The following is a 230686-nucleotide window of genomic DNA, read 5'->3' as shown; positions in this document are numbered from 1 at the left end:
GGCTGCCTTATAATAATCAACGCATTCTACTTTTAGTCTCAATGCATCAACCGTACCTCCCGATTTAAGAGCAAAACGGAGGGTATGAAAAGAATCTTTATCACAAGCGTAAAATACCGAATCGCTATATCCAATTCTCTTTATAAACTCAAATTCTTGTAATAAAAAAATCTTTCGCCGCACGTCATCGCGATGAACTTCCTTACCCAATCCCTTAATCGCTTCGACAATCTCACTTTCTTTAAGTGCAACAAAAAGCCTAATTAACTCATATATTAACACGATGATATGGATATTATTATCAAGAGATAAATTTTGCGTCTTTTTCAGATCATTAAGCTCTTTAACAATATCATCCATGACATCCGTAACGACATCATCTGGAATCTCGCGTGGATACTTAGGGCTCCAAGGATAGACTTTCACGCCGCTTCCGTGCTTATCGTTTATGTGCCTCAGTATTCCCAGATTAATAAAAGACTTAGCAGCAGCGTATTCTTCAGGTACAAATACTATGAGTTTTTTCTGAAAATCTGGAAGCTGAGAGAAAGCACCCAGTTCAGCGATAGAGCCTTCACTTTCAACCGCAACGGCAATAAGTGAACAAATACTCGCGAGATCAGCCTCGAAATCCATCAGGTTTCGATAAACCCCATCTTCATGCCAAGACTTTATCTCTTCTGGCCTGAAAATTTGAGGAGCCTTCATCATACTGAGAGCTTTACGCTTCAGCGCATCACGAAGAGAACGGACAGGAGGGTCATCTGCGTCTGCATGCTCCTTTTCAGGAACAAACCCGCCGCAAAGCAGAACAATTGGATTCTTTGAGAAATGAATTTTGCTTTCAGCTAGGTCTACATCAGCAAGAATATGTCGCGGATCCATGCGAAAAAGGACTCTTTACCAAGGAACAGCCGCAGACAAGATCTGTGGACCGGAGCGACGAAGGAGCGTAGGGCCGCAGATCTTGTCTGCGGAATAAAACAACGCAATGCGATTGAGTCTGGCGAAACGCCTGACTAAGCCCTCGACGACTAGCGTCTGGCTTTAAACGCGTAAAGAGGCGACCTTTTTAAGTCAGAACGCCAGCATTGTCAACGCGAATCTTAACCCGGGCGCGCCCCTCCAAACCGACCACTGAGCACACCTTCAAAAATGTGGCCTCCGCATGGTTTGACCTTAAGACTACGTTGCTACCGCTTACGCTTAAGGCATATAGCGCACCCTGAGCTTGCATATCTTCCCCGGCCTGGCGGCTATACCTATCTCAGCCATCACAGCTCCGGCCGCCATCAATCTGCTGAGGCCCCTTGAAACAAAAGACAGCCCGGAAACAGTTAATCACTAGCACGCTGCCAGATGAGAGCTTTTCTCCGATTACCTCCCCTAAAACGAAAAATTCCCCCTAAAACGCCCTGTGAGCACGCTAAAAAAGCAAAAAACCTCTCACCCAGAAACAGATAATAGTTCCATAAATTTTGTCATCGACAACCGCCTTAGCCGATGCAGCCATAAAAAGCCTGACAACCTCCACCGTAACGGTGCAGGGCTGAAACATACCATTGCGCCTACCGCCTCCTCTTAATCCGGTCAGCTGGCAGGAGCGTCACACTGCTGAAGAACGTCACACAAGGAGTGGACATGCTTCAAAGCAAAGTATTCAAGTATTCCCGCTGGGACATTGCATGCTGTCTGGTAATTCCTTTTCAGATCAGCGTGTACGCTTTACTCGCCTACTACTATCAAAGCATGTCGCTGCTTGCCCTGCTCGGCATGATCCCCGTTCTGTTTGCCTTGTCCCTGCAAAACGCCGGGGCCAACCATAACCATTACCACACGCCCTTCTTTCGTATCCGGTGGATGAATACACTGACGCGAATGGGCTTTTCTGCGACGGAAGCGCCCAAGACGCCCTATAACATCGGCCACGGCATTCATCACGCAACGCACCAGTCATGGAATGACAAATCAATCCTGGCCGTTCTCGGACTGAAGCGTTCAATCGCCCAACAACTGATCAGCTTCGGTCTGTTCATTTTCGAATCGTTGGGCGTGAAGTACTTCACCTTGCTGGTCCTGCTGAAATACTGGCCCATCGAGCGCGTGGCGGTGCTGGCATCACCGGAAGATCCTGTGCTGGCAGCCCGGGCGCTGAAGAAACTGCTGGAACCTGCAAAACTGAAGGCGGCGAAATACGACCTGGCAGCCTGGTTCCTGTTTCGCCTCGTACTGTGTGTGGTTGACTGGCAGTTTTTCTTCTTTTACTTCATTCCCGTCACCTACCTCATCGATACCCTGAGGCAAGGCGAGAACTACTTTCAGCACTGGGGAGCAACGGACCCCAATGACCCGAAGCGCGATTCGGTGAGTTGCTACTCAACGCTCTACAACCTGCTGACGTTCAATCTGGGCTATCACCAGGAACATCACTACAAGCCCGGCCTGCATTGGCTAAAACTTCCGGAGCTCACCAAAGAGTTACCCAGCGACCGCCATACCGTGCCGTATTCGCATTACTTGAATTCGCCGTTGATGTTTCCAGAACGTGCAAGCCAACTGAGGAAGGAGAACGTGGCAGACGTATCACCCTGAAACACTGCCGAGAAGAGAAGTTGCCCTGCCGCCAACATCACCACGTTTTTTAGAGCCGTCAAATGGACAAACCAACTGCGCTGCACTTCAACACTTTTCTGGATGTTGTCCGCTATCGAGCAACGCATGACTCAGTCAATGCCGAGCGTCTGGCCTTTACTTACCTGGCTGACGGCGAGTCGGTCAGTGATAGTCTGACCTACGTTCAACTGGATCAAAAAGCACGTAGCCTGGCGGCTCACTTACAACGCCACACTCGACCTGGCGATCGGGTATTGCTGGTGTACCCACCGTGTATGGAATACACCATTGCCTTTTATGCCTGCATCTACGCTGGCGTCATTGCGGTTCCAGCACTGTCGCCGGCCAACGCCAAGACGTTGCCTCGCCTGCATCTGATTGCACAGGACTCACAGCCAGCACTTGCCTTGACGATGGATGCGGTTTTGACTGGGCTGCAACGCATAGTCACTGACGACAACACGCCCAACCTGCTCACGGACATCACCTGGCTGTCCAGCAACCTGCTCGTGGATGCCAGCGCCGACTGGCAATGCCCGCCGACCGTGGCGAGCGACATCGTATTTTTGCAGTACACATCAGGGTCGACCGGAGCGCCCAAAGGGGTGATGGTCAGCCACGCCAATCTGCTGGCCAATGTGGAACTGTCAAAACAGACCTACCGGATACGCGAGCAGGATGTCTTCGTCTCCTGGCTGCCGGCCCATCACGATTTCGGGCTGATCGGTGCGATCATTCTTCCGGTCTACATGGCCAGCCATTGCGTGCAGTTCCCGCCTGCGGCATTTGTCATGCGCCCCTACCGTTGGTTGAAATTGATTTCAGACTACCGGGCACGCATCACCGGCGGCCCCAACTTCGCCTTCCAGCTGTGCGTCCAGCGCGTCACTGAAGAGCAGAAACAAAGCCTTGACCTTGGTTCACTGGAAATTGCGGTCAACGGGGCTGAGCGAATTCGTCCGGGCACTCTGAGGTCGTTCGTGGAAGCGTTTTCCGGCTGTGGTTTAAAACCCCATGCCATGGTTCCCGCTTACGGCATGGCCGAGTCCGTACTGTTGGTGACGGCCAATACGCAGACCCCGATCGGACAATTGCCGCGTATGCGCACTATCAGCAAAAGTGCGCTGGAAAATGGCCAGGTCAGGCCCGAACGGCATGCCGCCGACGCAGTGGAGCTAGTGGCCACGGGCACCGAAATCACAGGCGATCACCGGGTCGGGATTTTCCATCCGCAGCACGCCTTACGGCTCGCGGCGCAGCAGGTGGGTGAAATATGGATCAGCGGTCCGTCAACCGCCCGCAGTTACTGGCGGCAAGAGGCTGAAAGCCAGGTTTTCAATACCCGTGCAGAGGGCGATGAAACCCGCTGGTTCCGTACCGGGGACTTGGGTTTCGTCAATGACGGCGATCTTTATATTACTGGCCGCCTCAAGGAGGTAATGATCTTCAGTGGGCGAAATATTTACCCTCAGGACATCGAGATAACGGTCGAAGCCATCGACCCGGCATTTCGCGCCAATGGCTGCGCGGCCTTCTCCATCGAGAACGGCGAGGTCAGTCAACTGGTGGTCGTGCAGGAATTGGAGTCACGCCAACACGTTGAATTCGACAGCGTGATGCCCCGCCTGCGGGCCGAACTGGCAGATCGTCATGAAGTCTTCGATCTGGCAGCAGTGCTTCTGGTCAAGACGGGTACGCTGCCGAGAACTTCTAGCGGCAAGATTCAGCGGGCTCGCTGCAGAGACCTGTTCGAAGCTGCAGAGCTGAAGCCGATATGGTCATGGAGCCGGGAAGATGAAGGCAATCAGGCGGACACCCGGAGCAGCGCGCACCTTACAGAAATAGAGGCGCAGCTGTTATCCATTTGGCAAACGACACTGGATCGACAGGATATTTCCAGTACTGACAGTTTCTTCTTGCTGGGTGGTCATTCATTGCTGGCCACACAGATGATGATGGAGGTTCGCAAGCGCTTCAATGTCGACCTGGCGCTCAGTGTGCTCTTCCATTCGCCGACACTCCACCAACTGGCAGCTGAAATCTCCAACGCACGGCCCCCATCTGGCCAATCTCTGCCAGCCATTGCCCGCGCGCCTCACCAAGTACCTGTACCGCTGTCCTATGCACAGCAACGTTTCTGGTTTCTCGACCAGTACCAGCCCGACAACCCGTTCTATTCGCTGCCTCTGGCGCTGACCATCGACGGGCCGCTGGACGCAAAAATCGTCCAGCAGGTCGTGAACCTGCTGGTTATGCGCCACACGCCATTAAGAACCCTGTTCAAGCGCGAAGGCGGTGTGCTTCAGCAGCATATTCTGCCGGTACTGAAGGTCCCGGTAACTCATGTCGACTTCAGTCAATCGGGCGACCAGGCGGCCTGCGCAATTGCCGAGGCCATTCGCCATGAGGCTTATCAACCGTTCAATCTGGCACAAGGCCCACTGATTCGCGCCCGCCTGTTGCAAAGTGCCCCACAGCGCCATGTCCTGCTGTTGACCTTGCATCACATCAGTTGCGATGGCTGGTCGAGCAATGTGCTGCAACATGAGTTCTCGGCCCTCTATGACGCGCTTGTACATGACCAGCCTGCGGCGCTGCCTGCGTTGCCCTTCGAGTACACTGATTACACGCTGTGGGAGCAGCAGCACATCGCTGGCCCATGGCTTGAGGAGAAACTGGCGTTCTGGCGTGCGCACTTGGCCAATGCTCCGACGTCACTAGATCTGCAGACTGATTTTCCACGCCATGAGAACACCCGTCAGGAAGGCGATGTGCGCACGATTCAGGTGCCGCAGGAATTGGTGCGACAACTCGAAACGTTTGCCCGCCTGAACAACGCCACAGTCTTCATGGTGATGGTGACTGCCATGAATGTCCTGTTGCAACGCATGACCGGACAAAGAGATCTGTGCATCGGCGTGATGTCGGCGAATCGCCCGGAAGGGACCGAGGGGTTGATCGGCAATTTCATCAACGTAGTGCCTCTATATAGTCACATCAAAGGGGACGAGGCGTTCAGCAACCTGTTGAAAACCACCTCCCGGCAATTACTGGCTGCCTATGACCAGCAGATCCCTTTCGAGCTGATCCTCAAGCATCTGGCGCCACCCAGACAGACCGGCGGTACGCCTTACGCTCAATTCGTGATGAACTTCCACAACGAAATAGCCGAACCCACGCCGCGGCCAGGGCTGCAGAGAAGCAGTGGGATAAGCCTCGTTGGCCATCACCCGAGTACTGTGAACCACGCAGCGTTCGAGTTGAAAATGGAGGTGCATTCAACGACACGAAACCTGTCCATCGCGTTTGAGTACAACAAGGAACTGTACACACCGTCGACCATCGACCGCGTGATGAATCACTTCCTCGTTCTGCTGACCGGTGCGACTGGCCAGCCCCAGGTGCCGGTCAACACCCTGCCTCTGCTCCATGAGAACGAGCGACGACAGCTGACCAGTCTGTGGAACGATACCGATCGGGACTATCCGCTCGGGCAAACACTTCATGGCTTGTTCGAGCAGCAGGTCGAACGCACGCCCGAGGCTATCGCGCTGGTCTTCGAGGCAGAGCAACTGAGCTACTCTCAACTCAATACACGGGCCAACCAGTTGGCCCACCGCCTGCTCGACTATGGCGTGGGGCTCGATTCACGAGTGGCTCTGTGCATCGAACGCAGCGCGCAGATGGTCATCGCGCTAATGGCCATTCTCAAGGCAGGCGGCGCCTACGTGCCCCTTGATCCCGGCTACCCCACCGAGCGTCTGGCCTACATGCTCGACGACTCCAAACCTGACGTGCTGGTCTCTCAAGAGAGCGTGCGAGACTGTTTGCCCGAGCATTCAGTACCGACCCTATGGCTGGAGACCGAAGAGCAGGAGATCGCCGGATGCTCATCCCATAACCTGACAATCGGCGATACCGATAGCTTGGCCTACTGTATTTATACTTCCGGTTCCACAGGCCGCCCGAAAGGCGTGATGAACGCTCATGGCGCTGTCGTCAATCGGCTGCAATGGATGCAAGAGCAGTACGCCCTATCGAACCAGGACCGCGTATTGCAAAAGACGCCTTTCTCGTTCGATGTCTCGGTCTGGGAGTTCTTCTGGCCGCTGATCCAGGGCGCCCGGCTGGTGATCTGCAAACCCGAGGGGCACAAAGACCCGTCCTATCTATGGAACCTGATCGGTCAGCAGGGCGTGACAACCGCGCACTTCGTGCCTTCAATGTTGCAAGCCTTTCTCAAAACCGGGCCAGCACAACCCGCCGACTCACTACGTCACGTATTCAGCAGTGGTGAAGCACTCCCGGTGGCGGTGGCCAACGAGTTCCTCGAACGCTACCGGCACACGCGTCTGCACAACCTCTACGGACCGACCGAAGCGGCCGTGGACGTCTCTTATTGGGAATGCCAACCCGATTATCGCCATCCACTCGTGCCGATTGGCCGCCCAGTGGCCAACACCCGTTTGTACATTCTGGACGAGACTCTGCAGCCAGCCCCTATCGGGGTCATCGGCGATCTTTACATCGCCGGGGTGCAGCTGGCCCGAGGCTACTTCGGGCGTCCCGATCTGACCGCAGAACGTTTTATTCCGGACCCGAACGACAACCACGGTGGCCGGATGTACCTCACCGGAGATCGTGGCCGTTATCTGCCATCAGGTGATATCCAATACCTGGGGCGTATCGATCATCAGATCAAGATCCGTGGTTTCCGCATCGAACCGGGCGAGATCGAGAACGCCTTGCTACAGTGCCCAACGGTGCGTGAAGCCGTAGTTGTCCCCAGGGACGATGCGTTTGGTGGCCAATACCTTGTGGCCTACATTACATCCAGTGTGAGCGAACCGGACGCTGCGCAACTGCGTAAACAGCTCGGAAAAATACTGCCCGACCATATGCAGCCGAGCTTTTACGTTGTTCTTGCCGCGTTGCCACTGAGCGCTAACGGAAAGATCGATCGACAGGCGCTACCGCCCCACGAGCCAATTGCCCAGTCGCTCGCCCGGGATTATCTGGCGCCGACCACCGCAACCGAAAAAAGCCTGGTCAGCCTTTGGCAAGAGACGCTGAAGGTCCCCCGCGTTGGCATCAACGACAGCTTCTTCGAACTGGGCGGGCACTCCCTGCTGGCAACCCAGATTCTCGCCAGCGTCCAGCAGACCTTTTCGGTCAGCCTGCCGCTGAAGCATCTATTCGAATCGCCAACGGTCGCGGCCATGGCGGCTTACATCGATCAGGCGGCACGAACACCACGCGCGTCGGCACCGCCAATCAAGCGGCTGACGCGTAACCAGACCTGATTGGGTCCTCGACTTGCCTTGTGCCGATCATAAGTCGGCACCTTCCTGAAAAGCATGCCCTAGCGCCCCTGCCCAGGACCGATTGTTCTCGCCGCATGTCATCACGCCATGCGCTGCATCAAGAACCGGACCTCTTGGACAGAGAACCAGAAGAGATTTCGAGTCATGTCAGCCGATCAATTCAGCACCTCCTTTGCTCAACAGCGTCTTTGGTTTCTCGAGCAATATGAACCCGGCACTGGCCTGTACAACATCCCGGCCGCCTGCCGGATCAACGGTGTGCTGCGGCTCGATATCCTTGAGCGCAGCCTTAATGCCATCATCGAGCGGCATGAAGCGCTACGCACCTCATTTTCCGTGGATAAAGATCTACCCGTGCAAGTGATCGTGCGCGAGGCGCCGGTGCTGATCAGGCCTGTAAAACTGGCGGCGCTCCTTGAACGGAACCTCACCCTGCAACAGTTCATGGATGATGAGGCGGCCAGCCCCTTCGACCTGACGCAGGCACCACTGATCCGCGCCACAGCCATCGAAGTCCGGGCCGATGAGCATGTCCTGCTGCTGACCCTGCATCATATCGTTGCAGATGGCTGGTCCATGAGCGTGTTGCTGGACGAGCTCAGTCGGCTCTACAACGCCGAGCTGAACGGCGTAGCCGCTGACCTTCAAGCGCTTGAAATACACTATGCCGACTACGCCGTCTGGCAAAGGGAATGGCTGCAGGAAGAGGTCGTGCAACCACAGCTGGATTATTGGGAGACTCAGCTCAAGGATGCGCCAAGCGTTCTTGAACTGCCGACCGACCGGCCCCGCCCTGCACGACTCGACTATGCGGGTAACCGGGTTCACTTCACACTTCCCGCCGAACTCGGAGCGCAACTCCAGGAACTCAGCCAACGCCACCATGTGACGCTGTTCACGACGCTGATATGTGCCTTCAATACGCTGCTGCTGCGCTTGAGCAATCAGCCCGATATCTGTATCGGGTATCCGGTCGCCAATCGCGGTCGTGCCGAAATCCAGCCGCTGATCGGCTTCTTCGTCAACACCCTCGTGTTGCGCAGTCAGATGAGCACGCAACAGACGTTTGCCGATTATCTGCAACAAACCCAATCGACACTGCTCGACTCGGACTTGAATCAGGACATCCCGTTCGAAAGACTGGTCGAGGCGTTACGCCCTGCCAGGGAGCTGAACCACTCGCCGCTCTTTCAAGTCCTGTTTTCTTTCTTCAACCAGGACCTGGCCGGAGGACTGACACTCAGTGGGACAACGTCCGGCACACTGGAGCAGAACTGCCGCTTCTCGAAGTTTGACCTGTCTCTGGAAATGAACACTCGGCAGAACACCCTGGGAGGCTTCTTCGAGTACCGGACCGCGCTTTATGACCAGGCCACCATTGAACGTATGAGTGGCTACTATCGTGTATTACTGGAATCCATTGTCGTCGACACCACTGCCCGTATCGGCGACCTCGAAATTTTGCCCCGGCAGGAACGGCTGTCCCGACTGGCGACCGCACCCACGCCTGCCCACACGCTCAGTGCAGATCAATGCGTACACGATCTGGTTCTGACCCAGGCACGGGCCACCCCTGACGCAACTGCGATTATCTGCGCCGGGCAGGAGGTGAGCTATCGCCAACTGGAGCTGCAGGCAACGGCCATCGCTGACCGATTGATTGCGCTGGGCGCGGGTCCGGAAACCTGTGTAGCGATCTGTCTGGATCGTTCGGTCACCATGGTGGCAGCGTTGCTCGGCACCTGGATGGCGGGTGCACATTATGTGCCGATGGACCCAGGCTATCCTCATGCCCGCCTGCTGCACATGCTGCAGGATTCCAAGGCTCGGATCCTGCTCAGCGAGCGCCCGTACGTGCAGGCGTTCAGCGCAGCAGCGGTACAGATTGTCCTGCTCGATGAAGTGCAATCGAACCCTCGTCCCTCTGATATCCGGCATCCCGTCGCCGCTCTGAACACGGCCTATGTGATTTACACCTCAGGCTCAACCGGCTTACCGAAAGGCGTTCAGGTGCCGCACCGGGCGGTCGTTAACTTTCTGCTGTCGATGACGAACCAGCCTGGCATAAACGCTGGGGACCGATTGTTGGCGGTCACCTCGATCTCATTCGACATCAGTGTCCTCGAGCTTTTCCTGCCATTGATCAGTGGCGCAAGCCTTGTGCTGGCAGACTCGGAAGCGGCGGCGGATGGACAGGCGTTGATCAAGCTGGCCATGCACCAGGATGTCACCTTCATCCAGGCCACACCTTCAACCTACTGGCTGATGCTGGAGGCAGGCTGGCCAAGCACGCTCAAGCTCAAAGTACTTTGCGGCGGCGAAGCGCTGCCACCTGTTCTGGCGCAAAAACTGCTGCAACGCAGCGACTCGGTATGGAACATGTATGGCCCGACCGAAACCACCATCTGGTCAGCCATCAGCCGTGTAACGGGCAGCGCTAGCACTCTGGGTCGCCCGATTGCCAACACCGTGCTGCGTGTCCTTGATGAGAACGCGCGCCTGTGTGCGACCGGCAGTCCCGGCGAACTGCACATCGGTGGCGAGGGTGTCGCCCGTGGCTATCTCGACCGTGCGGATCTGACTGCGCAGAAATTCGTGCCCGATCCTTATGCGTCAGGGTCAGGAGCACGTATTTATAAAACCGGCGACCTGGTCAGGTGGCTGCCCAACGGCGAAATCGAATTTCTGGGGCGCATCGATCATCAAGTCAAGGTCCGCGGGTTCCGCATCGAACTGGGTGAAATCGAAACCCGTCTGGTCAGCTTCCCCAGCGTACGCCAAGGGGCAGTGATCGTTCGGGAAGATCAGCCGGGCGACCAGCAGATCGTGGCTTACCTGTTGGTCGGTGAGCAATACGCCGCAGAGCCGGTACAACTGCGCCATCACCTCGCGCAGACGTTGCCCGGCTACATGATCCCGAACCACTTTGTGGTTCTTGAGCAATTCCCGCTGACACCCAATGGCAAACTTGATCGCAAGCGCCTCCCGGCACCCAACACCACACCGCCGGGTGCGAATCGTGTTCTTCCTGGCACACCGATGGAAAAGGCCGTAGCCGATATCTGGCAGCACGTACTCAATCTGGAAGGCGTCGGTATTACCGATAACTTCTTCGAGCTGGGCGGACACTCGATCCTCGCCACTCAGGTTGTTTCCCGGCTACGCAATACCCTGCAGATCGAACTCTCGGTGCGCACATTGTTCGAAGCGCCGACCATCGCGCAACTGATCGCAAGCCTCGGCTCGCCAACCGCTCGGCAGGCCCAATCCATCATCCCGCGCTCACCGTCGCAGGACCGTCAGCCGCTGTCGTACGCTCAAGAGCGACTGTATTTTCTGGATCAGTTCGAGCCTGCCAGCGCGGCCTACACCATCGCGCTGGCCCTTGAACTGAACGGCCCGCTGGAGGCATCGCTGCTGCACAGGTGTCTGGATGAGCTGATCCGTCGCCACGAGCCCTTGCGCACAACGTTCGTCCTGGACGCAGACGGAAAGCCTCAGGCACAGGTTCACCCCGAGGCGCTGAGCCAACTGGTCTATCGCGATCTGCGTCATCACTCGACGCCTTACCTGCTCGCTCAAACGCACGCCAATGCCGAAGCACAACACCTGTTTTCTCTGGAAAAAGGCCCATTGTTTCGCGCCTCGTTGTTACAGACTGGCGAGCAGCAACATATCCTGCTGTTGACCCTGCACCACATCGTCAGTGATGGCTGGTCGGTGGCCGTACTCGCCCGTGAGGTCATGGCCCTTTATCAAGCCTTTGCACAGGGCCAATCCTCGCCCCTGGCACCTCTTGATATTCAGTACGGTGACTATGCTGCCTGGCAACGCGAGTGGCAGGCCCCCATCGAGTTCGCGTCGAAAACCGATTACTGGTCCTGCCATCTGGCCCAGGCCCCGACCACTCTGGAACTGCCTACCGACCGGCCGCGCCCGGCGATTCAGACCTACCGTGGCAGGGTCATCAGTCGCTCACTGGGCAAAACGCTGTCCGCACGGATCGATGCCCTGAGCCAGGCTCAGGACGGCACGCCGTTCATGACGCTGCTGGCCCTGTTCAATGTCTTACTCAACCGCTACAGCGGCCAGCAAGACATTGTGATCGGAACCCCGATCGCCAACCGCACCAGACCCGAGATCGAGCCGCTGATCGGCTTGTTCGTCAATACCCTTGCCATGCGGATACGCCTGGAAGGCAACCCGACTTTTAGCGAACTGCTAGGACAGGTTCGCGACACCACGTTAAACGCCTATGCCCATCAAGAACTGCCTTTCGAAAAAGTAGTCGAGTCTTTGGCCATCCCGCGTGACATGAGTCGCTCGCCCTTGTTCCAGGTGCTGTTCGTCCTGCAGAACACTGCGCTTGAAGCAATGAACCTGCCAGGGCTGGAGATCGGAAATTTCGCGCTTGAGTCGACCACAGCCAAGTTCGATCTGACCCTGGAACTGACGCCCTCATCCGAGGGTTATCAGATGCGCTGGGAATACAACAGCGACCTTTTTGACGCTGACACCATCGAACGCATGACCCGCCATTTTGAAACACTGGCCCGCTCGGCGATCAGCGATCCGAGCCAACCCGCCCAGCGCCTGTCGATGATCACCGCGCAAGAAAAACAACACATCCTCCACGAATGGAACGCGACTCAGCAGGTTTATCGCCCATTGGCGGTGCATCAGTTGTTCACCGAAATGAGCGAGCCGTGCGCCGACTTGCCCGCAGTCATGTTCGGCACAGCGTCGATGAGCTATCGACAGCTGGAAGCACGTTCCAACCAATTCGCCCATTACTTGCAACGCTCGGGCGTCCTCCCCGGCACGCTGGTGGGCATATGCCTCGAGCGCTCGATGCATGTGCCTGTGGCGATTCTGGCTGTACTAAAAGCGGGGGCAGTGTGCGTGCCCATGGACCCGAGCTATCCGACCGAGCGCCTGCGCTTCATGGCCCAGGATGCCCATGCCGACCTGATCATCACCCTGACTACTTTGCGCCCGCGTGTCGAAGGCTGCAGCCATACCATCATCTGCATGGACCAATGCGCCGATGCCTGGCATGAGCCATCGTCAAATCCGGCCAGACCGCAAAACCTGCTTGACCTGTGTTACGTCATTTACACCTCGGGCTCCACCGGGCTGCCCAAAGGCGCGGCCCTGACTCACGAAATGCTGACCAATCTCGTGCAGTGGCAACTCACTGAATCGCGCCTGAGCCGAGGCGACAATACGCTGCAATTCTCGCCATTGAGCTTCGATGTGAGTTTCGACGAATTCTTCTCCACCTGGGCCAGCGGCGGCACGCTGGTCATGGTCAGCGAAGATACGCGCCGGGACCCCGTTCTGCTGCTTGAACTCATTCAGCGACAGAACATTGCCCGCCTTTTCATTCCCTTCGTTGCCCTGCAAGGCATTGCTGACGCTGCCCGGGATGTAGATAAACTGGCCTGCCTGAAGGAAGTCGTCTGCGGCGGCGAGCAACTGCAGGTCACTCAGGAAGTCGTCGACCTGTTTCAAAAACTGCCGGATGCCTTATTGCACAACCAGTACGGACCGACGGAGTCACACTTCGTCACCGGCTACCGGCTAAGCGGCGATGCCACGCAATGGCCGGCCCTCCCGCCCATTGGCAAGCCGTTGTTCAACTCGCAGATGTACGTTCTCGACGCCAGTCTGGAACCGGTTCCGGTCGGCGTACGAGGTGATCTTTACATTGCTGGCGTTCACTTGGCGCGCTGTTACTGGGAGCGTCCCGATATCACTGCCGAACGTTTCGTTCCCAATCCCCACAGCCTCTCGCCGGGCGCTCGTATGTACAAGACCGGTGATGTTGCGCGCTATCTTCCTGATGGAAATATCGAGTATCTGGGGCGCTCGGACCATCAGGTCAAGATTCGCGGCTTCAGGATCGAGCTGGCCGAGGTCGAACAGGCACTGATGGCCCAGGAAACGGTGGCAAGCGCCGCCGCGATGGTCCGGGAAGACCGTCCAGGGCTGAAAAAGCTGGTGGGTTATCTGGTCGCCAAAAGCGACTGCACGCTGAACATCGTGGACATCAAGGAACATCTGCGACGAACGCTGCCCGATTACATGGTGCCGACCACCTTCGTCATCCTGCCGACCCTGCCCCTGACCCCAAGTGGCAAAGTCGACAAACGCTCGTTGCCGCAGCCGGAAAACGACAACCACGAAAATCAATATGTTGCCCCCAGGAGCGACGCTGAACGACAACTCGCTGCCATCTGGGCGAGTGTCCTGAATCTGTCGCAGGTCGGTATCACCGATGACTTCTTCGAACTTGGTGGACACTCTTTGCTCGCCACTCAGGTGGTTTCGCGTATTCGCAAACAGCTGAATGTCGATATGGCGCTGCGCACCCTGTTTGAAGCGCCGACCATCGAACAATTGCTGCCGCGCCTGAGCACAAGCCCGGTAGCGACCCTGTCAGCAATCACCGCCACCAACACCGGCTCTGGCATGAAAGTCGCTTCCTATGCCCAAGAGCGTCTGTTCTTCCTGAATCGTCTGGATCGCTCCAGTACCGCTTACAACATTGCATTGGCGCTGGAACTGAACGGCCCGCTGAAAAAGCCGGTGTTGCAGCAATGCCTGGACGAGCTGATTCGACGTCACGAACCCCTGCGCACGACATTCGCCTTGCAGGAAGACGGCCAGGTGGTGAGCCTCGTTCATCCCCCGCAGCTCGATACGCTGATCTCTCTCGATTTGCGCCATACCGCTCAGCCGCTGTCGGTGGCTGAAAAACAGGTACGCGACCATGCCTCACAGTTGTTCTCCCTGGAAACCGGTCCACTGCTGAGAGTCCTCCTGCTGCAGGTCGCCGACGAGCACCATATTCTGCTGTTTACCGTGCATCACATCATTGCTGACGGCTGGTCGATCGCGCTGCTTACCCGCGAGATCATGGCGCTCTACCAAGCGTATTCGACAGACCAGGCATCACCGTTGCCGCCTTTGGAAATCCAGTACAGCGACTACGCCTTCTGGCAGCGCTCGTTACAGGCCCCAAGCGTTTTTGCAGCGCAGGTCGGCTACTGGCGACAGCAGCTGGATCAGGCACCTGCCCGCCTCGAGCTGCCGACGGACCGACCGCGTCCCGCGATTCAGACCTATCGAGGTCAGGCCGTTAACCATACATGGCCCCCAACCCTGTCCAAGAAGATCGATACGTTGAGCCAAAGCCTGGGTGTGACACCGTTCATGACCCTGCTCACCCTGTTCAGTCTGCTGCTGAGCCGGCACAGCTGCCAGCGCGACATCGTCGTCGGCACGCCCATCGCCAACCGGACCCGAACCGAGGTCGAACCCTTGATCGGCCTGTTCGTCAACACGCTGGCCCTGCGCACACGCATTGAAGGCAATCCGACATTTCGCCAATTATTGCAACAGGTCAGGAACACCACGCTCGGCGCTTATGCCCACCAAGACCTGCCGTTCGAAAAAGTCGTCGAAGCGCTGGATACGCCTCGGGACATGAGCCATTCGCCACTGTTCCAGGTGATGTTTGTGCTACAGAACACGGCGCCCGAGCCGTTGAAAATTCCGGACGTCGAGGTCCGGATCTTCGACATCGGGACCACCACGGCCAAATTCGACTTGAGCCTGGAGCTGACGCCCACGGCTCAGGGCTATCAAGTACGCTGGGAATACAACTGCGACCTGTTCGACGCCACGACCATTGAACGGCTGGCCGCACAGTTCCAGACCCTCGCTGAATCGGCCGTCCTTGATGCACAGAAAACGGTCGCAAGCCTTGACCTGCTTTCGGCCTCTGAAAAAAACAGGATGCTTGAGCAGTGGAATGCGACCAAGGTCAGTCATCGTCCGGTTGCAGCCCTTCATCATCTGTTTGAACAGCAGGTGGAACAGACGCCGGACGCCATCGCAGTAAGTTTCGAAGGCCAACACCTCAGCTATCGGGCACTCAACGAGGCCGCCAATCAGTTGGCCCACTACCTGATTTCGCGGGGTACCCGGGCGGATGATCTGATCGCAATCTGCATGGAGCGCAGCGTCGAGATGGTCGTCAGTCTTCTGGGAGTCCTGAAGGCCGGCGGCGCCTATGTGCCAATCGACCCTCATTATCCCGACGAGCGTATCGCGTACATGCTCGCAGACGCCGCACCTATCCTGACCCTGACCCAACGCAGCCTGCTGAAACTTACCGCGCTGCAACGGACCGACAGCCTGTGTCTGGACGAGCAGGCAACCTCGTTGGCACACCTGCCCAAGACCAATCCTCAGCGCCTGATAGACCCGGCCTGTCTGGCGTATTGCATCTACACCTCCGGATCGACAGGTGCGCCGAAAGGCTCGTTGAACAGCCATGAGGCAATCATCAACCGTATCCTTTGGATGCAGGACACCTACTTGCTGGATGCGACAGATCGGGTGCTGCAAAAAACGCCATTTTCGTTCGACGTATCGGTCTGGGAATTTTTCTGGCCACTCAGTGTGGGCGCGCGGATGCTGCTGGCCAAACCCGAGGGGCACAAAGATCCGCGCTACCTGGAGGCGCTTATCGAACGCGAGGGGGTGACCACGGCGCACTTTGTGCCCTCCATGCTCAGCGCCTACATGGCCTTGACCCAGGCCAGTCACACCCGCGCCCTGCGCCGGGTCTTCAGCAGCGGCGAGGCACTGTCCACCTCAGTGCAAAACGAGTTCTTCAAACGATACCCAGCCACACAACTGCATAATCTGTATGGACCGACAGAGGCTGCGATTGATGTCACCCATTGGCATTGCCAGGCCGGTGACGTCGGTCATGCGGTCCCGATTGGCCGCCCCGTCGCCAATACGCGTACGTACATTCTTGACGAGACGCTGCAACCGGTCCCCATTGGCGTGACCGGCAATCTCTACCTGGCCGGTGTGCAACTGTCCCGTGGCTATCTGAAACGCGTCGACTTGACGGCCGAACGCTTCATCCCAGACCCGCACGGCACGCCGGGCAGTCGCATGTACATGACCGGGGATACCGCTCGTTATCGTGCCCACGGTGAAATCGAGTATCTGGGACGCAACGACCAGCAGATCAAATTGCGCGGTTTCAGGATAGAACTGGGCGAGATCGAAATGCAGTTGTGCGCCCATCCGCAGGTCAGCCAGGCCGTCGTCAGTGTCAATACCAGCGATGCGGATAACCCCACCCTTACCGCCTACCTTGTGTGCAACGCGGATACACAGCCAGGTGTCGACGAACTCAGAGAATGCCTGGCCCGCACCCTGCCCGATTACATGGCAGACGTCTGCTTTCAGTTTCTTGACCACTTGCCATTGACGTCAAACGGCAAGGTCGATCGGCGCGCGCTCCCGCAGCCTGTAAGCGTGGTTCGGGACCAGGCCGTTCAACTGCTGGCGCCGAGAACTGCGTTGGAGAAAAGCGTGGCTGCGGTCTGGAAGAACACGCTGAATCTTGAGTTCATCAGCCTGAACGACAACTTCTTTCACGAAGGCGGTCACTCATTGCTGGCAATGAAAATGATCGATCAGGTCAACCGGGAGCTGGGGCTGGCGGCCCGCGTTCGTGACATTTTCGAGTCAGCCACTCTGGGCGCCTTCATCGAAAAGATCAGCCAGGGCATCGGCGAACGTGGTTCAAACCGTATCAGGCTCAAGCAGGGAACGCGCAGGCACCTCTTCCTGGTGCATGCCGTTGGCGGCGTGGTCTCGCCCTACATCAAGCTTTCGCAGTTGATGCCCGATGACGTGAGCGTACACGCCTTCCAGGCCGGAGGTCTTGAACACGGCACCGACGTCGTCGATACCCTGGAAAAAATGGCCGCGATCTACATCGAGCAGATGCTTGAAATTCAACCCGAGGGGCCGTACTGGTTGGGCGGATGGTCAATGGGAGGAGTGATTGCCTTCGAGATGGCCCGTCAGCTGGAAGCACTGGACAGGGAAGTACGCCAACTGCTGCTGATCGACGCGCCCGCGCCGGGCCACGCGGCACAGGAGCAGACCTGGCCGCTGGGTGCTTACCTGATGGACATGGCCCGTTCGCTTTCGGTCGACCTGCCACTTTCGCCCAGCGAAATGAACCAACTGATCGAGCATCCGGACCGGGACGTTCTGGCCATTGCAACCATGCGGCGCATCGGCGTGATCCCCGACAGCATGGACGATCAGCAGGTATCACGACGACTGCAGATCTTCTGCACCCATCAGCAGGCTCTGGAAGCCTATCGCCCAAAAACCGGCATCAACAGCAATCTGACGTTACTGCACACAGAAGAAAGTGCAGAGCTGCGGGACAAGTGGCGGCCACTCTGTGGGCAGTCCTTCAACGCCACCGGGTTCACGGCCGACCACTACAGCATTCTCGAAGCTGCCACGCCATGTATCAGCAAGCTCTTCAATTAAAACCGAACAGACAAGATGGTTTGATAAGGAAATTCCATGACCAACTTCAACATTGATTTCTACGCCCCGGCAAAAGAGCAAAGAGCCTCTACTCACAGTGCCATGGGCTTGAGCAGCGTTCCTCATCCTTCCCCGCTGTTTTTTGAAACGCCCTACAGCGAACTCTGGAGTCGGCATTTTGGTAGCGCAGTGGTCAGCCTCTCGGTTACCGCGGACCTCGCCATGCTCGCCGTTGCCTGTAAAAACCGGCAGTTGACGGTGTTGTCCCGTGACGGAGAGTTGCACTGGTCCCATCGGCTGGACGATGACATCACTGCAACGGCGATCGCGTCGAATCATCACGTCGCGGTGGGAACTCAACAGGCCTCGGATGGAGCCGTCGCTGTCTACCTCTTCGATGCCGATGGGCGGGAGCTGTTCCGGACATCGCTGAAGTCGGCGGTCTCGAGCCTCACGCACTCCTCTAATGGCGAACATCTCGTCATTCAGTGCAAGAACCAGGCGTGGTACATCGCATCGCGCGTGGCTGACACCTATCAATTGAGTCAGGCCAACGCCGAGGATGTGGCGCAGTCCAAGCGTAATGATGCCTTGCTGGCGGTCAAGGACCGTTTACTCAGTGAGCCGAACCTGTACCCCCACGCCGCAAGCGTAGCGGTGTCTCTGGAAGGCACGGCCGCCATCGGCTCGCTGGACGGCAAGATTCACCTTATCGACTGCCAGGGCAAGCCACTCTGGTCCAGGCAGGTGGACGGCGAAGTCTGGACTCTGGGCATCTCGGAAAACGGGGCGATCATTGCTTCCGGCTGTACCGACGGCACGGTCAAACTGCTTGCCAACCATGCTCACGATGCTTACAACCAATACATCCACGCGTTGCAGCACAGCGCCGAACGCTTGAAAAACACCGCAGAACAGCAGCAGGCGGTCAGCGAGATTCTGGCCAGTCTGAGCCAGACAGGGCTGGCAGTGTATGCGGTGAATTGGCTGCAGGAAGGGACGCTGCAACTGGCTCCCGATGCACTTGACGAAATCGTCATCAAACTGCTCAGTGAACAGGTGCAACGGTTCCCCAAACACTATGCCAGCCACTTTATTCTGGCCCAGACTTATCAGAGACGTCAGGACTGGCATCAAGCTGCGCGCCACTTCACATGGGCCGGGCAGAACGAGCGGATGAAACTGAAAAGCTTCACCTTGGCGGCAGAGAGCTTCCAGAAGGCAGGTCTGCCTTTCGCCGCCAAGTCGGCATACCGTCGGGCACGCGAATTGACCGTTACGGAGGAAGCGAAAAAAACCCTCTACACGCTGGGTCGCATCCATGAAGAACAGGGCTCGATAACGGACGCCCAGAAATACTATGAGGTGGTGTTTACCCTCAACCCTGACTATCTGGATGTCTGCGCCAGACTGCAGAACCTGAACAGCCCGCCCGCCACGCTCACTTCCCGGGCCGTCCCCGAAAACAAGGACTGGTACGCCAGCCTTATCCGGGAATTGCTCAGCCCGGTCTCGCAGCATGGGTTTGACCTTGCCCGGCAGGATAATCCCGCACACTCCAGAACTGCCCGACTCACCTCAGTCGCCGAGCACCGCAAGCGCTTGCTGTCGATTGTTTCCGAGTTTTCACTGGACAGCGTCGACAATACCGCCGATGCCAGACTCGGCTACGACGTCGCCGCGTATATGCGCTATGACTGTTCTGTCCCCGAGGACGAGGCGAAGAAATCGCTGGAACTGGTCAACATGCTCGACTGCATCAAACACTACGGTCCGTTCAGTAAAAGCCTGGACATCGGCGCAGCGACCGGCCGTTATCCAACGCTGTTGGCACAACAAGGTATCCAGGCATTTGGCGTTGACCTGGAGCCGATGGCCGTGGAGTTCGCCCGGAAAAAAAGCAACGGCGCGCTGAACCCTCAATTCCATCAGGGCGACGCGCGTGATCTGCCGTTCGAAAGCACCCAGTTCGATCTCGTCACCTGCATGATGGGCACCGCAGCGCATTTCCCAAGACAGGACGTCCCCACCGTCATGTCGGAAATTCATCGCTGCCTGGTGCCCGGAGGGTTCTGTGTCATCTCGACCTGGGACATCGAATGCCCGCACCTGACCTACCTCTCCATCTACTCTCACGAACAAAAAGAGCTGATGCGCCAGAACGCCATCAGCCGAGCCGACGTTAGCGAGATCGCTATCGCGCAAGGGTTCGTTGTCGAGGAAATCAGAGGCGTGGGCCTATTACCGGAATCGCTGGGCTACGAACTTGACCTGCAACAGGACGGCCCTGAGCGAATCAGGAATCTGTTGGACATGGACCTCGCCTTCCAGGCCAAATTTCCAGACCTGCATGGCCAGATGTACATGCTGATTATCAGAAAAATCTAACGATCACTGTTAAGTCCGAGGTAGAACAATCATGACCGATGAAGAAAAAAACCAGGGTGATTATCTGGTCGTCGCCAACGCTGAAGAACAGTACTCAATCTGGGCCGCCGATCTGCCATTACCCGGCGGATGGCAGTTCATGGGCAAACGCGCAAGCAAGTCCGAATGCCTGGAGTACATCAAAGAAGTATGGACTGACATGCGCCCTCTGAGTTTGCGGCAACGCCAGCAGGCCTGAGTCGGTTGCCGTGCGCAGGGGTTGTCATCGACAATGTCCCCCTGCGCCAGGCATGGCAGTGTTCACCTCCGCGTTCCGCTCTTCGGCCCTTTCGGGAATCCGTCGGATACTGAAGCTCACGCATGTTTCTCTAAAGGAATAGTCTGATGTCCGCGCCCAACCGCGTTTCTGAAAAGGTGCCCGTTTCCGACGACCGAGCCACTCTTCTGCTCTTGCTCATCGCATTCGTCGATGCGGCTGGTCGCGGGCTTTTTCTCGCCGGGGCAACGTTTTTCTACACTCAGGTTGTTGGCCTGAGCAATGTCGAAGTTGGCATCGGTCTGGCCTTGGCCGGCCTTTGTGGCCTTGTCTGCGCAGTTCCGATTGGCCGACTGGCGGATCGTCTGGGTGCCGCGCGCGTCTTGGCCTTTCTTCAGGTCTGGCGAATGGCAGGCTTTCTGATCTATCCCTTCGTGGATGAGTTCTATTCCTTCCTGCTGATTGCCTGCTTCATCGGCTGTGTCGAGCAGGCGGTCTGGCCAATCATCCAGACGCTGGTAGGTTCAGCGGTAACAGCGGATGCCTACGTGAAGACCATGTCCAAGGTCGCGATCGTCAGAAACGTGGCCTACATGTTGGCCGCCGGAATATTTTCCATTGTGGTCAGCTTCACGACCGGCCCCGGCGGCGTGATTGGCATGCTGATCGCCAATGCCATGGCGTTTCTGGTTTCCGCCATCCTGCTGGTCAGCGTAAAACTGCCCCATGTTGTCGCCAAGGCGTCTGACCAGAGCCAACCTGTGACCCCGCCCGCCCAGCCGTTGAAGAACCTGAACTTCCTGTCGCTGTCCTTGTGCAACGGTATTCTGTCACTGCATCAGGCCGTGATGACCATCGCCATTCCCCTGTGGCTGCTGACCAAGACACAGGCGCCCAAGTCTCTGATCGGCATCATTCTGGTCATCAACGGCATCATGGCGATTACCCTGCAACTGTCGTTCAGCAAGCGTGGCAATGAGGTGCTTTTTGCCGCCCGCAAACACTTGTACGCAGGGATAACACTGGCTCTTTCGTGCGCATTGGTTGCCTTCACCACGGCGGAACAACCCTCCTACCTGGTCGCAGGTATCCTGTTGTTCGCCTGTGTGGTCATGACGTTTGGAGAGCTGTGGCAATGCGCAGGTGCGTGGGGTATCTCGTACTATTTGTCTCCAGTCGAAAATCGCGCTTATTACCTGAGCATCTATGCCTTGGGAGCCAACCTGATGACCGTGATTTTTCCGGGGATCCTGCCCATCGCTGTCGTCGAGGCAGGTTCAACCGGCTGGATAGGCCTTGCTGTTGTCTTCGCCCTGGCCGGTGTCGCAACTCCCCTTCTCGTCCGATCTGCGAATCGCAAGGCTATTGCAGTCACGTCTGAAGATATTAGCGTCCACAGCACGCAGGCCTGACAGAAACCGACACGTATCGACACTGCCGCCGAGAGCGCAAGCGCCCCCTCGGCATTGCCTGCACGGTATACCTGCAACGGATAAATTGCTTAGTGTCGTACCTTATCGCCACCGGTATTAACGATTGTATGGGCAGCACCATGTAACAGATAAGCGACATTTTTCTTGATCCGAATGATGGCTTGTACGGTAGCTGAAAAATTTGCATCACCTTGAAATAAATGGTATCTATGCGCGCACCCAGGCTGTAACTGACGCTGCCTTCCAGAAAGGATTCTGTTTTTGAAAAAAAACTCTACGGCACTTGATGCAATAGATCTAAAAATCCTGAGCATCATGCAGGCTAATTGCCTTACCACCACATCAAAACTTGCGGAAGTTCTTTCCATGAGTGAGACACCGTGTTGGCGCCGTCTCAAACGCCTTGAAGACGAAGGGTTCATTGAAGGCTATCAAGCCATGTTGAACAAAGAAGCGCTGGGGTTTGAAGTCATTGCCTTCGTGCATCTCTCCGTGGACTTACACACGGAAGAAGTCACTCGAAAACTGGAAGAGAAAATCATCCTGTGCCCCGAAGTAGTGGCGCTTTACAATGTGACAGGGGATTATGATTTCCTCGTGAAGATTGTTTGCAAAAGCATCGCCTTATATACCGTCTTCATTGAAAAGACCCTGCGAAAGATTCCGTGCATCACCCAAATAAAAACATCGATCACCTTGCGCGAAGTGTATGACTCGAAACGGGTTCCACTGTCCGCGTATCTCTGAAGGTTTTCTGGACGGATGAATTAATCAAACCCTCCATCATTTTGCCTGTCATTGTCGAAGGAGTTGATACGTTATGACCACACTGGATCACGCTTTTCACAGCCTGCATCAAAATGGACTGCTGGTCCTGGCGAATGTGGCCGACGCCGGCGGGGCGCGCATGGTGGAACATCTGGGCGGCAAAGCGGTGGCCACCAGCAGCGCGGCCATGGCTTGGTCTCATGGCTATCAGGATGGCAATAAGCTTCCCCTGGAGCTGCTGAGCACAACCATCCAATCGATGGTGCGCGTACTCAATGTGCCACTTACCGTGGATATCGAAGGCGGTTATTCGGATGAACTCGAGAAGGTCGGCCAGGTGATCAACGCCGTTGTCGGCGCCGGGGCGGTAGGCATCAACATCGAAGATGGCCTTGGCGCTCCAGAGCTGCTGGTTCGAAAAATCGATGTCGCAAGACAGATGGCGCAACAGGCTGGAGTCGATCTGTTCATCAATGTGCGTTGCGATGTCTATTTGAAGAATCTTTTCGCCCCGGAACAACGCCTGGAAGAGCTTCTGAAGCGCGCGGCACTGTATGCCGATGCTGGCGCAGATGGCCTGTTTGCAGCAGGCGTGGTGGATTCCAATGAAATTGCGACCCTCTGTCAAAACACTCAACTGCCGGTCAACCTGCTTTCCAGAGACGGTCTGCCGTCCCCCGACGAACTCAAACGCCTGGGTGTCAGACGACTCAGCGCAGGCTCCAGCATTGCGGAATTCCTGTTCGGTGCCATGGGGGGACTGATCCGCAGTTTTCTGGACAACGGCCAACTGGATACCCACACCCTGAAAGCCCATACGTATGGCGAATTGAACGCTCTGATGGCATTGAAGGCAGTGTGATATTCGTATGAGACCCGTTTTGGGTCTCATATTGCGCTGACACAAAGGCATAAAGTACGCGCCGGAGCCTTGTGGCCCGGCTCCCTCGGTAAAGCGATGCCATGTATTAAATGTACAGATGATGGCGTTCGAGTTGCGTTCGCATATTGTTACGCGTAACGTTGGCGCATTATTAGATAAAGTAAAACAAAGCTCGGAATAGACGTTATTACGCCGGGTGTAACAACACATCAGTAAGCCCCCCTGCTGATGACGTTGACTGCCACACGATGGTTTGACTCCTTCCAATCGCCTTGCGTCGCTTTTAAGGATGAAGCTTCAATAAAAGGACTTAAGTGGACAGGTATCAAAAACGTCTTGATTGACCGAGACAAGCGCACACCCTTCTCTGTCCCTGCGGCAATCGGCGCTCTGTTTGAAAGCGATGCGGTTCAAGGCCTGACCAGAAACCCTGGCGTGTACACTTGTGTGTCAAGGTTGTGCTCTGATTGCAGTCGGGCCGGCGAGCTATTCGTTACCTATAATTAATAGAAAACGCTCAGCGCCCAAGCCCGGTCCTGAACAAGAGAGGCTGTTCGCGCCTCCGGCCATTCACTCATTTTGTATGAGTGCGGGATTTCCGTATGTAATCCACACTGCCATGCTTAATATTATCAACAGGACTGTCGATGTTACTCAGACACCGATGCTCGAAAGAGATCAAGGAACAGACCTAAGCGTTGTACATGTACGACAACTATCACTGCCTCTTCGCGCTGTTACAGAATCTGTTCTGGATCAGCCTGGCGATTTACCTGGGCGAGTCCGCGCCCTGGCTGTTGCCACTGGCAATCCTGCTGATCGGCTCACGACTGCGATCGCTGGTTTGTGTTTCTCCGACGAACTGATACGCCTGGGTCACAAATCGCCGACGCAGGCGAGTCATTAAGGCAGGCAGTGGCCTGGCAGTTGCGAGCACGCTGATTCCAGTACCCGACGTTATGCGTGAGTGACGGGGCTTTGCTATACCGCATAGACTCCGCCTGTTTAGCGTAAACCCCCACATTCCAAGCTGACAATTGAAGCCTGATGCAGTGCTCCCAATTCTTTTCAGGAGCCAGCTCCCCATGATGCGACCCGACGCCAAAGTCGAAAAAGTGTACCTCTACCCGAACCCTATGGATTTCCTAAAATCCATCGACGGTCTAGCCGCACTGGTTGGGCTGGATATCAGTACGAGAAAAACCTTAACGTCGTGTCCGGGATCAGTTGACCACTACACCTGGCAAAAGTGTGCTTCAAGAGCCTAAAATGCAGAGGTTGTGCTATCGTGCAACGGCGATGAAATACATTAAGAGATGTTCCAAGGAGCTGGAATGAGTATTGATGCATATCTTTGGATTGACGGCATTAGTGGGGAGTCTACGGACTCTGACTGCAAAAACTGGGTTGAGATTAACAATTTTTGCCTTTCAGCCACTCAATCGGTGTCAAGAACTGCAAGCTCTGCAGGTGGGGCCACCGTAGCCCGAGTTTACTTAAGCGACTTCAGCATTGTAAAACTTGCTGACAGTGCGACTCCAAAAATTCTCGAAGCATGTTGCGCAGGCAGGCACATTAAGCAAATGAAGCTGTGCGTACGTCGCGCAGGCGGCGATAAGCAAAAATATCTAGAATATGTTTTTGATGAAGTCATCATAAGCGGCGTTATTTCTGGCAACCTATTCGAGCGATCGCCCTCAAACTTTCCCGAAGAGGTAGTTAGATTCAATTACGCCAAAGTGAGCATGCTGTACTCGCAGCAAAGCCGAACTACCGGCTTGATAGTTGGCCAGATCTCCGGCGGCTGGGATCAGCTCCGAAATAGCACTTACGCATAAGGATAGTTTAAGTGGCTAGAATATATTGCTATGACGGTGACTGCGGGCTCACTGCAAATGAGCTGCTGTTTGTTATTGCTACTGAGGTGGCAATGGATGAATTTGGACTAGATGATGTAGGAGCTGCATTAACCATTGTCTTAGGTGCCAACATAATACCGACCAGAACAAAGCCTGGTGGAGCCATTAGCAACACATCCATCATGTCTATTGTCATGAGACGCCTTCTAAACAATCGTAAGTTCCCCGGAAGCTTTAGAGCCCCATCACTTACAGGATGGTTTCCGCCACGACTTCGATGGACCCGAAGTATTGGTGGCTTCATCGCACGGGCAACGCCCGTTATCGGGTGGTCTTATACTGCATACGAGCTAGGCAAGATAGGATACGTAACGGTGAACACCTACAACTCCATCGTAGATGAACAAGATCAGGTTTTTTAAGATGGATAAAAACGATCTTAACCATGATATACTTGATTATCTCATAGAGAGAATCTACTTTTATGTTGGATTCGGCAAAAAAGCATTTGAAACTCTTAGCCTCGCCACTAGAGTCAGTTGGGATCTAGGGCTTGACGGTGACGACGCCAGTGATTTTATGGAAGATTTTTTTGACCATTTTGGCGTAAACCCCGGCGACTACGACCACTATCGTTATTTCAAGCCAGAAGGGACTGACTTTTTCGTATTCTTCAGATCTAAAGATCGGCGCGCAAAGACTGTAATGACGTTAGGCATGCTGTATGACGCAGCCAAAATGAAGGCATGGAACTGCGACACTCTTGAGAAAGCTAACTTTAGCACCCTACCAATTTACAATAAAACCGAAGAAATTCCCATTACGGGCTTTAGCATAAATACCAGATAATAATTATATTAGATTCACCTACACAGCAAACCATAGCTAAGGAGTCTCTTTTGAAAAACCCTCTGATAAGTGAGACAACTACGTTTTCACTCGGTGATCTCTCAACCCCCTACAAAGCTTCCGACTTTTGGGGCTGGGCTTTTTCGAACATGTCTGTGCCTATGCTGCGCGGAGTATTGATCGAGTACATCCTAGTTCAGCACTTCATTGAAAACATTGATCAAGTCGTTGGCGAAACGGTGCGAACCCTAACCACCTGGCGTCCGCGCAAAGGTGATCTCGAAAAAAGCATTCGAGAGCACTATGAGAGCCAGCCTCACGGTGATGTGTTCGACCTTCAGCTAACTTGGGGCACAACGTGTGAGTTTAAAACTACTAGAGCGCCCAAAACATGGAGCATAAGTAAGACAACTTATTGGAACCCTCTGAAAAATGCAAACTGCTGGACTTATGGTTTTCCAGCACAGATTTATATTTTGGCAGTGCTTGAGAGCGAAGCAGAACTGAGAGGTGATGTGCTCGATTTGGGAGCGCTAAATTTCTATATCCGGACTGGCCGCGCGCTGGACAAAAGTGTGGGGGACCGGCCTAGTGCACGATTCTCCGACTTTTCAGAGGGCGAACCTCTTATCTGCACATTTGATAAACTCATCGAGAAAATTGCCGAAGTTCAGAAAAATCGGCTGACCGAAGTTTTGGAACAGATAGAGCCTGGATGGAAGCTTGACCATAGCGCCTACAAAAATACCTATCCGCTAGCTGTACAACTTCCTGAAGGCGTTCAGGCAGGATTTTACGAAAAAGATGCAAAAAAGCTAGTTGAAATTATCAATGTTCCCTGGCGCCCTAACACAACACCAGACTGGCGAGATTGGGAGCAAGCGGGTTTCCAATATGTGCATATGCTAAGCCCAAAAAATTCGTAAGTGCCTCATGAACCCCACATTCCAAGCCAGCAATTGAAGCTTATGCTGTGCTCCCGATTCTTTTCAGGAGCCAGCACCTCATGATACGACCCGACGCCAAAGTCGAAAAAGTGTACCTCTACCCCAAGCCGGTGGACTTTCGAAAGTCCATCGACGGCCTTGCTGCGCTGGTCGAGCTGGATATCAAAGTCGCCGTGTTCGACCCCGAGCTTTTTGTTTTTCTGAATCACCCTCGTAACTGAGTGAAAATCCTTTATGGGAGCGCAACGGCTTCTGCCTTTGGCTCAAGCGCCTGGAAACGTCTCCCTATGAGACAGACGAAGCTATTGTGCTGACGGTCAGGACCACTGACCACGACCAAGATAAATCAGTTTTTGGCGGTAGTGGTAACAACCCTCGTATCACGGGGGCCTGCGCCTCGCGACAGAGGTGACGGCTGTCGCCAAGCCTCTCCTGTCACGAGCTGCTCCAAGATGATGTGCGAAAAATCGGCCACGAAAAGCGAAAGGTCCTACAATCTCAGTCTACGTTTTCTGATCGTATCTTGGATGCTGCCAGCAAATCCGCCAGCACCAGCAATAGCCACGATCAATTCTGAGCTTGGAGCTCTAAGGACCACGTGTGATCGTTTACGCTGCGACCAAACAACAGTTTCTCAAAGACAGCGATAATGACGACATTGAAGAAGTGATTCTCAGGCATTTCAAAGAAGCCACTGGAAAGAAGGTTGGCGCTTCGGAAATCAAATCCTGGCAGGGATCATTGACTTACATGGCTAGGGTTCTAAGGGACGACGGCCTACCCAGCGACGCAGGTTTGGCCATCGAACTGCATATCCCTCAGTCATCGAAACGCATCGATTTTTTACTGACCGGCCGTGATGAGCATCAAGCCAAAAATGCGGTGTTGATTGAGCTAAAACAGTGGAGCAAGGCCACCGCAACCTCAAAGGATGCCATCGTAAAAACGGCATTGGGAGGCAGCCAAGTTGAGACGATTCATCCCTCTTATCAGGTTTGGTCGTACGCCGCGCTGCTGGAGGGCTTTAACGAAGCCGTCTACGACAAAAGCATCGAGGTTCGTCCCTGTGCCTATTTGCATAACTATGTCAGTGACGGCGTCATAAATTCTGCTCACTACGAACCCTATACCAGCAAAGCACCGTTGTTCCTGAAAGGCCCTGCAGAGCTCAAAAAACTGCGAAACTTCCTGAAGAAACACATCGTTCACGGTGATAACAAAGATGTGCTTTACGAGCTTTCGAACGGAAAAATTCGCCCGTCCAAAGCCTTGTCTGAAGCCCTGAGTGGCCTAATGAAAGGCAAGCCTGAGTTCATATTGATCGATGATCAAAAGGCAATTTTCGAGTCCGCTCTCGCGGCAGCGAGCCAAGCGACTATCGATGCACCTAAGGTATTGATTATTGAGGGTGGTCCGGGTACTGGAAAGACGGTATTGGCGATTAACTTATTGGTAAGGCTAACCGCCTTGAGTCTGTTGAGCAAATATGTGTCGAAAAATGCCGCCCCACGCAAAGTATACGAAAGTAAGTTGATAGGCACTGTAAAGCGAACCCATTTCTCTAATTTCTTTTCCGGTTCAGGTGCATTTATTGATACCGAATCTAATACGTATGATGCGCTGATCGTCGATGAGGCTCATAGGCTCAATGAAAAAAGCGGCTTGTACGGAAACCTTGGAGAAAACCAAATCAAGGAGCTGATCGACTCAGCGAAATGCTCCATCTTCTTTATCGACGAAGACCAGCGCGTGACCCTGAGCGACATCGGTAGCAAGCAGGCGATCCGCGCCTTTGCCAACGCCAAAGGCGCAACCGTGGAAGAGTACGTACTGTCATCCCAGTTCCGTTGCAGTGGCTCTGACGGCTACGTTGCATGGTTGGACAACGCATTGGAGATTCGCCCAACGGCCCACCCCCTACTCGACACCAGCGACTATGAGTTCAAGGTGTTCGATTCGCCTCAAGCCATGCATGCCGCTATCGAGCAGAAAAATCACGGCAACAAGGCTCGCGTTGTTGCGGGGTACTGCTGGCCTTGGCTCAGCAAAAAAGACCCCAAGGCTTCAGATATTGTTATCGGCGACGACTACGCACGCCAATGGAATCTGGATCAGGACGGTAGCCTATGGATTATCGCTGAAAACTCAATCGAACAGGTGGGGTGCATCCATACCTGTCAGGGTCTTGAGGTGGATTACATAGGAGTGATCATCGGGCCGGATCTGGTAGTGCGGAACGGGCAAGTGGTGACATCGCCACATGACCGAGATAAGCATGACAAGTCGATTCGAGGTTGGAAAAAGTTGATGAAGGAGCAACCTGCCCTAGCGCAACAGGAAACAGACCTGATAATTAAAAACACCTATCGAACGTTGATGACCCGTGGAATGAAAGGCTGCTTTCTGTACTGCACAGATCCGGAGACCGCACAGTACTTTGCCGGTAGGCTTGCCGGAGACAGTCACGACTGACGATTTATAAAAACCGTGGGCAAGCATGGCGACTGTCGTTAAATCTTAAGACGTACAAGAAAACGCCTCGGCAGGTCGGGGCGTTTTCTTCGGTATCCCAAACTGCGCTTACCCCCCAAACCCACTAACCCCCGGCACCCGCCCCCGCCACGGCCGCACCCGCTCCAACTGCCCAGCCAACCCCAACAACACCCCTTCCTCCCCAAACCGCCCAGCAAAATGCGCCCCCATCGGCAGCCCCGCAGCGCTCCAGTAGAGCGGCACCGACATCGCCGGCTGACCACTCGCATTAAACAACGCGGCAAAGGGCGAATACCGATGCGACCGCTCGATCATGTCCTCAAGGCTCAGGCTCATGTCCGGCACCACAAGCTCACCGATGCGCGCTGGCTCGCGTGTCAGCACGGGCGAGAGGATCACGTCGTAGTCCTGCATGAACGTCGCCAGTTGACGGCCCAGAGCATGAATCCATTCAACAGCGGCGGTGTATTGCGCGCCGCTGACGTTGCCTTTGTCGCGCAGGATGATGCGTGTGCGGGCTTCCAGTTCGGCGTCCTGCACGTCAAAACCTCGCATGCGGCCGAGCATGTCGACGTGGTTGCGGGTGTTGGCGCCGATGATGGTGAAGATGTGGTCGAGGAGTTCTGGTAATACCACGGGCAGGCTGACCGGTTCGATGCGGTGCCCGAGTGACTCGCACAATTGTGCGGCCTCGCGCACGGCGGCCAGGCTTTCGGGCGAGGTTGGCCAGGTGCCTGATTGTTCGATGAGCGCAATGCGCAGGGTGCCGGGGTCGCGTTGGGCGGCGCTGACGTAGGACAGGCTCTGGACCGGGCCTGCGTAAGGCGCGCCGAGGTCCATGCCGGCTGTGGCGTCGAGCAGGGCTGCGCTGTCGCGTACGGTCAGGGTGATGGCGTGCGCAGTGCTCATGCCGGCCCAGCCTTCGCCGACCATCGGGCCGGAGGGCATCAGGCCGCGACTGGGTTTGAAGCCGAACACGCCGCAGCAGGACGCCGGCAGTCTCAATGAGCCACCGCCGTCGTTGCCGTGGGCGAAGGGCACTACTCGCGCGGCGACGAGTGCGGCAGCCCCGCCGCTTGAACCTCCGGCGCTGTGCTCAAGGTTCCAGGGATTACGTGTCGCGCCGAAGCGTGTGGACTCGGTGGAGTAGGACGTGCCGAACTCCGGTGAGGTGGTGGTCCCGGCAAGCACGCAACCGGCACGCCTCAGGCGGCTGACCACTTCAGCTTCAAAGGGGGCGCGAAACTCGCCCATGGCCAGGGAGCCATTGCTCATCCGTGCGCCGTGGACCGGGGTAAACAGGTCTTTGATGAGCGTCGGTACGCCGGCGAAAACGCCTTGGCTTTTTGCAGCGTCCAGCGCTGCGCTGCGGGCCGAGTCGTACAGCCGCTCGGCAACGGCGTTGAGCTGCGGTTCGACGTGCTCGATGCGCTGAATCACCGCCTCCAGCAAATCAATCGGCTGGACCTCGCCGCGCCGGACCCATTCGGCCAGGCCGGTCGCGTCTTCATCGTTCAACAAATTCTGAATGTCTTTCATGTGAAGGTTCCTGATAATTGAAAAGCTCGTCTATCTCGCAACCGCCCTAAAAACTGTGGCCCACACGTAACGCCACGGTGTAACCCTCGGAACGGTTGCGCGCATCGAACTCCTTGTAGAGGTGAAACCACGCCGCTGGCATGCCAGGCGTGAAGTAGCTGATCGCGGGGCCGGCTGCGACTACTCGGGCGCGGTTGCCGGTTTGCAGCCCGGGCGCATCGTCATCGGAGAATTGCCGGTAATAGAACCCGCCCAGCCCCAGCGTGAAAGGCCCTGCGTGCTGGCCCACGGCGAACTCGTGACGGTATTCGACGCCGTTCTTGTAGTCGGTCGCAGGGTTGCGGGTGTTGAAGTCCGTCTGAAAGCTGCTGGACACTTCAAAGCCGCTGTCGGTGATGTAGGTCGCGTTGAAAGTGGGAGAAAACGTCCAGTGATTCACCCCCGGCGAGAAAACACGACTCTTGTCGTAGTCGCCGGTGGGTGCCTGAACCTGCATTCGCGCGTTCACGAACAGGTTGGGCGAAAGGTCCCATTGCAGTATGAGCGGCGACACTGAAATGTCGGCCATCCTGAACGGATCCGCCTTCAGGTCCAGCGGGCCGCCAGGCGTCTGCACCCGAAAAGAGCCATCCATCTGGAAGAACGGCACCGCCACGCTGTAGCCATAGCGCGCGCCCAGTATTCTGTAATCGGTCATGCGAAAGTACGCGACGCCGATGGACAGAACGTCCAACGAAAAATTGTTGTCCAGCGAGCGGCCGTGGCGGTCTTTTTGCACATTGGCCGAATAGAACGCTACACGCATTCCCAATGTGCCTACGGGCGTCGACGCAGGCAGCATGCCAGCGCCGAAATCGTAAACGCCGAAAGACGTAGTGGGTGCGCCGTTTTCGGTTGCCTGAACCGTAGCACCAAGGCTCATAAGGCCGAGCGTCAAGAAAGTGAAGCGTCTGATTTTGGAATTATTGTTATGACTCATCGCATGCCCCTGACCACGAAGGTGGTGGGGCTATGCTATTGAGTCATGCTGTGTGCCGTTATCCGTTTTCAGCAAAGATGCGTGCGCTGTAACGTCTGCGAGGGTGTTTCCCCGAACAGCGTCCGGTAGTCACTGGAAAACCGGCTCAGGTGCCAGAAACCCCAGCGCGCGGCGACCGTTTGTACGAGTTCGACCCGGCTGCTTTCGCGCAACTCACGCCTCGCTGCATTGAGGCGCAACGTGCGCAGAAAGGCCACAGGGTTGATGCCCAGCGTCTCCTGAAAACAGTACTGCAGTTTGCGGCGACTGGTGCCGATGTGATTGCACACATCGAGGATGGACAGTGGTTCGTCCAGATGCGCCAAGGCATAATCTCGGGCCCGATCCACCATTCTCTTGCGCGCCGTGGGGTTGAGCGGCGGCGCCTCATCAGGCGCCACCAGCTCCAGCACCTGCAACATCACAGCATCGCGAATGCCCCGCCGGATCGAATCGTACTCAAGCTTCTGCAAGCACGCCTGCTCACCATTCAACAGGTTATCGAACAGCGCAGCGAACCTCGTGCGAACCGTTGGATCGGCCAAACGGTAACACCTGGGAAGATCGGTAATTTCAAAACGACTGCCCTGACGCTCCAGCGCATGAGCCAGGGCACCCTCTTCGATCGCCACCCCCAGGGCATCCAGTTGCAGCGGCGTACTCAATTCCGGAAGATTCTCGCCATGCGCGACGATCAGGCTGGGCTCCTGAAGCGTGTGCCCGGCGCAGAAAGCCGGACCGTTGGCGCTCAACGGCAGCGCAAAAATAATCGCCCCCTTCCAGGCCATGCCACTCTTGACCAAGGCCTGATTAGAGCGGTCGCGGACCAGTTGCAGCCAATCCGAGCGAAATTCCGTCAGTTCGCCTTCAAAGCCACCGGGCGTCACTTGATCGTACCGAACCTGCCAGCCGCTGAGGTTACGACCGTGCTCGTCGATGTCGCAGGTTTGAAAACGCCCTAGATGAGGCAGTGCTGCCGCTTGGTTCGAAGCAGGGTTTATCGCCATATTATTGTGATTCATCGGCCTTGCCCTTAAATACGTTTCAAAGTCACAGGACAGGTGGAGGCAAGTTTCATTCCGCTTGCACAGGGCTTGTGGGATTTGTGTCCAGAGTGGCGGCTCTCCTTTCTCGGATGGAGAATATTCCATGGCCGAAGCTTATAATTCGGATGTTACTCGTATACACACCAGCGTCGTTAAAGAGGTACGTCCATGACAGGCTATAGGCTTTTAACAAACTTATTTACCGCAGCTTCGCTGTGTACACTCTTGGCCCATGGCGCCATCGCCCAGTCAAATACGAAGGCGATGCCGACGGACAGCATTCGTGTCTATGACGCGCTGTCAAACGGAACATCGGTAACGCTGGGAGACACGATGAAACTCTCTCGCACGTCTGCACAATTTTCTCTACTGAAAGGGGAAATGAAACTTAAATATTCTGACGTATGGAAGAACAGCGATAATACTGAATTCGGCGGAGACGTCTATCAGGTGCTGAACGCCGATGAATTTTTCTCATTGAACAAAGGCAAGAACGGCTTTTGTGACAAGCCGGTCCGGTGGGTGACTATCAGGAATTTGAACGACAGCCTTGGCGAAGGGGCTATCCGCGTTGGCATGCTGAGCATCGACGACTGGCGCACCTATAATGCCAACTCACTCGGCGCATGCAGCGCAGACTCGTTCACCTTGAAATAACCTCCCTGAATTTCCCACGCGTCTTGCTTGAGTCATGCTTTTCGGGCATGGCTCACTTGGCGCGTGATCGTCGTTCGCCTCGCGGATCGAGATGCCTGGCGTGCTGCGCATCAGTTCGATGATTGCATCGTAGTCGTCCATTGTCATGCTGCGAATCGTGGTCATAGGGCAAGCTCGACCTGCTGTTTCAAAGGCCGAACAGATTAGCAGAGCCCTTCGCTACGCTCATGACAACGCTTTCACAGCCTGGCTATCAGAGCCTGCCTATCACCCTCTAACGTTCTTTCTATTAGAAATATTCACCAAGAAGGCTAATCTAGGAATGCATCGGCGCAGGCCGTGCGGTTTTACCCTGATAAGGAGATAAGAATGAGCTCAAGTTCGCTGTGCACGTTGTGGGCTCGCACCGCAGTAATCTGATGATTGCTGTGCGACGTATCTGTAGAGCTGGCGCGATCGCTGATCGGGCTGCCGGTATGAATCCCGTGCTGTTGAGTTCCGTCATCGCTGTCTGAAGCCCCCCGAGTGGGCTGGATGGCCGGATGCAAATGACAAAAAGGTGTATCAAGCATGTCAACTGAATCGAAATGCCCCTTCAACCACGCTGCCGGCGGCGGCACCACCAACCGTGACTGGTGGCCCAAGCAGCTGAATCTGAAGATTTTGCACCAGCATTCTTCGCTCTCCGACCCGATGGGCGAGGACTTTGACTATGCCAAGGAGTTCAAGAGCCTGGACTTTGAAGCGGTCAAGCAAGACCTGCGCGACGTAATGACCCGGTCGCAGGACTGGTGGCCGGCGGATTTTGGCCACTACGGCCCGCTGTTCATTCGTATGGCCTGGCACAGCGCCGGTACTTACCGCACCGGTGATGGTCGTGGCGGCGCGGGCGCCGGTCAGCAGCGGTTTGCGCCGCTCAATAGCTGGCCTGACAACGTCAGCCTGGACAAGGCGCGTCGCCTGATCTGGCCGGTCAAGCAGAAGTACGGCCGCAAGATTTCCTGGGCCGACCTGATCGTGCTCACCGGTAACGTGGCGCTGGAGTCCATGGGCTTCAAGACCTTCGGTTTTTCCGGTGGTCGCCCGGATGTCTGGGAACCGGAAGAAGACGTGTACTGGGGTTCCGAAACCACTTGGCTGGGTGGCGAAGAGCGCTACGGCGCGCAGAAGAAAATGCAGCAGCCGGGCGACGGCACCCTGGTGGCCGAGCCTGAGAACCACGCGAACGAAGAAAGCCGCACCGCCAGTGGCGAACGTAATCTGGAAAACCCGCTGGCCGCCGTGCAGATGGGCTTGATCTACGTGAACCCGGAAGGCCCTGAAGGCGTGCCGGACCCTGTCGCTTCGGCGAGGGATATCCGCGAAACCTTCGGCCGCATGGCCATGAACGACGAAGAGACCGTGGCGCTGATCGCCGGTGGTCACGCCTTCGGCAAGACTCACGGTGCCGGCCCGGCCGATAACGTGGGTCCAGAGCCGGAAGCAGCGGGTCTTGAGCAACAGGGCTTTGGCTGGAGCAACAAATTTGGCACCGGTAAAGGTGGCGACACCATCACCAGCGGCCTGGAAGTGACCTGGACCTCGACGCCTACCCAATGGAGCAACGAGTACCTGGAAAACCTCTTTGCCTTCGATTGGGAACTGACCAAGAGCCCGGCCGGCGCGCATCAGTGGACGCCTAAAAACGGCGCTGGCGCCGGCAAGATTCCGGATGCCCACGATCCATCCAAACGCCATGCACCGAGCATGCTGACCTCTGACCTGGCGCTGCGTTTCGACCCGGCCTACGAGCAGATTTCTCGCCGCTTCCTGGCCAACCCCGAGCAACTGGCCGACGCGTTCGCACGTGCCTGGTTCAAGCTGACTCACCGCGACATGGGCCCACTGGCCCGCTACCTCGGCCCGGAAACACCGACCGAAGAGCTGTTGTGGCAGGACCCGATTCCAGACGTCACTCATCCGCTGGTGGATGATCAGGATGTTGCCGCGCTCAAGGGCAAGATTCTCGCCTCGGGGCTTTCGGTGTCGCAACTGGTTTCAACCGCATGGGCGGCAGCTTCCACCTTCCGTGGCTCTGACAAGCGCGGCGGTGCCAACGGCGGGCGTCTGCGTCTTGCGCCGCAGAAGGACTGGGCGGTCAACCAGCCTGCACAACTGGCGAACGTGCTGAGTACGCTTGAAAGTATTCAGAGCGAGTTCAACGCAGCTCAATCGAACGGCAAGAAAGTGTCCATTGCCGACCTGATCGTGCTGGCCGGTAGTGCAGGCGTCGAGCAGGCGGCGAAAAACGCCGGTCAGCAGGTAACGGTTCCGTTCACAGCGGGCCGGGCCGATGCGTCTCAAGAGCAGACAGATGTCGAGTCGTTCAGCTTCCTTGAGCCGATCGCCGATGGCTTCCGCAACTATCAGAAAGGGCGTTACAAGGTCTCGGCCGAGTCGCTGCTGGTCGACAAGGCGCAACTGCTGACCTTGACTGCGCCAGAGATGACTGTGCTGCTGGGCGGCTTGCGGGTCTTGAATATCAACGTAGGGCAAAGCAAGCACGGTGTGTTCACCGACAAGCCGGAAACCCTGACCAACGACTTCTTCAAGAACCTGTTGGACATGGCTGTAGAGTGGAAAGCGACTTCGGGTGCCAACGACACCTTTGAAGCACGTGACCGCAAGACCGGCGAAGTGAAATGGACCGGCTCTCGTGTCGATCTGGTGTTCGGTTCACACGCTCAACTGCGTGCGATTTCCGAGGTGTACGGCAGCGCGGATGCGCAGGAACGGTTCGTCAAAGACTTCGTGGCCGTCTGGACCAAGGTAATGAACCTGGACCGTTTCGACCTCGCTTGATGCGCTAGCTGTGTTTTGAGTACAAAAATAACGCCTCCCCTGTGGAGGCGTTTTTTTGCGCGCTGATCGGCGCGCCGTCAGCGGCTCATCATGCTGGCTGCCTGCTCCGTGGCTTCGGTGGTTCTGGTGGCCAGCTTGCGCACCTCATCGGCCACAACCGCAAAGCCCCGCCCTGCTTCACCGGCACGTGCCGCTTCGATGGCCGCATTGAGCGCCAGCAGGTTTGTCTGGCTGGCGATGCTCTGGATGGTGCCCACAATCTGGGTAAGCTGGGCGATGTTCTCTTCCAGATTTTTCTGATGATGGGCTTCGGTTTCCCGGAGGGCATCTTGCTCATGCTTCAAATGCACATCCACCAATGCCCCCACCACCCTCAGCGGCGTACCTTCCGGGGTTCGGCGGGTCTGACCGCGTGCGCGAAACCAGCGGTACTCGCCGGTTTTCATTTTCAAACGGTATTCGATATCGAAAGGTGTCTTGCCCGAGCGATCATTCAAATGGGTGCCGAAGGCCGTCAGGCTTCTTTCCTTGTCTTCCGGGTGCAGCCGTGATGCCCAGCTGTCCAGCACGTCAGGAAACTCTTCGACTGTTTCAAAACCCAGCAGACGTCTGAACTGCGGCGACCACCAGAAAGGGTTTCTGGCATTGACCGGATCACCCGCAATCACTTCCATGTCCCACAGACCGTCGGAGAGCATTTCGCGGGCCAGTTCGAAGCGGGTAATGATCACGTCATGTTCGAGGTCACGCTCAAGCTCATCGTGAATATCACGAAGGGAGCCGGCGACACGCAAGGGCGTGCCACGAGCGTCTCGCAATGTTTCACCCTGGGCGTAGAACCAGCGATACGTGCCGTTCTTCATGGCCAGGCGATTCTTGATCCGATACGGCGTGTTACCCGAGCGGTCGTTGAGGTGCTTGGCAAAGGCGTCCAGCGTGGCCTGTTTATCCTGCGGATGAAGCCGGTCTGCCCAACTGGCCAGCACGTTGGGGAAGTCTCGCTCGTCAGTGAAGCCCAGAAGCGAACGCAGTTGCTGAGACCACCAGAATCGATTGTTCGGGTTGACCGGATCACCCGCAACCACCTCCATGTCCCAGAGACCTTCACTGGAAGCGCGGTTGACCAGATCAAACCGTGTTTCGTAAGCAGTCGCCGACGCGGAAGCCTCGCCGAGAAGATGGCGGGCGGTTTCAAGCTCTTGCTCAAGCTCGGCAATACGCTGTTCGTTCATACGGCGCTGGCTGCTCAGCGAACGCCAGCATTCAAGTACGGTGTTTTCTTCTGCGCAGCCCCTTACAACCGGCTCGCCAGAACCGTTGAGCGAGGCAATAAGTTGGTGAAGGGCTTTTCTGTCGCGACGCGGGCGGAATAAATGGAGCATACAGTGGACTCTCAAAATAAGTCAGATTTGCCGAGTCCCTGGCATGTCAGTTCTTTATCGACATGCCGTGCGGTTTCTGTATGTCAGATTGTGATCAGAGGGTGGACACTCGATCCAGAATCAACTTCACGGCCTGCTGATCGGTTTGCGCCTCCGCCATCAACTCCGCCACCCACCCGCAACCGGACTTCTCCAGATGAACTCGCCAATCGCCGGGACATTGCTCAAGTTCGGCCAGGTTCAGGAATATGCAGCCACCCCGCTCAGCGTGCCCGCCGGTAAGTGACTGCTCAAAACAGAACGGCTTGTCGGTCCCGGATGTATCGACACTGAATGCATACACATCGTGTTTCGGGTCCTCAAGCGATGGCGCGCAATTGCGCTGACTGATCAGTTTCAACATTTACCGATGCCCCCTTGGCTATATGAGTTGAGATTACCATTCCCTACGCTCACCCCCGCGCCCCAAACCTGCGCAACACCACCACCCCCAACAACGCCGACAACACCGACCCGATCAACACGCCCACCTTGACCTCGTCCACCAGTGCCGGCGCGCCCGGGAAGGCCAGTGCGCCGATGAACAGGCTCATGGTGAAACCGATCCCGCACAGTGCCGCGACGCCGTAAAGCTGACCCCAATTACTGCCGTCAGGCAAGCGTGCCAGGCCGGCGCGGATGGCCAGTGCCGCAAGGGCGAAGATGCCGACCTGTTTGCCGATCAACAACCCCAGCGCGACGCCCAGCGGCACCGGGTCTACCAGTTTGTCGACGGTGATACCGGCCAGCGACACGCCCGCATTGGCGAACCCGAAGATCGGTACCACAGCAAAAGCGACCCACGGGTGCAGTTTCTCTTCCAGATGAAGCAGTGGCGAGCTGGCTTCTTCATCAGCTTTGCCGAGCGGAATGCACAGCGCCAGGGCCACACCTGCAAGGGTGGCGTGGATGCCGGACTGGAGCATGAAAAACCATAGCAGCGCGCCGATGAGCAGGTACGGCAACAGCTTTTTAACGCCCAGACGGTTCAGCGCCACGAGTACGGCGATGGAGCCCAGCGCCGCCAGCAGCATAGGGACGGACAGATCACTGGTGTAGAACAGCGCAATGATCAATACCGCGCCAAGGTCGTCGAGAATCGCCAATGCCGACAGGAAGATTTTCAGGGACAACGGTACGCGTTTGCCGAGCAGAGAAAGCACACCCAGGGCAAAGGCGATGTCGGTCGCAGCCGGGATGGCCCAACCACCGATGGTGTCTGGCTGGCCCCGGTTGAATGCCACGTAGATCAGCGCCGGCACCACCATGCCGCCCAGTGCCGCAAAGCCCGGCAAGGCGCGCTGGCTCCAGGACGCAAGCTGGCCTGCCAGCATTTCGCGCTTGATCTCAAGGCCCACCAGCATGAAGAAGATTGCCATAAGGCCGTCGTTGATCCAGTGCTCTACCGACATGCCGGCGAGCACGGTGTGCAGCGCTGCAAAATAGCTGTCAGCCAACGGCGAATTGGCGACGATCAGGGCCGCCAGCGCAGCCGCCATCAAAATCAGACCGCCAGCGGCTTCGGCGGCGAAAAAGCGCTTGATGAACGCCAGCGCGTTCGGGGATTCGGTACGGGGGGTGGGGTTGTGCATGAGGGGCTCCGCGGGGTACAGCGCAAAAAGGCCGCAACTTTACCACTCGCAGAGCCTGTCGAAGCGCAGGTAAACCTGAGGATACAAATTAACGCACACGCCAGTCATCGCTCGAAGAATCAGGGCTCTGGCCAATCAGCAGAGAGCCCTGCCCGCCTCACTTCTTGACGGTTTCTTCAAGGGTGAATCGGCCCAGCGGGTTCTGACCGAAGTGCTCGATGTTCTTGCGTGAAACACTGATGTAAGGGCTGTAGTACAGGTCGATCCAGTTGACGTCGGCTTTGGCCATTTTCTGCAGGTCGATGTACATCTGCTCACGCTTTTTGGGGTCCATTTCCACACGCGCAGCAGCGACCAGTTCCTTGACCTTCTCGTTCTTGTAACGGGTCATGTAGTTATTGTTGGTGTCGTGACCGAGCACGAACGTGGTTTTCTGGTCCGGGTCGAGAATGTCGTTGGTCCAGTACATCACGGAAATATCGTAATCACCGTCGATCAGCATCTGCCAGCTCTGGCTCGGATCAACCTTCTGCAGCGTGGTGGTCACGCCGACCTTGGCCAGTTGCTGCTGAAGCATGACCGAGATCTGCTCATCGACTTCGTTGCCCGCATTGACCACATAGTTGAGTTTCAGGTCCGAGGCACCGGCGTCAGCCAGCATCTTTTTGGCTTTGACCGGGTCGTAGGGGCGTTGCAGGTTATCGGCGTAGTGATACAGGGCGCCTTTGGGGATGTAGGAATTGGCTACCGTACCCTGCCCGAAAGTGGCGGCATCAATCAGCGATTTCTTGTCGATGGCCATGTCCAGTGCCTGGCGTACTTCCGGCTTGGCCAGCGCGCCGTGTTCGTGGTTGATCAACAAGTGATCTTCGCGGGTGGACGGGTCCAGATGCACCACCAGATCAGGGTTCTTCTTCAGATTTTCGATCCGAGAGAAGGGCACCAGAATCGCGGCGTCCAGCTCGCCCTTCTGGACCATCAGTACGCGCGTGTTGTCATCCGGTACCGAGATCCACTCGACACCATCCAGGCTGACGCTCGGCGCCTCCCAGAAGTTGGGGTTCCTGGCCAGAATCACCCGGTCACCGCGCCGCCACTCTTTCACCGTGAAGGCGCCGGAGCTGACAGGCTTTTCGGCGTAAGCCTCTTCGCCGAGGGTTTTCATGGCCTTCTCGGAGAGGATCGAAACGTTGGGCAGTGCCAATTGCGAAAGGAACGAGGCTGAAGGATTTTTCAGCGTGATGACCAGGGTATGCGGATCGGTCGCGACGACTTTGTCGATGATCTTGTAGGAATCGCTCCACAGCGAGCCTTTATCGTCGCGAATTCGCAGCAGGCTGAACACCGCATCACTGGCGGTCAGCTCAGAACCATCAGAGAACTTTGCCTCACGCATCTTCAGCGTATAGGTCAGGCCATCAGGCGAGATCGACCAGCTTTCCGCCAGCCCCGGCAACAGCTTGGTGCCTTTGTCGTCCACCCGGATCAGCACGTCGTAGACGTTGGAAAATACCCAGTTGTCGATGTTCTGCGCGCTTTTGATCGGGTCGAAGGTGGTGCCGTCTTCACGACGGCCGATGGTCAGCACGCCCGCGGCTTCTGCCACACCCGCTGCCAGGGAACAGGCCGCCAACATAGCGACGGTCAGCATTTTCATTGGTCGAGCTTTCATACACATGAACTCCTTGCCGGTGTCGGGACAAATGTTGTTGTCAGTCGGATCAAAAAACGGGCGCATCGAGTACGCAGTCATAGCGTTGTTCACCGACATAGCGGGTCGGCGGCGCAACGCTGCAACAGGTGGGCCGGGCAAAACGGCAGCGCGGATGAAACGCGCAGCCATCAGGCAGATGCAGGGGGCTTGGCGGCTCGCCCTGCAACGGCTCGCTGGGCAATGGGCGATCCGGATCAATCTCCGGGATCGCCTGAATCAGCGCAGCGGTGTAGGGATGGCGCGGCCTTAGAAAGACCGCTTCGACCGGGCCTTCTTCAACAATTTTGCCCAGATACATCACCGCCACCCGGTCGCACAGCCGCCGCACAATGGCCAGGTCGTGAGCGATGAACAGAATCGCCAGGTTCATGCGTTCACGCAGTTCCAGCAGCAGGTTGATGATCTGCCCCTGAATCGACACGTCCAGCGCTGCCACGCATTCGTCGGCAATGATCAGCCGCGGCTCGATGGCCAGTGCGCGGGCAATGCCGACACGCTGACACTGCCCGCCGCTCAATGCACCGGGCTTGCGCTCGGCAAACTCGGCGCGCAGGCCGACCATGTCGAGTAACTCGATGACCCGCGCAGGAATGTCGGATGCCGCGACCTTGCGCTGCACTTTAAGCACCTCGGCCAGCGTGGCACCGACGGTCATGCGCGGGTTGAGCGAGGAAGACGGGTCCTGAAAGACCATCGCCGTTTCACTGCGCAGACGCTGTAAATTGATGCCGCTGCCCTGCGCCACGTCAACATCGTCGAAGACGATTTGCCCTGAGGTAATGTCGTTCAGGCGCAGAATCGCGCGGCCCAAGGTGCTCTTGCCGCTGCCCGACTCGCCGACCAGGCCCAGCGTTTCGCCCGCTGAAATGCTCAGTGACACACCGTTGACGGCATGGACCCAGCGCTTGTTCAGGCCCATGAAACCCGAGCCGGGCGCTGCAAAGCGTACGACCAGATCGTTGACGTTCAACAGGCTGGGGCCGCTCATGAAAGCGCTCCTTGCCTGTCTGCCAGCGGATAGTGACACGCCGCAGCATGCGCAACGCCCATCGGGCGCATCAGCGGCAGCGTTTCGGCGCAGCCTTGGCCGGCATGGCCACAGCGCGCATGGAAGCGGCAGCCGCTGGGCAGCGCGTCGAGCAACGGCGGCTGGCCGGGAATGGTGCGCAACAGGCCGCTGCCCGCGCTGCTGGCGGGCTGGCACTCGATCAGGCCGTGGGTGTATGGGTGTCTGGCGCGGGCCAGCACATCGCGCTTGCTGCCGTGTTCGCACAGGCGACCGGCGTACATCACCGCAATGGAGTCGCAGGTTTGCGCCACCACGCCAAGGTCGTGGGTGATCATGATCAACGACAGCCCGTGACGATCACGCAAGTCCAGCAGCAGACGCAGAATCTGCGCCTGCACGGTCACGTCCAGCGCGGTGGTCGGTTCGTCGGCGATCAACACCTGCGGGCCGCAGCCCAGGGCGACTGCGATCATCGCCCGCTGGCGCATGCCGCCGGAAAACTCGTGGGGAAAGTTATCCACACGCGAAGCCGGATCAGGAATGCCGACCTGACGCAGCAGGTCAATCGCCTGGGCCCGCGCTTCGCGCTTCGATGAGCCCTGATGCAGCCGAAAGCCCTCGGCGATCTGCTCGCCGATACGCATCAAAGGGTCCAGATGGCTGCTTGGGTTCTGGAAAATCATGCCGATCCGGCGTCCGCGCATGGCGCGCATTCCGGCTGCATCGAGTTTCAGCAGGTCAACGTCGTCGAGTAGCACCGAGCCGCCACGCACCTGCAGGTCCGGCGACGGCATCAATTGCATCAGTGCCCGGCAGGCCATGGTCTTGCCGGAGCCGCTTTCGCCGACCAGCCCGAGAATCTCGCCCTGATGCAGGTCGAACGACAAGCGATCGACCAGCGTCACCTCACGGCCACGATGCCTGGCCACATTGCTGGCTACCACACTCATCTCGCTGACTTTCAGCACCGGCGTACTCATCGACGCTCTCCCAGTGTTTCGGCCACGCCGTCGGCCAGCAGGCTGAAGCCCATGGCCAGTGTCACGATGGCGAGGCCTGGAAAGGTGCAGATCCACCAGGCCGAGGTCAGAAACGCCTGCCCCTCGGCAACCATCGTGCCCCACTCGGCCAACGGCGGTTGCACGCCCAGGCCCAGGTAGCTGACCGACGCGCCACTGAGCAACACCAGCACCGCATCGGACATGGAAAACACAATCGAGCCGAACATCGCGTTGGGCAGCAGATGGCGAAACAGAATACGCAGGTGACCAAAGCCCAGGCTCTTGGCCGCCAGGGCGAAATCGCTTTCCTTGAGGACCAGAATCTGTGAACGAATAAGCCGCGCATAAGACACCCAGCCCACCAGCGCCATGGCGATGTAAAAGCTGCTCAGGCCTGGCCCGAGAATCGCGATGATCGCCAGCATCAAGACCAGAAACGGGAACGCCAGAACGATGTCGATGAGGCGCATGCACAGGTTGTCGAATCGGCCACCGATATAGCCCGATAATGCACCGACAAAGGTGCCGATCATGAACGGAAACACCACCCCGATCACGCAGATCTGCAGGTCGACGCGCGCCGCCCAGATCACTCTGGACAGAATATCGCGGCCAAAATTGTCGGTGCCAAACGGGTGTGCGAGGTGTGGCGCGAGCAGGCGCAGTTCGGTGTTCTGATAAATCGGATCGTAGGGTGCCAGCCAAGGGGCGAAGAGTGCCAGCAGCAACCACACGCCAAGCAGCGCACCACCCGAGAGCATCGCCAGCCGGCCATTGCGCAAGCGCAGACGCAGTCGCGAACGCCACTGCGGACGAAGATGAGCCTGAGCGACGCTCATTTGATGTTCACCCGCGGGTCTATCGCGACCGTGGCCACATCGGCGAGGAAGTTGACGATCACCGTGGCACAGGCCAGCACCATCGCCACACCCTGCACCACCATGTAATCGCGACTGAAAATGCCGCGCACCAACAACTGGCCGATGCCGGGGATGGCAAACAGGCTTTCGATAACCACCGTGCCGCTGATCAGCCAGCCGATATTCACTGCCAGCAGGTTGATCGAGGGCACCAGCGAGTTAGGCAGCACGTGACGACGAAACAGCGCGCCTTCACTGACCCCGCGTGCCCGTGCTGCCGTGACGTGATCGGCTTGCAGCTCCATGAGCATGCTGGCGCGCAGGTTGCGGACCAGCACGGCAGACAGCGCAAGGGCGATGGTCAGGCACGGCAGCACCATGTGATGCAGCTTGTCCAGCCAGTCGCTGCCGTAGCCCGACACCGGAAACCAGTCAAGCCGCACACTGAACAGCAGGATCAGCATGATGCCCAGCCAGAACGCCGGCATGCCCAGCCCGGTGGTGGTGAAGACGCGTATCAGGTTATCGCCCCAACTGCCTTTGTTGCGCGCAGCGACCGTCGCCAGTGGCACAGCAATGAGCAAGGCCAGCAGAACGCTGCCGATCACCAGAAATAATGTCGGCTCCAGGCGTGTACCGATCAGCTTGAGCACGTCGATCTTGTACAGCAGCGACTTGCCCATATCACCCTGAAACAGGTTTTTCATGAAGTACAGGTACTGCGTCCACATCGGCTGATCCAGGCCGTACTGGGCGCGGATATTGGCCAGTGCGTCCGGTGTGGAACGGGCACCCAGCAGGATGCGCGCCGGATCACCGGGGATCGAACGCACCAGAATGAAGGTCACCAGGCTGATGCCGAACAGCACGGGCAGCAGTTGCAGCGGACGCTGGAGGATGAAGCGATAACGACCCGGATTCATCAGACGCCCCGATGCTGTGACAGAAGTTTCAGCAGAACCGGAAAGTACGCCGCAGCCCTTTCCACGCAAAAGGGCAAGGCGAAGTTGTAGTCGAACATTCGCCATTCGTCGAATTTGATCGTTTTTTGCTCACCTGGCCCACTCTCATCCCTCATCACACTGCACCTTTGCGGCCATGGCTCATGACATCAACCCTACCGTGCAGCGCGACGGCAGACATCTAGCAATTCTTATAGGTTTTACAGGACTGACAGCCGATTGGACGCAAGCGTGGCACTGTCCTTGCTAATTGCTATATTAAGACCCCAGATTGGTTCAATGACAAAGGAGGTCATGCCATGCATATCAGGTTGTCGGATTTCAATTCGCGTCTGCAATCGGCATCTACGCTGGATCAGCAAATGGATTGCGCCCTGCTGCTGGCATCGGATCTGGGATTCGATGCTGTGATTTACGATTACAGCCCGGTGCCCGTGTCCCATGATGGAGCACTGATTACCCCGTCGTTGCTGTCATTGCGCAACACGCCCGCCGACTGGCATGCGCTTTGGTGCAGTCAGGGTTATTACCAGATAGATCCGGTGCAACACCTGGCCGTCGCCAGCGTCTCGCCTTTCGTATGGTCCTATCAGCCCAGGGCCGAGACGGTGCTGCAAACCTTCCTCACTGACATGCACAAGCCGGTGGTGCGTTATCTGCACGATTCACACATGACGTGTGGCCTGACCGTGCCCATTCACATGCCCAAGGGCGGTTTTGCGACCCTGACAGGCTTGTGTTCTGACAGCAGCGATGTGGCACTGGAAGATGCCCGGCAGAGCCTGGCGGAATTCGGCCTGCTGGCTCATGCGTTTCAGGAAGTCGCCTACCCGCTGTTTGACCAGAAGATGCGTTCCTGCAACGCCATCAAGCTGACCCGGCGTGAACGCGAGTGCCTGAGCTGGTCGGCAGAAGGCCTGACGGCCAGAGAAATCGCCGACCAACTCAACCGCTCGGTCGCGACCGTCACACTGCATCTGAATTCGGCCATGCAGAAACTGGGCGCCAAAAACCGCGTTCAGGCGGTGGTACGTGCCGTTCACTACCGTTTACTCGACCACTGACCGGTTTATTGGCCAAAACCTATTACTTTCTATAGTTATTAAATGCCGCGCACAGCGCTAAGGTGCCCCGAACTATCCAGCAGGGACCGCCGACATGGCAGATATGGCAGACATGACGATCAAGGAAGGTTTTGCGCCCTTTGGCGACTATCAAACGTGGTATCGCATCACCGGCGACCTGCGTGGCGGCGGCACACCGCTGGTCATCCTGCACGGCGGCCCTGGCTGTACCCATGATTACGTGGACTCGTTCAAGGACATCGCCAATACCGGTCGCGCGGTGATCCACTACGATCAACTGGGCAACGGAAAATCGACCCATCTGCCGGACATGGGCAGCGAGTTCTGGACAGTCGATCTGTTCCTGAGCGAGCTGGACAACCTGCTTGAGTATCTGGAGATCGCCGACGACTACGCGCTGCTGGGTCAATCATGGGGTGGCATGCTGGCGTCGGAACACGCCGTACTTCAGCCGACAGGCCTGCAGGCACTGATCATCGCCAACTCGCCCGCAGACATGCACACGTGGGTCAGCGAAGCCAATCGCCTGCGCGAGGAGCTGCCCGACGACGTTCAGGCCACGTTACTCAAGCACGAAGAGGCAGGCACTTTGACTGACCCGGCGTACCTGACAGCGTCTCGGGTATTCTACGACCGCCATGTCTGCCGCATCACGCCCTGGCCAGTTGAGGTAGAACGTACATTCCACCAGATCGACGAAGATCCGACGGTGTATCGCGCGATGAACGGCCCCACCGAGTTTCACGTTATCGGCACGATGAAAGACTGGAGCATTGTCGACCGCCTGTCGAACATCAACGTCCCGACCCTGGTGATTTCGGGGTTTTACGACGAAGCCACTCCACTGGTGATTCAACCTTACGTAGATAACATCCCTGACGTTCGCCAGTCGGTTTTCCAGGAATCCAGCCACATGCCCCACGTAGAAGAACGCATGGCATGCATGGGCCGCGTGGCAGATTTTCTTGACGAGGTCGCCACCTCAGGCAAAGCGTTGCCAGGCGCCAAAGCCCGTTTTGGATGATCAATGTCGCACCGCCGCACAGTAAGCGGGAATACTTTAGTTTCCCGCGATCAGCCTTTTCCGGCACTGTTACTGGAAACAGAAACACCCTATACATCAGCACCAAGCCATTGATTAAAAACAAAAAACTGAAATATGTCGCTCATCATGAAATAACCTTCATCGCAACCCGTTAAAGCTCTACCCACTTCGGCAGAAAAACAGGTATTGGAAGGTACGTATTCACCTTCTGCCTGTTTTGCCGCCGGAGGCAACCATGAATCTTAGATCGTTAAACATTTCGCGCCGGGCCTCCTTGTGCTTCGGCATCATCACCGTACTGTTGATCGGCCTGGGAGGATTTTCCTATGTGCAGATCGACCAACTGCGCACGGCCGAGCAGAACATCGAAGAGAATTCGTTGCCCAGCATTCAGGTCGTCGATGACATCCAGATCGCTCTGCTTCACGCCCGGCTGGAAAGCATCAGAATGCTCGCCAGTACCGACCCCGCCGTGCACAGCACAGCGGAGGCAAAAGCTCGGGAAGCGATCGAGGCGCTTCGCTCAAGCAGCGAGTTCTATCGGAAAAATCTGATTTCAGGTGCGAACGACCTGGCGCAATTCGAAGACGCCAACAGCAAGATGGGGGCCTACATCGACGGCGTGAAACAGATCATCGCCATGGACAGTTCCGATCATGAAAAAGCCCTTTCCTTTGCGAACGCAGAGCAGGTCGAGCGGGCCAACGCCTATCAGGAAAAACTCACCACCCTGCGCGGGCACAATGCTGAGGAAGCCGTAAGCTCCGGTAACGATGCCACGGCGGTTTATAACCACAGCGTCAACGTATTACTGACTGTTGTCATTGCAGCGTCGCTGCTGACGGTGGTGCTGGCCATTGCCTTGACCCGCAGCATTGTCGATCCGATCAGCGTCTCGCTGAAGCTGGCTGAAGACATCGCCGCAGGCGACCTGACCCGGCAGTTGAGCGTTGTCGGCAGCGACGAAGCATCACGGCTGATGAACGCACTGAACACCATGTCGGGCAACCTGCGCAGCACCGTTCAGGAAATCTCCGGCGCCTCTGCGCAACTCAGCACTGCCGCCGTCGAGATGACCTCGATCACGGAAAGTGCGGACCGGACCTTGCAACAACAGAACAGCGAGATCGAACAGGCGGCCACCGCAGTAAACGAAATGAGTGCCGCCGTGGAAGAAGTTGCTCGTAACGCTACGTCCACGTCCGAGGCCGCCAGGCAGTCGAGCCTTTCCGCCGACCTGGGCAACCAGCGTGTGACTGAAACCCTGAGCGCCATGCAAAAGCTCACCGGGCTGGTCGAAGGCTCATCGGAGCAGGTCACGGCACTCGCCGGCCAGGCGCAGGACATCAGCAAAGTATTGAGCGTGATTCGCGGCATTGCAGAACAGACCAACCTGCTGGCGCTCAACGCGGCGATCGAAGCGGCCCGTGCCGGCGAGCAGGGTCGCGGCTTTGCCGTGGTGGCGGACGAAGTGCGGGCACTGGCGCATCGCACGCAAACCTCCACGCAGGAAATCGAGCAGATGATTTCGGCGATTCAGGCCGGTTCGTCCGCGACCGTGGAGTCCATGCAAAAGAGCACACAGGAAGTTCACAGCACGCGCAAGACAGCCGAAGGTGCAGGCGAATCGCTGCGTCAGATCACCGATTCGGTGCTGGAGATCAACAACCGCAACCTGCAGATTGCCACGGCATCAGAACAACAGGCGCATGTTGCCCGTGACGTGGACCGCAGCCTGGTCAGTATCCGTGACCTGGCCGTGCAGAGCAGTGAAGGTACTCGCCAGACGCTGGTGGCCAGTAACGAACTGTCGCAGCTGGCCGTCAACCTGAACGATCTGGTACTGCGCTTCAAGACGTGATTACCGAGCCTTGCGCAGGGACAAGGCTCTTTGAAAAGTGCGTTTTTGCCAAGACACCTGCCCTGAACAAGTTCATGAAAGTTGACAGATGCGTTTAACCCATTAAATAGTTACCCAAGGATAACGACGATATTTCATGTAAGCCACGATCAGGTATGGCAGGATCAGTGCCTGCGCCAGATCGGCAGCGACAGGCGTACTGCCAAGGCTGCATCAGTGCTTTTATGACCAGGGTGACACATTTTGAACAACAACCTGACTTCGGCAGAGCTCGCAGTCATTAGTGAGATCGAAGCCACTTCCAGCCTTCTCAGGCTGGTAACCCGGCTGACCGGGCTGCGATTTGCGGCGATTGCGAAAGTAACCGAGAGCAGCTGGACTGCGTGTGCTGTTTACGACGAAATCCAGTTCGGACTGGAAGCGGGTCACCAGCTCAAGCTGGAAACCACGCTGTGCAACGAGTTGCGCCAGCACCGGCAACCCATTGTGATTAACGAACTGGCCACCGATCCGGTGTATGCCGAGCACCCCATCCCGAAACTCTATGGGTTTCAGAGCTATTTTTCGCTGCCGATCATTTTTCCAAATGGCGATTTCTTTGGCACGCTGTGCGGCCTGGACCAGTTGCCCAAGCAGCTCGACGACGCCGATACGCTCGACACCCTGAAAGTGTTCTGCACGCTGATTGCCAGCACGCTTTACGCGCACTACCAACTGCAGGAAATGCAGGAACTCACCGTTTAACCCGCGCCACATTTCGGGGGCGCACATGCCGCCCCATGACTCACCTGCGCGCCTCGCCTTCCCGATACTCACGTACTACCTTCAACCTGCGCAGTCACGGACGACGGCATCGGCTGCCCCGCGCCCGCCTCGTTAATCACGCGTTCCGGGCCGGCCATCGATTATGAAATATATTTTTACGACTTAACGACGAGTGGCAAAGCCTGCAAATCACCGCAACTAAAGGCCCAAAGCCTTTGTTTATGAGGGCTGGACGACCAACAGCACTAAAAATTCAGCATGTGCGGCCGATTAATACGTATCCCGCGGCGGTAGTCGAAATCTTTTCGTCTGTTAAAGTGAGCTTAGTGATGTCAAAGAGGCATCATCGTACACCCATCGAGAATCTTTATGAACGCCAGTGCCCCCATTCCCCTGAATGAAACGCAACGTCTGCTGCGTATTCAGGAGCTGTGCGTACTTGAAGACACCTCCGACGAGGTGTTCGACGAGATCGTCGCGATGACCGCCGAGTTTTTCCAGACGCCCATTGCCCTGGTCTCGATCGTCGATGAACATCGCCAGTGGTTCCGCGCCAGAGTGGGTCTCAGTGCGCGGGAGACACCGCGCAACGTGTCGTTCTGCGCCTACACAATCCTCTCCGACACGCTGTTCGAAATCCCCGATGCGACGCTCGATGAGCGGTTCATGAACAACAGCCTGGTGACCGGCCATCCCGACATCCGCTATTACGCAGGTGCTCCGCTGATCACCGACGACGGCCTTGCCCTGGGCAGCCTGTGCGTGATCGACACCAAGCCTCGTGAGCCGATGAGCGAGCACCAGACGCAGATGCTCAAGCGTTTCGCCTCGCTGGTCATGAAGCGCATTGTCAGCCTGCGACTCAGTTGCTTCATCGACCAGCCTACCGGCCTGTTCAACCGCTCGCGCCTGCAGGAAGACATTCATGAGGCGCTGGCATCGAGCGTTGATTATCAACTGGTCGTGGTGGACATGATTACCTCGGCGTTCTTAAACGACATCGTCAAGGCGCTGGGTTACGATTTCTCTCAGGACCTGGTGACGGCGATCAAGGAGCGCATAGAGAGTCTGTTGCCGAGGACTTGCTCGCTGTACAAGGTCGGGCCGACCCGTTTCGGCTTTCTGCTGCCTGGAGACCGTCCGCCTGAACACCTGTTTCGCACCATCCTCGAAGACTTTGAGACGCCAGTCGAGTGCCGGGGCATTCCGGTGCAGATGCAGGTCGGGCTCGGGGTTGTGACCCTGAACCGCGACCCTAACGAAGAGCAGGACTGGATGCGCATGGTCATCAGCGCCGCCGACGACGCACGCGACCGCGACCTTGGCTGGGCGATATACGAGCCGCACTTCGATGCTGCTCAGCAACGCGCGTTCAAGCTGCTCAGCTCATTGACCAGCGCGGTGCACTCGCATGATCAGTTGCGCCTGGTCTATCAACCGCGTATCGACCTGGAGACCGGCCTGTGCACGTCGGTGGAAGCCTTGCTGCGCTGGAATCACCCGACGCTCGGCCCCATCGGGCCTGCCGAGTTCGTGCCGCTGGCCGAGAAGACCGCACTGATGCGCCCGTTGAGTCTGTGGGTATTGACGAGCGCCATTGAGCAGGCAGCCCGCTGGCAGCAACAGGGCTTCCATTTCCGTATTGCCATCAACGTGACCCCCGAGGACCTCACCGGCCCGGCGTTTACCGACCGGATGGTGCGGCTGTTGGGTCAGCACAAGATAGACCCCACGCGCTTCGAGCTGGAATTCACCGAAGGCGCATTGATGCACAACCCTGCCGAAGTGCGTCATCAGCTGGAGCGCATGCGGCATATGGGCATGGATGTGGCGATTGACGACTTCGGCACGGGCTACAGCAACTGGAATTACCTGCGGCAACTGCCCGCGACCACGGTCAAGCTTGACCAGTCGCTGATTCGTAACCTGGCATCCGACAAGACTGATCAGCGTCTGGTCAAGGCATTGATCGGGCTGGCCAAGAAGCTCGGCTATTGCGTGGTGGCCGAAGGCATCGAGACCGATGAAATTCGTCGGCTGGTCAAGCAGTGGGGTTGTGACGAAGGCCAGGGCTACCTGATTGCCAAACCCATGGAAGCCGACGCCGTGCTGGGCTGGCTCGGCCCGGACCGCCGCCTGCAAAGTGTCACAGAAGCGGCCGAAGCGGCCGTCATCCGCGACAAACGGTTATAACCTTAGATCACTTCTTCATAACCGTTTTGAACACAAGCCGTTATGCTGCCCGCCACTTTTTGCCTGATACGTTTGTTTGACAGGGTTGGTTATGGAAGCGGGTGGACTTGGGTTTGTAGTGGCGGGACTGGTAGTCGGTTTTATCGTGGGCATGACCGGAGTCGGTGGCGGCTCACTGATGACGCCCATTCTTTTATGGTTCGGTATCAACCCGGCAACGGCAGTCGGCACCGACCTGCTGTATGCGGCAATCACCAAATCCGGCGGTGTTCTGGTACACCGCAAAAATGACAACATCGATTGGAAAGTCACCGGCCTGCTGACCCTGGGCAGCGTACCGGCGGTGCTGCTGACGCTGTGGTTTCTGAGTACGCTGCATACCGCACCCGACGCGTTGAATGCGATCATCAAGCAAGCGTTGGGCTATGTGCTGTTGCTGACCGCCCTCGCCGTGCTGTTCAAGAAAAAGCTGCTGGCCTTCGCCCACGGTCGTGGCGACGGGCAATCGTTTTTCAGCGGCACCAGCCTGACGGTTTTGACTGTTATCACCGGCCTGATCCTCGGCACCATGGTCGCGCTGACGTCGATTGGTGCCGGGGCATTGGGCACCGTGGCGCTGTTCATTCTCTACCCGTTGTTGCCGACACGCCGCCTGGTGGGTACCGAGATCGCACACGCCGTGCCCCTCACGCTGGTCGCAGGCCTGGGCCATGCGAGCATGGGCAACATGAACTGGGAATTGCTCGGCTGGCTGCTGATGGGCTCGCTGCCAGGTATCTATCTGGGCAGCCACATGGCCGGCCGTGTCTCCGATGACCTGTTGCGGCCCTTCCTGGCCATCATGCTGGGCATGATCGGCTTCAAGCTGGCGTTCTGATCGCCCTCCCCTCCATCAGCCTGTCACATTTATGCGTCAGGCTTGGTGCGTGCACACAGCCTTGGAACCGCCTGCCGCAGGTGTTCTGCTGCACATAGATCGCATTCATCGGGAATTGTAATTTTTTGTAGCTCAACACCGGTTTTCGGCGCAGGATTTCGTCCGTCTGCTTACGCGCCGATAACCCGGCACAGACTTACCCTCGCTGACAGGAGATGCCAACAATGCTTATCCGAATTGAAGAAGGTGTATACGGAGCTGATTGGGTTGTAAAACTGGGTGATTACCCGGTCAAGTGCAGGAGCTGGCAGGAAGCCCGCGAGTTTGCAGATCGCATGAAGTCCAGAATGGATGCCCCTCATTCATTGCCGCATCTGGCACGGCGCGCAGCCCCCGAACCAAGCGCAAGTGCGATGGCCCGCTAAGCCCCCCCCCCCTTGAATCAACAAAAGCAGCGTGGTCACCTGGCTGGCAGCGCTGTTTTATCCCGGCATCACGTGCTTTCAAGCATTGGAACAGTTCTCGTTTCCATCACATCCCTTTCACATCCTCTTCACGTCTGGATGGGTAAATTAGCCCTACTCCTTTGATGAATCCCATTTGGCCCACCCCGTTGTGGGCCATTTTTTTTGCCTGCAGAAAAGCGCTGCATTGCCGCCTGCAAACACAGGTCTGATTATTCGCTTTGCAGGTTTCTGGAAGTGGCCACAGTCACCGCCGGGCTGCTCAATACGCCAGCGCTCAGCTCTGCCAGACGGTCATTGCCCGTGCCGCTGGCGACATTATTGCTCCAGCTCGCGGTCACGGTTGCCATCCAGCCCAGCATAAACAGCGCAATTGCCTGCAACATCCACTTTGTAATGATCGACATGGCTCTCTCCTTCCGGGTCTGGATGGCGAGTATGTAAACACCTCACCATTGCAGAAGAATTGCAGAGATTTTTATTTTTGCCAGCCGACAGTGCATCTTTGTGAACCAAGAGTCGGGGGGAGAGGAACGGGTGATCAACAAGAGAAATACCCACGCCGTCGGCGGGGTATTTCTGGAAGGCGGGGGTGTCAGTATTTGGTGCTTTGCTGCTCAGGCTTGGCAGGCGTGTCTACGTGACGCGGTCCAGCGAGGATGAGCGCTAATACGCCGAGCACAGGCACAGCGACGATCACGATGATCCACATCAACTTGTTGCTGGACTCTGTCTTGCTCTTGCGAACGCGCATGACGGCCCAAATGTCCGAAAGCACGACCAGAGCAGTCAGCAATGCGAACCACCACAAATGATTTTCCGATATCCAACCCATTTGAAATCTCCTGCACCTTCAACGAAGGCAGCCAGATCGGCTGCCCTACAGTAGAAGAGGCCAGGGAGCGGCCTAAAGTTCAGAGAATCTTTCGGATTGTGCATCCTTTTCGAGAGAGGACGCAGAGCGCAAGAGTGCATTTGGTGACGCTCCACGCCACACACTGTCAGGTGATCGGTGCCGGGTTGAACAGGGTGATGTCGTTGTGCAAACGGTAGTGCTCGGTCCAGGTCTTTTTCTTGCCGCTGGCCACATCCAGGTAGAAGTGAAACAGCTCCCAGCCGAGATCTTCGATGCTCGCACGCCCGGTGGCGATGCGTCCGGCGTCGATATCGATCAGGTCGGGCCAGCGCTGGGCCAGCTCGGTGCGGGTCGAGACCTTCACCACCGGCGCCATCGCCAGCCCATACGGAGTGCCGCGCCCGGTGGTGAACACGTGCAGGTTCATCCCGGCGGCCAGTTGCAGCGTACCGCAGACAAAGTCACTGGCGGGCGTGGCGCAGAAGATCAAACCCTTGCTGTTGACGCGCTCACCCGGGCCAAGCACGCCATTGATGGCGCTGCTGCCGGATTTGACGATCGACCCCAGGGACTTCTCGACAATGTTCGACAACCCGCCCTTCTTGTTGCCGGGCGTGGTGTTGGCGCTGCGATCCGCCTCACCTTTGGCCAGGTAACGGTCGTACCAGTCCATTTCCCGTACCAGCGCCTGCGCGACGTCCTGATCCTGCGCGCGGGAGGTCAGCAAGTAAATGGCATCGCGCACCTCGGTCACTTCGGAAAACATCACCGTCGCCCCTGCACGCAACAGCAGATCCGAGGCATAGCCCAGCGCCGGGTTGGCGGTAATGCCGGAGAACGCATCACTGCCGCCGCACTGCATGCCCAGAATCAGCTCGGAGGCCGGAACCGTTTCGCGGCGACGCACATCCAGTTTCTTGAGGCGCGTCTCGGCCAGTTCCATGATCTGCTCGATCATTTCGTTGAAGCCGTGGCTGGAATCCTGAAGCCGATACAACCACGGCTCGCTCAGGTCCACCGAGCTGTCGTCCTCATGCATGACCTGCCCGGCCTGCAATTTCTCGCAGCCCAGGCCGATCACCAGCGCCTCGCCACCCAGGTTCGGGTTGCGCGCCAGATTGCGCACGGTACGGATCGGAATGTAAGCGTCGGTGGCGGTAATGGCCACGCCGCAGCCGTAGCTGTGGGTCAGGGCCACTACATCATCGACGTTAGGGTATTTGGGCAGCAGTTCGTCACGAATGCGTTTGACTGCATGGTCAAGCACGCCGGTCACGCACTGCACGGTGGTGGTGATCCCCAGAATGTTGCGGGTGCCCACCGTGCCGTCGGCGTTGCGGTAGCCCTCGAAGGTGTAACCCTCCAGCGGTGCCTGTTTCTCGGGCACCGCATCGGACATTGGCAAGCTGTCGAGCGCAGGCGCAGACGGCATGCGCAACTGGTCTTCCCTGACCCAACTGCCACGCGGTATCGGCTGCAGTGCGTAACCGATGGTGTGACCATAACGAATAATGGCCTCGCCCACGGCCAGGTCAACGGTGCTGACCTTGTGGCTCTGCGGCACGTTATCGACCGTCACCAGGCCGTTGTCGAATTCGGTTCCGGCCGGTACACCCTGGTCGTTGACCACGACCACGACGTTATCCAGCGGGTGCAGCCGGATGTAGCGCGGAGAGTCGGCATGTTGAATCAGGTTCATCACGGTTTCCTCAGGATTTTGCTTCGGAAAGGTCGCTGACCGAGTCGTTCAGCAATGGCCCCTTGGCAGGCGGCTCTTTCAATTCCACACGCTTGATTTCACCCACGATGAAAATGTAACTGATCACTGCCAGCAGCGCATTGGCGCCCACGAACACCAGCGCCCATTTGAACGAGCCGGTGCTGCTGATGATGTAACCAATCACGATCGGGGTGGTGATCGATGCAACGTTACCGAAGGTGTTGAACAGGCCGCCACTCAAACCGGCAATCTGCTTGGGCGAAACATCGGACATCACAGCCCAGCCCAGTGCGCCCACGCCTTTGCCGAAGAATGCCAGGGCCATGAAGCCCACGACCACCCATTCCACGTCCACATAGTTGCAGGTCACGATCGAGGTCGAGAGCAGCAGGCCTCCGATGATCGGTGCCTTGCGGGCGAAGGTCAGCGAGTGGCCTTTGCGCAGCAAGTAGTCGGAAATGACCCCGCCCAGTACGCCACCGATGAAGCCGCAGATGGCTGGCAGGGAGGCGATGATGCCAGCCTTGAGGATGGTCATGCCGCGCTCCTGAACCAGGTACACCGGGAACCAGGTCAGGAAGAAGTAGGTAATACCGTTGATGCAGTACTGGCTCAGGTAGATGCCGAGCATCATGCGGTTGGTCAGCAACTGGCGAATGTAGTCCCACTTCGGTCCGCTGCTGGCGGCTTTTTCCTTGCCTTTGCCCTTGTCCTGATCCAGATCGACCAGCGCACCATTGCTGGAGATGTGCTCGAACTCGGCCTCGTTGATCATCGGGTGATTGCGCGGGCCATAAATGACCTTCATCCAGATCATCGAGAACACGATGCCGATTGCGCCCATGACCACGAACACGTGCTGCCAGCCGTAGGTGTAAACGATCCAGCCCATCAGCGGCGCGAACAGCACGGTGGCAAAGTACTGCGCCGAGTTGAAAATCGCCGAAGCTGTACCGCGCTCAGCGGTGGGAAACCAGGCGGCCACGATGCGGGCGTTACCCGGGAAGGAAGGCGCTTCGGCCAGCCCGACAAGAAAGCGCAGCATGAACAGCGCAACGATCGCTGTGGAGACACCGAACTCGCCCACATAGCCCTGCAGCAAGGTGAACAGCGACCAAGTGAAAATGCTCATGGCGTAGACTTTTTTCGACCCGAACCGGTCGAGCAGCCAGCCACCGGGAATCTGACCGGCCACGTAGGCCCAGCCGAATGCAGAGAAGATATAACCCAGAGTAACAGCACTGATGCCGAGGTCTTTCTGGATGCTGGAGCCAGCGATTGCGATGGTGGCACGGTCGGCGTAGTTGATCGTGGTGACCAGAAACAGCATCAACAAAATCAAATAGCGGACGTGCGTCGGCTTGGACTTTTGCATGGTAGAGCTCCCACTGATTATTTTTTTACGCGGGTAAAGCTGTTTTTTGGGTGTAGCTTCACAGGCCCCTTGGCAGCGTCGCGGCGACGACATCTGCCACCTGTAAGGGTCATGCAATCCAACGACAAAGCCGCTGATCGCTCAGCGGCTCTATCGCCAGAAGTGTTACTGCTTGCCTTGCTTGTCCATCAGTGCGGCGAGCATGTCGCACTCGTCCGGGGTCAGGTCAGTCAGTGGCGCGCGAACCGGGCCTGCATCGTAGCCAGCGATTTTTGCACCGGCCTTGACGATGCTCACGGCATAGCCAGCCTTGCGGTTGCGGATTTCCAGATAAGGCAGAAAGAAATCATCGATGTACTTGCCGACCGCCTCATGATCGTCACGGGCAATGGCGTGGTAGAAGTCCATCGCCAGTTTCGGCACAAAGTTGAATACCGCAGACGAGTAGACCGGCACGCCCAGCGCCTTGTAGGCAGCGGCGTAGACTTCGGCAGTCGGCAGGCCGCCCAGGTACGAGAAGCGATCACCGAGGCGGCGACGGATCGAAACCATCAGTTCGATATCGCCCAGGCCATCCTTGTAACCGATCAGGTTAGGGCAACGCCCGGCCAGTTGTTCCAGCAGGGTTGGCGTCAGGCGGCAAACGTTACGGTTGTAGACCACCACGCCAATCTTGACCGACTTGCAGACGGCTTCAACGTGGGCGGCAACGCCGTCCTGGCTGGCTTCGGTCAGGTAGTGCGGCAGCAGCAACAGGCCTTTGGCCCCCAGGCGCTCGGCCTCCTGAGCGTACTCGATGGCCTGACGGGTTGCACCGCCTACACCGGCCAGAATCGGCACGCTGGTGGCGCAAGTATCAACGGCAGTCTTGATGATTTCGGAGTATTCGCTGGCTGCCAGGGAGAAGAACTCACCTGTACCGCCGGCAGCGAACAGAGCGCTTGCGCCATACGGAGCCAGCCACTCGAGGCGTTTGATGTAGCCCGCGCGATGGAAATCGCCCTGAGCATTGAAATCGGTAACCGGGAAAGACAGCAGACCGGAAGAGAGGATGGACTTCAGTTCTTGTGGATTCATTATTCGAACACCCTGGAGGACATAATTGTTAGAAGATCACCGGGTCAGTGCCGATGTCGTAAGTCATCGTACAACTGATAATGGAATCACTCAACAGGGATTTCGGGTTTTTTCAGCGGGAGGGAACGGGGCAGGTTTTGACTCCTGCGATGCAGCGTAGATTTGTGACGCAGATCGTCACGCAAGGCATTCCCAGGCTGGAGCGTGCGGAACGATAACCTCAACTACGACTGTCGTGCGACGCTCTGCGTCGCATGCAGTTCTGGACGCTCTGCATCCTCTTTTAAACCTCAGGCCCGCTGCGATTCTGCTTCTTCATGCGCGTGGCGCAGGCGTTCGCGACTGTTGGTCAGGTGCAGGCGCATGGCAGCGCGGGCGGCGTCGGAGTCTTGGCGGGCGATGGCGTCGAAGATTTCTTCGTGCTCGCGGCTCAGGCGATCCATGTAGTGCTGTTGATCATCATGGGCCAGACGCGCCGAATTCAGCCGTGTACGCGGAATGATGCTGGTGCCCAGATGGGTCATGATGTCGGTGAAGTAGCGATTGCCGGTCGACAAGGCAATCTGCAGATGGAACTGGAAGTCAGACGCCACCGCATCCGTCGCATGCGCAGCGCTTTCGTTGAGTGCGTCCAGCGCCGCGCGCATCGCTGCAAGCTGCTCATCACTGCGACGCTGAGCTGCCAGCCCCGCCGACTCGACTTCCAGGCTGATACGCAATTCAAGGATCGCCAGCACATCACGCAGGGTGACGATGGTCGCCGGATCGATGCGAAAGCCGCTAGGGCTCGGCGTGTCCAGCACAAAGGTACCGATCCCGTGACGGGTCTCGACCAGACCGGAGGCCTGCAAGCGCGAGATCGCCTCGCGCACCACCGTGCGGCTGACGCCCTGCTCTTCCATGATCGCGGATTCAGTGGGCAGTTTATCGCCACGCTTGAGCTGACCGCTGCGAATACGCTCGGATAACTCAGTCACCAACTCCTGCGCGAGGCTGCGGTGTTTTCTACGGGCGCGGGGTGGAGCGCTTTGATTTTCCATCCAACATCGATCTCTGGACTGCTAAACAAGGGCTAATCATAGCTCAGCGGTTAGGTGATCACACCCTCAAAGCAGCGCCGGCCCGACAGAATCAGCTTCAAAGAGCTCCAGACGCCGCCTGTTCGATCAATTTGCCGTCCTCGACGTGCACATGCCGGCTATGGAAGCGCTTGAGACTGCTGCGGTGTCCGATGCTGAACAATGTCAGGCCGGGCAGCCCGTCGATGATCACTCGGTGCATGGCGGCCTCGTCTTCTTCGTCCATGGCCGAGGTGGCTTCATCCATGTACAGCCAGCGCGGCGCCACCAACAAGGCTCGAGCAAACGCCATCCGTTGCTGCTCGCCTGGCGACAGAAAGCGCTGCCAGTGATTGCTTTCATCCAGACGCGGAATCAAATGCTCCAGCCGACACTTTTTCAGCGCGTCGGCAAAGCGCTCCGGCGAATAGTGATCTGCTGACTGTGGATAACTCATCGCCTCACGCAACGTGCCAATCGGCAGATAAGGCCGTTGCGGCAAAAACAACGCAGGCTCTGCCGGCAAGCGAATCTGCCCTGAGCCGTGTGGCCACAATCCGCCCAGCGCCCTCAGCAACGAGCTTTTGCCACTGCCCGAACGACCACTGAGCATGACCCGCTCACCTGCGGCGACGTGCAAGTCAGCCTCGCCAAGCAGTTGTCGACCGCCCGCAATGCTCAGGCCCAGATTGCGCAGGTCCAGCGCATCGTCGGCGTGAACCCGTTCGATGGCGGGCTGCTGCGCTTCATGGTCGGTCAGGGCCTGGCGGAAACTGAGCAGACGGTCACAGGTGGCGCGCCACGACGCCAGCGTGCTGTAGGCGCTGATGAACCAGCTGAAGTTCTCCTGCACATTGCCGAATGCCGAGTTGATCTGCATCAGATCACCCAGCTCGATCTTGCCCGCGAAATACCGCGGTGCAGCGACGATAAAGGGAAAGATCAGGGCGATCTGCGAATAGCCGGAGGTAAAAAAGGTCAGCCGCTTCTGGACTTTCATCGAGGCCCGAAAGTTGTTCCAGATCATCGAAAACCGCCCGCTGAGGCGCTGGTTTTCGTTGCGCTCGCCCTCGCACAAGGCGATGCTTTCGGCGTTTTCCCGCACACGTACCAGCGCAAAACGCAGGTCCGCCTCGTAACGTTCCTGCTGGTTGTTCAGCGGGATCAGGCGCTTGCCGATCCAGTGCGTCAGCAGACTGCCGACGATCGCGTAGAGCATGGCCGCCCAGAACATGTAGCCAGGGATTGTGATACCGAACAGTTCGATGCTGCCCGACACGCCCCAGAGAATGACCGAGAACGACACCAGGCTGACGACCGAGCTCATCAGGCCAAGCCCCAGGCTCAGGGTACTGGTGGTGAACTCGTTGAGGTCTTCGGACAGACGCTGGTCAGGGTTATCGGTATAGCCGCCCTGCTCCAGGTGGTAGTAATTCTTGTGTTCGAGCCAGCGGGCGAAATGCTGCTCGGTCAGCCAGCGGCGCCAGCGAATGGTCAGTAGTTGAGTCAGGTACAGGCGATACACCGCAGCCAGAATAGCGATGGCGGCAATGCCGCTGAAGTACAGGATCAGGTGCGTGAACGCCGCCAGATCCTTGTTTTGCAGGGCGTTGTAAAAGTCCCGATACCAACTGTTGAACAGGACCGAAACCTGCACGCTGAACAGCGACAGGGCAATCACCGAGACCAGCAACAGCCAGGCAATGGTCTTTTCTTCGCTGCGCCAATACGGCGTTATCAGCTTCCATACACGGGGGAAAAACGCCCCTTTCACAGTATCGTTGACGGCAGAATATTCAGCATTGCGATTCATGTGGGTCAGGCTCGCTCTCTTTGAACGTACGATGCCTGAGCACAATGAAGCAAAAAAACGCCTACACGACCACTATGAAAAAACCTTCATCAACGCCTGACCGGGCGCTTCTGCAACTTGCGCTGCAAGGTCCGGCGGTGCATGCCCAGCGCCCGCGCGGTCGCCGAAATATTGCCTTCGTGCTCGGTCAGCACGCGCTGAATGTGCTCCCACTGCAAGCGGTCCACCGACATCGGATTCTCGGGCACCAGGGTGTCGAGGTTGGCGTGCTCGGACAGCAAGGCCGCCAGCACATCGTCGGCATCCGCCGGCTTGCACAGGTAATTGCACGCGCCGCGCTTGATGGCCTCGACCGCCGTGGCGATGCTCGAATAACCGGTGAGAATCACCACGCGCATGTCCGGGTCCATTTCCAGCAGTTTGGGCAGCAGCACCAGACCGGAATCGCCATCCATTTTAAGGTCCAGCGCGGCATATTCAGGAATATCCTGCTGCGCCAGTGCCAGGCCTTCTTCAGCGGAACCTGCAGTGCTAACGCGAAAACCGCGACGGCTCATGGCCCTCGCCATCACACGGGTGAATGTCGCGTCGTCATCGACCAGCAACAGGTGCGGCAGCTCTTCGCCTTCGACCTGGATGTCATCGTCACTCATGCTTCTTCTCCTCGTGTTTCTCGGGGCAGGCGCAACTCGGTGAGCGTACCGCCGTCTTCATGACTGTAGAGCTTTACCGAGCCACCCGCACGGGTGACGCTGGCCTTGCTCAGGAACAGACCCAGGCCGAAACCTTTGCCTTTGGTAGTAAAGAACGGTTTGCCGATCTGCTCGGCAATGGCCAGCGGCACACCTGCGCCGTGGTCACGAATGCTGATGCAGACCTCTGCACTGTCCCAGTTCAGGTTGACTTGCAGACCATCGGGGCAGGCGTCGGCGGCATTGTTGAGCAGGTTGAGCAGCGCCTGGGTCAGGTCTGGCGGCGGTGCCAGCATGGGCACATCACCCTTGCCCAACTGATAGAAGCGGTAACTCACTTCCGGGCGCATCAGATGCCAACGGTTAAGCGACTCGTCCAGCCAGCGGGTGGCGGGCTGCTGCTCCACGGCCATGCGCCGATTGGCTTCGGCGGCACGTACCAGTTGCTGGAGGGTTTGCTTGCACTGTTTGACCTGCTCCTGCAGCACCGACAGGTCTTCCTGCAATGCAGGGTCGCTGTGGTCCTGGCGCATTTCCTTGAGCAATACGCTCATGGTCGCCAACGGCGTACCCAGTTCATGCGCCGCACCTGCTGCCTGGGTGGCGACAGCGAGCAACTGTTGATCGCGCAGGCCCTCCTCCCGACGCTCGGCACGCAGTTGCTCCTGACGACGCAGCTCTTCGGCCATCTTTGCCGCAAAAAAGGTGATGACCGACGCCGCCAGCGCAAAACTCAGCCACATGCCATACACCTGCATGTTTTCACGGGCAATCGAGTCGGTTTCCAGCGGGTATGAACGAACCATCAACAGGGTGTACATGGTCAGCGCAAAGCCCGACAGAATCAGCGAATAGCGCCACGGCAAGGTCGCGGCGGCAATGGTCAGCGGCACCAGGTAATAGGAAACGAACGGGTTGGCCGAGCCGCCCGAGTAGTACAGCAATGCACTGTGGATCAGCAGATCAAGCGCCAGTTGCAAGGCGTACTCAAGCTCGGTGAGCGGCAACGATGTGCGCAGGCGGATGACGGTCAGCCCGCACAGCACCAGCGAGCAGGCCAGGGTGATAGACAACTGCAGCCACGGCAGGGGCAGAAAGTCGAACAACCACGCGATACCGACCGAGCCGGCTTGCGCGGCCAGCACCAGAATACGGATGAATGTCAGGCGCCACAGGTTTTGCCGTGTGGCCGAAAGCATTTGAACGGGGGCGAGCATGAGCTCTCCTGATGAGTGCTCCAGGCGGATCGCAGCGAGTATAACCAAGCGCGAGGCAAAACTGGAAAAGTGCGTCAACGCGCCACACACCCGAACAGTCCGGCATCGCAGGAACCGGGCCAAAGCGCTACAGTCAGAACACTTTGCGCCGCCCGACACTTGTCGGCTGGCCGTTTGATAACAAGGAGCCTTCATGTTCAATCTTCGCCCTGCTGCCACGCTCGTCGCGCTGGCCGCTGCCCTGTCCAGCCTGCCAGCGCTGGCTGAAGAAGCCCGCTACAACCAAATTTCCCTGCGTGCCGAGGTCAATCAAGAAGTCCAGCGCGACCTGATGCTCGTCACCCTTTATACCGAAGCGCAGGACAGCGACCCGGCCAGACTGGCGGCGCAAATCACTGAAACCCTGAACAAAGCGCTGGGTCAGGCGCGACAGGTCAAGGACGTGAAGATTCGCCAGGGCAGCCGCAACAGCTATCCGGTCTACGACGACAAAGGGCAGAAGATCACCGGCTGGCGTGAACGCGCCGAGCTGCGCCTCGAAAGCGCGGACTTTGCGGTGCTGTCCAAACTGACCGGCGAACTGCTGACAGACCTGAAAATGGGCGGCATGGACTTTTCGATCTCGCCATCCACCCGCAAGACCAGCGAAGACGCGCTGCTCAAGGACGCCGTAACAGCCTTCAAGGCGCGTGCACAGTTGGTGACCGAGGCGCTGGGCGGCAAGGGCTACAAGCTGGTCAACCTGAACCTCAACACCTCGGGCTACCCGCAGCCGTATCTGCGTGCGCCGGTCATGATGATGGCAAAATCCTCGCGTGATGAGTCGGCACCGACGCCCGATGTCGAAGCCGGCACCAGCCAGGTCAGCGTTGCGGCCGATGGCGTGATCGAAGTCGCGATTCCTTGATTCGCAGGGCGGCAGTTTCGACTGCCGCCAACTTCCCACCTCCCTCCTCTCCGGGCCCCTCTGCGCCTCGGCAATCTCCTACGTTTGCTGGCGTGCCATCTGATTGGCGACAAGCCTCCCCGTCCGCGAAACTACCCACTCACTTCGCATACCACCGCCCTGACCGAGCGATACGGCCAGCGCTTGTTTACCTACAAGGAATCAAGGATGAACCGCCCGGACGGCACCTCCGAACGTTTTGCCGCTGACACTGACCAGGCTATGAATACAAACGCCGAGCCGCTGCCCACCCCCTTGCGATTTGAAGCCGGAAAAGGCGACGAACACACACATACGCACGGCGCTATCGAGGCGGTTCTCGAATCTGCCGGTTTCAGGCATGAAGAAATCCGCGCGATCTATTTCGGCAACTGGTTGCGCGATTATTCGCAACTGCTGGACCCGAAAATCGTCCGGGCGAAGACCATGCCGAAGAGCTTTCCGGACCTGCTGTCCCGCCAGGCGCTGACCCGCATCGTGGATGTGCTGGCGGTGAAAGAGTTCACCGACCTGATGCAGATAGACCGCTCGCGTTTTGTCGTGACACCGGAGCGACTTGGTGTTTATCGCCCCGGTGAACACATCGACAATCCGAGGACCATCAATCCCGAACCGGCCAACCCCAAAGAGCGCGACGCCGACTTTGACGACTGGCTACAGCCCGATGACCCGGCCTTGCAGGTCGATCATGACACCTCGATGAAGCGTTACATCCATCACTCGGTGGAAATCATGGTCGCCAGCCTGGAGTCGGCCGTAAACGCAGGCCCACAATCCACTGACGGTCTGCGGGACATGGGCGCGGCGCTGCATATTCTCGAAGACCTCTTCGCCCACTCCAACTTCGTCGAGCTGAGCCTGATCAAGCTCGGCCATAACAGTGTGCTGCCCTGGACGTCCGAAGCAGCCTGCAAGCACAAGTTGCCACTGGTAACCGGTACGTTCGGCGGCAGCGATATCATCGCCAGCCTCGCCGAACCGCTTGGCAGGATATTGTTCTCGCCAAAGGACAAACCGTTTGAAGCGTTCAGGGCTGGAGAACGTTATGAGCGCGACCAGATTATCCAGATCATCCTCGGCGAGCACCCGGAACCGGGATTGCTTGCGGGCTACGAGGCCTTTCTGGAAGCACGCGACCAATGGGCAAGCCAGCCGTTTTCCGAGCAGGTGGAAAGGTTTTACGCATTCATCGGCACACCGGGGCGCTTGCTTGGCAATGCTTTCGGTATCGCCATGCAGAGCCTGGCCGTCTGGCTGGGTAACAGCGTCGACGATCTGCAAACCCAGCTCAACGAAGATCCCAATACCAGCGGCTCGACCGACCCGTCACATTCACAACTGGCCAAAGATCACGCGCAGCACCCGTTGCATGTACTCGCCGCAACCCTCGCCCGAAAAGCCGTGCTGCAAGTGGGTCAGGCCGTACTGGGTCAATGGCACGGCAAAGAGGGGGCCGAGCATCCGGCTCGCGTTGCCGCACGGTTTTTCACTCACCCGATGGACTGTGACTGGCAGGACGCTGTCGTCCGTGAATGGGCAGAGGCTAATCCGGCGCAAATCGAACGTGCCGCACTCAAGAGCGAGCTGGACCAGACCCGGACCCAATTGCAGCGCCACGCGAAGAAAGACTTGCAGCGTTTCAGCCAGGACAGCAGCAACTTTCTGAACGTATTTTTCGAAAGCACCTCGTTGGCGGACTTGTGGGCGAGAATGACCGGCAAGTAAGTGTATTGTCCGATCCCGACCAAGTACGGCACTATCCGTTGCCTATCTGATTGTCGATATTCAAGCACGGTTATTGCCGTACCACGCGAGGGATCCATGGGACACACACTCTTCAAACCGCTGCTGCTGACGACCGCGCTGCTGGCCTGCGCACCACTGGCACAGGCGGCAAGCACGCTGGTGTATTGCTCGGAAGCCAGCCCGGCGGGTTTCGACCCCAGCCAGTACACCAGCGGGACGGACTTCGATGCCTCGGCCGAGACCGTCTTCAACCGCCTGACCCAGTTCAAGCGCGGCGGCACCGAAGTGGAACCGGGCCTGGCGACGCGCTGGGACGTTTCGCCGGACGGCCTGACCTACACCTTCCACCTGCGCGACGGCGTGAAGTTCCACACCACGGACTATTTCACCCCGACCCGTACGTTCAATGCCGATGACGTGTTGTTCACGTTCAACCGCCTGCTCGACGCCAACCACCCGTTCCGCAAGGCCTACCCGTCGGAGTCGCCGTACTTTACCGACATGGGCCTGAACACCACGATCAAGAGCGTCGATAAAGTCGATGCGCAGACCGTCAGGTTCACGCTGAACAACACCGATGCCGCGTTCGTGCAGAACCTGGCCATGAGCTTTGCTTCCATTCAGTCCGCCGAATACGCGAGCAAGCTGCTCAAGGAAGGCAAGGCAGACGAGCTGAACCAGAAGCCGATCGGCACCGGGCCGTTCGTATTCAAGCGCTACCAGAAAGACTCGCAGATCCGGTACACCGGCAATACCGAGTACTGGAAGCCCGAGGACGTGAAAATCGACAACCTGATCTTCTCGATCAGCAGCGATGCCGCCGTGCGCATGCAGAAGCTCAAAGCCGGCGAGTGCCAGGTGAGCGGCTACCCGCGCCCGCAAGACATCGAAGAGATGAAAAAGGACCCGAAACTGAAGGTCCTCAGCCAGGCAGGTTTCAACCTGGGGTTCCTGGCCTACAACGTTACCCATGCGCCGCTGGACCAGCTCAAGGTGCGTCAGGCGCTGGACATGGCCATCGACAAACCGGCGATCATCAAGGCCGTGTATCAGAGCGCCGGTCAGTTGGCCGAAAACGCCCTGCCGCCAGGTCAGTGGAGCTATGACCCGACCATCAAGGACGCGCCTTACGACCCGACCAAGGCCAGGCAGTTGCTCAAGGAAGCAGGCGTGGCACCGGGTACGAAGATTGATCTGTGGGCCATGACAGTACAGCGCGCCTCCAACCCCAACGCACGCATGTCGGCACAGATGATCCAGTCGGATTGGGACAAGATCGGCATCAAGGCCAACATCGTCAGTTACGAGTGGGGCGAGTACATCAAGCGCGCCAAGGCGGGCGAGCATGACGCGATGATCTACGGCTGGACCGGTGACAACGGCGATCCTGACAACTGGCTCGGCGTGCTTTACAGCTGTGCAGCCGTCAAGGGCAGCAACTACGCCAAATGGTGCGACCCGGCTTACGACAAGCTGGTGCAACAGGCCAAGCTCACAACCAGCCGGGATGAACGCATCAAGCTCTATCAACAGGCCCAGCACATCCTCAAGCAGCAGGTGCCGATCACTCCGATTGCCAACTCGAAGGTGTTCCAGCCAATGCGCCAGGAAGTGCAGGACTTCAAGATCAGTCCCTTCGGCCTGACACCGTTTTATGGTGTCAGCCTGGGAACAGTGAAGTAACAACACAGCGCCAACCGGGTGCATTTTTCTCACCCGGTTGCGCCTTATTGGTGCGCGAAACAATCGAAAAAGCGTCGCGCAAACGATCAACTCTCAAGAAAGTTACACTTTCGCGACATTCTTGTACGATCGTGCCACTCTTTGTCGCTTCTTTGGCGTCACTGTCTTGCTTTGGGTATGGCCCCTGCATAAGTATCGGACGGATCGGCTCACGAGGTCGTTCCCTCTAATCAAAAATGACAACAACTGAGGCAACCATGCTCAAACACGCGGTCATTCCGTTTCTGGTCGGCGCCAGCTTGCTCGCCAGTGCACCTTTCGCTCACGCAGCATCGAACCTGGTGTTCTGCTCCGAGGGCAGCCCTGCCGGCTTCGATCCGGGTCAATACACCACAGGTACCGATTTCGACGCCTCGGCCGAGACCATCTTCAACCGTTTGAGCCAGTTTGAGCGTGGCGGCACCGCCGTTGTGCCAGGCCTGGCAACAAAATGGGACATCTCGGAAGACGGCCTGACGTACACCTTCCATTTGCGTGAAGGCGTCAAGTTCCACACCACGTCCTATTTCAAGCCGACCCGCGAATTCAACGCCGATGACGTGCTGTTCACCTTCAATCGCATGATCGACAAGGACATGCCTTACCGCAAAGCGTATCCGACCGAATTCCCGTACTTCACCGACATGGCGATGGACACCAACATCACCAAGATCGAAAAAGTCGACGACCACACCGTCAAGTTCGTTCTGGGCAAGGTCGACGCCGCGTTCATCCAGAACATGGCGATGAGCTTCGCGTCCATCCAGTCCGCAGAGTACGCCGCCAAGCTGCTCAAGGAAGGCAAGCCGGAACTGATCAACCAGCAGCCGATCGGCACTGGTCCGTTCGTGTTCAAGAGCTACCAGAAAGACTCCAACATCCGCTACACCGGCAACAAGGATTACTGGAAGCCTGAGGACGTCAAAGTCGACAACCTGATCTTCGCCATCACCACCGACGCCTCGGTGCGCATGCAGAAGCTCAAGAAAAACGAATGCCAGATCACCGCTTACCCGCGTCCTGCCGACCTCGCCCCCCTCAAGGCCGACAAGAATCTGAAGATGCCGGATCAGGCTGGCTTCAACCTGGGTTACATCGCCTACAACGTGATGCCTCAGATCAAGGGCGAAGACCATCCAAACCCGCTGGCTCAGCTGAAAGTGCGTCAGGCACTGGACATGGCAGTCAACAAGCAGCAGATCATCGACTCGGTTTACCAGGGTGCAGGTCAATTGGCGGTCAACGCCATGCCGCCGACCCAGTGGTCTTACGACACCACCATCAAGGATGCCAAGTACGATCCCGAGAAGGCTCGCCAACTGCTCAAGGAAGCGGGCATCAAGGAAGGCACCGAAATTACCCTTTGGGCAATGCCGGTTCAGCGCCCTTACAACCCCAACGCCAAACTGATGGCCGAAATGCTCCAGGCCGACTGGAAGAAGATCGGTATCAGCGCCAAGATCGTCAGCTATGAATGGGGCGAGTACATCAAGCGCGCCAAGAATGGTGAAAACGGCGCCATGCTGATTGGCTGGAGCGGTGACAATGGTGATCCGGACAACTGGCTCGGCACCCTGTTTGGCTGCGACGCACTCAATGGCAACAACTTTGCCAAGTGGTGCGACAAGCCTTTCGACACGCTGATCCATCAGGCAAAACAGACGCCTGATCAGGCCAAGCGCACCGAACTGTACAAACAGGCGCAACACCTCCTGAAAGACGCCGTGCCGATGACGCCTATCGCGCACTCAACTGTCTACCAACCCATGCGCACCAGCGTACAGGACTTCAAGATCAGCCCGTTTGGCTTGAATTCCTTCTACGGTGTCAGCGTGAAGTAACAGCGGTTTGACTGCGCTGCTTATGCGGCGCAGTTCCCGCTCTACCCGAGCAAGAGACCTGTTGGTTAGTTTAAAAGTGTCTTCATCAGCACTCTGCGACTATCACTAAGATATTTCCTACACACTTTGCTGCCTTTGAGCCTATATACCGCGCGCTCCTGACGAATTACCGTCCTGAGGTGGTGGCAACTGGCAGGAAGCCAGCCGCCCCGCAGCCGCTGTAACTCAATGTGTGCGGACGGGCTGTTCGGAAATCTTTTTCGGGTTGGCGGTTTTGGGCCAGTCAGACATTCGAGCCTTGGCTCGTCCTTTTAAGGATAGGGATCATCATGCGTAAAACGCTTGCAGTGACGTCATGCCTCGGGCTTTTGGCTCTGGCCCCTTTTGCCCAGGCGGCAAGCAATCTGGTGTTCTGCTCGGAAGCGAGTCCTGCGGGCTTTGACGGCGCGCAGTACACCTCCTCCACCGATAATGACGCGTCAGAGCCGATCTACAACCGCCTGACCGAATTCAAGCAGGGCGATACCACGGTGGTGCCTGCGCTGGCGACCTCATGGGATGTTTCAGAGAACGGCCTGACCTACACGTTTCATCTGCGCGAAGGCGTGAAGTTTCACAGCAACAAGAACTTCACCCCCAGCCGTGATTTCAATGCCGACGACGTGGTCTTCACCTTCAATCGAATGCTCAAACCTGACCACCCGTTTCGCGTCGCTTACCCGACCGAGTTCCCCTACTTCACCAGTATGGGCCTGAACAAGAAGATCAAGTCCGTCGAGAAGACCGACCCGCTGACCGTGGTGTTCACCCTCAACATGGTCGATGCGGCATTCATCCAGAACATCGCGATGAACTTCGCCGGCATTCTCTCCGCCGAGTACGCCGAACAGCTGATGGCCAAAGGTGATGTGCGCGACATCAATCAACAGCCTATCGGTACCGGGCCGTTCGTGTTTCAGCGCTACCAGAAGGACTCGCAGATTCGTTACAAGGGCAACAAGGAGTTCTGGGACCCGAGCCGGGTAAAAATCGACCAGTTGATCTTCGCCATCGTAACCGACGCCTCGGCGCGCATGCAAAAGCTCAAGGCCGACGAGTGCCAGGTGTCGGTCAACCCGCGTCCGGCAGACCTCGCCAAGCTCAAGGAAGACAAAAGCCTGCAGATTATCGAGAAGCCAGGTTTCAACCTCGGCTACATCGCCTACAACGTGCGCCACGAACCGCTGGGCAAGCTGGAAGTGCGTCAGGCGCTGGACATGGCCGTCAACAAGAAAGCCATCATCAACGCGGTTTACCAGGGCGCGGGGCAACTGGCAGTCAACGCAATGCCGCCGACCCAGTGGTCCTATGACGCCAGCATCAAGGACGCCCCTTACGACCCGGAAAAAGCCAGGACCCTGTTGCGTGCCGCGGGCGTCAAGGAAGGCACCGAACTGACCCTCTGGGCCATGCCGGTTCAGCGTCCTTACAACCCCAACGCCAAGCTGATGGCCGAAATGCTTCAGGCCGACTGGGCCAAGGTGGGTATCAAGGTCAAAATCGTCAGTTACGAATGGGGCGAATACCTCAAACGCACCAAGAACGGCGAGCACGATATCTCGCTGATCGGCTGGACCGGGGACAACGGTGACCCGGACAACTGGCTGGGCACGCTGTACAGCTGCGCGGCGATTGGCGGCAACAACTACTCGATGTGGTGCGACGAAAAATACGACCAACTGGTCAAGGCGGCCGTCGCGACCACCGACCGAGAGAAGCGCACCGACCTGTACCAACAGGCGCAGCGCTACCTCAAGGAGCAGGTGCCGATTACCCCGGTGGCCCACTCCACCGTCAATCAGCCGTTGCGCGCCGAGGTCAGGGACTTCCACGTCAGCCCGTTTGGCCGCAACAACTTTTCGGGCGTGAGCATCGCCGATTGATAGAGAACTCCGCACACGCTCGCCGTATTGTGTCACGGCGAGCGCGGGCACTTGCGCGTCGATACCTATAACAACGCAGGACCCAAAGTCCTGCACCACCAAAAGCCGGGCTCAAAAAACTGGCATATAAAAAAGTGATAAGGGAGCTGCACATCGTGAAAACAACCAGCACTGCGTTATTGGCATTGTCTCTCTCATCGTTCGGCGCACTGGTTCAGGCTGAACCGGCAAGCCAGACGTTCATACCGACCGAGCTGAGTTCCAAGAACGCACAGGCCGACGCCAACGGCTTTATCGAAGATCAACACCTGACCGGCACGACCCGTAACTGGTACGCCAATGAACTCAAGCGTCGCGGCGAAGTGTTCCGCTACAACGACAATGGCACTGCCGAGCAGACCTCGCGTCGCATCAACTGGCAGCAGGGCACCATCGTCAACTACACCTCGGGTTATACCCAGGGCGTTGTAGGTTTCTCCACCGAACTGGCGCTGTACAACGCCATTGCGCTGGACCGTGACACCGATGACTTTGCAGGCAGCTCCAACCGTACCCTGGCACACCGCGACGGCGATGCAGTCGGTCAGTGGAGCAAGATGGGTCTGGGCAACGTCAAGGCGCGGGTCTCCAACACGGTTCTGACCATGGGTCGCCAATCGGTGAACACCCCGGTTATCGCCTTCATCGGCAACCGCGCACTGCCCTCCAGCTTCCAGGGTGTTGCCGTACAGAGCGACGAGCTGAATAACCTGTCCTTTCAAGCCGGTAGTTTCGACCGTGTATCGCCACGTATGGAACAGAGCCTGGACAAGTTCCGCTCCGAGTACGGTGATCGCAGCCAGACCGCCGACCGTCTGGACATGTTCGGTGGTGACTACAAGCCGACCGACAGCCTGACTGCCAGCTTCTATGCGTCGAACCTGGAAGATTTCTGGCACCAGTACTATTTCGCGTTCACCCACGAACTGGGCGACAGCAAGGTCTTCGCGCTGAGCACCAATCTGAACTACTACAAGACCAAGGATGCGGGTCAGAGCAAACTGGGCGCAATCGACAACGATACCTATAGCCTTTCCTTCACCGGTACGCACAACGCGCACAGCGTCAGCCTTGCCTATCAGGAAGTGAACGGTAACGAATACTTCGACTACGCCCACGACACCAACGCGATTTTCCTGGCCAACTCCCTGCTCTCGGACTTCAACGGCCCGAACGAGAAATCCCTGCAGATCGCTTACGTACTGAACATGGCCGAATACGGCGTGCCTGGCCTTAAGTTCAACATCTACCAGGCGCGCGGCTGGGACATCGACGGTACGCATTACAAAGGCACCGGCTACACCGACGTGCTGGCAATGGACGGCGAAACCCACTACGAATACGGCATCGGTTCGTCCTACTCGGTGCAGTCCGGCCCGCTCAAGGCCACCGCTATTCGCGCGACCTACACCACTCACCGCGCCAGCGAGAATCAGGCTGATGGCAACATCAACGAATTCCGTCTGGTGACCACTGTTCCATTCAACATTCTTTAAGCGATCCCGAAGCCGTGACTGACACAGGTCAGTCGCGGCTTCTTTTATCAACAAGGAGGCTTCTATTGAAACTGCTATCGCTCCGCGCGTCGATTGCCATTGCGCTGCTCAGCGCCGCCGCAACCGTTTCGGCCAAACCCCTGGTGGTCTGCACCGAGGCGAGTCCTGAAGGTTTCGATATCGTGCAGTATTCGACTGCCGTAACGGCAGATGCCTCGGCCGAAACCATTCTTGAACGCCTGGTAGCCTTCACTCCAGGCACTACCGATACTGTACCGGGCCTGGCTGAAAGCTGGGACATCAGCCCCGACGGTCTGACGTACACCTTCAAGCTGCGAAAAGGCGTCAAATTCCACACCACCGACTACTTCAAGCCCACCCGTGAAATGAATGCCGACGACGTGGTCTGGAGCTTCAAGCGCCAGCTGGACCCCAAGCATCCGTGGCACGCACTTTCGCTGGTCGGCTACCCCTATTTCGAAAGCATGGGCTTCCAGGACTTGCTCAAAGACGTAGAAAAAGTTGACGACTCCACCGTCAAGTTCACCCTCGCGCACCCCGAGTCGCCCTTCCTGCGTGATCTGGCAATGCCGTTCACCTCGATCTATTCCGCAGAATACGCCGATCAGTTGCTCAAGAATAACAAGACCGCCGAATTCAACAGCAAACCGATTGGCACTGGCCCGTTCATCCTGACTCGCTATGCCAAAGACGCTCAGGTCCGCTATAAAGCCAACCCGGATTACTGGAAAGGCAAGGTGCCGAGTGAAACGCTGATATTTGCCATCACTCTGGACAACAACACACGCCTGCAAAAGCTCAAGGCGAATGAATGTCAGGTTGCGCTTTACCCAAAACCTGACGATATTGCCAACATCAAGGCCGACCCCAATCTCAAGATCGACGAGATGGAGTCCATGATGACCAGCTACGTGGCTATCAACACCTCGCACAAATACCTGAGCGATGTGCGTGTGCGACAAGCGATCAATCTGGCCTTCGACAAGAAGTCCTACATCAGGGCGCTGTTTGGCGAAGGCAAGGCCACTGAGGGTGTTGGCCCGTATCCACCGACCATGATGGGTTATGACACCGACAGCAAGAGTCCCGCATACGATCCTGACAAGGCCCGTGCACTGCTCAAGGAAGCTGGAGTACCCGAGGGCCAGGTCTTCACCCTGTTTGCTCGCAATGGCGGAGCCGTGACCAACCCCAACCCGATGGTAGGCGCACAGATGCTTCAATCGGACATGGCCAAGGTCGGGATCAAGATAGACATTCGCATCATGGAATGGGGCGAAATGCTCAAGCGCGCCAAAAATGGCGAACATGACATGGTGTTTGCAGGGTGGGCTGGCGACAATGGCGATCCGGATAACTTCCTGACCCCCAACCTGAGCTGCGACGCGGCCAAAAATGGTGAGAATTATGCCCGCTGGTGCAACAAGGCGTTCGAGGACGCAATCACTCAAGCCCGGAAAATAACCGAACCAGCGGAACGTGCCGCCCTCTATAAGCAGGCTCAACAAGTGTTCAATCACGAACAGCCCTGGATCAGCCTGGCTTACCCGAAACTGTTCGTTGCAATGCGCAAAGATGTCGAAGGCTTTCAAATAAGCCCGCTGACCAATAACAACTTCACCACTACCAGGGTGAAGTAGAAAAACAATCCGGCGAGCTCATAACCCGAGACTCGCCGGAGTACGCCTAACCGGCTGATGAGGTACACACCAAGATGTTTAGTTTTATCGCCCGCCGAGTGGGGTTGCTGATACCCACTTTCTTCGGCATCACCTTGTTGACGTTCGCGCTGATTCGTCTGATTCCGGGCGACCCGGTCGAAGTCATGATGGGTGAACGCCGGGTCGATCCGGAAATGCACGCTCAGGCCATGGAACGTCTTGGCCTGAACAAACCGCTGTATGCCCAGTACATCGATTACATCGGCAAGCTCGCCCAGGGCGATCTCGGTGAATCGCTGCGTACGCGCACCAGCGTCTGGAGCGAATTCACCTCGCTGTTCCCGGCAACCCTGGAGTTGTCGCTGGCAGCACTGATTTTCGCAGGCATCCTCGGCTTGCTGGCCGGCGTCATCGCCGCACTCAAGCGAGGGTCCCTGTTCGATCATGGGGTCATGGGGATTTCCCTGGCCGGCTATTCCATGCCGATCTTCTGGTGGGGCCTGATCCTCATCATGTTCTTCTCGGTAACCCTGGGCTGGACCCCGGTTTCCGGGCGCATCGACCTGTTGTACGACATCCCGCCAGTCACCGGTTTCATGCTGATCGACACCCTGCTCAGTGACGAGCAAGGCGCGTTTCTCGATGCACTGCATCACCTGATTCTTCCGGCCATCGTGCTGGGCACCATCCCGCTGGCGGTAATCGCCCGGATGACCCGCTCCTCGATGCTTGAAGTGCTGCGTGAAGACTACGTGCGTACCGCCCGGGCCAAAGGCCTGTCACCTGCTCGTGTAGTGTTCGTGCACGGCCTGCGCAACGCGCTGATTCCGGTGCTGACCGTGTTCGGCCTGCAAGTCGGTGCTCTGCTGGCCGGTGCGGTCCTGACCGAAACGATCTTCTCCTGGCCGGGTATCGGCAAGTGGCTGATCGAAGCCATCGGCGCACGGGACTATCCGGTCGTGCAAAACGGCATTCTGCTGATCGCCTGTCTGGTGATCCTGGTCAACTTCGTGGTGGATATCCTCTACGGCTTTGCCAACCCACGCATTCGTCACCAGCGCTGAGATCATCGATATGAGCACCCCTACTCCTGCGGTAGCAGTCGATCAAAGCCTGCTTTACCCATCCCCGTACAAAGAATTCTGGCAAGCGTTCTCCAGGAACAAAGGCGCGGTTGCCGGCCTGCTGTTCATGATCCTGATCGTGTTCTGCGCCCTGTTTGCCCCTTGGGTTGCGCCACATGACCCGAGCGAGCAATACCGTGACTTCCTGCTGACCCCTCCGGTGTGGCTCGAAGGCGGTCAATGGCAGTTCCTGCTCGGCACCGACGAACTGGGCCGCGATCTGCTGTCGCGCCTGATTCAGGGCTCGCGCCTGTCGCTGCTGATCGGTCTGGCATCGGTGGTCATGTCGCTGATCCCCGGCATCCTGCTCGGCCTGCTGGCGGGGTTCTTCCCGCGCGTGCTTGGCCCGTCGGTCATGCGCCTGATGGACATCATGCTGGCCCTGCCGTCGCTGCTGCTGGCGGTGGCCATCGTGGCCATTCTCGGCCCTGGCCTGATCAACACCGTGATCGCGATCGCCATCGTGTCGCTGCCGTCCTATGTTCGTCTGACCCGCGCTGCGGTGATGGGCGAACTGAACCGCGACTACGTTACCGCTGCGCGTCTGGCCGGTGCAACCTTGCCGCGCCTGATGTTCATCACCGTGCTGCCCAACTGCATGGCACCGCTGATCGTTCAGGCAACCCTGAGTTTTTCCTCGGCCATTCTCGACGCCGCAGCGCTGGGCTTCCTGGGCCTTGGCGTACAACCGCCGACGCCTGAGTGGGGCACCATGCTCGCCTCGGCGCGCGACTACATCGAACGTGCCTGGTGGGTCGTGAGCCTGCCCGGTCTGACCATTTTGCTCAGCGTGCTGGCAATCAACCTGATGGGCGACGGTCTGCGCGATGCGCTGGACCCGAAACTCAAGAACGCCGCCTGAGGAGATTCGCATGTCACTTCTTGAAATCAAGAATCTCAACGTCCGCTTCGGCGACGCCAAGGCCGTACCTGTTGTGGACGGCCTGTCCCTGAGCGTTGACAGGGGCGAAGTACTGGCCATCGTTGGCGAATCGGGTTCCGGCAAGTCCGTGACCATGATGGCGCTGATGGGGCTGATCGATTCCCCCGGCATCATCACCGCTGACGCGCTCAATTTCGACGGCAATGACCTGCTCAAGCTCAACTCCCGGCAGCGTCGCCGCATCATCGGCAAAGACCTGGCAATGGTTTTCCAGGACCCGATGACCGCGCTGAACCCCAGCTACACCGTGGGTTTCCAGATCGAGGAAGTCCTGCGCCAGCACCTGAACATGTCGGGCAAGGCAGCCCGCCAGCGCGCGCTGGAGCTGCTGGAAAAAGTCGAAATCCCAGGCGCCGCTGCGCGTCTGAATGCCTACCCGCACCAATTGTCGGGCGGCATGAGCCAGCGTGTGGCGATTGCCATGGCCATCGCCGGCGAGCCCAAGCTGCTGATCGCCGACGAACCGACCACCGCGCTGGACGTGACCATTCAGGCGCAGATCATGGAACTGCTGCTGAGCCTGCAAAAAGAGCAGGACATGGCGCTGGTGCTGATCACGCACGACCTGGCGGTGGTGGCGGAAACCGCGCAGCGTGTATGCGTGATGTACGCCGGTCAAGCTGTTGAAGTGGGTCAGGTGCCAGGGCTGTTCGACGTCCCCGGTCACCCGTACAGCGAGGCTCTGCTGGCGGCCATTCCCGAGCACAGCATGGGCGCCGAACGCCTCGCCACGCTGCCGGGCATGGTCCCGGGGCGTTATGACCGTCCGCAAGGCTGCCTGCTGTCGCCGCGCTGCCCGTATGTGCGCGACAACTGCCGAACCGAACGTCCCGGCCTGGACCCCAAGGCGCATAGCCTGGCGCGCTGCTTTTATCCCTTGAATCAGGAGGTGGCGTAATGAGCGTCGTACTTACCGCCCGCGACCTTACCCGTCACTACGAAGTTTCTCGCGGCCTGTTCAAAGGCACAGCGCTGGTGCGCGCGCTCAACGGCGTGTCTTTCGAGCTGGAAGCCGGCAAGACCCTGGCGGTGGTCGGTGAGTCCGGCTGCGGCAAATCGACCCTGGCCCGCGCCCTGACGCTGATTGAAGAGCCGTCCTCTGGCTCGCTGAAAATCGCCGGCCAGGAAGTGACCGGGGCCAGCAAGTCTGAGCGCAAGCAATTGCGCAAAGACGTGCAGATGGTTTTTCAGAGCCCTTACGCCTCACTCAACCCACGCCAGAAAGTCGGTGATCAGCTCGGCGAGCCGCTGTTGATCAACACCAAACTGTCGGCAGTTGAACGCCGTGAGAAGGTGCAGGCAATGATGGCTCAGGTCGGTTTGCGCCCCGAGCACTACCAGCGCTATCCGCACATGTTTTCCGGTGGTCAGCGTCAGCGTATCGCCCTGGCGCGGGCGATGATGCTGCAGCCCAAAGTGCTGGTGGCGGACGAGCCTACATCGGCACTGGACGTGTCGATTCAGGCCCAGGTGCTGAACCTGTTCATGGACCTGCAACAGGAATTCAACACCGCCTACGTGTTCATCTCCCACAACCTGTCGGTGGTGCGTCATGTCGCCGACACGGTATTGGTGATGTACCTGGGGCGACCTGCGGAAATGGGTCCCAAGGAAGAGATCTACAACCGCCCGTTGCATCCTTACACCCAGGCCCTGCTGTCGGCGACCCCGACCATTCACCCGGACCCGCTCAAACCGAAGATCAAGATCGTCGGCGAGCTGCCCAACCCACTCAACCCGCCAAGCGGCTGCGCCTTCCACAAGCGCTGCCCCTACGCGACCGAGCGTTGCGCAACAGACGTCCCGGAACTGCGTCTGGTCGATAACCGCCAGGTGGCATGCCACTACGCCGAGCAGTTTGTGGCGGCTTAAGCTAGAAGCTAGAAGCTAGAAGACTATCGTGCCCACGCTCCAGCGTGGGCACGCCGCTCTGGACGCTCTGCGTCCGATCTTCGCCAGTCAATAGACATCTCGCCGATAGCGCCCCTGCTCGATCAACTCGCTGACCACCGCCGCGCCCAGCACCTCGTGCAACACCTGATCCACTCCCGCCGCCATGCCCAGAAGACTGCCGCAGATGTAAATCGCCGCGCCGTCGTCCAGCCATACACGCAGTTCGGCAGCAGCCTCACGCAAGCGATCCTGTACGTAGATCTTTTCTGCCTGATCACGGGAGAAAGCCAGGTCCAGGCGAGCCAGAGCACCCGACTCAAGCCAGCCCTCAAGCTCGGCGCCACAATGAAAGTCGTGGGCGCGATTGCGTTCACCGAATAGCAGCCAGTTGCGCGTCTGCCCTTGAGCAATGCGGGCCTTGAGCAGGCTGCGCAAGCCGGCCAGCCCTGTGCCGTTGCCCAACAGAATCAGCGGGACAGGTTCAGCCGGCAAATGAAAGCTGCTGTTGCGGCGCACTCGCAGACTGACCGTACTGTCAAGGGCGGCATGTTCGGTCAGCCAGCCGGAACCCAGCCCCAGACTGCCGTCAGGATGAACCTCCTGACGCACAATCAGGTGCAGGCCCCCTTCCTCGGGAATAGAAGCAATCGAGTACTCTCGAGCGGATATCGGCACCAGCGCATCGATCAGCGCTTGTGCATGCAACCCCACCAGATGCGCACGGTTATGCGGCAACTGGCGGGTTGCCAGTGCCTGAGCAAGCGTTTCCTGCAAGTCCTCAACGCTGACCGGGCTCAAAGGATCGACGCCCAGGCCGTGAAGGTATTGCCCGATGACCTGCGCAGCGTTGCGCGGCATCACCTCAACCAGATCACCCGCTTGCCAGCTCATCAAACCGGATGCCATCAGCTCAAGCCTGAACACCTTGGAACCACTGCTGCCTGGGTTCAAATGCTCGCGACGGACCAGCGTCCAGTTTTCGAAAACCGGTGCCTGCCAGTGGGCAAAGGGCACAGAGCCGGTCAGTTGCCCCAGTTGTTGTTGCCAATGCTGCAGGGCCGCAGGATCGGCGCTGTCTACCTCGACAGGCGCGAATAACGTACGCGCACCCTGCTCTGCCAGCCAGTCATGCAGGCGATGGGCGAAGCCGCAGAAATGCTGATATTGCCGGTCGCCCAGCGCCAGCACGGCATAATCGAGGTGCTCCACTGCCAGCCGACGGCCCAGCAACTTACGCTCGAACCCCCGCGCACTGTCAGGCGCCTCTCCATCGCCAAACGTGCTGACGACAAACAACGCCTTGCGGCTCTGGCTGAAATCTTCTTCGGTCAAATCCCCTAGACGCTTCACACGCACGGGCAAGCCTGACGCCTGCAACCGGGCGGCAGTCTGCCAGGCCAGTTGCTCGGCGAAGCCGCTCTGGCTGGCAAAGCCAATCAGCCAGGACGACGCATCACCGCACGCATCATCCTGCACCTCGCCACGCGCACTCCTGACATCGCGCTTTTTGCGACGGCGATCCAGGTACAGCAACCAGCCAGTAATAAAGAACAGCGGCATCATCAATGAGGCGCCCGTCATGATGATTCGACCAGCCAGGCCAAAGTAGCTGCCGACGTGCAGCGCATAGTTGCTGGCCAGCAGTTGCGCCCCCAAACCACGCTCTGCGTAGCGCGAAACCGCACTGATCTGGCCGTTTGCAGGGTCCAGGGTGATGCTGTTCAGGGCGCGCGGGTGTGGTGAATCCTTGAGCAGATAGAACACCGTGGCCGGTTGGCCGCCGGACGCAGGCAGGCGCAGATTATAGGCGCGCAGTTCAGGCCCGGCCGTCTTCTGAATACTGTCCCAGACCGCTGCGTAATCGACCACCAACGGTGCGGTTTTGTTAGCCGTGACCACAGAGGCCTTGCGCTGTACTGACGGCGCATCCCCCATCAAAGTGTTCAGACCATTGCTCACCCAGTCATACGACCAGTTCAAGCCCGTAATCGCGAACAACAGGTAGAACAACAGGCACCACGTACCGAAAACCGAATGCAGGTCCCAGTTGAAACTGCGGCCCTTTTTCGCCCAGTCCATCGTCAGCCAGACACGCCAGCTCAAGGCATTGCGAGGCCAGCGCAGATAGAGCCCAGACAGGCAGAAGAACAGCAGAATCAGCGTACAGGCTGCGGTGACCTGCTTGCCCACTTCACCGGCAGCCAGATAACGATGCACTTGCAGAATAAAATCGAAAAACCCCTCGCCCAGCGCATCGCCTTTCAGCTCGCCGGTATAAGGATCGAAATTGCGTTTGGGGCCACGCCTTTCGCCCGGTTCCGGCGTGAAATACACCTGAGCGGCGCGATTGCCGAGAGTCTCGACACGCAAGATAGCCACGGTGAGCCCGGTTGCGGCCTCCAGCTTGTGGACAAGTTCGAGGGGAGGCAATGCAGCAGCGCGCTCTTCGACAAGCAGAGTGTCAGGATTGAGCACGTCGAGAATTTCGTCCTCGAACGAATACAGGGCGCCGGTGATGCCCATCAGGGCCAGCACCAGACCTGCCGTGATCCCGAAGAACCAGTGCAGTTGAAACAGGACTTTCTTCAACACGCTCGCTACTCTCACTCATATTGCGCGGCGCAATTAATGCACTGACGGCCATATCGTGTCTATCTGTAACGTGTCTGTCTGTAAGGTGTTTTTGCCACACGCCGAAAACCCCGCCTATGTGAACAAGCGGGGCAACAGCAAATTATCAGCTGCGCCAGCTTCCTCGTAGATCTACCAGATAGGTATTCAGTGCATCTGCTTGACGCCTGAAATGACTGACGCGCTCCTCGAGCCCTTCGGAGGCGGGCAGTCGGCAATTGGCCAGGACCTGAGTCAGCGCCGTATGCAGTTTGCCGATTTCTCGAACGTAGTCGTTCTTGTAGACCTGAACCGATGCCAGCCCCGAAATCTGATCGCGCTTGCTCACTTCGACATCAAGTGCCGCGCGAGCCTCACCAACCCTGCCCTGCAGATCGAGCAACTGCGCCTGCAACGTATCGCGCAGGGTCATCAGGTGATCATAATCAACGGCACCGTCCAGCAGATCCAGCATATTGGACACGCCGGCGATACCCGCCTTGATGGACCCGATCAACGGATTTTTGGGATCGATATCCGCCAGCGTTTCCAGCGAAGCGATCAAAGGCTTCAGCTTGTCGAAAAAGCTGAGACTCTCTACATCGGCAATCAATGCATTGACCACTTTTTCCTTCGCCAACATTTCCTCCAGACGCGTTTTTTCAATCGCCAGCCTGGCCTGCAGCGTGCTGATCTCCTGATCAAGGGCGGGCGTCAGATGATCCACTGCGTTGACCTGCACGGCGTTCAAATTGCTCAGCGCTTTATCAAGCGCTTTAGCCTGGCTGGCCAGAGAAGCAGTACGTGCATCCAGAAGCATACTGATTTCTTCATTGAATTCTAAAATGGCGGTTTTACTTTTCGCCTCGTCAGGCTCGCCCCTGAGCGTTGCAATCGCTTCAACAAAAGGCAGCATCTCATCGTCATTGAAAAAATGCGGAACCAGCGTCAGCGTATCCAGTGCTTCTTTATCGACATTGCCTATTTCGTTCACCAGGCTGCGCAGCGTTTCCTTCATCACGGGTAAATAAATATCACCTAGCGCGTCGGCCTGGTGTTTCAGCTTTTCACGACTGCCAATAATAATTTCCATATCGGGTTGTGGCAGTTGAAAAGGCGTATCGAGTACATGAACGTTCATAACGGCATTCTCATTAGATATACGTTGATCGATGCTTAAACAGCGGACTCTTCAAGTGCGTTATTGAACGCAGTCAGCAGATCGAAGGACTGAACTTGAATCTCTTTCCAGTTGCTCATCAGGGTTTGAAAGCGAGAGACAAAACTGACGAGGTACACCGCATTATTGGTGTTCTTGATGCGGTCGTAGGAGGACTCGACTAACTCCTCCAACAGCACCCACAAACTTTCAATGTTGCTGACGCCACTGGCAGCGCCATCGATTCTGGTTTTCAAATCCTGAAGGCTGGTTTCGAACGCCAGCAGATCGCCCAACAACCTGTTTTGTTTTTTCAACGTCAGCTCGACCTGACGTTTTTCTTCAATCAGGCGATCTTTTTCACCGAGCGCTGCCGAGGCTTTGGGACCATAAATGGAGTAGGACAACGCCCCGACGATGGGCCCCCACCAGAAACCGATCCACTTGTATTCCGAGTATTCTTCATACTCAGCAAGTTTCTGATTGATGCGATTGTTAAGCTGATCAACATCGGCTGTGAGCCGGGCGATTTCGTCACCTGCGCTTCCCGAGCGGGCCAGCCTTATCTTCAGCGCCACGCCGGGGGCTATCTCTTCCTTGAGGCAACGTTTGAAATCAGTCACCCCGACTCTGGTGCGGGTGGTGCTTGCGCTGTGGTCCTTGATATGAATCTTGAGATCATCCACCAGGGCCAGTAAGCCAGGTATTTTCCTGCTGTCCTGGTCCATCAACGCGACAGGAGGCATTTGATCAATCTGCGCCGGAGTCAGCTCCCCCACCTGCAGGGTCTGATAGGATTCCAGCCCCTTGATGAAATCCACGACATGGGTAGCGATGTTAATCAGATTGCCTGAGAACACATAAAGGTCGCCGCCGACTTTCTGCATATTGGTTTCAATCGCCGACCAACTTCTGGCGTGGGCCTGAATACCGGCATGCAGCTCAGCAATGGCGTCTGGCCCCAGACCGGGAATAGCGTTGTCAATGCCACCCGTTAACTGGCTGACCTCATCCAGAGCGGTCGGAAGTGCCAGACCGGAATTGACATAACGCCTGATGCGTCGGACATCTTCGTTTGTAATCAGCAAGCCAGGGGCGCGCGCGACACCGTCCCCTTGACTGCTGAGAACATCCATTAAATCCTTGCTGACACGACTGACATCTTCGACCGCGTGCTCTTCACCATCTGTAAATTGCGGCTCAACTAAAGTAACCATGATTAATTTCCTTATTATGGGCATCTTGTTTACGACAGCATTCAACTGTCGTTTCAAGGCCACTGAAAATTAACAGAGGTCGTCGAGCTTAAATAGCAAGCGAAGTGGACATTGCCTGTAGGAATCAGCAACAAAATAGATGAGGATTATTAATCAGCGACGATAGAACAGCAGACGACTTCATACCTAACGCACTTCAACGCCTGAAGAGGTTTATATATTTATTTTTTCTGCGCGAAAAAAAACCCATTTTCATGGGTTTTTTTCTGAAGCTGGAAATTTACAGGTAGAACGATTTCAGCGGCGGGAAGCCGTTGAACTCCACCGCGCTGTAGCTGGTAGTGTAGGCGCCGGTCGACAGCCAGTACATGCGGTCACCGATGGCCAGGTTGAGCGGCAGGCCATACTTGTAGTTCTCGTACATGATGTCGGCGCTGTCGCAGGTCGGGCCGGCAATAACCACTTCTTCCATCTCGCCTTTTTTTTCGGTCCAGATCGGAAACTTGATGGCTTCGTCCATGGTTTCGATCAGGCCGGAGAATTTGCCCACGTCGGTGTAGACCCAACGCTCGACGGCGGTGCGCGACTTGCGCGCGACCAGCACGACTTCGCTGACCAGAATACCGGCATTGGAGATCAGCGAACGGCCTGGCTCCAGAATGATTTCCGGCAGGTCATCACCGAAGTCTTCCTTCAGAAAGCGGATGATTTCTTCAGCGTAGGTTTCCAGGCTGTTGGTACGGGTGATGTAGTTGGCCGGGAAGCCGCCACCCATGTTGATCAGCTTCAGAACAATGCCGTCTTCTTCTTTCAGGCGCTCGAAAATCACTTTGACCTTGGCGATGGCAGCGTCCCAGACGCTGATGTCGCGCTGCTGCGAGCCAACGTGGAACGAGATGCCGTAAGGCACCAGGCCCAGGTCACGGGCAAGAATCAGCAGGTCCATGGCCATGTCGGTCTGGCAGCCGAATTTGCGCGACAGAGGCCAGTCGGCAGTGGTCGAGCCTTCGGTCAGGATGCGCACATAGACTTTCGCGCCCGGTGCAGCCTTGGCAATGTTGCGCAGGTCAGCTTCGGAATCGGTTGCAAACAGACGCACGCCCTTCTCGTAGAAGTAGCGGATGTCCTTGGATTTCTTGATGGTGTTGCCATAGCTCATACGCTCAGGGCCAACGCCGCAACTCAGGACCTTGTCCAGTTCGTAGATCGAAGCGATGTCGAAGCTCGAACCCTTGTCCTTGAGCAGATTGATGACTTCAACGGCCGGGTTGGCTTTGACGGCGTAGTAAACCTTGGCGAAATCGAAGCCCGCACGCAGGTCGTCATAGGCCTTGCTGATGATGGCGGTATCAATGACCACGAACGGCGTTTCTTGCTTGTCAGCGAACGCCTTCATTTTCTTGAAGGTGTCGGCTGAATAGTAGTCTTCGACATTGATCGACATGCTGCTGGAACTCCTGATGGCAAACGGTATTGGTCAATGGGTGCAAATGAACGCCCTCCGTATCCCCACTTTGGTTCGCCTACTTCCCAAGGCATGTCGCCGAAAGCAAAAAGGCCACTGAAGGGCTGCCTTCCTGGCCTTGCTGTCTCGTCGTCAGTACTTGAGCCGGATGGATCGTTTCCAGCATGGACGTTCGGCGCGAACTTTAGGACCTGAGGGGCCGGATATCAACAAAAAATGTCGCGTTTTTGCACAGGGCGCTTGAGTTGCCTTCCCAAGGACCTGTTTAACCGACCTGCATGACAGGCAGATGTTCCCTTGGACCTGGAACGACGATGAGACAAGGGCTGCCCTGCCTGTCAGTTCTGACAGTAGACGGATTGGCTGTCCGCGCGCCCAATAAACCTCAAGCCACCTCATCTGGAAACGATCATGGACGATATACACGATGAAACCGCAGGCTCGGAGCCTTCCAGCCTCACGCCACGTCAAACAAGCTTTACCGTCATCGGGAGGACCTCTGCCGACCTGAACAAGGTTCGGCAGAGGCGATCCTTGCCGCACAGTGACTACCAACCAACCGGTATCTATGTCACGAAAGGCGAACACCTGGAACTCAGCTACTACCAAGACACGGCAGTAAAGATTTGGGCCGTTTTCGGCGTTCCCGAACTCAACACCCCCGTCCTCAAGCCTCTGGCTTTCGGTTATAACAGCTTTGACGTGCCTGAGTCCGGCCTGCTGAGCTTTATCTGTCAAGACGCGGGCCATTCCGTCACTGTAATTATAAAGGGGGCTTACAGCGGTGTGCCTGCCTTCTGGTTGAAAGAAACAACCAACGCGATGTGGCAGAACATGATGGTCCAATACAATAATGCACCTGTTGTGATGCTGACCAGCGAGCGAGCCATTATCGTCGTCCGCTACGAAAGCGCTCGGGACCACATCAAAGACCCCGAAAAACTGATGACCTACTACGATGAGCTCATTCGGTCTCAGGATGACATCTCGGGGATTTTGGGCGAAGGGGAGACGGAGTGGGCAATAGACCCCAATAAGCATCTTTATGTAGAGGCCGACTCGCTCTATATGTTTGCAACTAATGGGCACATGGGGTTCACCGGCGCGACGGCCTTGAGCTACTTGTTATCAGGCAATCCTGCACAGGGCTGGGGCCCTTGGCATGAAAGCGGTCATCAGCGGCAGCTGTCTCCCATGAATTGGGAGGACATGACTGAGGTGACAGTTAATATATATTCACTTGCAACACAAGAACGAATGGAAGGCCGTGCATCGCGCCTGGACGTTGAGTACCCTGTCATAAAAGAATACCTGAACAGTCCACACCGGGAGTTCAGTCGTCTTCCAAATCACTTTCAGAGAGTCGCCATGCTTTGGCAACTCCACCTTACCTTCCGCATTGGTTTCTACCCTCAATTGCACCAGCGCTACCGGCTCATGCAAAACCTGCCACAGGGGAATGAAGATGTACTTCAGCGTTTTATCGTGGAAACCTCACTGCTCACCGGAAGAGACCTGTCGACCTTTTTCGACCGTTGGGGAATTTATCCAACACCCGAGACGCTGCGACAAATATCAGACTTGCTGCCGCTGGAAAAAAACATTTGGGAAACCGACGCAACAACGTCATTTCCGATTTTTTTGCCTGTTCTGACGTATTTTCCTGAACTGGCCCATATCCGGGCGGACCTACAGGCCGACTTCAGGCAAACCACCCGCTTCTCCATTAATGAGAAATGGTACGGGAGATATCGCTACAGCGTGACCAAGAATGGGCTGGTTATGTCAACGTTAAATCATACGTCTGCTGTAAATTGCAGCGTCAGTTTTGATGGTGACCGTTGCTATGTAGACACCCCCATCCAGATCATGCCGGGTGAGCGATGGGCTGTAAATATCGTACCTAACGATTTTGACATAATCCACTATGAGGCCGCCAGCAATCACGACTACCCTTTGCTGCTGGCCAGCATAAAAAATCTGTTTACCGATGAGCGTTGTGTCGTGCTAAAGCCCGGCCTTACACAGCAAGCTTTGAACATGTATTTTTCAGAGGTTAACAGCCTTAAACCTAACGCGATTCATGCTCGCTTGTTGCATCGAGCGCAGCGTATTTTTCTAGAAAACATGATCCGTAGCGTACAGATAACCTCGCAAGGTATCAGCGTCACTTTCGCAACCGCCGAATTCAAAAATTATAACTACCAGCTAAAGGTGGATAAATATACTTTTGCAAGGCTTGACAAGGGGTACCCTCTCTATTCGGAGCTGGTTGAAAACACCTGGATAACGAAATTATCCGTAGCCCATAATCTTCTGTATTCCATCTCTGTGAGCCTGGACCACTCAAGCACACCTTATACACTTTTTTCAGGAACCCTCGCGGAAGGCAATATAGTCCAGCCGATACGGGCGCTTTTCACCGACAACACCATGACTCAACTCACCTCCTTGGCCGATCAGAAAACCGTGACTGCCTTGTATGCGACAGTCAATGGCAACCCGGTTATCAGCATCAAAAATCGCGCAGATTATCGATCGTATCTGAACATTGCACAGCACATGCTACTTCAAAGAACCATCACCAAAGTAGTACGGACAGCGAGCAGCCTGTCTGTGCATTTTACGGGGGAGGCGTACAAACAATTCAACTTTAAGATGTATGTCAACAATGCTTATGTATCCGAGATCACCCAAGGGGAGGCTTATTACTCCAGCGTGAGCAATGGGGTGTGGACCACTTCCGGTACGCATGACAGCGACGACAACTGCAAAGTCACTTGCGATTACAAGGGCGCAACCTACGTCCTGTACGAGAGTAATGCGGCAGATAGACACACTGAAACCTGGGCGCAAGACCCGTACGTTACTCATTGCGACCCGAGAGACCTGTAACTGCACTTGTTACCGCCAGTCACAACGACTGGCGGCAACACGGCAAATCAAGAAGCCACTTGCTCGGCAGGCGAAACAATACTGGTCTTCATGCCGCGCGAACGGCCCGAACTCAGATACGCCGCAATCGACTCTTGCGTCACCTCACCCAGGAACACGTTCTCGGCATCCAGCACCGGCAGCCAGGCGCGGTTGAACTCGTACATACGCGACAGCAGGATGCGCAAGTGCTCGTCGTAGGCCGCCGTGGCGTTGAACTCACGCAGGAACTGCGCGCACGTGCCTTGCTGGCGATGCAGGTCACGACGTCGTACGTAGCCCATCGCCTTGTTCTCGCTGTCGGTGACGACGATGTAGCGACGGTCGTTTTCGTCCATCACCTCCAGCGCATCGGCAACCGGGGTTTCCGGGCTGACCGATGGCGCGTTGTCGGCGGCGTCTTCTGCCTTGACCAGCAGCAGGCGCTTGAGGGTGCTGTCCTGGCCGACGAAGCTGCTGACGAAGTCGTCAGCCGGATGCGCGAGCAAGGTGTCCGGGTGATCGATCTGCAGCAGTTTACCGCCACGGAAAATCGCGATCTTGTCGCCCAGCTTGATGGCTTCGTCGATGTCGTGGCTGACCATGATCACGGTCTTGTTCAGCGCCCGCTGCATCTCGAAGAACTCGTTCTGGATCATCTCGCGGTTGATCGGATCGACCGCACCGAACGGCTCGTCCATCAGCAGCAACGGCGCATCGGCCGCCAGCGCGCGGATCACCCCGATACGCTGCTGCTGACCACCGGACAATTCGCGCGGGTAGCGATGCAGGTACTGCTTGGGCTCCAGCTTGATCATGCTCATCAGTTCGCGCGCACGGTCATGGCAACGCTGCTTGTCCCAGCCCAGCAATTTAGGCACGACCACGATGTTTTCCTCGATGGTCATGTTCGGGAACAGACCGATCTGCTGGATCACGTAGCCGATATTGCGACGCAAGGTCACTTCATCCAGGTCAGTGGTGTCTTCGCCGTTGATCAGCACTTTGCCGGAGGTCGGCATGATCAGACGGTTGATCATTTTCAGCGTGGTGCTCTTGCCGCAGCCCGACGGGCCGAGGAAGACACAGATTTCGCCTTCGTTGACCGTGAGGCTGACCGAATCGACAGCCTTCACTTCTTTGCCGTTGCTCTGGAAAGTCTTGGAGAGGTTCTGGAGTTCGATCATTTCAGTAATCCTTTTGGAGTCAGCGTGCGTTGCAGCCATTGCAGAAGCAGGTCGGCGATGATGGCCAGAATACTGACCAGGACCGCGCCGACGATCAGCATCGACATATCGCTGCGGCTGATAGAAGCAAGAATAAGTACACCCAGGCCACCGGCACCGATGGTCGCGGCGATGGTCATGACACCGATGTTCATCACCACGGCGGTGCGCACACCGGCGAGAATGACCGGCACGGCAATGGGCAGTTCAACCATGCGCAGGCGTTGGCCGAAGGTCATGCCAATGCCTTTGGCGGCTTCACGAATGCCCGGCTCGACGCCAGTCAGGGCCAGGTAGGTATTACGCATGATCGGCAGCAGCGAATAGAGAAACACTGCAGTGATGGCAGGCATCGGGCCAAGGCCCTGACCGAACTTTGAGTAGAACGGCAGCAACAGGCCGAACAACGCAATGGACGGCACGGTCAGCAGCACGGTGGCGCTGGCTTGCAGCGGGCCGGCCAGCGCCGGAAAGCGGGTCATCAACACGCCCAGCGGGACGCCGACCAGAATGGCCAGGGTCACCGCGATGCCGACCAGCGTGATGTGCTGCCAGGTCAGTTGCAGGACTTGTGCCCAGTCCAGATGGGAGAAGGCGCTCAAGAAACTCATATCGTCTCCTTCCTTAGTTCAATGGATGCTGGCGCAGGAAATCTGCAGCAACCGAGGATGGGCTCTCATGGCCGACGTCGACGCGAGCGTTGAGGTCGATCATGGTCTGATTATCCAGAAGCTCAGCCAGCGGCTTGAGCAGCGTGGCGATGTCCGGATGCTTGTCCAGGTACTCCTGACGAATCACCGGCGCAGCGGTGTAGTCCGGAAAGTAGTGTTTGTCATCTTCGAGAACTTTGAGCTTGAACGCATTCAGGCGACCGTCGGTGGTGTAGACGAGCCCTGCGAACACCTGGCCATTCTGCAATGCCGTGTACACCAGCCCCGAGTCCATCTGCCGGGTATTCTCACGTCCCAGATTCATGCCGTAGTGCTTGACCATGCCGACCAGGCCGTCGGAACGGTTGGCAAACTCGGTGTCCAGCGCGACCAGGTGCCCCTCTTTGGCTTCGTCCTTGAGCACTTTGGTCAGGTCGGTCATGGTGTTGACCTGCGGGTACTTGTCGGCAATCTTCTGAGGCAGTGCCAGCGCGTAGGTGTTGTTGAACTTGGACGGGGAAAGCCAGACCAGGCCTTTCTTTGCGTCGACTTCCTTTACCCGCGCATAGGTCTGTGCGCTGTCGAGCTTTTCATCGATGTGGTTGTAGGCCACCAATGAAACGCCGGTGTATTCCCACAGCAGATCCAGTTGGCCGCTTTCCTGTGCGCTGCGCGCCAGGTTGCTGCCCAGACCGCCAGTGATTTGCACATCGTAGTTTTTGGTGCGCAGATATTGTGCAGTCAGCTCAGCGAGCATGGTCTGTTCGGTGAACACCCGTGCGCCGACGCGTAATAGCGGCTTTTCCGCGGCTTGGGCAAATGCCGGAAACAGCAAGGCAAAGCCTAAAAACAAGCATATTTTTTTCATGAGAATTCCTTCGCTCAGCGAGCCAGTCCGCGTTCCAGCCAGAGACGACTGGCCAGTGTCACCAGGCCATCGAGCAGCAGCGCCAGCAGCGCGGTACACGCCGCGCCCAGCACCAGTTGCGGCTGGTTGTTCAAGGCAATACCCGGGAAAATCAGGCTGCCGAGGCTGTTGGCACCGATGAGAAACGCCAGCGGCGCGGTCCCGACGTTGATCGCCAGCGCGACACGCACGCCACCAATAATGATCGGCACAGCGTTGGGCAATTCGACACGCCACAGCACTTGGCGCGGGGTCATGCCGATACCGACGGCGGCTTCCTTGAGTGAACCCTGAACGTTTTTCAGGCCTTCATAGGTGTTACGCACGATGGGCAATAGCGAGGCGAGAAACAGCGCGAAGATCGCCGGCCCGCTGCCGATCCCGAGTATCCCGAGGGCAATGGCCAGAACGGCGAGTGGCGGAACGGTGTTGCCAATGTTGAATATCTGCATGAAGCGTTCGGCGCGGCCCACCATGCTCGGTCGGCTGAGGGCGATGCCTGCGGGAATACCGACCACCAGGGCCGCCAACATTGAAACCAGAACCAGAATCAGGTGAGCCTGAAGGTAGAACAGCAGGTCATCCTGGTATTGCTTGATAGTACTGATGCCGATCCAGTGGATCAGCAGGGCCAGGAGTGCGATCACAACCGCGCCTCCCAATAGCCCCTTGCCATAGCGATTAGCCACAGGCGGACTCCTTATTTCAGTCGGCGAACGCGTTGACCAGGGCGTCCAGAAAGACACCGGCAATAACGTTCGCGAAGAGCAGCGGGTGGGTCGCCGGTAAGGGTTTAACCTCGGCGAAAACACAAGCCATAAGCGCAGCTTCGTCAAGCCAACATGCTGATGAATCAGCCCCTTGCATTGGCTTCGTTGCGAGCCTTGACGGGGGAGTGGACGTCTCCACGGCCTGAAAGGTTCCCACACGAGACATTATCTGGCCATCGTTTATTGTCTGAACGGTTCGGACATTGCCGCGATTTGAGCTATAATCTGCGCCCTTTTTAGATCCCATCCCAGGCGATTTCCCATGACCCAACAGGCCGCCGAAGTCGCGAAACGCCGCACTTTCGCCATTATTTCCCACCCGGATGCGGGTAAAACCACCATCACGGAAAAACTCCTGCTGATGGGCAAGGCCATTTCCGTCGCCGGTACGGTCAAGTCGCGTAAATCCGACCGCCACGCCACCTCCGACTGGATGGAAATGGAGAAACAGCGCGGTATCTCCATCACCACGTCGGTGATGCAGTTCCCGTATCGCGATCACATGATCAACCTGCTCGACACCCCGGGTCACGAAGACTTCTCCGAAGACACCTACCGTACCCTGACGGCCGTCGACTCGGCCTTGATGGTGCTCGACGGCGGTAAAGGCGTCGAGCCACGTACCATTGCCCTGATGGATGTCTGCCGCCTGCGTGACACGCCGATCGTCAGCTTCATCAACAAGCTGGACCGCGACATTCGCGACCCGATCGAGCTGCTCGACGAAATCGAAGCGGTCCTCAAGATCAAGGCTGCGCCGATTACCTGGCCAATTGGCTGCTACCGTGACTTCAAGGGTGTCTATCACCTGGCTGACGACTACATCATTGTTTACACCGCAGGCCACGGTCACGAACGCACCGACACCAAAATCATCCAGAATCTGGACTCCGACGAAGCCCGCGCCCACCTGGGTGACGAGTACGACCGCTTCGTAGAGCAACTGGAACTGGTGCAGGGCGCTTGCCACGAATTCAATCAGCAGGAGTTCATCGACGGCCAACTGACCCCGGTGTTCTTCGGGACGGCTTTGGGCAACTTCGGCGTCGATCACGTGCTTGATGCTGTGGTGAACTGGGCGCCGATGCCGCTGGCACGGGTTGCCAACGAGCGCACCGTCGAGCCGGAAGAAGAAAAATTCGCCGGTTTCGTGTTCAAGATTCAGGCGAACATGGACCCCAAGCACCGCGACCGTATTGCGTTCATGCGCATTTGCTCGGGGCGCTACGAGAAAGGCATGAAAATGCGCCACGTGCGCCTGGGCAAGGACGTGCGAATCGGCGACGCGCTGACCTTCTTCTCCTCGGAGCGTGAGCAACTCGAAGAAGCCTACGCTGGCGACATCATCGGCCTGCACAACCACGGCACCATCCAGATCGGCGACACCTTCACCGAAGGCGAAGCGCTGGGCTTCACGGGTATTCCGCACTTTGCCCCGGAGCTGTTCCGCCGCGTGCGTCTGAAAGACCCGCTCAAGTCCAAGCAACTGCGCCAGGGCCTGCAACAGCTCGCCGAAGAAGGCGCCACGCAGGTGTTCTTCCCGCAGCGCAGCAACGACATCATTCTCGGCGCCGTCGGTGTGCTGCAGTTCGACGTGGTCGCCAGCCGCCTGAAGGAGGAATACAAGGTCGAATGCGCCTACGAGCCGATCACCGTCTGGTCGGCCCGCTGGATCGACTGCGCTGACAAAAAGAAGCTTGAAGAGTTTGAGAACAAGGCCGTGGAAAACCTGGCAGTGGACGGCGGCGGTCACCTGACCTACCTCGCCCCTACCCGCGTGAACCTGGCGCTGATGGAAGAACGCTGGCCCGACGTGAAATTCCGCGCCACCCGCGAGCATCATTGACGGGCCGATGGCGCCGCGGTGTGACGCGGAGCGTCACGAACTGATAAGTGTCCGAGAGAACACCTATCGTGCCGATGCTCCGCGTCGGCATGCAGTTCTGGACGCTCCGCGTCCTGTCCCGAACCTGCGGCGCAGCGCAAATCTGTGACGCGGAGCGTCACCCACGGCATTCCCACGCTGGAGCGTGAGGAACGATGGACGTGTCCAAAAATACGCTCTGCGTCCGCTCCCGGTTGGTATCCACTGACCTGAATCAACCATTCAGCGCAAAATGAGAATTAATCTCAATAGTGCCTTGCTATTATACCGATAAGAATTATTCTCATCTAACCCGAACAGGAGATGAGACATGACTTATTTGATCGATGCATGGCTGGACCGACCACACCCTTACCTGAGAATTCTTCATCGCGAGACGGGGGAAGTGTGTGCCGTTCTGGAGGAAGAGGCATTGGAGGAGTTGCGCGATCAGGGCGATCTGGACGTGTGCAGCCTGAGTTCAAGCGAGCCGCTGGTGCTCAAAGAGCTGGTGAGAAACCTGTTTCTGTTCTGCTATGCGCGAGCGTTGCGCCCGATGGGTGAGTTGCACTGAGCATGAAGCGTCAGCACAACTCCGCCGCTGAACGAGTCAGCGCGATTCGTTCAGCGATTTTCTGTATCGAACGGGTCGATTACAGAACGTCCAGCAGTTCCACGTCGAACACCAGCACGCTGTGCGGTGCGATGCTGCCGACGCCCTGAGCGCCGTACGCCAGTTCGCTCGGCACGTGCAGACGCCATTTGCTGCCGGCGTTCATCAGTTGCAGCGCCTCGGTCCAGCCTGCGATCACGCCGCTGACCGGAAACTCGGCAGGTTCGCCACGATCGTAAGAGCTGTCGAAGACAGTGCCGTCGATCAGCGTGCCGTGATAATGCACGCGCACCTGGTCTTCACGGGTTGGCTTGGCGCCATCACCGGAAGTCAGCGCTTCAAATTGAAGACCGGAAGCCAGTGTGGTCACGCCTTCGCGCTTGGCATTTTCAGCCAGGTAAGCCTTGCCGGCGCCTGCAGCCTGTTCGGCCTTGGCGGCTGCTTCGGCCTGCATGATTTCACGGATGACCTTGAAGCTGGCGGACATTTCTTCCTGACCCACACGGCTTGGCTGACCGCCAAACGCATCGCGCAAGCCTGCAACAATGGCTTCCAGATTGACGCCCGGTGGCGGGTTGTCGCGCAACTGGTCGCCCAACTGACGGCCGATGCCGTAGCTGACGCGGGTTTCGTCGGTGGACAGATTGACTTCGGACATGACACTGCTCCGCAAAGGGGCACGCAGTCGATAATCGCGTAAAACCTGAACGGTCATCACGCTTTACCCCTGATGCGCCCCGAACCAAAAGGGCAAGCAGCCTAGCACAATTGAGCCCGCACGCCCTATCGCAGCAGCTATTGGCCCTTGGCGGTCAGGACCACGACGAATGAAAGGAAATCGGCATGCGCATCTCGGAGCGATCGTTGACCGGCATGCCGCACAGCTCATCGTGCACCACGCAATGCACCAGATAAAACGGCACCACCGGCACATTCTTCAGCAGTTCACGGGCATGCTCGACCGAACGAAGGTGCAAAGTCTTGCCGGCCGCATCCTTGAGCATCACTGAAGTGCCGTTCATGCGCACATCGAGCAGATAGATACCGCCTTCGATAGAGATCAGGTTCAGCTCTTCGACCCGACCGGCCTGGGCGTGGTCGGTAAACTCCTGGTAATTCATGGTCGAACCTCCTGCGCAACGTCTAATGCATCGGAACGGACGTTTTACAACACACTGCGGCGACATGCCAGATACGAAACCATCCGCCCTTTTTATCCTTCACAGGCTCAGTGCTTGGTCAGCTTGTCCAGATAGCCCATCGCAAACGCGGAGATCACGAAGGTCATGTGGATGATCACGTACCACATCAGGTATTCAGGCTTGATGTTGGTGGCATCCATGAACACCCGCAGCAAGTGGATAGAGGAAATCGCCACGATGGAAGCCGCAACTTTCATCTTCAGCGAAGACGAGTCCATGGTGCCCAGCCAGTTGAGCTTTTCCTTGTCATCATCGATGTCCAGTTGCGACACGAAGTTCTCATAACCGGAAATCATCACCATCACCAGCAGGCCGCCCACCAGCGCCATGTCGATCAACGACAGCAGCACCAGAATCAGATCGGCTTCTGCCAGGGAAAAGATATTGGGGATGACGTGAAAGATTTCCTGGAAGAACTTGAGACACAAAGCCAACAGGCCCAGGGAAAGACCGAAATAGATCGGCGCAAGCAGCCAGCGCGATGCGTACATGGCATTCTCAAAAAAACGTTCCATTGGTACTCGCAAGGTGTTTTGAAAGGACGGGCGAGTATATCAGCGGTAACGCGCTGCTCTGGAACTGCGACAAAATATCGCACGGCCGGCGCACAAGGCACCGCCGAGGAGCTGGATGTTCAGGATCAAAAGAGTGATGAGCGCTGGCAAACCGCCCCGTCACCGCCGATTCGCCTCAGCTCGGCCTGCATGTGCAGCGACCAGATCGGCACATCGTCGAGGCATCGGTAGCCGTGCAACGAAAGGTTTTCGAGGATGCTCGTCAGCACCGACTGCGCTTCGGGCATGCCATTGAAGGGCCCCTGAGACTTGATTGCCGATGGCTGCTCTTGAGCCATGCCCGCCGCAAACAGCACCAGCCACTGCCCATTGTCATGAGGAAGAGGCCGGATGACACATTCGATGCGGGTCATCAGCCCCATACATTCTCGGGTAAGGCAAAGGCTACGCTGCATGATGCGCTCCTGATCAGCGACAGTATTCATCCTTCTCATAAGCAGAATGCACGCCAACCCTCTGGCTGCTGCGGTCATGATCAAGACTAGAAGAAAACCCGCTCTACGCGAAACCGCCCTGATAAACGGAGTACCGGGCGGCATCAGCACCGCCCGGTTCAATGAGCACCGTTATCAGATTTTCAGCTCGGGTTGCAGTTGCGCAGGCTCCTTTTCCAGCTCTTCCTTGAGGTCTTCGTCGCTGAGCATTTCGGCGATATCACGCAAGCGCTCCACCACGCGCGCATTGACGCTGCCTTGCGGAAACTCGCCGTTCTCGTCAGGCGCACCGGCGGGCTCACCGACCAGCAGGCTCAAGGCCTCGTCAGCCTGACGCACTGCGTAGATGTGGAACTGCCCGTCACGCACGGCTTGAACCACGCGTTCATCAAGCATCAGGGTAGTGACGTTGGCGTGCGGGATGATTGCGCCCTGCTCACCCGTCAGGCCACGCGCTTCGCAAAGGCGGAAGAAACCTTCGATCTTCTCGTTGACCCCGCCCACCGCCTGCACTTCACCGAACTGGTTGATGGAACCGGTAATCGCAAAACACTGCTTGAGCGGCGTGCGCGACAGCGCCGAGATCAACGTGCAGGCCTCGCCCAGCGACGCACTGTCGCCGTCCACGTAACCGTAGGACTGTTCAAGCGCGATACTGGCGGAGATCGCCAGCGGGAACTCTTGTGCGTAACGGCTACCCAGGTAACCGGTGAGGATCATCACGCCCTTGGAGTGGATCGGCTGGCCCAGATTGACTTCACGCTCGATATCGACGATGCCGCTGCCACCCGGATAGACCGTCGCGGAAATACGCGCCGGCACACCAAACGCCGAATCACCGACCTCCAGAACCGTCAGGCCGTTGCACTTGCCGACCGCTGCGCCGTCGGTATCGATGAGGATCACGCCGGCCATCATGTCATCGAGAATCCGCGCAGAAACCCTTCCGGTGCGCGTGGCCTTGGCCTTGAGCGCACGTTCGATGTGCCCGGCGTCGGTCTTGTCATCGTTGGCCAGTTGGCGGATAAAGTCGGCTTCGCTGACCAGTTGAAACAGGTCCCCGATGCGCGCCGACAAACGGCCTTGATGCTCGGCCAGTCGGGCACTGTAGGTCGCCAGACGTGCCACCGCATCGGCGGTCAGGGGCGCCATGCCCTCCTCAGAGGTACGGGTTTTCAGCAATTGCGCGAACTGCTCCAGCGTCTCGTCGACCATCGGGATTTCTTCGTCGAAATCGACCAGCACCCGGAACATCTCCTGAAAGTCAGGATCGAGGTCTTGCAGGGTGTAATACAGCGAACGGGAGCCAATGATGATGATCTTGACGTTCCACGGGATCACCTGCGGCGTCAGCGTCACGGTTGCCACACGGCCCAGTTCACCCAGCGGCGACTCCATTTTCAGCTTGCGTGATTGCAGGGTGCGTTTGAGTGCGTCCCAGACAAAGGGCTCGCTGAGCATTTTTTCCGCTTCCAGAATCAGGAAGCCACCGTTGGCACGGTGCAGCGCGCCGGGGCGCAACTGGCGGTAGGTGGTGTACAGCGCGCCCTGATCGGTGCTGTATTCAATGCGCCCGAACAGGTTGTCGTACGTGGGATGCTGCTCGAACACTACCGGCGCGCCGCCGTCACGGGTGTTTCCGACCACCAGGCTCGGGCTGTACTGCTCTTCCAGCAACTTGCGCGCCTGGGCATCGGTCTTGGCGTCGTCGACCAGTTGCTCGACCAGCGTCTTGAGCAGGTACACCTGCATCGCTTGCAGGTACGCGCAGACAGCGGCGTTTTCGGCGTATTTTTCCGAAAGCGGCGCCAGCAACGGCTGCAAGGTCAGAGTAATGGTTTCTTCATTGAGTTGACGCAGCTGGTTATTGGACTCGCGTTTCCACTGCGGCAGGCTGGCCAGCTCTTCGTTAAGACGTTCCTCAAGGGAGGAAATATCTTCGTGAAAACGATCACGGTCGGCCTCGGGCAACTGCGAGAACTCGGCTTCGTCCAGCGCCTTGCCATCGGCCATCGGTGTGAACGCGATGTTGGAGTTGTCGCGATACAGCGCAATGTCCTTTTCCAGCGACAGGCGCTCGATCACATCCAGTGCGCGGTCGTAACGCTGATTGAACGCGCGGTCGATCGAGCTTTTCTTTTGCTGATAGGACGGATGCTCGAACACTGCCGGGAAGGTCACCAGCAGGTTGTCGATCAAACCGCCGATATCGGCCATAAACTCATGGGCGGTGCCGGGCGGCAATTCCAGGGCTTTGGGCTCACGGGGCTCATCGAAATTATTGACGTACACCCAGTCCGAAGGCGCCTGCATGCGCTTGCCTTCGGCCTTGAGGTAGCGTTTGACGAACGAAAAGCGGCCAGTGCCGGGCTCGCCCATGACAAACACGTTGTAACCGGGGCGCGGCATGGCAACGCCAAACTGCAAGGCTTCTACGGCACGCTCCTGGCCAAGTACACCGCGAAAGGGTTCAAGCTCGTGGGTGGTCGCAAAGCTGAACTGCTCAGCGGAAAACGGACGGGTCAGCGCGTTTGGCGCTAGGCGTAGGTTGGCTGCGACAGAATCGGGCATCAGTAATCCTTACATCAGGCGGGGCAGATGTCGGCATTCTGGCGCTCGCCGCACGCGACTTGCAAGGCAGGAAAGCCCCGAAAGGCGCTCGTGGATGCAAAGCCTTCACCGTTGTGCGAAAAAAAATCTTTTTCCGGCAATAATCTGCAATAGATCGCGGAACCCTTGGAACCCGCCTACGCTCCAAATTGCGCAGGTGGTTGCTGGTTGGCCGTCTGCCTTGATGTGATTACTCAAGAAACTCGACCCTTGGCTGAACTAAAAAGAGAAAAAGCTATGAAACGGATTCTTCTTGGAACGCTCTTCGCCGCTGTATCCATCAACGCTATGGCTCAAGCTCCAGGTGGTCCCGACTGCGGTTGGGGCAACATGCTGTTTGAAGGCCAGCGCGGTACCCCAGCTCACTTCCTGGCATCAACCACCAACGGCACCTCGGGTAACGCCACGTTCGGCATGACCTCCGGCACCAACGGCTGCTCGACCAACAGCGCCCTCACCTACGGCGGTAAATCCTGGCTTGCCATGAACGGCATGATGGATGAACTCTCCAAGGACATGGCAATGGGTCAGGGCGAAGCACTGACTACCTACGCCGTGGTACTGGGCGTTGCACCTGAGGATCGCGAGCACTTCGCGGCCGTCACTCATGAACACTTCTCGCAGATTTTCAGCAAGGCCGACGCCACTGCTGAAGACGTTCACACCAACACCGTCAACGTTCTGAAAAACGATCCGACTCTGGCCAAGTACGCTACTCAGGCTTAAAGTCGTTCGCCCGCCCTTCCTTCGCGAAGGGCGGGACTCTCTTTCTTGACTAGTTGCCCTCTATGCTCAAACGTCTTGTAACGCTGGCGCTGTTTGTCTGTGCCCCCTTGTCTGCCGCGCCTCATGCCACCGCAGACCGTTTGCAGCAAATGGCCAACGAGCCATTCTGGATTTCACTGGGCCACTATGAAGCCGGCAAGCTAGGTGGCTGGCGCAGCTACGTCACAGACCCCAAATTCTTTCTCGCCGCCGACGGTGCGCATGACCCGAAGGCAGAGCTGAGCGCCACGCTGGAGGCGATTTACGCCCCCGTGACCAACGAGCAAACCCACGCCCAGTGCGTGTACCCGGCACGTACCCGCTGGCTGCGCGATCAGTTGCACCTGACTGACCTGCCAACCCCGGACTGCAAGGAATTCAAGGCCTGGTACAAGGATGTGGCCCCGGACAGCACCGTACTGATTTTTCCGGCGGCCTACCTCAACAGCCCGTCCTCAATGTTTGGCCATACGCTGTTGCGCATCGACCCGGCCAGCGCAAAAACCAACAACACCACACTGTTGAGCTATGCGATCAACTTCGGTGCCTACATCGAAGGCATGGACAACAGCATTCTGTACGCCTGGAAAGGCCTGGCGGGCGGCTATCCGGGGCTGTTTGCCCTGGTGCCCTATCAGGAAGCTCTCGGAATACCGCAGCCTGGAAAACCGTGACCTGTGGGAGTACCGGCTGAACCTGACCGCAGAAGAAACCGGGCGCATGGTCGAGCACGTCTGGGAATTGAAACAGATCCGTTTCAGCTACTTTTTCTTTGATGAAAACTGCTCCTATCGCCTGCTGGAATTGTTGCAGGTCGCCCGACCGGGGCTGCACCTGACCGAACAGTTCGGCCTGACCGCAATCCCCACCGACACCGTAAAAGCCATCAAGGCCGCAGGGTTGGTGGAAAAGATCGACTATCGACCGTCCCGCGAGCGTGAATTGCTCAGCCGTGCAGCGCCCCTCGATGCCGACGAGCAGCAGTGGGTATTAAAAGTCAGCGCCGATCAGAAGCACTTGCAGGACAGCCAGTATCTGGCCCAGCCAAAAGAGCGCCGCGCGCTGATTCAGGATGCGGCCTATCGCCTTGAACGTTATCGCGCCAACGGCCTTGAACGCGACACGCAGCGCTCGCAACGCAGCTTCGAGCTGTTGCAGGCCATCAACCAGAACCCTCCGCCACAACTGGATATACCGCGCCCCGGCTTGCCGGAAGAAGGCCATGAGTCACGCACCTGGCAGTTGGGCGCGGGCACCCGCGGCGACAAGGCCTTCGCCGAATACGGCCTGCGCATGGCCTATCACGACCTGAACGACAACGCCTATGGCTTCCCGCTGGGCGCACAGATCGAGATTCTGCAGCTCAAGGTGCGGCAATACGAAGGCAACGATTGGCAAGTGCAGCAATTGGATCTGGCCACCATTCGTTCGCTGACGCCGCGTACCGAACTGCTGAAACCCTGGTCATGGCAAGTCACTGGCGGGCTGGAGCGTGTGTTAGGCAAGCATGGCGACGAAAACCTCGTCAGCCATGTGAACGGTGGCGGTGGCGGAACCTGGCAACTGGGTGACGAAGTGCTGGGCTTCGCGCTGGGCACGGTGCGTGTCGAGCACAACAATGATTTTGCCGAGTTCATTTCCCCTGCCGCTGGCTTCAACACAGGCGTGCTGTGGCGCAACCCGCTGGGCAACCTGAGCCTGGAAGCCAAAGGCGACTACTTCACCAACGGCGAAGTGCGTCGCAGTGTCAGCCTCAATCAGCAGTGGGAGCTGTCGCGCAACCTGGGCCTGCGCCTGAGCGCCCAACGCGAATTCAGCCAGATGAGCTCGCCACAGAATGAAGTGATGCTTGAGGTGAAGTGGTATCACTACTGATCGGGTAAAAAAATGAATGGCATCGCGCAAAGGACTGCGCAGGATCCTCTGCCAGCCGTTTAAGGCCCTTCTCCATGGTTTGCACAGCCAGATGCTCGCCACCCAGTGAGTCGGCCAATCGGGGATGGGCACCTTCGCGTTTCAGTGAAGGCCTGAACATTTCGTCGGCTGGCGCGCCCTCGTCAAAACGCTCCAGGTCCAGCGCCAGTGCCTGATTGAACAGCACGTTACTCAGCCGTGTCAGCGCCGGCTGGCGGTGATCAACCGACAAGCCATGCACACTGGCGGCGCCAGAATAATTGCCCGGCAATAGCTCATACGAAACGGCTGTTGCTGAATGAAGCGCAGTCTTGTTGGGTGCAAAACATCCCGTCAGGTGCCTGGCAATGGTACTTAGAACGCCCTTCGACGAGCTTCCCGTCGCAGAGGCGAACAACGCATAGGCTTGAGTTCCAGCGCCAGACTTTTTCACGAGGACTTCTCCGGCTAAAGCGCCACGGCATCTGGCCGTCGGGCTGTGTGGGCGGGCATTGGCGGGCGTCCGAATTCACTGCGGAAGGTTTCGATGACCTGCTTGATCTGCTCGGCAAGTGCCTGAGTGCTTTCAAGCGCGCGGGACAAATTGTCTGTGCCGTGCCCGGTGAGATCGTGCGTGTAACGCAGGCACAAGGTATTTTGCTCGATATCCAGCGCGATACTGGCGCCCAGAGTGTGGGCTGGCGACAAGTTCAAATGCAGCGCAAGCGCCAGCAGCCGCCCGTCCTGTTCAGGATCGATGTAGCTCAGGGTGCTGATGACAAAAAGCGCATCCCCGCCAGCAGCGGGCACCAACAGGCTGGTGTGACCGTTTTTCCCGTGCCACAGCAAATACCCTTCATCCCGAAGGGATTGCAAATCTGCGGCGTCGTATCCAAGCCGTTTCAGGCTGTGTTCTAGCAGTCCGGTTGCGAACGCGATCATGGCATAAGTACCTTGCAGTGAGTCCTGTCACTGAGTGGCGCTGGACGCGCAGGGGTTCCGGGCAACTAAGCCAATAACGCTATTATTGTGATATCACCTTTTCCCCGCGTCGTTTTTTACAAATAACTCACCTATACGCTTATAGATTCCACTCATCAATAGAGACAATCACCATGACGCTTTATTGGCTGTTGTTGTCGCTGGATCAGCGGTCGCCCGAGTCAGTGCAGCATTCCACCCCACACACGCCATCAGATCGACGCACGCACTGAAAACGCCGCTGCCTTTCCGGTTACTTTCGTGCGGACGCGAAGGTGACTGGACGATCTCCGCCCAGCCCTTGATTTCCCCATGAGCCATGACGAAAGTATGGGCCAATGTACCGACCAATGACTGCATCGTGATTTTTGCTGCTGGATGACCTGAGATATGTTCAACAACCACCTTTTCAATGCGGCTGTTGAGCTGCAATCCAGAAGCTTCTGTTTTAGGACTTCCAACCCGTGCTGGGGTGATACGACACCCGTTCATGCACGAGCGGCGGCAAAACACCAGCCACAGCTCTCATTGCGTCTAACTCCCGTCAGCGTTGTCCTGAACTTCTTTCAAATCCACATGCCAAGTACTGTGCATTTTCTTGAGCCCCACGACCTCGAAAGGAGTTTGAGGCGGGATAATCGCCTCTTTCTCGTAGGCGTTCATGGCGAACGGGCTTACATTGACCGCAGAGGTTGATTGAAGGTGCAGTGTCACGCTTGAGGTCAAACTGTTCGCAATTACCGAATCGGTCGATGTACTCATGAACGCTTCATCACGGTACGGCCGACCGGAATTGAAACGCTTCATGACCTCTTCATCAGACATGGTTTTTTCGATGCCTCGGTGAAGCGGGACAGCTACTTGATACTCGGGATCGCGGGCAAGCTTGGCGAGACCACTCTTCAGGGCCTCTACAATCGGAGGTACATCATCCTGGTGTTGATACCGAAGATGATGATTGATAGGTCTGTAGAGGCAAGTTGTGTAGAGGTGAACGGCGAGAAACTCATCATCACTAAAACGCGCAGCCTTTGGGTTTGAATCCTTCTTCGTGAGCGCTCGACCAATCATGGCATCGGCGGAGTCAATGCCCGAGAACATTCCTCCCGAAAGACCTTGAAGCCGCAAACGCTCGCGTTCGATCATAGAGGAAAGCGCCTGCTTCATGGGCGTATCTGACAGGCGTGGCGAGGGTGCTCTCGGCTGGCGTGTGCGGCTCGTCCCCTGAATGTTGCTGGAGTAATTCTGACTGAGCGTCTGCGCATGACTGGCGGACAGTTGTTGGCTGCTTGACGCATGGGAACCAAGGCACGGCGAAAAACAGCCGCCCAACTGTTTGAAAAAAGAAGGCGCAGGTGCTTTTCCAGTGGCCTTCGAAGTATCACTTTGAGGCGACGAGTAGGCGCTGCCATGAGCGCCCAGGGAAGGGTTAATATTCATAGGTGTTTCCTGTGACGGACGATAAAGAGATCAAGATGAAGAACGAGTCTTCTCGATTTCCTGCAACTTTATGTGCCAGCGACCAGCGTCAGTCTTTGCTTTGTCGGGGCCCCGGAAAGAGGGGCTTATAGGGAACAGCCCCTCGTGCTTATCACTAAGCCGCGTCAGCGACGCCTGACCATGTCGAATAGTTGCCGAGTATTAAAGGCACTGCGATATCACTTTTTCCATGCGCCGTTTTTAAAGTAACTCACCTATACGCTTCTAGACGCCTCTGATAATAAGAGGGAATCACCATGAAGTTCTATTGGCTGTCGTTGTCGCTGGCTGTTGTGCTGGCGGGTTGTCAGCCTACCCGATCAGCGGCTGAATGCTCGACTGGCTCGTCGGTCGCACGCGCTACGATGTGCTGCTGAGCTGCATTGTCAACACTGAAGCCGCGCCCCATGATGACGTGACTGAAAGGCTCGGTGTATAGCTTATCGTCCCACTGCTCATCCAGACCGTGGGGAGCAATACCCAGATTGACCTCCAGCATCGAGTGGTGGTCGTCCTGACCGAAATAACCGTAGCACGCATAGCGGACCAGCTCTTTGAATGCTTGCTCACTATCAAGCCCCAAGTCACGCAGGCAGCCGGGTGAAATAAAGCGTGCTACCGCCATGAAGCGCGACGCGGTACCGGATGGACCTGCGATCACTGGCTTACCCGATGCACTGGCCAGCCGGGCAAAATCGCTGCCTGGCTTCACCTTCCATACGCTGCTGCCATGACCTCTTAGAACTTGCAGATCATTATTCGCTGGGGACGATATGCCGAAACCCACTCTTGCCTGATTCGACGGATGATTAACCGGATTATGGCGATGAAAAGCCAACTCCCGTGCGCTGATCTGTGCCGAGCCGAGGTTTGAAGCAGACTCAAATGCCGCCTTGCCAATCTGTTCACGAGATTCACTGGCGCGGGCTGCCCAGCCGGACATTGCGTACAGATTTCCATCCGTGGTCTTCAGATAGTCCAGATCCACCAAGCCTTCCAGCTTGCGTTGCAAGGCAGGATCGGTCATCGAACGCTCGAGTATCCGCTTGAAGTTGTCACTCAACATAAGGTTAGTGAACAACGTGCCTTTCTCACGCAGTGTGCCAACCCGGCAGGTAGCCCGAATCGTTGCAGCATTCCAACCCACACAGCCCATTACATCGAAACGCGGACTCAGCACACCAGTGCCCTTACGGTTGCTGTCATGGGGACGCGAAGCAGCCTGGACGATTTCCGCCCAGCCCTTGATTTCACCTTGAGCCTTTACGAAAACACCTGTCAATGCCTCTACCAACGCACTCATTACCACCTTCGCCGCCGGGTGGTCAGCAATGTGTTCGATGACTGCCTTTTCGATACTGCTGTTGCGCTGGATATCACTGGGAACCGGCCTGGATATCTGCGCCGCAGTATCCACCCTCGTAAACGCGATGCCATACGTACCAGGTATCGAGTTATCGCTGACTGTTTTGATCATATGAGTCACTCGTCTGAATTATCTGCTATCTCGTTCAAATCGACGTGCCACTTATCGTCCTGCCTGCGCAGACCGGTTACTTTGAAAGGCGTCAGGGGCGAGATAAGCGCTTCGTCCTCGTATGGATTTTTCGAAAAGGGGCCTATATTGACAGCTGATGAGGACCGCAGGTGCAACGTAACGTCGGAGGTAAACTCTTCTGAAACCTGCATATGAGTTGATGTGCTCATGAACGCTTCATCACGATAGGTCTTACCCGGTTTGAAACGACTCATGACCTCGCCATCACTCATCTTTTGCTTGATGCCTCTATGAAGCTGGCTAGACACTTGATAATCAGGGTCTTGAGCAAGCTTTGCCAAACCACTTTTCAGTGCCTCGACAACCGGTGCAACATCATTGTTCGGGGCATACCGCAGATGATGATTGATCGGCCTATAAAGGATGAATCGCAAGAAATTCGTCGTCTGAAAAGCGCTCGCCAAACGGGTGGCCGTCTTTTTCATCAAACGCTTTTTTGATCATACTGTCTGGACGTTCTATATCCGAGGCCAATGACTTGGGTTGACTTTTAAGCCGTTTTCGCTCCTGTACGATCATTGAAGAAAGCGCCTGCTTCATAGGTGTGTCAGACAACCTGGGCGACGGTCCTTTTGGGGGCGTCGTGCGCAACTTTCCTTTAATATTGCTGGAATAGGTGTGGCTCAATACCTGCTCATGAGCGGGAGAAAGTATGGCCCCAGTAGAGCTGCTACCCAGGCAGGGTGAAAAACAGCCGCCGAGATGTTTGAGAAAGGATCCAGAGGGACCTTTCGATGCCGTCGATGCTGTGGATTGAGCTGAAGGGTAGCTGCTACCGTGGGCACCCGATACAGGACTGATATTCATACACAGCGTCTCTTATAGTCCGGAAGATTCGTCGCTCTCGTCGATTTCCTTGAGCTTTATATGCCACCTTCCCGAGTCTGTCCTGCTCTTGTCCGCCACCAGAAAGGGAGTATCAGGCGCAAAAATCCCTTCCTCTTCAGCACTCGACAGCGAAACTTGCCTGACGCGTACTGCAGAACGGCTCTCAATCTCCAATAATGGACTGCGTTGATACACAGGTGCTGATGCCTTGGCCTTGGAACTCTTGACCGTGTGCCTTGTAAACGTTGCATTGACCGTCGACAGATCAGGCGTGGCGCTGACAAACGTCTTGTCGCGGTATACCTCCCCAAGTTTGAAGTTCTTATGTATGAACTTGTCATCCACCACTTTGTTGATGCCGCGATAAAGTGTCTCTTTAACGACATTATCAGGATGCTCTGCCAAGCGTTTCAAGCCTTTATTCATGGCCTCCACCACCACTTTCATGTCCTCGGACGGCTTACCATCGCGAAGCTGATGATTGACAGCCCTGTAAAACGGCGTTGTGTACATGCGCAAAGCGAGGTACTCGTCGTCATCAAGGTGACCAAGCTCTGGATTTTTATCCTTACGCTGCAATGAGCGGTCAAAAGACTCGGTCGCCGATGAACCGTAGCCAAAGCGATCAAGCTCTCGGGCCAGTGCTCGTTTCAGAGGTGTGTTGTTAAGGCGTGTTTGCGGTCCGTTGCTGTAATCGTCCCGTACCGGTGCCTTGCCTTTGGAGCCGCTGCTGGATGACGCGTAATGCCCGAGCGCCGAATGACCAGAAGTGTTGCCAGAAACGAGCATCCCCTTGAAATGCTTGGCCAAACCACTCAGCAGCCCTTTTGAAGAGGACTTCTGCGCGGAATTCGTTGAAGTGTGTGCAGGCGATGTGGAGCCGGATATTTTCATACCAATCTCTTTTTATCGCATCAGAGCACTGGATTGCCGGGACAAAGACGTTTGCCCGGACGGACGCCCTTGGTCACGCCTGAAGGTTTCGATCACCTGCCTGACCTGTTCGGCCAGCGCCTGGGCGTTTTCGAGCGCAAGCAACAGGGTATCAGCCCCGCTCCCGCCAAGGTCATGGGTGTAGCGCAGGCATAACGTGTTTTGCTCGACATCGAGGGCTATGCAGGCGCTCATCGTATGGACAGGGGACAGGTTAAGGTGCAATGCAAGCGCCAGCAGACGTCCGTCATGCTCGGGGTCGATGTAGCTCAACGTGTTGATAACGAAAAGTGCATCCAGATCGGCCGAGGGCACCAGCAAGCTGGTCTGGTCGTTTTTCCCTTTCCACAGCAAGTACCCTTCTTCGCGCAGGGCCTGCAAAGCGGCGGCATCGTATCCCAGCTTTTTCAGGCTGTATTCAAGCTGACCGGTTGCGAACGCATTCATGACATTAATACCTAGCAATAAGACCTGTCCATTGAGTGGTAAAAAGCCTCGTCCGGTTCCAAATCAATGCTTCAAGCTACCGTGGCATTCGACGGGAGAAAAAAGCCACTATCGTGATATCACACATTCCCTACGTCGCTTTTACAAATAACCAACACATTTGCTTCTAGACTCCTCTCATAAGTAGAGGGAATCACCATGAAGCGTTATTGGCTGTCGTTGTCGCTGGCCATTGTGCTGGCGGGTTGTCAGTCCGCCCGCGAGCAGATGCTGGCCGAGGGTTACCCACCGGGTTTTGCCGATGGTTATCAGGACGGCTGTAGCAGTGGCCGCGATGCAGCAGGCGCCAGCACCGGCCAATTCAGGAAAAACGTGCCCCGCTACTTGAAAGACAAGCTGTACGCCGAAGGCTGGACCGACGGTTTCCGGCAGTGCCAGGCGTCGCAGAACAACCGTGACCGCCTCGACCCCGGCCAGGTTTTCAACGACCGCGACCGGGACTGGGAGCGGGAAAAAACCCGCAGTGCAGCCAAGGCCTATCGCCCGAACTGACGCTCAGCCAGGCTTGAAGATCGACGAAACCAATGCCCTCCTCGTGTGGCCCAATACCCATTAGGGAGGACATTTCATGAGTCGCGCATTCGTAAACGAAGACAACGCCGCCGCAGAGGCAGAACAACCGGTAGAGCGGCTGGTCAGTGCACAGACCAATTACGTGACGGCGCACGGCCTGAGGTTACTCAAAGAGCATGTCAGCAGCCTTCAGGCCCAGCACAGCGCGCAAAGTGCGCTGGGTGAAGCCTCTGACAAACAACGCCTCGCCGACCTGGAGCGTGACCTGCGTTACTTCAACCAGCGCCTGCAAAGCGCGCAGGTAGTTGCGCCGGCCCTGTCGACCGAGAAGGTGCAGATTGGCAGCTGGATCACGTTTGCGGACGAAGACGACAACCATCAGCGTGTGCAGTTGGTTGGTGAAGATCAGGCCGATGCGGCCAAGGGGCTGATCAACTGGGGTTCACCACTGGGCCGCGCCTTGATCGGCGCGCAGAAAGGCGACGAGGTGACATGGCAGCGCCCCGCGGGAGATTTGTCGATTGAAGTGCTGCTGATCGAAGCCGATCATTAGGGCCGGCGACGGCAGCGCCGCTCCCGAACGGGAACAGCGCTGCCGGGGCTGATCAGGCCAGTTTCTTGTGACGTACGCGGTGTGGCTGGGCAGCAGCTTCGCCCAGACGCTTCTTGCGATCCGCTTCATACTCGGTGTAGTTGCCCTCGAAGAAGATCGCTTGCGAATCATCTTCGTACGCCAGAATGTGCGTGGCCACGCGGTCAAGGAACCACCGATCGTGGGAGATCACAATGGCGGCGCCCGGGAAGTCCAGCAGCGCTTCCTCCAGCGAACGCAGGGTTTCAACGTCGAGGTCGTTGGACGGTTCGTCGAGCAGCAGCACGTTGCCGCCCTCTTTAAGGGTCAACGCCAAGTGCAGACGACCGCGCTCACCACCGGACAGGTCCTTGACGAACTTCTGCTGATCGCCACCCTTGAAGTTGAAACGGCCCACGTAGGTGCGCGACGGGATTTCATAGTTGCCGATACGGATCACGTCGGAACCATCGGAAACCGCCTGGAACACCGACTTGCTGCCGTCTAGGTCATCACGGCTCTGGTCGACACAGGCCAGTTGCACCGTTTCGCCAACTTCGATGCTGCCCGAATCCGGTTGTTCCTTGCCCATCAGCATGCGGAACAGGGTCGATTTACCGGCACCGTTACCGCCGATCACGCCAACGATGGCGCCTTTGGGCATGGAGAACGACAGGTTGTCGATCAACACACGGTCGCCGTAACCCTTGGTGACGTTCTTGAACTCGATGACCTTGTCGCCCAGACGCGGACCGGCCGGGATGTAGATCTCGTTGGTCTCACTGCGCTTCTGGAATTCCTGCGACTGCATTTCTTCAAAGCGTTGCAGACGCGCCTTGGATTTGGACTGACGTGCCTTGGCGCCCTTGCGGACCCATTCCAGCTCGTCTTTCATGGCCTTTTCATGGGCTGTCTGCTGCTTTGATTCCTGAGCCAGACGGTCAGATTTCGCTTCCAGCCAGCCAGAATAGTTGCCTTCATAAGGAATGCCCGCGCCGCGGTCGAGTTCCAGAATCCAGCCCGCCACGTTATCCAGGAAGTAACGGTCGTGCGTGATCGCAACCACGGTGCCCGGGAAATCGTGCAGGAAATGCTCCAGCCAGGCGACGGAATCGGCGTCCAGGTGGTTGGTCGGTTCGTCGAGCAGCAGCATGTCGGGGGCGGACAACAGCAGACGGCACAGCGCGACACGGCGCTTTTCACCGCCGGACAGTACCGAAACCTTCGCATCCCAGGCAGGCAAACGCAGCGCATCGGCAGCGACTTCGAGTTGACGCTCCAGGTTATGACCGTCGCTGGCTTGCAGGATCGACTCAAGCTTGGCCTGCTCGGCCGCCAGCTTGTCGAAATCAGCGTCCGGCTCGGCATATTCAGCGTAAACCTGATCAAGACGCGCCTGGGCGTCCTTGATGACGCTGACCGCCTCTTCAACCACTTCACGAACCGTCTTTTCCGGATCAAGTTGTGGCTCTTGCGGCAGATACCCCACGTTCAGTTCCGGCATCGGGCGCGCTTCGCCATCAAATTCGGTATCGACGCCGGCCATGATCTTCAACAGCGTTGACTTACCCGAACCGTTGAGGCCCAGCACGCCAATCTTGGCGCCGGGGAAGAAAGAAAGAGAGATGTTTTTCAGGATTTCACGCTTCGGCGGCACAACTTTGCTCAGCCGATGCATGGTGTAGACGTATTGAGCCATGGAATGAAAACCTAGCGTCTGTGATGAGGACCGATTTGAAGCGCGAGCTTAAAGCTCCGGCCGGAAAAAAGCTTTTATTTGTCCGTAAGACTTGCCGCGAGACCGTTCCGAGCCTTGAATAAAACCAGGTAGAAGCAGATCGGGCAGTGCTGGCAACTATAAAGCCTGGTCGGTATTGCAAAGAGTGGAGTCACTCGTGCAGGAGTCGGTAGATACCGCGCGTTGCGCAAAGCTACCCGAATGCAGCCTGCAGGGCAAACGATCCGGCCCAATGGGGCTGGCACTCTGCCACAAGTAAAGGCATGCTAGCCGCCCTTTAAGCGACGGGCATTTTTGCACTAAGCATTACGGCTTCCAGTCCAGCAGTCAGGGAACAACGATTTGCCCACTTCAACGCCTTTGCCGTCATCCCATGTTGCTGCAGACAGTGCGACAAGGCCTCTGCGTGGGTCAGTGAAAGGTGTATTGGCGGCGCTGGTCTTGGTGATGCTTGCCATGTTGCTCTGGCAATTGATCGAGCAGTTTCACCAGACTCAGGAACGCCAGCGTCAGCGCAGCCTGGAATACAGCATCCAGCTTTCCGACCTGATGAGCCTGAACATGGCGCTCAAGGCGCAGATCGCCATGAACCTGCTGGACGAGGCGCAATCGTCCGGGGAACGCCTGGAGCAGCCCGTCATGCTGGCAGGCCTGCGCACTGCCCTGCCCGCGCTGCGCAGCGTTGCTCGCCTGAACCCGGCCGGTGACATCGTCAGCGACAGCGCCGAAGTGCCCCGCGACGGCGACTTCCTCAGGCATGCCATGAGGCAGGCGCTGGGCCGCCCTTATTTCTACACCAGTACCGACGACGGCAACCAGCTCTACGTGCTGATTCGCCAGGGCGGCGGCATTACCGGCGACTATTGGGCGCTGCGCATGGCACCGGACGCGCTGAAAGACCTGGCCAGCCAGCCGGCTCAGGACTTTCAGCACGTGTGGCGTCTGGAGCAACGCAAGACACAACGGGTCATCCTCCGCGAACCGCTGCCCTCCAATGATGCCGACAGCGGTCTGTCCGAAACCATTCTTCTGCAACCGCTCAGCAACAGTGACTGGCAGCTGCGCGGCCTGTTCGACACCTACAAGGCGCGCAGCGAACTGCTCACGCCACTGATCGGCAAATGCGTGATCGGCCTGCTGCTCTCGATCCTGCCATTGATCGCATTGATCAGCCTGTGCCGACGTCAGCGCCAGATGCTGCAAAGTCGACGCCGCTATCGGGACATCTTCGAAGGCGCGGGCGTGGCGATCTGCGTGATGGACATGTCTGGCCTGCAGGAGCAACTCGACGCCCTTCAGATCAGCACGGGCGAAGAGTTTGATCGGCTGCTCAAGAGCCAGCCTGCCTCGCTGAAAAGGCTGCTGCAGCAACTGCGCATCAACGAGCTCAACGAAGTTGCGCTTGGCCTGCTGGAAATCGAGTGCAACGAACAGGCCTGGCAGCAGTTGATCGAGGGCGAATCGCGCACGCGCCCAGGCATCGGCATTCAGGTGATACATGCCGTGCTTGCCAGACAGACACGATTGGAACTGGAAATCTGCCTGACACGTGCAAGTGGTCAGGACCAGCATCTGTGGCTGGTCATGCGCCTGCCCGAAGCGCGTAGCGACTTCGATGCCGTGATTCTCAGCATCGGCGACATCACCAGCCGCAAACAGACCGAGCTGTCACTGCTGGACCGCGAAAGCTTCTGGTCCGATGTGATCCGCACCGTGCCGGACCACCTGTATGTGCAGGACGTGCTCAGCCAGCGCATGATCTACAGCAACCACCATTTTGGCCATACGCTGGGCTACAACAAGTTCGAACTGCGCGCGATGGGCGAGTTCTTCTGGGAAATACTGCTGCACCCGGACGATGCCAAGAGCTATCAGGACATGCGCCTGCGCCAGCGCCACCACGGGCACAACGAGTTGCTGCAATGCGTGCTGCGCTTTCGCGATCACGAGAACAACTGGCGTTGCTTCGACGTGCGCGAGCAGGCACTGGCCTGGGACACAGAACATCTTGTCACGCGCATCATCGGCATTGCCAAGGACATCACCGAGCAGGTTGCGTCCAGCCAGTCGCTGCGCGACAGCGAACAGCGCTACCGTATGCTCGCCGAAAGCATCAGCGACGTGATCTTTTCCACCGACGCCCATCTGACCGTCAATTACGTCAGCCCCTCGGTCGAGCGCGCACTGGGTTACAGCGCCGACTGGATTACCCGGAACGGCTGGTCTGCCGCCATTGCCAACCCCCAGCAACTGACCGGTTTTGATGCGCTCATCAGCCGCATCAGCAAAGTGCTCCACAAGCCGCAGGAACTGGCGCGGTTGCGCGACGAAGTGACCACCCGGATGTTTCTGTTCGACTGCCTGCGTGCAGACGGTCGCAAGATCCCGGTGGAACTGCGCGTGGTACTGGTATGGGATGAACACGGCAATTTCGAGGGCATTTTCGGCGTCGGCAGGGACATCAGCCAGCAACGCCGCGCCGAAAAGGACCTGCGCATGGCTGCCACAGTATTTGAGCATTCCACCTCGGCCATCCTCATCACCGACCCCGCAGGCTATATCGTGCAGGCCAACGAGGCCTTCACGCGCGTCAGCGGCTACGAAGTCGCTCAGGTGCTCGACCAACTGCCGGGCATGCTCACCGTTGAAAGCGAACAGGAAGCGCACTTGCGCTACATCCTCAGGCAGTTGAACGGGCAAGGCACCTGGGAAGGTGAAATCAGGCTCAAGCGACGCAACGGCGAACACTATCCGGCCTGGGTCGGCATCACGGCAGTGGTCGATGACGAAGGCGACCTGGCCAGTTATGTGTGCTTCTTCAGCGACATCAGCGAGCGCAAGGCCAGTGAGGACCGCATCCACCGCCTGGCTTATTACGATGCGCTGACGCACCTGCCCAACCGCACACTGTTTCAGGATCGCCTGCATTCGGCGTTGCAGCAGGCGGAGCGCCAGCAGGCCTGGGTGGTGCTGATGTTCCTCGACCTCGACCGTTTCAAACCGATCAATGACTCTCTGGGCCATGCCGCCGGCGACCGGATGCTGCAGGAAATGGCCACGCGCCTGCTGGCCTGTGTATCCGCTGACGACACCGTGGCACGCATGGGCGGTGATGAATTCACGCTGTTGCTGCAACCGGACATCACGCGCGAAGCCGCGCTGACGCGCGCCATTCACGTGGCCGAGCGGATCCTGACCAGTCTGGTGACGCCGTTTGTGCTTGAAGGCCGTGAGTTCTTTGTCACCGCCAGTATCGGCATCGCGCTCAGCCCGCAGGACGGTAGCGAACTGAGCAAGTTGATGAAGAACGCCGACACGGCGATGTATCACGCCAAAGAGCGCGGCAAAAATAACTTCCAGTTCTACCAGACCGACATGAACGCCACGGCGCTGGAGCGTCTGGAGCTGGAGAGCGATCTGCGTCACGCCCTGGAACAGCAGGAGTTCACCCTCTATTACCAGCCGCAGTTCAGTGGTGACGGCAAACGCCTGACGGGCGCGGAAGCGTTGCTGCGCTGGCGCCATCCGCGTCGCGGGCTGGTGCCGCCGAACGACTTCATCCCGGTGCTCGAAGAGCTCGGGCTGGTGGTGGAAGTCGGCGACTGGGTGCTCACCGAAGCCTGTCGCCAGCTCAAGCACTGGCATCAGGCGAAAGTTCGCGTGCCGAAAGTATCGGTGAACATCTCGGCGCGGCAATTCTCGGACGGCCAGTTGGGTAAACGCATCGCCCACATACTGGAGCAGACGGGTCTGTCGCCTGCCTGTCTTGAGCTGGAACTGACCGAAAGCATCCTGATGCGCGAGGTCAACGAGGCCATGCAGATCCTCGACGGCCTGAAAAACCTTGGCTTGAGCATCGCCGTCGATGACTTCGGCACCGGATACTCGTCGCTGAATTACCTCAAACAGTTCCCGATCGACGTGCTGAAGATCGATCGCACCTTCGTCGATGGCCTGCCCTCAGGCGAACAGGACGCCCAGATCGCCCGCGCCATCATCGCCATGGCCCACAGCCTGAACCTCTCGGTCATCGCCGAGGGCGTGGAAACCCACGAACAACTGGAATTCCTGCGCGAGCACGGCTGTGACGAAGTCCAGGGCTACCTCTTCGGCCGCCCTATGCCACCCAAACAATTCGAAGCGCAATTCAGCAACGACGCATTGTTTATGCTGGATTGAGGCGGCTGTGAGCTTCAAGCTTCAAGCTTCAAGCTTCAAGCTTCAAGAACCGATCACATTCCAGACTTTTGGCTTGTAGCTTGCAGCTTGCAGCTTGCCCCTCAAACCCTATCTGCGCCCGACGGCGATGTTTGCCCGCCAGTCGTTTGCGCGGCAACAGGCGTCGCGTGCGATCCGTTTATGTACCGGAAGCTTTCATAGAAGCTCGCCACCATTTGCCCGCCTGCGGCCCTTACGGGAACTGCCGCCTGCAGCGCGCCGACTGCGCCACCCAGCCGCGATGTGCTGACGTAATTCCCGGCCCAGGAGGCTGCTGCCTTGCCAGCCTGGTGTGCCGCCTTGCCCTTTTCGGTCATGTAGCTCAAGCCCTTGCCGGCAGCCGAGCCTGCCACTTCACCGACCATGCCGGGCAATGTGAGGTTGGCGGCGGTCAGCACTGCCGCACCGGCGGCATAGCCTTTCAACCCTTTGTCGAGGAAGTTCCAGGCCTTGTTGACCCCCAGGAACCCGGTCATCACCAGGTTCAGCCCGACGATTTCCTTGAAGACCTGAACCGCCTTCTGCATGTCGACGTCAGGGTTTATCGCCATTTTGAGCATTTCCGAAGCGCACCACACGCCGTCCGCTGCGTAGTCGGCTTTACCAACCATGCTTTTCATCAGCATCACCAGCGCAGCACCGATCCCCGCAGTCAGCGCAACCAGGCCCATTTTGGGGTAGAAATCCGCGTCAGCCTTGCGCTCGGTCACAGGCAATGCCTGGCCTGTGCGCATGGCCTCGCCTGCTTCAAAAGCAGCCTTGAACTCACTGCTCTTGGTGCCTAGGTACGTCAGGCTCGAGTTCATGATGTCGGTAATGCTGTTGTCTTGCTTGTAAGCTTCGGTCGCGACTTTCATCTGCTGAGCGAAATGCTCACTGACATTGAAGTGATTGACCACTGCACTGTGGTCCTCCTCGGAAATGTCGGCATCCCCCGTGTCCTGCCTGGAGAGCTTGCTTTTCGCGAGCTTGAAGGCCGACGCGATCGACTCCCGGTTGAACACTGCCAGCGTGGCGGCGCCGGACGTCACGGCGGTTGCGATGCCGAAACCGACCTGCTCCAGCAGCTTTTCGTTCTTGGCAAAGGTGGGCTGCGCCACGATGGCGTTGGCCAGCACCGTGACGAAATAGCGGTTGAGCCCGTGGTCGATGTTGGTTCGGGTGTTGGTCAGCTCGTTCATCATCAGGCCGGCCATGAACACCGCATTCTTGGTGAAGTGTGCAACCAGCGATGAACTGTAGGAATTGTCTTTGCTGACGAACGCCACTGCCAGGGGCAACGGCGCCAAGGCCAGCAGCATCGCCGGACTCGCGGCAACGCGGCTCATGAACGAGGCGCCGCTCTTGAGTGTCGCCAGCTCGGTGTTCATGCTCTTGTTGAGGCTGAGCAATTCGTCGCGCACGTGAGGCGGGAGCCCCGACCGGTTCAGGACCTCGGGCAGGCGCTCGTTATGCGCGTGCCAAGCCTCGAGCTGCCCTTGGCCGTTGGCTTCGATGATCGCGCCGAGCATTTCCCGCTCCGCCTCGGTCAGCGCAGACGACGGTTTATCCAGCAGCGGCTTCAGCCCCTCGGACGTCGTGCTCGTCGCCTTGGGCAGGTTTTCAAGATCGGCCAGTTGCTCGTCGGTCAACACCAGCGAACCATCGGCCAGGGCCAGACGAAGCTTTTCGTCGAACCCCATGCCGCCCTGCGCCTCGATGTCACCCTCGCTGGCAGGAGGCAGCGCGGTATTGCTGACAATCGTGCGCTGCTCGTCAGTGAGCTGAATCGCATACCTGTTCAGAAATGCGTGCATCTGCGCGGGCGAAAGGTGCGGTGCAGGAGTACGCAACAAGGCCAGCAGTTTCTTGTCGTCCATGGGCGCAACCGCCCCATAGGCATCGAACTTGCGCACCAGCTTGCCACCCGCTTTGAGCAACGCCTGGCTCCGCGTCAGCGCGGGCTCGACGCTCTCACGACCGTGTACCGGGCTTTCCCCGGCCTCGCTGACGATCTCTTCCGAGCCTTTCAAAAGAGCGCTTTCACGCAACTTTGTCAGCAGCTCACCCGCCGCGTCCTTAAGAGAGCGCAAATCTTTCTGGGTGGGCATATCCGGGCAATGCTCAATCAAAGCCGCCAGAATGGCTGGCAGCTTCTCCAACGCCTCAAGCGTATCGGCCTGCGCGCGGAGCAGACCGGTCGTTTCCCCGGCAGGATCACTCAGGCTTACGTTTAGCGCCGCCGTGCTATCCCTGGCCGTGCGAATGAAATGGCCGAACGATTCGTAAGGTGCCTGCCCGTCAAGCTTCTCGGCCAGCACCTTTGGATCAAGCTGAGTCAATGCCAGCAGATCCGCCACACCTCGTGTTTGAGTGTGCGACGTGCCGGTCAACATCGCGAGAGACTGATGCAGCCGCGCCGTCTTCAATCCTTCGCAGGCCTGGGACAGAGGTACATGGGACGCATTAGACGCAGGCGTATCCGCCAACTGGCGCATGCAACGATCAAGCACGTCTTTCAACACGTGCTGGTGTTCTTCGGTGGCCAGCAGATGCGAGCCCTGCTCGGTCATCGCGGCAGCGGCGAGCTCTTTGCCCAGCAGGGCAAGCTCGGGACCAGACGGATTCTCTTTCGCCAGCTCGCGCTGAAGATTGTTCAGCAGGTGCACCGCATCCTGCGCCGGCGCAGTAGACGTGCGCCCGAATGCCTCAGACAGTTTGCCTTTGGCGACAAACGCCCGGGTGCGGACCTGCTGCGGCGATTGCTCGAGGCTACTTGCAGCATCGCAAGCCGGTTGAGAGGCATCCGGCGAGGATGAATGAGAGGAGCGCGTGATCTGAGATGGCATCATGGCATTTTCCCTACGGTCGGTGGTTCCGATAATCAAAGGTCGGGGCTAAGTGGCGCTCGATCCGGAACGGTTCCCGGTGACAGGGGAAAAATCGACGCACGACCGTTCGGCGGTCTGTGGCGGAGGGTCAAGAAATGTATGCCTGCGCGATGTTGATCTGCGTCTCAGCCTCTGGAGACACCCGCGTGAGCCCCATCGCTACTCAAGATGATTCCCTTTCATATGCCAGATAAAACCTGATGGGGTAGAATAGCCGCCTTTTCCGCCATGCCCTGTTGAGGACTGCCATGTTCAGCCGTGATTTGACTATCGCCAAGTACGACGCCGATCTGTTTGCCGCCATGGAGCAAGAAGCTCTGCGTCAGGAAGAACATATCGAGCTGATCGCCTCGGAAAACTACACCAGTCCGGCCGTCATGGAAGCTCAAGGCTCGGTACTGACCAACAAGTACGCTGAAGGCTACCCGGGCAAACGTTACTACGGTGGCTGCGAGTACGTCGACGTTGTCGAGCAACTGGCTATCGACCGTGCCAAAGAGCTGTTCGGCGCCGACTACGCCAACGTCCAGCCACACGCCGGTTCGCAAGCCAACTCGGCGGTCTACCTGGCTCTGCTGCAAGGCGGCGACACCATTCTGGGCATGAGCCTGGCTCACGGCGGTCACTTGACCCACGGTGCCAGCGTGTCCTCCTCGGGCAAGCTGTACAACGCTGTTCAGTACGGCATCGACGGCAACGGCATGATCGACTACGACGAAGTCGAGCGCCTGGCTGTTGAACACAAGCCAAAAATGATCGTTGCCGGGTTCTCTGCCTACTCACAGATCCTCGACTTCCCGCGCTTCCGTGCCATTGCCGACAAGGTCGGTGCCTACCTGTTCGTCGACATGGCGCACGTAGCCGGTCTGGTTGCCGCAGGTGTCTACCCGAACCCGGTGCCGTTCGCCGACGTCGTCACCACCACCACGCACAAAACCTTGCGCGGTCCACGTGGCGGTCTGATCCTGGCTCGCGCCAACGCCGACATCGAGAAGAAGCTCAACTCCGCCGTATTCCCTGGCTCCCAGGGCGGTCCGCTGGAGCACGTCATCGCAGCCAAGGCCATCTGCTTCAAGGAAGCGTTGCAGCCTGAGTTCAAGACCTACCAGCAACAAGTGGTCAAGAACGCCAAGGCAATGGCCGGCGTGTTCATCGAGCGCGGTTTCGACGTGGTGTCCGGCGGTACTGAAAACCACCTGTTCCTGCTCTCGCTGATCAAGCAGGACATCTCCGGTAAAGACGCCGACGCCGCACTGGGTCGCGCCTTCATCACCGTCAACAAGAACTCGGTACCCAACGACCCACGTTCCCCGTTCGTCACCTCCGGCCTGCGCTTCGGCACCCCGGCAGTGACCACTCGCGGCTTCAAGGAAACAGAGTGCAAAGAACTGGCCGGCTGGATCTGCGACATCCTGGCGGACCTGAACAACGAAGCCGTGATCGACGCTGTCCGTGAGAAGGTCAAGGCCATCTGCGCGAAGCTGCCGGTTTACGGCGCTTGATGAGTCTGGTTTAAACGCAACACCGAAAGCCCCGGCTCGTGAGAGTCGGGGTTTTTTGTTTGGAATTGCAGATTTACTGGTATGAGTGAACACGCCGAGCATTAAGAACTCATGCAGGTACGAATCAACTCAAGGAAAAGAGCGATGAAAAAAATCCAACTCACCCTGCTTTCACTCGGGCTGCTTTTTATCCTGACTGCAGGTCTCATCGCCATGGACGGGCTATCCGATAACGCCCAGACCAGCGATGCCGCCATTGTTCTTGGTTCAAAAGTCACGCCAGACGGCGTTCCGTCCGCACGCCTGCAAGCCCGGCTTGATCGCGCAGTGGAGCTTTACCGGCAAGGACGGGTCAGGAACATCATCGTGAGTGGAGGCACCGGCGTGGAGGGTTTCAGCGAAGCCGTCGGCATGGCCAACTACCTTGCGGAGCGCTCAGGGCTGCCGCGTGAAGCGATTCTGCTTGATGAGCAGGGCAACACAACGCAGGACACGGCCCGCAACAGCGCTCAGATCATGAAACAGCGCGGCTTCAAGAGTGCTGTTGTGGTGACGCAATACTTCCACATCACCCGAAGTCGGTATGCCCTGTATCAGGCGGGCGTTACCCAGGTATCGACGGCACATGCCCGCTATTTCGAATGGCGCGACCTGTATTCGCTTGCGCGGGAAGTTGCAGCGCTGCCCGCCTATTGGTGGGCTGAAAATACCTGACAGCGCCCAGTCACCCACGCAACAACCTCACACCACCACCGCCGCAAACCCCGCCCGAATCTTCTCCTCCGGCAACTCATCGGCAATAAACACGATCACGCTCTCACGCAGCTCGCCCTCGGCCCATTCAGTATCCCAGTCAAAGCCGTACAGTTTGAGCACGCCCTGAAATACCATTTTGCGCGGTTCATCCTCAATGTTGAGCACGCCTTTATAGCGCAGCAGTTGCTTGCCGTGGTCTTCGAGCAGTTCGTTCATGAACTCGCTGAGGCGGTCCAGGTTCAGGGGTTTGTCGCTGCGCAGGACGAGGCTGGTGATGCGGTCGCTGGATTTACCGGCCGGGGCCAGCGGGCGCAGGGTCATGCTGCCGCCCAGATCGGCGTTGAGGTTGAAGCCGCGTACGTCGAGCAGCTCGGCGAGGTCGATCTTGCCGTGCTCGACGATGCGGATCGGGGCGCGGCGGTTGATGCGGGTCAGGCGTGCGCTGAGGGCATCGAAGGCTGCGTCGTCGACCAGATCGCGCTTGCTGACCAGCAAGCGGTCGGCAAAGCCGATCTGCGCCTGGGCGATGGTTTGCGTCAGGTGGGTGTCGGCGTGGGCAGCGTCGACCAACGTGATGATGCCGTCGAGGATGTAGCGCTCGCGCAGTTCTTCATCGATGAAAAAGGTCTGGGCGACGGGCGCAGGATCGGCCAGGCCGGTGCATTCGATCACCAGTCGGTCGAAGGCAATTTCGCCGCTGTCCAGGCGCTCCAGCAACAGGTAAAGCGCTTTGGTCAGGTCGGTGTGAATGGTGCAGCACACACAGCCGTTGGACAGGGTCATGATCTGCACCGGGTCGGTGCCCAGCAACTGGCTGTCGATACCGGCATCGCTGAATTCGTTTTCGATCACGGCGATTTTCAGGCCGTGTTCGGCCTTGAGCAGGTGGCGCAGCAAGGTGGTTTTGCCTGCGCCCAGAAAACCGGTCAGCACGGTCACTGGGATGGGTTGCAACTCGGTCATAAGGCTCCTGGTGTGATGCTTTCAGCGGGAATGAAAACGCGCCACAGGTGATGGCCTGTGGCGCGTCGGGTCAGACAATAACGCAGTTCAGAGGATCAGCAGCACTTCGGACCGCCCTTGCCGCCGTAACGCGCCTCTTGCCGCTCTCGAAAGAACTGCTCGTAGGTCATCATCGGCTTGTCCGGGTGCGTGTTCTGCATGTGCTCGACGTAGGTGTCGTAGTCGGGCATGCCCACCATCAGGCGGGCGGCCTGACCGAGGTATTTCCCGAGGCGACTCAGGTCATTGAACATGGGCAAATCCTCTGTGGATAACCATCATCACACCTGCGACGCGGGCGGCATGGCCTGGTAAGGAGCTTCCTTGTCGGTACGCGCCTCGGTCGTCCAGGCCGCACGGCCCACCTTGATGGCGTAGAACAGAATGCTGAACACCACAAACAGGAACAGTATGGTCAACCCGGAGTTGGTGTACGCGTTGAAAATCACGTGCTGCATCTGGTCCATGGTTTTTGCCGGCGCCAGAATCTGGCCGGCATCTGCCGCTGCGCTGTATTTCTTGGCCAAGGCCAGGAAGCCGACCGCAGGGTTGGCGTCGAACAGCTTGATCAGGCCCGCCGTCACAGTGCAGATCAACAGCCAGACGGCAGGCAGCATGGTGACCCACACATAGCGCTGACGCTTCATTTTGATCAGCACGACGCTGGCCAGCATCAACGCGATACCGGCAAGCATCTGGTTGGAGATACCGAACAACGGCCACAAGGTATTGATGCCGCCCAGCGGGTCGATGACGCCTTGATAAAGCAGATAACCCCACAGCGCCACGCAACCCCCTGTACCGATAGCGTTGGCCGTCCAGGATTCTGTGCGTTTGAGGGCCGGAACGAAGCTGCCCAACAGGTCTTGAAGCATGAAGCGCCCGGCACGTGTACCGGCGTCAACCGCCGTCAGGATAAACAGCGCCTCGAACAGAATCGCGAAGTGATACCAGAACGCCATGGTGTTTTCACCCGGCAGTACCTGATGGAGGATCTGCGCGATCCCCACAGCAAGCGTCGGCGCACCACCGGCACGGGCCAGGATGGTGTTTTCACCGATGTCCTTGGCCACGGCGGTCAGTTGCTCCGGCGTGATGGCAAAGCCCCAGCTGGACACTGTCTGCGCGACGGTCACCACATCGCTGCCGACCACAGCGGCCGGGCTGTTCATGGCGAAGTAGACGCCTGGCTCGATCACCGAAGCGGCGACCATTGCCATGATGGCCACGAACGACTCCATCAACATGCCGCCATAACCGATATAACGGGCGTTTTTCTCGTTATCCAGCAGCTTGGGCGTGGTGCCCGAGGAGATCAGTGCGTGGAAACCCGATACCGCGCCGCAGGCAATGGTGATGAACAGGAACGGGAACAGCGCGCCCTTCCAGACCGGACCGGTGCCGTCGGTGAACTGGGTCAGGGCCGGCATCTTCAGCTCGGGTGCCAGAATCAGGATGCCGATTGCCAGCGCCAGAATGGTGCCGATTTTCAGGAACGTCGACAGGTAGTCACGCGGTGCCAACAGCAGCCAGACCGGCAGCATCGCAGCCACAAAGCCGTAACCCACCAGCATCCAGGTGATCTGGATGCCGGTGAAGGTAAACATCGGCCCCCAGGTCGGGTCGGCCGCAACCATGCCGCCGACCCAGATCGAACCGAGCAACAGCAGCACGCCCACCAGCGAGATTTCACCGATACGGCCCGGGCGGATGTAACGCATGTAAATGCCCATGAACATCGCAATCGGAATCGTCGCCATGACCGTGAACATACCCCACGGGCTTTCGGCCAGGGCCTTGACCACGATCAGCGCCAGCACCGCGAGGATGATGATCATGATCAGGAAGCAGCCGAACAAGGCGATGGTGCCGGGAATGCGGCCCATTTCCTCGCGAACCATATCGCCCAGCGAGCGACCGTCACGGCGCGTGGAGAGGAACAGGATCATGAAGTCCTGCACCGCACCGGCCAGTACCACCCCGGCAATCAGCCACAGCGTACCGGGCAGATACCCCATCTGCGCAGCCAGGACAGGGCCGACCAGCGGGCCTGCGCCAGCGATGGCGGCAAAGTGGTGACCGAACAGGATGTGTTTGTTGGTCGGCACGTAGTCCAGACCATCGTTGTTGACCACCGCCGGTGTCGCCCGCAGCGGATCGAGCTGCATGACGTGCGTGGCGATGAAAAGACTGTAGTAACGATAAGCAACCAGATAAATGGCCACCGCAGCGACCACTATCCACAAGGCGTTGATCGCCTCTCCGCGGCGCAAGGCCACGACCCCAAGGGCACATGCCCCGACAATTGCGACGATGAGCCAGGGAACGTGGCGCATCAGGCTATTATTATTTTTCATTTTTTTATTCCAGCAGAGTTGACTAGAAGGCAAGCAGTGCGAGTTTAGCGCCGGATCAGCGAAAGGCCACCCCCAACCATGGTCTAGACCGAAAATTGATCAATTGCGGCAGATACCCGGCATAGAGGGCTGGAATGGCGTAGGCAGAGGGTGGCCGGATCACAAAACCGTCATGCGGAACTGTTCTGTAATGGCTTTCAGGGCTATCGTGCATAAACAAGAGAATCGATCAGAAAACAACCTGCCCGCTGACCCCCGTTGGCTGTCAACAAGAGAGCTCATTCGATGACCGACTCACATGCAGAGCGCCGTCGTTTCAAACGTATTGCCTTCGACGCAAAGACCGACGTGAAGCAGGGCGACGACAGTTGGAAAGCGCAATTGGTCGACCTTTCCCTGAAAGGTTTGCTGATCGAGAAGCCTGAACTGTGGAGCGCAGATCCGACGCAGCCTTTTGAAGTGGATATCCGCCTCAGCAATGACGTGCACGTGAAAATGGATGTCGAGATGACTCACGATCACAACCAGCAATTGGGATTCGTCTGCCGCCACATCGGGCTGGAGTCGATCAGCCATCTGCGGCGGCTGATCGAACTTAATCTGGGGGACCCGGCAGAGCTCGACAGGGAGCTGGCGGCACTGATCGAACTTTAGGCTTCAGTTCTAAGGGCCGCTTACTCGAACAGCGCATCCAGCGCCTGTTCCAGACGCGTGACCGCAATGATCTGCAGACCGGGAGGCGCTTCTTTCGGCGCATTGCCTTTCGGCACGATGGCCCGTTTGAAGCCGTGCTTGGCAGCCTCTTTCAAGCGCTCCTGCCCGCTGGGCACCGGCCTGACCTCACCCGACAGCCCCACCTCGCCAAACACCAGCAAGTCATGCGGCAGCGGGCGATTGCGCAGGCTGGACATGACAGCGGCCATCAAGGCCAGGTCTGACGCGGTTTCCAGCACTTTGACCCCGCCCACCACATTGAGGAACACGTCCTGGTCGTGGGTTGGAATGCCGCCATGCCGGTGCAGCACCGCCAGCAGCATCGCCAGACGGTTCTGATCCAGGCCCAGGGTTACGCGGCGCGGATTGGACATGTGACTGTCGTCCACCAGCGCCTGAACTTCGACCAGCATCGGTCGGGTGCCTTCCCATGTGGCCATGACCACGCTGCCGGGCACCTCTTCCTGCGCACGGGTCAGAAAAATCGCCGACGGATTGGACACTTCTTTCAGGCCCTTGTCGGTCATTCCGAACACACCCAGTTCGTTTACCGCGCCGAAACGGTTCTTTACAGCGCGCAGCAAACGCAGACGACCGTCCGACTCGCCCTCGAAATACAGCACGGTATCGACCATGTGCTCAAGCACACGCGGCCCCGCCAGTGCGCCTTCCTTGGTGACATGCCCCACCAGAAAAATCGCGGTGCCACTCTGCTTGGCATAGCGCACCAGCAAGGCGGCGCTTTCGCGCACTTGCGACACGCCACCCGGTGCGGACTGCAATTGCTCGGTGAAGATCGTCTGGATCGAGTCAATCACCATCACCTTGGGCTTCTCGACCTTGGCGGTGGCAATAATGGTTTCGATGCAGGTTTCGGTCATGACCCGCAGTTTGTCCTGCGGCAGGCCCAGACGGCGGGCGCGCATGGCCACCTGCTGTTGGGATTCCTCGCCGGTGACATACAGCGCAGGCATGCGCTGGGCGATGTTGCACAGCGTTTGCAACAGAATCGTCGACTTGCCGATGCCAGGGTCGCCGCCGATCAGCACCACAGAACCATCCACCAGACCGCCACCGAGCACTCTGTCGAGTTCGGCGGAGTTGGTGGAGAAACGCGGGATCTCTTCAACGCTGACTTCCGCCAGGGTTCTGATCTGCGCCTGTGAGCCGGTCCAGCCGGTGCGCCCGCTGGGAGGCGCGGCGGCACCGCTTTCGATCATGGTTTCGACCAGTGTGTTCCAGGCGCCGCAATCAGCACACTGGCCCGCCCACTTGGGAAATGTCGCGCCGCACTCGGTGCAGCCGTACAAGCGTTTGGCCTTGGCCATGACAACCCCAGTCGTAAAAAACGCTCATGATAACGCAGGTTGCAGCGCCTGTTACCCGCGCAGCGAACCACAACTTTCAAAACCTTATAAAACTTACACAGACCGCCTCGGTCGATTAAACGTAGACCGGGCGGCAAGAGCACGGCTGGGCTACACTCAACTGGATCAAATTTATCTGTTACAAGGAATTACCCATGAGCGTGCTTACAGAATTCAAGGCATTCGCGGTCAAAGGTAACGTGGTCGATATGGCCGTCGGTATCATCATTGGCGCGGCATTCGGCAAAATCGTTTCATCGTTCGTCGGCGACGTGATCATGCCACCACTGGGCCTGCTGATCGGCGGCGTGGACTTCAGCGACCTGGCAGTCACCCTGCGTCCTGCGCAAGGCACAGCACCTGCGGTGTTGCTGGCGTACGGCAAGTTCATCCAGACCGTTATCGACTTCATAATCGTCGCGTTCGCGATCTTCATGGGCGTCAAGGCCATCAACCGCCTCAAGCGCGAAGAAGCCAAGGCCCCGACCCTGCCGCCAACGCCTTCCAAGCAGGAAGTGTTGCTGAGCGAGATTCGCGACCTGCTCAAGGCACAGAACACACCGGCAGCGCCCATTACCGTGGACCCTGCTCGTACGCTGTAGTTGGAAGCCTGAAAAACAGGCTTCTGCCCGGAGGGCGTAGGGGCGGACCGGGCGACGCTTCGCTCTGGATTCTGGCCGAAGGCCGTGGGAGCGGACTTGTCCGCGAAGAGGGCTTTACATCCGCAGAATATTTATCGCCTGCGGTGCAGCATTCGCGGACAAGCGAAGCGTCGCCCGGTCTGCTCCTGCCGTCCGCCCCCTACCAATACGTCTCCACCGCCACCTGCCCCGGTTTGCGGGACAGGCTCAGGCGCATGTCGCGCTGCTTGAGCAATGCGCGGGTGTCGTCGATCATCTGTGGGTTGCCGCACAGCATTACCCGCGAATGCTCCGGCGTCAGGTCGATACCTGCGGCGCGTTCAAGCGCTCCGTTTTCGATCAGTTGGGTGATACGGCCATTCAGTGCACCCGGATGCTGTTCGCGGGTGACGGTGGGCAGAAACATAAACTTGTGCGCGTACTCGGCCAGGTAATCACGCTGCATCAATTCGCTGATCAGCGGCTGATAGGCAAGCTCGCGGGACTCGCGAACGCTGTACACCAGAATCACCCGTTCAAATTTCTCCCAGACCTCGAAGTCCTGAAGAATCGAAAGAAACGGCGCAACGCCCGTGCCGGTGGACAGCAGCCACAGGTCGCGACCATCAACGAAGCGGTCCAGGGTCAGGTAACCAAACGCCTGCTTCTCCACCATCAGGCTGTCGCCCTCGCGCAGGCGGCTCAACTCGCTGGTGAATTCCCCATCGGGCACCACGATTGAGAAAAACTCCAGAAACTCGTCGTGCGGAGAAGAAACCATCGAGTACGCACGCCACACCGTCGTGCCGTCAGCCTTGGTCACACCCAGCCGCGCGAACTGCCCTGCGCGAAAGCGAAAGCCGGGGTCGCGGGTGGTGCGCAGGGTAAACAGATTCGTGGTCAGCGGTGTGACACGCTGCAGCGTCTGGCGGGTGAATTTGTCGTCACTGACGGTCATGGTGCGCTTTTAACTCCTGAACAATGGCAAGCAAGACCCAGTGTCCCGCAAAGCAGGCTCGATAAACACCGGTTGTTTGTAGTGGATTGCCTGAAATCGTTGTAGCCGCTTAGAGTATTTGGTTCTTGACGCCCACCAATGCCGGGATGAACGTCTGCACGGCCAATCACCTCGGCCGCTCTTGCTCGGGGCTTTCAGCTTAAACGCCAAGAATGGACTGCCAAGTGCCATCAGCCCATCCGTCAGACCAGTTTCGCAGTGTGCCGATTGCCGGGTATTTGTTCCTAGACTGGACAAACACACAGCAAGGTTTGGCTGTGTGCTGCAAGGAGGCTACATGAGCACCATGGACATCAATTTTACACAGCCCTCACCCACAAAAAATCTGACGCAGAGAGAAATTGAAGTCCTCAAGTGGTCCGCCGAAGGTAAAACAGCTGGCGACATCGCCATGATTCTCTGTTTGAAGGAGCGCACGATTCACTTCCACATCGCCAGCGCCATTCAGAAAATGGGGGTCTGCAACAAGACCGCCGCAGCCGTACAGGCCGCATTGAGCGGGATGTTCTGATAAAGCAGTAGCAGAACAACAATCAGGCGGGTATCAGGGCGAAAAAATACGTAAAATCGTTTGCTTCAGCGAACCCACGTGTCGTCGGGTTCGCTGGCACACTTTCGATTGCACAGAGTTTTCCCGCCAATGCCCCTGCTCATCAGCCGTTTCGCCGAACTTGATCTCATTCGCCAACCCGAGCAACAGGATGAGCCGTTGCAGGCATTCGATGCTGCTGACGAGTACCTGCTCAGCCATGTCGCAGAAACCGGGCTGAGCCTGGACAGCCGCGTCCTGGTGCTCAATGACAGTTTCGGCGCGCTGGCGGCGAGTCTGGCGCGCCACGCCAATGTGGTCAGCAGTACCGATTCGTTTCTGGCAGCGCAGGGGCTGGAAAAGAACCTGGCGCGCAACGGCATGGCCTACGACGCCGTGCCGTTGATCCCGGCCAGTGAGCCATTGAGCGGCCCTTTCGACTGGGTACTGATCCGCATCCCCAAGACATTGGCCCTGCTTGAAGAGCAGTTGATCCGCCTGCAAGGCCAACTGGCCCCCGGTGCTCGCGTTGTTGCGGCCGCGATGGTCAAGCATTTGCCACGCTCGGCCGGTGACTTGCTGGAAGAGTACGTGGGGCCGGTGCAGGCCTCGCTGGCGGTAAAAAAAGCCCGCCTGCTGTTTGCGACGCCGCGGCCCCAAGAGGTACGGACGTCGCCTTATCCGACGCGTTACACGCTGGACGAGCCGGCTATCGAATTGCTCAATCACGCCAACGTGTTTTGCCGCGACGGGCTGGACATCGGCACTCGCGCCCTCCTGCCCTGTCTGCCGAAAAACCTCGGCGCGGCAAGGGTCGCCGACCTGGGCTGCGGCAACGGTGTACTGGCCATCGCCAGCGCGCTGGAAAACCCCGACGCGCACTACACGCTAGTGGACGAGTCGTACATGGCGGTGCAGTCGGCAACAGAAAACTGGCGGGCACATCTGGGCGAGCGAGACGTCGTGCTGCGTGCCGCCGACGGGCTGGACACCCAGCAACCCGACTCGCTGGACGTGGTGCTGTGCAACCCGCCCTTCCACCAGCAACAGGTGGTGGGGGATTTCCTCGCCTGGCGCATGTTCCTTCAGGCCCGTGCAGCATTGGTTACAGGCGGTGCGCTGTACATCGTCGGCAATCGCCATCTGGGGTATCACACCAAGCTGTCGCGCCTGTTCCGCGGCGTCGAGCAGGTTGCGGCCACACCGAAATTCGTGATCCTGAAAGCACGTAAATAGCACACAAAAAAAGACCCTCTTGCCGCAGTTGGCGGCAAGAGGGTCACAAAACGTGTCTGGAAGACACGAACGGGAATTGAGTGAGGGTCAGTGAGTCGTCAGGCCCGCAGCGCTCATGAACATGCGCATCAGGCTGGCGACGATAAACAGCGCAAACACGCTGCCCGCCCAGATCCCGACCAGCCAGGCCAGTCGTTGCCAGAGCGGTTTGCTCAGTGCCGGATCCGGGTCGTGCAGGGGATTTTTGCCAGACATCGTCGTTCTCCTCGGTTCGGACTAGTGATAACCGTCTTCAGCAGTCACCTTGCCGCGGAACACGTAGTAGCTCCAGAAGGTGTACCCCAGAATGAACGGGATGATGAACAGCGTGCCCACCAGCATGAAACCCTGGCTTTGTGGCGGCGCAGCGGCCTGCCAGATCGATACCGACGGCGGAATGATGTTCGGCCACAAACTGATGCCCAAGCCGCTGTAACCGAGAAATATCAGCAGCAGGGTCAGCAAAAACGGCGTGTAGTGGGCATTGCGGGCGACAGCCTTGAACAGACCGTACATGGTCACCAGCACCAGAATCGGCACTGGCATGAACCAGAACAGGTTCGGCATGCTGAACCAGCGATGCGCGATGTCTGCGTGGGCCAGCGGCGTCCACAGGCTGACCACGGCCATGACCACGAGCACTGCCGCAGCCAGAGGGCGAGCCAGATCATGCATTGCCTTCTGCAACGGACCTTCGGTTTTCATGATCAGCCAGGTGCAGCCCAGCAGCGCGTAAGCGACAATAAGGGCCAGGCCGCAGAACATCGGGAACGGCGACAGCCAGTCCAGTGAACCGCCCGCGAACTGGCGATCGACCACCGGAATGCCCTGAATGTAAGCGCCCAGCGCAACGCCCTGAAAGAACGTCGCGGCAAGCGAACCGCCGATGAACGCCTTGTCCCACAAGTGTTGCTTTTCTTCGGTTGCCTTGAAGCGGAACTCGAACGCCACGCCGCGGAAGATCAGGCCCATGAGCATGAACATCAGCGGCAGGTACAGCGCCGACAGCACCACCGAATAGGCCAGCGGAAAAGCACCGAACAGCGCAGCGCCGCCCAGTACCAGCCAGGTCTCGTTGCCGTCCCAGACCGGGGCGACGGTGTTCATCATCACATCGCGGTCGGAACTGTCTTTCATGAACGGGAAGAGAATCCCGATGCCCAGATCGAAGCCATCCATCACCACGTACATCATGATGCCGAAGACGATGATGATGGCCCAGATCAGCGGAAGATCGATACCCATGGCTTAATTCCCCTTGCCGAGACGGTCAGGACTGTCGCCATCGTCTTCGCTTTCAACAGCAGCGGAGAGCGGGCGGGCCGGTGTGCGTTGCTGGCCGGGACCACCATGAGGCACATGCTCGACATACGCTTTCGGGCCCTTGCGGACCAGACGCATCATGTAACCGAGACCTGCACCGAACAGCACGAAATACACCACCACGAACAACACCAGGGTGATGCTCATCTGCGCCACGCTGTGGCCGGACGATGCATCTGCGGTGCGCATCAAGCCGTACACGACCCACGGCTGACGGCCGATCTCGGTGGTGAACCAGCCCGCCAGGATCGCAACCAGGCCCGACGGCCCCATCCACAGCGCCAGGTACAGGAACGGACGCGAGCTATACAATGTGCCGCGCTTGCGCAGCCAGAGGCTCCACAGGCCGGTGAAGATCATCAGCATGCCGAGGGCGACCATGACCCGGAACGACCAGAACACGATCAGCGAGTTCGGGCGGTCCTCAGGTTTGAACTCCTTGAGCGCCGGCACTTGCTTGTCGAGGCTGTGGGTCAGGATCAGGCTGCCCAGGTAGGGAATCTCCACCTTGTACTTGGTGCGTTCCTCTTTCATGTCCGGGATGCCGAACAGGATCAGCGGGGTCGGCTCGTCGCCGATGTTTTCCCAATGGCCTTCAATGGCGGCGATTTTGGCGGGCTGATGCTTGAGCGTATTCAGACCGTGGAAGTCACCGACCACTGCCTGAATTGGCGCAACCAGCAGGGCCATCCACATGGCCATCGAGAGCATCTTGCGCACGGCGGGCGTGTCACGACCGCGCAGCAAGTGCCAGGCCGCCGAAGAGCCGACGAAGAAGGCCGTCGCCACGAAGGCGGCAATTGCCATGTGTGTCAGGCGATACGGAAACGAAGGGTTGAACACCACGGCGAACCAGTCGGTCGGGATCACACGACCGTCGATGATCTCGAAACCTTGTGGCGTCTGCATCCAGCTGTTGGAGGACAGAATCCAGAATGTCGAGATCAGCGTACCGATGGCAACCATAACCGTGGAGAAGAAGTGCAGGTTACGGCCCACGCGGTTCCAGCCGAACAGCATCACACCCAGAAAGCCTGCTTCCAGGAAGAATGCGGTCAACACCTCGTAGGTCAGCAGCGGGCCGGTAACGGCGCCTGCAAAGTCGGAGAAGCGGCTCCAGTTGGTGCCGAATTGATAGGCCATGACCAGCCCGGACACCACGCCCATGCCGAAGTTGACGGCAAATATCTTCGACCAGAAGTGGTACAGATCACGGTAGACGTCTTCGCGGGTCTTCAGCCACAGGCCTTCGAGCACAGCCAGGTAACTTGCCAGACCAATGGTGATGGCAGGAAACAGGATGTGAAACGAAATCGTGAATGCGAACTGAATTCGGGCGAGCTCGATAGCCTCTAAACCGAACATAAGATGTTCCTCTCTCAGATGAAACCTGCTGCTGCCTGAAGGCCAACAGCGATTGCCCCCACGGTAATGAGTGCTCTGTTTCTTTTTATGCAGCGCTTTCAGTGGAAAAAGCGCTGGTCGACCCGTCGTTGTTTGAATGAAGCAATGACGTAGATCAATCGACCATGAAAGAGTAGTCCTGTTCAGCCACTTGGGCCGTGTGGTCTATTGTCGCGTGGCGAGTTGTCTCACCGGTCTTGCGGACTTCCGAGGTCGTAACCTCCTGAATCTCCCACGCCCTCCGGGCAGAAGCCCAATCTGCGGACCTCTCAAGACTTGTGTGCCACGAGGGGCACAAAGCGTGGGAACGACAGCCGAAGTATTACAACAACTTATCCAGCGTTATCGGGAACTCACGTATCCGTTTACCCGTAGCGTGGTAGATGGCGTTGGCAATCGCTGCCGGCACACCGACGATGCCGATTTCGCCCACGCCCTTGGAGCCCAGCGCGTTGACGATCTCGTCATGCTCTTCGACAAACAGCACGTCGATATCGCCGATGTCTGCGTTCACCGGAACGTGGTACTCGGCCAGGCTGTGGTTCATCGGGCGGCCCAGTGTGTGGTCCAGCAGGGCTTCTTCCTGCAGTGCCATGCCCATCCCCCAGACAACGCCACCAAGAATCTGGCTGCGTGCCATCTTCGGATTGACCACACGGCCCGCCGCCACCGCGCTGACCACACGGCTGACCTTGATGGTGCCCAGGTCCTCATCGACCAGCACTTCGACGAACACCGCCGAGTGCGTCGCCGCTGCGTAGGCTTCGCGCTTCTTGTCCGGCTCGGCGTCCACTTGTACCTCAATCACGCCGCTGGCCTGAGACGCCGCCAGTTCTGCCATCGACAGCACCTGATCGCCAAGGTACAGCTTGCCTGATTCAAAGCGAGCTTCATCCGGCGTAACAGACGCAAACTGCGGATGCAGCCCTTTGGCCACTTCCAGCACCTGACGCTGCAAGGCCTGACACGCCTGCTGCACCGCCGTGCCCACCGACGACACCGTAAACGAGCCGCCCTGCAAAGGCGCAGTCGGCAATGAAGAGTCGCCCAGCAGGAAGGTGACGTTCTCGACGTCGATACCCGCAGACTCGGCAGCAATCTGAGTCATCACGGTGTAAGTCCCCGTGCCGATGTCGGTTGTGGCACTGCTGACTACCAGCGTGCCATCCGCTTCAAGACGCGCCTTGGCGCTGGCTTTCATCTGCATCGCTTCCCAGACACCGCCCGCCATGCCCCAGCCGACCAGTTGGCGACCCTGACGCATGCTGCGCGGTTCCGGATTGCGGCGCTCCCAGCCGAAACGCTCGGCGCCCTGGGCGTAGCATTCGCGCAGCTCCTTGCTGGAATACGGCTTGTCTTCGTTGCCATTACGCTCGGCGTAGTTGGTCAGGCGCAGGCGCACCGGATCGATGGCCAGCGCGCAAGCCAGCTCGTCCATCGCGCATTCCAGACCGATCATCCCCAATGCGGCGCCCGGCGCGCGCATGTCCAGCGGCGTGAACACATCCAGCGGCACCAGCTTGTAGGTCAGTTGCACGTTGTCGCAGTGATAAAGCATGCCGCTCCATTCCACGACGTGCTCGCTGAAATCCTCGAAACGCGAGGTCTGGCCGATGGCTTCGTGCCCCACGGCCAGTAGACGGCCATTGGCAGCAGCGCCAAGGCGCAGGCGCTGGACCGTGCGCGGGCGATAACCAAAGGTGAACATCTGCTGGCGGGTCAGGGTCAGGCGTACCGAGCGTTTCAGGTGCAGCGCAGCCATCACCGCCAGAGGCAGTTGATACTGCGGACGCAGGCCGGAACCGAAAGCACCGCCGACAAACGCGGCCAGTACACGGATCTTGTCTTTCTCCAGGCCGAAGACCTTGTGCAGGTAGTCCTGACAGTTCTGCGTGCCTTGGGTCTTGTCATGAATCTGCAAGCTGCCGTCTGCCTGATACAGGACAGTCGATGCGTGCGGTTCCATCGGGTTGTGGTATTCGCTGGGCGTGCTGTAGGTCACATCGACACTCAGCGCCGAACTTGCCAGCTCGCCCTCGAAATTGCCACGCGCTGGTGGCAGTTCGGCAGGCGCGTCGTAGGCCGTGTCGAGCATGGCCTGCAGATCGGTTTGGTGGGCCGCCTGTTCATATTCGATACGTACCAGCGAACCGGCATGCCGCGCCAGTTCCAGCGTCTCGGCCACCACCAGTGCGAGCGGCTGGCCGCTGTACAGCACGTTGTCGTTATACAGCGGGCGAAACGGCGAACCATCCGCCGAGTCGGCGTCTTCGTAATTCTCGTCGTAGCTGGCCAGCGACGGGCGATTGCTGTGATCGAGCACCGCCACAACGCCCGGCACTTTCATCGCTTCGCTGCTATCGATGCTGAGCACGCGCCCTTTGGCGATGGTGCTGGAGACCACGCTGCCATGCAGCAGGCCCTCTTCCGGGTACTCACCGGCGTAACGTGCGCCGCCGGTCACTTTCAGCCGGCCGTCAACGCGGTCCACGGGTTTACCCATTGGCGAAAATGGCTGATTCATTGGGCGCTCCCTCCTGTTGCGGCATCGCTCAGGGCACGAATGATCGCGCGGCGGGCCAGTCTGACTTTGAAACCGTTTTGCGCAAGAGGCTGCGCATCTTTGAGCATGGCGTCGGCGGCGGCGGCGAAATTCTCGCGGGTCACTGGCTTGCCGATCAGCAGACGCTCAACCTCCTTGTCACGCCAAGGCTTGTGCGCAACCCCGCCCAGCGCCACCCGCACATCGCGCACCACGCCGTTTTCCAGGCTCAGTGCCGCAGCGGCTGATATGAGGGCAAACGCATAGGACGCCCGATCACGTATTTTCAGGTAGGCGCTGTGGCTGGCGAAGCTTTCGGCCGGCAGCTCGATGGCGGTGATCAGCTCATCGGCGGCCAGCAGGTTGTCACGCTGTGGCTCATCGCCAGGCAAACGATGGAAGTCTGCGAACTCGATAGTCCGCTTGCCGGCACGCCCTTCGACATGCACCACGGCATCCAGCGCAGCCAGCGCCACGCACATGTCCGATGGGTGCGTGGCAACGCAATCGTCACTGGCACCGAGGATCGCGTGGTTGCGATTCAGGCCATCACGTGCGGGGCAACCGGTGCCGGGCTCGCGCTTGTTGCACGGCACGCCGGTGTCGTAGAAGTAATAGCAACGGGTGCGCTGCAACAGGTTACCGCCCGTGCTGGCCATGTTGCGCAACTGCGGCGAGGCACCCGCCAGCACGGCCTTGCTCAGCAACGGATAACGCGCTTCGATCAACGGGTGATACGCAAGGTCGGCGTTGCTCACCAGCGCACCGATCATCAGCCCGCCAGACGCCGTCTCGCTGACATCGCGCAACGGCAGGCCGGTGATATCAATCAGGTGCTCGGGCTGGGTAACGTTTTCTTTCATCAGGTCGAGCAAATTGGTGCCGCCCGCAATAAAGCGTGTGGCGGGCCCGCTCAGGTTGACGGCCGCGCTGACGTCGGTCGGCTTGCTGTAGGTAAACGGATTCATGCGCTCACCTCCGGCTTGGGTGCCGCATTGTGAAACTGTGGCAGCGCTTCTTCGACGGCGGCCAGAATATTGCTGTAGGCACCGCAACGGCACAGATTACCGCTCATCAGTTCCTGAATTTCGGCGCGGCTGCTGGCGCGGCCTTCGTTTACAAGGCCGACGGCCGAGCAGATCTGCCCCGGCGTGCAATAACCGCACTGGAACGCGTCGTGCTTGATAAAGGCTTGCTGCATCGGGTGCAGTTCCTCGCCATTGGCCAGGCCTTCGATCGTGGTCAGCTCGGCGCCGTCACACATGATCGCCAGCGTCAGGCAGGCATTGATGCGCGTCCCGTCGCGCAGTACGGTGCAAGCGCCGCACTGGCCATGGTCGCAGCCTTTCTTGGTGCCGACCAGATCAAGCTGATCACGCAGCAGGTCCAGCAGGGTGGTCCAGGGCAGCACATCTAGCTGGCGGGGCTGCCCGTTGAGGGTCAGCGAGATCGCGTGGGTCGCGAAATCCTTCGGGTTCGGGGTTGTTGCACTCATGGAAACCTCACGGTAGGCGTTCACTTAGCGCATTTTTATGCGTCTTGAGGGTGGGACTTCGTGAGGTATGCAACGTTCAGGCTTTATGGATGAGCGTACTGATCATCGAAAGGGCGTGATCCACAGGCAGCCATCCCGACACGCTGCTGGTATGATGCGCGGCTTTTTCCGACCCGCAAAAATCAAACGGGCTGCCGCTGCAGTCTGTGCTTTGCTGTTGGAGTCGATCATTCACGACGCGCGCCGCGTCACGGAGAGCCAGACATGCTGGAAAGGCTGTTTCAACTCAAGGCACACAACACCAACGTGCGAACCGAAATTCTCGCGGGCGTCACGACTTTCCTGGCGATGGCCTACATCCTGTTCGTCAACCCGAGCATCCTCGGCGAAACCGGCATGGACAAGGGCGCCGTGTTCGTTGCCACCTGCCTGGCAGCGGCCATCGGCTCGACAGTGATGGGCCTGATCGCCAACTACCCGATCGCCCTGGCACCGGGCATGGGCCTGAACGCCTTCTTTACCTACACCGTTGTGCTGCACATGGGCCACAGCTGGCAGGTGGCGCTGGGTGCAGTGTTCATTTCGGCGGTGATGTTCTTCATCCTGTCGATCTTCCGCATTCGCGAATGGATCATCAACAGCATCCCCCTGCCCCTGCGCTCGGCCATTGCCGCCGGTATCGGCCTGTTTCTGGCACTCATCGCCCTGCACAACGCCGGCATTGTGGTCAGCAACCCGGCCACCATCATAGGCATGGGCGACCTCAAGCAGCCTGCTCCGGTGCTGGCCACCCTGGGTTTCTTTCTGATCGTAGCGCTGGACCACCTCAAAGTGCGCGGCGCCGTGCTGATCGGCATTCTTGCCGTCACTCTGGTGTCCATCGGACTGGGCTTCACGCCGTTCGGCGGCGTGGTGTCGATGCCGCCGTCGCTGGCACCGACCTTCATGCAGCTGGACATCATGGGCGCACTGGATGTGGGCCTGGTCAGCATCATCTTCGCGTTCCTGTTCGTGGACATCTTCGATAACTCCGGCACGTTGATCGGCGTCGCCAAGCGCGCCGGGCTGATGGGCAAGGACGGGCACATGCCGAAGATGGGACGTGCGCTGATCGCCGACAGTACTGCGGCAATGGCCGGTTCCCTGCTGGGTACTTCGACCACCACCAGCTACATCGAATCGGCTGCGGGCGTGAGCGCCGGTGGCCGCACCGGCCTGACTGCCGTGGTCGTCGCCGTGCTGTTCCTGCTGGCGCTGTTCTTCGCCCCGCTGGCTGGCAGCGTGCCTGCTTTTGCCACCGCACCGGCGCTGCTGTTCGTCGCGGTATTGATGGCTTCCGGCCTGGCCGAGATCGACTGGGACGACATCACCATTGCGGCACCGGTAGTGATCACCGCGCTGGCGATGCCGTTCACCTATTCCATCGCCAACGGCATCGCCTTTGGCTTCATTTCCTGGACAGCGATCAAAGTGCTGTCGGGACGCTGGCGCGAGCTGAATTCCGCGCTGGTGATCCTGTCGATTTTGTTCGTGATCAAGCTGGGCTGGTTCAACGCATGAGTGTTCCTTTCGACCCTGCGAGCTACGACCGTCAGCTCGAAGAAAAAACCGTCCGCCTGCGTGAGTTGCTGGCACCGTTCGACGCGCCCGAGCCGCAGGTGTTTGATTCACCGCGCGAGCATTACCGGCTGCGCGCCGAGTTTCGCCTTTGGCGCGAAGACCAGAAGCGCTACTACGCAATGTTCGCGCCGGGCGACAACAAGACGCCGATCCTGCTCGAAGGCCTGCCGATTGCCAGCGAGCGCATCAACGCGCTGATGCCGGTGCTGCGCGAGCGTTGGGAAGCCAGCCCGACGTTGAACCACAAGTTGTTCCAGGTGGATTTCCTGACCACGCTGGCGGGCGATGCCATGATCACAATGTGCTATCACCGGCCACTGGATGATGAGTGGCTAGCCGCTGCCGAGCGATTGGCTGTCGAGCTGGATGTAAGCCTGATTGGCCGTTCCAAAGGTCAAAAGTTGATCATCGGCCATGACTACGTGACCGAGAAGCTCGACGTGGCGGGCCGCACCTTCAGCTATCGCCAGCCGGAAGGTGCGTTCACCCAGCCCAACGGCACGGTGAACGGCAAGATGCTCAACTGGGCCTTTGATGCACTGGGCGAGCGGCAAGACGACCTGCTGGAATTGTATTGCGGCAATGGCAACTTCACCCTGCCGCTGGCCACCCGCGTGCGCAAGGTGCTGGCGACCGAGATCAGCAAGACCTCGGTCAACGCTGCGCTGAGCAATCTGGATGACAACGGCGTGGACAACGTCACGCTGGTGCGTCTGTCGGCAGAGGAATTGACCGAGGCGCTGAACGAAGTGCGTCCGTTCCGCCGTCTGCAGGGCGTGGACCTGAAAAGCTACGATTTCGGCAGCGTCTTCGTCGACCCGCCCCGCGCCGGCATGGACCCGGACACCTGCGAACTGACCCGCCGCTTCGAGCGCATTCTGTACATCTCCTGCAACCCCGAAACCCTCGCCGCCAACATCGCCCAACTATACGACACCCACCGGATTGAACGCTGCGCCCTGTTCGACCAGTTTCCGTATACCCACCATATGGAGTCGGGGGTGTTGCTGGTCAGGCGTTGAGGCTTATCTGACTGACTATCGTGCGACGCTCCGCGTCGCATGCCGTTCTGGACGCTCTGCGTCCTATCCTGAATGCGCGGCGCGGCGCAGATTTGTGACGCAGAGCGTCACGCAAAGCATTCCACTGGAGCGTGAGGAACGATAGGTGTCTGGGCCGGAGCGTGAGGAACGATAGGCGCTTCACTGCGAAACTGTCAGTTTATTTATTAGCTTCCTATCGATCCGCTGAGGTATAAATCGAGACCCGATTTACACGCCCGATGGGATCCGATCTTGAGCTCTGAGTTCTCCGCTGCCTCTGCCCCGGTCAAGTTGTCCAGCCAGCCCGGTTTCGTCAGTTTTATCCTCTCGCGCCTGATGGCTGTGTTTGCCATGCAGATTCAGGCAGTGGTGGTTGCCTGGCAGGTCTATGACATGACCCGCGAGCCGATGGCGCTGGCGTATGTCGGCCTTGCTCAGTTCATCCCCATGTTACTGCTGTTGATGCCTGCCGGGGACCTGATCGACCGTTACAACCGCAAGGTTATCCTGATGATCAGTTGGGGCGTACAGGCGGTGTGCGGCGTCATTCTGTTCGTGTTCTCAGCGCTGAAACTGCACGACCTGCGGCTGATCTACGGCGCGCTGATGCTTTACGGCTGCGCCCGCGCGTTCACCGGCCCGGCCCTGCAAAGCCTGCTGCCGCAGATTGTCCCGCGCGACCAACTCGCTTCAGCCATCGCCACCAACAGCGTGATCATGCGCTGCTCGACCGTCGGCGGCCCGCTGATCGGCGGTTATCTGTATTGGTTGGGCGGCGCAGAGCTGACGTATTCGGTGTGTGTGGCCGCATTCATCGCCGGGATCCTGTTGCTGGCCCGGGTTGCCACGCCCTTTGCCGGCAAGCCTGTGGATCTGGGCTCCAGCGCCTGGGGCCGGTTCACGGCGGGCATTGCCTTTATCCGCTCGCGGCCGATCATCCTGGGCACCATTTCACTGGACCTGTTCGCCGTGCTGCTCGGTGGCGTGGTCGCGCTGCTGCCAATCTACGCTCATGAAGTGCTGAACCTGGGCCCGCAAGGGCTGGGTATGCTGCGCGCTTCGATGAGCCTGGGCGAACTGGGCGTCGGGATTTACCTGAGCATGCGCCCGCTGGACCGCAATGTCGGCATGACCATGTTTTTCGCCGTCGGCCTGTTCGGTGTGGCGAATCTGGTGTTTGCCCTGTCCACGCTGTTCTGGCTGTCGTGCCTGGCATTGCTGGTCGCGGGCGCGGCGGACATGGTCAGCGTCTACATCCGCTCGGCGCTGGTACAGTTTTCGACGCCAGACAACATGCGCGGCCGGGTGAATGCGGTGAATATGCTGTTTATTGGTTCCTCCAACGAGCTGGGCGAATTCCGGGCGGGCACCAGTGCCTCACTGGTCGGCGCAATCCCGGCCGCAATCATGGGCGGCGTGTGTACACTGGGCGTGGTTGGTGCGTGGATGGCGGGCTTCAAGTCGCTGCGTCAGGTCGATCGTTTCGCCGATGCGTCGCCGCTTGATGTGTTGCAGGCGCAGGCGGTGAAAAGCTAGGTACGGACTTCCCGAACCAATCGCCTCTCTCGCACCTCTATACCCTCGCATCCTGCACACGCTGGCCGGACCGCCGGACTGGCGCAGACGTGCATCAGCAGCGACACTTATTGCACGAAAAGAAGAGGGATCCGACATGCTCTGGAAAAAAGGCCGACGCAGCGACAACGTAGTCGATGCACGCGATGGCGGCAGCAGTGGGGGCGGCGGCGGTATGCGCATCGGCGGTAAGGGCCTGGGGCTGGGCGGCATTGTGATCATTGTTGCCATCGGCCTGCTGACCGGCCAGGACCCGATGCAGATTCTTGGCCAGTTGACCGGCCAGGGCACCGAGCAAAGCGCGCCACCCAGTGCGCAGACGCGACAGGCGCCACCGGCCAACGATCAGCAGGCTGAATTTGTGCGCAGCATTCTGGGCGATACCGAGGACACCTGGCGCGCCGTATTCGCCCAGAATGGCCGCGAATACAAAGACCCGACCCTGGTGCTGTTCAGCGGTCAGGTGAACTCCGCCTGTGGTCGCGCCACCTCGGCGACAGGTCCGTTCTATTGCCCGGCAGACCAGCAGGTTTATCTGGACCTGGATTTCTTCCGTGAAATGTCTCAGCGCTTCTCGGCTGCCGGCGACTTTGCCCAGGCTTACGTGATCGCCCACGAGGTCGGCCACCACGTGCAGACCCTGCTCGGCATTTCGGCCAAGGTCGACAAGGCCCGTCAGGCCGGTCAAAAGATGGAAGGCAGCAACGGTTTGCTGGTGCGCCAGGAACTGCAGGCTGACTGTTTTGCAGGCGTTTGGGCCTATAACGCACAAAATCGTTTGAACTGGCTGGAGCCGGGTGATATTGAAGAGGCGCTGAATGCGGCGAATGCCATTGGCGATGACCGCTTACAGCAGCAAGGCAGTGGTCGAGTCGTTCCGGACTCCTTTACGCACGGAACCTCCGCCCAGCGCGTGCGCTGGTTCAAGACCGGTTTTGCGCAAGGCCAAATCAATCAATGCGACACGTTCGCCGCCAAGAGTCTCTGAGCACATGATTAAACCGCTTCTGGTCCTGTTGTTGAGCACTGCCTTCGTGAGCCTCGGGGCGCATGCCGAGGATCAAGCGGTTACGTCTATCAGCCCGGATCGTCTGGCGATCAACGGCGCAGAGGCGACACTGGGGCTGAGCCAGGAGTGGGTGCACCCCAAGCCGAAGATCGAGCGCGTGGTGATCGTGCTGCACGGTCGTCTGCGCAATGCGCAAACTTATTTGCGCAGCATCGAGCGTGCCGCCAACCAGTCAAAAGAGCGCGGCAAGACCCTGCTGATTGCGCCGCAGTTTCTGGATGAGAAGGACATCGTCGCGCATCACTTGCCAGAGTCGATCCTGCGCTGGCGTCAGAACAGCTGGATGGAAGGCGCAACCTCCACCGGTCCCAAGCCCGTCAGCTCGTTTCTGGTACTGGACCATATCCTCAAGCGCCTGAGCGACAGCAAGCTGTTTCCGAATCTGAAGGAAGTGGTCATCGCCGGGCATTCCGGGGGTGCTCAGGTGGTGCAGCGCTATGCAATGATCGGTGGCAAGGAAGATGCCTTGCTGCAGCGTGAAGGTGTGAAGCTGCGTTATGTGATCGCCAACCCGTCGTCCTACGCTTATTTCGACGCAGAGCGGCCTGAACCGGTAACGGCGCAGAGCTGCCCTGATTTCGACGAATGGAAATACGGCCTGAACAAGATGCCGTTCTATTCGGGCAAGGAAAAACCGGCTGACATCGAGAAGAATTACGTAAAGCGCGACATCACTTACCTGATGGGCGAGCTGGACGCCGACCGCAACCACCCTGCCCTGGACAAGACCTGCGCCGCCGAAGCACAAGGCGCGTATCGCCTGATTCGTGGCCAGAACTACTTCAACTACCTCAAGAAACGCCATCCTGAAGGTCTGAATCAGCGCTTGGTGATCGTGCCGAAAGTCGGCCACAACGGCGACGGTATCTTCACCTCGCCTGAGGGGCAGGCGGTGTTGTTCAAGCCGTTTTGAGGGGGTGACGTCCGAGCACTATAACTATCGTCCCCACGCTCCGCGTGGGGATGCATGTCGGGACGCTCTGCGTCCTATCCTGGTGTGCAGTGCTGCGCAGAGCTGTGACGCAGAGCGTCACGAAATGCATGCCAACGCCGAGCATTGGCACGATAGGCGGGGTCAGCCTCCCGCCTTCACCCCAACATCCCGCGCAGCGCCGTGCAATCAACCGCATGCCAGTCGGTCAGTTCAGGCCAGGGATTATCCGGCAGGTTGACCAGGATCGTTTTCGCCCCAGCCGCACGGCCACAGCTCAGGTCGTGCAGGTAATCGCCGATCATGACCATGCGTTGTGGCTCGACACGCCAGGCGCTGGCCAGCTTCAGCAAGCCCGCAGGATCGGGCTTGGGCGTTGCTTCGTCGCGGCCCAGTACATCGTCGACAGCAAAGCAGTCCGCCAGGCCGATAGCCTGCAGGGTGATGTGCGCCAGCTCCCGAGCGTTACGGGTCAGTATGCCTAAACGATAGCCACGTGCAGCCAGCTCGCGAACCAGTTCAACTGCCCCGTCGGCAGGCAGCGAGCCCAGCGCCAGCGCTCGCTCGTGCTCCAGCAACCAGGCATGTTTGGCCGCCGACTCGTCGGCAGGCAATGCCGCAAGGTGGCCCAGAATGTCGTCGCCCTGCGGGATGCCCAGTTCACGCTTGATCGCCGGAAAGTCGTGGACCGGGACGGTCAGGGTGCCGTCCATGTCGAACACCCAGTGCCGAATGCCGTCGAGTGTCATGCCCAGTCCTTACGGTGGCGGATCAGCCCTTCCTGGCTGACCGATGCGACCAGTTGCCCGGCGCGATTGAAGATGCTGCCGCGCGAGAAACCACGGGAATTACCTGCCCAGGGGCTGTCCATCGCGTAGAGCAGCCAGTCATCGGTGCGCAGGTCGTTGTGGAACCACAGCGAGTGATCGAGGCTGGCGACCTGCATATCGCGCTGCCAGACCGTCTTGCCGTGGGGCAACAGGGACGTGGTCAGCAGGTTGAAGTCTGAGGCATAAGCGAGCATGTAGCGGTGCAGTGACTGCACGTCTTTCAAGCTGCCATCGGCGCGAAACCACACATGCTTGACCGGCTCGCCAGGCTTGGGATCGTAAGGATCGTCGGCGGTCACCGGGCGAAACTCGATCGGTTTGGGGCGCAGAAACTTGTCATGCATCGCATCAGGAATCAGGTGCGCGCGACGAGTCGCCAGTTCCAGCTCGGACGGCAGGTTTTCCGGGCCGACAATCTGCGGCATCACCGTCTGGTGCTCGAAGCCCTCTTCGTCGTACTGGAACGAGGCGCTGCAGGTGAAGATCGGCTTGCCCTTCTGAATGGCGGTCACGCGGCGTGTGCTGAAACTGCCGCCATCGCGCACCCGGTCAACCTGATAGACCACCGGCAGACCGGCATCGCCGGGGCGCAGGAAGTAGCCGTGCAACGAGTGAACGTGCCGGTCCTCTTCAACCGTCTGGCTGGCGGCAGACAAAGACTGCCCCAACACTTGACCACCAAATAGCTGGCGAAACCCCAGATCCTGGCTGTGGCCGCGAAAAAGGTTTTCTTCGATAGCTTCAAGCGTCAGCAACGCAACCAGATCATCCAGCACTTGGCTCATTCTCACTCCTCGCACACATCGACGCTGCATCCGCAAGGAAACAACAGTCGACGCAGGTCCTGGCAGGCCCCGGAGCCTGCACTATTAATTAAATGGAATGATACAGTTTTAAGAGGGCGAACCTGCGCGCAAATCCATCAGGGCTTCAGCGTATTGAGCCATTGTTCACGGCTGATGCGGTACAGCACGTGTGGTTTGAGCGGGTGGCCGTCAGGCAGGTTGGGGTGGTCGAAATCGTCCGACTCGTGGTACTGCATACCGATCGCCTGCATGACCTTTTGCGACGGCTCGTTGCTGACCGCAGTGAACGACACGATCTCGTCCAGCTTCAAACGCTCGAAACCACAGCCCAGCGCCGTCCACGCCGCCTCGCTGGCAAAGCCCAGCCCCCAGTGTTCACGCGCCAGGCGCCAGCCGATCTCGACAGCCGGGGTAAAGGGAGCCTTGAAACCCACCACGTGCAGCCCGGTGAAACCGATGAATTCCCCCGTGTCCTTGCGCTCCAGCGCCCAAAAGCCAAAACCCAGCTCGGCGAAATGCCCACGCAGTCGCCCGATCATGGCCGCGCTTTCAAGGCGGCTCAGCGGCTCAAGGAAATAGCGCATGACCTGCGGGTCCATGCACATGGCGGCAAAGGCTGGCAGGTCGTCGTCACGCCACTGGCGCATCAGCAACCGAGCGCTATCAAGCTTGAGTATCGGTTCCATCGATTCCCCCGTGTAACGAGACGTGAGTGGGCACCAGTGTACCCACCCGACACGCCAGGCAACTGGGCGGGAGGACGCATTACTGGCACTATCGGGCTTCAAACCCATCATCCGACGCAATAGAACGGACGCAAAATGTCCCTGCCGCTTATCTACCATGACGACTACAGCCCTGCATTCGCGCAGGACCATCGCTTTCCGATGGACAAGTTTCGTTTATTACGTGACTACTTGGTCGACAGCGGGCTAACCCGCGACGTTCAATTAATGCGTCCCGAGTTATGCCCGGTGGACATTCTGGCGCTGGCTCACGACCCTTCCTACATCAGTCGCTACCTGAGCGGCGACCTGTCGCGTGAAGACCAGCGGCGTCTCGGCCTGCCCTGGAGCGAGGCACTGGCGCGTCGCACCATTCGCGCCGTGGGCGGCTCGCTGCTGACCGCCGAGCAGGCCCTGACCCACGGCCTCGCCTGTCACCTGGCGGGCGGCACCCATCATGCGCACTATGACTACCCGGCGGGCTTCTGCATTTTCAATGACCTGGCTGTGATCAGCCAGTACCTGCTGCAAAGCGGTCGCGTGGGCAAGGTGTTGATCTTCGACTGCGACGTGCATCAGGGTGACGGCACGGCGCGGATTCTGGCCGACACCGAGGACGCTATCACCGTCTCGCTGCATTGCGAGAAGAACTTCCCGGCGCGCAAGGCCCAGAGCGACTGGGACATTCCTCTGCCGATGGGCATGGGCGACGCGGATTACCTGAACGTCGTCGACGACCTGCTCAACTACCTGCTGCCCTTCTATAAACCGGACCTGGTGCTGTATGACGCAGGCGTGGACGTGCACAAGGACGACGCGCTGGGTTATCTGCAACTGACCGACCGAGGCCTGGCCAATCGCGACGAAGCCGTGCTGCGTCATTGCTTGGGCCGCGACATTCCGGTCATGGGCGTAATCGGTGGCGGCTACAGCAAGGACCGCCACGCGCTGGCGAGGCGGCACGGCATTTTGCATCACAGCGCGCAGAGGGTCTGGAACGACATGGGGCTGTGACCAAACGCTGTACGTCACCTGAGTTGCACACCGGAAAACAACCCTCGGGTAGAATGCCCCACCCTTCTGCTGCCGATGCTCTGCTGACCATGACCGACCTCGCCTCCCCTGCTTCCCGATCCGTTGCCATCATCGGAGGCGGCCCTGCGGGCTTGATGGCGGCCGAAGTATTGAGCCAGGCCGGTTTCAAGGTAGACCTGTACGACGGCATGCCTTCGGTGGGGCGCAAGTTTCTGCTCGCCGGGGTTGGCGGGATGAACATTACCCATTCCGAAGCCTACCCTGCGTTTCTGGCGCGTTATGCTGAACGATCGGCGATGATCGCGCCCATTTTTCGTGCGTTTGATAGCCATGCGTTGTGCCAGTGGATTCATGAGCTGGGAATCGAGACGTTCATCGGCAGCTCCGGCCGGGTGTTTCCTGCCGACATGAAAGCCGCGCCCCTGCTGCGCGCCTGGCTCAAGCGGCTGCGTGATGCGGGCGTGGTTATTCACACCCGGCATCGCTGGCTGGGCTGGAATGCCGATGGCAGCCTGCGCGTCGCACATGCTGATGACGAACTGGCGCTCAGACCGGCAGCCACCTTGCTGGCGCTGGGCGGTGCCAGTTGGGCGCGACTCGGTTCAGATGGCGCCTGGCTGCCGTGGCTGCAAGCACAGCAGGTAAACGTCGCGCCCTTGCAAGCCGCCAACTGTGGTTTTGAGGTGAGCGCGTGGAGCGATCTGTTGCGCAGCAAATTTGCCGGTGCGCCCCTGAAGAACATAGCTATGGGCCTGACCGGCCAAGCGCTGCGTCTGGGCGAATGCGTGCTGACCGAGACTGGGGTTGAAGGTAGCCTGGTTTATGCACTTTCAGCGCAGATTCGCGAACAGATCAACCTTCAGGGTTCAGCAGTTGTGCACATCGACCTGCTGCCCGGTAAAGCGCTGCCAGACGTCCAAAAAGCCCTGAACAAACCCCGCGGCTCGCGCTCGATGGCCAAACACCTGCACAGCCAATTGGGGCTGGACGGCGCGAAGGCCGCACTGTTGCGCGAACTGGCGCCTCGTGAGGCATTTGCCGATCCGCTGTTGTTGAGCGAGGCCATCAAGGCCCTGCCGCTGAACCTGATCAAGCCGCGCCCGATCGACGAAGCCATCAGCACAGCGGGTGGCGTGACCTTTGAAGCCATGGACGAGCGCCTGATGCTCAAGCAACTGCCCGGCGTGTTCTGCGCAGGCGAAATGCTCGACTGGGAAGCGCCCACCGGCGGCTACCTGCTGACCGCCTGCTTCGCCAGCGGCCGCGCTGCGGGGTTGGGAATGGTGGAGTGGCTGAGTTCACAGTGATTCCTGTGCGTAGGCTCTGCGCTCTGCGCTCAGCGTTATACATAAATCCTTTCTGTGGGAGCGTCGCCCGGCTCGCTCCCACATGCGTATATCAAGGCTTCTTCTTGCGTGGCCCGGTGTTGAAGACTGGCACTTTACGCACTGGCTTGACCGCCGGCGTTGGCTCGGACTCGCCGCTGTCTACCCATTTGCCCAGATTGCGCTTGCTGCTCGATACCTTGGGCTTTTTCGGCTTCTTGGGCTTTTTGAGGATCTGGCCGCTGGCATCCGTGCTCGGCACCCGGTGTTCCGGCTCGAAGTCAGGTTCTTCCTTGCGTTCCAGCGTCTGGCGGGTCAGCACTTCGATGGCCGACAGCAGTTCCACTTCATCGGCACACACCAGCGAAATAGCCTCACCGGTCTGGCCCGCACGACCGGTGCGCCCAATACGGTGAATGTAATCCTCGGCCACGATCGGCAGGTCCAGGTTGACCACGGTCGGCAGGTCGTCGATATCCAGACCGCGAGCCGCCACGTCGGTGGCGACCAGAATCTTCACATCGTTGCTCTTGAAACGGTCCAGCGCACGCTGACGAGTGGCCTGTGGTTTGTCGCCATGAATGCCGTCGGCGTTCAGGCCCAACCCCTGCAAACGGTCCACCAACTGATCGACGCCCACGCGGGTCTTGGCGAACACCAGCACCTGGCCCCAACGATGCTTCTTCATCAGGTGGATGAACAGATCCGCCTTGCGCTTCTTGTCCACAGTCACGACCCATTGCTTGACCGAAGACGCCGCGACATTGCGCGGGCTGACTTCGATGGTCAGCGGGTCATTGAGCATCTGCGCGGCCAGCAGACGAATCTCATCGGAGAACGTCGCGGAAAACAGCAGCGTCTGACGCTGCTTAGGCAATACGGCATAAATGCCGCGCAGCTCCTCGGCAAAGCCCAGGTCAAGCATGCGGTCGGCTTCATCAAGAATCAGGGTCTGCAACTGGGAAAACCTGATCGCCTTCTGACGATACAGATCGAGCAGGCGACCCGGCGTCGCAACCAGCACGTCCACGCCCTTGCGCAGCTTCATCATCTGCGGGTTGATGCTCACACCGCCGTAGGCCGCATACGTGCTCAACGGCAGGTGTTCGGCGTACTGACGAATGCTTTCATGAACCTGATCGGCCAGCTCGCGGGTCGGTGCCAGCACCAGCGCACGAATCGAGTTGGGCGCGACTTTCGGGCCTTCCATGGTCAGGCGTTGCAGCAGCGGCAGGGCAAAACCGGCGGTCTTGCCGGTGCCGGTCTGGGCCGCTGCCATCAGATCGCGGCCCGCCAGTACCGGAGGAATTGCCTGCGTCTGCACAGGCGTCGGTGTCTGGTAACCGAGCGCTTCAAGGGCGCGCAGCAAGGGTTCGATCAGGCCAAGAGAGGCGAATGTCATGGGGATACCGTAGGGAAAATTCACGCAAGGCGCGCAGTTTAACCTGTCCGGCCCGCGTCGGTTAGCTTGTGCGTGTCGATCCGGCTTATCTGACCAGACAGAACATGCCCGGGATCAAAAGCCACGCTGACGCTTGAGCGTTTCGCCGATTTTTGCGGCCGGGACTTTCTGCAGCGAGCACAGCATCTGGTGGGAGATCCCGGCGATGCCGTGGGTGTTGCGCAGTTCGTTGGTCAGGTACGCCGTCAAGTTGGCGGCCATTTCCGCATCGGCCATCGCCCGGTGAGCCTTGCCGGTGTTGGGCAGGCGTGCGTAGCTGGTCAATGTGCCGAGCTTGTGATTCGGGGCGCCGGGCATCAGGCGTCGGGCCAGCAGCATCGAACAGGCAAAGCTTTGTTCGCGCTTGCGCTGGATGCGCGACAGTTCGTAATCCCAGAACTTCTGGTCAAACGAGGCGTTGTGCGCCACCAGCGGCGTCGAGCCGACGAAGTCCGCCACATCACCCATCACCCGCTCGGCGCTGGGGGCGGTGCGAATCATGTTGTTGCTGATACCGGTCAGCCCTTCGATGAACGCCGGAATGCGCACGCCAGCGTTCATCAGGCTCTGAAAGCGCTCGACGATACGCCCCTGCTCCATGATGACCACGGCAATCTCGGTCGCCCGGCAACCGGGGTTCGGCGAGATTCCGGTGGTTTCAAAGTCGATGACTGCAACACGTTCCAACACTGGCCTGACCCTGTAAATTCATTTCAACAACAATGCGCCTTCGATGGGCACATAACGGCTTGCAGCACGGATCAGCGAATTCGCGGTCAGCCCCGGCACCCCGTAGGCCACCGCTTCGACACCATGCTTGCTGATCACCCGATCAAGCAGCATATCGAAATCGCCATCACCTGACGCCAGCACCACCTCATCCACCTGAGGCGCGAAGTCCATGATATCGATGGTGATGCCGACATCCCAGTCCCCTTTGGCCGAACCATCGCTGCGCTGGATGTATGGCTTGAGCCTGACGGTGAAACCCAGATTGCGCAGGATCTGCTGGAACTGCTGCTGTTTGCTGTCGCCCCGGTCGATGGCGTACGCAAACGCGTGGACAATCTCGCCACGCTTGCTGATGTCCGCCCACAGCGCGGCGTAGTTGAAATGACAGCCATACGCCTGGCGCACGGTGTAATACAGGTTCTGCACGTCGGCAAACACCGCGATCTTCTTCACCGCAATTCCTCATGGCGGGCAACAAGCCCACTGGTTACAGCGATCCGGAATGTGAATCGGCGACCAGTATGCCAGCTTGAGGAAGGAAGTGAGCTTCAACTATCGTGCGACGCTCCGCGTCGCATGCATTTCTGGACGCTCTGCGTCCGATCTTGAATAGGCGGCGCGGCGCAGACCTGTGACGCGGAGCGTCACCCAGGGCATTTCCACGCTGGAGCGTGCGCAACGATAGTTGTCTGTTCTGGAGCGTGAGGAGCGATCACTGCGCTCTCAAACAAACGAATCATCATCCGAAAACATGTCGCCACCCTCATCAAAGCTGTCATCGGCCGTGTACTGCTGATCCGGCTGACCCCAATTGCCCTGGTCATTGAACGAACCGCTGTCCTGTACCGGCGGCGCATCATGAATGACCTCGACGATCTCCTGCGGCTGGCTGTGATGGCTGAACATGCTGCTGATGCCCTCCGCCAGCAGCACGCCACCCGCCACACCGGCCGCGGTTTTCAGTGCGCCGCCGAGAAAACCACTGCCCGCAGCAGGCGCAGGTGCGGCGTAACCACCCTGCGGCGCGGCGGGCGCAGGTGCTGGATTGAAGCCAGCCCCATCACGCCAGCCGCCACCGGAAGGTTGACTCGGCTGAGCCTGAGGCGCGCGCGGTGCGCTGCTGCCAAAGATGCTCGACAGAAACCCGCCGCTGGCCGGTGCAGATGAGGATTGGCCCTTGGCCTGTTGAAGCTCGGCCTGCAACTGCTGAATCTGCTCGTCGCGCTGTTTCACCTGCTGATTCAGCTGATTGACCGCCGCTTCCTGCACCAGAATCGCCTGAGTCATGTAATAAGGAGCGGCGGGCTGACGGGTCAGGTGCTCTTTGATACGCGCCTCGGCCGCCGCATCGCGGGGGGCGGATGCCGTTTCGGCGTCTTTCAGTTTCGAGAAAAGACCATCGATCAGGGTTTGCTCTTCGCTGTTCATGACCACCTCACTGAGTTGCCACTGGAATTTTCCCGCCGCACGGGCAGGACCATGCTCAGAAAATGGGGCCTCATCAACGCGCTTCAATGACATGAAGAAAAAGATAAGAAATCCCCTGCCTACCGCCACTGCGCTTGGTTCAGCAAAGGGCATGGGCTAAAGTGGCGACCTGCTTTTAGCCTGCGATCTATCTACATGAACCCGTTGAACGTCATCCAGGATTCGCTTTATTTTTTCCGTCGCCATCTGGTCAGCATTCTGGTGCTGTGCCTGCCGTTGGTGATCCTCGAAGTCCTCGCCAAGCAAGCCCTGAGCAGCGCCATGCCCGCCCAGGCCTCATCGGCCTACACGCTGGTGATCGGGCTGTTTTTCTACCCGATCTACACGGCGGCCCTGATTCTGTTTCTCGACTCGCGCAGCCGCGGTGAAGAAGCCACCACCCGCGACCTGCTGGCCATGGCGTTGCGCCTGTGGCCGACCTTCGCGGTGCTCTCGGCCATGAGCACGTTGCTGATCATGTTCGGCCTCTCGCTGTTCGTCGTTCCCGGCATCTGGGTGATGGTCAAGCTGGCGTTCAGCGAATACTTGCTGGTGCTGCGCAAACTCACGCCGTTCATGGCCATGCGCGAAAGCATGCAAATGACCACCGGGCATTTCACGCGCATTCTGGTGTGCGTGCTGAGCGTCTACATTCCGCTGTGGCTGCTCGAAGGCGCGAGTCTTTACGCCTTCCCCGAGCCACAGAGCCTGCCGATTTCAGTCGCCATCGACAGCCTCAGCAGCTTCCTGCAACTGTTCACCACCATCGTAATGTTTCGCCTGTTCATGCTGGTCAGCGAGCCTGCGCACAGGGCCTGATCCGAAGGCTGGCGTCAGGCCCCTCTATTCGCGGTATGCTCAAACCCGAATCCCTCACCGAGCGCCAGGCGCTCCAAGTCGAGCCGATGCCCCGTGTTCTGTTACGCCTGACCCTGTCCTGCCTGCTGCTGATCGCCGTGGCGCTGCTGCTGGTCTACCAATTGACCTGGCGCCCGCCCGCTCACGAGTTACTGACTACCAGTTGCAGTAATGCGGTCCAGGCACCAAAACTGGTGCCTGGCCAGGCCCTGAAGGTCATGACCTGGAACATCCAGTACCTGGCTGGCAAACGCTATGTGTTCTGGTACGACATGGCCGACGGCAGCGGCCCGGACGAACGCCCGACGCCTGAAGACCTCGCCTACAACCTGGATGAAGTGGCACGGGTGATCCGTGACGAAAAGCCAGACATCGTGCTGCTGCAAGGTGTCGACGATGGCGCCAAGAACTCCGACTACCAGGACCAGCAGAAACTGCTCCAAGAGCGCCTCGCCGACCTGTACCCGTGCAGCACCCAGGCCTTCTACTGGAAAGCGGAATTCGTGCCCAGCCCGCATATCTGGGGCAGCGTCGGCAGAAAACTGACCACCCTCAGCCGCTTCCACATCGACAGCGCCGAACGCCTGCAATTGCCAATGCCCGACGCCAATATCATCAGCCGCCAGTTCCAGCCAAAAAACGCATTGCTGGTCAGCTACCTGCCCTTGCGCGACGGTGGCAAGCTCGCCGTGATCAACACCCACCTGGCCACCGCAAAACCTGGCGACGGCACCGCACATAAGCAAATCGCCGCCACCGAAACCCTGTTGGACAAACTGGAAGGCGGCGGCACACCCTGGCTGATCGGCGGCGACTTCAACCTGCTGCCGCTGGGTCAATACCAACGCCTCCCCGAACAACAGCGCCACGGCTACGCAGCCGACAGCGAACTGCACGCGCTGTGGGAAAAATACCCGATGATCCCCAACAACACCGAATCCAGCGGCACCGACCGCAGCCAATGGCTGACCCACTTCCCCAACGACAACCGCATCAACGGGCCGGACAGGACCGTGGACTATCTGTTTTACAGCCCAAGCTTGAAGCGCGTCAGTGCGAGGGTAAGGAGGGATGACACGTTGTTGATCTCTGACCACTTGCCGGTGATTGGGCGGTTTTTGTTGCCGGTTTTGCCTTGAGGGGGCAATCGGCATTCAGGTTTCAACTGTGCCCAACATAGAGTCGAGTGCTTGCTCAAGCTTCGATAGCTCCACCTCAATACCCTCTCCGTAAACCGCCGTACCGCGACCGCAATCGATAGTCACCGTTATTCCAGCGCCGGTGAGCCGTCCGGGATACTTACGCAGTTTCAGCTCAACACAAGAGCAATCCAGCCAGCGTGCCTGATCCGCTGACCAGCCATTGTCTTCGAAAGCAAACACGCGCATGTCGCGCCTGATGTCGATTATCTCGGGTGGATAAATCCAGTGCGTGGCAAGTGCCTCGTAAGGCGTCGCCTGAACACGGTAGCGAGCGCTGGGCGACAGCGCGATGACTTCAATATGTTCGCGGCGCATGATGTCGCCTGCATGCTCAGTGCTACCAAATACAGGCTCATAACCTTTTCCGGTGAACGTAAAGAATTTCGTTTTTCCATCAGCCTTCAACTGGGCAAGGGCTGCGCTCACCAACGGAAGGGACTGATCGTCAGACTCAAGCGCACGGTCATATCCGTCGAACTCGATGCCCATAAAGTTAGCTTCATCAGCATCATCCGTGTAACAACGGGCGACGAGGGACAAGGTGCCTTCGGTGAAGTAGTACATATCGTACTCATAGTAATAGTCATAGAAGCCGTCCTTATCCTGCGTGCCAGCGTCGATGTGGTGATACCGCTCCATGCGGATTGCACCCGGGCCCTGGGATGTCCACTCGGGTTTGAGCTCGCGGTTGCGGCTGTCATCCCGGCTAAAGAGGTTTTTTATCCAGCGCTTGATAAGCGATTTGAACATAAACATGGCAGTGCTCAATTTTCCCCTTGATTACCCGGTGGCTGGGCGGCTTTCCGTGATCCGTGAATATTACCGTACCGTGCCTTTCTCCCTCACATCGCGTCGCGTTGAATGCCTGAAATGTGCAGGATCCTGTGTCATCGGCTAAAGGCGGAGCGTGGCTGGCTAGTTTGATCAGGGGCCTGACCGCGTGCGTTTTCAGCGCTGAACGTGGCCAGGCATAAAGCGAGAATCAGGCAAGAAAAGCGTCAAATCAGGTCTAGTAACCCTACCCCCTTCCGGTGAAATATGGCCTGCGCCCCGAGCGATATAGCGCAATCCCCTAGGCTGCACATTCTGCCTGCTCGCCTTTCGAGCGCTAATGGAAAGCCATGATGAAAGTCCACGTCCAAGAGACTTACGCGCTGAAAAACTCTCAAGCCTGTGTTCATCGTCGCCGGAAATTACCGTTGCCTCACCAACCAATTAGCCCTGTAACGCCTGTCAGGTGGACTATGCTCGACGAGAGTGAAAAAAATAATAATGCGGTTATCAGGCAGCGTATTTACAGGGAGCGTCAGCGCGCTGAAGGTTTCAAGCAGAATACGGTATGGATAAATATTGAGGCGGAAATGCAAAGAAGAATGGCTGCGCGAGAGGGTAAACCGTTATTGCCCATGCAATCGACTCATCCTGCAAGCTGGGCTTTCGGCTGGATTAATGAGGTGTCGAGAGCACGCTGATGACACGCTAAATAACCGCCACCCGCAGCATAGGCAGGACCCGTCTCCTGCCGCCGACACCGTAGCGCTACTGCGGTCGCATACGTTTGATGTCGCGTTGCGGCGGCTCGCCGAAAAGCCGACTGTATTCTCGACTGAACTGCGACGAACTTTCATAGCCGACCAGCCCACCCGCGCTGCTGGCGTCCACGTTTTGGCTGAGCATCATTTGTCGCGCCGCCTGCAGTCTGAGTTGCTTTTGATATTGCAAAGGACTCATACCCGTAACCGTGCGGAAATGCTGTCGAAAAGTGGACGGACTCATGCACGCAGCCGTGGCCAGATCATCAACTTTGAGCGGTTCACGAAAGTGCAGTTTCAACCACTCCACGGCTTTCGCAATATGTTGACTGGGCGAACCTGCACTCACAATGTGCAACAGTTGAAGACCATGCGGACCGTTCAGCAGCCGTATCACGATCTCTTCAATGATAAGCGGTGACAGAGAACTGATCAGTTGGGGTTCATCCAACAAACCGACAAGGCGTTCCAGCGCTCCCAGGATGCTGGACTCCAGTGCATGAACGGTCACGGGCCTGAAACTCTCATCTTTCATTCGCTGAGACAATTTCAGACGCTCAGCCACTTGTACAACCAGGCCCCCGTCCAGCTTGAGGATCATGCCGATAAAGGGTTGGGCAAAACTGGCCTTCGTCACATTGGCGATGACAGGGATATCCACGCTTGTGACCATCGATTGTCCGGGGTCGTAGGTGAGAGCGTCATCTCCCACCATGACCTGCTTGCCACCTTGCAGCGTCAGGCCCAACCCCAACGAGTAGATACAATGCAACGGCACCGTGACAGCGCTGCGACGGTGGAAGCTGAGGCCCGGAATTTCACTGAAATGGTCACCTTCACTGTGAATGATCTGCCCGACTCGTTCGGCCAGACGAGCAATATCGGTTGCGGTGGTGGAGTGTCTAGAAGCTGAGCTCATTGTCTGTTTCCAGGTATCGCCGCTACAGGGCGCTTTTGGTGATGCCGTTACTCACACGAACGATATCGGACATTACCGCCAGTGCAATCTCCGCTGGCGTCTTGCTGCCCAGATTAAGTCCGATAGGTGCGTGGATACGGTTCAGAAGTGCGTCATTCAGCCCACCGATGCGCCTGACCCGTTCCAGGCGCTTTGCGCTGGTTCGTTGCGAGCCCATTGCCCCAATGTAAAAGGCCGGCGTTCTGACTGCCTCCATTAGCGTCAGGTCGTCCAGGCGTGGATCATGAGTCAGCGCGACCACCGCAGTTGCAACGTGACACCCACCTTGAGCAATGTAGGTGGCAGGCAATGTTTCGATCAAAGCAGCGCCGGGTAGTCGAAAACTGGACGTCCACTCCGGACGCGGATCACAGACAATGACCTCATAACCCAATGCCACGGCGAAGCTGGCGCAGTATTCGGCCACGGGCGATAAGCCTGCAATCAAGAGCCTGCGCGCCGCGCCTATGCGCAGACGTACACGATCGGCTCCGACCATGACAGCCGCGCAATCCATGCCTGTGTTTTCAATGCGCACCCGGCGCGTTCCCAATGTAACTTCTCGCACAATCAGCTGGCGGCCCTGAATCGCATGTTGAACGCTTGCAAAATGCTCACTGCCCGTGCGAACAGGCTCGAAGTACTCAATAAGCACATCGAGCACCCCACCGCACGGCAGCGCCAACGTCGGAGGCAAACCGCCTTCTCCATAGCGGATAATCTGGGCATAAGACTCAAACTCGTGGCGGCCCAGTCGCTCCAGAAAGTCGTCCTCCACGCAACCACCCGAGAGCGACCCACAGAACTCTCCGCGTTCCATTACTACCAGCATGGCGCCAGGGCCACGAGGGGCAGAGCCGAACGTGGAAAGAACTGTGCAGAGCCAAATGCCGTGCCCTTGTGCCAGCCACTTCAGAGCCTGCTGGATCACCTGCAGATCGAGACTGTTCATAGGTCAGGCAAGCAGCTTGTCCATGGTGATAGGCAGATCACGAATGCGCTTGCCCGTCGCGTGATAAACCGCGTTATTGATGGCAGCAGCCACTCCCACAATTCCGAGTTCACCCACGGCCTTGCCTCCCAGGGCGCTGGCCTGCAGATCAGGTATGCCGACATCGATGGTGATGATTTCCGGCACATCGGCATTTACCGGGACGACATAGTCGGCAAGGCTTGCGTTGACGATACGGCCATCTCGGCGATCAATGTGGCCCTCTTCGAAAAGCGCCTGACCGATCCCCATGATCATCCCGCCCATCCACTGACTTTCCGCCAGCTTGGGGTTGTACACCCTGCCACTGTCGAAAGCGCCGACCATGCGTTTGACTTTGACCGTGCCGAAATCCTCATCCACCCGCACTTCTACAAAATGAACGCCCCAACTGTGAGCGGAGACGCCGCCATGGGTTGCAGGCAACATCTGGCTGAACCCGTGTGCGGCTGCGCTACGATCAGCTTCAGTCGCCCCCGCAGTGAAGGTGTCAGTCGAGACCTCGAATCGCTCCTTGCCAATGGCCCTGAGCAAGTCCGCCAATGTCACACCATCGCCCGGGCGGTGCGAGGGTTTGATGCGGCCGTTCCTGAACACTAGATTACCGATATCCATGCCGTGCAAAGGCGACTTGGGGTGAGTTGTAGCGACCCGTAAAAGTTCGCTTCGCGCCAGTTTTGCAGCCTTGTAGACCGCACCAGTCAGATTATTCGCAAGCTGCGAGCCGCCTGCGATGGGCGCACGAGGAAGATCTGTATCGCCAAGGCTGACTTTGACTGAACGCGTAGGCACATCGAGCACCTCAGCGGCTGTCTGCGCCAGGATCGTATAAGTGCCTGTTCCCAAGTCAGTGCCTGCACTTAAAACGTCTATTCGCCCATCCTGATGAATAACGATTTTTGCCTCGCCGGGCGTGCGCCAAACCGGATAAGTGCCTGCGGCCATTCCCCAGCCGATCAATTCTCGCCCCTCACGCATTGAGCGCGGCTTGGGATTGCGATTAGCCCACCCAAACGCATTGGCACCTGCGATGTACCCCTCTCGCAGACGGCGGGTGGTCCAGGGGATGTTTGCCTTCTGGTCACGTGACGCCCAGTTCCTAAGCCTCAATTCAATGGGATCAAGGCCGAGCGCCACGGCCAGTTCGTCCATGGCCGTCTCAAGTGCATAGGTGCTGATGTTCTCACCCGGCGCGCGCATCCAGCCAGGGTTCACCGTGTTCACCGGGATGATGCTGTGGCGGGCAAGCATATTGGGCGTGGCGTACATCAACGCCGTTACACCGGTTGTGGGTTCCAGGTGAATATCATCGATGGCGGTCTCGTTCCAGCCCTCATGCACCACCGAGACAAGCATGCCTTCCTTTGTGGCGCCCAACGCCAGCCGCTGGCTTGTGCGAGGCCGCCCGCCATAGCTGGTAAACGTCTGAGGGCGTGTCAGCGAAACTTTCAAAGGTTTCCCCAATGCCCTGGCAGCAGCGCAGGCCATTGCGACGTGAGGATGTGGCGCAACCTTGCAGCCAAACCCGCCGCCGATGAAAGGCGAGACAACACGCACCTTGCCCATATCAACGCCCATCCACTGAGCGATCACGTTGCGTGCTCCGCCCACCCACTGGCTCGACTCATAAACCGTCAGCCTGTCCGCTTCCCAATGCGCAATGCATGCATGCGGCTCCATCGGGACGTTGTATTCACGAGGCGTGGTGTAGACACCTTCTATCCTGACCGCAGCAGACGCCAGCGCTGCCTCAGCGTCTCCCCATTTGGCTTGCAGGTCATCGATACGCTGGGGTTTGGCACGCGCATCATCAGGATTGATGATCGCGCTGGTTTGTTTATAACTGACCCTGAGCAAATTCGCCGCTTCGGTGGCCTGTTCAAAGCTCTGGGCAACAACCAGCGCAATATGCTGACCATTCCAGCGCACCTGGTCATCTTGCAATGGCGTGAAGTTTTCGGTCGCCGCGCCACCTTTGATAAATGGCGTCGCGGGTTTGATGTCGAGCGGTTTCTGATGCGTATAGACAGCAACCACACCAGGGGCCTTTTCGGCACTGCTGACATCAATACTCGCTATTTGCCCTGCGGGAATGGTGGACTGCACGGCCACACCGTAGAGCATGCCGTCAATGGCGTGCTCTATTGCATAACGAGCCTCTCCCCTGACTTTAAGGCCGCCGTCCTGCCGAGGCGCACGCTCACCCAAAGAGCCATTTTGCTCCCGCTCAACCAACGGCGCGGCTTCACCGGTCAGCGGGTTCAGCGCGATGCCGGTGTATGCGACAGCGGATCCTGCCGCGGCGGTCTTAAGCAGTGTCCGGCGATAGACCTTGGGATTGAAAAGATCGCTCATACCAGGCCTCCAGCAGTCATCAATGCCCGCGCAACCACGCGAGGGGCCAGAACCATCTTGAAACCGTTGTGCTCGCGAGCCTGAGCACCGTCCACAGAGTGGCGGGCAGCATCACGAATAACCTTCTCGGTGAAGGCTTTTCCAATCAACGCGTGCTCAACGCCTCGCGCTCGCCAAGGTTTGGTGCCTACGCCCCCCATAGCGATCCGAACATCTTTGATCGTGCGACCGTCGTCTTCGAACTCGACCCCAACAGCTGCACTTGCAGCAGCGAACTCATAGGACGCGCGATCACGCACCTTGAGGTAATGGGAACGTTTGAGAGCCGCGACCACCGGCACCTCAATGCCAATGATCATTTCTCCGGAAGACAGATCGTGCTCAATGTCAGGTCGCGCACCGGGCAGGCGGTAGAAGTCTTCAACCTTGACCTGGCGATCGGTGGCGCCGCGAATCAAGACCCTGGCATCGAATGCAACCAGCGCCACGGCCAGATCACCCGGATAAACAGCGATACAACTTTCGCTCGCCCCCAGTACCGCATGGTTACGATTGACGCCATTAAGTGCTGCACAGCCCGAGCCGGGGTTACGTTTATTGCAGTCGGGATAAGCACTCGGGTCGCGAAAATAAGTGCACCGCGTACGCTGCATCAAATTGCCGCCGATGGACGCCATATTGCGCAATTGCGGGGAAGCCGCTCGCCAGAGCGCCTCACTGATAACAGGGGCATGTTGCAGGATATGAATATCCACTGCGACGTGGCTCATCTTCGCCAGAGCGCCGATTCGAATCTGCTCAGCGCCGACTTCAATATCGCTCAGGCCTTGCAAATGACCGATATCGACCAGCCTTGCGGGACGCTCCACGCCACACTTCATCAGGTCGAGCAGCGTGGTGCCCCCTGCCAGAAAACGGGTTTCCGGCAAACCGTTCTGCTGACGCGCATCCGTAATATCACTGGCGCGAAGGTAGTCGAATGCTCTCATGCCTTGCTCCCCTGCAAACGAGCGGCCGCAGTGCGCACCGCTGTGACGATGTGCGGGTAAGCGCCGCATCGGCAGATATTGCCGCTCATGTACTCGCGGATTTCGTCGTCAGACCGGGTATGCCCCTCGCGGATGCAAGCAACGGCAGACATGATCTGGCCTGGCGTGCAGTAGCCACACTGAAAGGCATCAAACTCGACGAACGCAGCCTGCACCGCATGCAACGTGCCGTCTTCGCTGGCCAGGCCCTCAATCGTTGTCACATCGCGGCCTTCAACTTGAGCGGCAAAAGTCAGGCAGCTCAACACCCGCTCCCCATCGACATGCACTGTGCAAGCGCCACACTGCCCCTGATCGCAGCCTTTCTTGGTGCCGGGGAGAAACGCGTGTTCGCGCAAGGCGTCCAGCAAGGTAGTACGCGAGTCGAGCTCAAAGGCTCGCGACGCACCATTGACGGTAAGCTGAAGTTTGTGACGATCTGCCATGATGGCTCTCCAATGATGTCCGCCAGCGCCAAGCCAACTGATCGAGCGCTTTGCTGCGCTCAAGTATGCTCAGATCGCGCTATCAGGAATTGCCTGATCGGCCGTTTTTATTGCCTGATCCAGTGAGTTGCTGTGATCAAGGCCAGCTGTAACCGAGTATTACAAAGCCAGGGAGTGCCTGAAATGACGAGCAGGATGGCCAAGCCTACTGAAAGGTGTTCAACCAAAAAACGTTGGAAAAATCAGCACTGAGCTCGTACTTCGGCATACATGATAAATGTGCGGAATATCATCGACTGCGCCTGAAAGTCGCGCCCGAGCTGGAACAGATCCAGCTCACCCTCCTTAGGGTGAGCCAGGGCATTCTCACTCGCCATTCTGGATAGCCAGTACAACTCGAGCAGAACTGCGCTTTGGTGTTCGCTCACCCGCAGGCTAGCGCTGACGAAACCGGGATGATGAGAGGTAAGCTGTTCAACCCGGTTCCTGAGCGCCTGGACCAAAGCTGAAACTGAAGACGGGCTGACGAGAATCTCCAAAGACTGACTGAAACCTGCTTCGCTGAGTGACTCGGTCATGGGTTACTCCAGCAACCTCTTTGACAACAAGGGCAATCGGGATCCTCGTACCTGGCGGCGTGCTCACTCATATCAAAACAGGCACGCCACCTGTAATCAGCCACCCCAATTCTGCAACCAGTACGCATAAGGCGTAGGCAACACCGAGGCGGGGTCAGCGATACCCAACGTCCGCGCAGCCTGAAATGGCCAGTGAGGATTGGCCAACAAAGTTCGTGCGAAGTACACCAGGTCGAGCGAGCCAGAACGTATGAACTGGTCTGCTTCGCGAGCATCCGTAATCATCCAGCTGCTACCAACAGGCAAGCCGGTTTGCGCGCGCACGCGCTCCGCGAAAGGCACCATGAAGTTCGGCGCCCATGGCACAGGCTCACCTGGCACAGTAAGGGAGAGGGAGCAATCTACAAAGTCGACGCCAGCCTCCCTCAGCCACTGAAGCACCTGAATAGACTCTGATATTGACTCTTCCAGGTCCTCTTCAAAATCCAGAATGCCAAAGCGTACTGTCAGCGGCAGGTTATCCGGCCAGACCTGCTTCACTGCAGCAACAGTCTCCAGCAGGAAACACGCTCTGCCGGAAAGCGAACCACCGTATTGATCGGTACGCACATTGGCCTTGGGAGACAAGAAGCTTTGGGCCAGAAACCCGTGTGCAAAATGGAGTTCCAACCACTCAAAACCTGCACTGAGGGCGCGGGATGCGGCATGTGCAAAGTCAGCGTGAATCCGCTGAATTTCTTCGACTGTCAATGCGTCAGGGGTGTAGGAAGAATCAGGCACATACGCAATTGCACTTGGCGAAACGGGCGTCCAGCCCAGAGCATCAGCATTCCCCAGTGGGTGCCCGCCCTGCCAGGGAGGCGTACACCCAGCCTTACGCCCGGCATGACCCAGCTGGATACCAGGAACTGCACCAGCCTTTTTGATGACTGCGGCAATGTCCGCGAAGCTGGCAATGTGAATGTCGCTCCACAAACCGGCATCACCTGGCGTAATTCGGCCTTCAGGGTTAACAGAAGTGGCTTCAACCATCACCAGACCAGACCCACCCTTCGCGAGGGTTTCGTAGTGAGTCTTGTGCCAGCCATTCAGTACCCCATCGACGGCCTGATACTGACACATTGGCGACGCAACAATCCGGTTGCGCAACGTGACGCCCTTTAATTGATAAGAAGAAAACAGGGAGGTCATCGGCTCATCCGCTCAGTGATTTGAATGGGCAAATTATGAGGGTGAGAAGAGCGACGATAGTTGCCTGATCAAATTGAAATACTGCACAAAATGACGAGCTTCCTGCCACGCCCGCTCGAGAAACCTAGCATTGCTGAATATCCCCCGCGGTCTGGAATGCCTGAATCAAGCGTAAACGGTTGCTCGATCGCTCGTAAAACAGGTGCAGCGCGAAATTCGGGTCGCGGGCAGTTTCAGGAATCATTTAAACCTTTTCAACCCTATAAACGGTCAGCACATTTCCGCCGATTCGTCATTCCAGGCAATATTTCAAACGAAGTCTGCAAACCCTCTGACCGCCGTGGCGAGAGAATGATGATAAGCATTCGGGGGCACAGACATAGATCTGTCCGGCCCACGCCGTTTTTATAAACGAGGAACATTGCATGGCTCAGAAACAGGTTTGGATAATCACCGGCGCAAGCAGAGGTCTGGGAGTCCATCTGGCCAAGGCCGCACTGGCATCTGGACATACCGTGGTCGCAACAGGACGCGATCCCAAACGGGTAGAAGCCGCTATTGGCCCCCACGCAGATTTAATCAGTCTGGCGCTAGATATCACCAAGCCGGAGGATGCAGAGGTCGTTGCGGCGTCAACTATCAGCACAGTTGGCCATATCGACGTGCTGATTAACAACACAGGCAACTTCTACGCCGGGTTCTTTGAGGAACTCAGTCAAGAACAGATGCGCCGTCAGATCGAAACATTGTTGTTCGGGCCAATCAATGTGACGCGCGCAGTGCTCCCGGCTTTGCGCAAACAACGATCTGGACGGGTCATCACCGTTTCATCCACCGCCGGAATTGTTGGCGGCATTGATGCGGTTGAGGCTTTCGAGGCGAAAGCAAAGCTGCTCCTCGATCAAGCCAATGCTCATCGGGCACTTTCCTGCTCTTTGGCGCACGACGAGTAATGACTGCGCAGGGTCAACGTTGCGGGATAAGAAACACGATCGGAAATCACTACGTGATCGCTCTGATGGTGGTCACTCTTGTCGTTGGTCTGGGCGCCTTCATGCTGGTACGGGCCCCGACTTATGCAGAAAACCGTACCTCTACTCCCAACGACGGCATACCGCGCGAATATGTGGTTTTTTACTATTCCCGCTCTGACTATTCGCAAGCTGTCGCACACGAAATAGCGGTGGACCTTAATGCCCATATCGCGAAGATAAGTGCGGATTACCCGTTAACCTCCGAAGGGCACCGCAAGGCAATCGCAGACGCCAGGAACGAGGCTTTTCCAATAATCGAAGTTGAATCCTTTGAACTCCGGTCTGCAAAACGCGTTTATCTGGTGTCGCCCACCTGGATATCTCGACCCGCCCCACCTCTGTGGACATTCGTCAGAAACAGCAATCTTTCGGGAAAAGAGGTGGTATTGATCATGACAGGCAACAGCCGTATCAAACCGGAGGAAGTCGATAGATTTTCACAGCTTATTGAATCGCGTGGTGGTCATTTCCTTTATCAAGCGTCCATTCGGCGCAGCCGGTTTTGCTGGCTAATGAGCCGCGCCGAAGAACTCGATTCGGGCAAAAACCGTATGGACGAACCTGACCTGCAGGATTGACAAGCTCAGGGCCTATACCAACAGTCAGTGCTGTCGCGCTACCTCAGAACGGTGGGGTGCCCGAACAGGTACTCTGAACGTCATCGTTCAGCGACAGATCTGATCAAAACAGTTTGAACCGTTTCTGAGCGCGCTCGCCTAATGATTAGCCTGTGGATACTTCCGCAGGCGACGTGCCAATACCGGCATACACCAAAGGGTGATCAACGTGGCTAAAGACGACAAGAAAAGCAAAGGCGAAGCCTCGAAAGCCAGCAAGGACCTGAAAGACAAGAAGGCCTCACCGGCAAAAAAATCTGAAGCGGCCTCGACGCTTTCCAAGTCTTCTGAAAAGAAAGACAAGAAAAAAGACGCCGAGCCAAAGAAAGCTGCCAAAAAAGCTGATAGCAAGCCAGAAAAGGCCAAGAAATCAGACAAGTCAGAAAAAGCGGAAAAGCCCGCTAAAAAGAAAAAGTGATACCTGCTGCCTGCCGGGGCTTTGCGCCCTGGCGTTCATCTCATCGTTTGACGAGCGCGGAAACGGAGGTTGCAGGCTTCTGCCTGCAGGGCATGGGAGCGACCGGGGCGGCGATCCGCATTGTTCGCGAAGACTGTGTTTCACGCGACCCGATTTCTGTGACTGTACTAGCCATTTCGCGAGCAAGCTCGCTCCCACGACCTCCAGCGGAGGTGTGTACAACCCAGAGGGCGTTCTCTGGGTAACGTTTTTGCCGATACGCTAAGTTGCCAGAATAACGCGGTGCACAAGCCCCCTCTGGAGATCAACTCAACGTTGCACGCCCTGGATTTTTTCGAGGCGCATTTCATAACCTTGACCCGGCTGCGTGACAGTCTCTGTTTCCACAGTCTGCACAACGCGACCCGAAGCGTCCTTGGTGACTGCGATGCTCTTGCTGTAAGCAGTCTGAACGCAGCCCGAGACAGATATGACTGCCAGCAACAACAGAGTGAAGTTAGTTTTCATTATGGACTCCTGTCCAATGGGTGAGAGCGGAGTAGCTTAACCGCAGCAGTGGCATATTACTATCGCCTTCACGCGTTACAGGACTATCTTGAACGGCAGAGTCACCTGCGCCAACCTTGCGCAGGTGGCAATACGAATTACGTCAATAGCAGAAATCGTTAACATTGACTCACCAGGATCTGATCGACGCCCAAGGATAAGACGACTTATCCTTTACTCACCCAAACAGCTAGCTTCCTGAAATACGCCATTAAGTTCCAAGCGAGTGCTGCTCCCACAATTGCGCCCAATAAGCCTGCCTTGAACACGGATTGCTGCCAATAATTTCCACTGTCCATCAAGAGATGACCAAACCACATAATCCCTAAGTCAAAGCGGGTGCGGTAAGTCACCAAAAACGCCAAAGTACAAGCTGATAAAGATAAGCAAAAAAGCACGAATCCTATTCGGTTGACTGGCTGTTCAAAAGCTTTGAGTCCCATCAGATGTTCCCTCATGATTTCTGCCCCTAGAACATCACACCTGATTAGCCTGACGCAGCTCAAAGTGATCAGTTGCCAGAGCTTGACGGCTGGCGCCTCGATATCTTGAGCCTCTTGGTGCATTGCCCTTACGAGCCGCTGCACCCAGACCTCATGTCCCCCTCGGCTTCACCCGCGCCGTCGCCTCCGCCACCAACGGGTCATCCGGCCAGTAATGCTTCGGATAGCGCCCCTTCAAATCCTTCTTCACCTCAATGTAAGTCGACCGCCAGAAGTTAGCCAGGTCCTGCGTAACCTGCACCGGACGACGCGCCGGGGACAGCAAGTGCAGTTTCAGCACCTGCCGCCCATTGGCAATGCGCGGGGTATCAGATAATCCAAACAGCTCTTGCAGCCGCACAGACAGAATCGGCGGCTGTTCGCTGTAGTCGATGCGGATGTTCGAGCCGGAGGGCACCTGGATGGTCTGCGGGGCCTGTGCTTCCAGTTGTTGCGGCAGAGGCCACGGCAGGAGGTTGCGCAGGATGGATGATAGGTCGAGCTGGCTGAAATGACTGAGCCGGGTGACTTTGCCCAGGTAGGGCATCAGCCAGTTTTCGAGTGTCGCCAGCAGTTGCGCGTCGCTCAGGTCGGGCCATTCGCTGGTTGCGCTTTTGTCGATATCGAGGCTGCGCAACAGCGCGACACGCGCTTGCCACTGGCGCAGTTCCGGCGTCCACGGCAGCAGTTCCAGGCCTTTACGACGCACCAGTGCGAGCAGCGCCTGGCTGCGGGCCGCGTCGTCGAGGCCGGTGAGTGGTTCGCGGCTGACGATCAGCTCGCCCGCTTTGCGCTGTCGCTCGGCGCGGAACACGCCTTCGCGTTCGTCCCAGTCTATCTGGTCCACGGTGATGACCTGCTCGGCCAGTACGGACTCGAACAGCGCCGGATCGAACTCGGCGGCAAGGTAGATGCGTTCTTCGCGCTGGCCCTGACGACTGCCCAAATCTGCGATGACCAGCCACGGCTGTTTCATCAGTGCGTCGGCCTCGGCAAACAGTGCCGCACGACCGTTAGCCAAGCGATATTCAGCACCGCCGGGGCGACGTTGTTGTGCCACGCGATCCGGGTAGGCCAGCGCCAGCAGAGCGCCCAGCCAGCGTGAATGATCGGGATCGCTGACCGGGCTTTTCGCAGTGCCGCGCAGGTATCCGCGATATTGCCGTGCCAGCTGTTTAGCCCGCTGCACGCTGCCCTGTGCGCCACGCGCAGCACGCTCGGTGCCCGCCAGCAAGGTCAGGCGGCTGTGCAGGTCCGCGCCGCCACCGCGCAGGATGTCGCGTTCGCCCAACAGCGCAGCCACGTCACAGGCCAGTTCGCCCAGACCCAAGGCATGGCCGCGCAACAGCAAATGAGCGATACGTGGATGGGCAGGCAACTCGGCCATCGCCTGACCGTGGGACGTCAGGGCTGGCGGCTGACCTGGCTGATTACTCAGCGCCTCAAGCCGCACCAGCAGGTCCTGCGCCTGTGCATAAGCTGCTGCGGGCGGCACGTCGAGCCACACCAGTTGCGCAGGCGTAACCCCCCAGCGCGCCAGTTGCAGTGCGAGCCCGGCGAGGTCCGCCTGAAGAATTTCTGCCGCGCCATAAGCGGCCAGTTGATCGTGTTGCGCCTCGGACCACAGCCGGTAACACACGCCTGGCTCCAGCCGCCCTGCCCGTCCGGCGCGCTGAGTGGCGCTGGCGCGGGAGATGCGCTGGGTCTCAAGCCGCGTCATGCCGCTGCCTGGATCGAAACGCGGCACTCGCGCCAGCCCGGCATCAATCACCACACGCACGCCGTCGATGGTCAGGCTGGTTTCCGCGATATTGGTCGCCAGCACCACCTTGCGCGTGCCCTTGGGCGCCGGTTCGATGGCCGCACGCTGCGCACTGAGGTCCAGTTCGCCATGCAACGGGCAGAGCAGAATATCGGCGCGCTCGCCCAGCGCTTCCACCAACTGCTGGTTGACCCGACGAATCTCGGCCTGCCCCGGCAGAAAGACCAGCAGGCTGCCGGACTCGCTGCCCAGCGCATCCAGCACCGTCTGCACGACTCGCGGTTCGACAAACTCACCGGGCTGAAAAGGACGCCCCCACTGCATCGTCACCGGAAACATTCGCCCGTCGCTGCGTACCACCGGCGCATCGTCCAGCAACGCCGCCAGCCGATCGCCTTCCAGCGTTGCCGACATCAGCAGAATCTTCAGCGGCTGGTCGTCACGAAACAACTCGCGACCATTGAGGCTCAGGGCCAGCGCCAGATCAGCGTCCAGACTGCGCTCGTGAAATTCGTCAAAAATCAACAGCCCGACGCCTTCCAAAGCCGGGTCGTCCTGCAAGCGCCGCGTAAGAATCCCCTCGGTGACCACTTCAATACGCGTCTTCGGGCCGACGCGGCTTTCCAGACGAATGCGATACCCCACGGTTTCGCCCACCTTCTCGCCCAGCTCACTGGCCAACCGTTCCGCCGCCGCACGCGCGGCAAGGCGGCGCGGCTCCAGCATCAGAATGGTCTGCCCGGCCAGCCATGTTTCCTCAAGCAGCGCGAGCGGCACACGCGTGGTCTTGCCCGCGCCGGGAGGGGCTTCGAGCACGGCTTCATGGCGTGTGGTCAGGGCCTGGCGCAGGGCTGGCAGGACGGCATCGATGGGTAACGAAATCATGGGGGCTCCCGGAGAGATGCGGGGGAGTATACCGGCGCGGGAGTGCGTAATCAGGCGGCGTGTTTTAGCTTAAGGGCAGTTGCCACTAACAACACGCTGCACAGCGCCATACAAATAGCGTTGGTGCCGCCCCAACCTACTGTGCTGAGCAATAGCGCGGGGCTGAACGCACCGATCGTTGCAAAGATGGCGATGGCCAGATCGTTTTTGCCCTGCATGTTCATGGCCTCAGGACTGTTTTGTAGCGTCTGTGCCAGCAGTGCGCCGCCTCCGACATAGGTCAGGTTCCAGCCCAGCCCCAGAATAATCAGCGAAAAGGTCATTACCCCGTAACTGCTTGACCCCATATTGACGGCCGCACAACCGATCAGCATGATCAGGCCCAAGCAGATTGTGGCTTTGGTCCCGAGTTTCTGAATGATCGCTCCGGTGAAAAAAGACGGCGCAAACATGGCAATCACATGCCACAGAATCGCAAGACGGACGTCCGAGAAATCCTGATGCATATGCTTCATGTGCATCGAAGCCTGAATCATCAGCAGGTTCATGACTCCGTAACCTACTGCGGCGACCGACAGGGCGATCATGACCGTTGAAGTGGTCGGATTATGGCGTGCGTTGGCAGGCTTTTCGTTTGCGCTGAAAGTTGCGGGTTTCACCGAGTCGTCAGGCAGCAAAGCAGCGATTAACAGCGATAGCGCCGCCAGGCCGATGAACGATGCATAGCACATCGAAAATAAGGAATAGCCGTGCAAGTCCCGGAGCAACTCTGTAAGTGTTGGCCCGACGACGGCAGCGATGACTCCGCCGGCGACGACCAGCGAGATCGCTTTGGGCTTTAACGTTTGATCCAGATTGTCGGTTGCAGCAAATCGGTTGAAGTTGGCAAACGCAATATAAACCCCCAACGCTGCATGGCTGAAAACCAGCAGTGGGAAATGCTGATATTCAACGGCCCAAAAGCCGCTCAGGCCAGATATCACCAGCGGGATGGCGCCAAGCATGAAAGCATTTTTTCGGCCGATGCGGCTCATCATTCTTGAGACAGGATAGGTAGCCAGCATCAGGAATAAAAACTGAAACCCGTACGGAACGGTCGAGAATCTGGCTTCGGGTGCGAGCGTGGCACCGACAATACCGGCCATTGTCACTGACATCACCGCAGTGGTCAGGTTGATGGATTGCGCAGCAAAATACAGGTAAGTGCGACGGGGAAGCGTGCTCGTCATGGGGCTTGCTCTGGGTGGGGAAAGAGCTGTGGTCTTTCAGGACAAAAACGTCGTTTCGATAGATGCCTCACCTGCTCTCGGCTTAGGCACCGACAGACGCATGTTCGCATCTGTCCGACGTCCATAGGCGCACACTCGACAAGCTTTTCGATTAACTGTTAGGGTGTTTTTTCTATCAGCCTGCCGAAGCCCCCATGAGCCTCAATGCCCTCTATAACTCACTGAAGCAGCGCCTTGAATCAGGCGAGTGGCTTGCCGGGCAACGCATGCCTTCAATCAGAAAACTGGCCTCGACGTCTGAGGCCAGCTATCACGATGCGGTGACAGCCTACGCGCGTCTGGTGAGTGAAGGATTGCTATCAGCTTCTCCAGGCCGAGGCTATTTTGTAAACAGCGGTGCATCGCAAGCGGTAAGCCCGCGCGAACCAGAGTGCATGAGTGCGGACCCGCTGTTCAGGCTTCTGCAAGCCGGGCCGCAATACACCAAACTGGGGGGTGGCTGGCTGCCACCGGCATGGCGAGATACGGAATTGCTGGCCAAGGCCATTCGGCGCACGGCGCGGCTGGAGCAGAGTTCGCTGGCCGAGTACGGTGACATCTCGGGGTATCTGCCCATGCGCAAACAGCTCTGTGTGCACATGAAGCGGCTGACCCGTATCGATATTCGCCCGAGTCAGGTGCTTAGCACTCTTGGGGCGACACAGGGCCTGGATCTGGTCGCACGATTGCTGATCAAGCCGGGCGATCATGTATTCGTGGACGAGCCAGGCAATGGAAACCTGATCAGGTTGATCCAGTTGGCAGGCGGGCACGTGGTCGGCGTACGTCGGACTCAGGACGGGCCAGACATTGCCGAGATGGAAAGCTATCTGGCGAAGCACACCGTCAAAGCGTTCTTTTGCAATAGCACCTTTCACAACCCGACTGGCAGTAACATCAGCCCGCACAACGCCTTCAAGGTTTTGCGCCTTGCAGTAGAGCACGAGTTCTTTGTGGTCGAGGATGATGTCTATGGCGACTTCAGCCCTACTGTCCGCCAGACGTTTGCTGAACTGGACAATCTGGACCGGGTGATTTACATCGGCAGTTTTTCCAAATGCCTCTCCGCTTCGCTACGTGTTGGCTACATCGCCTGTTCGCAAGAACTCATAGAACCGCTTACACGTCTGAAGCTGTTGACCTGCGTGGCAGTTCCAGCGTTTTGCGAACGGTTCGTCAATACCATTCTGGCAGACGGTACTTACGCACGGCATATGCAGAATGTGCAGCAAAGGCTTATCAGCCAACAGGTACAGACTCAGCGTTCATTGCTCGCACGGGGCTGGAAGTTTGATATAGCGCCGCAAGGCGGCATGTTCATCTGGGCCTATCACCCGGACATCACTGACCTGCAGCCCTTCATGACAAAACTTGAACAACACAGGATCCTGCTGATGCCGGGCTCAGCGTTCTCGGTGATGCGCGATTACCAACGTTTTGCGCGAATAAACTGCACGCATTTTTCCGAGGCAGTGGAAGCGCACTTTTCGGTGTGATCGGCGAAGAGCAGCGTTTAGTTATCCTGACTGCTTACGCGCGGCACCCACCGCTCAACGGCACCGCCGTGAGCGTGGAGTCAGACCGGAACATCTACTCATGCCCTATTACCAGCCTCATTGATACGGCCGTTGTCGTATGCTTTGCGCAACTCCGGGTCGGATAAAATCTTGTACGCATTTGAAACGACTTTGAAGCGCTCGGCCGCCTCGGCCTCGTTGCCGCGGTTTTTATCAGGGTGGTTCTTCAGCGCGGCATCTCTGTAAGCCTTTTTAACGGCGGATATGTCTACCGACATGTCAGTGAGGCCCAAGTGCTCGTACAACGGCTTGACGGGCGGCTTGGCAGGTGCGGAATCGCCCACCCTGGCAGATGCGTCAGCAGCCGATGTGTTATTGGGCCGCGCCGTTGAAGGCCGTTCGCCGCCTGCGGTGGGTTCTGCTTTGGGCGGCGGAGGCGGCGCGCTGTTCGCTTGGGGGCGAGTGCGAGGTGGCGTTTCCGGGCGTGCTTGCTGTTGGGTGCCGTCAGGCCGGCCGGACGCAGGTCGTGGCTCTGCTTTGGGCGGCGGAGGCGGCGCGCTGTTCGCTTGGGGGCGAGTGCGCGGTGGCGTTTCCGGGCGTGCTTGCTGTTGGGTGCCGTCAGGCCGGCCGGACGCAGGTCGTGGCTCTGCTTTGGGCGGCGGAGGCGGCGTGCTGTTCGCCTGCGGGCGAGTGCGCGGCGGCGTTTCCGGGCGTGCTTGCTGTTGGGCGCCGTCAGGCCGGCCCGACGCAGGTCGTGGCTCTGCCTTGGGCGGCGGTGGCGGCGTGCTGTTCGCCTGCGGGCGAGTGCGCGGCGGCGTTTCCGGGCGTGCTTGCTGCTGGGCGCCGTCAGGCCGGCCCGACGCAGGTCGTGGCTCTGCTTTCGGCGGCGGTGGCGGCGCGCTGTTGGCTTGGGGGCGAGTGCCGGGAGGCGTTTGCGGGCGCGCTTGCTGTTGGGCGCCGTAAGGTCTCCAGAATGGTTCTGGCATGGGTCGTCGCACGCGATCACCGTTCGACTGGCGAATCTTGTTGAAAACCTGGTCAGTGAGGTCGTTCATCAACTTGTTCAGTTTCAAGTTGCTGGAGAAATAGGCATGGCGCGCATTAGTGGCCTCACTGTTGTCCTTGCCAGGCTCAGGCTTGGCCATTGCATCCGCCAGCTTCTTGCCCAGAGAGAACAACATCTTGCCCTTGCTGTCGCTGACGCCCAGAAAGCTCATCACGTTATGCATCGACTTGTCGCGCTCCCAGACAACGCTGGCCACGTCGAAGGCGGCTCGCGCCAGATTGAATCGGCCTCCCCCTTCGTGCGTCTCGACATTGTTCACCGGCTCCTTGCCGCTCAAGGCCTTCAGAATCATCGAGAGCCCTTTCTGCTGACGCTCGTTAAGCAGACCTTTCTGCTCCAGTAATGAGCTGGTGACCTGCAGCGCGACTTTGCCAGCGATGTGGCTCGCGACGTTTATCGCGCGCTCCATCTTCGGCTTTGTCGAATCGCTGAGCGCTGCCCGCGCCAATGAAGACGCAATGTGGGTGAGGTTGATCATAGGCTTCCCCGGGAACTGATATCGCCTTGGTGGCAAGTAACGAGATCTGGTTCCACGGTCGAGTCAATATTCGATGCCGGGCTCAAGCGCTCCACGCTATACAGGTCTTGGAATGACTATCGTGCCAATGCTCTGCGTTGGCATGCAGTTCGTGAAGCTCTGCGTCACAAATCTTCAGCCTGACCAGACAGCCAGGTAACCGAGGTTAAGGCCTGACTGGGGCCTTCATCTCATACGCCGTGAAATAGGCGTCAGGGCTTCAATGTGTGACGCAAAGCGTCACGAACTGCATTCCCACGCGGAGCGTAGGAACGATCATTGTCGTAGTCTGAGACACGTTTTCCGGGGCTATAGAGACTCGTGTATCAAGACGCAGGGCTCACGGTGTACCGTTTCGGCCATGCAGGCGGTAGCCGGGGCGTTCGCTCAGTCGTTCGTAATAGGCATTCACGGCCGGGAAGTCCGAATGGGTCAACGGGGTTTCAAACCAGCGATTCACTGAGAGGCCTATCGGAATGTCTGCCAGCGAAAACTCGCTGCCGCTGACGTACGCGCCCGTAGCATCGAGTTGTCGATCCAGGATCGCCATGTGCCTGGTCCATTGACGGCATCCGGCAGCCAGCGCGTCGGGGTCTTGATGGGCGGCGCATTGCCTGACCAGCGACATGAACGCATAGCCCCAGGATTTGTTGAGGTCAGTGGCTTGCCAGTCGATCCATTGGTCCACTCGGGCTCGGGCTATCGCCTCTGCGGGGTAAAGATGCAGGGCGCTGTTGCGGTTCGCCAGGTACCTGATGATCGTGTTCGACTCCCACAGAACGAAGCCATCGTCCTCAATGACCGGTACCATCGCATTGGGATTCAGTGCCGTGAATTCAGGCGTGTTCGTTTCCCTGAAACCAGAGCCCCAGTCTTGTCGTTCAAACGGGATGTCCAACTCTGTGCAAGCCCAGAGCACTTTGCGCACATTGATTGATGAGGCTTTGCCCCGTATTTGCAGCATTCCATCTCCTTATGCTCGGGAGCGCATCACTCATCAGAAACGACGGGCATCAGCCCGCCTTGGCCGCCATGGCCGTGACTTCAACGCGCATGCCCTCAACCGCCAGCGATGCCACGCCCACGGCTGCGCGCACTGGCCACGGTTTTTTGAAGAAGCGTTTGTACACTTCATTGAATGCCGCGCGATCTGCCATGTCGGTCAGGTAGATGGTCAGGTGCAGGACTCGATCCATCGAGCTGCCGGCCCGCTCCAATGCGTCTTTCAGAGCCCGCAGGGTGCATTCGCTTTGTTCGGTGATGCCGCCCAGTTCAAGGCTGCCGTCGGCGCGGGCCGGGATCTGGGTGCTGACCAGCAAGCCGTTGAAGTCGGCGACGTCGGAGGAGATAGAGTCCGCGTCAGGGTCGGGGGTGAAGGTGATGTCTGCGTTTGCCATGGGCTCTCTGCTTTGCCAGGGACGGAAAACGGCAAGCCTACGCGAGCGAAAGGTACGGGTCGAACCGCAGGCGTTGTCGCAGAAAGTTGAAATGCGCGACGTTGCTCTACAGAATCGCGCCCGGACCCGGCCACGCTGCCGGACGCTTGCGCTGAAAGGGGTTGCCGTTGAACGAACAGAGATTGTCCATGCGCCTTGAGCGTGTGGCGACGCACGTGCCCGCCGGTGCGCGACTGGCCGATATCGGCTCGGATCACGGCTACCTGCCGGTGGCGCTGCTGAACCGTGGCGCCATCTCGGCGGCGGTGGCGGGCGAAGTAGCGTTGACGCCGTTCTACGCGGCCGAACGTACCGTGCGCGAGAACGATCTGGATCAGCAGATCAGCGTGCGTCTGGCCGATGGGTTGGCGGCGATAGAACCGGCTGACGGGATCACTGCGATCAGCCTTTGCGGCATGGGCGGCGAGACAATCCGCGACATTCTTGAAAGCGGCAAGGCGCAGTTGAGTGGTCAGGAGCGGCTGATTCTGCAACCCAACGGTGGCGAACAGCCGCTACGTGTGTGGCTGATGGAACATAACTACCGCATCCTTGACGAGGAAGTGCTGCGAGAGAACCGTTTCGACTACGAAATCATCGTCGCCGAACGGACCGGCCCGGTGATCTACACCGCCGAACAGCTGTATTTCGGCCCCATACAGATGCAGACGCGCAGCCCGGCTTTTTTGCTCAAGTGGCAGCGCCTGCTGGGCAAAAAACACAAGGCCCTGAGCAATTTCGCCCGCGCCCGGAAGGCTGTGCCTGAAGAGAAAATGCAGGACCTTGCGCAGCAGATCCGCTGGATTACCGCGTTGCTGAATTAAACAGCTGCTGGCCTGAAAATCGAACTCACGCCCCAACCAGCTCTCAAAACCGCATGATCAATGCCTGGCGTCAATCAGCCTGCGCATCCCACATCCTCATCAACGGGAGAAACACGACCATGCATTCAGACGCACTTTCCTGGGGCCACGGGCCTCGCTTGTTCGAAGTCTTCCTTGAGCCAACCTGCCCTTTTTCCGTGAAGGCGTTCTTCAAGCTTGATGATTTGCTGGCGCAGGCCGGGGAAGACAACGTCACGGTCAGAATCCGTCTGCAATCCCAGCCTTGGCATATGTTTTCCGGCGTTATCGTGCGCTGTATTCTGGCCGCGGCGACACTGGAAGGCGGCAAGGAAAGCGCCAAAGCGGTGATGACAGCGGTTGCATCGCACCGTGAGGAATTCGAGTTTGAACACCACGCGGGCGGGCCGAATCTCGATGCAACGCCCAACGACATCATCGCGCGCATCGAGCGTTACAGCGGCCTCGCGCTGGCTGAGGCGTTCGCCAATCCCGAACTTGAGCACGCCGTAAAGTGGCACACCAAATATGCCCGACAGAACGGCATACACGTCTCGCCGACCTTCATGATCGACGGCCTCGTGCAGCCCGGCATGAGCAGTGGCGATCCGGTGTCCAAGTGGGTGTCGGATATCGGCTGATGAACGTTTAAGGCCGTCCTTCCATCCTCGCGTTTATCCACTCGTGGCTGCGCGCAAGTACCTTGCGCGCCAAGGCAGTCGGGAAGTGGATGAACCCATGTGGAGACTCGGGCAGAAGATGCATTTCAACGTCTGCCGAGTTTTGCCAGCGAGCGGCCATTTCCAGCGTGTCGTCCAGCAGTGGGTCGAGTTCGCCGACAAACATCAGGGCGGGCGGCAGATCCGTGAGGTCGCCATACAAGGGCGATAACGGTGGCTCGCGGCGCTTCTCGTCGCTTCTGTCCGGGGCGAGCAAGCGCATTGCGCCGACCATGCCCGGGCCGTCGAGCACCAGCGTTTCCGGGCCTGCGGTACGAACGCTTTTTGTCCCGGTCAGGTCGTACACTCCGTAATACAGAACCGTGCCGACTAAGCGCTTGAGCAAGTCGGGCCGGGCTTTCAATTTGAGCAAAGTGGCTGCGGCAAGATGCCCGCCCGCGGACTCACCGACGACAATAACCGGCAGGCCGGCAAACTCCTTACAGTCGCTACCCAGCAGCCAGCATGCGGCAGAAAAGCAGTCATCCATAAGCCCTTCGACGGGGGTCGATAAGGCCAATCTGTAATCAACGGACACGACCGCCACGTTGCACGCGTTAACGATACCGATATTGAGGTCATCGTTCATCTGGGCGTTGCCGATCACCCAACCGCCGCCGTGAATATCAAACACCACGCCTTTGGGTTTGCCTTTGGGCCTTATGATTCGCACTGAAACAGGGACGTTACCGGTGCTGACGATGGTTGTTTCAATCCGCAGGTCATGTTTGACCGGTTTCAACGCGCGGCCAATCTGAGCCGCCCGCAGCAGCGCCTGAATCAAGCGGGGCGTGAGGCGATTGCGAACCTGGAAACGCGGCAGCCGGGCGAGGGTTTTGTTAAACCGTCGGACTTCTACCAACTCCTGCTCACTGGAAGGCCAACGTTTTTTGATGTCCAATTTCTGCTCTCTAATCAGGCTGACGTATGCAAAAGCGAGCAGGCTGCTCGCTTTTGCTTATACCTGAGAGGCTATCAATCGTAGAACGGTTCAACGGACGCACGGCTGCCCACAAAAAAACTGTCCGCGACCAGCCTGAGTGGTTGCACGTCCAGATCGCTGGCGTTGCTATTGATCAGCTGTTGAAAGTGTTTATACACCGCTGCATATTCGCCCTCCTCCGACACTGCCTGACGCACGCCATCGATGCTCAACAGTGCGCCGCCGTTGTCCAGTCGCAAAGTACCTTCGGCGCAGCGGATCTCGATACTCCAGAGTTCATCATGACCGTGATCGAAGTCGAACTCTGCGCGGATATCGAGTTGGCGCGTATCGGACATCTTGATAGAAGCAGCGATTGGCGACTGGCAGTTGCCGGGCACGCACAGTTCGGCAGACTCGACGAACAGGGGCCGCGGCAGCAAATGGGTGACGATTGACAGGGCATTGATGCCTGGATCGAAAACACCCAGACCGCCAGGCTGCCAGATCCACGCCTGACCGGGGTGCCATTTGCGCACGTCCTCTTTCCAGTCAATCTGGACGCTTTGCAGGGTGCGGGTGGACAGCCAGTCACGCGCCGCCTGAATGCCGGGCGCATAGCGCGAGTGCCAGGCAAACAAACCGCTGACGCCCTGCTCTGCTGTTTGCTGCACCAAGGCCATTGCTTCGCCCAATGTGGCGCAGGGTGGCTTTTCCACCAGCACATGCTTGCCTGCGGCCAGCGCCTGCTGCACCAGCGCAAATCGACCTTGCGGCGGCGTGCAGAACGCAATGGCGTCAACGTGCAGCCCGCTTTCGAGCAATTCGCCTAGAGACTTGAAGTTCTCGACGCCTGCGCACGGCTGCCCTTGCGTCGCCACGGCCACCAGTTGAAAGGCGGGGTTGGCGTGGATCGCCGGGACGTGCTGATCCTGGGCAATCTTGCCGTAGCCCACCAGCCCGAGACGAATCGGTTGCATACATGACTCCTGAGTTTTTGTAATTGTCTTGGGCACAGTAAACCAGATGCATGGCATGGCCGGTAAGGGGGAGCCACCGCTCGCTGATTTCAGGCCTGCCTCATCGAGATGGCGGGCAATACGTCGTGCTTACCGCTTTCTGCGTCCGCCAGCCTACTTTGTGAGTATAAATTGTTTCGAGATGTAAGTTTATGACCTGTGAAGAAATCACTCTCAAAAAGCGGAACAAATTTGGTATGGATGAGTAATCTTCATCAAAAATAGCTATGATCCACCCAAGGCAAAACGCCATCATTGGTTATCGTTCTATATACCGAGGCAGTAACATGAGGCGATGCTACTCTGTCAAGATGCTACTAACTCTCTACGGAAACTGTTTTAATGACTGGTACTTTTTTAAAAACCTCTTTGTGCCGTGCAGCGGATGAAGTCGCGCGACACCATAATTTTGAACGATCAATAGAATCACACTACGCAACCTTACTGAAACATTACAACAAGCGGCCATTCTTCTACAAACGAGCATTGCAATTCAATCGCCTGCTAATTGCATTTAGCCTGCTGAGTCATTATTTCACCAGCACTACGCCACTGCTGTCCCAGGTTAGAGATTTTTGTGCTGAACGCAAACTGTGTTCTCATAACAGCATTCAGTCAATTTTCCTGTCATTGAGGGTTTTAGGGTTTATAGACGTAGCGGCGCACGCCTTGGATGCACGCCTTCGCGTGTTCAAACCCACTGACAAAGCCTGCAAAGAAGTCAGGGCAATGATAGCATCCGTCATTGACCCTCTGGCCGACATGGGCGCTGACAGCGATTCGGTTCATACGTTATCGACGCTGAATGACTATGATTTTCTAGCCATTTATTTCAGGGGCTTTTCAGAGTTACAGAAGAACAACGTGACCATTGATATCGTATTTCCAGAGTGCCACTGGCTGATAAAGAAAGAGGCCGGGCATATGCTGATTCTGGCTATTTACCTCGACGCTCGCAGCAGCGATATCGACGGATCAGGGTTTAAATCATCCTCGTATTTAACTTTGGGAAAACAACTATCGGTGTCAAAAACACACGTAATGCGCCTGGTTCAGGAAGGTGTCGAGAGGGGATATTTTAAAGCGCACCCTAAAAACAATCTTGAGGTTCTGCCAGCTTTTGAAACGATGGTGAGACGATTCATGTCGCTCTCTTTCGCTGTAGGGCTGCATTGCATGAACCTGAATTAGATTAACATGTCCTGCATCAAGCGCTTTCCTGGAGAACGTAGATGGATAAAGATCTTAAACTCCGACCCCGAATCAAAAGGTTACTTTCACCCGCCGTCATGCAGGCTGAGTTGCTTGGCGGCGCAGCTTGGTTATGGGTGTTGATGATTGGCCCTTCCGTAAAGATTAATCTATTCACCTGCTTTCTGACACTGAGCCTTGCCTGTATTTGCTGGATACAACACACCACGACCGCGTTTTGCATCTGGCGCTTGCTAGGCATTGCCTACATGCTTTTATTGGCCACAGGATTTTTCTACCTAATGGACGGCGATCCTGAGATAAATATATTTGCCCTGCCGCTGACCATAACGCTGGCGATCAGCAGCGCGTTGTTATTTGTTAAATTTTTAGACTACCTACTTTCGGCAGTTTTCGTCTGGCTCCTGACCTGGCTGTGTTGGCAAGAAGGCGTCTACGGAGAAATAGGGATTTACGTCTGGATTTTTTGTGTGGCCTCCGTGTGCATTGGCAGTGTGCTGAATATCTCATACATCAAAACCTTGCGAGCTGTGCTGTCACTTGAAAGCAAGTTCAGAGAGCTGGCAGAAACCGACTACCTCACGTCTATTCCAAATCGTCGCGCCTTCATGGAAAGCTTTGACAGCTTGATCAAGGGGGGAGAGTCTGGTTATCTAATCATGCTGGACATTGACAACTTCAAGCTGATCAATGACAGACACGGTCACGAAATAGGTGACAGAATATTGTGCTCCATGGCTGCATGCCTTAGAGCAACCAGCGGCAGCCATTGTGCCGGCAGAATTGGCGGGGAGGAGTTTGGAGTTTTGATCACGGGGGGCGATGAGCTGACTGCGTGTGACTACATATTAAGGCTGCTGGAGACGGTAAGAGCAAATTTCGATCCGCCCTATAACTACAGCTGTAGTGCGGGAATGGTCAGGTTTTCGGCGGCATCAACAATGTCTGAAGCACTGAGCATGGCGGACAAGAGCATGTACATTGCTAAAAGAAACGGCAAGGACTGCGCTTACTTTGAAGGTCAGGAAATTGTCTCTTTCCTTTTCGACGATTCAAAGCTTAAAGAAAAATACCCGACTGAAACGCTCTCTGAGAATACTTACCAAACTGATACTCAGTGATCTGCAGTTTTCACCCTGACCAACGAGCGGTAAACGATCAAAAAGCCACACAACTGCCGCATGGCCAGGCTGCCGTATTGCCGTGGCGTGAAACTGCAGCATCTGATCCTGCTCACTCACAACAGACCTGATTACCCAACGTCGGGCTTTATCTACTCAATCGAAACATAGCTCGGGCGTTGTCATGTTTAATAATGATGTAAAAAGAAAGCTGCGTGAGCACACGGCAGAACTGCACGTGTTGCATCAACTGCTTGGCAGGATTGATCAAGACATGCTGACGGTTCAAGTGGACGGCAACTTCACGATTTCTGCCGCTAATCAAGGTTTTGCTAAAGCCTTGGGATATACGCCAGATCGCTTGTCGGGTTTTCCGCTATCCAGCATCGCTGCGTTTGACTCGAAAGGCATGCCATGGTTTCACGGCCTGAAAACAACGCTGCTCCGCTTTGAATCGATGACAAATGAATATCACTTCATCCGTGCAGACAACACCATCGCATGCTTGAAACTATTCTGGTTCCCGGTACAGGCCGAAAACGGCGGTTTGTCTCACATTCAATGCTATGGCCATGACGTCACCAAAAGTGCTGAGAGCGCTGCTGAAAACGAGGCATTGATTGACGCGCTTTTCAGATCGACGGCGGTGATCCAGTTTAATCTCGACGGAACGGTCATCACCGCCAATCAGCAGTTTTTACAGGCGATGGGCTACACCCTCGCGCAAGTGGCAAATCGTAGCCACCGGATGTTCTGTCATGCCGGCGATGCTGAGTCCCCCCAGTACACAGCGTTCTGGAAGAAGCTTAACCAAGGTGAATATGTCGAGGGGCGCTTCAGGCGGATGGACAGCCGAGGCAAGGAAATCTGGCTGCAAGCCACTTACAACCCCGTGCATGACAGCGCTGGTCGTCTTTACAAAGTCGTAAAGTTTGCCAGCGTGGTCACTCGTCAGGTGGCCAGAGAAACTGAAGTCAGAGAAGCAGCGGTGGTGGCCTACAACATTTCGCGACAAACCGATGTCAGCGCTGAACGCGGAGCGTCTGTGGTCCAGCAAACGGTGCACACCATGGACAATATTGCTCAACAAGTGCAATCAGCCACTAAAAGTATTGGCGCGCTCGGCAAACAATCTCTGTTGATCAGCTCAATCGTGCAGACCATCAGCAGCATAGCGTCACAAACCAATCTTTTAGCGCTCAATGCTGCCATCGAGGCGGCACGTGCTGGCGAGCATGGACTCGGCTTCGCGGTCGTGGCCGACGAAGTCCGGCAGCTTGCCAGTCACACCAGCAGCGCGACGGAGGAGATCGTCAACGTTGTGCTGCAAAACCGAAGACTGGCTGACCAGGCCACCGAAGAGATGACCAACAGTCAGGAACAGGTCGAACGAGGTTTTGCACTTGCCAGCCAGGCGGGCGGGGAAATTATCGAAATACAGAAAGGTGCCAAGGAAGTTGTAAACGCAGTAAGAAGGTTTGTTGAGGAGATTACGTAGGCAAACACCCCCACTCGGTTTATGTCATGGCGCAAGAGCCAAAGGTCACCCTGACGCGTCAAGCGAATTTAAAACCCCTCTACGTACTGGATTTTCAAATGCTTACGCAGCATGAAATGGAAGCAGTCGGTCAACTTGCCGGCGGCCTTGCGCATGATTTCAACAATCTGCTCGCAGGTATCTCTGGCTCGCTGGAATTGATGCACGCTCGAATTCGACAGGGTCGTTTAAGCGACGTTGATCGCTACATGACATCTGCTCAGCGTGCAGCCGAACAAGCCGCCGTATTGACGCATCGCCTGCTTGCGTTCTCACAACGGCAAATCCTTGATCCCAGACCTGTAGACGTCAACCGGCTTCTCAGTGACATGCATGAACGGATTCAACATACGCTGGGCCCGGATATTTCTTTTGAAATCATCAGGGCATCGAAGTTGTACGCGGTTCTGGTGGACTCTTCACAGCTTGAAAATGCGCTGCTGAATGTGTTCGCTAATGCTCGGGATGCAATGCCGGGCGGCGGGCGTATAACAGTAAAAACGTCCAACACGTGGCTCGACGAAACCGCACGCGATGTGCAGGACCTCCCTGAGGGTCGGTATGTTTCGTTGTGCGTAACCGACAACGGGGTTGGCATGTCATCGGAAACGCTCAGCAAGGCGTTTGAACCTTTTTTTACGACTAAACCTATGGGTGGAGGGAAGGGGTTGGGGCTTTCCATGATTTATGGTTTTGCCCGGCAATCAGGAGGCCGCGCGGGTACGCAACATGCTTGAAGCAGAGAGCTGATCAGTATTCCCGGCATTGAAACCGGAAAGAGTTTGTCTCTAGACTAGGGTCATTACGCAGAGAGACTGTAAACCGGCAGCCGACATAAAAAGGGCACGTCCTTGAACAAGAAACAACGCGACGAGATCAGCAAGCTACTCAGCTACGTTCTGCGCCACGCGCCTGAATCAATGGGCCTGACCCTGGACCGCGACGGCTGGTGCGAGGTCGATGATCTGGTCGGCAAGGCAAACGCGAACGGCCACAGTTTCGACCGCCAGGCGTTGGAAGAAGTGGTCGAGACCAACGAGAAAAAGCGTTTCACGCTATCCGAAGACGGCCAGCGCATTCGTGCAGCGCAGGGCCACAGCACCGGGCTGGTTCAGGTGCAGCACATAGAAAAGGAACCGCCAGCCTGGCTCTACCACGGCACCGCCAGCCGCTTCATGGCATCCATCGATACCCAGGGGCTGATCGCTGGCAGTCGGCATCATGTTCACCTGACAGAAGATCCCGAGACCGCACTGAGCGTTGGAAAACGTTACGGGCAACCGGTGTTGTTGGCCGTTGATGCGAAGGGGATGTTCGAGGCAGGGGTACAGTTTTTTCAGGCAGACAATGGGGTTTGGTTGGTGGAGGCGGTGCCAATTGAGTGGCTGACCAAAGTCGCAGATACCGTTTCGTAGATACGCCTGTGCAAGAGCAGACCGGTCGGCGCGTCGCTTGTGTGGGACCGGGCGACGCTTCGCTTGTCCGCGAAGGCTTTGGCAGGGGCGACAACCTTCCGCGAATGTACCGTTCTTTTCGCGGACAAGTCCGCTCCCACGGGAAACCCGCTCCACCTGAGGTCAAGCGCGGACAAGCGCGGACAAGCGAAGCGTCGCCCGGTCCACTCCCGCCAGAAGCCAGAGAAATGGGCTTATATCTTCAGGACTTGTGTATAACGCTGAGCGCTTACCCGCGACACGAGCATCAACCGCAGAACCACCCCATCACTCAATAGTCTTAGCCTTGCAGCCATTGCCTTGTATAGTTGCTCTCTTCATCTCAGGAGCTTTCCATGCGCATTCCTTCTCGCTTGATCGGTGGCGTTCTGGTCGCCAAGTTGCTGACCCAGATTTCTGCCTGCGGCAGTATTTTCTATCCGGACCGTCGGGGTCAGATTGATGGCAAGGTGGATCCGGCGATTGCAGCGCTGGATGCTTTCGCGCTGTTGTTCTATATCGTTCCCGGTGTGATCGCGTTTGCGGTGGACTTCGCGACAGGTGCGATTTATTACGGACCTGGCGAGCATGCGCAGATTGATCCGCAGAAGCTGCAAAAAGCCCTCAAGGCTGACGGCAGTGTCGACAACATCAAGCTGCAAGCCATTATCGAAACCGAGCTGGGCCGTTCCCTGCCATTGAACGACCCGCGTCTGATCCAACACAAAGGCAGCGTGGAGCAACTGGCGACACTGGGTCTGATCCCGGCAGCCTGACAAGAAGGAAGCGTCATGAGCACCACTGCCGAACATTCCCGCCTGCTGCGTCTGGCGACACGGGCTTCGCTGGCGGTTGCCGTGACGCTGATTCTGGCCAAAGGCGTGGCCTGGTGGCTGAGCGGTTCGGTCAGTCTGCTGGCAGGGCTGACGGACTCGTTGCTCGATGGCGCGGCCTCGTTTCTTAATCTGCTGGCGGTGCATTACGCGCTGCGCCCTGCCGACGATGATCATCGTTATGGTCACGGCAAGGCGGAAGCTCTGTCAGGCATGGCGCAGGCGCTGTTTATCACTGTCAGTGGCGTGCTTATTGCCGTTCAGGCAGTCGAGCGCATCCAGAACCCAGAGCCACTCGGCGCGCCGTTGTTGGGCATGGTGGTGATGGTGATTTCCATTGCGCTGACGCTCGCGCTGCTCAGCCTGCAATACCGGGTGATCAAGGCGACCGGCTCTGCAGCCATCCGTGCCGACTCGCTGCACTACCGCTCTGACCTGCTGCTCAACGCAAGTATTCTGGTGGCCCTGACCCTGGCGTATTTCGGCTGGCAACAGCTGGATGCCTATTTTGGCCTGGGCATCGCGCTGTACATACTCTGGAGCGCGCTGCAGATTGCCCGCGAAACCGTGTCAGTGTTGATGGACGAAGAGCTGCCGGCCGATGTCAGCACGCGCATGCTGGAACTGGCGCGCAGTGTGCCGGGCGTACTCGGGGCGCATGATCTGCGCACGCGGATTTCCGGTAATCACTGGTTTGTGCAATTGCACCTGGAACTGCCGGGAACGCTGACCCTGTCAGTGGCGCACGCACTCTGCGATCAGGCCGCCGACGCTATTCACGAGCAATTCCCCAAGGCCGAAGTGCTGGTGCACGCCGACCCTCAGGAAGTGGTCAGGCAGGCACACGCCTGACCCCTCTCAATTGACGCTGTAACCGCGCCCCGCCAGGCACGCACCCATCGAACGACGGTAAAGGTCCACCACCTCAGGTTGCGGCTGCGAGGTGATATTGGCCGGATCGAAACCGCTCTGCTCCGCGGCCCAGCGGTAGCACTGGTAACGATCCAGCTCGACCTGCTGCTGGCTTTGACCGTTCTGCGGGTAGGCAACCGGATCGTAGCCATTGCCCTGCTGCTCTGCCGGGGCCTGATAAACCGCCTCGTTCTGCGGCGGGTTGACCACCACATAATCCTGACTGTCGGGCTGATACGCATAGTAAGTGCCCGCCGCCAGAAACAGCAGGCTGCTGCCGATCCACACTTCCTGCGAATAAGACGGCAGCCTGCTCACCCGAACGCCATAAGGCGGGGTTACCACGACATAGCGTGGGCCTTGCGGGCGATACCAGTAGCCTCCGGAATAAAAATAATCCTGCCCGCGATAAGGGATGCGCGAGTAACCGCCAGGCACTCGGTCTATCGCATAGCCAGGCCGATATTGCGGGCCAGGGCCCCAGCCGTTGCCGTGTCCATCCGGGCGACCTTCCCAGCGGTCATTGGGGCGGCCATTGCCGGCCTGCCAATTGCGGTTGTTACCGCGCGGAATGTCTTGATAGTAGCCCTGACGCGGCTGCTGGGTTTGCCACGCCTCTCTGGGGCCACTCTGGATCGGCAGGTTGTCCTGGCTCTGGCGCAACTGCTGACGCTGCTGGTTTTGCTGCTGTTGAATCTGCCGCTGCTGGTCACGCTGTTGCTGATCGATCTGCTGTTGCTGCTGACGCTCCACATTGCGCTGCTGCAACTGTTGTTGCTGGATCTGCTGCTGTTGCTGGCGCTCGACCTGGCGCTGCTGATTCTGCTGTTGCTGAATCTGACGCTGCTGGTTGTCCTGCTGCTGATTGATCTGCTGTTGTTGCTCGCGCTCGACATTACGCAGCTGGTTTTGCTGCTGTTGTACCTGACGCTGTTGATTATTCTGCTCTTGAAAGCGCTGTTGTTGCTGCTGACGCTCCACATTGCGCTGCTGATTTTGCTGCTGCTGACGCTGCTGCCCGTTGTCATTGGAGCCGCCGTAAAGCTGGTTTTGCCGCGATTCATCGCGTTCATCAGCCAGCGCCTGAGCACTGATGCCCAGACACAACAGACTTACACCCGCGAACTGCCAGATGCCAGATTTCATGCTTTCCTCACTAGAGCGCGGGTTGACGTAGTTAAGACTGCTTAAGCGTAGCGCCGTTCTGCGCACTTTATCAGCAGAGCGCATTATCGGCAGACAAAGAAAAGGGGACCAGAGGGTCCCCTTGAGATGCTTCGTCCTGGCGCAACGCTTTTGACGTCGGCTCACCTCATGCCGTCTTCTGGACAGTATGTAGCCCGGGGGCCTGGCACACCCTGTTGGGTGGGAGGCCGCAACTGGCCTGATTTGGCGAGTCGCTGGACGCTGTGTCCGGGCAGTGATTCTGTTTAAAAGAATAGGCCTGAGGCAGTGGCAGGGGATTGCTAATATTGCCGATTAAAACATCACTTGCGCAATTTTTGACTTCAGATGAATAATCCAGCGCAATTCAACTCATAAAGGGGTGCATCGTGAGCAAGCTCGACAGATATGACCTGAGCATTTTGGCTGAACTGCAACGGGACGCACGTATTTCCAACCAGGAATTGGCCGAACGCATTGGTCTGTCACCTTCGCCGTGCTCGCGCCGGGTCAAGCAACTGGAAGACGACGGTTATATCGTGCGTCAGGTTGCCCTGCTCGATCGCAAGAAACTTGGTCTGAACCTGACCGCCTACGTGCTGATCGGCATGGACCGCCACACGCCGGAGCGCTTCGAGAACTTCGAGCAGCACATCCGTAACCTGCCTCAGGTGCTGGAATGCAGCCTGGTGACCGGCATGGACGCGGACTATCAGCTGAAAGTGGTGGTCCCTGACATGGATCACTATCAGAAATTGCTGCTGGGCCACCTGACGCGTATCGAAGGCGTGACCAGCGTCAAATCCAGCTTCGTGCTCAATCAGGTACTGGCCAGCACCGAAATGCCGCTGACTCACCTGCGCAGCTGACTGATGCCTGCAATCACAGCTTTGCAGCGACTTCCCGGTATTGGCCCTGGTCCAGACCATCCAGCGTCCAGTCGCCAATCCTGACCCGCACCAGCCGCAAGGTGGGTAGCCCGACTGCGGCGGTCATGCGCCGTACCTGACGGTTGCGACCTTCCTTGATGACCAGCTCCAGCCAACTGGTCGGCACGCTCTTGCGAAAGCGCACCGGCGGGTTGCGCGGCCAGAGTTGCGGTTCGTCGAGTTGCCGCGCCTCGGCGGGCAAGGTCGGACCGTCATTAAGCTCAACGCCGTCGCGCAACTGCTGCAACTGCTCTGGCGTTGGCTCACCCTCGACCTGCACCCAATACGTCTTGGCCAGCTTGTGTTTCGGGTCGGCAATCCGCGCCTGCAACTGGCCATCATTGGTCAGCAGCAACAAGCCTTCACTGTCACGGTCCAGCCGGCCTGCCGGGTAAATGCCGGGGATCTTGATGAAGTCCTTGAGCGTGGCCCGGCCTTCCTCGTCACTGAACTGAGTCAATACATCAAAGGGCTTGTTGAACAGAATCAGCTTCGGCTCGGCCGGTGGCGCTTTGGCGACACGGCGGGCAGCGCTTGCCGGATTGGGCGCAGGACGGCGGGAAACGGGGCGTTGGGTGCGAGGCATGGGAATTCGGTAATCGGAAAACAGAAAGGGCCACTTTAGTGGCCCTTGGTGCAAATACCAACCTGTTAACGAGCAGCCATCAACGGAACGGTGGCTCATCGAAGCTGCGCAGCTTGCGTGAGTGCAGCGAGTTCAGTTGGGTGCGCATCAGGTCCAGCGCGGCAATGCCGATCTTCAAGTGCTGACTGACCGCACGTTCGTAGAACGCATTGGCCGAACCCGGCAGCTTGATTTCACTGTGCAGCGGCTTGTCGGAGACGCAGAGCAGCGTGCCGTACGGCACACGCAGGCGATAACCCTGAGCGGCGATGGTGCCGCTTTCCATGTCCACCGCCACGGCGCGTGACAGGTTGATCAGCGGACGCTCCTGGGCCCAGCGCAGCTCCCAGTTGCGGTCGTCGTACGTCAGAACCGTGCCGGTGCGCAGACGCTTCTTGAGCTCTTCGCCACGCTCGCCGGTGATCTGCGCGGCAGACTCCTGCAAGGCCAGTTGCACTTCGGCCAGCGCTGGAATCGGGATATGCGGCGGCAGTACGCGGTCGAGAATCCCGTCGCGACGCATGTAAGCGTGCGCCAGAACGTAATCGCCGATGGTCTGCGACTGACGCAGGCCGCCACAGTGGCCGATCATCAGCCAGCAATGCGGACGCAGCACCGCCAGGTGGTCGGTGATGTTCTTGGCGTTGGACGGGCCGACGCCGATGTTGACCAGCGTCACGCCGTGACCGTCTTCGGCAATCAGGTGATAAGCCGGCATCTGGTAACGGTGCCAGACCACGCTGGCGACAATCGCCTGGGCCTCGTCGACGCCCATGCTCTTGTCGACCACCACGTTGCCCGGCAGGACCATGCGCACGAAACGCGGGTCTTCGCGGAGTTTTTCCAGGCCATGCAAGATGAACTGGTCAACGTAACGATGGTAGTTGGTCAACAGAATCCACGGCTGCACATGACGCCAGTCGCTGCCGGTGTAGTGCACCAGACGACGCAGCGAGAAATCCACTCGTGCGGCATCGAACAGCGCCAGTGGCAGCGGGTCAACGTTGGCCCAGTCATAAAGACCGTCGGCAATGCCGTCGGTGGCGGCCGACAGGTCGGTGCTCGGGAACACGCGGGCCAGCGCCGCAGCGGTCACGCCGGTGCCCGCCAGCTCATCGCCCTGCTCGACCACGTAAGGATAAGGAATGCTCTGCTCGCTCATGCCGACTTCGACCGTGACGGTAAAGTCGCTCATCAGCGGGACAAGCTGCTCCAGCAGGTATTTCTTGAAGGCTTTGGGCTGCGTGACCGTGACGCTGTAAGTGCCGGGCAGCTGGACCTTGGCGTAGGCGCGGGTGGTCAGCGGCACTTCACCGTGGCATTTGTAGACAAGGCGCAGTTGCGGGTAGCTGAACTGCGCTCGCTCTTCGGCGGTGGGCTCGACGCGGTCTTTCAGGTAGCGCTTGAGCGCCTGACTCAACGCGCTGGTGGCGCGCTCGTGCAGCTCGGCAAGCCGCTCGACGGCTTGCTCGGCGGTGTCTACGACAACAAAGGCTTGGGTCACGATTCATGTCCTGTCTGATCTTGCAGACGTGCATCGTAACGGGTTCGCGTGCTCATGCCACCTGCGGCGAAGGCTTGAACAGCAATGTTTCGACATCAGGGCTTTGCAGCAGGGTGCCATAGTCGCCGAAAAACCGGCGCTTTTGCTGCTTACTTTTGCTGCTTAGCGGTGTCAGGAGCGGCTTACGTGCCCCCACTGAGCCTTGGCTTCGGGCGCCCGGCGTACTGCGCCCGGCACTGCCATCAGCATGGGAATGCTCAGTGTGAAACAACTGCCCTTGCCAGGCTCTGAACGATGACTGAGTTCGCCGCCCTGCAACTCGACCAGTTTCCGACAGATCGCCAGACCGATACCCAACCCGCCGTATTCGCGGGTCATGGAGCCATCGACCTGCAGGAAGTGCTGATACAGCAAAGCTTCGTCCAGATGGCTGAAACCAATCCCGCTGTCCATCACTTCAACGCGCAGGTGCATGCGCTCCAGATCCTGCGGCTGCCCACTGAAACGCACCTGCACTGCGCCCTTGCGGGTGAACTTGATCGCGTTGTCCACCAGGCATTCAAGGCACTGGTAGAGCTTGCCGGCATCGCCGCGAATGCCGGGCGGCAGCTTATCGTCCAGATCAAGCGTCAGTGTCAGGCCCTTGGATTGCGCTGCCCCGCTGAAGCGCTCACGCAACCTGTCAACCAGATCGACGGGCGCAAACGCGCTGCATTCGGCATACAGCACACCGGCCTGAAGCTCGGTGAGGGTCAAAATGCCGTTGATCATGCTCATCATGTCCCGCGCAGAACTGGCCGCCGTTTGCTGGTACATCTCGACTTCGTCGTCCATGTCGAGCGTCTGCATCACCTCCAGCGAGCCGATCACCCCGTTCATCGGCGTGCGCAATTCGTGGGTGAGCGTGGCAAGAAATTCGTCTTTGAGCCGGTTGCTGGTTCAGGCGTTCCAGATCCTTGCCGTAAGCCAGCAAGGTTTGTTCCTGTTGGTAACGGGCATGGTTGATGCGGTCCGCCAGCGCCATCGACAAGAACGCCATTTCCAGCAATGTGCCGATGTGCGAGGCGTACATGGTCAGGAAGGTGTTGGGCAGGTAACCCATCAGCATCAGCCCGAAGACCAGCCCGCCGATCATGAAGACCGACCAGGCAAGCACAAAGTAGCGCCCCACACGCTCACCTTTCACGACGGCGACGATGCCGGCCAGATAAATCGTCAAGGCGCCGGCCATCACCAGCTGCGTGGCAGCGCGCAACGCCGGCCCGTAGCTGAGGAACAAGGCGATGCACATCACCAGCACGGCAGCGCCAATGAGGGTCAACAGCGAACGATCGAGCCAGCGGCCCAGCCGCACAGTGCCCAGAAAGCTGCGTGTGAACTGACAGGCAAACAACGTGGCCAGCGCCATCAGGAACGGCGTTGAGGCGTTCGCCCACCAGGGGCTGTCAGGCCACAAGTACTCGATGGCGACCCCGTTGATCGACATCTGATACAGCCCGAAGGCGGCCACGTACAACAGGTAATAAAGGTAATCGGGCTCGCGCACGCTGAGGTAGATGAACAGGTTGTAGACCAGCATGCCGAGCAGCACGCCGTAGATCAGGCCAAACACGTAGATCTTGGTGGGCTGCGCCTCTAAATAGGCGTGTGTGGACCAAAGGTTGAGCGGTGCCTGTACCGAACCTTCGCTGCTGATACGCACATACAGGGTGCGCGTCTGGCCTGGCGGCAGCTCCAGCTGAAAGAGGTAGTTATTCTGGGCGAATTGACGGCTGGCGAAAGGCAGCATGTCGCCGGTCTGCCAGGTCAGTGTCGGACGGCCGTTGGCATCTGGCGCGTAAAAGTCGACCCGGTCCATCGGCGGATACGCCAGCTCCAGCAGCCAGTCGTTGTGAATATCGGCATCGGCGGGACGATACGAAAGCTCGACTTTCAGCCAGAACGCAGAGCGCGAATAGCCTGCATTGAAGGTGCCAGCGGGTGCGGGCCGAAAGGCTTGCGCCCCGGCTGGCGAACTGACGCTGTCGATGGTCGCTGTGCCGGTCGGGTCTTCAAAAACCTGAACGGCACGGCCCAGCGGCAGAAAACGAGTGTTCTCATCAAACTCGACCGCGTGACTCTGCAACGGCAGCCAGAAAGCCAGGATGATCAACAGATAGCGCATTGAAGCCCCAAGGTAGGTCGTCGCGTTCAATCCATCCGTTGATGACGACGTCCTGCAGATTTCTATCCTTGAAACAGGCTAATGATTCAAACAGACCATTGAACGTGGAAATGCACCAGCAGACATCGCTATAAAAACACCCGCAAACCGCCAACAACCGGCCTGCCACTGAAGCATAGTCGCTAATAGCGTAAAGACAGTATCGCGATAAAAATCAAAGCAATAGCTCTATATCGGTCATTTCAGAGCAAACGTGAGTATTTTTGCGCGTCGCCGGGCACGCGTAGAGTGCGGCTGGCAGACGCATGCAGAACGTATGCAAAACACGTGCAAATCGTAGGCAGCACTTATGCAAACTACATGTGCAATAAAAAGCGGGTGCACCAGCGGTCCGTGAAAGGTTTAGTGATAAGCTCGCGCACCATGAATATCTATAGCTCCCGCCCCGTTGTCCTCTGCCTCTCCGGCCACGACCCTAGTGGCGGCGCCGGTATACAGGCCGATATCGAAGCCCTGCTCGCCCAAGGCTGCCATGCCGCTCCCGCCATTACTGCGCTCACCGTGCAAGACACCGTGAACGTCAGTGATTTTCGGGTGCTGGACCGTGAATGGGTCATGGCCCAGGCCAATGCCATCCTGAATGATTCGAGCGTGGCCGCGGTCAAGCTGGGCATGCTGGGTTCACTGGAAATGGTCGACACCGTTGTTGAACTACTGCAGGCCAACCCACACGTGCCAGTGGTCTGCGACCCGGTGCTGCGTGCCGGCGGTGGTGGGCGCCTGGGCAAGGATGAAGTCGGCTATGCCATGCGCGAACAACTGCTGCCGCTGTCAACCATCGCCACACCCAATCTTCCGGAAGCGCGCATTCTGGCCGAATTGCCTGAAGGCACGGCAGATGAGTGCGCAGCTAAACTGCTGCCGTTTTGTCAGCACCTGCTAATCACGGGCGGGCATGGCGACGAACAGCAAATCCACAACCGCCTGTACATCCGCGGTGGCCAGACCCACACCTTCGTCTGCGAACGGTTGCCGGGCAGCTACCACGGCTCCGGCTGCACATTGGCCAGTACGCTGGCCGGGCGTCTTGCCCAGGGAGAAGAACTGGTCAGCGCCGTGAAGTCGGCACTCGACTACACCTGGCGCACACTGCGCGATGCCGAACAGCTGGGCCGGGGGCAATTTGTGCCTCGTCGCCTGCCGCTGGATTTTTGCTCGTAACGCACTGCCATGAGGCTCGATTCATGAAACTACGTGGCCTGTATGCCATCACCGACAGCCAGTTGCTGACCGGCAAATTTCTGTCTTATGTCGAGGCTGCGCTGGACGGCGGCGTGACGCTGCTGCAATACCGCGACAAAACCGGTGACGACTCCCGCCGTCTGCGCGAAGCGACCGAACTGCTCAAACTTTGCGAACGCTACAAGACGCGGCTGATTATCAACGACGACGCCGAGCTGGCGGCTCGTCTGGGGGTTGGTGTGCATTTGGGGCAGACCGACGGTTCTTTGCCGGATGCCCGCGCCCTGCTGGGGCACAAGGCGATCGTCGGTGCTACGTGCCACGGCCAGCTTGAGCTGGCGGAACAAGCCAAGGCTGACGGCGCGACCTACGTGGCGTTTGGCAGGTTCTTCAATTCGCAGACCAAGCCCGGCGCACCGGCCGTGCCGCTGGACCTGATCGCCCAGGTCCGCGCCAGGGTTCATTTGCCGATTGCGGTGATCGGCGGCATCACCCTGGAAAACGCCCCGCAACTGGTCGAGCACGGCGCTGACCTGCTGGCCGTGGTGCATGGCCTGTTCGGCGCCGAAACCCCACAGGAAGTCACCCGTCGGGCGAAAGCGTTTATGGCGTTGTTGTAGAGCGCAATCGCTGCCACAAAACTCGTGCTCCCATGCTCGGAGCATTGGCATGATAGTCATATGTGCGCGCTTCATTTGATATAGTGCGCGTTCCTGCGCCTGCTCTGGCTCATGCCACTCAATAAAGCAGCCCGGTATAAAGCTGCCCGCCTCGGCTGACCCCAGCGTAGACACGAATTCCCCGTTTCAAAGCAGAGACCCGACCATGTCCCGTTCCGAAACACTGTTCGCCAATGCCCAAAAACACATTCCCGGTGGCGTCAATTCGCCAGTTCGCGCGTTCAAGAGCGTGGGGGGGACGCCGCTGTTCTTCAAGCATGCTGCTGGCGCTTACGTGACTGACGAAGACGACAAACGCTACGTTGACTACGTCGGCTCCTGGGGCCCGATGATTCTGGGCCATAGCCACCCGGACGTGCTCGATGCCGTGCGCAATCAGCTGGAACACGGTCTGTCTTACGGTGCGCCAACCGCGATGGAAACCGAGATGGCCGATCTGGTCTGCGAGCTGGTGCCGTCCATGGAAATGGTGCGCATGGTCAGCTCGGGCACCGAAGCGACCATGAGCGCGATTCGTCTGGCCCGTGGCTTCACCGGCCGCGATAGCATCATCAAGTTCGAAGGCTGCTACCACGGCCACTCCGACAGCCTGCTGGTCAAGGCCGGCTCCGGCGCACTGACGCTGGGCGTGCCAAGCTCGCCGGGCGTACCGGCGGCCTTCGCCAAACATACCCTGACCGTACCCTTCAACGACCTGAACGCCGTGCGCGACCTGCTGGCCGAAGTGGGCCAGGAAGTGGCGTGCATCATCGTCGAGCCCGTTGCAGGCAACATGAACTGCGTCCCGCCCGCGCCAGGCTATCTGCAAGGGCTGCGCGCCCTGTGCGACGAGCATGGCGTGGTGCTGATTTTCGACGAAGTGATGACCGGTTTTCGTGTGGCCCTCGGTGGTGCACAGGCTTACTACGATGTGAAGCCTGATCTGAGCACGTTCGGCAAGATCATCGGCGGCGGCATGCCGGTGGGCTGCTTTGGCGGCAAACGCGAAATAATGTCGCACATCGCGCCGCTCGGCCCGGTCTATCAAGCCGGCACCCTGTCGGGCAACCCTCTGGCGATGGCCGCTGGCCTGACCACTTTGCGCCTGATCAGCCGCCCAGGCTTTCACGATGAGCTGAGCGACTACACTCGCCGCCTGCTCGAAGGCCTGCAACAAAGGGCTGACGCCGCGGGCATCGCGTTCGTGACGACTCAGGCAGGCGGCATGTTCGGCCTGTACTTCAGCGATGCAAGCGAAATTGTTACGTTTGAAGATGTGATGACCAGCGATGCCGAGCGCTTCAAGCGCTTCTTCCACCTGATGCTGGAAGGTGGCGTCTACCTTGCGCCAAGTGCCTTTGAAGCCGGTTTCACCTCTATTGCCCACGGCGATGCCGAGTTGAAACTGACACTTGATGCCGCAGAAAAAGCCTTCGCTGCGCTCAAATAAGCACGCCAGACGCACTTGCGCGGTGTGTCATTGAACCGGCGCAAGTGAAGTCTGTGAATGAAACGGAACGTTAAGTGCGTATTTTGCTTCTACAATGCAGTGCGAAAGCTGCAAATACACGGCACTGGAAGTTTGGTTTCAGGCAATACACCCGTAAAAACGGGTTTTTCCTCGCCGTGCAGCAGAAAATCCGTAAAGACTTTGTAAGGTTGGCTCTGCTTATTTCATAATGCGCAGCCAGCACGTTTAGCTGGTCGGGCATGCCCGCACCTTTTTCAGAGGTAAGTCGACTCCCATGAACCGCACCGGCCGCACCCTTGTATTGGGCTGCCTGTTGCTTGTCTATCCCCTGCTGGCGACTGCCGGCGGCAACTCGTTGTTAATCCCGGCGATGGGTCGTTGCACCCTCAATACCCAGCCAGAGAACCTGCCTGCTGCGCTCGCAGCCTGTCAGCAGGCCGCTCAGGGCGGGGATGCTCAGGCGCAATACGAGTTGGGTGAGTTCTATTACGAGGGCAGAAATGCACCTCGCGATTTGCCGCAGGCGCTGAATTACTTCGAGCAGGCTTCATTGCAGGGCCACGCTCAGGCGCAGTACCAGCTGGGCTTGATGTTCAGCCGGGGAGAAGGGGTGCAGGCCAATAACATTCAGGCGTACATCGTGCTGAAAATGGCCGCCGTCAATGGCTCGGAAGACGCGCTGGACGCAGCAGACGAAGTGTCGGCGAAAATGAAGCGCGAAGACCTCGAAGTGGCCACTCAGGTACTCGGTCAGATTTTCCGCAAATACCTGCTTGAACTGCAAACCGCCGAAGGCCGCAGTCCCTTCTCGCCACTGCCCTGATCCGCGTTAGCTCAGGGCAATCGCTGCTCATACCCCAGGCAACTATTTTTCCGGCATCGGCATGGGAAACGGCATCACATTGCTGGTGCCGCGTGCTTCGCTGATCTTGGGCACGCCCATGCGCTCGACTTCATCGATACGCACAATCGAATGCATCGGCACAAAACTGCGCACCACGCCTTCGAACTGGGCCTTGAGCTTCTCTTCGCTGGGGTCTACCACGACAGTCGTGCGCTCGCCGAAGACGAATTCTTCCACTTCCAGAAAGCCCCACAGATCACTTTGATAGATCTGTTTGGCATACATTTCAAACACCTGTCCCTGGTTGAGGAAAATCACCTTGTAGATTGGAGCTTCGCGTTTGGTCATAACGGGCGGTTAACGATCAGAGATGAAAAAGGGGCGCGGACTATAGCATGTCCATCAGACAGCCAACGCTAGGAACCGGAGCCCTTCATCCTTATAATGCTCGGTTCACTGAATCGGTTGATGATCACGCATGGCCAAGAAGCTTTACATCGAAACCCACGGTTGCCAGATGAACGAGTACGACAGCTCGCGCATGGTCGATCTGCTGGGCGAACATCAGGCTCTGGAAGTCACCGCTCGCGCGGAAGACGCCGACGTGATCCTGCTCAACACCTGCTCGATTCGCGAGCGCGCGCAAGACCGGGTCTATTCGCAGCTCGGCCGCTGGCGTGAGCTGAAACTGGCCAACCCCGAGATGGTGATTGCCGTCGGCGGCTGTGTTGCCAGTCAGGAAGGTGCGGCCATCCGCGACCGCGCGCCCTACGTGGACGTGGTCTTCGGCCCGCAAACATTGCACCGCCTGCCAGAAATGATCGACGCAGCGCGCATCACCCGCTTGCCGCAGGTCGATGTTTCATTCCCCGAGATCGAAAAATTCGACCACTTGCCCGAGCCGCGCGTGGATGGCCCGAGTGCTTACGTGTCGGTGATGGAAGGCTGCAGCAAGTACTGCACCTTCTGCGTGGTGCCCTACACGCGCGGCGAAGAAGTCAGCCGACCGTTCGATGACGTGCTGACCGAGGTCACTCACCTGGCCGAACACGGCGTGCGCGAAGTCACACTGCTGGGGCAGAACGTCAACGGTTATCGCGGCACCACCCATGACGGGCGAGTCGCCGACCTGGCCGATCTGATTCGGGCAGTTGCCGTCGTCGATGGCATCGACCGCATTCGTTACACCACCTCGCACCCGCTCGAGTTTTCCGACAGCCTGATTCAGGCGCACGCCGACGTGCCGGAACTGGTCAAGCACTTGCATTTGCCGGTGCAGTCAGGTTCGGACCGCATTCTGGCGGCCATGAAACGCAACCACACCACGCTGGAATACAAGTCCAGGCTGCGCAAGCTTCGGGCGGCAGTGCCGGGTATCAGCATCAGTTCCGACTTCATCGTTGGCTTCCCCGGTGAAACCGAAAAGGATTTCGACAACACCATGAAGCTGATCGAAGACGCCGGTTTCGACTTCTCGTTCTCGTTCATTTACAGCCCGCGCCCCGGCACACCGGCCGCCGACCTGAAAGACGACACACCGGAAGCGCTGAAAAAAGAGCGACTGGCCGCGTTGCAACATCGCCTGAACCAACAGGGTTTCGAGATCAGCCGACAGATGGTTGGCAGCATCCAGCGTATTCTGGTTACAGATTACTCAAAGAAAGACCCCGGCGAACTGCAAGGTCGCACCGAGAACAACCGGATTGTCAATTTTCGCTGCAACAATCCCCGCCTGATCGGGCAATTTGCCGACGTACACATTGATGATGCGCAGCCCCACTCGTTGCGTGGCTCGCTGCTACAGTAAACCTTTAGTGTCGGTGCAGAAGCGAATCGGCGAATGAATTCGTTTCTGCGCGGTCCCTACCATTGAGCACGGTGAACCCTTGGCACAGCCTTTAACACGGCAAAGCTTTCGCACCACCACTGCCAGGGGGTATTCTTCAATACATCTCAATTGCCGCCGGACGGCCATTAAACGACCTTGAACGCACCCATAGAACCTCATCGCTTCACCCTCGAGCCATTCGAGGCCCATCGTTTCGCCAACTTGTGCGGGCAACTCGACGAGCACTTGCGCCTGATCGAACAACGCCTGGACATCGAGATCCGCAATCGCGGCAATCAATTCGAACTCATCGGCGAAACCACTCAAACCCGATCCGCCGAGAACCTTCTGCGCCGCCTGTACCGGGAAACCAAGGGTACCGAGCTGACGCCGGACATGGTCCACCTGTTTCTTCAGGAATCAGGCGTCGACGGCCTGGACAACCACCCTGCCGCCGAAGTCGGCGTCTCGCTGCGCACCAAAAAGGGCATGATTCGCCCGCGCGGCCTGAATCAGCAGCGTTACGTCAAGGAAGTCCTCAGCAACGATATCAACTTCGGTATCGGCCCTGCGGGGACTGGCAAGACGTACCTGGCGGTTGCCTGCGCGGTCGATGCGCTGGAGCGCGAGCAGATTCGCCGCATCCTGCTGGTGCGCCCGGCCGTTGAGGCGGGCGAGAAGCTCGGCTTCCTGCCTGGCGATCTGGCGCAGAAGATCGACCCGTACCTGCGCCCGCTGTACGACGCACTTTACGAGATGCTCGGCTTCGAATACGTCGCCAAACTGATCGAGAAACAGGTCATTGAAGTGGCACCGCTGGCGTACATGCGCGGACGCACCCTTAATAACAGCTTCATCATTCTCGACGAAAGTCAGAACACTACCGTCGAGCAGATGAAGATGTTCCTGACCCGTATCGGCTTTGGCTCCACGGCCGTGATCACCGGCGACATTACCCAGGTCGACCTGCCCAAGGGCTCGCGGTCGGGGCTGACGCATGTCATCGATGTGCTCAAGGACGTGCCAGGTATCAGCTTCACGCATTTCAAACCCAAGGATGTGGTTCGCCATCCGCTGGTGCAGCGCATTGTCGAGGCCTACGAGCGCTTCGATGACCAGCTCAGCGACGGCCCGTCGGGCAACAACGGTTATTCACGGGACAAGAATCGCAATGCTTGAGCTGGACCTGCAGGTTGCGAGTGAAACGCCCGCCCCCGATGAAGCCCGATTTCGCCTCTGGTGTGAAATGGGCCTGCGCCAGCGCAGTGCCGATTCCGAGCTGACCATCCGGCTGGTTGACGAAACCGAAGGCCGTGAGCTCAATCACACCTGGCGACATAAAAATTACGCTACAAACGTGCTTTCATTCCCGGCGGATGTTCCAGACGACATGCTGGACATCCCGTTGCTGGGCGACCTGGTCATCTGCGTCCCGGTGGTCAACCGCGAAGCCGCTGAACAAGGCAAGTCCATCGACGCGCACTGGGCACACATGGTCATTCATGGCTGCCTTCATCTGTTGGGTTACGACCACATCGATGATGAAGAAGCCGAAGAAATGGAAGCACTGGAACGAACGTTGCTTGAGGAGCTGGGCTACCCCGATCCTTACGCCGACGACGAAAGTGCCGACCACCCCCATTCAGACACACCCAGCAAGGACCACGAGTAAGGGCTATGAGCGAAGACCGATCGAGCAACGGGCAAAAGTCATGGTTGGGTAAACTGACCCAGGCCTTTGTCCATGAGCCGAAAAACCGCCAGGAGCTGCTTGAGCTGCTGCGCGAAGCCCACCAGAACAAACTGCTGGACAGCGAAGCGCTGGCCATCGTCGAGGGCGCCATTCAGGTGGCTGACCTGCAAGTGCGCGACATCATGGTGCCGCGTTCGCAGATGATCAGCATCAAGGCGACCCAGACCCCCCGCGAGTTCCTGCCTGCGGTCATCGACGCAGCGCACTCGCGCTACCCGGTGATCGGCGAGAGCCACGACGACGTGCTCGGCGTGCTGCTGGCCAAGGACCTGCTGCCACTGATCCTCAAGGCTGACGGCGACAGCGACGATGTCAAGAAGCTGCTGCGCCCGGCGACCTTCGTCCCCGAGTCAAAGCGCCTCAACGTGCTGCTGCGTGAATTCCGCGCCAACCATAACCACATGGCCATCGTCATTGACGAATACGGCGGCGTGGCGGGTCTGGTGACCATCGAAGACGTGCTTGAACAGATCGTCGGCGACATCGAGGATGAGCATGACGTCGAGGAAGACAGCTACATCAAACCGCTGCCCAGCGGCGACTTCCTGGTCAAGGCGCTGACCCCGATCGAGAATTTCAACGAATTCTTCGACAGCGTGTTTTCGGATGACGAGTTCGACACAGTGGGCGGCCTGGTGATGAATGCCTTCGGTCATTTGCCCAAGCGTAACGAGATCACCGAAATCGGTGCCTATCGCTTCCGCATTCTGAGCGCTGACAGCCGCCGCATCCATTTGCTGCGCGTGAGCCCGATTTCTCGCCCGTAATCACCGACTGCACACACCTGATGTTGCGTTAAGGAATCTACATGCGCTGGATAACCCGCCCCGGCTGGCCCGGTAACCTGCTGGCCCTGGCGGCTGGCGGGCTCACGACCCTGGCCCTGGCGCCTTTCGACTTCTGGCCGCTGGTGCTGGTATCGGTGGCGATGTTCTATCTGGGGCTGCGCGAGTTGAGTCCGCGCCAAGCACTGGCTCGCGGCTGGTGTTACGGCTTCGGTCTGTACGGCGCAGGCACCAGCTGGATCTACGTCAGCATCCACACCTACGGCGGTGCTTCCGCGCTGCTGGCAGGTTTGCTGATGCTGCTGTTCATCGCAGCCATCGCGCTGTTCTTTGCCCTGCCCGCCTGGGTCTGGGCGCGCTGGCTGCGACGCAACGAAGCGCCACTGGCAGATTCGCTGGCGTTTGCCGCCCTGTGGCTGTGGCAAGAGGCGTTTCGCGGCTGGTTTCTTACCGGCTTTCCGTGGCTCTATTCCGGTTACAGCCAGCTCGACGCCCCGCTTGCCGGCCTCGCGCCGGTTGGCGGCGTCTGGCTGATTTCATTTGCGCTGGGCCTGACCGCTGCACTGTTGTGCAACCTGCACCGCTTGCGGGCACGCAAATCGTTTCTGGCCATGGGCGTGCTGCTGTTGCTGGCACCGTGGGTCGCAGGTCTGGCGCTCAAGAATCACGCCTGGACCTCGCCTTCCGGCCCGCCGCTGAAAGTGGCGGCCATGCAGGGCAACATCGAACAAAGCATGAAATGGGACCCGCAAAAGCTCAACGATCAACTGGCGCTGTATCGGGACATGACCTTTCGCTCACAGCAGGCCGACCTGATTGTCTGGCCGGAAACGGCTGTGCCGGTCCTCAAGGAAAGCGCAGAAGGCTACCTGTCGATGATGGGCAAGTTTGCTGCGGACCGCGGCGCGGCGCTGATCACGGGCGTGCCGGTGCGTGAGCCGACCGGGCGTGGCGAATACCGCTATTACAACGGCATCACCGTCACCGGCCAGGGCGACGGCACTTATTTCAAGCAGAAGCTCGTTCCGTTCGGTGAATACGTGCCGTTGCAGGACCTGTTGCGCGGGCTGATCTCCTTCTTCGACCTGCCGATGTCCGACTTCGCACGCGGCCCGAACGATCAGGCTCTATTGCAGGCCAAGGGTTATCACATCGCGCCGTTCATCTGCTATGAAGTGGTTTATCCGGAGTTCGCCGCAGGCCTGTCGGCGCAGAGCGATCTGCTGTTGACGGTCAGCAATGACACCTGGTTCGGCACCTCGATCGGTCCTCTGCAACATTTGCAGATGGCCCAGATGCGCGCCCTTGAAGCGGGACGCTGGATGATCCGCGCGACCAACAATGGTGTTACTGCGCTGATCGACCCGTTCGGCAGGATCACCGTGCAGATTCCGCAGTTCGAGCGTGGCGTGCTGTACGGCGAGGTGGTGCCGATGCACGAACTCACGCCGTATCTGCACTGGCGCTCGTGGCCACTGGCAATTGTCTGCCTGCTGTTATTTGGCTGGGCGTTGCTGGCGGCCCGGATCTCCAAGACTGTCTGACCGATTGCACAAAGCCGGTTCCAGCTGTTTTCAGCTGGAATCGGCTTCCTCTCAGTGACCGCTTCGATAAATCCACGGGTAAACCAGTAAACCCGCCGCTTCGTTAAGCAACACCCCGCTCTGCGTGAACACACGACTCTCGGGCAACCAGCCGCCAAAGGGCCGGGCATTGTCCACCCCAAGAAAGCCGACCGGCGCACTCACCACGGTAAAACCCGCCTGCTCGAAACTCCATCGCGCCCTTGGCATATGCCAGGCCTGCGTGACCAGCACCACGCGTTTGATGCCCTGAGGTCGCAGAACCGCGGCGGTCATTGTCGCGTTTTCCCACGTGGTACGGCTCAGACCTTCCTGCCAACGCACTGTCACGCCGAAGTCCTGCTGCAGCGCTTGCGCCATGATCGACGCTTCGCTGGGTGGCTGGTCGAAGTGCAAACCGCCCGCGGTCAGTATCGGCAGCCCGGACTCTTTCGCCAATCGGGCTGCCAGACGCAACCGCTCAAGGCCCAGCCCCGTCGGCGTATCGGCGCCCCAGGTGGGCGAGTTGCGCTCACGTCCGTTGCCGAGCACCACAATCGCATCCGCCTGCTGTGCTAGCGTCGCCCATTGTTGTTGCGGCAAGGGCGGGATCTGCTCCATCTTGCGCGCGGCGAACTCCACCACAGCCGGCACGCTCATCAACCATAAACCGCCCAGACCCGCAGCAAAACAGGCTGTTGCCAGACGCGGACGCGAGCGACGCAGCCACCAGCCGAGGATCAGCAGCAAAAACAGAATGCCGGGTGGCAACAAGAGGGTTTTCAACAGGTAGCGCAAAGGCATCGGGGCATCTCCAGAGATGCCCGAAGCCTAGAATGTTTGAAGCCAGGCAACAATGTTTGAAGGCGGATACCTAACCGTTACGGCCCAGCCGTGCCGATGCCCTGGCTCGTCGCTTGTCCTTCAGCCAGATGATCGTGGCTGACATTCTGGACGACTTGACCGGGCTGGCGTGTTCAGACGAATCCGTATGGCTGCCCCTGGAAATATCCATGACAGCCCCGCCTGACGTACCGACGCCTTTCTCCAGACAGGCTTCTATCAACTCGAACTCGGCGCTGCTCAACCCCTTGAGTTCAAGTTCGGCGGGCGATTCGTTTCGCAAGCGTACCGAGGTACTTGCCATTTCAAGCGCAAGCCCGAGACGATCGATCAAACGCTCATACAGCTCAGATGTGCTTACTGCGTGCTGCAACTCTGTCATCTGCTCACCTCATCGAAGATAAACGTTATCCTCGCGCTTGAGCTTAGCGGCGCTGCCGGAACCGGCATAAAACTGCGACCAACGGCCAGATAGAGCGGTCAGCCGGGCTTTGACCGCTGCACGGAGCAATCAGGGTTTCCCTCGATAGATGACCCTCATGTATGCTACGGCGCTTCCTGTAATTCCACTTCCGCGCTCTTGAGCCCGAACGCACCGCACAGACAGTTACAATTGTCAGCCCAGCGGTGCCGACCTGACTCGGCGAAGCAATGAAGAGGTCAAGGGTCACTAATCTTTAGTAAAAAGTAGCCATGCACGAACTCTATCAGCCCCGCGAAATCGAAGCCGCCGCCCAAACGTTCTGGGATGAGCAAAAGTCTTTTGAAGTCAGTGAACAGCCAGGCAAGGAAACCTTCTATTGCCTGTCGATGTTTCCTTACCCCAGCGGCAAGCTGCACATGGGCCATGTGCGCAACTACACCATCGGTGACGTGATTTCCCGCTACCAGCGCATGCTCGGCAAGAACGTCCTGCAGCCACTGGGCTGGGACGCGTTCGGCATGCCGGCTGAAAACGCCGCGATCGACAACAACGTTGCGCCGGCCAAGTGGACCTACGAAAACATCGCCTACATGAAGAACCAGCTAAAGAGCCTGGGTCTGGCGGTGGACTGGTCTCGCGAAGTCACCACCTGCAAGCCTGATTACTATCGCTGGGAACAATGGCTGTTCACTCGCCTGTTCGAGAAAGGCGTGATCTACCGCAAGAACGGCACCGTGAACTGGGACCCGATCGACCAGACCGTACTGGCCAACGAGCAGGTCATCGACGGTCGGGGCTGGCGTTCCGGCGCGCTTATCGAAAAGCGCGAAATCCCGATGTACTACTTCAAGATCACCGCCTACGCCGACGAGCTGCTGGAAAGCCTCGACGAACTGCCGGGCTGGCCTGAACAGGTCAAGACCATGCAGCGCAACTGGATCGGCAGATCGCGCGGCATGGAAGTGCAGTTCCCGTACGACCAGGCGTCGATCGGCGAAGCGGGCGCATTGAAAGTCTTCACCACACGCCCTGACACCCTGATGGGGGCAACCTACGTTGCCGTCGCCGCTGAACACCCGCTGGCGACCCTTGCAGCGCAAGGCAACCCAGCGCTGCAAGCCTTTATCGATGAGTGCAAGGGCGGCAGCGTCGCCGAAGCAGACGTTGCCACTCAGGAAAAGAAAGGCCAGCCGACCTCGTTGTTCGTCGAGCACCCGCTGACCGGCGAAAAACTGCCGGTGTGGGTCGCCAACTATGTATTGATGCATTACGGCGATGGCGCTGTCATGGCAGTCCCGGCGCACGATGAGCGCGATTTCGAATTTGCCAGCAAATACGACTTGCCGATCAAACCCGTAGTACGCACCAGCGCTGGCGATGAAACGCCTGCGCCGTGGCAAGCCGAGTACAACGAACAAGGCCCGCTGATCAATTCCGGCGAGTTCACCGGCCTGCATTTCCAGGACGCGTTCGATGCCATAGAAGCCGCTCTGGTGAAAAAAGCGCTGGGGCAGTCTCGCACTCAGTTCCGCCTGCGCGACTGGGGCATCAGCCGTCAGCGTTATTGGGGCTGCCCGATCCCGATCGTGCATTGCGACACCTGCGGCGACGTGCCGGTCCCTGAAGACCAGTTACCGGTTATCCTGCCGGAAGACGTGGTGCCCGACGGTGCTGGCTCGCCGCTGGCGCGCATGCCGCAATTCTACGAGTGCAGCTGCCCGAAATGCGGTGCACCGGCCAAGCGTGAAACCGACACCATGGACACCTTCGTCGAGTCCTCCTGGTACTACGCGCGCTACGCCTCTCCGCATTACGAAGGTGGCCTGGTCGAGCCAAACGCAGCCAACCACTGGCTGCCGGTCGACCAGTACATCGGCGGCATCGAACACGCCATTTTGCACCTGCTTTACGCGCGCTTCTTCCACAAGCTGATGCGTGACGAAGGCCTGGTGACGTCGAACGAGCCGTTCAAGAACCTGCTGACCCAGGGCATGGTCAACGCCGAAACCTACTTCCGCATGGAAACCAGCGGCAAGAAAACCTGGATCAACCCGGCCGACGTGACCCTCGAAAGAGACGCCAAGGCCAAGGTGATCAGCGCCACGTTGACCAGCGATGGCCTGCCGGTAGAAATCGGCGGCACCGAGAAGATGTCGAAGTCGAAGAAAAACGGCATCGACCCACAGACCATGATCGATCAGTACGGCGCGGATACCTGCCGTTTGTTCATGATGTTCGCCTCGCCGCCTGACATGAGCCTGGAATGGTCGGACTCGGGTGTCGAAGGCTCGCATCGCTTCCTGCGCCGTGTATGGCGTCTGGCTCAGGCGCACGTTGGTCAGGGTGCATCGGGCAGCCTGGACATCGCCGCCCTGACCGATGAGCAGAAGGCCGTGCGCCGTTCGATCCATCAGGCCATCAAGCAGGCGAGCCAGGATATTGGCCAGAATCAGAAATTCAACACCGCTGTCGCGCAAGTGATGACGCTGATGAACGTGCTGGAAAAAGCCCCTCAGGCCACGCCACAGGATCGCGCACTGCTGCAGGAAGGCCTGGAAACAGTCACCCTGCTGCTGGCACCGATCACGCCGCACATCAGCCACGAACTGTGGACGCAATTGGGCCACAATGAGCCGGTCATCGACGCTGGCTGGCCTGTGTTTGATGCCCATGCGCTGGTGCAGGACAGCCTGCAACTGGTGATTCAGGTCAACGGCAAGCTGCGCGGCCACATCGAAATGCCCGCCAGTGCCAGCCGCGAAGAAGTCGAAGCGGCGGCACGCATCAACGAGAACGTCTTGCGCTTCACTGATGGCCTGACCATTCGCAAGGTGATCGTCGTGCCTGGCAAGCTGGTCAACATCGTCGCAAGCTAACTGGATCAGGCGCCTGGCAGCTGCCGGGCGCCGAACATATTTTCAGGGCTCGCAGTGGCGGCCCAAACGGATTCAACGGGAGCATCAAGATGATCAAACGCAATTTGCTGGTGATGGGCCTGGCTGTTCTGTTGAGTGCCTGTGGCTTCCAGCTGCGTGGCACCGGCACGACCGAGTTGGCGATCAAGGAGCTGGATGTCAGCGCACGCAACGCTTACGGCGAAACCGTCACTCAGCTGACTCGCCTGTTGACCAGCTCCGGCGTCAAGGTCTACACCGGCGCGCCCTACAAGCTGATTCTGACCAGTGAGAACGAAACCCAGCGCACCATCAGCTTCTCCGGTTCGGGCCGCTCGGCGGAATACCAGCTGACCAACACGCTGACGTATGAAATTCACGGTGATCGGGACCGCCTCCTGCTGGACAACAAGGTCAGCGCAGACCGCTCCTACGTACATGACGGCAACAACCTGACCGGCTCCGATCAGGAAGCCTCGCAGGTCCGTCAGGAAATGCGCAACGACCTTATCCAGAAACTGATGGCACGCCTGCAACAACTGACGCCGTCCCGTCTGGACGAACTGCAGGCTAAGGCCGACGCAGTTGCCAAAGCCGAAGCCGACGCACTGGAAGCCGCTCAGCGGATCCGCGACGAGACGCCTCAGCAGTCGCCTGTCGAAGTACCGGCCAGGTAAGTGTGCGGGGCCAGTCATATGGCCCCGACATTCTCCAGCCCATGAAACTCGCCCCCGCCCAACTGGCTAAACACCTGCAAGGTACGCTCGCGCCTGTCTATGTGATCAGTGGCGACGACCCGCTGCTTTGTCAGGAGGCTGCCGATGCCGTCCGCGCCGCTGCACGCCAGCAGGGCTTCGATGAACGTCAGGTGTTCAGCGCAGACGCCAGCTTCGACTGGGGCACGTTGCTCCAGGCCGGTGCCAGCATGTCGCTGTTCGCCGAACGCCGTCTTCTGGAACTGCGCCTGCCTTCGGGCAAGCCCGGTGACAAAGGTGCAGCCGCGCTCATGGAATACTGCGCCAGACCTGCCGAAGACACCCTGCTGCTGATCAGCCTGCCCAAACTGGATGGCAGTGCGCAGAAGACCAAATGGGGCAAGGCACTGGTTGAAGGTGCGCACACCCAGTTCGTGCAGATCTGGCCGGTGGACATCGGCCAGTTGCCACAATGGATTCGCCAACGTTTGTCGCAGGCGGGGCTTTCGGCCACACAGGATGCTGTCGAACTGATCGCAGCGCGGGTTGAAGGTAACCTGCTGGCCGCTGCGCAGGAAATCGAAAAGCTCAAGCTGATGGCCGAAGAAGGCCAGATCACTGTTCAGACCGTACAGGCTGCGGTGGCCGACAGTGCGCGTTTCGATGTATTCGGCCTGACCGACGCAGTGCTCAACGGCGAGGCGGCACATGCCCTGCGCATGCTTGAGGGCCTGCGCGGCGAGGGGGTCGAGACGCCGGTGATTCTCTGGGCGTTGACTCGCGAACTGCGTGCGCTGGCCAACATGTCCCAACAGTTCAGCCAGGGTGTGCCGCTCGACAAGGTGTTCAGCTCGGCCCGCCCACCGGTCTGGGACAAGCGCAAACCGCTGATGAGCAAAGCCCTGCAACGCCACTCGGCAAAACGCTGGAGCCAGTTGCTGATGGACGCGCAGCGCATCGACGCGCAAATCAAGGGCCAGGCGGCAGGCTCGCCGTGGAGCAGCCTGAGCCGACTGGCGCTACTGATGGCGGGACAGAGGCTGGCGCTGCCAGCGGAGTGAGTGCATGTCGGACCTATTCTTTCAGCTCTTTTTTGAAATACCGCTTCGTTACATTTGCTACCCCATCGGCTGGCCGATCGTGCGCATCGTCACGTGGGGGAAATACCCCAGGAAAGGCTCTTGGCTCAAAGATAACTGGCAAGCAGGATGGACCAGCGCCACCGGTTTCGTGGTCTTGGTGTTTTCCATCGTTGCGCTGTTCGTGCATTGAGCTGAGGGTAAACGCAAATTCGCGGGAGCGCCGCCCCGGTCGCTCCTACAAGTGTTCACTCAGCCAAGGCCCCGCGCCTTCGCCATAGCACACAACTATTAGACATAACCGCCAATCTGCCCGATGATTTGCAGCGCTTTACAACACCCATCAGGAGCACCCGCCATGAGCAAGCCAAAACGGCCGAACAAGGCCAAATCGATCATCGCCCAGCCCTTGTTCCGCAGTCGTCAGGAACAACCTTCCAAGGGCAAAGGCAGCTACCGCCGCGAAGCCTTCCAGTCTAAAAGCTGGGAGGCTTCCTGCTTTATGGCAGCCTGATATCGAGCAACACCTGCGGGGCGCTTTCCACCGCTTAGCCGTGTTATGGTCTGCACCTAACGGTAATACCCTTGGACTCAAGCATGCCTTCTCGTTTTACCCATCGCCCGCAGCTGCGCCAACTCATCGCTGCCTCCAGCCTTATCGCCCTGGTAGCTTGCGCAGAAAAACCCACTGCTGCCGATGCCACGCCCCTTCAAACCAGTAAAGCGCAAACAAACGCTCCGGCCGTGGCCCCCACGCCAGCACTGGTCGTCGATGACACGCTCACCATTCAGCCCGCCGTCAGCTTCAGCGAATGGCAAGCCGGTTTTCGTGCTCAGGCGCTCAAGGCAGGCATTCGGGCGGACGTATTCGACCTGGCGTTTGCCGGTGTCACGCCCGACATGAGCGTGGTCAAAGCCGACCGCAGCCAGCCCGAGTTCAGCCGCCCGGTCTGGGAATACCTGGACGGTGCCATTTCCGCTGTACGCGTGCGCAAGGGTCAGGCGTTGCTGTCGCAGTACGCTGATGATCTGCAGAAGATCGAGCAGCAGTACGGCGTGGACCGTCAGGCATTGGTCGCGGTGTGGGGCATGGAGAGTAATTTCGGAAGCTTTCAGGGTTCGCAATCGGTGATTCGCTCACTGGCGACGCTAGCCTACGAAGGCCGTCGTCCGGGTTTCGCGCAGAGCCAGTTGCTGGCCGCGCTGGAGATCATCCAGCATGGCGACATCACCCCGGACAAAATGCTCGGCTCGTGGGCCGGGGCAATGGGCCAGACCCAGTTCATCCCGACCACTTACAACACCCACGCCGTCGATTTTGACGGCGATGGCCGCCGCGACATCTGGAACACCCCGGCCGACGCCCTCGCCTCCACTGCGCACTACCTGCAAAGCTCCGGCTGGCAGCGTGGTCAGCCGTGGGGCTTTGAGGTGGTGCTAGGCTCCGGGTTTGACTACTCGCTGGCCGATTCGACAACCCGCAAGAGTCTTGCTGAATGGCAGCAACTGGGCCTCAAGCAACCCGACGGCTCGGCGATTCCGGTCGCGGCCAGCCAGCAGCAGGCGGTCTTGTTGTTGCCCGCGGGTTATCGCGGCCCGGCCTTTCTGGTGCTGGATAACTTCCGTGCGATTCTCAAGTACAACAACTCCACCTCCTATGCCTTGGCGATCAGCCTGCTTTCCGACCGTTTCAAGGGCGCAGGGTACGTGGTCGGTGCCTGGCCACGCGCAGACACGCCGCTGAGCCGCTCTGAGCGTATCGAGTTGCAAAGCCTGCTCTCGGCCCGCCAATACGACGCAGGCGCGCCAGACGGCATTATCGGCGCCAATACGCGCAAAGCAATCCGCAGCGCACAGCAATCCTTCGGCTGGCCGGCCGATGGCTATCCGACGCATGAGTTGCTGGAAGCTCTTCGCAAGCCTGCGGGGCAGTAATCGGGAGGACGCAGAGCGTCCAGAACGGCATGCCAACGCGGAGCGTCGGCACGATAGTGTTCTTACGGACGCCTATCGTTCCTCACGCTCCAGCGTGGGAATGCATTTCCGGACGCTCTGCGTCCAATCTCGACCAAAGATGCGGCGAAGTGTGTGACGCGGAGCGTCACGAACTGCATGCCAACGCGGAGCGTCGGCACGATAATCAACCGCAAAAAAGGGCCAGGTATCGCAACCTGGCCCTTATTGTTTTGCGGCTCGCTGTCAGAGCATCGCTTTGGCGATCTTGGCTTGCTCGTCGGCGTGGTACGACGAGCGCACCAGCGGGCCTGAAGCGACGTTCTTGAAGCCCATCTTGTAACCTTCCTCGGCGAACCAGGCGAAGGTGTCCGGATGGACGAAACGCTGCACCGCCAGGTGGTTGCGCGATGGCTGCAGGTACTGGCCCAGGGTCAGCATGTCGATGTCGTGCTCGCGCATGCGCTTCATGACTTCGATGACTTCTTCGTCAGTCTCGCCCAGACCCAGCATCAGGCCGGATTTGGTCGGTACGTGCGGGACCATCTGCTTGAAGCGTTGCAGCAGGGTCAGCGACCACTGGTAATCCGAGCCAGGACGCGCGGCCTTGTACAGACGCGGCACGGTTTCCAGGTTGTGGTTGAACACATCCGGCGGCTCGGCTGCAGTGATTTCCAGCGCTACGTCCATGCGCCCACGGTAATCGGGCACCAGTGTTTCGAGCTGAATGCCCGGCGACAGCAGGCGGATCTCGCGGATGCAGTCGGCAAAGTGCTGAGCGCCGCCGTCACGCAGGTCATCACGGTCTACCGAGGTGATCACCACGTATTTCAAGCGCAAATCGGCAATCGCGATGGCAAGGCTCTTCGGTTCGTCGGCGTCGAGCGCCTTCGGACGGCCGTGGCCCACGTCGCAGAACGGGCAGCGACGGGTGCAGATGTCGCCCATGATCATGAACGTCGCGGTGCCGCCGGAGAAACATTCGCCCAGGTTAGGGCAGGATGCCTCTTCGCAGACGCTGTGCAGCTTGTGCTTGCGCAGCAGTTGCTTGATACGGTCGACCTCCGGAGAAACCGGGATGCGCACGCGAATCCAGTCAGGCTTCTTCGGCAAGTCTACAGTCGGGATGATCTTGACCGGGATGCGCGCAACCTTCTCCGCTCCGCGCAGCTTGACGCCGGCTTCGACTTTCGGACGGGCCACACGCTCGGAAACGTCAAGCGTCGGGATCAGGGTTTGCACGGTGTCAGTCATATTGGTTTATTCCGCCCGTAAGGGTCGCCTGCTCAGCGTAGTCGAGGTGTTTGACGAGCTGCGCACGCAGTCGGACACTTACCTCGGAAAATTCTATCTGCCCTGCCTGATCGCTCAGTTGGGTCATGGCCAGCCCGGCATAGCCGCAAGGGTTGATGCGGCGGAACGGCTCCAGGTCCATGTCGACGTTCAACGCCAGGCCATGGAACGAACAGCCATTGCGAATGCGCAGACCGAGCGAGGCGATTTTCGCGCCATCGACATATACACCCGGCGCATCGGCCTTGGCCGCAGCCGTGACGCCATAATCGGCCAGCAAGGCAATCAGCGTGTTCTCGATCCGGGTGACCAGATCGCGCACACCAAAGCCAAGGCGCCTGACATCCAGCATCAAATAAGCGACCAGCTGGCCCGGGCCATGATAAGTCACTTGGCCGCCACGATCGACCTGTACGACAGGAATATTGCCCGGCAGCAGCAAATGCTCGGCCTTGCCGGACTGCCCCTGAGTGAAGACCGGCGGGTGCTGGACCAGCCAGACTTCATCGCCAGCCTCGCGGCCACGCCCATCGGTGAAGCGCTGCATGGCGTGCCAGGCGGTTTCGTAATCGATCAGACCCAGATCACGAAAGCCCAGAGCATTGGCCATCAGAGCACCATGTGCACAAAACCAGTAGCGCGGAGGGCACTATTGATATCGCGCAACTGGTCTTCGCTGGTCGCGATGATGTGCAACTGGACAGTGGTGTACTTGCCGTTGCTGCTCTGACGCTCGGCGAGCGTTTTGGCATCGACCTGGGCGTGCTTTTCAAGCACCTCCATTACGGCGGCCGTAAAACCGGCGCTGGTGTCACCGATCACTTTGATCGGGTAGTCAACGCAGGGAAATTCGATTTTGTGCGACTTGATGTCGGTATCAGTCATGGCAGTAAAGGTCTCACAAGCCGTGACGACGGACACGCGACCCGCTCAGATCATGAGCAGGCCGCGAGAAGGTCGGCATTGGTTACTGAATCAGTTGAACAAGCCGTAGAAGAACAGGCGGATGCTATCCCACACGCGGCGGAAAATGCCACCTTCCTCGACTGCATCAAGGGCAATCAGATTGGCGGTGTGAACCACCTGATCGTCCTTCTTGACCTCGACCTTGCCGATCACGTCGCCCTTGGCGATTGGCGCAACCAGTTGCGGGTTCATGGTCATGCTGGCGGACAGCTTTTTCATGTCGCCTTTGGGCATGGTCATGCTCAGATCTTCAGCCAGACCGGCCTTGACCTGACGCTCGGTGCCTTTCCAGGCAGTTGCCTGAGCCAGCTCGGTGCCTTTCTGATAGAAGTTCTGGGTTTCGAAGAAACGGAAGCCATAGGTCAGCAGCTTCTGGGTTTCAGCCGCACGAGCCTGTTCGCTGTTGGTGCCGAACACCACGGCAATCAGGCGCATGCCGTCACGGACGGCCGAAGACACCATGCAGTAGCCGGCTTCGTCGGTGTGACCGGTTTTCAGACCGTCAACGGTCTTGTCACGCCACAGCAGCAGGTTGCGGTTAGGCTGTTTGATGCCGTTCCAGAAGAACTCTTTCTGCGAGTAGATCGCATAGTGAGCCGGGTCTTCGTGGATGATGGCTCGGGCCAGAATCGCCATGTCGTGCGCCGACGAGTAGTGCTCCGGGTTCGGCAGACCGGTCGGGTTCATAAAGTGGCTGTTGGTCATGCCCAGGTCGCCGGCGGTCTTGTTCATCATGTCGGCAAATGCATCTTCGCTGCCGGCGATGTGTTCAGAGATCGCGACGCTGGCGTCGTTACCCGACTGGATGATAATGCCGTGCAGCAGATCGCTGACCGTGACCTGGCTACCGACCTTGATGAACATCCGCGAACCGCCAGTGCGCCAGGCGTTTTCACTGATGGTCACCGGATCGTTTTCCCCGATCTGGCCACGACGGATTTCCAGGGTCGCGATGTAGGCAGTCATCAGCTTGGTCAGGCTGGCAGGCGCCAGACGCTGATCACCGTTGTTCTCGACCAGAACGTTGCCGCTGGTAGCGTCCATCAGCACGTAGGACTTGGCGGCCAGTTGCGGTGCGGCAGGCGTCATCTGCTCCGCAGCCCAGGCAGCCGGGGTGATAATCAGTGGAACAAGCAGGCACAAACGTTTTGCAAAGGTGGTGATGTTCATCCGTCTCTCGAGAATCCTAATGGGCAAACATGCCCTTGCGGGCAAAACTGAACAGACCGGCGAGGCGAAAGCGCCTCGGTACGGCTCGTGGCGCCAGGCTGTAACCCTGGCTGACAAAGTCGCCGGTTCGACACACGACCTTGTGGGCAGTTACCTGCAACGCTTGCCCTGCTGGCAAAGCTGCGCCGCCTGCGACTGCATCTCGCCCTCCACTGCTGCCGGAAGGCGACTGTCGAAAAACTTACTGATCCGATGTCACTACGCTCGGCTGGCCCAGATTGGCCGACCTGACGCTGTTTTGCAGCTGCTGGGCTTCACCCGGCGTGTCGATCGGCCCCATCCGGACCCGATAGAGCGTTTGCTGATTGCGAGCGATCGAGCTGACGAACACCGGCGCTCGAACCATCCCGCTCAGTTTCGACCTCAGGAGCTCCGCAGCGTCCGGGTTGGCGAAGGCTCCCACCTGGAGAAACAGCCCAGCGGCTTGTCCTGAAGCGTTTTTTTTTGCGTCAACCTGCAACGGCACGACAGGTGCAGCGTGCTGCTGGGGTGGCGGTGTGTATTGTTCGACGGTGCCGGTGGAAGTGGACAGCGCTGGCGGTGTTGCCTGGGCCATCACTTGTGGCTGATTGAGCATCAGCGGCGCCGGACGGCCACGTTGCGCCCACCATTCCTGAGGGTCGATACCTTCGACCTTGACCCGCGCAGTGCCGCTTTCGGCGTAACCGAGTTTTTTGGCGGCGGCGTAGGACAGGTCGATGATGCGGTCCGAATAAAACGGCCCACGGTCGTTGACCCGCAGAATCACCGTGCGGTTGTTGTCCAGGTTGGTCACTTTGACGTAGCTGGGCAGCGGCAGGGTCTTGTGCGCGGCACTCATGCCGTACAGGTCGTAAACCTCGCCATTGGCGGTGTTCTGGCCATGAAACTTGGTGCCATACCAGGAGGCGGTGCCCGAAGCGACGTAGCGCCTGGAATCGCTCATGGGGAAATAGGTCTTGCCCAGCACGGTGTACGGGTTGGCCTTGTAGGCCCCGGTGTGCAGGGTCGGCGTGGCATCGGGGATGCGCGAAACATCCACGTCCCACCACGGCGCGCCGTCCTTGTGAGCACGGTTGATGTCCAGGCCCGGCATGGTGCGTACAACTGCACCGCCTTTTGGTGACTGCGACGACGTTGTGCGTGACGGCGACGAGCAACTGGCGACCAGCACTGCCAGGCCAGTCAACGCCAGAAGCTTGAATGATTGAAGAATCGGCGATGCCCGCATTACTTGACGCCTCGAGCTTGAACCAACGATTCAGACAGCTGATACACGGCCATGGCGTACATCACACTGCGGTTATAACGGGTGATTGCATAAAAATTGTTCAGACCCAGCCAGTATTCGGGACCATTGTCGCCTTCAAGACGGAATGCCGTCACCGGCATGTCGTCGCGCAGCGCATCATGACTTGCCCAACCCAGCTGTCGCAACTCCCCGACCGACATTACCGGATCAAGTGCAGGGCTCAAGCCTTCATCAACCCGGTCGCCACGCGCCGTTGCGCGGCTGACGACCTGCTGGCCGGCCACCCAGCCATGACGCTTGAAATAGCTGGCCACGCTGCCGATGGCGTCGTCCGGGTCGGTCCAGATGTTGATGTGACCGTCGCCGTCAAAGTCCACTGCATAAGCGCGGAAGCTGCTCGGCATGAATTGCGGCAGGCCCATTGCGCCGGCATACGAGCCTTTCAGGGTCAGCGGATCGACCTGTTGCTCGCGGGCCAGCAGCAGGAACTCACGCAGTTCCTTGCGGAAGAACGGGGCGCGCGGCGGGTAATCGAAACCGAGCGTCGACAAGGCGTCGATCACCCGGTAATTACCGGTGTTGCGGCCGAAAAAGGTTTCGACGCCGATGATCGAAACGATGATCTGCGCCGGTACGCCATATTCCTGCTCGGCGCGGGCCAATGCGGCCTCGTGCTGACGCCAGAAATCGACACCGCGGGCTATGCGCGTGTCAGTGATGAACATCGGCCGATACTCTTTCCACTGCTTGACCCGTTCAGCCGGGCGCGAAATGGCATCCAGAATGGCCTGCTTGCGCTCGACCTCACGAAACAGGCCCATCAACTGCTCGCCGGCAAAACCGTAGTCGCGGGTCAGTTCACCGACGAACTCGGCCACTTGGGGCGAACCTTCGTAATCACCGGCCAGTGCCTCTTGCACCGACCCAAGGATGCCCACCAGGCCGACCACCGGAGCATATCGAGCCCAGTTACGCATTGCTTGCATTGAATAGTTCACCTTAATCAAACTTGAGCGATCCATTTACGGTGTGTATGGATCGACATCAAAACCCCAAACGCTGACAGTAGGGTCACGAGCGAAGTTCCGCCGTAGCTAATGAAGGGCAGTGGTACGCCCACCACTGGCAGCAGGCCACTGACCATACCGATGTTGACGAAAACGTAAACAAAAAACGTCATGGTCAACGCGCCGGCCAGCAATTTGCCGAACAGTGTCTGCGCTTGCGCAGTGATCACCAGCCCGCGACCGATCAGCAACATATAGATGATCAGCAGCGCACAGATGCCCACCAGTCCGAACTCCTCGCCCAGCACCGCAATGATGAAGTCGGTGTGGCTTTCCGGCAGAAAGTCGAGGTGCGACTGGGTGCCCAGCAACCAGCCCTTGCCAAATACGCCGCCCGAACCAATGGCTGCCTTGGACTGGATGATGTTCCAGCCGGTGCCCAGCGGATCGCTTTCCGGGTCGAGAAACGTCAGTACGCGCTGTTTCTGGTAGTCATGCATGAAGAAGAACCACATGGCCACCGCCGCAGGCACGGCAGCCGCCAGCACACTGAGAATCCAGCGCCAGCGCAGGCCTGCCATGAACAGCACAAAGGCCCCGGACGCCAGAATCAGCAACGATGTGCCGAGGTCGGGCTGGCGCACGATCAGAATGAACGGCACACCAATAAGCGCCAGACTGACCCCGACATGCTTGAGGTGCGGCGGCAACGTGCGCTTGGACAGGTACCAGGCGATGGTCGCCGGCATGATGATCTTGAGAAACTCCGAAGGCTGGAAGCGAATCACGCCGGGAATATTGATCCAGCGGGTCGCGCCCATTGCGTTATGGCCCATCACATCCACAACCACCAGCAACAGCACGCCAATCACATAAAGCACCGGCACCCAGCGCGCCATGAAACGGGGCTCCAGCTGGGCAATCACCACCATCGCCACCAGACCGATGCCGAACGAACTGGCCTGCTTGATCAGCAGGTCCCAGTTCTTGCCGCTGGCCGAATACAGGACGAACAGGCTGCCCGCCGCCAGGGTCAGCAGCAGGATCAGCAACGGGCCATCGATATGAATGCGCTGCAGAAACGTGGCGCGGCGACGCATCACGTCTTCGCTGGACAGGATGCGGTCGAAATTACTCTTCACGGGCCGCAGCCTCCAGATTCAGGGAACCGGCGTACTCAGGCTTGAGATGGCCGTTTTCGTCGAGCAGCCAGGCGTCCAGGACCTGACGAACTACAGGTGCAGCCACGCCGGAGCCGGACTCGCCGTTCTCGACCATGACTGCCACAACGATTTTCGGGTTGTCGGCCGGCGCAAAACCGACGAACAAAGCGTGGTCACGGTGACGTTCCTGCACCTTGGTGCGGTCGTATTTCTCGCCTTGCTTGATCGCAACGACCTGCGCCGTACCGCTCTTGCCGGCAATCCGGTATTGCGCACCGATGGCAGCCTTGCGCGCCGTGCCGCGGGCGCCGTGCATCACTTCCTGCATGCCGTGGTTGACCCGCCCCCAGTTGGCCGGATCACGCAGCACGATGTTCGGCATCGGGTTTTCGTCCACCGGCGCTTTGCCCTCGATGGTCCTGGCCAGATGCGGACGGTTCCAGACACCCTTGTTGGCCACCAGCGCGGTCGCCTGGGCCAGTTGCAACGGGGTTGCCTGCATGTAGCCCTGACCGATCCCGAGAATCAGGGTTTCGCCCGGGAACCAGGCCTGACGGCGCGTGGCGCGCTTCCATTCACGGGACGGCATCAGGCCGGGAGACTCTTCGAACATGTCCAGCGACACCTTCTGCCCGATACCAAACTTGTTCATGTAGGTGGCAAGTCGATCAATGCCCACTTTGTGTGCCAGATCGTAGAAGTACGTGTCATTTGAACGCATGATCGCCGTATCCAGGTCCACCCAGCCGTCGCCGGTGCGGTTCCAGTTACGGTACTTGTGATCGTAATTGGGCAGTTGGTAATACCCAGGATCGAAGACCCGCGAGCCAGGCGTCACAGCGCCGGAGTCCAGCCCGGCAATCGCCACGGCAGGCTTGATGGTCGAACCGGGTGGGTAAAGGCCGCGCAGAATGCGGTTGAACAGTGGCCGGTCGATGGAATCGCGCAGCTCTGCGTAGGCCTTGAAGCTGATACCGGTCACGAACAGGTTCGGATCGAAGCTGGGCGCACTGACCATCGCCAGCACTTCACCGGTAGAAGGGTCCAGCGCCACCACCGCACCACGACGCCCGCCCAGCGCCGCTTCGGCGGCTTCCTGAAGATTGATGTCCAGGCTCAGGACGATGTCCTTGCCGGGGATCGGGTCAGTGCGTTTAAGCACGCGCAGCACGCGGCCACGAGCGTTGGTTTCGACCTCTTCGTAGCCGACCTGACCATGCAGTTCGGCTTCGTAGAAGCGTTCGATACCGGTCTTGCCGATATGGTGCGTACCGCTGTAATTGATCGGGTCGAGGCTCTTGAGCTCTTTTTCGTTGATCCGCCCCATGTAGCCCACCGAGTGCGCAAAATGCGGCCCTTGCGGGTAGTGGCGTACCAGTTGCGCCACCACTTCGACGCCCGGCAGGCGGAACTGGTTGACGGCGATCAGGGCGATTTGCTCTTCGCTCAACTCGAACAGGATCGGCACCGGCTCGAAAGGCCGACGCCCCTGCTTCATGCGTTTTTCGAAAATGATCCGGTCGTCAGGGGTGAGCTGCAGGATCTCGACGATGGTGTCGAGCACGCTGGACCATTCGCCGGAACGCTCGCGGGTCATGCTGAGGCTGAAACTGGGCCGGTTATCCGCCACCACAACGCCGTTGCGGTCGTAGATCAGGCCACGGCTGGGCGGAATGGGCTGAACGTGAACACGATTGTTTTCCGACAGCGTGGAGTGATAGTCGTACTGGATGACCTGCAGGTAATACAGACGGGCAATCAGTACGCACACCAGCAACACGACCGCCACAGCACCGAACACGACCCTGCCGCGCACCAGACGTGCGTCTTTTTCGTGGTCTTTTAGGCGGATCGGTTGAGACATTTAGGCCGTGTTCACAGTAAAGGACGATGCTACTTGTGATAAGGGTGCCCGGACAGAACTGTCCAGGCGCGATACATCTGCTCGCCGATCAGAATGCGTACCAGCGGGTGCGGCAAGGTCAGCGGTGACAGCGACCAGCGCTGCTCACTGCGGGCACAGACCTCCGGTGCCAACCCTTCGGGACCGCCTACCATCAGGTTGACCGTGCGCGCATCAAGGCGCCAGCGATCGAGTTCGACCGCCAACTGCTCAGTGCTCCACGGTTTGCCCTGCACTTCCAGCGTAACAATCCGCTCACCCGGCTGCACTTTGGCCAGCATCGCTTCGCCTTCCTGACGGATAAAGCGCGCGACATCGGCGTTCTTGCCACGGGTATTGAGCGGGATTTCCACCAGTTCAAGCGCAAGCTCGGAAGGCATCCGCTTGGCGTACTCGTGCCAACCTTCTTCCACCCACTTGGGCATGCGTGAACCCACAGCGATCAGACGCAAACGCACATCAAAGCCTTATTCGTTGCCTGGCGTGTGGTGCGCAGCGCTGGCGGCGCGGCTCAGCTCGGCACCTTTCCACAGACGCTCCAGGTCATAGAACTGGCGTGCCGCAGCGGTCATCACGTGAACGATCACATCGCCCAGGTCCAGCAGAACCCAGTCACTGTCGCCCTTGCCTTCTTCGCTCAGGGATTTCAGGCCGGCAGCCTTGACCTTGTCACGAACGTTGTCGACCAATGCGTTCAGCTGGCGATTGGAAGTACCGGTGCAGATCAGCATGTAATCAGCGATGCTGGTCTTTTCACGCACATCGATAGTCAGAATGTCGCCACCCTTGACCTCTTCCAGGGCTGCGATGGCAACCTGCACGACTTCTTCACTGCTCATTTTTTGCTTTGTCATATAAAACTCATTCAGCTCGTATGTGTGGGACCGCCCAAACGCTTATCGATAAAAGCAGTTTCAGGGCGACCCATCAGTGTTCGGCGCACGGTAAAGCCCGTGCACATCGATATAGGCCAGTACCGCGTCTGGCACCAGAAAACGTACCGACTTACCGCTGGCCAGCAGTTGACGGATCTGGGTGGCAGACACCGATAAAGGCGTCTGCCAGACGAATGTAATCTGTCCGCCCGGCCCTTTCAGGGCCTTTGGGTCGCTGACCGCGCGTGCCGCCAGCAGGTTGCGCATGGCATCCGGCGACTCGCTGTCTGCGTCCGGGCGTTGCAGCACCACAATATGGCAGTGCTCCAGCAGTTCTTCCCACCGGTGCCAGGTTGGCAGCCCGCAAAAGGCATCCCAACCCAGCAACAGAAACAACTGGTCCCGAGGCGCCAGTTCGGCGCGCATCGATTCCAGTGTGTCGAGGGTGTAAGACGGTTTGTCCCGTTTCAGCTCACGGTCATCCACCGTCAGGGGCGACACGCCTGCAACCGCGCTCCTGACCATCGCCAGACGGTCCTGGGCCGTAACACTCGGCATGTCACGATGCGGAGGCCTGGCGCTGGGCGTCAGGCGCAACTCATCGAGTTCCAGCAGTTCGGCCACTTCAAGCGCACCGCGCAAGTGGCCGATATGAACCGGGTCGAACGTGCCCCCAAGCATGCCGATACGTCTGGGCAGCGTGGTCATGGGGTTGTTCAAGTCAGGCGTGCCCGCGCAATTGGCCATCACCGATCACGATGTACTTCTCGCAGGTCAGCCCTTCCAGCCCCACAGGACCACGGGCGTGCAGCTTATCAGTAGAAATGCCGATCTCGGCACCCAATCCGTATTCAAAGCCGTCAGCGAAGCTCGTCGGGGCATTGACCATGACCGAACTGGAATCGACCTCGGCCATGAACCGGCGAATCTGGCTCTGGTGATCGGACACGATGGCATCGCTGTGATGCGAGCCGTAATGATTGATGTGCTCGATGGCTTCGTCCAGCCCGGACACGACACGAATCGAGAGGATCGCCGCCAGGTACTCGGTGTGCCAGTCGTCTTCGGTGGCCGGGATAACGTCGATCAGCTCGCGGGTGCGCTCACAACCGCGCAACTCGACGCCCTTCTCGCGAAACTGCGCCGCCATGGCAGGCAGAAAATCGGCTGCGATGGTCTGATCGACCAGCAGGGTTTCCATCGCGCCGCAGATACCGTAACGGTAGGTCTTGGCATTGAAAGCGATCTTTTGCGCCTTGGGCAGATCGGCATGGGCACTGACGTAAACGTGGCAGATGCCGTCCAGATGCTTGATGACCGGCACACGGGCGTCACGACTGACCCGCTCGATCAGGCCCTTGCCGCCACGCGGAACGATGACGTCCACGTATTCAGGCATGGTGATCAGCGCGCCAACCGCCGCACGGTCGGTGGTCTCGACCACCTGCACCACAGCAGCGGGCAGACCGGCTTCGGCCAGACCGCGCGCGATACAGGCGGCAATCGCGCGATTGGAATGAATGGCTTCGGAGCCACCGCGCAGAATGGTCGCGTTACCGGACTTCAGGCACAGGCTGGCTGCATCGATGGTCACATTCGGACGTGATTCGTAGATGATGCCTACAACGCCCAGCGGCACACGCATCTTGCCAACCTGAATACCCGACGGCCGATAACTCATGTCGCGGATCGCGCCTACGGGGTCTGCCAGGCTGGCGACCTGACGCAACCCGACGATCATGCTGTCGATGCGTGCGGGGGTCAGGGCCAGTCGTTCCAGCATTGCCGGCTCAAGGCCGTTGGCCTGACCGTTGGCCAGGTCCAGTGCATTGGCGGCAGACAGCTCGTCGCGGGCTTCGTCCAGAGCGGCGGCAGTGGCCTGCAGGGCGCGGTTCTTCTGCGCGGTGCTGGCACGACCGATCACTCGCGAAGCTTCGCGGGCGGCGCGACCCAGGCGGGTCATGTAGTCAAGAACGGACTCAGTCATGGTCTCAGAGGTCTTGGCGGAGAGGAAAGCGGCCGATTATAGCTGTCGTGGGGCACGAACGACAGCGCAGACAGGCGGATGGTCGATATCAGTGCGCAGATTTATTGGCCGGTGACCAGCATGGCGGCACGTCATGCGCATGCAGATCGCGCATGGCGCTGACTGGCTTGTCATGATTCAGTCACGTTCAGAAACAACAAAGCCGTTAATCAAGACACATTCAGCTGCAATTAAAGTTGCGCTTGTTATCATCGGGCACCTTCTCAACGTACCCGTCTGACTATGCCTGCGGCCCTTCAAGACCATTTCTTTCAACGTGATGCCCAAGTGCTCGCCCGCGACCTGCTGGGCAAGGTGATCCGCCACAAAGTGGGTGAACTGTGGCTGGCCGCCCGCATCATCGAAACCGAAGCGTACTACTGCGCCGAAAAAGGCAGCCATGCCTCGTTAGGCTACACGGAGAAGCGCAAGGCGCTGTTCCTCGAAGGCGGCCACATCTATATGTATTACGCGCGTGGCGGTGATTCGCTGAATTTCAGCGCCGAGGGGCCGGGCAATGCGGTGCTGATCAAATCGGCGTTTCCGTGGACCGACGCCACCAGCGATGAAAATGCGTTGGCGCAGATGCAACTGAACAACCCCGATGCCAGTGGCGCAATTCGCCCGCCGCAGCGGCTTTGCGCCGGCCAGACGCTGCTGTGCAAGGCGCTTGGCCTGAAAGTACCCGCATGGGACGCCAAGCGCTTCGACCCGCAACGGTTGCTGGTCGAAGACGTCGGCCAGACACCCGAGCGCATTATCCAGACCACCCGACTGGGCATCCCCAGCGGACGCGACGAACACCTCATGTATCGCTTTGTGGACGCCGGCTACGCCCGCTTCTGTACACGGAACCCTCTCAGACGCGGTCAGGTCGAAGGCCGCGACTACTTATTTCTCGATCAAGGAAACTGACCCATGGGCGACCTGCTCAATGGCATGACCGGCTGGCTGACGGCGAACCCTTCCTGGGTGGCTGTCGCGATCTTTTTAGTCGCATTCACCGAATGCGTCGCGATTGTCGGGATCGTTGTGCCGGGCACCGTGATCATGTTTGCGATTGCCGCGCTGGCGGGTAGCGGCATTCTGCCGTTGAGCGAAGTGCTGTTACTGGGCTTTCTGGGCGGGCTGCTGGGGGACGCGGTGTCTTACTTCATCGGCAGGCGCTTTCATCAGAACATTCGCCAGTTGCCAGGCCTGCGCACGCACCCGGAATGGATGGCCGGCGCCGAGAGCTATTTCCATCGCTATGGCATTGCCAGCCTGCTGGTGGGGCGCTTCATCGGCCCTTTGCGGCCGATGCTGCCGATGATTGCCGGCATGTGCGACATGCCGCTGCCGCGCTTTATCGCCGTCAGCGTGCTCGCCGCCGCTGGCTGGTCGATTGCCTACCTGATGCCGGGCTGGGCTGCGGGCGCTGCCATTCGCCTGCCGTTGCCAGAGGGCTTCTGGCCAGAGGCGGCAGTGGTCGGCACCGGGCTGGCGGTGCTGTTCGGGCTGAGCATTCAAAGCAGCGTGCGTCAGAAACGCTACGCGACCAAGCTGATTTCCGTGCTCAGCCTGACGCTGGTCGCCGCGCTGTTCATCGGCTGGCCTTACCTGGCTGATTTCGACAACGGCCTGATGACGCTCATCCAGGAACACCGCAGCGAAGCCGCGCAGAACATCGTGCTGTTCGTCACCAGCATCGGCGACTTCAAGGCCCAGTTGCTCGCGGCCTCCCTGCTGATCATTGTCCTGGCGGTCGCCAGGCAGTGGCGCCACGCGACCTTCGCCCTGGCTGCCACGCTGGGCACCGCTGTCGCCAACGGCCTTCTGAAAACCTTCTTCGCCCGCGCCCGTCCGGACGTGCTGGTCGACCCCTTGACCACCTACAGCATGCCCAGCGGGCACAGCTCCGCAGCCTTTGCGCTGTTCATGACGCTTGCCGTGCTGGCTGGGCGTGGCCAGCCGGTGCGCCTGCGTCTGAGCTGGATGTTGCTGTGTGGCATTCCGGCCTTGGCGATTGCCTTGTCGAGGGTTTATCTGGGAGTGCACTGGCCAACCGACGTGCTGGCCGGGATGCTGCTGGCGTTCTGCGTTTGCGCCGCCAGCCTGGCGTTCATTCAGCGCAAGGAACCCCTGCCGGCCATGTCGGTACGGGTCTGGTGGCTGATCGTCCCGGCGATGACCGCGCTGCTCGGTATATTTGCGGTGCGCGCCCTGTCGCATGCGGTGCTGCGCTATCAGTACTGATCAGCACACCTGATCGCACCTGCGTCGCACCCGCTGAAACGGGTGCGATACTTCGCAAATCTGGCACCTTGCCATTGCTCTTTCGACACGTTGACTACACTGCCTTTTAACAGGTGAGTAAGCGACGGCGTTGTCGAAGGAGTGCTGATGTCCGCCCTGAATCGTTACACAGCAATGCCCGCTCGGCAGCGCGGCGCAATCGGCCTGATCGCGGCGCTGACGCTGGGGCTGGCATTGTTGTGTGCCCTGGTCGTGGTCGACAGCGGCAGGCTGTACCTGGAGAAACGCTCGCTGCAAAGGGTTGCGGATATCGCCGCGCTGGAGGCCGCAGGACGCAGAGGAGCGTGCAGCGGTGCGGCCAGTGCGCCCGACTTTGCCAACCAGAGTGCCATCCGTAACGGTTTTACCCCGAACACCGATGGCCGCACGCTGGTGACTCGCTGCGGAACGCTCACGGTAGGCGCACTGAGCCAGCGCGTGTTCGTCGCCGATTCCACCCAGGCGCTGGCCATTCAGGTGGTCGCCTCTCATCCGGTGCCGCGCAGCATTGCCGCAGGCATTGGTGCTGCGTTCGATAAATCACCATCGCCTGCCAACGTCACGCTCAGCGCCACAGCCGTTGCCGCCAGCGCCGCACCTCTGGTGGCGCTGACCATCCGCAGTGCAACCATGACGGTGGACAGCACCCGGGCGGCCATTCTGAACCCGGTCATTGGCAGCCTGCTCGGCGGGTCACTCAACCTCAGCGTTGCGAACTGGCAGGGCCTTGCCAGCACCGACCTCAGCCTGCTCAGCTACCTGAACCGGCTCAAGACTGACCTCAACCTGACGGCAGTCGGCTACAGCGATGTACTCAACACGTCGGTTTCGGTCAGCCAGTTGATCCAGAGTGCCATCAATGTGCTCGACCCCGGCGCAACCTTGACCGGTACGGCCACTATTGCCGGCCTGCAGGCCTTGAAGCTGGCGGCCGGTGCAACCACGGTGGTGCTGGGCGACCTGTTGTCGATACATGGCAGTTCGGACATCGCCGCACTAAACACCAATCTACGCCTGCTGGACCTGGTTCAGGGCCTCGCGCAGTTGGCCAATGACAAGACCGGCATCTCCACGGCTGCGCAAATCAACGTAGGCACCCTGGCGCAGATCACGACGCGCATTCAGGTCGTCGAGCCACCTCAGTTGTCGGCCATCGGCGACCCGAGCAAGATCGACCCGCTCAACCCCAAAACCGGTGCCAACCGGATCTACGTGCGCACGGCGCAGATGCGTGCGCTGGTGTCGATCAACCTGCCGGTGCTGGGCACTATCACGTCATTGGCCAATACCGCGGGCTCGGTGGTCGGCAGCCTGACGCCGATTCTCAACAGCGCGTTGAGCCTGAACATTGCCGGCCTGGTGACATCGGCTACCTGCGCTGTAGGGCTGAACAGCTGCATGGTCACCGATTTCAAGTTTCTGACCTCCGGCACCTCCGGCCCCCGAATCGACCTGAGCCTGGCGCTGGCCAGTGCCGACACCTATGTCACCGGCTTCACCTGCACCAGCAATACCAATAAAACCCTCAGCGTCAAAACCGATGCGGCACTGCTCAGCGCCAAGGTTGGCTTGATCAATGACGGTTTTCCTGCCAGCACGGATCCCACGGCAATAACCACCACACCGCTGCCCGTACTCGATATCGGCACTCAAACCTGTCAGAAAATATTGGGGCTGCTAGGCAACTGCACCGCCCGTACCCCCTTCGGCGGCGGCGGCATCGGCCTCACGTTCGACACGGTCAGCCAGTCACCATTGGGCAGCTCGACGGTCGTCAGCACCATCTTCAGCTCACCCAACCTCCCTGAAATCAACAGCGCGCCGTACTTTCTGACCGGTGTTGCAGACACCAAACCCAGTACCTTGCTCAACGGCACGGTTTCCAGCGTGAAGGTAAACGTCTATAAACCCGCGACCAGCAACGTGTTGGGCAATGTCATCACTGGAACGGCAGTAACACTGAACAGCCTGACCGTTGCACTCGACGCCATCGTCGACAATACGCTCACAAACTTGCTGACGACGGTCGTCGACCCGCTGTTCGAGTCGCTTGGCCTGAACCTGGGCGCCACCGACGTCGGGGCCAATCTGAGCTGCAACATCGGCCAGGCAAAGCTGATCATCTAGCCTTCATTGAAGATCGGCAGTTCGATGCGAAAACGCGCGCCCTCGCCCACGTTGCTGACACTGAGCTGGCCGCCCATCTGATCGACGATGCCGTAACTGACCGACAAGCCCAGCCCGGTGCCGACGCCGACAGGCTTGGTGGTGAAGAACGGCTCGAAAATGCGCTCCAGCAAACGCGGGTCAATACCGCCACCGTTGTCCTGAACCACCAGGCGGATGATATTTTCATCCCGCTCGGCTTCGACACTGATCCACGGCTCGAACTCACGGTCTTTTTCACGCCGCGACAGCAAGGCATCCCGGGCATTGACCATCAGGTTGATCAGCACCTGCTCCAGCTGATCGACATGCCCACGCACCCGCACCGCCTCAATCATGCTCCCGACGCGAAGCTGCACGCCCTTGCCTTTCATGCCCTCGGCCAGCATCGAAAGAGTGCCTTCAACGGCCTGAGCCGGATCGAACAGTTGCTCTTCGACCTCGGAACGCCGACCGAACACCCGCATGTGGTCAACCACACGGGCGGCACGTTGCACCTGCGTGTCGATACGCGTGAGTTTTTCAGTGAGGTATTCGATATCCACATCGCCCCTGCTAAGGCGCTTCAAGACGTTGACCACCGCCATGCGCATGACGTTGAGCGGCTGATTGATCTCGTGAGCCAGGCCGGTGGACATTTCGCCGAGCGTCGCCATCTTGGCGCTCTGATTCAGCTGCATCCGTGAGCGGCGCACGTCGGTGTTGTCGCGGCCCACGGCCTGCACCTCGACCAGCGTGCCATGCTCATCGAAAATGCCCCGGTCGGCCCACACCCACCAGGCGTATTCACGGCCGGGCAACTCGATGCAGATTTCTTCGGTGCTCAACGGCGCCTCAGGCGTCAGCAGGCCGATGCGCCGAATGAACGCTTCGCGCTGCTCATCCGAGAGCCAGTCGCCGAGATTGATCCCGGTCAGTTGCTCCGGGGTGCATTCCATGTAGTTGGCCAGCGGCCGGTTGCCGAAACTGAGCACCAGATCAGGCGAATAGCGACAGATCATCGCTGGAGAATCTTCAACCAGAATGCGATAGCGCTCTTCGCTCTGGCGCACTTGCTCGGCCGCCAGTGTGGCTTCGGTAACATCCAGCCATAAACCGACTGCCTCCACCGGCATGCCGAGGTCATCGCGCAACAGCCGGGCCTCGTCCAGCAGCCAGTGATAATTGCCACCCTTGTCGCGCAACCGGTATCGCCGGCTGACCAAGCCTTCACGCAGCAACTGCCGATTGCGCTCGAACCAGATGTCGCGGTCTTCGGGGTGGATGTATTCAGCCAGTTGCCCCTCGATGCAGTCGGCCAGCGTCCAGCCCAGCAAAGGCGTGAGGCTGTCACTGAAAAAAGTCGGCTCCAGGTTGCCTTGATCGTAACGCTGCACGTAGATCACCGCCGGTGAGCTGGCAATCAGGTTATCCAGCCGGGCATGGGCGGCAGCCGCCTCGGTTTCCTGGTTCTTGATATCGCTGACATCGAGCATGAAACCCAGCACGCGCTTCACCTGCCCGCTGATCAGCGCCTGGCCCTGAATACGAAACCAAAGGGTTTCCTGCGCGGGGTCACTCTGCGCCAGACGCACGCAGAGCAGCAATGGCGTGCCTTTGTCACGCAACTGGGCGAGACGGCTGGAAAGCTCCTGGCGGTCTGCCGGATGAATCATCGCCAGCCAGTCCTGACGTGACAGGCTTTCGACCCTGTCAGCCAGACGCAGACTGCGCGCCAGTTGCGGGGCCAGCAGGACCTCGTCGCTGGCGGGCATCAGCTCCCACCACCCGGTACCCAGCAGCCCTTGAAGCACGGCCAGCCGCTCGACGTGGTGACGGTTGTGCTGCTCGGACAAGCGAAACAGCACCGGACCTGCCAGCGCCGAGCAGAGGTTCAGCCACTCACGCTCACCGAGGTCGGGTGCCTGCTGTCGCGGGTCATAGAAGCCGAACATCAGCCATGCTTTGGGAGCGTTGTCACGACTGTGCGGGATCAGAAAACCGTCAGCGTTAGCGAACACACTCTGCAACGGCCCTTGATCGACGCCGCTGCCAAACCTCAATTGATGGGTGATATTGGCATCGAAGCGGTCCAGCGCCGTCCCCAGTCGCTGTCCGACCTGCCACAGTTCCGGTGCCGTATGCGCGCTGTACTGGCAGTAGACACGCCAGCCGACACCGCTGACCTCCGGCAACACCAGCGCCACACAAGGAATACGCCACAGCTGCGCCAGCTCTTCCAGCTGTTCGGCCGCCACCGCCGTCAGCCGTTCCACGTTGCACACACGCACACGCTCGGCCATCTGCCCGGCGAACCGCAAGCACTGCTGGCGACTGCGAGCGGCGTTGGCTTCTTCCATCAGGTCGCTGATATCCAGCAATTGCAGCAGCCAGCCCTTGCCGTGCGCCTGGACCCAGCCGCGGGCGTGCAAGGTGTGCGTGTCGGCGCTCTTGAAGTCCAGATCGAGCATGTGCCCCAGCCAGTCATGCGGCACCCCTTCAACGACCAGCGCGCTATTGGGCAGCAGCAGGTTCATCAGCCGCAGAGCAGCGAACGTCGGCGCTGCCATGCCCAGTCGCGCAAGCAATTGCGGGCTGATGCTCTGTATCCGCCCCTCTTCATCAAGCAGTAGATAAAGGTCGGCGCCGATCGGATCGGGCTCGCTGGATACAGGCAAGGTCTGCGGCGAAGACGGCGCTTCACCGCGTCCGAGCCACCGGCTCAGGCGATTCTTTTCATGGGACAAGTTGCAGGCTCGCTTGGGCGGTCAGATTGGTCGGCAAACGCGGGATCTCACCGATGCCGGGCAGGGTCAGCAGCGGCAATACCTGGGTCAGTCGGGTCTTGGGATACTGGATGGTGACGGTCAGCACACCGGCGGTGTAAGTAACGTTGGTATAACTTGCACTGAAGCCCAACGCAGGCGGCATCCATGACAACTGGCTCATCACGACACTCTGTGCCTGGCTTTTCAATAGACTGTTATAATTTGTAACTGTTGGACTGAGGGCGACACTTCGGCGCACGGCTTCACTGGCCGCCGCATTGAATGACTGCATCATCAGCAACGGCAGGCTATAACTCACCACGCCGTAGAACACCGCAAAGAACACCACGAACACTGCGGCGAACTCAATAGCAGCGGCACCCTGTTGCTTATCGGGAAAGGTCTGCTGCGCACGTGTTTTCATTTCAACGTCTACCCTGACATCTACGACCTTTGAACAGCATAGGTTCTTTACGGAAAACGGGATGTTTTTTGCGTGATGAAATTATTTTTTCTGCTGGTCTGGTTTGCAATTTGCGCCGAACAGGATGCGCGCCGCAAGGAAATTCTCAACGGGCTGACACTGGGCGCCGCAGCGCTGGCTGCCGGCTATCTGGCCGTTACCGGCCTGACCTGGCTGGGCTCGCCGCCGCTTGAAGGCGCCCTGGCGCTGGTGCTGGCCTTGGCCCTGACACTGCCCGGTTACACGCTGGGCAGGCTGGGCGCTGCAGACGTCAAGTTGATGACGGCATTGGCGCTTGCATCAAACACTGCCTATTTGTTATGCACGTTTATTGGCGCAGGCGTCGCGATGCTGGCATGGGCCTTGATAGGTAAAAGAGTCTGGCCTCTTATACACCAACAGGTTACGCAGCGTTATAAACACATGAATCCCGGGACGCCAGACAAATATCCTTTCTCACCGTTCTTATTGATCGGCCTGCTGCTGACAGTGTGTGTTATCCATTAGTCGAATGAAAATATAATGCTATGTACATAGTCGGAAAGTACGACTACGGTTGAGACATCGCGCTCGCGTAACGTCGCGTATGCAAACAGAACTTGATCATGTTTTGCTGAATGGATAAAGGTCCCGGCTTGCCGGCCTTAACAGCATGGAGTCGCATGTGAATAACTACCCGGTCCCAAAAATTCTGGTGGTCGATGACCAACCTTTGATCGTTGAAGAACTCGGCGAGTTTCTGGAAGGCTGCGGCTATGCGTGTGTGCGCTGTCATTCAAGCCTTGAAGCCATCGAGCACTTTGCCAACGACAGCGCCATCGGCATCGTGCTGTGCGATCTGGAAATGCCCGGCATGAATGGCATCGAAATGGTCGAAGCCATGAAGATGGCGGGCGGCAAGACGCATTTGTTCGAAGCCATCATGCTGACCGGACAAGCCGAGAAAAAGGATGTCATCAAGGCGCTGCGGGCCGGCATTGCCGATTACTACCAGAAGCCGGTCAATCTTGATGAGCTGCTGGAAGGCGTTCAGTCGCAGGTAGAAGCGCTGGCCGAGCGCCAGAAAAACCGCCAGCAATTGGGCCTGCTGAACGAGAAACTCCAGTTTCTGGCGGCGTCCATTGACGATCTTTATCAGAATCTGGACAGCGCTCAGAACACGCCGCAGGCCGGGCGCAAACCACGGCTCAATGCTGAAAATGACTCACAGATGCCGGTGGCGCTGGCCAAACTGTCACGTCGCCAGCTCGATGTGGCGCGGCTGGTCAGTACCGGGTTGACCAATTACCAGATTGCCTGCGAACTGGGCATTACAGAAAACACCGTAAAACTTTACGTGTCGCAGGTTCTGCGCCTGACCCATATGCATAACCGCACTCAACTGGCGCTGGCATTTTCACCCGGTAAAAGCGGGGAGCGGCAGCGGCTTATCGAAAGCCAGGGGTAAGACTGCTCAGGCCTCGATTTCTGCCAGCACGATGTGATAAGGCGCTTGCACCAGCGCCGAGTGCACCTGATTGCGCCCTGCATGCTTGGCGCGATACAGCGCGGTGTCGGCCTGGGAGGCAAGGCTCAGGCTGTCATCATCTGCACCGAGGCAAACCACGCCGGCACTGAAGGTGCAGAACAGGTCCGCAGGCTGCGCCGGGTAGTGAATCTCCGCAAAGCGGTGACGGATTTCATCGAGCACCTTGTGGGCGTTATGAATGTCGGTGTCGGGCATGACAATGGCGAACTCTTCACCGCCGTAACGACCGATGAAATCGGTTTTACGCAGTCGCTGCTTGAGGAACAGTGCCAGGCTCTTGATGACCCGATCCCCCATTGGATGGCCGTGACTGTCGTTGACCCGTTTGAAATGGTCGATATCGAGCATGGCAAAACACAGCGGCTTGCCTTCACGTCGCGAACGAAAACTGCAATCTTCCAGCAGTTGCAGGATGTGCGTGTGGTTGTAGAGCCCGGTCAGGCTGTCACGAACCATGCGCGACTTGAGGTTACGAGCCCTGGCGGCGCGATTGCGCACCGTGGTGATCAAGTGGCGCGGCTTGATCGGCTTGGTCAGGAAGTCATCGCCGCCTTCGCTCATGGCATCGAGCTGCTTGTCCTGGTCATCCTCGGCCGACAGGTAAATGATCGGCACACTAACGTAACGGTCGTTGTGGCGAATGACCTTGGCCAGCTCGGTGCCGGTACAGCCGGGCATGTACATGTCGAGAATGATCAGGTCCGGCTGAAAATCGGCGAGTTCGGACATCGCCTGAATCGGGTCAATGAGCACCCGCGTCACGATCCCGGCGGCATTGAGCACGCGTTCGGTGTGCATGGCCTGGGCACGGGAATCATCGATGATCAGCACTTTATAAGGCTCGTATTGCGCCACGCAGGTCAGCACTTCGATTTTTTCCAGCAGGCTCGATGCTTCCAGCGCGCCGGTCAGAAACTCCTCACCACCGGCGCGCACCGCTGCCAGCCGGGTCGGCGTGTCGGTTTCATGCACACTGAAAAACAACAGCGGCAGCTTTTGCTCCAACCCTTCCTGCGCCTGCGAGGCCAGCTCCAAGCCCATGCCAGGACCGCTGAAATCGACGTCCATGACAATAGCCGCCGGGTGCCGCTGCGCCATGGCACGCTGGAAATCGGCAACGCTGTGCAGTGAAAGGGCCGACAAACCGAAAAATTCCAGCTGCTTGGCCAGACGCTCGGCCCGCTCATGGTCCTGAAGCACCACGTAAACCGGCTTGCGCAGCGGCGGCAGCGACGTTTGCTCGAGCCGGTCGCCATGCCGCAGCCCGGTGCGCGAC

At 58.4% G+C, this 230686-nt stretch carries 190 protein-coding genes and 10 pseudogenes (2 of these 200 only partly in view); 97 read left to right on the top strand and 103 right to left on the bottom strand.

Features of this window, described 5'->3' with window-relative positions:
- Positions 1 to 885, bottom strand: partial view of a retron St85 family effector protein gene (locus tag QRN38_RS21015; RefSeq protein WP_057417925.1) — the 5' portion only. Its footprint begins 60 nt before the window's first position; only the first 885 of its 945 coding nucleotides appear in the window; it begins with the start codon at positions 883 to 885; the stop codon falls past the left edge of the window.
- Positions 886 to 1127: 242 nt separating this feature from the next.
- Between QRN38_RS21015 and QRN38_RS21010 the strand changes: the two are divergent.
- From QRN38_RS21010 to QRN38_RS20940, 16 genes and pseudogenes are all read left to right on the top strand, one after another.
- A pseudogene (locus QRN38_RS21010) lies at positions 1128 to 1339 on the top strand (phage integrase central domain-containing protein); the annotation flags it as partial.
- Between the two features lie 302 nt (positions 1340 to 1641).
- Entirely contained in the window at positions 1642 to 2592 is a 951-nt protein-coding gene (locus QRN38_RS21005; RefSeq protein WP_011105030.1) for a fatty acid desaturase, read from the top strand.
- A 62-nt stretch (positions 2593 to 2654) separates the two neighbouring features.
- The gene (locus QRN38_RS21000) at positions 2655 to 7916 is read left to right on the top strand and encodes a non-ribosomal peptide synthetase (protein ID WP_057417924.1); all 5262 of its coding nucleotides are present in this window, start codon (positions 2655 to 2657) and stop codon (positions 7914 to 7916) included.
- A 165-nt stretch (positions 7917 to 8081) separates the two neighbouring features.
- A complete protein-coding gene (locus QRN38_RS20995) occupies positions 8082 to 18323 on the top strand; it encodes a non-ribosomal peptide synthetase (protein ID WP_235814598.1) in 10242 nt (3413 codons plus the stop codon).
- A 36-nt stretch (positions 18324 to 18359) separates the two neighbouring features.
- Positions 18360 to 20711 (top strand): methyltransferase domain-containing protein, encoded by a 2352-nt coding sequence (locus QRN38_RS20990; protein WP_057417922.1) that lies wholly within the window; start codon positions 18360 to 18362, stop codon positions 20709 to 20711.
- Between the two features lie 31 nt (positions 20712 to 20742).
- Positions 20743 to 20949 carry an MbtH family protein gene (locus QRN38_RS20985; RefSeq protein WP_007243722.1) on the top strand — a complete coding sequence of 69 codons (207 nt, stop codon included), beginning with the start codon at positions 20743 to 20745 and terminating at the stop codon, positions 20947 to 20949.
- 146 nt (positions 20950 to 21095) lie between these two features.
- Entirely contained in the window at positions 21096 to 22379 is a 1284-nt protein-coding gene (locus tag QRN38_RS20980) for an MFS transporter (protein WP_057417921.1), read from the top strand.
- A 282-nt stretch (positions 22380 to 22661) separates the two neighbouring features.
- A complete protein-coding gene (locus tag QRN38_RS20975) occupies positions 22662 to 23147 on the top strand; it encodes an Lrp/AsnC family transcriptional regulator (RefSeq protein ID WP_010208950.1) in 486 nt (161 codons plus the stop codon).
- A 73-nt stretch (positions 23148 to 23220) separates the two neighbouring features.
- Complete coding sequence (locus QRN38_RS20970; protein WP_007243725.1) at positions 23221 to 24030, top strand: isocitrate lyase/PEP mutase family protein; 810 nt, start codon at positions 23221 to 23223, stop codon at positions 24028 to 24030.
- A 725-nt stretch (positions 24031 to 24755) separates the two neighbouring features.
- Entirely contained in the window at positions 24756 to 24917 is a 162-nt protein-coding gene (locus tag QRN38_RS20965) for a hypothetical protein (protein WP_010208948.1), read from the top strand.
- 468 nt (positions 24918 to 25385) lie between these two features.
- Entirely contained in the window at positions 25386 to 25889 is a 504-nt protein-coding gene (locus tag QRN38_RS20960) for an Hcp family type VI secretion system effector (protein ID WP_044392790.1), read from the top strand.
- 11 nt (positions 25890 to 25900) lie between these two features.
- On the top strand, positions 25901 to 26332 hold the full coding sequence (locus tag QRN38_RS28065; protein WP_081025347.1) for an STM2901 family protein: 432 nt from the start codon (positions 25901 to 25903) through the stop codon (positions 26330 to 26332).
- A complete protein-coding gene (locus QRN38_RS20955) occupies positions 26310 to 26759 on the top strand; it encodes a DUF1493 family protein (RefSeq protein ID WP_044392788.1) in 450 nt (149 codons plus the stop codon). The genes QRN38_RS28065 and QRN38_RS20955 overlap by 23 nt, the downstream gene beginning before the upstream one ends.
- 50 nt (positions 26760 to 26809) lie before the next feature.
- Positions 26810 to 27685 (top strand): hypothetical protein, encoded by an 876-nt coding sequence (locus tag QRN38_RS20950; protein ID WP_044392786.1) that lies wholly within the window; start codon positions 26810 to 26812, stop codon positions 27683 to 27685.
- An 80-nt stretch (positions 27686 to 27765) separates the two neighbouring features.
- A complete protein-coding gene (tnpB, locus tag QRN38_RS20945) occupies positions 27766 to 27927 on the top strand; it encodes an IS66 family insertion sequence element accessory protein TnpB (protein ID WP_080898749.1) in 162 nt (53 codons plus the stop codon).
- Positions 27928 to 28306: 379 nt separating this feature from the next.
- Positions 28307 to 30178, top strand: a complete 1872-nt coding sequence (locus tag QRN38_RS20940) for a DUF2075 domain-containing protein (protein WP_057417919.1) — start codon at positions 28307 to 28309, stop codon at positions 30176 to 30178.
- Positions 30179 to 30286: 108 nt separating this feature from the next.
- Here the strand turns inward: QRN38_RS20940 and QRN38_RS20935 are convergent, their stop codons facing one another.
- The 3 genes from QRN38_RS20935 to QRN38_RS20925 form a co-directional block, all read right to left on the bottom strand.
- Positions 30287 to 31738 (bottom strand): amidase, encoded by a 1452-nt coding sequence (locus tag QRN38_RS20935; RefSeq protein ID WP_285362458.1) that lies wholly within the window; start codon positions 31736 to 31738, stop codon positions 30287 to 30289.
- A gap of 46 nt (positions 31739 to 31784) precedes the next feature.
- Positions 31785 to 32717 carry a SphA family protein gene (locus tag QRN38_RS20930; protein ID WP_007243728.1) on the bottom strand — a complete coding sequence of 311 codons (933 nt, stop codon included), beginning with the start codon at positions 32715 to 32717 and terminating at the stop codon, positions 31785 to 31787.
- 68 nt (positions 32718 to 32785) lie between these two features.
- Complete coding sequence (locus tag QRN38_RS20925; RefSeq protein WP_057417900.1) at positions 32786 to 33778, bottom strand: helix-turn-helix domain-containing protein; 993 nt, start codon at positions 33776 to 33778, stop codon at positions 32786 to 32788.
- Positions 33779 to 33970: 192 nt separating this feature from the next.
- On the opposite strand from QRN38_RS20925, the gene QRN38_RS20920 reads away from it, so the two are divergent.
- Entirely contained in the window at positions 33971 to 34459 is a 489-nt protein-coding gene (locus QRN38_RS20920; RefSeq protein ID WP_057417901.1) for a hypothetical protein, read from the top strand.
- A gap of 72 nt (positions 34460 to 34531) precedes the next feature.
- On the opposite strand, the pseudogene QRN38_RS20915 reads toward QRN38_RS20920, so the two are convergent.
- A pseudogene (locus QRN38_RS20915) lies at positions 34532 to 34624 on the bottom strand (GCN5 family acetyltransferase); the annotation flags it as partial.
- Positions 34625 to 35029: 405 nt separating this feature from the next.
- On the opposite strand from QRN38_RS20915, the gene katG reads away from it, so the two are divergent.
- Entirely contained in the window at positions 35030 to 37300 is a 2271-nt protein-coding gene (gene katG / locus QRN38_RS20910) for a catalase/peroxidase HPI (RefSeq protein ID WP_005769323.1), read from the top strand.
- 83 nt (positions 37301 to 37383) lie between these two features.
- Here the strand turns inward: katG and QRN38_RS28390 are convergent.
- From QRN38_RS28390 to QRN38_RS20870, 9 genes and pseudogenes are all read right to left on the bottom strand, one after another.
- Positions 37384 to 37590: pseudogene (locus QRN38_RS28390) on the bottom strand (methyl-accepting chemotaxis protein); the annotation flags it as partial.
- A gap of 81 nt (positions 37591 to 37671) precedes the next feature.
- Positions 37672 to 38391, bottom strand: a pseudogene (locus QRN38_RS28385) (PAS domain-containing protein); the annotation flags it as partial.
- Between the two features lie 385 nt (positions 38392 to 38776).
- Positions 38777 to 39085: a hypothetical protein gene (locus tag QRN38_RS20900; protein ID WP_057417902.1), complete on the bottom strand. Its 309-nt coding sequence runs from the start codon at positions 39083 to 39085 to the stop codon at positions 38777 to 38779.
- 49 nt (positions 39086 to 39134) lie between these two features.
- Positions 39135 to 40313 (bottom strand): Na+/H+ antiporter NhaA, encoded by a 1179-nt coding sequence (gene nhaA, locus QRN38_RS20895; protein ID WP_007243734.1) that lies wholly within the window; start codon positions 40311 to 40313, stop codon positions 39135 to 39137.
- A gap of 157 nt (positions 40314 to 40470) precedes the next feature.
- Entirely contained in the window at positions 40471 to 41985 is a 1515-nt protein-coding gene (locus QRN38_RS20890; RefSeq protein ID WP_007243735.1) for an ABC transporter substrate-binding protein, read from the bottom strand.
- Between the two features lie 49 nt (positions 41986 to 42034).
- Positions 42035 to 43015 carry an ABC transporter ATP-binding protein gene (locus QRN38_RS20885; protein WP_007243736.1) on the bottom strand — a complete coding sequence of 327 codons (981 nt, stop codon included), beginning with the start codon at positions 43013 to 43015 and terminating at the stop codon, positions 42035 to 42037.
- On the bottom strand, positions 43012 to 44016 hold the full coding sequence (locus tag QRN38_RS20880) for an ABC transporter ATP-binding protein (RefSeq protein ID WP_057415312.1): 1005 nt from the start codon (positions 44014 to 44016) through the stop codon (positions 43012 to 43014). The genes QRN38_RS20885 and QRN38_RS20880 overlap by 4 nt, the downstream gene beginning before the upstream one ends.
- Positions 44013 to 44876 (bottom strand): ABC transporter permease, encoded by an 864-nt coding sequence (locus tag QRN38_RS20875; protein ID WP_011105045.1) that lies wholly within the window; start codon positions 44874 to 44876, stop codon positions 44013 to 44015. Before QRN38_RS20875 ends, QRN38_RS20880 begins: the two co-directional genes overlap by 4 nt.
- Complete coding sequence (locus QRN38_RS20870) at positions 44873 to 45820, bottom strand: ABC transporter permease (protein WP_005769341.1); 948 nt, start codon at positions 45818 to 45820, stop codon at positions 44873 to 44875. Before QRN38_RS20870 ends, QRN38_RS20875 begins: the two co-directional genes overlap by 4 nt.
- A gap of 338 nt (positions 45821 to 46158) precedes the next feature.
- Between QRN38_RS20870 and QRN38_RS20865 the strand changes: the two genes are divergently transcribed.
- From QRN38_RS20865 to QRN38_RS20835, 8 genes and pseudogenes are all read left to right on the top strand, one after another.
- The gene (locus tag QRN38_RS20865; RefSeq protein WP_005769344.1) at positions 46159 to 46923 is read left to right on the top strand and encodes a LuxR family transcriptional regulator; all 765 of its coding nucleotides are present in this window, start codon (positions 46159 to 46161) and stop codon (positions 46921 to 46923) included.
- A gap of 103 nt (positions 46924 to 47026) precedes the next feature.
- On the top strand, positions 47027 to 47968 hold the full coding sequence (locus tag QRN38_RS20860) for a proline iminopeptidase-family hydrolase (protein ID WP_024668100.1): 942 nt from the start codon (positions 47027 to 47029) through the stop codon (positions 47966 to 47968).
- A 256-nt stretch (positions 47969 to 48224) separates the two neighbouring features.
- Positions 48225 to 48992 (top strand): annotated as a pseudogene (locus tag QRN38_RS28380) (MCP four helix bundle domain-containing protein); the annotation flags it as partial.
- Complete coding sequence (locus QRN38_RS28375) at positions 48969 to 49850, top strand: methyl-accepting chemotaxis protein (RefSeq protein WP_375233730.1); 882 nt, start codon at positions 48969 to 48971, stop codon at positions 49848 to 49850. The pseudogene QRN38_RS28380 and the gene QRN38_RS28375, both read left to right, overlap by 24 nt.
- A gap of 243 nt (positions 49851 to 50093) precedes the next feature.
- Complete coding sequence (locus QRN38_RS20850) at positions 50094 to 50594, top strand: GAF domain-containing protein (RefSeq protein ID WP_003379656.1); 501 nt, start codon at positions 50094 to 50096, stop codon at positions 50592 to 50594.
- A 390-nt stretch (positions 50595 to 50984) separates the two neighbouring features.
- Positions 50985 to 52808, top strand: a complete 1824-nt coding sequence (locus QRN38_RS20845) for a sensor domain-containing phosphodiesterase (protein WP_044393117.1) — start codon at positions 50985 to 50987, stop codon at positions 52806 to 52808.
- 91 nt (positions 52809 to 52899) lie between these two features.
- Positions 52900 to 53685 (top strand): sulfite exporter TauE/SafE family protein, encoded by a 786-nt coding sequence (locus QRN38_RS20840; protein ID WP_010202097.1) that lies wholly within the window; start codon positions 52900 to 52902, stop codon positions 53683 to 53685.
- Between the two features lie 224 nt (positions 53686 to 53909).
- On the top strand, positions 53910 to 54110 hold the full coding sequence (locus QRN38_RS20835; protein WP_007243742.1) for a hypothetical protein: 201 nt from the start codon (positions 53910 to 53912) through the stop codon (positions 54108 to 54110).
- Positions 54111 to 54361: 251 nt separating this feature from the next.
- Here QRN38_RS20835 and QRN38_RS20830 read toward each other — a convergent pair whose 3' ends face one another.
- The 9 genes from QRN38_RS20830 to QRN38_RS20790 form a co-directional block, all read right to left on the bottom strand.
- On the bottom strand, positions 54362 to 54556 hold the full coding sequence (locus QRN38_RS20830) for a hypothetical protein (RefSeq protein WP_024658450.1): 195 nt from the start codon (positions 54554 to 54556) through the stop codon (positions 54362 to 54364).
- Between the two features lie 188 nt (positions 54557 to 54744).
- Entirely contained in the window at positions 54745 to 54984 is a 240-nt protein-coding gene (locus QRN38_RS20825; protein ID WP_005769358.1) for a PLD nuclease N-terminal domain-containing protein, read from the bottom strand.
- A gap of 166 nt (positions 54985 to 55150) precedes the next feature.
- Positions 55151 to 56704: a galactarate dehydratase gene (garD, locus tag QRN38_RS20820; RefSeq protein WP_024668105.1), complete on the bottom strand. Its 1554-nt coding sequence runs from the start codon at positions 56702 to 56704 to the stop codon at positions 55151 to 55153.
- Between the two features lie 10 nt (positions 56705 to 56714).
- On the bottom strand, positions 56715 to 58100 hold the full coding sequence (locus tag QRN38_RS20815; RefSeq protein WP_005769363.1) for an MFS transporter: 1386 nt from the start codon (positions 58098 to 58100) through the stop codon (positions 56715 to 56717).
- A 165-nt stretch (positions 58101 to 58265) separates the two neighbouring features.
- On the bottom strand, positions 58266 to 59177 hold the full coding sequence (gene kdgD, locus QRN38_RS20810) for a 5-dehydro-4-deoxyglucarate dehydratase (protein ID WP_057417942.1): 912 nt from the start codon (positions 59175 to 59177) through the stop codon (positions 58266 to 58268).
- A 290-nt stretch (positions 59178 to 59467) separates the two neighbouring features.
- On the bottom strand, positions 59468 to 60217 hold the full coding sequence (locus QRN38_RS20805; protein ID WP_007243745.1) for a FadR/GntR family transcriptional regulator: 750 nt from the start codon (positions 60215 to 60217) through the stop codon (positions 59468 to 59470).
- Between the two features lie 97 nt (positions 60218 to 60314).
- Positions 60315 to 62048 (bottom strand): ABC transporter ATP-binding protein/permease, encoded by a 1734-nt coding sequence (locus QRN38_RS20800; protein ID WP_057417943.1) that lies wholly within the window; start codon positions 62046 to 62048, stop codon positions 60315 to 60317.
- Positions 62049 to 62137: 89 nt separating this feature from the next.
- Positions 62138 to 62701, bottom strand: coding sequence for a response regulator transcription factor (locus tag QRN38_RS20795; protein ID WP_003395104.1), 564 nt, complete (start codon positions 62699 to 62701; stop codon positions 62138 to 62140).
- Positions 62698 to 63957: an ATP-binding protein gene (locus tag QRN38_RS20790; protein WP_057417944.1), complete on the bottom strand. Its 1260-nt coding sequence runs from the start codon at positions 63955 to 63957 to the stop codon at positions 62698 to 62700. Before QRN38_RS20790 ends, QRN38_RS20795 begins: the two co-directional genes overlap by 4 nt.
- A 193-nt stretch (positions 63958 to 64150) precedes the next feature.
- Here QRN38_RS20790 and QRN38_RS20785 point away from each other — a divergent pair, with 193 nt between their 5' ends.
- The 11 genes from QRN38_RS20785 to QRN38_RS20735 all read left to right on the top strand — a co-directional run bounded on the left by QRN38_RS20785 (position 64151) and on the right by QRN38_RS20735 (position 79290).
- A complete protein-coding gene (locus QRN38_RS20785; RefSeq protein WP_005769371.1) occupies positions 64151 to 64864 on the top strand; it encodes an SIMPL domain-containing protein in 714 nt (237 codons plus the stop codon).
- A 207-nt stretch (positions 64865 to 65071) separates the two neighbouring features.
- On the top strand, positions 65072 to 66628 hold the full coding sequence (locus QRN38_RS20780) for an HET-C-related protein (RefSeq protein ID WP_057417945.1): 1557 nt from the start codon (positions 65072 to 65074) through the stop codon (positions 66626 to 66628).
- Between the two features lie 96 nt (positions 66629 to 66724).
- On the top strand, positions 66725 to 68332 hold the full coding sequence (locus QRN38_RS20775) for an ABC transporter substrate-binding protein (protein WP_057417946.1): 1608 nt from the start codon (positions 66725 to 66727) through the stop codon (positions 68330 to 68332).
- A gap of 257 nt (positions 68333 to 68589) precedes the next feature.
- Positions 68590 to 70212 (top strand): ABC transporter substrate-binding protein, encoded by a 1623-nt coding sequence (locus QRN38_RS20770; protein ID WP_011105058.1) that lies wholly within the window; start codon positions 68590 to 68592, stop codon positions 70210 to 70212.
- A gap of 329 nt (positions 70213 to 70541) precedes the next feature.
- Positions 70542 to 72134, top strand: coding sequence for an ABC transporter substrate-binding protein (locus tag QRN38_RS20765; RefSeq protein WP_024666457.1), 1593 nt, complete (start codon positions 70542 to 70544; stop codon positions 72132 to 72134).
- Positions 72135 to 72289: 155 nt separating this feature from the next.
- Entirely contained in the window at positions 72290 to 73669 is a 1380-nt protein-coding gene (locus tag QRN38_RS20760; protein WP_007243751.1) for an OprD family porin, read from the top strand.
- Between the two features lie 65 nt (positions 73670 to 73734).
- The gene (locus QRN38_RS20755) at positions 73735 to 75330 is read left to right on the top strand and encodes an ABC transporter substrate-binding protein (RefSeq protein WP_005769383.1); all 1596 of its coding nucleotides are present in this window, start codon (positions 73735 to 73737) and stop codon (positions 75328 to 75330) included.
- A gap of 74 nt (positions 75331 to 75404) precedes the next feature.
- Positions 75405 to 76415: an ABC transporter permease subunit gene (locus QRN38_RS20750; RefSeq protein ID WP_005769384.1), complete on the top strand. Its 1011-nt coding sequence runs from the start codon at positions 75405 to 75407 to the stop codon at positions 76413 to 76415.
- Between the two features lie 10 nt (positions 76416 to 76425).
- Complete coding sequence (locus QRN38_RS20745; protein ID WP_007243753.1) at positions 76426 to 77337, top strand: ABC transporter permease subunit; 912 nt, start codon at positions 76426 to 76428, stop codon at positions 77335 to 77337.
- A 10-nt stretch (positions 77338 to 77347) separates the two neighbouring features.
- Entirely contained in the window at positions 77348 to 78316 is a 969-nt protein-coding gene (locus QRN38_RS20740) for an ABC transporter ATP-binding protein (RefSeq protein WP_007243754.1), read from the top strand.
- Positions 78316 to 79290: a peptide ABC transporter ATP-binding protein gene (locus tag QRN38_RS20735; protein WP_005769390.1), complete on the top strand. Its 975-nt coding sequence runs from the start codon at positions 78316 to 78318 to the stop codon at positions 79288 to 79290. The genes QRN38_RS20740 and QRN38_RS20735 overlap by 1 nt, the downstream gene beginning before the upstream one ends.
- 87 nt (positions 79291 to 79377) lie before the next feature.
- Here the strand turns inward: QRN38_RS20735 and QRN38_RS20730 are convergent, their stop codons facing one another.
- The 4 genes from QRN38_RS20730 to QRN38_RS20715 form a co-directional block, all read right to left on the bottom strand.
- Positions 79378 to 81900 carry a PepSY domain-containing protein gene (locus QRN38_RS20730; RefSeq protein WP_057417950.1) on the bottom strand — a complete coding sequence of 841 codons (2523 nt, stop codon included), beginning with the start codon at positions 81898 to 81900 and terminating at the stop codon, positions 79378 to 79380.
- Positions 81901 to 82048: 148 nt separating this feature from the next.
- A complete protein-coding gene (locus QRN38_RS20725; protein ID WP_057417947.1) occupies positions 82049 to 83062 on the bottom strand; it encodes an alpha-xenorhabdolysin family binary toxin subunit B in 1014 nt (337 codons plus the stop codon).
- Positions 83063 to 83097: 35 nt separating this feature from the next.
- A complete protein-coding gene (locus QRN38_RS20720; RefSeq protein ID WP_007243758.1) occupies positions 83098 to 84297 on the bottom strand; it encodes an alpha-xenorhabdolysin family binary toxin subunit A in 1200 nt (399 codons plus the stop codon).
- Between the two features lie 280 nt (positions 84298 to 84577).
- Entirely contained in the window at positions 84578 to 85741 is a 1164-nt protein-coding gene (locus tag QRN38_RS20715; RefSeq protein WP_005769400.1) for a type III PLP-dependent enzyme, read from the bottom strand.
- Positions 85742 to 86173: 432 nt separating this feature from the next.
- Here QRN38_RS20715 and QRN38_RS20710 point away from each other — a divergent pair, with 432 nt between their 5' ends.
- Complete coding sequence (locus QRN38_RS20710) at positions 86174 to 88657, top strand: M60 family metallopeptidase (RefSeq protein WP_057417948.1); 2484 nt, start codon at positions 86174 to 86176, stop codon at positions 88655 to 88657.
- A gap of 47 nt (positions 88658 to 88704) precedes the next feature.
- Here the strand turns inward: QRN38_RS20710 and QRN38_RS20705 are convergent, their stop codons facing one another.
- From QRN38_RS20705 to QRN38_RS20690, 4 genes are read right to left on the bottom strand one after another with little or no spacing between them, the layout of a single operon-like run.
- Entirely contained in the window at positions 88705 to 89862 is a 1158-nt protein-coding gene (locus tag QRN38_RS20705; protein ID WP_003368676.1) for an osmoprotectant ABC transporter ATP-binding protein OsmV, read from the bottom strand.
- On the bottom strand, positions 89859 to 90512 hold the full coding sequence (locus QRN38_RS20700; protein WP_005745339.1) for an ABC transporter permease: 654 nt from the start codon (positions 90510 to 90512) through the stop codon (positions 89859 to 89861). Before QRN38_RS20700 ends, QRN38_RS20705 begins: the two co-directional genes overlap by 4 nt.
- Before the next feature lie 13 nt (positions 90513 to 90525).
- Positions 90526 to 91419, bottom strand: a complete 894-nt coding sequence (locus tag QRN38_RS20695; RefSeq protein WP_005771655.1) for a glycine betaine ABC transporter substrate-binding protein — start codon at positions 91417 to 91419, stop codon at positions 90526 to 90528.
- A gap of 14 nt (positions 91420 to 91433) precedes the next feature.
- Positions 91434 to 92147, bottom strand: a complete 714-nt coding sequence (locus QRN38_RS20690; RefSeq protein WP_003379713.1) for an ABC transporter permease — start codon at positions 92145 to 92147, stop codon at positions 91434 to 91436.
- Between the two features lie 343 nt (positions 92148 to 92490).
- Here QRN38_RS20690 and QRN38_RS20685 point away from each other — a divergent pair, with 343 nt between their 5' ends.
- Both QRN38_RS20685 and QRN38_RS20680 read left to right on the top strand, forming a co-directional pair.
- Positions 92491 to 94074 (top strand): peptide chain release factor 3, encoded by a 1584-nt coding sequence (locus QRN38_RS20685; protein ID WP_005620539.1) that lies wholly within the window; start codon positions 92491 to 92493, stop codon positions 94072 to 94074.
- 349 nt (positions 94075 to 94423) lie between these two features.
- Positions 94424 to 94666 (top strand): PA4570 family protein, encoded by a 243-nt coding sequence (locus QRN38_RS20680; RefSeq protein ID WP_002555214.1) that lies wholly within the window; start codon positions 94424 to 94426, stop codon positions 94664 to 94666.
- 79 nt (positions 94667 to 94745) lie between these two features.
- On the opposite strand, the gene bamJ is transcribed toward QRN38_RS20680, so the two are convergent.
- The 5 genes from bamJ to QRN38_RS20655 form a co-directional block, all read right to left on the bottom strand.
- Positions 94746 to 95363, bottom strand: a complete 618-nt coding sequence (gene bamJ / locus QRN38_RS20675) for a BamJ family beta-barrel-assembly machinery protein (protein ID WP_005736691.1) — start codon at positions 95361 to 95363, stop codon at positions 94746 to 94748.
- 154 nt (positions 95364 to 95517) lie between these two features.
- Positions 95518 to 95826, bottom strand: a complete 309-nt coding sequence (locus tag QRN38_RS20670; RefSeq protein ID WP_003379717.1) for a DUF6482 family protein — start codon at positions 95824 to 95826, stop codon at positions 95518 to 95520.
- Positions 95827 to 95933: 107 nt separating this feature from the next.
- Positions 95934 to 96422, bottom strand: a complete 489-nt coding sequence (locus QRN38_RS20665; RefSeq protein WP_005771658.1) for a TIGR00645 family protein — start codon at positions 96420 to 96422, stop codon at positions 95934 to 95936.
- A gap of 125 nt (positions 96423 to 96547) precedes the next feature.
- Positions 96548 to 96877, bottom strand: coding sequence for a PA4575 family protein (locus QRN38_RS20660; RefSeq protein WP_007243765.1), 330 nt, complete (start codon positions 96875 to 96877; stop codon positions 96548 to 96550).
- A 174-nt stretch (positions 96878 to 97051) separates the two neighbouring features.
- Positions 97052 to 99487, bottom strand: coding sequence for a Lon protease family protein (locus QRN38_RS20655; RefSeq protein ID WP_005771663.1), 2436 nt, complete (start codon positions 99485 to 99487; stop codon positions 97052 to 97054).
- A 276-nt stretch (positions 99488 to 99763) separates the two neighbouring features.
- Here QRN38_RS20655 and QRN38_RS20650 point away from each other — a divergent pair, with 276 nt between their 5' ends.
- The gene (locus QRN38_RS20650) at positions 99764 to 100252 is read left to right on the top strand and encodes a DUF3015 domain-containing protein (protein WP_003379721.1); all 489 of its coding nucleotides are present in this window, start codon (positions 99764 to 99766) and stop codon (positions 100250 to 100252) included.
- A 62-nt stretch (positions 100253 to 100314) separates the two neighbouring features.
- Positions 100315 to 102166: pseudogene (locus QRN38_RS20645) on the top strand (Lnb N-terminal periplasmic domain-containing protein).
- Here QRN38_RS20645 and QRN38_RS28060 read toward each other — a convergent pair.
- The 8 genes and pseudogenes from QRN38_RS28060 to QRN38_RS20605 all read right to left on the bottom strand — a co-directional run bounded on the left by QRN38_RS28060 (position 102105) and on the right by QRN38_RS20605 (position 108410).
- Positions 102105 to 102392, bottom strand: coding sequence for a type III effector (locus QRN38_RS28060; protein WP_162491794.1), 288 nt, complete (start codon positions 102390 to 102392; stop codon positions 102105 to 102107). The pseudogene QRN38_RS20645 and the gene QRN38_RS28060 sit on opposite strands and share 62 nt — an antisense overlap.
- A gap of 260 nt (positions 102393 to 102652) precedes the next feature.
- Positions 102653 to 103126, bottom strand: coding sequence for a CesT family type III secretion system chaperone (locus QRN38_RS20635; RefSeq protein ID WP_007243769.1), 474 nt, complete (start codon positions 103124 to 103126; stop codon positions 102653 to 102655).
- 168 nt (positions 103127 to 103294) lie between these two features.
- Complete coding sequence (locus QRN38_RS20630; protein ID WP_225982976.1) at positions 103295 to 103597, bottom strand: type III effector; 303 nt, start codon at positions 103595 to 103597, stop codon at positions 103295 to 103297.
- Positions 103598 to 103699: 102 nt separating this feature from the next.
- The gene (locus QRN38_RS20625) at positions 103700 to 104605 is read right to left on the bottom strand and encodes an ADP-ribosyltransferase domain-containing protein (RefSeq protein ID WP_080439122.1); all 906 of its coding nucleotides are present in this window, start codon (positions 104603 to 104605) and stop codon (positions 103700 to 103702) included.
- 346 nt (positions 104606 to 104951) lie between these two features.
- Positions 104952 to 106121 carry a type III effector gene (locus QRN38_RS20620; RefSeq protein ID WP_007243772.1) on the bottom strand — a complete coding sequence of 390 codons (1170 nt, stop codon included), beginning with the start codon at positions 106119 to 106121 and terminating at the stop codon, positions 104952 to 104954.
- 5 nt (positions 106122 to 106126) lie between these two features.
- Positions 106127 to 107009, bottom strand: a pseudogene (locus QRN38_RS20615) (ADP-ribosyltransferase domain-containing protein).
- Positions 107010 to 107021: 12 nt separating this feature from the next.
- Positions 107022 to 107924, bottom strand: a complete 903-nt coding sequence (locus QRN38_RS20610) for an ADP-ribosyltransferase domain-containing protein (protein WP_080439230.1) — start codon at positions 107922 to 107924, stop codon at positions 107022 to 107024.
- A gap of 12 nt (positions 107925 to 107936) precedes the next feature.
- Positions 107937 to 108410 carry a CesT family type III secretion system chaperone gene (locus tag QRN38_RS20605; RefSeq protein WP_005770157.1) on the bottom strand — a complete coding sequence of 158 codons (474 nt, stop codon included), beginning with the start codon at positions 108408 to 108410 and terminating at the stop codon, positions 107937 to 107939.
- Between the two features lie 198 nt (positions 108411 to 108608).
- On the opposite strand from QRN38_RS20605, the gene QRN38_RS20600 reads away from it, so the two are divergent.
- Both QRN38_RS20600 and QRN38_RS20595 read left to right on the top strand, forming a co-directional pair.
- Positions 108609 to 108962 carry a lipoprotein gene (locus QRN38_RS20600; protein ID WP_005770159.1) on the top strand — a complete coding sequence of 118 codons (354 nt, stop codon included), beginning with the start codon at positions 108609 to 108611 and terminating at the stop codon, positions 108960 to 108962.
- A gap of 76 nt (positions 108963 to 109038) precedes the next feature.
- Positions 109039 to 109536 (top strand): GreA/GreB family elongation factor, encoded by a 498-nt coding sequence (locus QRN38_RS20595; protein WP_005770161.1) that lies wholly within the window; start codon positions 109039 to 109041, stop codon positions 109534 to 109536.
- A 52-nt stretch (positions 109537 to 109588) separates the two neighbouring features.
- On the opposite strand, the gene ettA is transcribed toward QRN38_RS20595, so the two are convergent.
- Positions 109589 to 111253 (bottom strand): energy-dependent translational throttle protein EttA, encoded by a 1665-nt coding sequence (gene ettA / locus QRN38_RS20590; RefSeq protein WP_005620563.1) that lies wholly within the window; start codon positions 111251 to 111253, stop codon positions 109589 to 109591.
- 381 nt (positions 111254 to 111634) lie between these two features.
- Between ettA and QRN38_RS20585 the strand changes: the two genes are divergently transcribed.
- On the top strand, positions 111635 to 115471 hold the full coding sequence (locus QRN38_RS20585; RefSeq protein ID WP_285362457.1) for a sensor domain-containing protein: 3837 nt from the start codon (positions 111635 to 111637) through the stop codon (positions 115469 to 115471).
- 101 nt (positions 115472 to 115572) lie between these two features.
- On the opposite strand, the gene QRN38_RS20580 is transcribed toward QRN38_RS20585, so the two are convergent.
- Positions 115573 to 118338 (bottom strand): HopW family type III effector protein, encoded by a 2766-nt coding sequence (locus tag QRN38_RS20580; RefSeq protein WP_007243778.1) that lies wholly within the window; start codon positions 118336 to 118338, stop codon positions 115573 to 115575.
- Positions 118339 to 118628: 290 nt separating this feature from the next.
- Here QRN38_RS20580 and glyA point away from each other — a divergent pair, with 290 nt between their 5' ends.
- Positions 118629 to 119882, top strand: coding sequence for a serine hydroxymethyltransferase (gene glyA / locus QRN38_RS20575; protein ID WP_007243779.1), 1254 nt, complete (start codon positions 118629 to 118631; stop codon positions 119880 to 119882).
- A 144-nt stretch (positions 119883 to 120026) separates the two neighbouring features.
- Positions 120027 to 120596, top strand: a complete 570-nt coding sequence (locus QRN38_RS20570) for a YdcF family protein (RefSeq protein WP_057418210.1) — start codon at positions 120027 to 120029, stop codon at positions 120594 to 120596.
- Positions 120597 to 120623: 27 nt separating this feature from the next.
- Here QRN38_RS20570 and yjiA read toward each other — a convergent pair whose 3' ends face one another.
- The 3 genes from yjiA to QRN38_RS20555 all read right to left on the bottom strand — a co-directional run bounded on the left by yjiA (position 120624) and on the right by QRN38_RS20555 (position 123997).
- Positions 120624 to 121601: a GTPase gene (gene yjiA, locus QRN38_RS20565; protein ID WP_057429173.1), complete on the bottom strand. Its 978-nt coding sequence runs from the start codon at positions 121599 to 121601 to the stop codon at positions 120624 to 120626.
- A gap of 95 nt (positions 121602 to 121696) precedes the next feature.
- Positions 121697 to 121894, bottom strand: a complete 198-nt coding sequence (locus QRN38_RS20560) for a YbdD/YjiX family protein (protein ID WP_002555232.1) — start codon at positions 121892 to 121894, stop codon at positions 121697 to 121699.
- Between the two features lie 27 nt (positions 121895 to 121921).
- Positions 121922 to 123997: a carbon starvation CstA family protein gene (locus tag QRN38_RS20555; protein ID WP_005770185.1), complete on the bottom strand. Its 2076-nt coding sequence runs from the start codon at positions 123995 to 123997 to the stop codon at positions 121922 to 121924.
- Between the two features lie 285 nt (positions 123998 to 124282).
- Here QRN38_RS20555 and QRN38_RS20550 point away from each other — a divergent pair, with 285 nt between their 5' ends.
- Positions 124283 to 124651 carry a PilZ domain-containing protein gene (locus QRN38_RS20550; RefSeq protein WP_007243782.1) on the top strand — a complete coding sequence of 123 codons (369 nt, stop codon included), beginning with the start codon at positions 124283 to 124285 and terminating at the stop codon, positions 124649 to 124651.
- Positions 124652 to 124671: 20 nt separating this feature from the next.
- On the opposite strand, the gene radA is transcribed toward QRN38_RS20550, so the two are convergent.
- Positions 124672 to 126039, bottom strand: coding sequence for a DNA repair protein RadA (gene radA / locus QRN38_RS20545; RefSeq protein WP_003381736.1), 1368 nt, complete (start codon positions 126037 to 126039; stop codon positions 124672 to 124674).
- A gap of 194 nt (positions 126040 to 126233) precedes the next feature.
- On the opposite strand from radA, the gene mscL reads away from it, so the two are divergent.
- Positions 126234 to 126680 carry a large-conductance mechanosensitive channel protein MscL gene (mscL, locus tag QRN38_RS20540; RefSeq protein WP_007243783.1) on the top strand — a complete coding sequence of 149 codons (447 nt, stop codon included), beginning with the start codon at positions 126234 to 126236 and terminating at the stop codon, positions 126678 to 126680.
- 199 nt (positions 126681 to 126879) lie between these two features.
- Here mscL and QRN38_RS20535 read toward each other — a convergent pair whose 3' ends face one another.
- On the bottom strand, positions 126880 to 127656 hold the full coding sequence (locus tag QRN38_RS20535) for a ferredoxin--NADP reductase (protein WP_057417829.1): 777 nt from the start codon (positions 127654 to 127656) through the stop codon (positions 126880 to 126882).
- Positions 127657 to 127993: 337 nt separating this feature from the next.
- Between QRN38_RS20535 and QRN38_RS20530 the strand changes: the two genes are divergently transcribed.
- Positions 127994 to 128227: a helix-turn-helix domain-containing protein gene (locus QRN38_RS20530; RefSeq protein ID WP_005770190.1), complete on the top strand. Its 234-nt coding sequence runs from the start codon at positions 127994 to 127996 to the stop codon at positions 128225 to 128227.
- Positions 128228 to 128356: 129 nt separating this feature from the next.
- A complete protein-coding gene (locus tag QRN38_RS20525) occupies positions 128357 to 129481 on the top strand; it encodes a methyltransferase (protein WP_005770191.1) in 1125 nt (374 codons plus the stop codon).
- Between the two features lie 87 nt (positions 129482 to 129568).
- On the opposite strand, the gene QRN38_RS20520 is transcribed toward QRN38_RS20525, so the two are convergent.
- The 6 genes from QRN38_RS20520 to QRN38_RS20495 form a co-directional block, all read right to left on the bottom strand.
- Positions 129569 to 129736, bottom strand: coding sequence for a DUF2474 domain-containing protein (locus QRN38_RS20520; protein ID WP_003381744.1), 168 nt, complete (start codon positions 129734 to 129736; stop codon positions 129569 to 129571).
- Positions 129737 to 129757: 21 nt separating this feature from the next.
- Complete coding sequence (gene cydB, locus QRN38_RS20515; RefSeq protein WP_003381747.1) at positions 129758 to 130765, bottom strand: cytochrome d ubiquinol oxidase subunit II; 1008 nt, start codon at positions 130763 to 130765, stop codon at positions 129758 to 129760.
- 3 nt (positions 130766 to 130768) lie between these two features.
- The gene (locus QRN38_RS20510; protein WP_005770193.1) at positions 130769 to 132208 is read right to left on the bottom strand and encodes a cytochrome ubiquinol oxidase subunit I; all 1440 of its coding nucleotides are present in this window, start codon (positions 132206 to 132208) and stop codon (positions 130769 to 130771) included.
- 361 nt (positions 132209 to 132569) lie between these two features.
- The gene (locus QRN38_RS20505; RefSeq protein ID WP_057417830.1) at positions 132570 to 134771 is read right to left on the bottom strand and encodes a xanthine dehydrogenase family protein molybdopterin-binding subunit; all 2202 of its coding nucleotides are present in this window, start codon (positions 134769 to 134771) and stop codon (positions 132570 to 132572) included.
- On the bottom strand, positions 134768 to 135757 hold the full coding sequence (locus QRN38_RS20500) for an FAD binding domain-containing protein (RefSeq protein WP_005770197.1): 990 nt from the start codon (positions 135755 to 135757) through the stop codon (positions 134768 to 134770). The genes QRN38_RS20505 and QRN38_RS20500 overlap by 4 nt, the downstream gene beginning before the upstream one ends.
- On the bottom strand, positions 135754 to 136284 hold the full coding sequence (locus QRN38_RS20495; protein ID WP_024665876.1) for a (2Fe-2S)-binding protein: 531 nt from the start codon (positions 136282 to 136284) through the stop codon (positions 135754 to 135756). Before QRN38_RS20495 ends, QRN38_RS20500 begins: the two co-directional genes overlap by 4 nt.
- Before the next feature lie 264 nt (positions 136285 to 136548).
- Here QRN38_RS20495 and QRN38_RS20490 point away from each other — a divergent pair, with 264 nt between their 5' ends.
- The 5 genes from QRN38_RS20490 (at position 136549) to QRN38_RS20470 (ending at position 142504) form a co-directional block, all read left to right on the top strand.
- Positions 136549 to 137844 (top strand): NCS2 family permease, encoded by a 1296-nt coding sequence (locus QRN38_RS20490; protein ID WP_005770201.1) that lies wholly within the window; start codon positions 136549 to 136551, stop codon positions 137842 to 137844.
- On the top strand, positions 137841 to 138926 hold the full coding sequence (gene trmA, locus QRN38_RS20485; RefSeq protein ID WP_057417831.1) for a tRNA (uridine(54)-C5)-methyltransferase TrmA: 1086 nt from the start codon (positions 137841 to 137843) through the stop codon (positions 138924 to 138926). The genes QRN38_RS20490 and trmA overlap by 4 nt, the downstream gene beginning before the upstream one ends.
- 273 nt (positions 138927 to 139199) lie before the next feature.
- The gene (locus tag QRN38_RS20480) at positions 139200 to 140483 is read left to right on the top strand and encodes an MFS transporter (RefSeq protein WP_007243787.1); all 1284 of its coding nucleotides are present in this window, start codon (positions 139200 to 139202) and stop codon (positions 140481 to 140483) included.
- A 136-nt stretch (positions 140484 to 140619) separates the two neighbouring features.
- On the top strand, positions 140620 to 141510 hold the full coding sequence (gene ypfJ, locus QRN38_RS20475) for a KPN_02809 family neutral zinc metallopeptidase (RefSeq protein ID WP_004397257.1): 891 nt from the start codon (positions 140620 to 140622) through the stop codon (positions 141508 to 141510).
- 4 nt (positions 141511 to 141514) lie between these two features.
- On the top strand, positions 141515 to 142504 hold the full coding sequence (locus QRN38_RS20470; protein ID WP_057417832.1) for a hypothetical protein: 990 nt from the start codon (positions 141515 to 141517) through the stop codon (positions 142502 to 142504).
- A 176-nt stretch (positions 142505 to 142680) separates the two neighbouring features.
- On the opposite strand, the gene QRN38_RS20465 is transcribed toward QRN38_RS20470, so the two are convergent.
- From QRN38_RS20465 to QRN38_RS20455, 3 genes are all read right to left on the bottom strand, one after another.
- The gene (locus QRN38_RS20465) at positions 142681 to 143271 is read right to left on the bottom strand and encodes an HAD family hydrolase (protein ID WP_057417312.1); all 591 of its coding nucleotides are present in this window, start codon (positions 143269 to 143271) and stop codon (positions 142681 to 142683) included.
- A complete protein-coding gene (gene tesB / locus QRN38_RS20460) occupies positions 143268 to 144137 on the bottom strand; it encodes an acyl-CoA thioesterase II (RefSeq protein ID WP_011105107.1) in 870 nt (289 codons plus the stop codon). The genes QRN38_RS20465 and tesB overlap by 4 nt, the downstream gene beginning before the upstream one ends.
- A gap of 137 nt (positions 144138 to 144274) precedes the next feature.
- Positions 144275 to 144844, bottom strand: coding sequence for a GNAT family N-acetyltransferase (locus QRN38_RS20455; RefSeq protein ID WP_057417833.1), 570 nt, complete (start codon positions 144842 to 144844; stop codon positions 144275 to 144277).
- Between the two features lie 135 nt (positions 144845 to 144979).
- On the opposite strand from QRN38_RS20455, the gene QRN38_RS20450 reads away from it, so the two are divergent.
- Together QRN38_RS20450 and QRN38_RS20445 are read left to right on the top strand one after the other, a co-directional pair.
- Positions 144980 to 145897, top strand: coding sequence for a histone deacetylase family protein (locus tag QRN38_RS20450; protein ID WP_007243791.1), 918 nt, complete (start codon positions 144980 to 144982; stop codon positions 145895 to 145897).
- Between the two features lie 89 nt (positions 145898 to 145986).
- Positions 145987 to 147225: a TIGR03862 family flavoprotein gene (locus QRN38_RS20445; RefSeq protein WP_081025339.1), complete on the top strand. Its 1239-nt coding sequence runs from the start codon at positions 145987 to 145989 to the stop codon at positions 147223 to 147225.
- Between the two features lie 91 nt (positions 147226 to 147316).
- Here the strand turns inward: QRN38_RS20445 and rhlE1 are convergent, their stop codons facing one another.
- From rhlE1 to QRN38_RS20425, 4 genes are all read right to left on the bottom strand, one after another.
- Positions 147317 to 148645: an RNA helicase RhlE1 gene (gene rhlE1 / locus QRN38_RS20440; protein ID WP_011105110.1), complete on the bottom strand. Its 1329-nt coding sequence runs from the start codon at positions 148643 to 148645 to the stop codon at positions 147317 to 147319.
- A gap of 114 nt (positions 148646 to 148759) precedes the next feature.
- Positions 148760 to 149371, bottom strand: a complete 612-nt coding sequence (locus tag QRN38_RS20435) for a 3'-5' exonuclease (protein WP_005620592.1) — start codon at positions 149369 to 149371, stop codon at positions 148760 to 148762.
- A gap of 21 nt (positions 149372 to 149392) precedes the next feature.
- A complete protein-coding gene (locus tag QRN38_RS20430) occupies positions 149393 to 149869 on the bottom strand; it encodes an NYN domain-containing protein (RefSeq protein WP_004397295.1) in 477 nt (158 codons plus the stop codon).
- Positions 149870 to 150139: 270 nt separating this feature from the next.
- Positions 150140 to 150844: a DUF2076 domain-containing protein gene (locus tag QRN38_RS20425; protein WP_046463346.1), complete on the bottom strand. Its 705-nt coding sequence runs from the start codon at positions 150842 to 150844 to the stop codon at positions 150140 to 150142.
- Between the two features lie 195 nt (positions 150845 to 151039).
- Here QRN38_RS20425 and QRN38_RS20420 point away from each other — a divergent pair, with 195 nt between their 5' ends.
- Together QRN38_RS20420 and QRN38_RS20415 are read left to right on the top strand one after the other, a co-directional pair.
- Positions 151040 to 151702 (top strand): YciC family protein, encoded by a 663-nt coding sequence (locus QRN38_RS20420; RefSeq protein ID WP_044391879.1) that lies wholly within the window; start codon positions 151040 to 151042, stop codon positions 151700 to 151702.
- 35 nt (positions 151703 to 151737) lie between these two features.
- Positions 151738 to 152880 carry an endonuclease/exonuclease/phosphatase family protein gene (locus tag QRN38_RS20415; RefSeq protein WP_057417835.1) on the top strand — a complete coding sequence of 381 codons (1143 nt, stop codon included), beginning with the start codon at positions 151738 to 151740 and terminating at the stop codon, positions 152878 to 152880.
- A 15-nt stretch (positions 152881 to 152895) separates the two neighbouring features.
- On the opposite strand, the gene QRN38_RS20410 is transcribed toward QRN38_RS20415, so the two are convergent.
- Positions 152896 to 153699: a hypothetical protein gene (locus QRN38_RS20410; protein ID WP_057417836.1), complete on the bottom strand. Its 804-nt coding sequence runs from the start codon at positions 153697 to 153699 to the stop codon at positions 152896 to 152898.
- Between the two features lie 488 nt (positions 153700 to 154187).
- Between QRN38_RS20410 and QRN38_RS20405 the strand changes: the two genes are divergently transcribed.
- Positions 154188 to 154415, top strand: coding sequence for a hypothetical protein (locus tag QRN38_RS20405; protein ID WP_057417893.1), 228 nt, complete (start codon positions 154188 to 154190; stop codon positions 154413 to 154415).
- Between the two features lie 67 nt (positions 154416 to 154482).
- Here QRN38_RS20405 and QRN38_RS20400 read toward each other — a convergent pair whose 3' ends face one another.
- The 7 genes from QRN38_RS20400 to QRN38_RS20370 all read right to left on the bottom strand — a co-directional run bounded on the left by QRN38_RS20400 (position 154483) and on the right by QRN38_RS20370 (position 162022).
- Entirely contained in the window at positions 154483 to 155394 is a 912-nt protein-coding gene (locus QRN38_RS20400; RefSeq protein WP_057417837.1) for an AraC family transcriptional regulator, read from the bottom strand.
- Between the two features lie 22 nt (positions 155395 to 155416).
- Complete coding sequence (locus tag QRN38_RS20395; RefSeq protein WP_057417838.1) at positions 155417 to 156385, bottom strand: XdhC family protein; 969 nt, start codon at positions 156383 to 156385, stop codon at positions 155417 to 155419.
- A 3-nt stretch (positions 156386 to 156388) separates the two neighbouring features.
- Positions 156389 to 158779: a xanthine dehydrogenase family protein molybdopterin-binding subunit gene (locus QRN38_RS20390; RefSeq protein WP_081025334.1), complete on the bottom strand. Its 2391-nt coding sequence runs from the start codon at positions 158777 to 158779 to the stop codon at positions 156389 to 156391.
- Positions 158776 to 159768 (bottom strand): FAD binding domain-containing protein, encoded by a 993-nt coding sequence (locus QRN38_RS20385; RefSeq protein WP_057417839.1) that lies wholly within the window; start codon positions 159766 to 159768, stop codon positions 158776 to 158778. Before QRN38_RS20385 ends, QRN38_RS20390 begins: the two co-directional genes overlap by 4 nt.
- Positions 159765 to 160253, bottom strand: a complete 489-nt coding sequence (locus QRN38_RS20380; protein ID WP_024678978.1) for a (2Fe-2S)-binding protein — start codon at positions 160251 to 160253, stop codon at positions 159765 to 159767. The genes QRN38_RS20385 and QRN38_RS20380 overlap by 4 nt, the downstream gene beginning before the upstream one ends.
- 242 nt (positions 160254 to 160495) lie before the next feature.
- Positions 160496 to 160831 (bottom strand): antibiotic biosynthesis monooxygenase, encoded by a 336-nt coding sequence (locus QRN38_RS20375; protein ID WP_057417840.1) that lies wholly within the window; start codon positions 160829 to 160831, stop codon positions 160496 to 160498.
- A 96-nt stretch (positions 160832 to 160927) separates the two neighbouring features.
- Positions 160928 to 162022, bottom strand: coding sequence for an NADH:flavin oxidoreductase/NADH oxidase (locus QRN38_RS20370; protein WP_057417841.1), 1095 nt, complete (start codon positions 162020 to 162022; stop codon positions 160928 to 160930).
- Between the two features lie 425 nt (positions 162023 to 162447).
- Here QRN38_RS20370 and QRN38_RS20365 point away from each other — a divergent pair, with 425 nt between their 5' ends.
- The 3 genes from QRN38_RS20365 to QRN38_RS20355 all read left to right on the top strand — a co-directional run bounded on the left by QRN38_RS20365 (position 162448) and on the right by QRN38_RS20355 (position 164091).
- A complete protein-coding gene (locus tag QRN38_RS20365) occupies positions 162448 to 162975 on the top strand; it encodes an SDR family NAD(P)-dependent oxidoreductase (RefSeq protein ID WP_057417842.1) in 528 nt (175 codons plus the stop codon).
- Between the two features lie 53 nt (positions 162976 to 163028).
- Positions 163029 to 163634: a flavodoxin family protein gene (locus tag QRN38_RS20360; RefSeq protein WP_144433548.1), complete on the top strand. Its 606-nt coding sequence runs from the start codon at positions 163029 to 163031 to the stop codon at positions 163632 to 163634.
- A 199-nt stretch (positions 163635 to 163833) separates the two neighbouring features.
- On the top strand, positions 163834 to 164091 hold the full coding sequence (locus QRN38_RS20355) for a hypothetical protein (protein ID WP_005770253.1): 258 nt from the start codon (positions 163834 to 163836) through the stop codon (positions 164089 to 164091).
- 309 nt (positions 164092 to 164400) lie between these two features.
- Here the strand turns inward: QRN38_RS20355 and QRN38_RS20350 are convergent, their stop codons facing one another.
- The 4 genes from QRN38_RS20350 to QRN38_RS20335 form a co-directional block, all read right to left on the bottom strand.
- Positions 164401 to 164598, bottom strand: a complete 198-nt coding sequence (locus QRN38_RS20350; protein ID WP_057417844.1) for a hypothetical protein — start codon at positions 164596 to 164598, stop codon at positions 164401 to 164403.
- A gap of 206 nt (positions 164599 to 164804) precedes the next feature.
- Positions 164805 to 165080 (bottom strand): hypothetical protein, encoded by a 276-nt coding sequence (locus QRN38_RS20345; protein WP_024697534.1) that lies wholly within the window; start codon positions 165078 to 165080, stop codon positions 164805 to 164807.
- Between the two features lie 151 nt (positions 165081 to 165231).
- Complete coding sequence (gene hrpB, locus QRN38_RS20340) at positions 165232 to 167766, bottom strand: ATP-dependent helicase HrpB (protein ID WP_057417846.1); 2535 nt, start codon at positions 167764 to 167766, stop codon at positions 165232 to 165234.
- A 50-nt stretch (positions 167767 to 167816) separates the two neighbouring features.
- Positions 167817 to 168995 (bottom strand): MFS transporter, encoded by a 1179-nt coding sequence (locus QRN38_RS20335; protein WP_057417847.1) that lies wholly within the window; start codon positions 168993 to 168995, stop codon positions 167817 to 167819.
- Between the two features lie 194 nt (positions 168996 to 169189).
- On the opposite strand from QRN38_RS20335, the gene QRN38_RS20330 reads away from it, so the two are divergent.
- Complete coding sequence (locus QRN38_RS20330) at positions 169190 to 170530, top strand: aminotransferase-like domain-containing protein (protein ID WP_057417848.1); 1341 nt, start codon at positions 169190 to 169192, stop codon at positions 170528 to 170530.
- A 98-nt stretch (positions 170531 to 170628) separates the two neighbouring features.
- Here QRN38_RS20330 and QRN38_RS20325 read toward each other — a convergent pair whose 3' ends face one another.
- From QRN38_RS20325 to QRN38_RS20315, 3 genes are all read right to left on the bottom strand, one after another.
- A complete protein-coding gene (locus QRN38_RS20325) occupies positions 170629 to 172095 on the bottom strand; it encodes a J domain-containing protein (protein ID WP_285362456.1) in 1467 nt (488 codons plus the stop codon).
- A gap of 379 nt (positions 172096 to 172474) precedes the next feature.
- Positions 172475 to 173098 (bottom strand): glutathione S-transferase family protein, encoded by a 624-nt coding sequence (locus QRN38_RS20320; protein ID WP_057416503.1) that lies wholly within the window; start codon positions 173096 to 173098, stop codon positions 172475 to 172477.
- A gap of 49 nt (positions 173099 to 173147) precedes the next feature.
- Positions 173148 to 173531: a RidA family protein gene (locus QRN38_RS20315; protein ID WP_057417849.1), complete on the bottom strand. Its 384-nt coding sequence runs from the start codon at positions 173529 to 173531 to the stop codon at positions 173148 to 173150.
- A 167-nt stretch (positions 173532 to 173698) separates the two neighbouring features.
- Here QRN38_RS20315 and QRN38_RS20310 point away from each other — a divergent pair, with 167 nt between their 5' ends.
- Together QRN38_RS20310 and QRN38_RS20305 are read left to right on the top strand one after the other, a co-directional pair.
- Positions 173699 to 174394, top strand: a complete 696-nt coding sequence (locus QRN38_RS20310; protein WP_081025335.1) for a tRNA (adenine(22)-N(1))-methyltransferase — start codon at positions 173699 to 173701, stop codon at positions 174392 to 174394.
- A gap of 119 nt (positions 174395 to 174513) precedes the next feature.
- Positions 174514 to 175053 carry a DsbA family protein gene (locus QRN38_RS20305; protein ID WP_005763313.1) on the top strand — a complete coding sequence of 180 codons (540 nt, stop codon included), beginning with the start codon at positions 174514 to 174516 and terminating at the stop codon, positions 175051 to 175053.
- A 7-nt stretch (positions 175054 to 175060) separates the two neighbouring features.
- Here QRN38_RS20305 and QRN38_RS20300 read toward each other — a convergent pair whose 3' ends face one another.
- Together QRN38_RS20300 and QRN38_RS20295 are read right to left on the bottom strand one after the other, a co-directional pair.
- Positions 175061 to 176032 carry an alpha/beta hydrolase gene (locus QRN38_RS20300; RefSeq protein WP_032639509.1) on the bottom strand — a complete coding sequence of 324 codons (972 nt, stop codon included), beginning with the start codon at positions 176030 to 176032 and terminating at the stop codon, positions 175061 to 175063.
- A 74-nt stretch (positions 176033 to 176106) separates the two neighbouring features.
- Positions 176107 to 177033 (bottom strand): Gfo/Idh/MocA family protein, encoded by a 927-nt coding sequence (locus tag QRN38_RS20295; RefSeq protein WP_024666402.1) that lies wholly within the window; start codon positions 177031 to 177033, stop codon positions 176107 to 176109.
- Between the two features lie 381 nt (positions 177034 to 177414).
- Between QRN38_RS20295 and QRN38_RS20290 the strand changes: the two genes are divergently transcribed.
- The 8 genes and pseudogenes from QRN38_RS20290 (at position 177415) to QRN38_RS20260 (ending at position 184060) form a co-directional block, all read left to right on the top strand.
- Positions 177415 to 178263 carry a hypothetical protein gene (locus tag QRN38_RS20290; protein WP_057417851.1) on the top strand — a complete coding sequence of 283 codons (849 nt, stop codon included), beginning with the start codon at positions 177415 to 177417 and terminating at the stop codon, positions 178261 to 178263.
- 41 nt (positions 178264 to 178304) lie between these two features.
- Entirely contained in the window at positions 178305 to 179405 is a 1101-nt protein-coding gene (locus QRN38_RS20285) for a GGDEF domain-containing protein (protein ID WP_057417852.1), read from the top strand.
- Positions 179406 to 179589: 184 nt separating this feature from the next.
- Positions 179590 to 180351: pseudogene (locus QRN38_RS28370) on the top strand (PAS domain-containing protein); the annotation flags it as partial.
- Positions 180346 to 180903 (top strand): methyl-accepting chemotaxis protein, encoded by a 558-nt coding sequence (locus tag QRN38_RS28365; protein WP_259641467.1) that lies wholly within the window; start codon positions 180346 to 180348, stop codon positions 180901 to 180903. The pseudogene QRN38_RS28370 and the gene QRN38_RS28365, both read left to right, overlap by 6 nt.
- Before the next feature lie 113 nt (positions 180904 to 181016).
- Positions 181017 to 181658: pseudogene (locus QRN38_RS20275) on the top strand (ATP-binding protein); the annotation flags it as partial.
- Positions 181659 to 181793: 135 nt separating this feature from the next.
- On the top strand, positions 181794 to 182357 hold the full coding sequence (locus tag QRN38_RS20270; RefSeq protein WP_024667000.1) for an RNA 2'-phosphotransferase: 564 nt from the start codon (positions 181794 to 181796) through the stop codon (positions 182355 to 182357).
- Positions 182358 to 182731: 374 nt separating this feature from the next.
- A complete protein-coding gene (gene pmcY / locus QRN38_RS20265; protein ID WP_057417854.1) occupies positions 182732 to 183151 on the top strand; it encodes a periplasmic Zn2+ metallochaperone PmcY in 420 nt (139 codons plus the stop codon).
- Positions 183152 to 183166: 15 nt separating this feature from the next.
- Positions 183167 to 184060 carry a cation diffusion facilitator family transporter gene (locus QRN38_RS20260; protein ID WP_005763294.1) on the top strand — a complete coding sequence of 298 codons (894 nt, stop codon included), beginning with the start codon at positions 183167 to 183169 and terminating at the stop codon, positions 184058 to 184060.
- 6 nt (positions 184061 to 184066) lie between these two features.
- Here QRN38_RS20260 and QRN38_RS20255 read toward each other — a convergent pair whose 3' ends face one another.
- Positions 184067 to 184783 carry a DUF6515 family protein gene (locus QRN38_RS20255; protein WP_005763292.1) on the bottom strand — a complete coding sequence of 239 codons (717 nt, stop codon included), beginning with the start codon at positions 184781 to 184783 and terminating at the stop codon, positions 184067 to 184069.
- On the opposite strand from QRN38_RS20255, the gene QRN38_RS20250 reads away from it, so the two are divergent.
- Positions 184727 to 185311, top strand: coding sequence for a hypothetical protein (locus tag QRN38_RS20250; RefSeq protein WP_057417895.1), 585 nt, complete (start codon positions 184727 to 184729; stop codon positions 185309 to 185311). The genes QRN38_RS20255 and QRN38_RS20250 overlap by 57 nt on opposite strands.
- Before the next feature lie 362 nt (positions 185312 to 185673).
- Complete coding sequence (locus QRN38_RS20245; protein ID WP_003376607.1) at positions 185674 to 186153, top strand: Lrp/AsnC family transcriptional regulator; 480 nt, start codon at positions 185674 to 185676, stop codon at positions 186151 to 186153.
- Between the two features lie 13 nt (positions 186154 to 186166).
- On the opposite strand, the gene QRN38_RS20240 is transcribed toward QRN38_RS20245, so the two are convergent.
- The 3 genes and pseudogenes from QRN38_RS20240 to QRN38_RS20230 all read right to left on the bottom strand — a co-directional run bounded on the left by QRN38_RS20240 (position 186167) and on the right by QRN38_RS20230 (position 190506).
- Complete coding sequence (locus QRN38_RS20240; protein ID WP_044420636.1) at positions 186167 to 186799, bottom strand: rRNA large subunit pseudouridine synthase E; 633 nt, start codon at positions 186797 to 186799, stop codon at positions 186167 to 186169.
- 79 nt (positions 186800 to 186878) lie between these two features.
- A complete protein-coding gene (gene amn / locus QRN38_RS20235; RefSeq protein WP_003376603.1) occupies positions 186879 to 188342 on the bottom strand; it encodes an AMP nucleosidase in 1464 nt (487 codons plus the stop codon).
- 171 nt (positions 188343 to 188513) lie between these two features.
- A pseudogene (locus QRN38_RS20230) lies at positions 188514 to 190506 on the bottom strand (sensor histidine kinase).
- Between the two features lie 423 nt (positions 190507 to 190929).
- Here QRN38_RS20230 and QRN38_RS20225 point away from each other — a divergent pair.
- From QRN38_RS20225 to QRN38_RS20210, 4 genes are all read left to right on the top strand, one after another.
- Positions 190930 to 191727 carry a hydroxymethylpyrimidine/phosphomethylpyrimidine kinase gene (locus tag QRN38_RS20225; protein WP_057417855.1) on the top strand — a complete coding sequence of 266 codons (798 nt, stop codon included), beginning with the start codon at positions 190930 to 190932 and terminating at the stop codon, positions 191725 to 191727.
- A 23-nt stretch (positions 191728 to 191750) separates the two neighbouring features.
- Entirely contained in the window at positions 191751 to 192368 is a 618-nt protein-coding gene (thiE, locus tag QRN38_RS20220) for a thiamine phosphate synthase (protein WP_005763279.1), read from the top strand.
- Positions 192369 to 192573: 205 nt separating this feature from the next.
- A complete protein-coding gene (hemL, locus tag QRN38_RS20215) occupies positions 192574 to 193857 on the top strand; it encodes a glutamate-1-semialdehyde 2,1-aminomutase (RefSeq protein WP_007243834.1) in 1284 nt (427 codons plus the stop codon).
- 295 nt (positions 193858 to 194152) lie between these two features.
- Positions 194153 to 194701: a tetratricopeptide repeat protein gene (locus QRN38_RS20210; RefSeq protein WP_003376593.1), complete on the top strand. Its 549-nt coding sequence runs from the start codon at positions 194153 to 194155 to the stop codon at positions 194699 to 194701.
- A gap of 42 nt (positions 194702 to 194743) precedes the next feature.
- On the opposite strand, the gene QRN38_RS20205 is transcribed toward QRN38_RS20210, so the two are convergent.
- Positions 194744 to 195070 (bottom strand): DUF1820 family protein, encoded by a 327-nt coding sequence (locus QRN38_RS20205; protein ID WP_003376591.1) that lies wholly within the window; start codon positions 195068 to 195070, stop codon positions 194744 to 194746.
- A gap of 130 nt (positions 195071 to 195200) precedes the next feature.
- Here QRN38_RS20205 and miaB point away from each other — a divergent pair, with 130 nt between their 5' ends.
- The 5 genes from miaB (at position 195201) to lnt (ending at position 200632) form a co-directional block, all read left to right on the top strand.
- A complete protein-coding gene (gene miaB / locus QRN38_RS20200; protein WP_007243835.1) occupies positions 195201 to 196529 on the top strand; it encodes a tRNA (N6-isopentenyl adenosine(37)-C2)-methylthiotransferase MiaB in 1329 nt (442 codons plus the stop codon).
- Positions 196530 to 196706: 177 nt separating this feature from the next.
- On the top strand, positions 196707 to 197729 hold the full coding sequence (locus QRN38_RS20195) for a PhoH family protein (protein ID WP_057417856.1): 1023 nt from the start codon (positions 196707 to 196709) through the stop codon (positions 197727 to 197729).
- Positions 197722 to 198222: an rRNA maturation RNase YbeY gene (gene ybeY, locus QRN38_RS20190; protein ID WP_005620648.1), complete on the top strand. Its 501-nt coding sequence runs from the start codon at positions 197722 to 197724 to the stop codon at positions 198220 to 198222. Before QRN38_RS20195 ends, ybeY begins: the two co-directional genes overlap by 8 nt.
- 5 nt (positions 198223 to 198227) lie before the next feature.
- Positions 198228 to 199070, top strand: coding sequence for a CorC family transporter (locus tag QRN38_RS20185; protein WP_007243836.1), 843 nt, complete (start codon positions 198228 to 198230; stop codon positions 199068 to 199070).
- Positions 199071 to 199111: 41 nt separating this feature from the next.
- A complete protein-coding gene (gene lnt / locus QRN38_RS20180; RefSeq protein WP_007243837.1) occupies positions 199112 to 200632 on the top strand; it encodes an apolipoprotein N-acyltransferase in 1521 nt (506 codons plus the stop codon).
- A gap of 51 nt (positions 200633 to 200683) precedes the next feature.
- On the opposite strand, the gene QRN38_RS20175 is transcribed toward lnt, so the two are convergent.
- Positions 200684 to 201454, bottom strand: a complete 771-nt coding sequence (locus QRN38_RS20175) for a YdcF family protein (protein WP_057417857.1) — start codon at positions 201452 to 201454, stop codon at positions 200684 to 200686.
- A gap of 70 nt (positions 201455 to 201524) precedes the next feature.
- Positions 201525 to 201875, bottom strand: coding sequence for a hypothetical protein (locus QRN38_RS20170; RefSeq protein WP_054090161.1), 351 nt, complete (start codon positions 201873 to 201875; stop codon positions 201525 to 201527).
- Positions 201876 to 202186: 311 nt separating this feature from the next.
- On the opposite strand from QRN38_RS20170, the gene leuS reads away from it, so the two are divergent.
- The 6 genes from leuS (at position 202187) to QRN38_RS20140 (ending at position 208520) form a co-directional block, all read left to right on the top strand.
- Positions 202187 to 204793 (top strand): leucine--tRNA ligase, encoded by a 2607-nt coding sequence (gene leuS / locus QRN38_RS20165; RefSeq protein ID WP_011105190.1) that lies wholly within the window; start codon positions 202187 to 202189, stop codon positions 204791 to 204793.
- 89 nt (positions 204794 to 204882) lie between these two features.
- Entirely contained in the window at positions 204883 to 205488 is a 606-nt protein-coding gene (locus QRN38_RS20160) for an LPS-assembly lipoprotein LptE (protein ID WP_005763254.1), read from the top strand.
- A gap of 41 nt (positions 205489 to 205529) precedes the next feature.
- Entirely contained in the window at positions 205530 to 206567 is a 1038-nt protein-coding gene (gene holA, locus QRN38_RS20155; RefSeq protein ID WP_011105191.1) for a DNA polymerase III subunit delta, read from the top strand.
- Positions 206568 to 206571: 4 nt separating this feature from the next.
- On the top strand, positions 206572 to 206778 hold the full coding sequence (locus tag QRN38_RS20150; RefSeq protein WP_017703176.1) for a hypothetical protein: 207 nt from the start codon (positions 206572 to 206574) through the stop codon (positions 206776 to 206778).
- A gap of 165 nt (positions 206779 to 206943) precedes the next feature.
- On the top strand, positions 206944 to 207099 hold the full coding sequence (gene arfA, locus QRN38_RS20145; protein ID WP_003376569.1) for an alternative ribosome rescue factor ArfA: 156 nt from the start codon (positions 206944 to 206946) through the stop codon (positions 207097 to 207099).
- Positions 207100 to 207182: 83 nt separating this feature from the next.
- The gene (locus tag QRN38_RS20140) at positions 207183 to 208520 is read left to right on the top strand and encodes a lytic murein transglycosylase (protein ID WP_024667087.1); all 1338 of its coding nucleotides are present in this window, start codon (positions 207183 to 207185) and stop codon (positions 208518 to 208520) included.
- A 264-nt stretch (positions 208521 to 208784) separates the two neighbouring features.
- Here QRN38_RS20140 and lipA read toward each other — a convergent pair whose 3' ends face one another.
- The 12 genes from lipA to QRN38_RS20080 form a co-directional block, all read right to left on the bottom strand.
- Entirely contained in the window at positions 208785 to 209792 is a 1008-nt protein-coding gene (gene lipA, locus QRN38_RS20135) for a lipoyl synthase (RefSeq protein WP_005763246.1), read from the bottom strand.
- Positions 209785 to 210441 (bottom strand): lipoyl(octanoyl) transferase LipB, encoded by a 657-nt coding sequence (lipB, locus tag QRN38_RS20130; protein ID WP_007244676.1) that lies wholly within the window; start codon positions 210439 to 210441, stop codon positions 209785 to 209787. Before lipB ends, lipA begins: the two co-directional genes overlap by 8 nt.
- Positions 210441 to 210716, bottom strand: a complete 276-nt coding sequence (locus tag QRN38_RS20125; protein ID WP_005763243.1) for a DUF493 domain-containing protein — start codon at positions 210714 to 210716, stop codon at positions 210441 to 210443. Before QRN38_RS20125 ends, lipB begins: the two co-directional genes overlap by 1 nt.
- A 90-nt stretch (positions 210717 to 210806) precedes the next feature.
- The gene (locus tag QRN38_RS20120) at positions 210807 to 211967 is read right to left on the bottom strand and encodes a D-alanyl-D-alanine carboxypeptidase family protein (protein ID WP_057417858.1); all 1161 of its coding nucleotides are present in this window, start codon (positions 211965 to 211967) and stop codon (positions 210807 to 210809) included.
- Positions 211968 to 212208: 241 nt separating this feature from the next.
- Positions 212209 to 213237, bottom strand: coding sequence for a septal ring lytic transglycosylase RlpA family protein (locus QRN38_RS20115; RefSeq protein WP_007244675.1), 1029 nt, complete (start codon positions 213235 to 213237; stop codon positions 212209 to 212211).
- Positions 213237 to 214244, bottom strand: coding sequence for a lytic murein transglycosylase B (mltB, locus tag QRN38_RS20110; protein ID WP_005736753.1), 1008 nt, complete (start codon positions 214242 to 214244; stop codon positions 213237 to 213239). Before mltB ends, QRN38_RS20115 begins: the two co-directional genes overlap by 1 nt.
- 17 nt (positions 214245 to 214261) lie before the next feature.
- On the bottom strand, positions 214262 to 215365 hold the full coding sequence (gene rodA, locus QRN38_RS20105) for a rod shape-determining protein RodA (protein WP_007244673.1): 1104 nt from the start codon (positions 215363 to 215365) through the stop codon (positions 214262 to 214264).
- Positions 215366 to 215396: 31 nt separating this feature from the next.
- Complete coding sequence (mrdA, locus tag QRN38_RS20100; RefSeq protein WP_005736754.1) at positions 215397 to 217292, bottom strand: penicillin-binding protein 2; 1896 nt, start codon at positions 217290 to 217292, stop codon at positions 215397 to 215399.
- 29 nt (positions 217293 to 217321) lie between these two features.
- Positions 217322 to 217789, bottom strand: a complete 468-nt coding sequence (gene rlmH / locus QRN38_RS20095; RefSeq protein ID WP_003313894.1) for a 23S rRNA (pseudouridine(1915)-N(3))-methyltransferase RlmH — start codon at positions 217787 to 217789, stop codon at positions 217322 to 217324.
- Positions 217790 to 217798: 9 nt separating this feature from the next.
- Positions 217799 to 218185 carry a ribosome silencing factor gene (rsfS, locus tag QRN38_RS20090; protein ID WP_005763231.1) on the bottom strand — a complete coding sequence of 129 codons (387 nt, stop codon included), beginning with the start codon at positions 218183 to 218185 and terminating at the stop codon, positions 217799 to 217801.
- A 60-nt stretch (positions 218186 to 218245) separates the two neighbouring features.
- The gene (gene nadD, locus QRN38_RS20085) at positions 218246 to 218905 is read right to left on the bottom strand and encodes a nicotinate-nucleotide adenylyltransferase (protein WP_161458274.1); all 660 of its coding nucleotides are present in this window, start codon (positions 218903 to 218905) and stop codon (positions 218246 to 218248) included.
- Positions 218906 to 218927: 22 nt separating this feature from the next.
- Positions 218928 to 220193 (bottom strand): glutamate-5-semialdehyde dehydrogenase, encoded by a 1266-nt coding sequence (locus tag QRN38_RS20080; RefSeq protein WP_007244670.1) that lies wholly within the window; start codon positions 220191 to 220193, stop codon positions 218928 to 218930.
- Between the two features lie 282 nt (positions 220194 to 220475).
- Between QRN38_RS20080 and QRN38_RS20075 the strand changes: the two genes are divergently transcribed.
- The 3 genes from QRN38_RS20075 (at position 220476) to QRN38_RS20065 (ending at position 224633) form a co-directional block, all read left to right on the top strand.
- Positions 220476 to 221147: a DNA-3-methyladenine glycosylase gene (locus QRN38_RS20075; RefSeq protein ID WP_005763225.1), complete on the top strand. Its 672-nt coding sequence runs from the start codon at positions 220476 to 220478 to the stop codon at positions 221145 to 221147.
- 3 nt (positions 221148 to 221150) lie between these two features.
- On the top strand, positions 221151 to 222467 hold the full coding sequence (locus tag QRN38_RS20070; RefSeq protein ID WP_007244669.1) for a bifunctional DedA family/phosphatase PAP2 family protein: 1317 nt from the start codon (positions 221151 to 221153) through the stop codon (positions 222465 to 222467).
- A 147-nt stretch (positions 222468 to 222614) separates the two neighbouring features.
- Positions 222615 to 224633, top strand: coding sequence for a pilus assembly protein TadG-related protein (locus QRN38_RS20065; RefSeq protein WP_057417859.1), 2019 nt, complete (start codon positions 222615 to 222617; stop codon positions 224631 to 224633).
- Here the strand turns inward: QRN38_RS20065 and QRN38_RS20060 are convergent.
- Both QRN38_RS20060 and QRN38_RS20055 read right to left on the bottom strand, forming a co-directional pair.
- The gene (locus QRN38_RS20060; RefSeq protein WP_057416775.1) at positions 224630 to 227398 is read right to left on the bottom strand and encodes a PAS domain-containing sensor histidine kinase; all 2769 of its coding nucleotides are present in this window, start codon (positions 227396 to 227398) and stop codon (positions 224630 to 224632) included. The two genes, QRN38_RS20065 and QRN38_RS20060, sit on opposite strands and share 4 nt — an antisense overlap.
- A complete protein-coding gene (locus QRN38_RS20055; protein WP_005763217.1) occupies positions 227388 to 227843 on the bottom strand; it encodes a TadE/TadG family type IV pilus assembly protein in 456 nt (151 codons plus the stop codon). The genes QRN38_RS20060 and QRN38_RS20055 overlap by 11 nt, the downstream gene beginning before the upstream one ends.
- Positions 227844 to 227918: 75 nt before the next feature.
- On the opposite strand from QRN38_RS20055, the gene QRN38_RS20050 reads away from it, so the two are divergent.
- Both QRN38_RS20050 and QRN38_RS20045 read left to right on the top strand, forming a co-directional pair.
- On the top strand, positions 227919 to 228389 hold the full coding sequence (locus QRN38_RS20050) for an A24 family peptidase (protein WP_005763215.1): 471 nt from the start codon (positions 227919 to 227921) through the stop codon (positions 228387 to 228389).
- A 157-nt stretch (positions 228390 to 228546) separates the two neighbouring features.
- On the top strand, positions 228547 to 229329 hold the full coding sequence (locus QRN38_RS20045) for a response regulator transcription factor (protein WP_005763213.1): 783 nt from the start codon (positions 228547 to 228549) through the stop codon (positions 229327 to 229329).
- Between the two features lie 6 nt (positions 229330 to 229335).
- Here QRN38_RS20045 and QRN38_RS20040 read toward each other — a convergent pair whose 3' ends face one another.
- Positions 229336 to 230686, bottom strand: partial view of a response regulator gene (locus QRN38_RS20040; RefSeq protein WP_005763211.1) — the 3' portion only. Its footprint extends 305 nt past the window's final position; the window shows 1351 of its 1656 coding nt (coding positions 306-1656); the start codon falls outside the window, past its right edge — the gene reads right to left on this strand; its stop codon occupies positions 229336 to 229338.

Source organism: Pseudomonas sp. CFBP2511, assembly GCF_030209255.1.
Taxonomy (GTDB): Bacteria; Pseudomonadota; Gammaproteobacteria; order Pseudomonadales; family Pseudomonadaceae; genus Aquipseudomonas; species Aquipseudomonas avellanae.
Note: the sequence above shows the minus strand (reverse complement) of the source record. Positions and strands in the feature narration are given on the sequence as shown.

Excerpts from the sequence above, each read along its gene's own strand:
- cydB (WP_003381747.1), bottom strand. The coding sequence starts at position 130,765 with ATGGGTATCGATCTTCCGCTGATCTGGGCCATCATCATCGTCTTCGGC.
- QRN38_RS20720 (WP_007243758.1), bottom strand. The coding sequence starts at position 84,297 with ATGGTTACTTTAGTTGAGCCGCAATTTACAGATGGTGAAGAGCACGCG.
- QRN38_RS20320 (WP_057416503.1), bottom strand. The coding sequence starts at position 173,098 with ATGCTGCAAATACGGGGCAAAGCCTCATCAATCAATGTGCGCAAAGTG.
- QRN38_RS20425 (WP_046463346.1), bottom strand. The coding sequence starts at position 150,844 with ATGAACAGCGAAGAGCAAACCCTGATCGATGGTCTTTTCTCGAAACTG.
- QRN38_RS20345 (WP_024697534.1), bottom strand. The coding sequence starts at position 165,080 with ATGGGACTCAAAGCTTTTGAACAGCCAGTCAACCGAATAGGATTCGTG.
- QRN38_RS20780 (WP_057417945.1), top strand. The coding sequence starts at position 65,072 with ATGAACCGCCCGGACGGCACCTCCGAACGTTTTGCCGCTGACACTGAC.
- QRN38_RS20240 (WP_044420636.1), bottom strand. The coding sequence starts at position 186,799 with ATGCCTCGCACCCAACGCCCCGTTTCCCGCCGTCCTGCGCCCAATCCG.
- QRN38_RS20210 (WP_003376593.1), top strand. The coding sequence starts at position 194,153 with ATGAACCGCACCGGCCGCACCCTTGTATTGGGCTGCCTGTTGCTTGTC.
- QRN38_RS20870 (WP_005769341.1), bottom strand. The coding sequence starts at position 45,820 with ATGAATCCGGGTCGTTATCGCTTCATCCTCCAGCGTCCGCTGCAACTG.
- QRN38_RS20655 (WP_005771663.1), bottom strand. The coding sequence starts at position 99,487 with ATGCCCGATTCTGTCGCAGCCAACCTACGCCTAGCGCCAAACGCGCTG.
- QRN38_RS20305 (WP_005763313.1), top strand. The coding sequence starts at position 174,514 with ATGCATTCAGACGCACTTTCCTGGGGCCACGGGCCTCGCTTGTTCGAA.
- QRN38_RS20115 (WP_007244675.1), bottom strand. The coding sequence starts at position 213,237 with ATGCGGGCATCGCCGATTCTTCAATCATTCAAGCTTCTGGCGTTGACT.
- lnt (WP_007243837.1), top strand. The coding sequence starts at position 199,112 with ATGCGCTGGATAACCCGCCCCGGCTGGCCCGGTAACCTGCTGGCCCTG.
- QRN38_RS20705 (WP_003368676.1), bottom strand. The coding sequence starts at position 89,862 with ATGATCGAACTCCAGAACCTCTCCAAGACTTTCCAGAGCAACGGCAAA.
- QRN38_RS20055 (WP_005763217.1), bottom strand. The coding sequence starts at position 227,843 with ATGAAAACACGTGCGCAGCAGACCTTTCCCGATAAGCAACAGGGTGCC.
- QRN38_RS21005 (WP_011105030.1), top strand. The coding sequence starts at position 1,642 with ATGCTTCAAAGCAAAGTATTCAAGTATTCCCGCTGGGACATTGCATGC.
- QRN38_RS20600 (WP_005770159.1), top strand. The coding sequence starts at position 108,609 with ATGAAGCGTTATTGGCTGTCGTTGTCGCTGGCCATTGTGCTGGCGGGT.
- mscL (WP_007243783.1), top strand. The coding sequence starts at position 126,234 with ATGAGCGTGCTTACAGAATTCAAGGCATTCGCGGTCAAAGGTAACGTG.
- QRN38_RS20470 (WP_057417832.1), top strand. The coding sequence starts at position 141,515 with ATGATTAAACCGCTTCTGGTCCTGTTGTTGAGCACTGCCTTCGTGAGC.
- QRN38_RS20885 (WP_007243736.1), bottom strand. The coding sequence starts at position 43,015 with ATGAGCGGCCCCAGCCTGTTGAACGTCAACGATCTGGTCGTACGCTTT.
- QRN38_RS20960 (WP_044392790.1), top strand. The coding sequence starts at position 25,386 with ATGAGTATTGATGCATATCTTTGGATTGACGGCATTAGTGGGGAGTCT.
- miaB (WP_007243835.1), top strand. The coding sequence starts at position 195,201 with ATGGCCAAGAAGCTTTACATCGAAACCCACGGTTGCCAGATGAACGAG.
- katG (WP_005769323.1), top strand. The coding sequence starts at position 35,030 with ATGTCAACTGAATCGAAATGCCCCTTCAACCACGCTGCCGGCGGCGGC.
- QRN38_RS20455 (WP_057417833.1), bottom strand. The coding sequence starts at position 144,844 with ATGGAACCGATACTCAAGCTTGATAGCGCTCGGTTGCTGATGCGCCAG.
- QRN38_RS20185 (WP_007243836.1), top strand. The coding sequence starts at position 198,228 with ATGAGCGAAGACCGATCGAGCAACGGGCAAAAGTCATGGTTGGGTAAA.
- QRN38_RS20490 (WP_005770201.1), top strand. The coding sequence starts at position 136,549 with ATGCTGGAAAGGCTGTTTCAACTCAAGGCACACAACACCAACGTGCGA.
- QRN38_RS20995 (WP_235814598.1), top strand. The coding sequence starts at position 8,082 with ATGTCAGCCGATCAATTCAGCACCTCCTTTGCTCAACAGCGTCTTTGG.
- QRN38_RS20620 (WP_007243772.1), bottom strand. The coding sequence starts at position 106,121 with ATGATCAAAACAGTCAGCGATAACTCGATACCTGGTACGTATGGCATC.
- QRN38_RS20970 (WP_007243725.1), top strand. The coding sequence starts at position 23,221 with ATGACCACACTGGATCACGCTTTTCACAGCCTGCATCAAAATGGACTG.
- QRN38_RS20525 (WP_005770191.1), top strand. The coding sequence starts at position 128,357 with ATGCCCCTGCTCATCAGCCGTTTCGCCGAACTTGATCTCATTCGCCAA.
- tesB (WP_011105107.1), bottom strand. The coding sequence starts at position 144,137 with ATGAGCCAAGTGCTGGATGATCTGGTTGCGTTGCTGACGCTTGAAGCT.
- kdgD (WP_057417942.1), bottom strand. The coding sequence starts at position 59,177 with ATGAATCCACAAGAACTGAAGTCCATCCTCTCTTCCGGTCTGCTGTCT.
- QRN38_RS28375 (WP_375233730.1), top strand. The coding sequence starts at position 48,969 with ATGAACGCACTGAACACCATGTCGGGCAACCTGCGCAGCACCGTTCAG.
- QRN38_RS20670 (WP_003379717.1), bottom strand. The coding sequence starts at position 95,826 with ATGAATTACCAGGAGTTTACCGACCACGCCCAGGCCGGTCGGGTCGAA.
- bamJ (WP_005736691.1), bottom strand. The coding sequence starts at position 95,363 with ATGTCCGAAGTCAATCTGTCCACCGACGAAACCCGCGTCAGCTACGGC.
- QRN38_RS20385 (WP_057417839.1), bottom strand. The coding sequence starts at position 159,768 with ATGAGAGCATTCGACTACCTTCGCGCCAGTGATATTACGGATGCGCGT.
- QRN38_RS20935 (WP_285362458.1), bottom strand. The coding sequence starts at position 31,738 with ATGAAAGACATTCAGAATTTGTTGAACGATGAAGACGCGACCGGCCTG.
- QRN38_RS20225 (WP_057417855.1), top strand. The coding sequence starts at position 190,930 with ATGAATATCTATAGCTCCCGCCCCGTTGTCCTCTGCCTCTCCGGCCAC.
- QRN38_RS20835 (WP_007243742.1), top strand. The coding sequence starts at position 53,910 with ATGCTTATCCGAATTGAAGAAGGTGTATACGGAGCTGATTGGGTTGTA.
- QRN38_RS20825 (WP_005769358.1), bottom strand. The coding sequence starts at position 54,984 with ATGGGTTGGATATCGGAAAATCATTTGTGGTGGTTCGCATTGCTGACT.
- rsfS (WP_005763231.1), bottom strand. The coding sequence starts at position 218,185 with ATGACAAAGCAAAAAATGAGCAGTGAAGAAGTCGTGCAGGTTGCCATC.
- QRN38_RS20080 (WP_007244670.1), bottom strand. The coding sequence starts at position 220,193 with ATGACTGAGTCCGTTCTTGACTACATGACCCGCCTGGGTCGCGCCGCC.
- QRN38_RS20555 (WP_005770185.1), bottom strand. The coding sequence starts at position 123,997 with ATGAAAAATAATAATAGCCTGATGCGCCACGTTCCCTGGCTCATCGTC.
- QRN38_RS20410 (WP_057417836.1), bottom strand. The coding sequence starts at position 153,699 with ATGTTTATGTTCAAATCGCTTATCAAGCGCTGGATAAAAAACCTCTTT.
- thiE (WP_005763279.1), top strand. The coding sequence starts at position 191,751 with ATGAAACTACGTGGCCTGTATGCCATCACCGACAGCCAGTTGCTGACC.
- QRN38_RS20160 (WP_005763254.1), top strand. The coding sequence starts at position 204,883 with ATGATCAAACGCAATTTGCTGGTGATGGGCCTGGCTGTTCTGTTGAGT.
- QRN38_RS20375 (WP_057417840.1), bottom strand. The coding sequence starts at position 160,831 with ATGACCGAGTCACTCAGCGAAGCAGGTTTCAGTCAGTCTTTGGAGATT.
- QRN38_RS20580 (WP_007243778.1), bottom strand. The coding sequence starts at position 118,338 with ATGCCATCTCAGATCACGCGCTCCTCTCATTCATCCTCGCCGGATGCC.
- QRN38_RS20710 (WP_057417948.1), top strand. The coding sequence starts at position 86,174 with ATGGACGATATACACGATGAAACCGCAGGCTCGGAGCCTTCCAGCCTC.
- QRN38_RS20715 (WP_005769400.1), bottom strand. The coding sequence starts at position 85,741 with ATGTCGATCAATGTCGAAGACTACTATTCAGCCGACACCTTCAAGAAA.
- QRN38_RS20990 (WP_057417922.1), top strand. The coding sequence starts at position 18,360 with ATGACCAACTTCAACATTGATTTCTACGCCCCGGCAAAAGAGCAAAGA.
- mltB (WP_005736753.1), bottom strand. The coding sequence starts at position 214,244 with ATGCAAGCAATGCGTAACTGGGCTCGATATGCTCCGGTGGTCGGCCTG.
- QRN38_RS20125 (WP_005763243.1), bottom strand. The coding sequence starts at position 210,716 with ATGACTGATACCGACATCAAGTCGCACAAAATCGAATTTCCCTGCGTT.
- QRN38_RS20765 (WP_024666457.1), top strand. The coding sequence starts at position 70,542 with ATGCGTAAAACGCTTGCAGTGACGTCATGCCTCGGGCTTTTGGCTCTG.
- QRN38_RS20465 (WP_057417312.1), bottom strand. The coding sequence starts at position 143,271 with ATGACACTCGACGGCATTCGGCACTGGGTGTTCGACATGGACGGCACC.
- QRN38_RS21000 (WP_057417924.1), top strand. The coding sequence starts at position 2,655 with ATGGACAAACCAACTGCGCTGCACTTCAACACTTTTCTGGATGTTGTC.
- lipB (WP_007244676.1), bottom strand. The coding sequence starts at position 210,441 with ATGGCCAATGCTCTGGGCTTTCGTGATCTGGGTCTGATCGATTACGAA.
- holA (WP_011105191.1), top strand. The coding sequence starts at position 205,530 with ATGAAACTCGCCCCCGCCCAACTGGCTAAACACCTGCAAGGTACGCTC.
- QRN38_RS20980 (WP_057417921.1), top strand. The coding sequence starts at position 21,096 with ATGTCCGCGCCCAACCGCGTTTCTGAAAAGGTGCCCGTTTCCGACGAC.
- rhlE1 (WP_011105110.1), bottom strand. The coding sequence starts at position 148,645 with ATGACATTCGCCTCTCTTGGCCTGATCGAACCCTTGCTGCGCGCCCTT.
- QRN38_RS20495 (WP_024665876.1), bottom strand. The coding sequence starts at position 136,284 with ATGAGTGCAACAACCCCGAACCCGAAGGATTTCGCGACCCACGCGATC.
- QRN38_RS20390 (WP_081025334.1), bottom strand. The coding sequence starts at position 158,779 with ATGAGCGATCTTTTCAATCCCAAGGTCTATCGCCGGACACTGCTTAAG.
- QRN38_RS20295 (WP_024666402.1), bottom strand. The coding sequence starts at position 177,033 with ATGCAACCGATTCGTCTCGGGCTGGTGGGCTACGGCAAGATTGCCCAG.
- QRN38_RS20625 (WP_080439122.1), bottom strand. The coding sequence starts at position 104,605 with ATGAATATTAACCCTTCCCTGGGCGCTCATGGCAGCGCCTACTCGTCG.
- tnpB (WP_080898749.1), top strand. The coding sequence starts at position 27,766 with ATGATACGACCCGACGCCAAAGTCGAAAAAGTGTACCTCTACCCCAAG.
- QRN38_RS20845 (WP_044393117.1), top strand. The coding sequence starts at position 50,985 with ATGAACGCCAGTGCCCCCATTCCCCTGAATGAAACGCAACGTCTGCTG.
- QRN38_RS20925 (WP_057417900.1), bottom strand. The coding sequence starts at position 33,778 with ATGAATCACAATAATATGGCGATAAACCCTGCTTCGAACCAAGCGGCA.
- QRN38_RS20865 (WP_005769344.1), top strand. The coding sequence starts at position 46,159 with ATGCATATCAGGTTGTCGGATTTCAATTCGCGTCTGCAATCGGCATCT.
- QRN38_RS20330 (WP_057417848.1), top strand. The coding sequence starts at position 169,190 with ATGAGCCTCAATGCCCTCTATAACTCACTGAAGCAGCGCCTTGAATCA.
- QRN38_RS20500 (WP_005770197.1), bottom strand. The coding sequence starts at position 135,757 with ATGAATCCGTTTACCTACAGCAAGCCGACCGACGTCAGCGCGGCCGTC.
- QRN38_RS20350 (WP_057417844.1), bottom strand. The coding sequence starts at position 164,598 with ATGAAAACTAACTTCACTCTGTTGTTGCTGGCAGTCATATCTGTCTCG.
- QRN38_RS20260 (WP_005763294.1), top strand. The coding sequence starts at position 183,167 with ATGAGCACCACTGCCGAACATTCCCGCCTGCTGCGTCTGGCGACACGG.
- yjiA (WP_057429173.1), bottom strand. The coding sequence starts at position 121,601 with ATGACCGAGTTGCAACCCATCCCAGTGACCGTGCTGACCGGTTTTCTG.
- QRN38_RS20890 (WP_007243735.1), bottom strand. The coding sequence starts at position 41,985 with ATGAAAGCTCGACCAATGAAAATGCTGACCGTCGCTATGTTGGCGGCC.
- QRN38_RS20725 (WP_057417947.1), bottom strand. The coding sequence starts at position 83,062 with ATGAACGTTCATGTACTCGATACGCCTTTTCAACTGCCACAACCCGAT.
- QRN38_RS20335 (WP_057417847.1), bottom strand. The coding sequence starts at position 168,995 with ATGACGAGCACGCTTCCCCGTCGCACTTACCTGTATTTTGCTGCGCAA.
- rodA (WP_007244673.1), bottom strand. The coding sequence starts at position 215,365 with ATGCGTCGCCGCGCCACGTTTCTGCAGCGCATTCATATCGATGGCCCG.
- QRN38_RS20535 (WP_057417829.1), bottom strand. The coding sequence starts at position 127,656 with ATGACCGTCAGTGACGACAAATTCACCCGCCAGACGCTGCAGCGTGTC.
- ypfJ (WP_004397257.1), top strand. The coding sequence starts at position 140,620 with ATGCTCTGGAAAAAAGGCCGACGCAGCGACAACGTAGTCGATGCACGC.
- QRN38_RS20900 (WP_057417902.1), bottom strand. The coding sequence starts at position 39,085 with ATGTTGAAACTGATCAGTCAGCGCAATTGCGCGCCATCGCTTGAGGAC.
- QRN38_RS20560 (WP_002555232.1), bottom strand. The coding sequence starts at position 121,894 with ATGTTCAATGACCTGAGTCGCCTCGGGAAATACCTCGGTCAGGCCGCC.
- QRN38_RS20930 (WP_007243728.1), bottom strand. The coding sequence starts at position 32,717 with ATGAGTCATAACAATAATTCCAAAATCAGACGCTTCACTTTCTTGACG.
- QRN38_RS20735 (WP_005769390.1), top strand. The coding sequence starts at position 78,316 with ATGAGCGTCGTACTTACCGCCCGCGACCTTACCCGTCACTACGAAGTT.
- QRN38_RS20505 (WP_057417830.1), bottom strand. The coding sequence starts at position 134,771 with ATGAATCAGCCATTTTCGCCAATGGGTAAACCCGTGGACCGCGTTGAC.
- QRN38_RS20815 (WP_005769363.1), bottom strand. The coding sequence starts at position 58,100 with ATGCAAAAGTCCAAGCCGACGCACGTCCGCTATTTGATTTTGTTGATG.
- ettA (WP_005620563.1), bottom strand. The coding sequence starts at position 111,253 with ATGGCTCAATACGTCTACACCATGCATCGGCTGAGCAAAGTTGTGCCG.
- leuS (WP_011105190.1), top strand. The coding sequence starts at position 202,187 with ATGCACGAACTCTATCAGCCCCGCGAAATCGAAGCCGCCGCCCAAACG.
- QRN38_RS20445 (WP_081025339.1), top strand. The coding sequence starts at position 145,987 with ATGACCGACCTCGCCTCCCCTGCTTCCCGATCCGTTGCCATCATCGGA.
- QRN38_RS20175 (WP_057417857.1), bottom strand. The coding sequence starts at position 201,454 with ATGCCTTTGCGCTACCTGTTGAAAACCCTCTTGTTGCCACCCGGCATT.
- QRN38_RS20450 (WP_007243791.1), top strand. The coding sequence starts at position 144,980 with ATGTCCCTGCCGCTTATCTACCATGACGACTACAGCCCTGCATTCGCG.
- QRN38_RS20370 (WP_057417841.1), bottom strand. The coding sequence starts at position 162,022 with ATGACCTCCCTGTTTTCTTCTTATCAATTAAAGGGCGTCACGTTGCGC.
- QRN38_RS20550 (WP_007243782.1), top strand. The coding sequence starts at position 124,283 with ATGACCGACTCACATGCAGAGCGCCGTCGTTTCAAACGTATTGCCTTC.
- QRN38_RS20660 (WP_007243765.1), bottom strand. The coding sequence starts at position 96,877 with ATGCAGCGTAGCCTTTGCCTTACCCGAGAATGTATGGGGCTGATGACC.
- QRN38_RS20650 (WP_003379721.1), top strand. The coding sequence starts at position 99,764 with ATGAAACGGATTCTTCTTGGAACGCTCTTCGCCGCTGTATCCATCAAC.
- QRN38_RS20805 (WP_007243745.1), bottom strand. The coding sequence starts at position 60,217 with ATGGAAAATCAAAGCGCTCCACCCCGCGCCCGTAGAAAACACCGCAGC.
- QRN38_RS20595 (WP_005770161.1), top strand. The coding sequence starts at position 109,039 with ATGAGTCGCGCATTCGTAAACGAAGACAACGCCGCCGCAGAGGCAGAA.
- QRN38_RS20530 (WP_005770190.1), top strand. The coding sequence starts at position 127,994 with ATGAGCACCATGGACATCAATTTTACACAGCCCTCACCCACAAAAAAT.
- QRN38_RS20120 (WP_057417858.1), bottom strand. The coding sequence starts at position 211,967 with ATGAACATCACCACCTTTGCAAAACGTTTGTGCCTGCTTGTTCCACTG.
- QRN38_RS20860 (WP_024668100.1), top strand. The coding sequence starts at position 47,027 with ATGGCAGACATGACGATCAAGGAAGGTTTTGCGCCCTTTGGCGACTAT.
- QRN38_RS20750 (WP_005769384.1), top strand. The coding sequence starts at position 75,405 with ATGTTTAGTTTTATCGCCCGCCGAGTGGGGTTGCTGATACCCACTTTC.
- QRN38_RS20700 (WP_005745339.1), bottom strand. The coding sequence starts at position 90,512 with ATGAGTTTCTTGAGCGCCTTCTCCCATCTGGACTGGGCACAAGTCCTG.
- QRN38_RS20965 (WP_010208948.1), top strand. The coding sequence starts at position 24,756 with ATGTACGACAACTATCACTGCCTCTTCGCGCTGTTACAGAATCTGTTC.
- nhaA (WP_007243734.1), bottom strand. The coding sequence starts at position 40,313 with ATGCACAACCCCACCCCCCGTACCGAATCCCCGAACGCGCTGGCGTTC.
- QRN38_RS20405 (WP_057417893.1), top strand. The coding sequence starts at position 154,188 with ATGCTCGACGAGAGTGAAAAAAATAATAATGCGGTTATCAGGCAGCGT.
- QRN38_RS20665 (WP_005771658.1), bottom strand. The coding sequence starts at position 96,422 with ATGGAACGTTTTTTTGAGAATGCCATGTACGCATCGCGCTGGCTGCTT.
- garD (WP_024668105.1), bottom strand. The coding sequence starts at position 56,704 with ATGAACCTGATTCAACATGCCGACTCTCCGCGCTACATCCGGCTGCAC.
- pmcY (WP_057417854.1), top strand. The coding sequence starts at position 182,732 with ATGCGCATTCCTTCTCGCTTGATCGGTGGCGTTCTGGTCGCCAAGTTG.
- QRN38_RS20840 (WP_010202097.1), top strand. The coding sequence starts at position 52,900 with ATGGAAGCGGGTGGACTTGGGTTTGTAGTGGCGGGACTGGTAGTCGGT.
- hrpB (WP_057417846.1), bottom strand. The coding sequence starts at position 167,766 with ATGATTTCGTTACCCATCGATGCCGTCCTGCCAGCCCTGCGCCAGGCC.
- QRN38_RS20880 (WP_057415312.1), bottom strand. The coding sequence starts at position 44,016 with ATGAGTACGCCGGTGCTGAAAGTCAGCGAGATGAGTGTGGTAGCCAGC.
- QRN38_RS20790 (WP_057417944.1), bottom strand. The coding sequence starts at position 63,957 with ATGCTCGCCCCCGTTCAAATGCTTTCGGCCACACGGCAAAACCTGTGG.
- QRN38_RS20680 (WP_002555214.1), top strand. The coding sequence starts at position 94,424 with ATGACTTATTTGATCGATGCATGGCTGGACCGACCACACCCTTACCTG.
- QRN38_RS20830 (WP_024658450.1), bottom strand. The coding sequence starts at position 54,556 with ATGTCGATCATTACAAAGTGGATGTTGCAGGCAATTGCGCTGTTTATG.
- QRN38_RS20140 (WP_024667087.1), top strand. The coding sequence starts at position 207,183 with ATGCCTTCTCGTTTTACCCATCGCCCGCAGCTGCGCCAACTCATCGCT.
- mrdA (WP_005736754.1), bottom strand. The coding sequence starts at position 217,292 with ATGTCTCAACCGATCCGCCTAAAAGACCACGAAAAAGACGCACGTCTG.
- trmA (WP_057417831.1), top strand. The coding sequence starts at position 137,841 with ATGAGTGTTCCTTTCGACCCTGCGAGCTACGACCGTCAGCTCGAAGAA.
- QRN38_RS20285 (WP_057417852.1), top strand. The coding sequence starts at position 178,305 with ATGGATAAAGATCTTAAACTCCGACCCCGAATCAAAAGGTTACTTTCA.
- QRN38_RS20605 (WP_005770157.1), bottom strand. The coding sequence starts at position 108,410 with ATGAATGCGTTCGCAACCGGTCAGCTTGAATACAGCCTGAAAAAGCTG.
- QRN38_RS20365 (WP_057417842.1), top strand. The coding sequence starts at position 162,448 with ATGGCTCAGAAACAGGTTTGGATAATCACCGGCGCAAGCAGAGGTCTG.
- QRN38_RS20065 (WP_057417859.1), top strand. The coding sequence starts at position 222,615 with ATGTCCGCCCTGAATCGTTACACAGCAATGCCCGCTCGGCAGCGCGGC.
- QRN38_RS20635 (WP_007243769.1), bottom strand. The coding sequence starts at position 103,126 with ATGATCGCGTTCGCAACCGGACTGCTAGAACACAGCCTGAAACGGCTT.
- arfA (WP_003376569.1), top strand. The coding sequence starts at position 206,944 with ATGAGCAAGCCAAAACGGCCGAACAAGGCCAAATCGATCATCGCCCAG.
- QRN38_RS20985 (WP_007243722.1), top strand. The coding sequence starts at position 20,743 with ATGACCGATGAAGAAAAAAACCAGGGTGATTATCTGGTCGTCGCCAAC.
- QRN38_RS20610 (WP_080439230.1), bottom strand. The coding sequence starts at position 107,924 with ATGAAAATATCCGGCTCCACATCGCCTGCACACACTTCAACGAATTCC.
- QRN38_RS20955 (WP_044392788.1), top strand. The coding sequence starts at position 26,310 with ATGAACAAGATCAGGTTTTTTAAGATGGATAAAAACGATCTTAACCAT.
- QRN38_RS20170 (WP_054090161.1), bottom strand. The coding sequence starts at position 201,875 with ATGACAGAGTTGCAGCACGCAGTAAGCACATCTGAGCTGTATGAGCGT.
- QRN38_RS20325 (WP_285362456.1), bottom strand. The coding sequence starts at position 172,095 with ATGATCAACCTCACCCACATTGCGTCTTCATTGGCGCGGGCAGCGCTC.
- QRN38_RS20510 (WP_005770193.1), bottom strand. The coding sequence starts at position 132,208 with ATGTTCGGTTTAGAGGCTATCGAGCTCGCCCGAATTCAGTTCGCATTC.
- QRN38_RS20415 (WP_057417835.1), top strand. The coding sequence starts at position 151,738 with ATGCTCAAACCCGAATCCCTCACCGAGCGCCAGGCGCTCCAAGTCGAG.
- QRN38_RS20050 (WP_005763215.1), top strand. The coding sequence starts at position 227,919 with ATGAAATTATTTTTTCTGCTGGTCTGGTTTGCAATTTGCGCCGAACAG.
- QRN38_RS20740 (WP_007243754.1), top strand. The coding sequence starts at position 77,348 with ATGTCACTTCTTGAAATCAAGAATCTCAACGTCCGCTTCGGCGACGCC.
- QRN38_RS20205 (WP_003376591.1), bottom strand. The coding sequence starts at position 195,070 with ATGACCAAACGCGAAGCTCCAATCTACAAGGTGATTTTCCTCAACCAG.
- QRN38_RS20695 (WP_005771655.1), bottom strand. The coding sequence starts at position 91,419 with ATGAAAAAAATATGCTTGTTTTTAGGCTTTGCCTTGCTGTTTCCGGCA.
- QRN38_RS20075 (WP_005763225.1), top strand. The coding sequence starts at position 220,476 with ATGCCTGCGGCCCTTCAAGACCATTTCTTTCAACGTGATGCCCAAGTG.
- QRN38_RS20400 (WP_057417837.1), bottom strand. The coding sequence starts at position 155,394 with ATGAGCTCAGCTTCTAGACACTCCACCACCGCAACCGATATTGCTCGT.
- QRN38_RS20685 (WP_005620539.1), top strand. The coding sequence starts at position 92,491 with ATGACCCAACAGGCCGCCGAAGTCGCGAAACGCCGCACTTTCGCCATT.
- QRN38_RS20420 (WP_044391879.1), top strand. The coding sequence starts at position 151,040 with ATGAACCCGTTGAACGTCATCCAGGATTCGCTTTATTTTTTCCGTCGC.
- lipA (WP_005763246.1), bottom strand. The coding sequence starts at position 209,792 with ATGACTGACACCGTGCAAACCCTGATCCCGACGCTTGACGTTTCCGAG.
- QRN38_RS20785 (WP_005769371.1), top strand. The coding sequence starts at position 64,151 with ATGTTCAATCTTCGCCCTGCTGCCACGCTCGTCGCGCTGGCCGCTGCC.
- QRN38_RS20380 (WP_024678978.1), bottom strand. The coding sequence starts at position 160,253 with ATGGCAGATCGTCACAAACTTCAGCTTACCGTCAATGGTGCGTCGCGA.
- QRN38_RS20570 (WP_057418210.1), top strand. The coding sequence starts at position 120,027 with ATGAAAAAAATCCAACTCACCCTGCTTTCACTCGGGCTGCTTTTTATC.
- QRN38_RS20875 (WP_011105045.1), bottom strand. The coding sequence starts at position 44,876 with ATGAGCGTCGCTCAGGCTCATCTTCGTCCGCAGTGGCGTTCGCGACTG.
- QRN38_RS20795 (WP_003395104.1), bottom strand. The coding sequence starts at position 62,701 with ATGAGTGACGATGACATCCAGGTCGAAGGCGAAGAGCTGCCGCACCTG.
- ybeY (WP_005620648.1), top strand. The coding sequence starts at position 197,722 with ATGCTTGAGCTGGACCTGCAGGTTGCGAGTGAAACGCCCGCCCCCGAT.
- QRN38_RS20745 (WP_007243753.1), top strand. The coding sequence starts at position 76,426 with ATGAGCACCCCTACTCCTGCGGTAGCAGTCGATCAAAGCCTGCTTTAC.
- QRN38_RS20520 (WP_003381744.1), bottom strand. The coding sequence starts at position 129,736 with ATGTCTGGCAAAAATCCCCTGCACGACCCGGATCCGGCACTGAGCAAA.
- QRN38_RS20920 (WP_057417901.1), top strand. The coding sequence starts at position 33,971 with ATGACAGGCTATAGGCTTTTAACAAACTTATTTACCGCAGCTTCGCTG.
- QRN38_RS20770 (WP_011105058.1), top strand. The coding sequence starts at position 68,590 with ATGCTCAAACACGCGGTCATTCCGTTTCTGGTCGGCGCCAGCTTGCTC.
- radA (WP_003381736.1), bottom strand. The coding sequence starts at position 126,039 with ATGGCCAAGGCCAAACGCTTGTACGGCTGCACCGAGTGCGGCGCGACA.
- hemL (WP_007243834.1), top strand. The coding sequence starts at position 192,574 with ATGTCCCGTTCCGAAACACTGTTCGCCAATGCCCAAAAACACATTCCC.
- QRN38_RS20290 (WP_057417851.1), top strand. The coding sequence starts at position 177,415 with ATGACTGGTACTTTTTTAAAAACCTCTTTGTGCCGTGCAGCGGATGAA.
- QRN38_RS20800 (WP_057417943.1), bottom strand. The coding sequence starts at position 62,048 with ATGAATCGCAATGCTGAATATTCTGCCGTCAACGATACTGTGAAAGGG.
- QRN38_RS20775 (WP_057417946.1), top strand. The coding sequence starts at position 66,725 with ATGGGACACACACTCTTCAAACCGCTGCTGCTGACGACCGCGCTGCTG.
- QRN38_RS20070 (WP_007244669.1), top strand. The coding sequence starts at position 221,151 with ATGGGCGACCTGCTCAATGGCATGACCGGCTGGCTGACGGCGAACCCT.
- QRN38_RS20395 (WP_057417838.1), bottom strand. The coding sequence starts at position 156,385 with ATGAACAGTCTCGATCTGCAGGTGATCCAGCAGGCTCTGAAGTGGCTG.
- QRN38_RS20315 (WP_057417849.1), bottom strand. The coding sequence starts at position 173,531 with ATGGCAAACGCAGACATCACCTTCACCCCCGACCCTGACGCGGACTCT.
- QRN38_RS20150 (WP_017703176.1), top strand. The coding sequence starts at position 206,572 with ATGTCGGACCTATTCTTTCAGCTCTTTTTTGAAATACCGCTTCGTTAC.
- glyA (WP_007243779.1), top strand. The coding sequence starts at position 118,629 with ATGTTCAGCCGTGATTTGACTATCGCCAAGTACGACGCCGATCTGTTT.